Source organism: Actinokineospora xionganensis, assembly GCF_014323725.1.
Taxonomy (GTDB): Bacteria; Actinomycetota; Actinomycetes; order Mycobacteriales; family Pseudonocardiaceae; genus Actinokineospora; species Actinokineospora xionganensis.
Genome location: NZ_JABVED010000010.1, coordinates 1 through 229,890, shown reverse-complemented (window position 1 = coordinate 229,890; position 229,890 = coordinate 1). Strand labels below are relative to the sequence as shown.

Genomic DNA, 229,890 nt, shown 5'->3' with positions numbered 1-229,890 from the left:
CCGGGCGAGACGGTGTAGACGCTGTGGCTCCAGCCGTTGCCCTCGGTGCCCAGGCTCTTGCCCTGCTTCGGGCTGAGCTGGGTGATACCGCCACGCAGCGACGAGTTTCCGTAGGACAGGACGGTCTCGAACGAGGTGGTGCCGTTGGTGTCCAGCGCGGTGGGCCCGCCCCAGAACGGCACGCTCGGGTTGGTCTTGGAGACGGCGCCGGCCGGGATCTTGACCAGCGCGAGGTCGTTGTAGGCGCAGGCGTCCTCGTTGGTCTCTCCGCGGCCCTGCATCGTGTTCCACGAGCTGTAGGCGATCTCGCCGGTGACACCCGAGCCGACCAGGGTCACCTTGGTGCCCAGCGGGAGCGTGCCCGCGTCGCAGCCGTTGGTGTCGGTGGCGGCGCCGGTTCCGGAGCAGTGGGCCGCCTGTCCGATGTAGACGTTTCCGGCGCTGTCGCTGAAGACGAAGTTCGCCGTGCACTGGCCGGAACCGTCGGTCTCGGTCTGGATGCCCGGGTGGATGGTCGCCGTGGCGGCGGGCGCCCAGACCGGCGCGGCCGCGGCCGTTCCGGGTGCCGCCAGCATCAGCCCGCCGAGCAGTGCGGTGCCCGCGGCCAAGGCGGCACTGCGGCGCAGGGTGGTTCGGATCGCCATCTTTAGCTCCAATGAGTGAACGAAAGAGCTCTTTCTTGTCCCAACAAACGAAACATCTTCAGATCGGTGACGGGTAAATGTTCTATCCGTCACACCCATACTCCGTTTGGACTAACCCATTCGAGTGGCGCCAGCGGCGGCCGGGCGACAAATCGGGGTGTGCGGCAAGCTGTGGGGCATGACGCGCAAGAAGGACGGGTTCACGCCCGCCCGGGCGAAGAACGCGATCGCCGTGGCGAAGGTGCTTGGTCCGGTCGTGCTGCCCGTGGTCACGCCCTACGTGGTCCAGGGAGCAGCCGCGGTCCGGGACCGCTGGGACCGCAGGCGCGCGCGCAAGCTCGGGGTCTCCGTCGACGACCTCGGCCAGTACTCGGGCCGCGGCGGCACGCTGCACGCCCGCATCGCGGGCGCGGCCACCGGGCTCAACGAGCTGCGGGTGAAGGACAGCGCGACGGCCGACGAACTCGCCTTCGCCGACTCCGCCGAGAGCACCCTGCACCAGCTGGCCGCGGCGGTTCGCGCCGCCGAGCGGATGCCGACCCCGCGCCGCAAGGCCGCCCACCGCGCTGTCGCGGCGGAACTCGACCGCATCGAAGACCGCCTACTCGCCGCCCTGGGGATCTAAACACGCCACCGGTGACCGGGCTGAATCCGGGAGGCGCCCAGTGGCGTCCGTCCCACCTGATCGGCGTGGCCGAACCCTCTGGACAGCACCCAATACCCTTGTCCTTGTGGCCCCCCGTCGAGTGACTCGTCCGCGGGCGTTCCGCGCGGCGCGGGGCGCTCTGCTGGCGACCACTTCGACCGCGCTGACGATCGCCGCGCACGGCATGGCAGGCGGCGGCGTCCCGGAGACAGCGGTCACCGTCGTCATCGCCGCGCTCATCGCCTGGGCGGGGACAGCCGTCGCGAGCCGCGCCCGGTCCCTGTCGGCGATGGTCGCGCTGCTCGGAACCAGTCAGCTCACGCTGCACGTGCTGTTCGCCTACGTCTCCCACGGCCACGACGCGGTCGCGCTGACGCCGACCATGCTGGCCACGCACGTGGTCGCCATCGGGGCCACGGCCGTCCTGCTCACCCAGGCCGACGCCGCGCTCGACCTGGTCGCCGCGGCGATCACCGGACTGGTGCGAGCGCTGGTCTGGACCCCGAGCCCACCTGCCCTGGTTGTCCACAAATTCCAGGTCAGCACGGTCGGCCATCTGCTCGAAGTCGTGTTCCGCCAGGTCTGCGCCCGGCGCGGACCACCCCGGTTCTCCTGAATCCGACCCCACACGGGCCCCATGGGCCCGCCCTTTGTCATCTCAGGAGAACTCAATGTCGACCCATCGCTTCTTCGCGCGCGCGGGCGTCCTGCTCGCCGTCGCGGGCTCCGCCGCACTATTCGGCACCGGGGTGGCGTCCGCGCACGTCACCGCCAAGGTCATCGGTGAGACCGCCACCCAGGGCGGTTATACCAAGATCACCTTCCGAGTCCCGAACGAGGACAACACCGCGGGCACGACCAAGCTCGAGATCAAGCTCCCAGCCGAGTACCCGCTGACCTCCGTGCGCACCAAGCCCATCGCGGGCTGGACCGCCGTGATCACCAAGGCCAAGCTCGACAAGCCGGTCGACTCACACGGCACCCAGATCACGGAGGCGGTCAGCTCGGTGACCTGGACCGCGGCGCCGGGCACCCGGATCGGCCCGGGCGAGTTCGGCGAGTTCGAGGTGTCGGCGGGCAAGCTCCCGGAGAACACCGACACCCTGGTCATCCCCGCGATCCAGACCTACGACAGCGGGAAGGTCGTGGCCTGGGACCAGCAGCCCGCCGACGGGACCGAGCCGGAGAAGCCCGCGCCGGTCGTGAAGCTGGCCAAGAAGGGCGCGGGCGACGACCACCACGCGGAGCCCGCTGCGAACGAGACCAAGGGTGACGCCCACGCGGGCGAAACCAAGGTGGCGGGCACCGACGACACCGCCCGCTGGCTCGGCGGCGCCGGTCTCGCTGTCGGCGCCCTTGGCCTCGGGCTCGGCGCGGGTGCGACCATCCGGGCTCGTCGCACCATCGCCAAGGCGGGAGAGTAAGCACCATGCGGACCATCAGCAGGCTGTTCACGGCGTTCGCCGTCGCGTTATTCGCCATCATCGGGCTCGCCCCAGCCGCCTTCGCCCACAACCAGCTGGTGAGCAGCACCCCCGCCGACAAGGCGTCGCTGGAAAGCGGTCCGTCGACCATCGAGCTGACCTTCGACCAGCCCGTCCAGAGCGGCAAGGGGCTCAACTCGGTCGTCGTCGTCGGTCCCAACGGCACCGACCAGTGGCAGTCGGGCGAGGCGTCGGTCCGCGGCAACGTGGTCACCGCGCAGGTTCGGGCACTCGGGCCCGCGGGCGACTACCGGATCGGCTACCGGATCCTGTCCGCCGACGGCCACCCGGTCGCCGGCGAGCTCAAGTTCAGCCTGACCAGGGCGGGCAACGGCACGCCCGCGCCGGTCGAGGCCACACAGAACACGGGCTCGGCCAAGGCGGGCGAGGCGCAGGAGAGCGGCGGCGTGCCGGTGTGGGTGTGGATCGCGGGCGCGGTCGTGCTTCTCGGCGCGGGTGTGTTCTTCGCGATGCGCGTCGGCGGAGGTGCACAGCAGTGACCGAGACCCGGACCACCGCACGGCACCGGTATCACCTCGCGACTGTTCTCGTCGCGTCATCGCTGGTCGGAGTGCTCATCGGCCTGGCGATCATCGCGACCGAACCGATCCCGGGGCTGCCCACGCCGGACGCGGTGGTCCGGGTCGGTTTGCCGATCGTGCGCGTGCTGCTCGACATGGCCGCCGTGGTGACGGTCGGCCTGTGTCTGCTGCCGCTGCTCATCGGCTTCGAGCGACCGGTGTTGTCCGAGCCGGTGCTGGCCGTCGCCCGGCGGGTGGCGATGGCCAGTTCGCTGGTCTGGGTGGCGACGGCGCTGGTGGCCATCGTCCTGCAGACCGCCGAGTTGCGGCCCGAGCAGGACGTGTCGCTCGGCGCGGTCGGCGAGTACATCGGGACCGTCGGCGCGGGCCGGGCGCTGATGTTCGTCGCGGCCTTCGCGTTCCTGACCTTCGTGTTGTCGCTGGTCGCGGTCCGGGTGGGCGAGAACATGCCCGCCGAGTTGCGAGCCGCGGTGGCGCTGTTCGCCCTGCTCCCGCTGCCGGTCACCGGCCACGCGACGAACTGGCGCTGGCACGACTTCACGATGATCTCCATGGAGTTGCACGTGATGAGCGCGGCGGCGTGGACCGGCGGGCTGGGTGCGGTGGTCGCCCTGCTCGCGGCCAACCGCACGCTACTGGGCTACGCGCTTCCCCGGTTCTCGAAGCTCGCGACGATCTGTCTCGTGGTGGTCACCGCGACCGGGCTGTTCAACGGTCTGATCGAGCTGGCGGTGAACCCCACCCGCACGCTGTGGGCGGGACTGTTCGAGACCAGCTACGGCATCCTGGTGATCCTCAAGATCGTCTGCCTGGTGGCCCTCGCCGCGCTCGGCGCCCATGTCCGGTGGCGGCTGATGCCCGCCGTAATCGCACACAAGCGCACGGCCATGCTGAGTTGGGTGGCGGTGGAGCTCGCCGTCATGGGACTCGCGTTCGGCTTCGCGGTGATTTTGACCAGGGCCCCGGTCAGCTGAGTTGTCCACACCTGTGGATCGTTGTCCACAAGTGCCTGTGGATAACCCGCGCTCACCGACGTGGACGCCCGTTCGGCGGACAGCCGCTCTACTCTGACAACCTCTTCGGCGAGGACCGCCACCCGAACAGGGCAACGGCGAGCGGTCAGTCCTGTTCGGTGAGATGCGCCGTCGCGGGCCGCGTCAGTCGCATTCCGGCCAGGCGATCCGTTGTCGCCCGGCCCCGCAGCGCCAACTCGTTCCGGCTGATCCAGCCCTGGGCATAGTGGCGGTATGCCTGCGCCAGCATCACCAGCTCGGCGAGGTAGTCGGCGGCCCGGGCCCGAAGGTCCTCCGGCAGCGCCGCCACCACGGGGAGCTGGTCGGACACGACGTCATCGAGCGCCCGCGCGGCGGCGAGTGCGCGCTGGGCGCCCCTGCCCAGCCGCACCGCCCCGCGCAGCGATCTGATCACCCGTACCGCCCTGCCCCACCGAACACCGAGAGTTGACCGACGACCCGGACGAGAGCATCCGATCCGCCGTTGACCGTGCATTCGTTTACCGAGCGCCAACCGTTACCGGACTTGAGCGGCCATCCGGGGGTAATTCGCGGGTCAGGTGTAGCGCGACCACGGCGTCGCAGTTTCGCCCGAGCGAAAATCTCGGAGACGTCTGAGCAGCTCAGGGCGCACTTCCGGACTGCTTTTCATGATCGGCAAAACGCTCGTGATCAGCTTCAGTTCACGCACTTCGCAGAGAACCGGATATCCCACCCATCGGGTGACATCGAAGCCATATGCCTCGGCGAGTTCGGCGTAGGTCGCGGCGTCTTCACCGAACCGGCGGACACCGACGGCGAGCGGCGTCAGATCCCACTCGGGCGGGCCCACACAGCTGGAATCGAAATCGCACAAGACCGGCCCGAGCGGGCTCGGGATGAGGTTGCCCAGGTGCGCGTCACCGTGGACGAACCCGGCGGGCAGGGCGAAATCGAGTTCGGCCAGCCGGGATTCGACCAGGTCACAGCGCTCCCGCAGGAACACCAACTCGTCGACGTCGAGCCCGTCGGCTTCACCGAGTCGGCGCCGCACGTCGTCGAGCGGGTCCCAGGCAGGCAGGGCCATGGGCGGAGCCAGGCCGTGCACCCGGCGCAGCAGGCGCGCCAAGTCGGCGGGCCGGGGCGTGTAGGTGTGGGGCGGAACCGAATGCCAGACCGTTGCCGTGTATTCGCCGACCATGACGGGTTGGCACAACCCCGGCAGCAGTCGCACCGCGGGCACGTCGTGCTCGGCGAACCACTTCGCGACCCGCACGACTTTCTCGACCCGGTGCCGCAACGCCACGGAACCGACGATCCGGACCACCACTGGCGCGGTGGACAGTTCAAAAACGGCGTTGTTGGTGAACCGCAGCAGCCGTGCGCCGCGGTCGTCGAACCCGATCTCGGCGCAGACAGCGGCGAGGGCGACCCTCAGGTTCTCCCTGGTGAACAGCCCGCCGGTGACCATCAGCTGATGTCCGCGACCACCGGGTCGCGTCAGGCCACGCTGAGATTGGTGATTTGGTCGGCGAGGTCCCGGGCGTCGGGGTTGTTCCGACGCTTGGTCGCCTCCTGGAGCAACGGCTTCAGGCGGTCCTTCACCCGGCTGGACTTCAGGCTCTCCGCCAGGTCCACCGCGGTCCGGCCGATCCTCGCGCCGTGGTCGATGTCGCCTTCCAGCAAGTGGTTCGTCGCCAGGGCGCCCAGGTTGAACGCCTTGGACCTGGTCATCTCATCGCCGTAGGAATCGATCGCCCTGGACAGGGCCGGGATCGCGAACTTCGTGTGCATGGGATCGACGGTCTGCGCCAGCACCGTGTGCACGGTGCCGATCATCGCGTAGACATCGGTCTCGTTGAAGAACTTGACCCAGTCCTCGGCGTCATCCAGGTTGGCCCGCGCGAACTCGTCGCGGGTCCGGCCGATGAGCTGCATCGTCTGTTCCTTCTTGCCCATCAACGCGTAGGCCCACGCCTGGTTGGCGCAGATCACCGCGACGGCGAGCTCGGAACCCGACTCCTGGGCCGCGATCTGGCCGAGCTGGAACATCTTCAGCGCGTCGTTGGGGGACTCCTTGTGCAGGTAGACCCGGCCCATCCGATAGAGGATGTTTGCGACGAGTGGCTCGCTGCCGCCCGCCTTGGCCAGTTCCAACGCCTTGCCGAAGTGGGTTCGGGCGGAATCTGTCAGTCCGATGTCGAAGGACGTCCAGCCCGCAAGGTTGTACAAGTCGGCCAGTGCGACCTGAAGTCGCGTTTTCACGTGTTCCGGACCGGAAGCGCCAAGCATCTGCTGTCCCCAGGACAGCTGCGCCACGACTGCGTCGCGGCAGAAGCCCCCGCCATATTGGTAGTCAAGTGACCGAAGCGCCCTGGTGGCGGCTTCCACCTGACGCACATCGGTCATCCCGATCCGGCCGGGTGCTGGGGTCTGGACGGGGTTGGCGACCCACGACCCGGAGTTGGTGCCCAGCACATTCGCGCCCACCGTGACGGCGGCCGCGTGTGCCAGGAACTCCCGACGCTTCACCTCTTCGCTCTCCTCAGGCTGTGAGGGCTCGCGGGTCACGGCGACACGTATCGCTGTGACCTCGTCATAAGCGAGCCCCATGTATCCCCTTGGGACACCCAACCCGTCGGCGATCCGTGCGAGCACGTCGTAGGCCATGACCTGACGGCCTTTGAGGATCTCCGACACTTCGGACTGCGATTGACCGGTCATCGCGGCGATCTGGCGCTGTGAGACACCAGTGCGACGAAGCAACCGATACACGGAACTGACCTCCCGCGCGGCAAGCGCGGTTCGCATCTCGGGCTCCTCCCAACTGTCCGGAGTTATGGGAGATCCCGAAGATCCGATCGAGTTCATTCCGCCCCCTCACAGTTCGCTGGGCGTCCAACGCAGAGTAAGCGCACTTCACGAGCCGCGAGAAGTGCTGATCGGCGAACCTGATCGGTCCGACCGAACTCCGGTGACCGCTTAACGTGGGACGGCCGCCGATCGGCGCTATGACGCTCCGTTTTCGATTGAGACGCCTCAATGTTGTTCGTTGTAAGCGTACGACCACGGAGGGACACGGCAGCGTGGACTTGCTCAGGACGGCACCGCACCCGGGACAGAGTCTGCCCGGCGGACGGCCGGCGGGGCACCCCCGAGCCGATGTTCTTCACGGATCTGTCGCAGGCCGGCGAGTTTGGCGGATCAGCTGCGGTGATGTGATCAACCGAGATCGGTCCATCACCGTTCTCGTCGAGAAGAACAAGGTGGTCCTCGTCGGACCGCCCGGAGAGACCGCGGTGTTGACATCGGGCCAGCTCGGCCAGTTGCGCACCGCACTCAAAGAAGCCGCCGAGCAGGCGGAAAGGTCACGGTGACGTTGAGGTGGACGAGATACTCGGCCAGGTCCTGCGCAGTGCCGTCTGGGAGCGACTGGACATGCTCTCCGAACTGGCCACGCGGGCCGATGCTCCGTCTCTGCTGTCCGTCGCGCGGTCTGAGCTGCCGCGCCTGACGGAGGGCTGGCGTTCGATGCTCAGCGCCCACGAGCCCGACGACCGGGGCAACTGCCCGGTCTGCTCGACTCGCTGGCGCCAGCAGAAGGCCCCGTGCTCGGTGTGGCGCGCGGCGTACGAGCACTTGGTCGCGGGCGGCCTCGCCCCGCAGCCCGCCGCTCGCCACGCGCTCGACCCGGCCTCGCTGCGCCCGCCGCGGAAACTTCCCGCGGGCGTTCGCTAGTAGGCCACGGCCCAGCGCGTCTCCAGGCGCGCTGGGCCCACAGACCCGCGGACCGGTGCTGCTGTACTCCCTCCCCCGACCAGCACCGGTCCGCGGTTCCACTTGTCACTGTCCACAAGCTACCCAGGGGTAGATTTGTGAAATTTGTTCCCGATAGTGGGAGGCCGGCGCTCCGAGCCGCTTTATCGGTCGTTGAACGGGCAAGATGTACCCCAGCGACCAGGAGGAGATTCAGTGGCAAGCCCTACCCCACTCCGCCGGCAGCCGGTTCAGCAGCGCAGCGCCAAGCGTGTGGAGAAAATGCTTGAGTCGTGCGCCCAGCTGATCGACGAGCTCGGCTACGACGGGGTCACCACGACCCTGATCGCCGAGCGGGCGGGCGTCGCGGTCGGCTCGCTCTACCAGTTCTTCCCGGACAAGCGGGCGGTGGTGCAGGCGCTGACCCAGCGCAACCTCGACCACTTCATGGCCGAGATCGGCCGCAGGCTCGACGAGTCCCCGCTGGAACGCTGGGGCCAGGCCGCGGACCTCATCTTCGACATCTACGTGCAGATGTACCGCGAGGTGCCCGGGTTCAGCCGCATCCGCTTCGGCGACGTGGTCGACCTGCGGCTCATCGATGACCAGCGCGACAACAACACGGTGATCGCGGACAGCATCGCCACGTTCCTCGCCGAGCGGTTCGACGTCTCGTTCGACGAGTTGCGGTTGCCGGTGGCGGTCGCCAACGAGATCGCCGACTCGATCCTCAACCTGGCGTTCCGGCGCAAGCTGTTCCCCGAGGACGTCGTCATCGCCGAGGCCAAGCAGGTCGTGCGCGACTACGTCTCCAGCAAGAACTTCGGGGCTTGACCGCCTCCCCGCAATTTTGAGTTTTGGTTCCGACTGCGACGCGCGCCGGTTCGGCGGTCACCGTGGCCAACTGCCGTCACGGTCCCCTAAGGCTGCGGTCGGCGGCGGCGCCAGGTTTGCTCTTAGCCGAAAGACTGGCTCTCGCCGCGGTAGGTCGGGACGGTTGTCGTCAGCTTGTCGCCGTCGAGCACGTGGTACTCGCTGAACCGTTCGGCCAGCTCACCGGCCTTGGCGTGGCGCATCCACACCCGGTCGCCGACCTGCAGCGAGTCCGCCGCCGGTCCGGTGACCGGGGTCTGCACCTCGCCCGCGCCTTCCATCGACAGCAGCTTGAGGCCCTCGGGCAGGTATGGGCTCGGCAGCCGGGCGCTGTTGGCAGGCCCCGACGCGAGGTAGCCGCCACCCAGGAGGGTGGCGAACCCCGGGCCGGGCCTGCGGACGACCGGGACGGCGAACACGACCGCGGGCTGCGGGGAGAAGCGGCTGTAGTGGTCGAACAGCGTGGGGCCGATGAGACCCGACCCGGCGGCGATCTCGGTGACCGACGAGTCGCCCCTGGTCACCTCGATGCTGCCGGTGCCGCCGCCGTTGACGAATTCCAGCTCCTGCACGGCGGTGACGGCGCGGACCGCCTTGCCGCGACGGCGAACGAGTTCTTGCGCCGAACGGCCCTGCATCCAGCGCCGAATGACACCGAGGAGCGGGTTTCCGGCGGGGGTATCGCCCAATCCGGCGATCTGCCCCTCGTAACCCATCACGCCGACGAGCCGGAAACCCGGCCGTTTGCTCACGTCGGCGGCGAGGTCCGCGGCCTGTTTCGGGGTGAAAACCGGGGACCGGTAGGGCCCGACGTGGACGACTCGGCTGCCCAGCGGGCGCCAGGAGACGTCGAGTTCGAGGCAGACACGGATCTCCGGGTGGTCCTCGCCGAGGGTGGCGTCGAGGAAATCCAGGTGGCTGACCGAGTCGACCATGACCGAGATCCGGCGGCGGGCGTTGTCGTCGGCGGCGAGTTCGCGCAGCGCGGCGCGGTCCGCGGTCGGGTACGCGACCAGGATGTCCGTGTCGGCCAGGTCGGTGCCCACCCATTCGTGGTTCAGCCAGAGCGCTTCGCGCAGCGCGTAGCTCATGACGCCCTCGAAGCCGGGCGTCCGCAGCGCGCGTTCCAGCAGGAACCGGCAGCGCACCGACTTGCTGGCGACCCGGACCGGCCTGCCGTCGGCTCGGCGCGCGAGGTCCGCGGCGTTGCGGTCGAACGCGTCGAGGTCGACCACCGCGACCGGTGGGTCGAGGTGTTCGGTGGCAGCATCAAGCCGCGTTCGTTGACTCTTCAAGGGCACAGGACAACCGTACGGCCAAAGTCTTGAAAGGTGAAGCCGATTCACTTAACGTTTTCCTCGCTGACTCGACGGCCTGGAGGTCACGTATGACCGGTTCGACCGCTTCGCAGGCCGCTTGGCGCAACTGGGCGGGCACCGCGTCCGCCGTGGCGAGCGAGGTGCGCAGCCCGCGCGACGTCGCCGAGGTCACCGCCGCTGTCAAGTCGGCAGGTGAGTCCGGCATGAGCGTGCGCGCCCGTGGGAGCGGCCACTCGTTCACCGCGGTCGGCGCTGCCCACGGCATGGCCATCGACCTGTCGCGGTGGACCGGCGTCGAATCGGCGGACCTGGACACCGGTGAAGTGGTCGTGCGCTCGGGCACGACGCTGAAGACCCTCAACGCCGAACTCGACCGTCTCGGTCTGGCGATGGCCAATCTCGGTGACATCGACGCGCAGACGGTTTCGGGCGCGATCTCCACCGGCACGCACGGCACCGGCGCCCGGCTCGGCGGCCTGGCCACCCAGGTGGCGGCGCTCGAACTCGTCCTGGCCGACGGTTCGGTCGTGTCGTGTTCGGAGTCGGAGCGGCCGGAGCTCTTCGCCGCGGCCAGGATCGGTCTCGGCGCGCTCGGGGTGATCACCACGGTGACGCTGCGGACCGAGCCCGCGTTCGTGTTGGCCGCGCAGGAGCGCCCGGAGCCGTTGGACGCGGTGTTGGCGACGCTCGATGAGCGGTGCGCGGCCAACGATCACTTCGAGTTCTATTGGTTTCCCTACGGCAGGCAGGCTTTGACCAAGCGGAACAACCGGCTGCCCGCGGGGTCCGTGCCGGAGCCGATGGGCAGGGTACGGCAGTTCATCGAGTACGAGGTGATGGAGAACGCGCTGTTCGGCGCGTTGTGCCGGTTGGGCAGGCGGGTGCCGGGTTTGGTGCGTCCCCTCAACAAGCTGTCGGCATCGGCGGTGTCCGCTCGCGAGTACAGCGACCGCTCGCATCGGGTTTTCGTGACCAGCCGCAGGGTCCGGTTCGTCGAGTCGGAGTACGCCGTCCCGCGCGAAGCCCTGGCCGGGGTCCTCGCGGAGTTGCGTAAGCGGGTGCCGCTGTTGAAGGACCCCGTCATGTTTCCGGTCGAGGTGCGGGTGGCGGCGGCGGATGACATCTGGTTGTCGACCGCGTATGGCCGGGATTCGGCGTACTTGGCGATCCATCAGTACCTCGGGATGCCGTATCGCGAGTACTTCGACTTGTTCGAGTCGATCGTCGGCGAGGTCGGCGGGCGCCCGCATTGGGGGAAGATGCATTCGCTCGACGCCGACTCGCTGCGTGCCCGGTATCCGCGCTTCGACGACTTCCTGGGTGTGCGGGCCGCAGTGGATCCCGAGCGTCGTTTCCAGAACCCTTATACCGAAAGGGTTCTGGGCGGCTGACGGGCTAGACGGTGACGCTTTCGAGGATGGAGTCGTAGGCCAGTTCGCTGATCCACCGGTAGAGGCCGTCGGTCTCTGGGTAGGCGCGGTCGCAGCGGCCGGGCAGGTCGAGGTCGACTTCACCGTTGGGTTCGGCGCTGACGATGCCGACGCCGTACGCGCGGGCGCGGGGCAGGCACTTGGCCAGGTAGTCGTGGGTGAGCACGGCTGAGGTGGGCAGGACGACCGCCGCGTCGCCGTAGCGCAGGAACGGCACGGCGTTGGCCAGGCCGGTGCGCCAGTGCCGGGCGACGGCGATCACGCCGACGATCCGGGCGGCGGGTTCGGGGACCCGGCCCGCCAGTTCGGGGAACGCCCAGGTGGCCACGCTCGCGCGGTCGGTGACCGGCTCCTGGCCGAGGCAGATCCGTTCGGCGTGCACGTCGGGCCGCAGTTCGGCCACGAGGCACACGCGGCGCCCGAGGAGGGTCATCTCGGGGAGCACGGTGCCCGCCCAGCCGAGCGCCGGTAGTGCCGCCGCGGCGAGGTCGTCGACGGGAGCGGGCAGCTCGACCGGCGGGGCCAGCTGTGCGGGCATCGCCTTGAGGTTCTCGGTAACGGCGATGCGCCCTGGTATGCCGGTCACGAAACTTCCGCCCTTCTCCTCCACCGTCGCCGCTCGCCGCACAGTGGTCAGCGAATCAACGCGATGTCGATTGGTACATGTCTGGAGTACCAGGCCGGGACAGGCGATTAAGAGAGTGTGAATGCCCTTGTGCGACCGACGGCGCTAGGCGGGCGTTAACCGGTCGACCAACGGTAATCGGACTTCGCCCCGACTGTGCCGCCGACCGGGTGACGCCCAAGGTAGACGGCTCAACGGTGCCACAACCCGTGCTCAACCAAACGCCCACAGTGAACAAACCCGCAGCTAGAGGCCCCACATTCGGTTTTAGGCACCAACCCACCAAACGGCCGCTCCCCCATCCCCCAAACGCCCCGTTTTTGTTTTGCCCACCCACCGCCGCCGGGAGACGAATGGAGAGTGAGTGTCGGCGAAGCCGGACCGGTCGGGGCAAGACTGATTCGCACCCCGGACGCCCCCCCATCGGTTACGAATCGGCGATGAGCCGCGCAAGCCGTATCAACTTCGATGCGCGCAGCGCGAGCCCCGCTGGGTCAGGCCTGCCGATCGCACCGCGGGCGACATGCCTACCGATTACACACCCGATACGCGCAGCGCGAGCCCCGCTGATCCGACAGGGCTGGAATGGCCACCGATCGCACCGTGGGCGACCCAGCGATTGGTTACATACTCCGAAGCGCGCAGCGCGAGCCCACGCTGGTGGTCCGGCAGGGCTGGAATGGCCACCGATCGCACCGTGGGCGACCCAGCGATTGGTTACATACTCCGAAGCGCGCAGCGCGAGCCCACGCTGGTGGTCCGGCAGGGCTGGAATGGCCACCGATCGCACCGTGGGCGACCACGCAATTGGTTACACACCTCGAAGGCGCGTAGCGCCGAGCCACGCCGGGTCAGGCGTGCTGATCGCACCGTGGGCGACATGCCTATTGGTTACACACCCGATGCGCGCAGCGCGAGCCACACTGATCCGGCAGAGCTGGAATGGTCACCGATCGCACCGTGGGGGTCCGGGGGGTCGCCCCCCGGAATGGCACTGACACGCAAAAACGGCGAGCGCTCTCCGCGAGCACTCGCCGTCCATTTGCGTGGGCGAGGGGGGAGTTGAACCCCCACGTCCTTTCGGACACACGGACCTGAACCGTGCGCGTCTGCCATTCCGCCACTCGCCCGAGTGGATCCCCAGGGACTTCGTCTCTGGGAACGTGCGGAAGCCTAGCACGCACTCAGAACCGGGTTGGCACATACCCGTGTCCTGGCGGGCGCACCCGGATACGATCGCAGCAGGAGCACGCACGGGAAGGAGGGTCATGGGCATCGGACAGCGTCTTAACCGCAAGCTCGAGGATGTCGTTGGCAACACCTTCGCGCGTGTCTTCGGTGGCAACGTGGTGCCCCAGGAAGTGGCACAGGCGCTGCAGCGTGAAGGCGAGGACAACGTCCGCGAGTTGGCGGGTGGCAGGCTTCTGGCGCCGAACCACTATGTGGTGCAGCTGGGGCCGGCCGACCACCAGAATTTCGCGGGCGATGAAGACCGCATGAAGTCGCTGTTGGCGGACTGTGTGGCGGAACATCTCGCCGAGCACGGTTGGGACACCTATGGTGACGTCGTAGTCTCCCTGGAGCGCTCCGAAGCACTGCACACCGGACAGTTCCGAACCCGCTCAGCCGTCGACCCTGATGTGAAGCCTCATGTCAGTGGTGCAGGCCATCAGGCAGGCAGACAGCAGGCACAACCCCGCAACGCAGGAGACCCATCCATGAGCCAGCCTCCCGGCTACGGCCAGCCGCCCGAGGGCGACCCGTACGGACAGCAGCAGTACGGGTACGGCCAGGGCCAATACGGCAATGATCCCAACTACGCCCAGGGTTATGGCCAGCAGCCGCAAGGCNAGGGCCAATACGGCAATGATCCCAACTACGCCCAGGGTTATGGCCAGCAGCCGCAAGGCGGCGCGGGCTACGACCAGGGCTATGGCCAGCAGCAGGGCGCGGGCTACGACCAGGGCTATGGCCAGCAGCAAGGTGCGGGCTACGACCAGGGTTACGGGCAGCAGGCCGGCTATGGCCAGCAGGCAGGTTACGACCAGGGCTATGGCCAGCAGCAGGGCGCGGGCTACGACCAGGGTTACGGGCAGCAGGCGGGCTACGGCCAGCAGGCGGGCTACGACCAGGGTTACGGCCAGGCGCAGCCCCAGGGCTATGGGCAGGACCCGTACGCGCAGCAGGGGTACGCCCCGCCCGCGGTGCAGACCGGCCCGCGCACGCTGTCCGCGAGCCTTCAGCTCGATGACGGCTCCAACCGCAATTACGCCCTCAAGCAGGGCGGCAATGTGGTGGGTCGCGGTCAGGACGCGGATTTCCGGCTGCCGGACACGGGCGTGTCCCGCCGTCATCTGGAGATCACCTGGGATGGTCAGAGCGCCACGCTCGCCGACCTCGGTTCCACGAATGGCACCACGGTCAACGGCACGCCCGTGCAGACCTGGCAGTTGGCGGATGGCGACGTGGTCCGAATCGGCCATTCGTCGCTGGTGTTCCGCACGCAGGGCTGAGCGGTCGACTCGCCGGTCGGATAAGAGTCGGGTCGGGGCAAGCAACGTTCGAGGTCGACCGGACGTCCTGAGGGCTGTCCAGGGTTTAATCCCCCGGGCAGTCCTCATTGCGATCCACAGCGGTCCCATCCGGGGGCTGTGAGGTTTGCGGGATTCGCGGACGAGGTCGGACGCGGCAGAAGCGGGAGCGGTCACAACAAGTGCCAGAGTTGGTTATGCAGCTGACCAGGGCAGGGTTCCTCGCCCTGCTCTGGCTGTTCGTGCTGGCCGCGCTTCGGGTGGTCCGCTCCGATCTTTACGCGGCCTCCGGGCTGCGGGTCGCGGTCCCCGGTTTCCGCCGGTCCGCGGCGGGCAAGGTGCGCGGTAAGGCGCCTCGGCAGCTCGTGGTGACCCACGGCGCGCTGTCCGGCACCCGGATCTCGCTGGACGGCAGGCCGATCATGATCGGCCGGGCCGATGATTCGACGTTGGTTCTTGACGATGACTACGCCTCGACCCGGCATGCCAGGCTGTCGATGCGCGGAACGGACTGGTACGTGGAAGACCTGGGCTCGACGAATGGGACGTACCTCGACCGGGCTAAGGTCACCGCACCCCTCCGGGTGCCACTTGGTGTCCCGATCCGTATCGGCAAAACGGTGATCGAGCTGCGCTCATGACCCTTGTTCTTCGTTACGCGGCCCGAAGCGACCGAGGCCTGGTTCGTTCCAACAACCAGGACTCCGTGTACGCGGGTCCCCGCTTGCTTTCCCTGGCCGATGGAATGGGTGGCCATGTGGCGGGCGAGGTGGCCAGCAAGGTCGTCATCGCCGCGCTCGCGCCCCTCGACGACGACGAGCCGGGGGACGACCTTCTCGGCCAGCTGCGTGAGGCGACGCTGGCGGGCAATGGCGCCATCGCCGAGTTGGTCGCGGGCGACCCGGATCTCGACGGCATGGGCACCACCCTGTCGGCGATCCTCTTCGCGGGTAACCGCATCGGCTTGGTCCATGTCGGCGATTCGCGGGTCTACCTGCGGCGCAACGGCCAGTTCACGCAGATCACGCATGACGACACGTTCGTCCAGTCGCTGATCGATGAGGGCCGGATCACCGAGGACGAGGCCGCCACCCACCCCCAGCGTTCGCTGCTGCTCAAGGCGCTGACCGGCCATGAGGTCGAGCCGAGCCTGACGGTGCGCGAGGCGCGGGCGGGCGACCGCTACCTGCTGTGTTCCGACGGTCTGTCGGGCCCGGTGAGCCACGAGACCATGAGCGAGGCCATCGAGATCCCGGATCCGCAGATGTGCGCGGACCGGATGATCGAGCTCGCGCTCAAGGGCGGTGGCCCGGACAACGTGACAGTGATCATCGCCGACGTCATCGACGTCGACTACGGCGACAACAACCCGATCGTGGGTGGCGCAGCGGGCAACGGCATGGACGAGATGCCGCCTGGCGACTCCCCCGCGTCGCGCGCGGCCACGATCACCGCGCCGAGGCTGCCCCGGGTGGAGGCTCCGCCGGAGCCCCCGGACCCGAGGATCAAGCGCCGCAAGCGCGTGCGGCTGATCCTGGCCAGCCTGCTGGTGCTGCTGCTGCTCGCCGCGGGCGCCATCGCGGCCCGGCTGTGGGTCAACAACCAGTACTTCGTCGGTGAGGGCGAGAACGGCGAGATCGCGATCTTCCAGGGTGTGCGCGGCAGCGTCCTGGGGTTGTCGCTCAACAGCCAGCGCGAGGGCTCGTGCGACCCGGCCACGGCGGCGACGTGCGACAAGTTCTACGTCGACGACCTGGAGCAGTTCGGCAAGGACGAGGTCCGCTCGGGCAGCATCACGTTCGACAACATCGTCGGGGCGCGCGAGTTCGTCCGCGAGCTGCGCAGCAAGTTCGGCCTGCCCGACTGCGCCGACCTGGCGAAGACCACGACCACCCCGGCTCCGCCGACGGCCACGCAGCCCGGCCAGCCGACGGACGCGACGTCCGTGCCGAATGTGGCCACCTCGAACATCGCTCCGCCCACCACGACGACCGCTGGTCCCAGCGCTGGTCAAGTCACCCCGGAACCGGGTGTGAACTGCCGCAAGCCGCGCGACGAGGACAAGGGCGGCGGCTGATGGGATCACCGGTCCAGGGCGCGGTTGGTCCGGCGGCCGGGCTGAGCACCGTCGGGCCCGACGGTGCGGCGCCGACGCGCCGGGGAACCGAGCTGCTGTTGCTCGGGTTCGCCGCGTTCGTCGTCTCCGCGGCGCTCATGCTCGTCGAGGCCAACCAGGAGGAGCAGCTCACGCTGCGCATCGTCTGGTACGGGCTGGCGTTCCTGGCCCTGTTCGGTGCCGCGCACTGGGCGGTGCGCAAGTACGCCCCCTATGCCGACCCCTTGATCCTGCCGTGTGTGGCGCTGCTCAACGGCCTGGGTCTGGTCATGATCTACCGGATCGACCTCGCGCTGGCCGAGAGGGCGCTGCGGACGGGCGGGGAGATCAACAACGACGTCCCGAAGCAGATCCTGTGGACCGCGCTCGCGCTGGTGCTCTTCCTCGCGGTGCTTATCGTGATCAAGGACCACCGGACGCTGACGAAGTACAACTACACGTTCGGCCTCGCAGGCCTGTTCCTGCTGGCGCTGCCCGCGTTCCTGCCGAACGTGATCGCGCCGACGATCAACGGCGCGAAGATCTGGCTGCGGTTCGGTCCGTTCTCCATCCAACCGGGTGAGTTCGCCAAGATCCTCTTATTGATCTTCTTCGCCGCGTTCCTGGTGTCCAAACGCGACCTGTTCATGGTCGCCGGACGCCGGTTTCTCGGTGTCGACCTGCCGCGGGCGCGCGACCTCGGGCCGATCCTGTTCGCCTGGGGCGTCTCGCTCGCGGTCTTGGTGTTCCAGAAGGACCTCGGCACGTCCCTGCTGTTCTTCGGCACGATCCTGGTGATGCTCTACGTCGCCACCGAGCGCGGCATCTGGGTCGTGGTCGGGCTGACGCTGTTCGTCGGCGGCTGCTTCGTCGCCTACCAGCTCTTCACCCACGTCCAGCAGCGAGTCGCCAACTGGTTCGACCCGCTGAGCACCTACGCCGACGCGGGCGGCGGCTACCAGATCGCGCAGGCGCTGTTCGGTCTCGGCACCGGCGGCGTCGGCGGCACGGGGCTCGGCGCGGGCCGCCCGGAGCTGGTGCCGCTGGCGAACACCGACTTCATCGCCGCCGCGATCGGCGAGGAGCTGGGCTTCATCGGCCTGGCCGCGCTGCTGATGGTCTACACGCTGCTCGCGATGCGCGGCATGCGCAGCGCGCTGGCCGTGCGCGACACCTTCGGCAAGCTGCTCGGCGGCGGACTGTCGTTCCTGCTCGTCATGCAGGTTTTCGTGGTCGTCGGCGGAGTCACCAAGCTGATCCCGATGACCGGCATCACCGCGCCCTTCCTCTCCTACGGCGGGTCGTCGCTGCTGGCCAACTACGTTCTGGTCGCGCTGCTGCTGCGGATCTCCGACGCCGCGCGCCGCCCGCAGACCGGTGTGCGGCCCCGTCCGGTGGCGCAGGTGCCGATCGCCGAGGACCGCACCGTGATGGTGCAACGACCCCCGACGGAGCAGGCGACATGAACACACCGCTGCGCCGAGTCGGCCTGGCAATGCTCTGCATGATCGTGCTGCTGCTGGCCAACGCCACCTACATCCAGATCATCAAGGCCGACGACTACCGCAAGGACTCGCGCAACCAGCGGGTCCTGCTGGAGGAGTACTCGCGCGAGCGCGGCAAGATCCTCGCCCGCTCGTCCAACAACCAGATCCAGGTGATCGCCAAGGTCCAGCCGACGAACAACCGGCTGCGGTACCTGCGGGTGTACGAGAACGGCCCGCTGTACGCGCCGGTCACCGGGTTCTACTCGACGCGCTACGGCGCGGGCGGGCTGGAGCGGGCCGAGGACGAGATCCTCAACGGCTCCGACGACCGGCTGTTCGTGCGCAGGCTCTCGGACCTGATCACCGGCCGCGACCCGCGCGGCGGCAACATCGAGCTGACGATCAACCCGGCCACCCAGCTCGCCGCGTACCAGGCGATGGAGAAGCAGGGCTTCGCGGGCTCCGTGGTCGCGCTGAACCCGAAGACCGGCGAGATCCTCGCGATGGTCAGCACCCCGTCCTATGACCCGAACCCGCTCTCGGCGCACAACGGCGCCGCGCAGGAGAAGGCGTGGCGGGAGTACAACGCGGACAAGCGCAAGCCCATGCTCAACCGGGCGATCGCCGAGACCTACGCGCCCGGCTCGACGTTCAAGCTGGTTGTCGCCGCAGCCGCGCTCGAGGACGGCAAGACCAAGGACGACCAGGTCACCGCGACCGACCGGATCGGCGTGGGCGGCTCCGAGCTGCGCAACTACAACCGCGGCTTCTGCAACGGCAGCCAGACGACGGTCACCATGGAGACCGCCCTGTCGCTGTCGTGCAACACCGCGTTCGCCCAACTCGCCCACGACCTGGACGACAAGCTGTCCGAGCAGGCCGCGAAGTTCGGCATCGGCGAGAACGACCTGCGCGTCCCGATGAAGGTGACGCAGTCGTGCATCGGTCCCGGCACCGAGCAGTGCATGACGATCAGCGACTCCAACGCGCTCTACCAGAGCGGCATCGGCCAGCGCGACGTCCGGCTCACCCCGCTGCAGAACGCGCAGATCGTGGCCGCCATCGCCAACGGCGGCGAGCGGATGAAGCCGCAGCTGGTGAAGTCGGTGCTGGCCCCGGACCTCTCGGAGATCGCCAAGCTCGACGAGGACAGCCTCGGCCGCGCGATGTCGCGCTCCAGCGCCGACCAGTTGCGCGACATGATGGTCGCCTCCGAGGCGAAGACCGGCGGCGACGGCAAGACCAACGGGCTGACCATCGCGTCGAAGACCGGCACCGCCGAGACCGGCAACGACCCGAAGAACACCCCGCCGTTCGCCTGGTACGTGGCGTTCGCCCCGGCCGACGACCCGAAGATCGCCGTGGCGGTGCTCGTCGAGAGCCGCGACGTCGCGGCGACCGGCGGCAAGCTCTCGGCGGCCGTGGGCCGCGCGACGATCAACGCGTTCCTCGCCGGGGGGAGCTGACGTGCTGACCTCCGGCCTACTCCTCGCCGACCGCTATCGGCTCAGCAGCCGCATCGCGGTCGGCGGCATGGGCGAGGTCTGGGAGGCCGCCGACACCCGGCTCGACCGCAAGGTCGCGGTCAAGGTGCTCAAGCCGGAGCTCTCCGGCGACGCCGAGTTCCTGCACCGCTTCCGCACCGAGGCCCGGACCACCGCGTCGATCAACCACCCGGGTATCGCCGCGGTGCACGACTACGGCGAGACGGCGGCGATAGTCGACGGCCCGCAGGACACCGCGTACCTGGTGATGGAACTCGTCGAGGGCGACCCGCTGGCCGCGATCCTCGCCAAGGAGGGCCGGATCGGCGCCGAGCGGACGCTCGACATCCTCGAACAGGCTGGTCAGGCGCTGCAGGCGGCCCACGAGCGCGGGTACGTCCACCGCGATGTGAAGCCGGGCAACATCCTGATCACGCCGACCGGCACCGTGAAGCTGACCGACTTCGGCATCGCCAAGGCCGCCGACGCGGCTCCGGTCACCCGGTCGGGGATGGTCATGGGCACCGCCCACTACATCGCCCCCGAGCAGGCTTTAGGACACGAGGCCGAGCCCGCCAGCGACGTGTACTCGCTGGCCGTGGTCGGCTACGAGTGCCTCACCGGGCGCAGGCCGTTCCTGTCGGAGAACGCGGTGACGGTCGCGATGATGCACATCCGCGACATGCCGCCGCCGCTGCCGCCGGACGTCCCCCCGGGCACCCGCGCCGTCATCGAGGCGACGCTGGTGAAAGACCCGAGGCAGCGCTACAGCAACGGCGGCGAGTTCGCCAACGCCGTCGCCGCCGTGCGCGCTGGTCACCCACTGCCCGCGCCGTCCGGTCTGGCGATGGCCGCGCACCGGATGGGTCCGCCGAGCGGTCCCGGAACGCATCCCGGCATGGCGCCCGTCCGACCGCCGGGGCCTCCGTCGGGGGCGTTTCCGATGCGCATCCCGCCGCGCCAGCCGATGCGGGAGAGCCGGACCGGCCTGTGGATCACCATCGTGGTCCTCGCCGTCGCGCTCATCGCCGCCCTCGCGTTCCTGCTGCCCGCGCTCTTCGCATCGGACGGTTCGAACGAACGCCGGAACGAGACCGGCGGCGGCAAAACCAAGACCGCCGAGACCACCGGCGAGCAATCCGGTGGCCGGCCAGGTAGCAGTCCTACGTCGATCTCACCGAAACCGTCCGAGGCGGGTACCGAAAGTGAGATCGTGACGGTCATTCCGACTCGGTACCTCCGCAGGCCTGCCTCGGACGTCGCCGCTGAACTGGAGCGCGACGGCCTTCGGTCGACCGTGGTCACCGAGTCGGATGTCCCGCCGGAAGACCCAGCGGCCTGCGCGGTGACGGAGATCACGCCGATCGGAAAACTTCAACGCGGCGACCACATCACAATCGTGTGCCGGCCGCAGGAGACTCCACCGGGGTGAGCAGGATGAACGAGCCAGACCGCGAACAGCCGGCTCGGAGGCAGACAGCAGGCATGATGGGACAGGAATTGACTAGGAGCGGGACGACGCACCGATGACCACACCGCGACTGCTCTCCAACCGCTACGAGATCGGCGAGACTCTCGGGTACGGCGGCATGTCCGAGGTCCACCGCGGCCGGGACGTCCGACTGGGACGCGAGGTCGCCGTGAAGGTGCTGCGCGCGGACCTGGCCAGGGACCCGCAGTTCCAGGAGCGGTTCCGCCGCGAGGCGCAGAACGCCGCCGCGCTGAACCACCCCGCGATCGTCGCCGTGTATGACACCGGCGAGACCAGGATCGAAACCGGTCCTCTCCCCTACATCGTCATGGAGTACGTCGACGGACGCACCCTGCGCGACATCGTCAAGACCGAGGGCCCGCTGTCGGGCCAGCGGGCGATGGAGATCATGGCCGACGTCTGCGCGGCGCTCGACTTCAGCCACCGCCACGGCATCGTGCACCGCGACGTCAAGCCGGCCAACGCGATGATCACCAAGTCGGGCGCGGTCAAGGTGATGGACTTCGGCATCGCCCGCGCGGTCGCCGACGGCCAGGTCGCGGTCACCCAGACCGCCGCGGTGATCGGCACCGCCCAGTACCTGTCCCCGGAACAGGCGCGCGGTGAGTCGGTCGACGCCCGCAGCGATGTCTACGCCGCGGGCTGTGTGCTGTTCGAGCTGCTCACCGGTGAGCCGCCCTTCACCGGCGACTCACCGGTCGCGGTGGCCTACCAGCACGTGCGCGAAGACCCGCGGTCGCCGTCGCAGGTCAACCCGAGGGTCAGCCCGCAGCTCGACGCGATCGTCCTCAAGGCGATGTCCAAGGGCCCGGCCAACCGCTACCAGTCGGCTGCCGAGATGCGCACGGACATCGTCCGGGTGCTGTCCGGCCAGCGGCCGTCGGCGCCGATGGTGATGACCGAAGAGGACCGCACCGCCGTCCTCGGCGCGACCCGCCAGTCCGACACCCGCGGCCGCCACCGCCCGGAGGCCCTCTCCGACGACTACGACGACTACGACCGGTTCGCCGACGACGAGGAAGACCGCAGACGCAAGCAGCGCAAGACCTGGATGATCATCCTGGTCGGCCTGCTCGTCGCCGGACTCGCCGGGCTGATCTTCTGGCTGATGTCGGAGAAGAACGGACCACCCGCCGGGGCGGAGACGTTCACCATGCCCGACGTCACCAACCAGATCGAGTCACAGGCGGTCCAGACCCTCACCGAGAAGGGTCTGAAGACCAACCGCACGGTCGTGCCCTGCCAGCCCGCGCCGGACGGCACGCCCGCCTGCGGCCCGGACAGCATCGGCAAGGTGATCGGGACCGATCCCACCGCCGGTGCCACGGTCCGCAAGGGCGACATGGTGATGCTCCGGGTGGGCGGCAGCCCCGGCAAGGTCACGGTGCCCGACCTGAGCGGCAAGACCAAGGACGAGGCCACAGCCGAACTGCAGAAGCTCCAACTGCAGGTCTCCGGCGTCGAAGAGGCTTCGACGGACGACCCGGCCCTGGTCGGCAAGGTCACCGACCAGACCCCGAGCGGTGGCCAGAGCGTCAACGTCGGCACCCAGGTCAAGCTGACGATCGGCAAGGCGCCGGAGGCCGTCGAGGTGCCGAACCTGATCGGCCAGGACTACGACAACGCGGCGGCGAACCTGACGAAGCTGGGCTTCAAGCCGCAGCGCAAGGACGTCTCGTCCGACAAGCCCGCGGGCACGGTCGTCGACCAGTCGCCGAAGACCGGCAAGTTGAAGCCCGGGTCGACCGTCACCCTTGAGGTGTCCAACGGCGACCAGGTCTCGATCGAGATGCCGGACCTGGAGGGCAAGACGCCGACCGAGGCCGACCAGATCCTCAAGGCCTTGGGCTGGACCGGCACGCTCAACGTCAACGAGACGCTGACCAACGACGAGGACAAGGTCGGCAAGATCATCGACCAGCGCCCGAACGTCGGTCAGAAGCTCGACAAGGACGCGACCGTGAACCTGCTGGTCGGGCGCAAGCCCGGGGTGGGCATCCCGACGTCGCGGTAGGTCAAGAGAAACGGCCCTCCCGATTCGGCCAGTTCTAGCGGTCCCCGCAACACCCTGGATTTCAGGGTGTTGCGGGGATCGTGGTTTCTGAGGAGTTGTGGGCGAGGTTTTTCGAGGCCCTGGGCCGGGGGAATGGCAGCCTCTCGGGCGCTGCCCGGGTGGTCGGGGTGAACTGTGCAACCGCGTTCGGGGGGCGCGGAAGGCCGGTGTCCGTGGCCGTGGGAAGACGGGCACGAGCGGGCATCCGGGTCGTGCGGAGTACGACAGGCTTCGCGCGGCCGGGGTGCGGCGGCGGGATGCCGCGGCGCAGGTCGAGGTCCACGAACGCACGGCCAAGGACTGGGACCGCGGCATCCGCCATCAGGTGTGCGAGGGCCCCGAGAATCCGCCATTCGCGGAGGGGCCGTTTCCTATGCCAGGGCTTGGGTGAGCGCGCGCATGTCGCGCTCCAACTCGGCGACCCGGGCTTGCGGCACCTCGAACCCGGCGGTCGCCAGCCAGTTGGCGAGCATCCGGTGCCCGCCGTCGGTCAGCACCGACTCCGGATGGAACTGCACACCCTCGATCGGCAACTCCCGGTGCCGCATCGCCATGACGATGCCGGTCTCGGTGCGCCCGGTGACCTCGAACTCGTCGGAGATCGTCTCGGGGACCACCGTCAGCGAGTGGTAGCGGGTCGCGGTGAACGGATGGGGCAGCCCGGCCAGGACACCGCCGCCGTTGTGGACGACCTGGCTGGTCTTCCCATGCAGCAGTTCGGGCGCCCGGTCGACGGTCGAGCCGTAGGCGATGGCGATGGCCTGATGACCGAGGCAGACCCCAAGCAACGGCTTGCGCGCCTCGACGCACCGCTTGACCACGTCGACACTGAGCCCCGCCCGCTCCGGCGTGCTCGGCCCGGGACTGATCAGGACCGCGTCGAACCCAGTGAGCGCATCCGGATCGGCCAGCTCGACGGCGTCGTTGCGCCACACCTCGCACTCCGCGCCCAACTGGGCGAGGTACTGCACGAGGTTGTAGACAAAGCTGTCGTAGTTGTCGACGACCAGTACACGCATGCCCACAACCTACCGTCCGCCACGACCGGATTTTGGTCTGAGCCCGCAGCGCCAGTGGCCTCAGGCTTCAACGTTCCGTCCGCGCGCATCCGGCGATACGCCCACTTCGGCCTGTTGAGCCGTGTCCGCAGGCTATGGGTGACATTTTCAGTCAATGTCGATCTTGGTTGGGGATAACTCGACCATGACAGCATGGCCTTCGTGACTCAGTTGACGCGCAGGCTCGGGACTGTCGACGCGACCGCCATCGGGCTTGGGTCGATGTTGGGGGCGGGCGTCTTCGCGGTGTTCGCGCCCGCGGCGGCCAGTGCGGGTGGGGCGGTCCTGTTCGCCCTGGTCATCGCCGGGTTCGTCGCCTACTGCAACGCCACCGCCTCCGCGCAGCTCGCCGCGGCCTACCCGGCTTCCGGGGGCACCTACCTGTTCGGCCGTGAGGTCCTCGGGCCGTGGTGGGGGTTCCTCGCCGGGTGGGGGTTCGTCATCGGCAAGACCGCCAGTTGCGCGGCGATGGCGCTCACCTTCGCCGCCTACGCGGCGCCGGGATGGGAGCGGCCGATCGCCGCCGCGGCGGTCGTGGTGCTGACGGTGGTCAACTGCTTCGGCATCACCCGGACCGCGCTGCTCACCAAGCTGCTGCTGAGCGTCGTCTTCGTCGTGCTGATCGGCGCCGTCGCCCTCTCGCTCCCCGCGGCCGAACCCGCGGGCGACTGGTTCACCCACGGACCCCTCGGCGTGCTCCAAGCCGCTGGCCTGCTGTTCTTCGCCTTCGCCGGATACGCGCGGATCGCGACGTTGAGCGAAGAGGTGCGGGAACCTGCCCGGACCATTCCCCGGGCCATACTGGGTGCCCTCGGCGGCGCGATGGTGGTCTACCTCGCGGTCGGCGTCACGTTGCTGCTCGTCCTCGGCCCCGACCGGCTCGCGGGGTCCCGTGCGCCGCTGGCCGACATGCTGACCGTGGCCGGGCACCCCGGGCTGGCCATCGCCGTCCGGATCGGCGCCGCCGCCGCCAGCCTCGGCGCGCTGCTGGCGTTGATCACCGGGATCGGCCGGACCGCCATGGCGATGGCGCGCAACCGGGACCTGCCGCCGTTCCTGGCCGCCGTGGACTCCCGCTTCGGAGTGCCCCGCCGCGCCGAGGTGGCTGTCGGCGCCACCGTGTGCGTGCTGGTGCTGCTCGCGGACCTGCGGGGAGTCGTCGGGTTCTCGTCGTTCGGCGTGCTCGTCTACTACGCGGTCGCCAACACGAGCGCCTACCGCCAGCCCGCGGCCGAACGACGGTGGCCGCGGTGGCTCAACGTCGCCGGATTCGTCGGCTGTGTCGTGCTCGCCCTGACCCTGCCGTTCGGCTCGGTCCTCCTCGGCGCGGGCGTGCTCGCCGCCGGGCTGCTGGCCAGGCTCGCTATTCGGTCGTGACCTGGTTGAACGGCAGCTTCGGCTCGATCCACGGGAACACCACGAACATCAGCAGCGCCACCACTGCGGCGATGAGCAGGCACGCGGTGATCGCGCGGACCGCCATCGGGCCCGGCAGGTGCCGCCAAATCCACCCGTACATCAGGAGGTCTCCTTCAACTCTGGCGGCCTGAACTCAGGATGCGCCGGGTCCTTCGCCCAGTGCTGGACGAACACAGCATGGACGATGAGGCGCTCGCGGTCGGAGAACCGCGGATGACAAGTCGTCAGCGTCATCAGCGTGACCTGCTCGCCGACGCTGCCCTCGGCGCCCGGGCGGTGCGGGACCGGCGCGATGACCGAGCTGTCCCTCGGGCTGACGATCTCCTGCCCGACCACCTCGTCATACGGCGCGCCGAGCGGGGCCACGCCCTTGCACCGCGGGTCGGCCGCCTTCTCCGCCCACCGGCCCACCTCGTCCTTTTTCGGCATCACCCGGTAGACGAACCAGCTGAACCGGGTCTCGACCACGATCGCGTCGCACGAGTTGAGCAGGTCGATGTCGTTGAACGGGGCGCCCTTGCCGACTCGATGGCCCGCCACGGCGAAGTTGCCGGGCTGCCCCGGGTACGCCGTGCCCGGGTAGTGGCCGGGGCCGACCTCCAGGGTCTTCTCGGTGGTGCCCTCGAGGATGGTGAACGCGTAGTCGCTGCCCAGGGCGGGGACGAACATCTTCGCGAAGCCCGCGCCCTCGCCCAGGCCCTCGAAGTGGTCGACCCGCTCTTCCTCGGGCGGCCCCGCCTTCCAGGTGTCCTCGAGCGCCGAGGTGGCCTCCCGCTGCTTGCCCGCGGAGACCAGGTCGGTGACGTAAACCTCGTATACGACGAAAAGAAGCACCACGAGACCCGCCGTGATGAGTAATTCGCCGAGCCCGCGAACAACTGAGCGAACCCGCTCGGAATCTCCCGAATCTGGGCCCTGACCAGGGCCGACCGGGGATTCTGCCGGGCTGTCGCCGCTGTCGAGCGTGCTCACGCGGGCTCCTCTCGCGGGTGTTGCCCGACCACCCTCGCGCTAACGAAGTCAGAACGTTGGCGACTGGTGATTCGGCTACGTCCTCAGCTACGTTAACGTGTTGCATCGGCGGGAGTTGCGCCCATGCCTTAGAACAACCGCACCCAACGCTCCACGTCAGGCGAGGACAGCATGCCTAAGTCCAAGGTCCGCAAGAAGGACGTCTACACCGCGCCGAGCGATCGCCGCACGCCGGTGAAGGTCAAGTCAGCGGGACCGTCCCACCCGATTTACGTCGCGGTGATGCTCGGAGTGATGCTGATCGGCCTCTCGTGGCTGGTCGTGAACTACATCGCGGGTCAGAAGATCGGGTTCATGGCGGACCTGGGCAACTGGAACTTCGCCATCGGATTCGCGCTGATGATCGCCGGCCTGCTGATGACGATGCGCTGGCGCTGACCCGCGCCCACGGAGAGTCCTGCCGTTTCACTCCATCGTGTCGGCGGGATACATCCATTCAGCCCACACGACTGAACCACATGGATGTAAGTCATCCCCAGTGTGGATAACTACTGTGGATAACCGTGCGAAACCTTGAACCCGTGAGTTGGGCGCCCCAGCCCGCCGTCGTCGGCGTGGGTTGGGTCATGACCGTGCTCGCGCTGCTGGGCTTTCACCACGGGCTTGCTGTCGTTGTTCGGCACCGTCGCGCGCCCTCGCCTGGCCGCGGACCAGTCGGGCGTGACCGTTCGCGGGTTGTTCGGCGCACGGCACTGGTCGTGGGGCGAAGTCAACATCCGGGTCACCCGAACGCGCAGGCTGGGCCGCGAGAGCGAAGTCGTCGAGATCGACGCCGACAACGCCGAGGAGCCCGCCCTGGTGATCCTGGGCAGGCTGGACCTCGGCGCGGAGCCCTACGACGTCACCGACGCCCTGCTGCGCCTACGGACCTAGAGCCGCGTCGCGTAGTAGCACTCGAGAGTGGTCGGGTTCGTGCAGAACACCTGGTCATTCACCTGCGGTGTGCGGACCACGAACAGCGCCGCAACCACCACGATCACAGCCGCAACCGTCCCGATCTGCACCGGCTTCCGCTTCGCGGGTGGCGCATAGACCATGCCCGCGGTGACGACCGCGCCGACGAACAGACCGCCGAGGTGCCCGAGCAGCGAGATGCCGGGCACGGTGATGCTGAAGGCGATGTTCAGCGCGATGATCCCCAGCACGGACATCAGAACGTGCTTGTCCCGCTTTAGCCGGATCACGGCGACCAACAAACCACCGAGCATTCCGTACACCGCGCCGGACGCGCCGGCAGTTCTTGTCCCCAGGGCGGCGAACAGGTAGACCGCGAGGCTGCCGCCCAGCATCGACAGGAAGTAGACCAGCGCGAACCTGAGCCGGCCCAAGAGCAACTCCAGGTCACGCAGAAACCACAACGCGACGCAGTTGACCAGCACATGGACAGGACCGAAGTGCAGGAATCCGCTGGTGACGATGCGCCACCATTCGCCTTCGGCGATCGATGGGGCGTAGTGCAGCAGCGCCGCGAACAGCTCTGACTGTTGGTTGTTGAAGAGGTCGCGCGCCAACGCCACCGTGATGACGAACATCGCCACGTTGACGCCGATGAACACGGGCACGAGAACCGGCTTGTCCGCCAACTCGGCGCCCGCGACCGTGGTGGCCCGCCGGACCTCGCTGCGCGCCTGCCGGACGCAGTCGACGCACTGGAAGCCGACCGATGCCTCCACGAGGCACTCCGGGCACGCCGGCCGGTCGCAGCGCGTGCAGCGCAACCCGGTCTGTCTGCCGGGGTGACGAACGCAGGCGGGCAGGCCCGCCTGCGTCCCTGTCGGTTCGGGCGGAGTGGTCACTCAGCCCTCGGAGCGCTCGATGGTGACCTTGGTGATCACCACGTCCTCGAGAGGCTTGTCGTTCGGGCCCGTCGCCATCCGGCCGATCGCGTCGACCACGGTGCGGGACTCCTGATCGGCGACCTCACCGAAAATGGTGTGCTTGAAGTTCAACCAAGTGGTCGGGCCCACCGTGACGAAGAACTGCGAGCCGTTCGTGTTCGCCCCGGAGTTGGCCATGGCCAGCAGGTAGGGCTTGTTGAACTGCAGTTCCGGGTGGAACTCGTCGGCGAACTGGTAGCCGGGACCACCGCGGCCGGTACCGGTCGGGTCACCGCCCTGGAGCATGAAGCCGTCGATCACCCGATGGAAAATCGAGCCGTCGTAGAACGGTCCGGACTTGGTGCCCGACGCGTTCTTCTGCGAGTAGTCCTTGGTGCCCTCCGCCAATCCGACGAAGTTTGCCACGGTCTTGGGTGCGTGGTCGGGGAAAAGGTTGATCCGGATGTCACCCTGCGAGGTGTGCAGGGTGGCCTTCACCTTCGTCCCAACGAGGGATGCGTTGCTGTCTGCCACCGCCCCATCGTGCCATCTTCGGCAGGATCTGTCGGGAAGGGGCAGGATTGATGGTCTGAATCAGTCCCACAATGAACGAGGTGAAGCCATGACCCGGGCCGGAGAGACGGTGGGCAAGGCCGTCGGTACCGGCTGGCGCGCGGCGCGCCAAGGTGCCGCTCGCGCCGGTGAGGCGGCTCAAACCGCCGAGCAGAAGCTGGCCGCGAAAGGTGTCGCGCCGAAGCAGATGGCCGAAGTGATCGCCGAGACCGCACACGTCGCTCGGGACGAGATGGCCGCACAGACCCGGCGTGCCCGCAAGCAGTTGGCGAAGGCCGCCAAGCGGGCGAGCCAGTCGCTCGAGATTCCCGAGCAGGTGTCCGTGCCGGTCAAGCAGTTGAAGAAGGACCTGAAGCCGCAGGTCAAGGCCTACAAGAGCGAGCTTCGCGACCAGATCAAGGCAGCCAAGTCGGCGGCCAAACAAGCCGCGAAGGACCCAAGCAACAAGCGCCGCAAGTGGCCGCTGTTCCTGCTGCTCGCCGCGGCGGGCGGTGCGGCCGCGGTCGTCATGCGGGGTCGCTCGGAGCAGGCCCCGGCGGCGCACACGCCCAAGCCGGAGCCCGTACCCGCGCCGAAGGCGAAGCCTGTCCCCAGGCCGGAATCAGCCGAGCGCAACGGCCAGGCCAACCCGGCCGAGCCGATGACGTCCGACAAGAACTAGGCGCGCACATGGAAGGTGGCCCCACGCGGGGCCACCTTCCTTCGCGTCAGAGCCCGAGCTCGGCGACGACGGCCTCGACGATCCGTCGGGCCTTGATGGTCTGTGCCTGGTTGGAAGTCACCACGACGGCGGCCTTGTCCTTGGCCACGGCGTACACGGCACCCTTCTCACCCGAAAGGGAGCCACCTTCCCATCCTTGGGGTGAACGGGCCGGATCCGAGGTCGCTCGCGGTGCGGCTTCGTCGACGATCGCCGTGGCGATCGCGGGCTCGCCGAGGTAGATCCGCACGGTGAGCTGGACGGTCCCGTCGGGCCGGTAGAAGAAGCACGCCGGGTGCGGCTTGTCGGCGGAGATCCGCACCTTGGTCACCCGCTGCCCGTTGGCATCGGCCACCGCGGTGGATTCAAGGTACGGGCACGGCCCATCGGCCACCGGCTCCGGCGCGGGCGGGGCCTGCGCGGACGGGGGCTCGGTGACGGTGCTCGCGGGCGCGCCGACCGACGAAACCGGCGCAGGCACCGGTTCCGCGGTACACGCGCTGAGAGCGAACAGGGACGCGGCGAAGATCACGACTCGTCTCATGGCCCCGCAAGTCAACCAGACGGCCGGATGGCGCAGTGATCCGCCATGTTCCACGTGGAACATGGCAATGGCGCGAGCCTTGGTGGTTCGCGCGATGTTGCCGTGCCGACATGCAGTCCAGTAAGAGGTTCGGGGCCAGCGTGCCCCCAACTCGAGAGACCGAGGGCACGCGCGGTGATCTTGAGAGCTGACGCCGCGACCCTTCGGCCGCTCCGGTGCTTCCTTCTGATGGTGCCCCGGCCGCCACCTTCACTGGCGGCGCGTCGGCACCCCCGCCGGCCAGCACGAGCGGCGCGCTGATGGCGATGGCCGGTGGAATCCACGCACCCCAAGCACCGCGATCGCCCGGCCGTTCACCGGCCGCCGGGGAACCTTTCGGCGGTGGGTAGCGTCACACCGGCTCCACTGTCACCCGAAGGTGGGACTCGAGGGAGTGCAGGTATGTCAGGACTCGGTTACATCCAGGGCACCGGTCACGCCGCCAATCTGTCCACGGCGATGAACGACTTCCACGAGGCTCTGACGTACCGGTGGCGCGAAGAAATCACCCAGAAGATCATGGCCGCCGAGCACGACTATCCGACCCGTGTCGCGCGGTCCGGCTCTCCCATGGCGGCGCCGCTGTGGAACTACTCGTCGGCCAGTGCCGCCTGCCACCTGCGTGGCGTCAACGCCGGTTGCTCCTACGTCGACTGGGTGGAGGGCGGCCAGGAGGGCGACCTCAGGTCGGTGACCTGCGAGGGAAAGACCGGCGCCGACGAGGGTGGCGTCGACCTCGTCGGGCCGGACGGGCAGCCGGAAACCGTGCCGCCGAACATCCAGTGCGGCATGGGCAGCATTCTGGAGGCTGTCGAGAACTGGGCCTGGGGGGAGCGCGAGCACACCTACTACGAGCTGCCGCTGTTCGACATGCACGACGTGGGTGCTCTCGAGATCGCGCACGACCACTTCCTGACCATCGGCGCCCAGCTCGGGCTGGAGGCCGGAGCAGGCTCATCGGCGGATACCGGCTCGTTCAGGTCCATGAGCGAGCGGGAACTGGTCGGCAAGGTGCAGGACGTGTCCGGCGAGCGGGGGCAGGGCCAGGACTGGTGGACCGGCTGGACCGGGCTTGCCGCGTCCCGCGCGAAGGCAGGGTTCTTCGACTCGTGCGCCCCGACCATCAACAACCAGTCGGGGATCGCCGGCTCGCTGGCGAACCTGTACGCCGCCCGCGGGGCGATCATCGAGAAGGGCCGCAACGACGCGCTCTACTGGATCCAGTGGGCGACCAAGTCGCTCAAGGAGAAGCAGACGATCTCCACCAACCTCGTGTACGGCTGGAAGACCGTGCAGGGCATCGGCACCGCCATCACGATCTCCGGCGGCTGGTCGGGGGTGGGTGCCGCGGTCGGCGCGGCCGTGATCCTCACCGGCTTCATCGGAGAGAACCTCATCCCCAACGTCACGTCCGAGGGGCACAAGCACGGTCTGGTCGAGGTGGTGGAGACACTCAACACCAAGATCAACGAGCTGAACTCGGCGGTGAACGGCCTGGAGTTGGAGTACTCGAACGAGGTGGCCGAACTGCAGGACACGATCTTCGGCATCCACAGCTTCAACCTGGAGCTGTACGACCTCACGCAGAACAGCGCGGACGGCGACCACGAGGGCTCGGGCGACGGCTACACGGCCAACGTCGAGGACATCCTGAAGATCGGCCAGGCCTGCTACGAGGCGGGCGACCTGTACGCGGGCCTGCTGTCGACCATCGCGGCGACGTCCTCGGCGGACAACCACCTGGCGGACAAGGACGGCGCGGCCACCAGTGGTGACACGGCGCTGCTCGCCGTGCGGACGATGTTCGAGGGCTTCCTGCGGACTGCGGCCGCCCGATACGAGGTGGCCGGCGACCAGACGAAGGCGGCCGCCGAGGCCTACGCGAAGGTAGAGACCGACCAGCAGGCGGCCTACGACCGGATCACGGATGACTGGACGGCAGCGGGTGTCGGCGTCGACGACCCGGACTTCGACGAGAACGCCGAGGCGGGGGCGACCGACCGCGGGCCGGACAAGCCGTTCGGCGGCCACCCGTCACAGGGCGGCGGCAACGCCCCGGGCACGGGCGACGGCGAGGACTACGAGACCAACTGAGCCCGCTGCCGGTCAGGGCAGCTTCCTCCACAGAGTTGGGATCTCGGCGGCCCAGAGCCCATCTTCGCCCGGACGGGGCGTACAAGTCGCACCCACTGTGGTGCCCGATGAACATCGGACGGTGTGGTCCTGACCGCATAACTGCTGGTCAGATAGGTGGAGACGAGGGGAATCGAACCCCTAACCCCTGCCTTGCAAAGGCAGTGCTCTGCCAATTGAGCTACGTCCCCGTTCAGCGCGGCCGGTGGGCCGCGCCGTGCTGGGTCAGGCCTTCTTGACGCCGTTGTTGGCCGCGGGCGTGGTCGCCTCGCGCCACAGGTCGGCTTCTGCCTTCGCCGAGCTCTTGCGGCGCACCACCAGGAGGACGCCACCAGCAATTGCGGCGAGCGCGAGAAGCTTCTTCACTTCGAATGCCTCCTTTGGCACTTCAAGTCCGTCCACGTCACACCCGACGTGACCCGCCCAGTCTGCCACAACCCCATCCCCCACCGCCGTGGCACCCAACGACGTGTGGATCACCACAACGGACACCATCGCGCAGGGACCTGCCCTGCCCTGGCGCCGTGAATATTGGCGTGGTTGGACGGTAGAGGTCTGACAGGCTTGCGGCATGCGGTCGGTATCCGTGTTTCCGCGCCTGGACCAGGCTGACATCGTCGCCATGCTCGATGCGCTCTCGCCACACCAGAACGACCCGTGGCTCGTCGATGATGTCCTGTATGTCGACCTGGACTTCGAGTACGACGGCTTCCTCTACCGGGATTGGGAGCCTGAGGCAATCGAGCACCTGGCTGCGGCGATCGGTCACCGACCGGCCTGGGCTGTGGACATCCAGGTGTCCGGCCGTGTCGACGGCACCGAGCAGCTAGGCCGTCTGGTCCTGACCTTGCTCGACGCAGGCGGTGCCGCAATGGATGACTACAGCGACCATGCGTGGAGGGCGAGCGACATCCGGTCCGACGCGCGATTCGAAGGCTTGTCCTTCTTCGACTTCCGTGGTTTCCACCGTGCATCAGGTCAGCACACCCGACTGCTGCAGCCGGAGAGGTCCGGACACTCAGTTAGACACTCAGGCCCGGCACGCGATGCGTACCGGGCCTGAGTCTGTCTGGTGGGCCTAGGAGGACTTGAACCTCCGACCCCTTCGTTATCAGCGAAGTGCTCTAACCGCCTGAGCTATAGGCCCCTGGGAACGCGAGAAGGTTACCGCAGAGGGGTTCGCGGTCCCAAATCGGTATCCCCTTTGGCTCACTCCCGTTCGGCGAGGGTCACTTCGAGGCCGCCTGCCAGGTCGGCGGACACGTTGTAGATGAAGGCTCCGACGGTGGCCAGGGCGCTGAACAACACGATGTTGATCGCGCCGATGATCGCCGCGACGCCGAACACACGGCCCGCGCTGATGAGGTCTCCGGTGCTGCCGCTTTCGGCTCCCGCGTTGAGGAGTTCGCTGGAGATGCCGTTGAGCTTGTCCCAGACGCCCATGCCGTCGAGGACGGCGTAGAGAGCGCCCACCGCGACCAGCCAGACAAAGAACAGCGCCACACCAAGGACCAGCGACAGCTTCAGCACCGACCACGGGTCGAAGCGCTTGATCTGCAGGTTGGCCCGCCGCGGGCCCCGCCCCGGCCTGCGCAGGGCGCTGGGGGGCGGGGTGGTGCGGACACCGGGGTCCAAGTGGACCGCCGTGCGGTGCGGGGCTTCCTGCTCCGGGTTGCCGAACAGCCGTGACGCGGCCGAGCCGGTCACGACCGGGCGTTCGGTCGCGGGGGCGGCGATGTGCGGCTGGTAGGCGGCCTCGGCGATCCCGTTGACCGGCAGCGCCTGAGTCGTCTCGCCGTCGGTCGACAGGGTCTCCGTGGTGCCACCGGTGTCGCCGTACGCCTCGTCGGCGGTGACGCGCTGCCACGGCGGCGGGTTGACCGAGGTGGTCTCCGCCGCCGGGGCTTCGGGTTCCGCCGTGGCGGGCTCGGCCACCGGCTCAACCTTGCTGGTCGCCACGGAGGCCCGCTCCTCGGCGGACTGCTCCGGTGCGTTGGTGTCCGGCTTGTCGGGTGGTGTCACGAGCGGAATCCCCTAGGTCTGCGCGTTCGCATTACTCGGTCGGCGCCTCGGGCGCTTCTTCGTCGCCGTCGATCTCGGCGACGCTTTCGGCGCTGCGTGCGATGGCTACCAGGGTGGTCCCTTCACCCAGGTTCATCAAACGGACGCCCTTTGTCTGCCTGCCTGCCTTGCGGACCTCGGCGGCCGTGGTCCGGATGACCCCGCCCGACGAGGTGATCGCGAACAGCTCGTCGTCGATGTCGACGATCACCGCTCCGACCAGCCTGCCACGCCGCGAGTCGTACTGGACGGTGAGCACGCCCTTGCCGCCGCGGCCCTGAACCGAGTAGTCCTCGATGGGTGTGCGCTTGGCATACCCACCATCGGTGGCGACCAAAACAAAGGTGCCCTCCTTCACCACACCGAGGGTCAACAGCTCGTCCCCGGCGTTGAACCGCATCCCGAGCACGCCCGAGGTGGCGCGGCCCATCGGGCGCAGGGCGTCGTCGCTGGCGTGGAAGCGGATGGACTGGCCACCCGCGGACACCAGGAGCAGGTCGTCCTCGGCGGAGCACAGCACCGCGCCGACCAGTTCGTCGTCGTCACGGAGGTTGATACCGATCAGACCCCCCGCTCGGTTGCTGTCGAAGTCGGAAAGCTTCGACTTCTTGACCAAACCGTCACGGGTGGCGAGCACCAGATACGGCGAGACCTCGTAATCCTTGATCTCGATGACCTGGGCGATCTTCTCGTCGGGCTGGAACGCGAGCAGGTTCGCGACGTGCTGGCCGCGGGCGGCGCGGTTGGCCTCCGGCAGCTCGTATGCCTTCGTGCGGTACACCCGGCCCTTGTTCGTGAAGAACAAGATCCAGTCGTGCGTGGAGCACACGAAGAAGTGCTCGACGATGTCGTCCTGTTTGAGCGCCGCGCCCTGCACGCCCTTGCCGCCGCGTTTCTGCGCGCGGTAGAGGTCGGTCTTGGTGCGCTTCGCGTAACCGGTGCGGGTGATCGTGACGACGACGTCCTCGACGGCGATCAGGTCTTCGATCGACACGTCGCCGTCGAACGGCAGGATCCGGGTGCGCCGCTCGTCGCCGTGCTTGTCGACGATCTCCTTGAGCTCGTCGCGGATGATCTCGCGCTGCTTGACCGGGCTCGCCAGGATGGCCTGCAGTTCGGCGATGTAGCGCTCGATCTCGCCGAGCTCGTCGATGATCCGCTGCCGCTCCAGGGCGGCGAGGCGGCGCAGCTGCAGTTCGAGGATCGCGCTCGCCTGGATCTCGTCGACGTCGAGCAGCGACATCAGGCCGGTCTTCGCCTCGTCGGCCGACGGGGACCGCCGGATGAGGGCGATGACCTCGTCGAGCATGTCGAGCGCCTTGCCGTACCCGCGCAGGATGTGGGCGCGCTCCTCGGCCTTGCGCAGCCGGTACCGCGTGCGCCGGACGATGACCTCGACCTGGTGCTTCACGTAGTGCCGGATGATCTGGTCGAGGCGCAGCGTGCGGGGCACGCCGTCGACCAGGGCCAGCATGTTGACACCGAAGTTGTGCTGCAGCTGGGTGTGCTTGTAGAGGTTGTTCAGCACGACCTTCGCCACGGCGTCGCGCTTGAGGCCGATGACGATGCGCATGCCGCCGCGGTTGTTCGACTCGTCGGCGATCTCGGAGATGCCGGTGAGCTTCCCGTCGCGCACGAGCTGCGCCATGTTCTCGATCAGGTTGTCCGGGTTGACCTGGTAGGGCAGCTCGGTGACGACCAGGATCGTGCGGCCCTTGGCGTCTTCCTCGACCTCGACGACCGAGCGCATCCGCACCGAGCCGCGGCCGGTCCGGTAGGCATCCTGGATCCCTTGTGTGCCAAGGATAAGTGCCTTGGTCGGGAAGTCCGGGCCCTTGATTCGGGTGAGCAGCGCGGCGAGCAGTTCGTCGTCGTCGGCGTCGGGGTTCTCCAGTGCCCAGAACACACCGTCGGCCACTTCGCGCAGGTTGTGCGGCGGGATGTTCGTGGCCATGCCGACGGCGATTCCGCTGCCGCCGTTGACAAGCAGGTTCGGGATGCGCGACGGGACGACGACCGGTTCCTCGGTCTTGCCGTCGTAGTTCGGCACGAAGTCGACGGTGTCCTCGCCGATGTCGCGCAGCATCTCCATGGCCAGCGGCATGAGCCGGGCCTCGGTGTTGTGGCTGACGAACCCGTCGCTGACGAACGCGTGGTCGTCGGTGTCGACGCGGAGGCTGTACACCGGACGCGCGCCCGCATCAACGACGGACTTCACCTCGGCGTAGTAGAAACGCCCGTCCACCAACGGTTCGACAACATCGAGAACCTCGGTGTTGGTGATCCGCTCCGCGATCTCTTCGCGCCTGGTCTCCCATCGCGCGACGCGGTCGACGTTGTTCCGGCGCAGCCAGTCGCGCTCGGTCCAGCGCGTCGCCCCGTTCGCGCGGATGTAGTCGCCGACGAACGGGACGTGGTCGCTCGACATGGCCCGGCTGTCGGTCGGGATGGCGTCGAGGATGGCAACGAGCTTGTCCTGCTTCGCCTGCAGGAAGCCGATATTCGTCGCGAACAGTCGAGCGTCGCGGCGATTGGTGATGACAAGCTTGATCTCGCCGTCGTCGTAGGGCACCTGCTTACTCACGACACCGAACTCCAGCAGCAGCTGCTGGACCTCCCCGGCCAGATGGACGCTGCGGGTCGAATACGAGATCTGCACAGTGTTCCGCGGAAGCACCGAACACGAGCCGTCACCGGTGAACAGCGAGCTGAGGAACGCCCGCTTCATGGTCGTACCGCTCTGCCAAATGAAGTCCGGCACACGCTTCTCAGCACTACGGACGCCAACCATGTCTCCGAGAACGGATTCACGGAGATGAGCAAGGTTGTGCACATCGAGCTCGTGCAGCAAAGATCCCGAGGCGATCACTCTCGACGACAGATAGCGCGCACCGCCGACGACGGTGTCGTATGCGTCCACGACATAGCGGAAGTAGCACTCGTCGAGGTTGTTGAATCCGGCCCGGCGCTCCGAGACAAATCCCTCGCTGACGAAAGCGCCTGCCAGGATCGCGGCGGCGTAATCCTTCACCGGCGGCAGGTCGATCTCGTCGTGCGGCGTGCGCTGCATGACCACACGGTCACCCGGCGCGATCTCCTCCAGGAGCTTCCACAGCAGGGTCGGCACGCCCAGCACGTTCACCAGGCAGAGCACCGGGTGGTTGTGCGTGCCGGTGAGCTCATAGCCCTCGCGGGTCGTGAGCTTGAGAGTGTCGTGATCGCCCGAGTGGAACAGCATCGAGGCGTGGACCGGATTGCCATGCTGGTCCAGCACCTTGAGGTCGATCGGGTTGTCACTGTTCGGCACGGCATCCGGCACGATGTCGCCGATCCGGCGGGTCGACCCATCCGCCAGCCGAATATTGCTTTCAGCAACCAAGCAATATCGCATGGCGGCGGCCGGATCGTTGCCCGGGGAACCGAAGTTGCCCTGGCCGTCGACCAGCGGGTACCGCATCGACCACGGCTGCGCGAGCCGCACGAGAGTGTCGTAGATCGACGAGTCGCCGTGCGGGTGGTAGTTACCCATCACGTCACCGACGACGCGGGAACACTTGACGTAGCTGCGTTCCGGGCGCAGGCCGGTGTCGAACATCGAGTACAGCACCCGGCGGTGGACGGGCTTGAGACCGTCGCGCACATCGGGCAGCGCGCGGCTCACGATCACGCTCATCGCGTAGTCGATGTAGGAGCTCTGCATCTCCTGCTGGATGTCGACCGGCTCGATCCGGTCCCCCGGCGGCGGCAGGGTTTCAGTCACGACGCAAAGTTCCTTTCATGGCTTGCTTCCGAGTGATCATGTGGGGACCGATCACACGTCGAGGAATCGAACGTCCTTGGCGTTGCGGGTGATGAAGGACCTGCGTGCCTCGACGTCCTCGCCCATCAGCACGCTGAACAACTCGTCCGCGGTGGCGGCGTCGTCCAGGGTCACCTGGAGCAGCAGCCGGTGCGCCGGGTCCATCGTGGTTTCCCACAGTTCGTTGGCGTTCATCTCGCCAAGACCCTTGTAGCGCTGGATGCCGTCTTCTTTGTTGATCTTCTTGCCTGCCGCGAGACCGGCTTCGAGAACGCCGTCGCGCTCGCGGTCGGAGTAGGCGTACTCCGGGTCGGCGCGCTGCCACTTGATCTTGTACAGCGGCGGCTGCGACAGATAGACGTGCCCGTGCTCGATCAGCCCGCGCATGAAGCGGAACAGCAGGGTGAGCAGCAGAGTGGTGATGTGTTTGCCGTCGACGTCGGCGTCGGCCATCAGCACGACCTTGTGATAGCGCAGCTTGGTGACGTCGAAGTCTTCCTGGATGCCGGTGCCCAGGGCGGTGATCAGGCTCTGGACCTCGGTGTTCTTGAGGACCCGGTCGATCCGGGCCTTCTCCACGTTGATGATCTTTCCGCGGATCGGCAGGATCGCCTGGAAGCGCGACTCGCGGCCTTCCTTGGCCGAGCCGCCCGCCGAGTCACCCTCGACGATGTAGAGCTCGCACTCCTCCGGGTTGGTGGAGCGGCAGTCCTTGAGCTTGCCGGGCAGTCCGCCGATGTCGAGGGCGCCCTTGCGGCGGACCAGCTCGCGCGCCTTACGGGCCGCCATCCGGGCCTGCGCGGAGCCGACCGACTTGGTGACGATCGTCTTCGCCTCGACCGGGTTGCGCTCGAACCAGTCGGCCAGCCACTCGTTGCAGGTCTGCTGGACGAACGTCTTGGCCTCGGTGTTGCCGAGCTTCTGCTTGGTCTGGCCCTCGAACTGCGGCTCGGCCAGCTTGATCGACACGATCGCGGCGAGGCCCTCGCGGACGTCCTCACCGCTGAGGTTGGCGTCCTTCTCCTTGAGCAGCTTCTTCTCGCGCGCGTAGACGTTGACCACTCGGGTCAGCGCGGCGCGGAAGCCCTCCTCGTGCGTGCCGCCCTCGGGCGTGTTGATCGTGTTGGCGAAGGTGTAGACCGACTCGCTGTAGCCGGTGTTCCACTGCATCGCGACCTCGACCTCGATGCCCTTGCCCTTGGCCTCGAACGCGACGACCTTCTTGTGCAGGGCTTCGCGCGCGTGGTTGATGTGCTTGACGAAGTCCTCAAGGCCACCCGGGTAGCAGTAGGTGCGCTCCTTGACGCGGGCCGCGAGGCCGCTCGCATCGGCCTCGGACTCCTCGTCGGACACGCGCTCGTCGCGCAGGACGATGGTGAGGCCCTTGTTGAGGAACGCCATCTCCTGCAGCCTGCGGGCGACCGTCTCGGCGTTGTACTCGGTGGTCTCGAAGATCGTCGGGTCGGCCCAGAAGGTGATCGTCGTCCCGGTCTCGCGGGTCGGCTCGCCCTGCTGCACCGGCGTGACCGGCTTGGTGTCCTCGTAGCGCTGGCGCCAGACGTGGCCGTCGGTCTTGATCTCGGCCTCGAGCACCCGGGACAGGGCGTTGACCACGGAGATGCCGACGCCGTGCAGGCCGCCGGAGACCGCGTAGCTCTCGCTGTCGAACTTGCCGCCCGCGTGCAGCATGGTCATCACGACCTCGAGCGTGGAGCGCTTCTCCTCCGGGTGCTCGCCGACCGGGATGCCACGGCCGTCGTCGACGACACGGACGCCGCCATCAGCCAGCAGGGTGACCTCGACCTTGGTCGCGTGGCCCGCCATCGCCTCGTCGACCGAGTTGTCGACGACCTCCCAGATCAGGTGGTGCAGGCCGCGCTCGCCCGTGGAACCGATGTACATACCTGGGCGAAGCCGAACCGCCTCCAACCCCTTGAGGACGGAGATCGAGCCAGCGCCGTACGAGTTTTCCTGCTTGTTGGCTGCCACGTGCTCGGTGTCTCCTCGTGCGTCGGATCGACTGCGACGGCGGTGCGCGGACCTCGCCCTGCACACCCCTCGTCACATACTACTGGTGCGGTCGTCCAGAACCGGGTCAAGGACACCCCTGGTTGGTTCACAGGGCGGCGGATGCGATCGGGCACGAGTCCCGACGCCATCGGAGAGATCTCGACCCGCGACACTCAGCCGTAGGTGTCTCGCGGACCTCGGCCGGAAACGTGCCTCGGTCCATAGCGCCAACTCGGCGCCGTGGGCCCCTGGACTTTGAGTTTTTTGACCACTCCCTTGCCCACTCCCGCGGCGATCTGCCCGAGAAGCTGGCGTTGGAGCAGGCGGAGTTGAGTGGCCCAAGCCGTGGATTCGGCCGCCACCGTGAGTTCGCCGTCCTTGAGGGAGACCGGCTTGGCGTGTTCGGCCACTTCGGCGCCGACCAGGGCGGCCCATTTCCCGAAGACCTGGCCGCCCGCCAGGTGTTCGTTCCAGCCGCGGTCGACCGCGAGTCGGGATGCCAGCCTGCCGAGCGGCTGCGGGTCGCGGTCGTCCGCGCCCGGCCCCGACCAGCGGCGACGGCGGCGGGAGCCGGTGGATGTTCCACGTGGAACATTGCGTCCGCGCTGCCCTGCACGCCTGGTGTCGGCGGCCTTGCGGGCGGCGTCGAGAGCGGCCCGCGCAAGATCGGATCCACGCAGCGGAGAGTTCTCACTCTCCGTGGCACCTGTGGATGAATTGTTTTCGCGACCACTCTGAAGTGTGAATTCATCCCCGGATGTGGCGGGCTTTACTACGCCGGACGGACGCTTAGTCACGGTGTTATCCACACTATCCACAGGTTTATCCCCAGATGTGGTGCCACCCACCTTGCGCGGGGTAAGCGATCGTGGAGGGTCGTTAGGCCGAATGGTGCCGCCGAAGAGATCGTCAGACACGTCGTACCTCCCCGTCCGCCACGGAATACCGCGCCCCGGCCAGCTCGCTGGGCACATCTTCCTCCACCGCCGCGGTCACGAGGACCTGTTCGGCCCCCACGGCCACTTCGGCGAGTCGCTGCCTTCGCCGACGGTCCAGCTCGGCGAAGACATCGTCGAGCACCAGAACCGGCTCACTGCCTTCCGACCTGAGCAGGTCGTAGGACCCCAGCCGCAACGCCAGCGCGAACGACCACGACTCGCCGTGACTCGCGTACCCCTTCGCAGGCGCCTCGCCGAGAATGAGGTCCAGCTCATCGCGGTGCGGACCGACCAGGCTGACCCCGCGGTCCAGCTCCGCCTCACGGCGGACGACCAGCTCCGCGAGCAGTGCGTCGGCGACCACCTCGACATCCGCGCGCTCACCCTCGGCCTTGCCATACCCCTCGGGGAGGCTGTTCGCGATACCCGCGCGGTACGCGATCTGCGCGGGCCGCGACTCGGGAGCGACCCCCGCGTACGCCGCCGAGACCAGCGGCCCGATGTCGGCCACCAGGTCGAGCCGGGCGGCGAGCAGTTGGGCACCGTGCGTGGCGAGGTGACCGTCCCAGACGTCGAGCGTCGACAGCGCGTCCGGGTCGGCGCGGCGCGCGCGCCTGCTGGTCGCCGCGCTCTTGAGCAGCGCGTTCCGCTGCCGCAGCACCTTGTCGTAGTCCGCGCGGACACCGGCGTAGCGCGGCGCGCGCAGTACTAAGAGGTCGTCGAGAAACCGGCGGCGCTCACCCGGGTCTCCGCGCACGAGCGAAAGATCCTCGGGCGCGAACAACACCGTGCGCAGGATGCCCAGGACATCGCGGGTCCGCGGGACCGGCCCGCGGTTGACCCGGGCGCGGTTCGCCTTGCCGGGCGTGACCTCGAGTTCCACCGTCAGCTCACGGCCGTCGTTGACCACGGCCGTGCGGATGATGGCGCGCTGAGCACCGTGCCGGACCAGCGGCGCGTCGGACGCGACCCGGTGTGAGGACAGGGTCGCCACGTAGCCGATCGCCTCGACCAGGTTCGTCTTGCCCTGGCCGTTGGCGCCGACCAACACCGCTGGTCCCGGCTCCAGTTCCAGGTCGGCGAGCTCCCACGAGCGGAAGTCGACGACCTGTAAGTGCCGGACGTGCACTACTTCACTTCGCCTGCCCCGGACGTCGGTCCGGCCTTGTGCACCGCGTGCCCGCCAAACTGGTTCCGCAGCGCCGAGACAGCCTTCATCGCGGGCGAGTCGGCCTGCCGGGACGCGAACCGGGCGAACAGCGCGGCGGAGATCACCGGCGCGGGAACCGCGTGGTTGATCGCCTCCTCGACGGTCCACCGGCCCTCGCCGGAGTCCTCGACGTAGCCAGTCAGCTCGGACAGGCCCGGGTCTTCATCCAGGGCCTTGACCAGCAGGTCGAGCAGCCAGGACCGCACGACGGTGCCCCGGGTCCACGCCTTGAGCACCGCGGGGACGTCGGTGACGGCTTCCGCGGCGGTCAGCAGCTCGTAGCCCTCGGCATAGGCCTGCATCAGGCCGTACTCGATGCCGTTGTGGACCATCTTCGCGAAGTGGCCCGCGCCGACGGCGCCCGCGTGCGCGAAGCCTTCCTCACGCGGACCCTCCGGACGCAGCGCGTCGAAGATCGGCATCGCCCGCTCGACATCGGCTTCGGCGCCGCCGACCATCAGGCCGTAGCCGTTGTCCTTGCCCCAGACGCCACCGGACACCCCGCAGTCGAGGTAGCCGATCCCGTTCTTGGCGAGGAGATCGGCGTTGACCGTGTCGTCGGTGAAACGCGAGTTGCCGCCGTCGATCACCAGGTCGCCGTCGCTGAGCAGTTCACCCAGTTCGGCGACCGTCTGCCGGGTCGGCTCGCCCGCCGGGACCATGACCCACACGACTCGCGGCGCGTCGAGCTTCGCCGCGAGGTCGGCGAGCGACTCGGTGTCGCTGATCTCGGGGTTGCGGTCGTACCCGATGACATCGTGGCCCGCTGCGCGAAGACGCTCGCGCATGTTGAAGCCCATCTTGCCCAGGCCGACCAGTCCGAGCTGCATGTGTGGAATCTCCTCCGGTCGCGGGTCAGCCCGGGAGGCGGACCGGCATGAGCAGGTAGAGGTAGCCGGGGGTGACCTCGCCGTCCTCGCCGACCGGCTTGATCAGCGCGGGGCGGTTGGGCGTGGTGAACGACAGCTCGGCGCGGTCGCAGTGCAGCGCGGCCAGGCCGTCCTGCAGGTAGCCCGGGTTGAACGCGATGGTGACCGGGTCGCCGGTGAAGTCCACGGGCAGCTCTTCCTCGGCGCTGCCCTCGTCGTCGCCACCGGCTGACAGGCGCAGGCCGCCGTCGGAGAACTCGAGCCGCACCTGCGTCCCGCGCTCGGCGACGAGCGACACGCGCTTGATCGCCTCGACGAGCGGAGCGACCGAGATGATCGCCGCGGACGTCTGCTCGGACGGAAGGAGCTGGCGGTACCGCGGGAACTCGGCGTCGAGCAGCCGGGTCGTCGCGCGGCGGCCGGAACCGGACAGGCCGAGCAGGCCGTCACCGGGCGAGAGCGCGAGCTCGACCGTGCGTCCTGAACTGCCGAGCGCCTTTGCCGCCTCGGCCAGGGTGCGCGCGGGCACGAGCACCGCGGCGTCCTCGACGTCGCCGGACGGCTTCCACTCGAACTCACGCATCGCGAGCCGGAAGCGGTCGGTCGCCACGAGGGTTAGCTTGTCGCCGGCGATCTCCACCCGGACGCCGGTCAGCATCGGGAGGGTGTCGTCCTTGCCCGCCGCGACCGCGACCTGGCTGACCGCCTGGCCGAAGACCTCACCCGCGAGTTCACCCGCGTGCTGTGGCATCGCGGGCAACTGCGGGTAGTCCTCCACCGGCATGGTCGGCAGGCTGAACTTCGCGTTGCCGCACGCGATGGCGACCCGCGAGCCGTCGACCGAGATCTCGACGGGCTGGGCGGGGAGGGATTTGGTGATGTCGGCGAGCAGCCTGCCGGACACGAGAGTCCGTCCACCGTCGGCGACCGTCGCGGGGATGCCGACCGTGGCCGACACCTCGTAGTCGAAACCGGAGACGGTGAGTCCTTCGGAGCCGTCGGCTGAACCGGCATCGAGAAGAACCCCGCCAAGGACGGGAACGGGAGGCCGGGACGGGAGGCTGCGCGCGACCCAGGCGACGGCGTCGGCCAGGCCGTCGCGCTCGACGCGGATCTTCATGGGAGTCCTTTCCAGGCCCGACCGGTCCCCCTCACCGATCCTGCGAGGCGGGTCCGTCGAGCTGTCCACGCTGTAGGGCCCAACCGTAGAGCGTGATCCGCGTCCGCGTCATCCGGGGCGGTGTGGCGGCGGGAGGCCGTGGAGCGAGCTGTCCCCAGATTTCGCCGCCCCCTGTTTCTAGCTTTTTCTTTTCCTCTAGGGAGAACAAAGACAGCAGTAGTAATAGGTGCTGTGGATTGTGTGGACAACCCCCGTTGACGCAGGTCCGGGGCCGTGCCGGCCTGTGGGCAAGCCTGGGGTTGGACCGGTGGACAGATCGGGCCATCGGTGGATGGTTTCGGCGACCCCCAGTTTCGTCCACAGGGGGCCCAAGTTGTCCACAGATCCGTCCCCAGATGTTGGTCGAGTTGTGCCCAGGCAGGCGTTCCGCCACCCACAGGGTTGTACACAGGCAAATCCCCCGTTTCGGTGACGCAGACCACGTCATTTTCGACCCGCGCGGGGTTTCTGGGGGTGGGGATGGACGCTCCACCGCCCCAGAAAAGATGCGAACGGGCGGATTCGGAGGTCTGAACGGGTGGCGACGCCTGCGCCGAGCGACTCGGCCGGTGCGGGTGATGGGGTCGCGGGCGAGCGGATCGGGCGAAGTTTTCTGGGGATGTGGGCGGGCGTCCACGGCGGCAATAAAGTTGTGAATGGGTGCGCGCGGGGAGGGTGGAAGTACCGGCGCCGCCGCGGCTCGCTCGGCGGGGTCGAGGGATGCCGACCTCTCGGCGCATGTCCACCTCCCTCCTCACTGGAGTGCCATCTCGTTTGCCGACGATCCGGCTGCCACCGCGGGCGCCCCCGTTCGGCCTCGCCCACTGCTGCTTCGACCCGTACCTCCGCCGGCGGGCGCGGCGTGACACCGCGGCCGCCGACCGAACCACGCACGACGCGGACACGTTGCCGACGGCCGCGGACAGCAGTGGCACGCGAGTCGCCGCCCGCTGCGGGCATCGGCTCGACAGCACGTGTCGCGAACCCACGAACGTGCGCCGAACCAACTCGCTGCACGGCGGCCGCGGTCCGACTCGGTTCAAGCCCGCCGACTACCGGTTGTCGTAGGCCGCCGATCGGAACAGGCCGTCTCGATCAGGCAGCTGCGGCCAACCCATCTCCGCGCTCGACTGTCGAATCTCGACGACCGCGCTCGTTCGCGATGCCGAACTGCCGACCCGACTGCCGAACTTGGTCGCCGAACCCGAGCCGGCCAGCGAACCTTGTCGCCGAACCTGATCGCCGAACCTGATCGCCGCCGATTCGCTCGCTGGTCCCGATCCGGATTGCCCGTGGTGACCCGTGCGCGCTGCGCGTGCCGAACTGCTCGTGTTCGCCGGGGTCCGTTGCCGGACTTCGGCATGCCGAACGTGTCGACGTGAACTCGGGCAGCACGAATCGGGTCTCCGAAGCCGGGCGTGCCGAGAACGGGCGTGCTCAAACCCCGTGTCCCGATCGCTCGGGCATGCGGAACTCAGGCTTGCTGGTTGCTCGCTTGTGCCGGCTGGTCGCGCGGTCTTGCCGGGTGTGCGCCGTCGGTTGTGGTCTGGGCAAAGCACTTAAGCCCTTCGCGATCAGTGATCGTCGAAGGGCCGGGTGTTGCCAGCCTTGTGTTTAGGTGCGTTCTATCGCCTCGACCGCCCATCTCCGGTGAACAGGGACAGGTATCGGTGCCCGCAGGGGCGGGCGCGGCCGTCAGCCACGCCGCGGGTTTGCAGGCGGGCGTTCAGCGGCTTCAGGCGCGAGCGCGCTGTTTGATGCGGGAGGTCAGTTCCTGGACCTGGTCGTAGATGCGCCGTCGCTCGGCCATCTCCTTGCGGATCTTCTTGTCCGCGTGCATGACCGTGGTGTGGTCGCGGCCGCCGAAAGTCTGTCCGATCTTCGGCAGCGACAGGTCCGTGAGCTCCCGGCACAGGTACATGGAGATCTGGCGGGCTTGCGCAAGCGCTTTCGTCTTGCCTGGGCCGCAGAGGTCGTCGATGGAGACACCGAAGTACTCCGCGGTCACGGCCATGATCGTGGGCGCGGTGATCTCCGGGGCCTGCGAGTCCGGGATGAGGTCGCGTAGGACGATTTCGGCCAGGGTGACGTCGACCGGCTGGCGGTTGAGCGAGGCGAACGCCGTCACCCGGATGAGTGCGCCTTCTAGTTCGCGGATGTTCGCCTCGACGCGCGCGGCGATGAATTCCAGGACCTCGGCGGGTGCGGCTAAGCGGTCCTGCGCGGCTTTCTTCCTCAGGATGGCGATGCGGGTCTCGAGCTCGGGGGGCTGGATGTCGGTGATCAGGCCCCACTCGAACCTCGTCCGAAGCCGGTCCTCCAGCGTCTCGAGGCGCTTGGGGGGACGGTCGGAGGAGACGACGATCTGCTTGTTCGCGTTATGCAGGGTGTTGAAGGTGTGGAAGAACTCTTCCTGAGTACCTTCCTTGCCCTCGAGGAACTGGATGTCGTCGACCAGCAGCACGTCGATGTCGCGGTAGCGGCGCTGAAAAGCCACCTTGCGGTCGTCGCGCAGCGAGTTGATGAAGTCGTTGGTGAATTCCTCGGTCGACACGTAGCGCACGCGCATCCCGGGGAACAGGCGTTGCGCGTAGTGGCCGACCGCGTGGAGCAGGTGGGTCTTGCCAAGACCGGACTCGCCCCAGATGAACAGCGGGTTGTACGCGCGGGCGGGCGCCTCGGCGACGGCGACCGAGGCCGCGTGCGCGAAGCGGTTGGACGCGCCGATGACGAAGGTGTCGAACGTGTACTTCTCGTTCAGTCTGGTCTTCGAAGTCTGTGGTTGCGCGGGGGCGGTGAAGGGCTGGCCGCTGGTCGTGGGCTGGCCGGTGAAGGTGGGCCAGATCTCGTGGACCGTGGCGAGCGCGTCGCCTTCCTCGTCGACCTCCTCACCGTCGTCCTCGGCCTCGCCCGCGTACTGCGAGGCGGGCGGCGCTTCGACGGCCACGGCCATCGGGGCGTCCTGGCCGTCGACGGTCTGGTCGAGAGCGGGGTTGTGCGGCACCGGCGGGGCGGGCTTCGGCGGCGCCAGCGCGACGTCGACCTTGACGGCCAGCGACACGGCACGGCCAAGTCGGCGGGACAGGGCCTCGGTGATCGGCTCGCGCAGGGCGCGCTCGATGGCTTCCTTGGCGAAGTCGCTGGGCGCCGACAGCAGAGCGGTCCCGTCGAGAAGTCCGATCGGCCGGGTCATGCGCATCCAGGCGCGCTGCGACGGGGACAGTGTGCCCGCGGACAGCTCTCGAACTACTTGTTCCCAGACCACAGCCAGATTCAGCTGATTGTCGGACATCGGTGCCGCTCCCCTCCCCTCGTCGGCTTGTGGTCCAAGGCTGGTCCCGTCCGCGGGTGCCGTCAAACGTGCATCCACAGGGTTGTCCACAACTGTGCACGAAGGTACGGCGAACCGCAGAGGAAACCCCGGTGGGGGGTTCACGGTACTCAGTGGCTCGGCGACGACGGCTCAGCAGGGCTCCCATTCCCCGTCCGTCCAGCCAAGGGAACGCACGCTAACAAGGCGGGCCCGATGCCACAAGACGAGGTCGCAGGCAACAATGTGGACGACATCGGCGTGTCGCCGAGCGGTCGCCCCGCGTCGACGACAGGCCCCGGGTTTGGCCCGGCGGGAACCAATGCGTACCCTCATAAGGTCTCCCGCTTGCGGCGGGCGAGTTCTGCGTGCCCGTCACTGGTTGTCGCGCGAGTTCGTCCAGCCGTGCCCGGCAGGGGGCGCGAGACAAGAACTCAGCCGGAACCACCTGGCCAGCAAGTATCGGGAGAACGAGCCGTGAGCAAGCGCACCTTCCAGCCGAACAACCGTCGTCGGGCCAAGACCCACGGCTTCCGTCTGCGTATGCGGACCCGCGCGGGCCGCGCGATCATCGCGTCCCGTCGTCGGCAGGGCCGCAAAGAGCTGTCGGCCTGATTCCAGGCCGCCGTGCTCCCTGCGGCCGCTCGGCTGACCAGCAGCGCGGACTTCCAACGGGTGACCCGGAAAGGTCGCCGTGCTGGACGTCCCCGCCTCGTGGTGCATGCCATGACGGAGCGGATGCAAGCGACTACCGAAGCCGACCCTTGTGCGGAGCGGAACACCGTGCCGCCGAGGGTCGGTTTTGTCGTGAGCAAGGCGGTCGGAAACGCGGTGGTCCGCCACCGCGTCGCACGCAGGCTTCGGCACCTCGTGGGCGCCCGGCTCGGAACTCTCCCGCTCGGTACCGCGTTGGTTGTTAGAGCTCTTCCTCCGGCAGCAGGCGCGACGAGCGCCGAACTCGGCCAGGACTTCGACGCCGCGATCCGCAAGCTGCGACTGGTCGCGGATGACAGTGGTGGTGACCGGTGAAACAGGCAACGGCGGTACGCGGCGACGTCGCGACCGATCGTCCGGGCCCGGTCGCGCGCGTGCTGCTGGTTCCCGTGCACGTCTACCGGCGGTGGATCTCGCCGGTGCTCCCGCCCGCATGCCGCTTCTATCCGAGCTGCAGCGCGTACGCCGTCGAGGCGCTGACCGTCCATGGTGCTGTGCGCGGCTTGTGGCTCGCGTTACGCAGACTGTTGCGGTGTGGTCCGTGGCACCCAGGTGGCCTCGACCCCGTGCCGCCCCGAAAGCCGAAGAACGAGTCCGGGTCCACCAACCCGGCCGAACCGAATGTTGCCGAGGAGTAGTCCGTGCTCGATTTCATCTACTACCCGGTGTCCTTCATCCTCTGGTGTTGGCACTGGGTCTTCGGCCACGTGTTCGGCGAGGCGAGCGCCGTCTCCTGGGCGCTGGGCATCGTGTTCCTGGTCTTCACGCTGCGGGCGATCATGTACAAGCCCACGGTCAAGCAAGTGCGCTCCATGCGGAAGATGCAGGAGTTCGCGCCGGAGATCAAGAAGCTCCAGACGAAGTACAAGAACGACAAGCCGAAGATGCAGCAGGAGATGCAGAAGCTGCAGCAGCAGCACGGCGTCAACCCGCTGGGCGGCTGTCTGCCGATGCTGCTGCAGATCCCCGTCTTCCTCGGCCTGTTCCACGTGCTCCGCTCGTTCGGCAACAGCCCGACGGAGAACTACTTCTTCGACGAGCGCGGCGTCAGCTCCTACCTTGCCGCCGACCTCTTCGGCGCGCGGCTGGGCAACTGGATCACTGAGCCCGCCGCGGAGCTCGCGAGGTTCGAGGTCTCCCGGGGTTCGGTCATCCTCGTCGCTGTCCCGCTGATGATCGCGGCGAGCATCCTTACCCACCTCACCGCGCGGCACTCGGTGGCCCGGCAGAACCCGGAGTCGGCCACCCCGCAAACCGCGATGATGAACAAGCTGACGCTGTACATGTTCCCGCTGGGCGTGCTCGTCGGTGGCTTCTTCTTCCCGATCGGTCTGCTCATGTACTGGCTGAGCAACAACGGTTGGACGCTGGCGCAGCAGCACTTCGTGTACCGCAAGATCGACGCGGAGGAAGAGGAGAAGAAGGCCGCGGTCATCGAGAAGCGCAACGCTCTCGCGCCGAAGCCCGGCCAGAAGCCCGCGGCCAAGAAGCGTCCGGCCGCGTCGTCCCCGACCGCTTCGAGCGCTTCGACTGCTTCGAGCGCGTCGACCGCGAAGCCTGCCGCCGACAAGCCGGCCGCCACGCCGGAACCGCCCGCCGACAACGGCACCGAGATTCCCGGTCTGATCTCAGACCGATCCCGTAGCAAGAAGTCAGGTCGCAAGAACCGCTGAGGCGTTGCTGGACCTGGAGAGGAGAAACCGTGCCGGAGACGGTGCAGGAGTCCGAGAAGACCGTTGTCGAGGTTGAGGGCGGGGAGGCCCCGGCCGAGGGTACGACCGAGAACAGCGGGCGTGGGTCGACAGAGGAGCTGTTGGTCCAGGAAGGCGACATCGCCGGGGACTACCTGGAGCGGCTGCTCGACATCCTCGACTACGACGGCGACATCGATCTCGACGTTGAGGCCAGTCGTGCGGTCGTGAGCATCGACGGCGGTGAGGACCTGGAGAAGCTGGTGGGTCCCCGCGGCACTGTGCTCGAGTCACTGCAGGAACTGACGCGGCTGGCGGTGCAGCAGGAGACCGGCACCCGCAGCAGGCTGATGCTCGACGTCGCCGGCTGGCGCTCCGACCGCCGCGAGGAACTCCGCGACCTCGGCCGGGCGACCGCTCAGAAGGTGCTGGAGAGCGGCGAGCGGGTCCGGCTGCAGCCGATGACCCCGTTCGAACGCAAGGTCGTCCACGACGCGGTGGCGTCGGTGAAGGGCGTCCACAGCGAAAGCGAGGGCGAAGATCCCCGTCGGCGTGTGGTGGTCTTCCCGCAGTAGTTCGTTTGGCTTGAAAGGCGCGGCCCGTCGATGACGGGCCGCGCCTTTGTGTTTCACGTGAAACATTGCCGGTGGTGGGCCGGGCGGGGGCTTTCTGGGGTTGTGCGCTTGGGCGCGTGCGGGCGTTGTCGAGCAGCGTGGGCTGGGATGTCAGTGGGAGCGAGCCGGGGCGCGGCCAGGCGATGACATGGTCGAGCGGTTGCGCGGGATCCGGCCGGGGGCCACACGGGGTGGCGGCTTGGGTGAGGGCACCGGTGCGGGAGGTGTGTTGTCGCGACCCAAGGGAGACGGGGAGGCGACGGAGTTGGGGCGGGGGCGGAAGTCGAGAGCGGAGAGCGGGCCCCAGCAGCCAGGGGCCGAGGCTGCCTCTTAGCCCCCCGGTGCTACTCCCGGGCGGCGGCCCCAGATGCATGCTCTCGGCGTTGGGCCTCGCGTGCTAAGTGTCGCGTGCTGTGGTCGGGAGTTGTGGTCGGGACTTGGACGCAGACAGCCAGCGCGGTGATCGGTGCTAGGCCGTGGCACCCGGGGGCGCCGGATGCTGGGTGTCGGACACCGGACACCCGGACACCGAACACCCGCATGCTGGGCGCCGGATGCTGGGCGCGGGCGCGGACGCGGACGCGGGGCGCTGAGCCCTGGGCCCTGGTGTCGGGCACCGGGCACCGGGTGCCCGGTGCCCGGTGCTGGGTGCTGGGTGCGGGGCGTCGGGTACTGGGTCGTTGGGTGCCGGGTGCGGGGCGCGCATCGCAGGGCGTTCGGTGCGGGGCCGGGCGTTGGCTGCTGCGACCACTGGGTGCTGGGTGGGGTGATTGGTGCTGCGCGTTGGAAGTCAGAAGGCGGGTGCGGACAGCCGGATGCCGGCAGCCGGGTGCTGGGCGTGGAGCTGGGGCGTTGGCGGCTGAGCGCCGATAGCTGGCGGCCGGGTGCGGGCTCGGATACTAGGTGCGGGCAGGCGTCGGGCGCTGTGGCCGGGTGGCGGGCGCAGGGAGCCGGTACAGCGGGCCGGGTGCCGGTGCTGGGAGCTGCGATCGGCGGCGATCTCACGTAGCCACCATGGAGTGGGCGACTGCTGGCCGCGAGATCTCGGACAGTCCAGCGCTGGGCCGAGAGTCGCACCGGGCTGGGCACCGGGTGCCTGAACGCGGAGAGTGGGGCGCGGCGCCGAGCGCCGAGAGTCGGACGCTGGGCGCTGGGGCGGGATGAGAGCTGGGGGTTGGGGCTGAGCGTCGGGCGCGGGAGTCGGAGGGCGTGGACTGACAGTCGACCCTTGACGGCCGCACGTCGGACATGGCAGCCGGGCGCCGAGTGCTGGGATGTGGTCGCTGGGTCGCCGGCCCCGTGCCCGGCCCCGTGCCAGCCCCGTGCCGGTGCCGGCAGCGGTAGCGGGCGTGGCGGGGTGGAGCGGGCGTGCGGGGTGGGTAGTCGAGCCAAGGGAATTTCTCACCGACGACGGGCAGTCGGAGTTGCCTGCCAGCCATCCCCTTCGTGTTCGTCCCGCCGGGCCTGCCCGGCGAGTCAGTGTGCGAGTGGGGTTGTGGTCGGGCGCGACGAGCCCGCAGGTCGGGTTGGCCGTTGTTGACTGTCGGGCTGTCGAGGTATGTCTGGTGGTGGAGTTGGACCCGGGTTGTCGGCGGGCTTGGTGGCGTTGGGCCCACTCCCCTGCCGAATCTCGATGTTTCACGTGAAACGTGCGGAGCGCCTGCGGAGTCGTCCGGAGGCATCAGCGACAATCGGAGTGCACGGTTTCACGTGAAACATCGGGATGGGACTTATTCGGTATGACCAACGTTGACCGGACCGTCGCGGCCACTGCTGCCGCTGTGTTCGGAGATCGGCTGGAGCTCGCGGAGCGGTTCGTCGGGTTGCTGACCGAGCATGGGGTGGAGCGGGGACTTATCGGGCCGCGTGAGGTCGAGCGGCTCTGGGATCGGCATGTCCTCAACTCCGCCGTGGTCGCCGAGCAGATGCCTGTCGAGTCCCGGGTGGTCGACGTCGGCTCCGGGGCCGGGCTGCCGGGGATCCCGCTCGCCATCGCCCGGCCGGATCTTCAGATAGTTCTGGTGGAACCTATGGCCCGACGGGTGGCGTGGCTGGACGAGGTCGTGGAGACTCTCGGACTGACGTCGGTCATCGTTCTCCGCGGCCGAGCCGAGGAACCGAGCATCAAGGACGACGTCGCCGGTGCCGATGTGGTCACCGCCCGGGCCGTCGCCCCACTTGCCAAGTTGTGTGGGTGGTGTCTGCCGTTGCTCCGAGTCGGTGGCCGACTGGTGGCACTCAAGGGCACCAGCGCCGTCGAGGAGATCGCACGGGACCGGCAGGCCGTGGCCAGACTGGGTGGCGCCGATCCGCGGGTCGAGACCTGCGGGGCTGATGTCCTCGAGGTGCCGACGACGGTCGTGGTCGTCGACCGGGTGGCGATGACGCGCAGGCGGACAAGGAAGGATCAGGGTGCATACCGTGCCTGAGAACGGAGCGAGGATGTTCCACGTGAAACAACGGCTTTCGAGGGGGAAAAACCAGTGACTCAGCCGTCTCCCGCATCCGTCGCAGGTTGGACGCCCATAGCTGAAGAGGCCGCCAGGGCCACCCGGATGAAGCACCCGGAAGCACCGTTCCCGCGCCCCACTCACCGGCGCGTGATGACCGTGGCGAACCAGAAGGGTGGGGTCGGCAAGACGACCAGCACCGTCAACCTGGCCGCCGCGCTCGCCATGCACGGGCTACGTGTCCTGGTCATCGACCTCGACCCGCAGGGCAACGCCAGCACCGCGCTCGGGGTCGACCACCGGTCCGGCACGCCGTCGGTCTACGAGGTGCTTCTCGGCGAGGTGACCCTCGCCGACGCCGCGCAGACCAGCGACCAGTCCGATCTCCTCTTCTGCGTGCCCGCCACGATCGACCTGGCGGGAGCCGAGATCGAGTTGGTCTCGATGGCCGGCCGTGAGTCCCGGCTCAAGGAGGCGCTCTCCGACGAGGCGCTCGACCAGCTCAACCCGGACTATGTCTTCATCGACTGCCCGCCGTCACTCGGTCTGCTGACCGTCAACGCGATGGTCGCCGCCCAGGAAGTCCTGATCCCCATCCAGTGCGAGTATTACGCGCTCGAAGGACTCAGCCAGCTGCTGCGCAACATCGAGCTTGTGCAGAGTCACCTGAACCGCGCGCTGACCGTCTCGACGATCCTGCTGACGATGTACGACGGCCGCACCAAGCTCGCCGACCAGGTGACCTCGGAGGTCCGCCACCACTTCGGCGACACGGTCCTCAAGACCGTCATCCCGCGCAGCGTGAAGGTCTCCGAAGCCCCCGGCTACGGCCAGACCGTGCTCGCCTACGACCCAGGTTCCCGCGGCGCCATGTCGTACCTGGACGCCGCGCGTGAAGTCGCCTTCCGAGGAGCAGAGGTACAGCAATGACCGGACCAGCCGGACGCAAGGGCGGCCTGGGCCGTGGCCTCGCCGCACTCATCCCCCAGGGCCCGCCGCCGCCTCCCGTCGACGTGACGACGCCGCGAACGGAGGTGCGGATCGAGGGGCTGACCAATAACCACCACAACAACCACCGGGCGCCCGGCCACACCGGCAGCGTCGCGGGCGCGGTCTACCGGGAGATCGACACGGCGTCGATCATGGCGAACCCGAAGCAGCCGCGGCAGGTGTTCGACGAGGACGCGCTCGCCGAGTTGGAGCACTCGATCCGCGAGTTCGGGCTCATGCAGCCGATCGTGGTTCGTGAGCTGGGTGACGACAAGTTTGAGCTCGTCATGGGCGAGCGCAGGCTGCGCGCGTCGCAGCGAGCCGGGCTCAAGCGCATCCCCGCGATCGTCCGGCAGACGGCCGACGACGCCATGCTGCGCGACGCGCTGCTGGAGAACATCCACCGGGTCCAGCTCAACCCGCTCGAAGAGGCGGCCGCGTACCAGCAGCTGCTCGAAGAGTTCGAGGTGACGCACGAGGACCTGGCGGTCCGCATCGGGCGCAGCAGGCCGGTCATCACCAACACCATCCGACTGCTCAAACTCCCCCTCCCCGTGCAGCGCCGAGTCGCCGCGGGCGTGCTGTCCGCCGGGCACGCGCGTGCTCTGCTGGGACTTGAGGAGCCGGGCGAGCAGGAGGAGCTGGCGACCCGCATCGTCGCCGAGGGGTTGTCGGTCCGCGCGACCGAGGAAGCGGTCACGCTCGCGAAGAGCGCTCCCGCCGCCAAGCCGAAGGCCGCGCCGCGCAAGCCGATGGTCGCCCCTGGCCTCCAAGACGTCGCCGAGCGGCTGTCGGACAAGTTCGACACCCGCGTCCGAGTCGAACTCGGGAAGCGAAAAGGCCGGATTGTCGTCGAATTCGGGTCGGTTGACGACCTCGAACGCATCGTCGGCATGATGGCGGAAAATAGGACAATTCAGACATAGAAATCCCGCAAGGGATCACACCAGGTACTTACGTCACGGTGACGATGGCGCTGAGTGGGTGAATTTCACTCAGCGTGAGCGGGCGATGGCTCGGTCGATCAGCCCGGCATAGATCGCGCCGAGCGACCGACCGGCCGCCTCGACCGCCATCGGCACCAGCGAGGTCTCGGTCAGTCCCGGCGACAGGTTCACTTCGAGGAAGTGGACGGCGCCCGACGGATCGATGACGGCGTCGGTCCGCGAGATGTCGCGGAGCCCGAGGAGCTTGTGCGCTGTCACCGCGAGTTCGGCGACAGCGTCGGCGGTCTTCGGGTCGAGCCGGGCCGGGGTGTGGAAAGTCGTGAGTCCGGCGGTGTACCGGGCGGTGTAGTCGTAGACGCCGCTCTCCGGGACGATCTCGACCGCGGGAAGCGCCTCGGGGCCATCCGGCCCGTCGATCACCGTGACCGCGACCTCGACTCCGTCGACGAACTTCTCGGCGAGGACGGCGTCGCTGTAGGCGAGGCAGCCGACCATCGCGGTCGGCAGGTTCGCCGCGTCGCGCACCACCTGGGCGCCGAGCGCCGAGCCGCCCTTGTCGGGCTTGAGCATCAGCGGCAGACCCAGCCGCTGCACCATCGACTCCAGGACGGGCGCCGCGCCCAGTTCGCGGAACGTGCTGTGCGGCAGCACGACCCAGTCCGGCGTCAGCACTCCCGCGCGCGCCAGCTCCGCCTTGGCGGTCGGCTTGTCCCACGACCGCCTGCACGCGTCCGGATCGGTGCCCACGTACGGGATCGACAGGAGGTCCAAGATCGTCTGGATCGAGCCGTTCTCACCCTCGCCGCCGTGCAGCGCGACGACGACCGCGTCGGGCCGGTGTTCGCGCAGCCGGTGCAGCAGGTTCGCGTCGGCGTCCCACTCCTGCACCGTGACCCCGACCGTCCGCAGGGCGGCGGAGATCCGCCTGCCGGACCGCAACGACACATCGCGCTCGTGGGACAGGCCTCCGGCGAGTACGGCCACGAAGCGATCGGTCACTGCGAACTCCTTGACTATCCGATTGATCACGCGGTGTCGGGCGTGGGGGTCTGCGGTCCCGAGAGCGAACGACTCGTCGACGGACCGAAGGTGTTGAGCAGTTCGATCTCCTCGGTGAGCACGCTCGCGAGCCTGCGCACGCCCTCGGAGATCCGCTCGGGCGGTGGGTAGCAGAACGACAGCCGCATCTGCCTGCTGCCGAAACCGTCGGCGTAGAAGCCGGTTCCGGGAACGTAGGCGACCCGGGCGGTGACCGCGCGCGGCTGCATCGCTTTGGTGTCCACACCTTCCGGCACGGTCATCCAGACGAAGAAGCCGCCGTCGGGCCGCGTCCACGTGCAGCCGGGCGGCATGTGCTGTTCCAGGCCGGACAGCAGCGCGTCGCGCCGTTCGCGGTACATCGATTGGAAGGACTTGATCTGGCCCTTCCAGTCGTGCGTGGCGAGGTAGCGCGAGACGATCAGCTGGTTGAGCGTCGGCGGGCACAGCGACGCGGATTCGGCCGCCAGCACCAGCTTCTCGCGCACGGCGTGCGGCGCCAGCGCCCAGCCGACGCGCAGGCCGGAGGCGAAGGTCTTGGAGAACGAGCCGAGGTAGATCACGTTGTCGGCGTCCATCGAGCGCAGCGCCGGGTAGATCTGTCCGTCGAAGCCGAGCAGGCCGTACGGGTTGTCCTCGATGACGAGCACGTCGTGGCGCGCGCAGATGTCGAGCACCTCGGCCCGGCGGTTGACCGCCATCGTCACGCCTGCGGGGTTCTGAAAGTTCGGGATCGTGTAGAGGAACTTGACCCGCCGACCGGCCTGCTGGGCGGCGCCCAGGGCGGCCCGCAGCGCTTCGGGGACCAGCCCGTGCTCGTCCATGGCGACATGCCGGACGTCGGCCTGGTACGACGCGAAGGTGCCCAGGGCGCCCACGTACGACGGCCCCTCGGCCAGGACGATGTCGCCTGGATCGCAGAAGATGCGGGTCACCAGGTCCAGTGCCATCTGCGAGCCGACGGTGACGACCAAGTCGTCGGGGTGGCCGGTGACGCCCTCCAGAGCCATCACCTCGCAGATCTGCTCACGCAGCAGTGGGACACCGTGCGCCGAGCCGTACTGCAGCGCGGTCAGACCCTCGTCGGTGATGATCGAAGCGACCTGCTCGGACAGGAAGTCCAGCGGCAGCGCGGCCAGGTTCGGCATCCCGCCCGCGAGCGAGACGACCTCCGGACGGCTCGCCACCGCGAACAGCGCACGGACCTCGGATGCCGTCATCCCCGCAGCTCGCGCGGCGTAGCGCTGCAGGTGCGGGTCGAGGCTGCGCGCGCCGAGTCTCTCCGGCGGCTGTCCAGGCGTCATCGGGCGCTCCGTCGGTGCAGGTAGATCAATCGAGTGTAACCGGACAGGTGACTTAGCCCTGATTATCGCTTCAACGGTTCCCGCGCAGGGCACATGGTCCTATTCTGGGTTGGGTATCACGCCGTCCTCCTGCGGACGGTCGTTCCGCGAGGCATCGCATGTGTGCGGGAGGTTGGGTGTCGCGACGCGTTGTAGGCGTCACGTTGGACAACCTGGAGCACCTTCCGAAGCACTGTCGCGGATGCGTGTACTGGGAACTAGCGCCACACCTCAAAGAGCAGGCTGAGGAGTTCGGCACCTGCGAACTCGAGAAAGAGGCCTGGGTTTCGAGCGTCCTTTTGGAGTGGGGTTCCTGCGGGCGCGTCGTCTACAGCGACAAACTGCCCGTCGGGTTCGTCCTCTACGCGCCGCCGAACGCGGTCCCGCGGGCTTCGGCCTTCCCGACGTCGCCGGTGAGCGCCGACTCGGTCGTCCTGACCGGCTTCCACGTCGTGCCGGAGTTCCGTGGTGGCGGACTCGGCCGAATGTTGGTCCAGGCCGTCGCGAAAGACCTGACCAGGCGCGGTGTGAAGGCGATCGAGGCCTTCGGCGACGCCCAGCCCGACGAGGAGCGGTCCTGCGTCGTGCCCGCCGACTTCCTGACGAGCGTCGGCTTCAAGACCGTGCGCCCGCACCCCCGGTGGCCCCGCCTGCGCCTTGAACTGCGCTCGGCCATCACCTGGAAGGAAGACGTCGAGGCGGCGCTCGAGCGGCTGCTGGGGACGGTCTCGGTGAGCACCGCGAGCCCGGTGCTCCAGCGTTAGGTCCTGCGGACAGGACCTAACTACTCGGCTTTGGCCAGGAGTTCGTGGGCCAGCACGTCGGCGAAGGTGAAGCTGCCGGTCGGCTGGTCGTTCTCCCCGAGCAGGTAGAGCCGCTTCACCGCGACGAGGATTCCCTCGGCGACGACATCGCGGAACGCCGGGTCGGACAGCCGGGCCCGGTCGTCGACGTTGGTGAGGTAGCCGATCTCGATGCGGACCGCCGGGCAGCGGGTGAGCCGCAGGATGTCCCATGTCTTCGGGTGTGTCCCGCAGTCCCGCAGGCCCGTGCGCATGGCCAACTCGCGCTGGATCAGCCCGGCCATGGCCTCGCCGAGGGTCGACGTCGTGCCGTTGCCACTGCCGAAGTGGAAGCTCGCGACGCCCTGGGCGCGCGGCGAGGCGTTCGAGTCGGTGTGCAGCGAGAGGAACAGGTCGGCGCCCGCCTCGTTGGCGAACGCGGCGCGGGCCTCGTCCGGCGGGCACTGCTCGCGGCCGCGGGAAAGCAGGGCCTCCATGCCGGTGGCGACCATCCGGCCTTCGAGCCTGCTGGCCAGATCCCACATCAGGTCGGATTCGTTGACCCCGCCGACCGACAGCCCGGTGTCGGCGCCGCCGTGGCCCGGGTCGATGACGATCCGCTTGCCGCGCAGGCGCGGACCGGCCTTGCGGACCCGCTCCTGCTCGCGCAGCAGGACCGGGCGGCCGCCGCGGGCGCGCGGGGACAGCTGGCGCAGGGCGCGGACCGTCTCCGGGCCGCAGATGCCGTCGACGGTCAGGCCGTAGTCGCGCTGGAAGTTGCGCAGGGCCGACTCGGTCTGGGCGCCGAAGACGCCGTTGGGCCTACCCGCGTCGTAGCCGAGCTCGAGCAGGCGTTCCTGCAGGGTGAGCACGTCGTCGCCGGTGATCGGGGCGGAGACCATGAACGCGAGCGGACGGCCACCGAGCTGGTGGGTCGCGTCGCGCAGGGCGCGGTAGGTGGCCGGGCCGACGAGCCCGTCGGTGATCAGTCCACGCTGCTGCTGGAAGGCGCGAACGGCGTGTTCCATGGCCTGGTCGAACAACCCAGGTTCAGTCATGCCGGTGACCGAAGGCAGCAGGCCCAGCGCAAGAAGCGTGGACCGGACCTCGGTTACAGCAGGACCCCCATCGCCGCGGCGGAGTACCCGCATGCACCCTCGCTCTCCGGTTGGGCTCCGGCGGAGCCGGAGCGGTTCCTGACAGCTCATCATTGTGCCCTGTCAGCCTGGCCACTTCGCGGAAGGGGCGTGGGTGGGTCAGAGAAACGCCGAACCCGGGGCCCCGCGTCCTTAACGAGACGCGCGTACCCCGGGTTCGGGTTGCTTCGCCGACCGCTTTTATCAGGCGAGATAGTCCTCGAGGTCCTTGAGGATGGCCGCCTTGGGCTTGGCGCCGACGATGGTCTTCACCGGCTGGCCCTTCTCGAACAGGATCATGGTCGGCACGGACATGATCTTGTAGTCACGGGCGATGCCGGGGTTCTGGTCGATGTCGAGCTTCGCGACGGTGATCTTCTCGGGGTTGTCGCGGGCGATCTCCTCCAACACCGGGGCGACCATCTTGCACGGGCCGCACCAGGTGGCCCAGAAGTCCACGAGAACGGGCTTGTCGCTCATCAGCACCTCGTCCGCGAACGAGTTGTCGGTCACGAGGACGGTGTTGCCTGCCATCTTCTCTCCCTGTGGTGTGTGTGAATGGTCAGTTGGCGGAGGCGTAGCCGCCACCGACGAACTCGGAGGCGATCTCGGCCTTGGCCTCGCCGTGCTCGGCGAGCCAGCGCTCCGCGTCGATCGCGGCCGCGCAGCCGGAGCCCGCGGCGGTGATGGCCTGGCGGTACTCGTGGTCCACGAGGTCACCGGCGGCGAACACGCCGTCGAGGTTGGTGTAGGTGCTCTGGCCCTTGACCAGCACGTAGCCCGCGTCGTCGAGGTCGACCTGGCCCTTGACCAGCGCGCTGCGCGGGTCGTGGCCGATCGCGACGAAGAAGCCGGTGACCGGCAGTTCGGAGACCTCGCCGGTGATCGTGTCGGCGATCTTGAGGCCGGTCACGCTGGTGTCGCCGAGGACCTCGGTGACCGCGGTGTTGAGCTGCCAGCGGATCTTCTCGTTGGCCTTGGCGCGCTCCAGCATGATCTTCGACGCCCGGAACTCCTCGCGCCGGTGGATGATCGTGACCGACTTGGCGAAGCGGGTGAGGAAGGTGGCCTCCTCCATCGCCGAGTCGCCGCCGCCGAGGACGGCGATGTCCTGGTCGCGGAAGAAGAACCCGTCGCAGGTGGCGCACGCGGAGACGCCGCGGCCGAGCAGTTCCTGCTCACCGGGCACGTTGAGGTAGCGGGCGGCCGCGCCCATGGCGAGCACGACGGCCTTCGCCGCGTAGCGCGTCCCGTTGGCGGTCACGTACTTGATCTCGCCGGTGAGGTCGACTTCCTCGACGTCCTCGGGACGGAGTTCGGCGCCGAACCGCTCGGCCTGCGCGCGCATCTGCTCCATCAGGTCCGGGCCCATGATGCCGTCGCGGAAGCCGGGAAAGTTCTCGACCTCGGTGGTGGTCATCAGGGCGCCGCCGAACTGGGACCCCTCGAAGACCAGCGGTTCGAGCTGGGCGCGCGCCGCGTACACGGCCGCTGTGTACCCGGCTGGCCCGGAACCGATGATGATCAGGTTCCGGATCTGGTCCACGTCCGCAGGCATTTGCCCTCCATCGACTCCGCCGGACGTCTTGCCCGGTCGCATTGGATGTCAACGCGATCGTAGGGGCCGGTTGTTCCGCCGCCGTCGGTGACAGGGCACACGAGTGCGGGGGACCTCGGCAGAGATCCCCCGCAAACGTTTGCGATCAGGTGGTTCAGCGGCCGATCGTGCCGTTGAACAGCTCGGTGCAGTCAGCCTGGACGACGAGGATGCGGAACTTGGTGGCCTCGCCGGTGGTGAGCATCGCCATCACGCCCGGCTTTCCGTCGAGTGTGACCGGCCGGACGCCGATGGTCTGCGCCTTCGCCGGGTCGAGCCCACTGCGCTCAAGGCACTTGTCGAGACCGGCCTGGTCCTTGAGCGGGCCGTAGTCCTTCTTGCCGCCCAACTGCCCCGCGACGGTGCCGATGTCCTCGGTCTTCACCGCGAGTGGCGGCTCCACGCCCGTGCCCTCCGCCGCGGACGGCACCGGGGCGGCGACGCCATCGGTGGTCTGCTTCGCGCCGGGCAGCACCGCGACCGTCACCGCGACGGCGGCCGCGGCCGCGGTCAGAGCGCCGACACCCCACGCCATCCGGCGGGAGCGCTTGCGCCGAGCCTCAGCCAGGTCGATGACCGGGGCGCCCGCCTGCTGACCACTGAACGCACGCCGGGCCTCAGCGTCGAGTGCCGCGTCGAGCCGGGCGGCGAAGTGCGCGGGCATCGGCGGTGCCGGGGCGTCGCGCAGTTGCTCCAGGTCGTCCTTGACCGAGTCGAGCGCGTCGATGATCGCTCGGGCCTGCGGGTCGGTGTTGACCTGGGCCCACAGCTGGGCGCTCTCGCGCGGATCCAGCACGCCCGCGTGCAGGTCGGCGAGCAAGTCGACAGACCACGGCGACCTGTCGGGGATGCCAGTGCCCCGAGTCCCGTCCGTCATCGTCCCTCCAAGTGGCGCCGAGTCGGCGCGTCTCGCCGTTCGATAGCGTCACCTGGGACGTTCGCATCTGCACTCGGGTTCCGCAGATGGCCGAGAACTTTCGCCAACTTGGCACGGCCACGGGCGCAGCGGCTCTTCACCGTGCCCTCGGCGATACCCAGCATCTTCGCCGTCTCGGCTACGGAATAGCCCTCGACGTCGACGAGCACGATCGGCACCCGCTGCTCCTCGGACAGCTCGGCCAGCGCGGTACGCACGACCAGGCTGGTCTCCCGGTCGGACATGGCGTCGCGCGGGCTGACCGGCTCACCCGGCCCGGTCTCGGGCAGTGGCACCGTGGGCCGGGCCTGGCGTCTGCGGACGCGGTCCAGGCAGGCGTTGACGACGATCCGGTGCAGCCAGGTGGTGACCTGGGACTCGGCCCGGAATGAGCCGGCGGCGCGGAACGCGGAGATGAACGCCTCTTGCAGGGCGTCGGCCGCTTCCTCGGGGTCGCGCAGCGTGCGCAGGGCGACGGCCCAAAGTCTGTCGCGGTGCCGGTGGACTAGCTCGGAGAAGGCGCGCGGATCCCCGGCGGCATGGGCCGCGATGAGGTCGGCGTCCGAACTGGCGGCGGCGGTCACGCGGCTAGCGTATCGGGAGGTGACTGTGGCATGGCGCCGGCTCTGCCGAGCGTGGTGGACAGCCGTGTTCTGCGGGTCCTCGAAACGTCACCGCGACCGAGAGAGTGAACCGTTGAGCAGGGCGGGTGTCTGATCAGCCACGTCGGCGCTAATTGTCACTGGCGCGGAGGAAGCGGATTTCGGTTAGTTCCGAGACGTTGCCCTCGGCGAGGGTGGTGATCCAGATGAGCACGTGCTGGGTGGGTTCGGCGCTGTCGAGTTGCAGTTTTGTCTGCCCGGCCTGCAGCGTCGCGCGGCCGATGACCTTTGTCTCGTCGAGCTTCGGGCGCTCGGTGGGCGCGGTGCGGATCTCGATGACCGTGCCGTCGCTCGGCGAGTCGATGATGACCTCGGCGAACGGGACCGGCTCGGCGAACGACGCCATGATCCCGATTCCGGGCTTGAGCGCGGGGAACGGCTGCGCGTAGGCGTCGGTCTTCCACGCGGTCTTCAGGTCGCCGTCGACCGCGAACGTGGCTCGCCGCGGATTGTCGGCGGTGCCCTTGACGTTGTAGACCCGCACGCCCGCGGCCTGGATCGGCTCGCCCGGCTGAGGTGGTGGCGGGCCGTTCTGCGGGTTGCCGCCGGGGGCGGTCGCCACGATCGTCGGGCCCCCCGCGCCGGGCTCCGTGTCGCCGAAGAAGCTGATGAGCTGCATGCCCAGCCAGGCCAGCACGCCGACCGTCGCCACGGCCAGAGCGGTCACACCGACCGCGAGCTTGCGCCGGGTGGCGCGGTCGTTGCTGGGCCGTCGCGTCGTCCAGACCGTGCCGTCGTCCTCGTAGTCATCGTCGTCGGAGATGGCCTGGAGCTGGTGGGTCTCGTCGTCGATGTACTTCGCCCGCTCCAGAACCCGGATCAGTCCGGCGCTGGTGCGGATCCCGCCGATGGAGTCGCCGGACAGGCAGCGCAGCGCGACCTCGGACAGCTCCTGCGGGATGTACGAGTACAGCGCGCGGGGCGCGACGACGTGGCCGTCCGGGCCCAACGGCGCGGCCGGGACGCCTTCCGGCCCACCCGGCAGCGGCCACCGGCCGGTGAGCAGCAGGTAGAGGATCGCGCCGAGGCCGCTCACGTCGTCGTGCAGGCTCGCCTCGGCGGGCGCGCCGAGGAACGCGAGGAAGAGGGTGCCCTGCGGGGTGACCCGGATGCGCTGCGGGTGGTCGAGGCCGAGGACCAGGCCGGTGTGGTGGGCGGCCTCGGCCGCGGCGGCGAGCGGTTCGAGCAGGCTGGCCGCGATGGCCGACGGCACCGGGTACTCGGCGACCAGGTCGATCAGGTCGGTGCCGCGGACCCAGTCGGCCACGATGATGCCGATGAGTCCCTCACCGGCGCCGATCCCGCTGCCCTGGCTGAGCACGTCGAGCACCCGGGCCTTGCCGGGGTGGTTCAGCGTGGTGGCGTGCGCGGCCCGCTCCAGCGTTCGCCGGGCGGCGGCCACCGCGGCGGCGTCGCCCGGGTCGCCCGCTAGCAGGGTCAGCGCGACATCGCGGCGCAGGTAGCTGTCCTGGGCTCGCCAGAAGTGGGCGTTCATCCGCTGGTCGACGCCGAACTGGGCGACCAGCCGGTATCGGCCGTCGCCGATCACGCCGCCGGGGACGAGGAAGCCCGGGCCGGCACCGCGGCCTGCCGCATCCTCGCCCGTCGGGTACTCGGTTCGCCTCGTGGTCACCTATGTCTCCAGCACGCCGGTCGTGCCGAGGGTACGTGAAACCGCGCCGAGACCGGCGTTCATCTCGTTACCCACGGCGCACGAGTCGGGTGATCCTGCTCGTAGCGGGCTTGAGTTCGGGCACCTTCAACGCCATCAGAACACCCACCATGACGACACCGCCAATCAGGGATTGCACGATCAGAACGATCCAGGCACGCAGCATCGAGTCGATCTGGCCGGGCATCAGGAGCCGGGTGGCCAGCCACGCGGCACCGATACCCGCGAGACCCGCCAGCACACTCTTCGCGATCACAGTGATGATCTTCTTGCTGTGCAGGTTGCCCAAGCGCACCCAAAGCCACATCTGACCGAGCACGGCGCCCACGACGAACGTCAGCGAGTTGACCAGCAGCACGCCGATCACGACCTGGCCGGGCTCGACCACCGCGTCGCACATGTAGAGCAGCGGGATCTTGACCACCGTCATCACGAGCATGATCAGGGTTGGGGTGCGCGCGTCCTTCATGGCGTAGAACACCCGCAGCTGCAACATCACCAACGCGTACGGCAGCAGCCCGAACGCGGAGAACGCGAGCGCCGTGCCGAGCCGTGTGGCTTGGCTGAGATCAGTGGCCCCGGCTCGGAACAAGGCGATTCCGACGGCGACACCGGACACGGTGAGGATCGCGCTGATCGGGACCAGCATGACCGCGGACAGCCTGCTGCCGGTGGAGAGATCGTCGACCACCTTCTGCGTGTCGCCGTCGGCGGCGGCGCGACTCATTCTCGGCAGAATCGCGGTCAGCAGTGACACGCCGATGACGCCATAGGGCAACTGGAACAGCAGCCATGCCTGGGCGTAGATGCTGACTCCGCCCGCGTCTCCCCTGGAGAGCACCCGCTGGGTGACCACCATGCCGACCTGGCTGATCAGGACGTACCCGAGGATCCAGAGGGCGAGCCCGCCGAACTCCTTGAGCCGGGCGTCGAATCCCCATGTCCACTTGTACTTGAAGCCGATCCGCTTGAGCGCGGGCAGCAGGATGACGGCCTGCACGACAATGCCGAGCGTGACGCCGATGCCCAGGACCAGCAGCTTCGCGTCGCCCATCCGCACCGGGTTCAGCGAGAGCTCGCCGGGCACGATCGTGTATGCCAACAGAGTGGCCATCACGACCAGGTTGTTGACCACCGGCGCCCACGCGGTCGGACCGAACACATGCTTGGCCTGAAGGATGGCCGACAACAGCGCGAACAGTCCGTAGAAGAGGATTTCGGGCAGCAACAGGTAGGCGAATGCCGTGGCGAGTTCGGGGTTCGCCTTGCCGGTCGAGCCGTCCATGTAGATCCGGGTGAACACCGGGGCCAGCGCCACGGCGATCACCGTGGCGATCGCCAGACCGGTCATGCCGACGGTCAACAGGCGGTTGATGTAGGTCTGGCCACCGTCGGGGTCGTCGTGGGAACGCACCAGCAGCGGCACCACGATGCTCGCGAGCACACCGCCGAGCAGCAGCTCGAAGATGATGTTGGGGAGTGTGTTGGCGATGGTGAAGGAGTCTTGGATCACCCCGAATCCGACGATCCAGCCGAGCATCAGCTTCCAGAAGAAGCCCGTGAGTCGGCTGACCATCGTGGCGATGGCCATCGACCCGGTCGCGCGGGCCAGTGAGGGCACCGCCTTCTTCTGTGCGCCCTGCTCCACCGTCGTTTTCCTCGCTCTTTCGCGCCTATAGATCGTTCTCGGCGGCCGCGGCCATCCGCTTCGCGCGAATCCGGCGGAACAGCCGCAGGCTGACCAGCAGCACCAGCGCGCCCGCCGCCGTGCCGGTGACCGCCAGGGTGATGCTGCCGTAGGAGGTGGAGTTCAGCTTCACCTGGGAGGTGGCTCCGAGGGTGGTGCCGCTCTCCGTGGTCAGCCAGACGTCCACAGTGAAGCGGCCCGCGCGGGTCACCTCGACGGGCAGAAACTGTGTCGTCGAGTGCCCAGCGGGGATGCGGACATAGACCGCCTGGTCGGAACGCAGACCGGGGGTGTCCCCCACGTTGACCCTGGCGCGCACGGCGACCGGCAGGCCGTTGGTGATGTACGCCGGGATCGGGCTGTCCGACGACGCCAGGGACAGCGGCACACCGGAGTCGTTGAGCGTCACCCGGGACAACAACGCCTTGAGTTGTCGGCCCGCGTGTCTCGTGGCGTTCGACGCCTCGGCGGGCCGCGAGCGCCACGCCGTCGAGGACGCGCGGATCAGGTCGTCGCGGATGGGGGCGAGCAGATCGCTCGGGTCGAGCAGGACGGTGGCGTCCTTGGTGAAGACGTTCTTGATCAGCTCACGCTGGACGGTGTTGATCCGGGCGATCTCGGCCGCGACCGGCGCGGTGACCTCGGCGCCGCTGTCCTGCGCCGAGTAGTCCAGGCCTGCCGCCTTGCCCTGGTCGGGGAGGTCGATGAGCGAGGGCAGGGGCAGCGGCAGGGTGTAGCCCTGGGATTGCAGCGACTGCAGGGTCTGCAGGAACACCCGCAACTCGCCGACGGACGCCGACCACCGGCGTGGGGGCGCTACCAGCACGTTCTGTCCGGCGGTGAACGCGCCGCGGAAGACCAGCGTCGCGAGCCCGTTCTGCACCGAGGACGTCTTTACCGTCGACTCGCCGCCGCGCGGGGCCAGGGAGGAGGCCACCAGGGTGTCGTATGGGATGGCCCGCACCGAGTCGCCGTTCAGACTCAGCGGCGCCTTGCCGACGACCTGCTGCAGCTTGGCGGAGTCGGCCAGCACGGTCGTGCGCCGGGCGCTCGACAGGTCGGCGAGGGTGCGCTGGTCGAGCGTGCCGCCGTCGGGCCACACGACACCGGGCTGCGGTTTCACCTGCAGCGTCGTCTCGATGATGTCCGACGCCGAGATCGCGACGGTCTGCAGGTCGACGGTGTCGGACCGGGAGAGCGCGACCAGGTCGGCGTCGGCGAACGGAAGCGACACCACACACTGGCCCTTGGTGAGGTCGCGGAGCACCGACAGCCACAGGGCGGCCGTCTCCGTGCCCCTGCCTTCGCTGACCATGCCGTCGCGCCCGACGAGGTAGCCCTTCGACATGAGGTCGACCTGGTGGACCAGGTCGGGATCGATCGCGAAGCACAGCGAGCGCAGCAGCGTGTTGTCCGCCACGGCCGCCTGCTGCACGGCGTTGAGGAGGCTGAAGAGCCTGCCGCCGCTCAGCGAGTCGGCCAGCCCCTCGTCGGCGAAGACCGGCTTCCCGCCGCCGATCGGAATCTCCACCGGCCGCGGCTGCTCGTCGACCAGCGGCCACAACATCCCGACCCTGGATGGGTCCGCGGGCCGGGCGATCGCGTCGCCGCCGGGCACCGACAGGACCGGCAGTAGCGCGGTCATGGCGCCGATCCGCTCGGCCGTGCCGAAGTCGGGAACGCCGTTGAAGTTCAGCAGCAACTGGTAGATGCCGGGTTTGTCGATCTTGAGGGAGCCACGCTCCGGCCCGAGGCCCACGGTCAGCTCGAAGCGCGTCGACTGCCCCCGCTCCAGCTTGCGGACGACGTCTTTGAAGACGCTGGCCGTCGGCTTGGTCAGCGCGGTCGACTTCTGTGGCTCGTCGAGGGCCCGGCGCAGCGCCGACTCGTCGCCGAGCAGGTCGCCCCGCTCCAGGCGCACCTGGATGTCGTCGATTCGGCGATCACCCGTATTGGTGATCGTTCCGGTGACGGTGACCGTCTGGGTGGTCGCGTCGGCGACTCTCGGGGTGAGCTGGTCCAAGTCGACTCGGATGCGTTCGGTGGTCTGGGCGGTCGCCTCGCCGAGTGGCGCACCGAGCACGACCAGCACCGCGGCCAGCGTCGCCAGCCCGGCGCGACGCAGTCGAGTGATCACGAAGTCTCTCCAGCCATGGGGTCAGCCTCGGCCGACTTCGTCGCGTTCGACCGGACCGGGTGAGAGTGGATGCTCGGAGAGTAGTTGCCTCGCTTTGCGGACCAGACGGCGCTCGTCCGCATAGGCGAGTCTCGCCTCCAGCTCGTCGAAGTCCACCCACGCGACCTCGGTCACTTCCAGGTCTTCGTCGGAGAGCTCATAGGTGTGGGCGACCAGCAGGAAATGGTGCACCGTCTTGTGGATGCGCTTGGCTCCGTCGGCGATGAACCAGTAGTCGATGGTGCCCAGCGGCCGGACGACCTCGCCGTCGATCCCCGTCTCCTCGGCGACCTCGCGGACCGCCGTCTGCTCCGGGGTCTCCCCCGGCTCGATGTGGCCCTTGGGCAGCGACCACAGCAGCCTGCCCCGCCGGTCGAGGCGGCCGATCAGGGCCACCCGGTCGGTGGCCGCGTCGAGCACCAGCCCGCCCGCCGAGGTCTCGTCGACCGTCGCCAGCTTCGGCCCGCGCTTGCGGAAGCGACGCCCGCTCCGGGCGCCTCGGGACCTTCCGGACGACGGGGGCATATTCGCGATGGTAATGCGATCGGCGACCTCGGGGACGGGCGTCGCTCGACCCTGTGGATAACCGGTTACGCTCGTTCATTGTGTCTGCCCCAGTGTCGCGGCCTGTCTCCTCAGCGCAGGCCGCCCAGAACGCGGTTGTGGAACTCATGCGGGTTTCGCCGATCGCGGATGATCTCGCCACCCGGTTCACCCAGGCGGGCCACCGCCTCTATCTCGTCGGCGGCCCCGTCCGCGACGCGATGTTGGGCCGGATGGGCAACGACCTCGACTTCACCACCGACGCCCGGCCCGAGCAGATCATGAAGATCGTGAGCGGCTGGGCGGACGCGATCTGGGACACGGGCATCGCCTTCGGCACCGTCGGCGCGACCAGGCAGGGCACCACCTGCGAGATCACCACCTTCCGGGCCGACGCCTACGACCGGGTGAGCCGCAATCCCGAGGTCCAGTTCGGCGACTCGATCGAGGCCGACCTGGTCCGCCGCGACTTCACGGTCAACGCGATGGCCATCGACTTGTCGACAAAGCGCTTCATCGACCCGCACGACGGCATGGCCGCGCTGGCCGAGCGCAGGCTGGACACCCCCGCGACCCCGCAGGAGTCCTTCGCCGACGACCCGCTGCGGATGATGCGCGCCGCCCGGTTCGTCAGCCAGCTCGGCTTCACCCCCGCGCCGCGGGTGGTCGAGGCGCTGTCGTCGATGAGCGGCGAGATCGCACGGATCACCCCCGAGCGGATTCAGACCGAGCTGTCCAAGCTGCTCTGCGGCACGCACCCGCGCGAAGGCATCGCGCTGCTCGTGGACAGCGGCCTGGCCGACCACGTCCTGCCGGAACTGCCCGCGATGCGGCTTGAGATCGACGAGCACCATCAGCACAAGGACGTCTACGAGCACTCGCTGGTCGTGCTCGACCAGGCGATCGACCTCGAGGACAAGGACGCAGAACCGGACCTGGTGCTGCGGCTGGCCGCGCTGCTGCACGACATCGGCAAGCCCGACACCCGGCGGCTCATCCCCGGCGGCGGTGTCAGCTTCCATCACCACGAGGTCGTCGGCGCCAAGATGGTGCGCAAGCGTTTGAAGGCGCTGCGGTACTCCAAGGACATCACCGAGTCGGTCGCGAAGCTGGTGTTCCTGCACCTGCGGTTCCACGGCTACGGCAACGGTGAGTGGACCGACTCGGCCGTCCGCCGCTACGTCACCGACGCGGGCGAGATGCTCCCCCGCCTCCACAAGCTCGTGCGTGCCGACTGCACCACCCGCAACCGGCGCAAGGCGAACATGCTCCAGCGCACGTACGACGGCCTTGAGGAGCGCATCGCGCGAATCGCCGCCGAGGAGGATCTGGCCAAGGTGCGGCCGGACCTCGACGGCAACGAGATCATGCGGGTGCTCGGGCTGCCGCCGGGCCCGATGGTCGGCAAGGCGTGGACGTTCCTCAAGGAGCTGCGCCTCGACCGCGGCCCGCTGGAGTACGACGACGCCGTCGCCGCTCTGCGCGAGTGGGCGGCCGAGCAGGGCCTAGGGATGCCTTCGGGAGACGCTGACGAAGCCGGCGATGCCGATCAGGTAGCAGATGCCGGCGGCGGCGAACAGGCCCGGTGAGGTTCCGTCCGGCGCGACGACCAGGGCCGCGAGCGACACCGAGACGACCTGGGCGACGTTGAAAAGCGTGTCGTAGAGGGCGAACACCCGACCGCGGACCTCGTCGCCGATGTCGCGCTGCACGGCGGCGTCGACGCAGAGCTTCACGATCTGGCCCGCGTAGGACACGACCAGGGCGGCGGCCAGGGTCGTGATCATCAGCATCGGCAGGCCGAGCGCGACGACCGACACGCCGCCGACGACCAGCGCCGCGACCACCGTGCGGCGCCGGTAGAACTTGGCGACGATCCGGGCGGTCGTGAGCCCGGCGAGCAGGATGCCGAGCCCGACCATCCCCGCGACCTCGCCGAGTCCGGTCATGCCGGTCTCGAGCTTGAACCGGACCAGCAGCACGGTGAGCAGCAGCAGGATCCCGAACGCGGCCCGGTGCGCGAGCAGCGCCACGAACCCGGCGAGCACGGTCGGTGTGCGCACCGCGGCCCGGGCGCCGTCGAACAGCCCCCGTGCGATGGCGACGAGCGTCTGCGGCGGCTCGTCGACCTCGTCAGGCCCCAGCGCGCCCTTCGTGAACCGGGCGGCGAACAGCGCGGCGGCGACCGAGCCGAGCGTCGCGGCGGCCGTGGTGATCCCGGAGCCGAGGTCGTCGGAGCCGACCAGCGCCCGTAGTCCGACCGCGCAGCCCGCGCCGGTCACGGCGACGACCGCGCCGAGGGTCGTGGCCAGCGCGTTCGCCTCGATCAGGTTGCGCACCGGCACCACGTGCGGCAGCGACGCCGAGAGCCCCGACCCGACGAACCGGCTGATCCCGACCACGATCAGCGCCAGCGTGAAGAGCACCGGCTCGTCGGCGCCCATCGCCACCGTCGCCGCGGCCAGCAGGATCAGCAGCCCCCGAAGCGCGTTGGCCACGACCAGCACGTTGCGCCGGTCCCAGCGGTCGAGCAGGGCTCCCGCGAACGGTCCGATGAGCGAGTACGGCAGCAGCAGCGCGGTGAATCCGGCGGCGATGGCGAGGGGGTCGGCTTCGCGTTCGGGGTTGAACAGGACCGCGCCCGCGAGGCCCGCCTGGAGCATGCCGTCGCCCCACTGGGCGGCGAAGCGGCTGTAGAGCAGGCGACGGAAGCCGGAGATGGCCAGCAGCCTCCGCACGCCGATCCGGAGGTGGTGTGCCTCGTGATCGGTGGGGTGGCTGGTCTCGGCTCGCGTACTCACGACGGCTCAGCCTACGTCTCCGCGGAAGCCCCCGAACGCCGGAATGGGCGGCCCCGAAAGGGACCGCCCACCCGACACCGGCACCGGGTCGCCTCACGGCGAGTTGCACGACGTGGCTCCAGCCGAGCGGTATTCCACGAAGGCGGTTCTAGTTGAGCCCGGGGGACACACAGTGCCGACCTCATCATCAACGACGGACCCCCCGCTTTCGTTCCCGTCGACCGCGAAGGAGGGTCGGGCCGTTCACACTCGCCGCCCGGATGGGATCATGGCGTGGTGTCGTCCGACGCCTCCGTCGAGCCAGGGACGCTGCTGGTAGCCGCGCCCAGCCTGCTCGACGACAACTTCCGTCGCACGGTGGTCTACATCATCGACCACCGGAGTGAAGGCACGCTCGGAGTCGTCCTCAATCGGCCCAGCGACGTCCCGGTCGACGACGTGCTGCCCACCTGGGGCAGGCACGTGTCGGAGCCCAACTCGGTGTTCGTCGGCGGCCCGGTCGAGCAGAAGACCGCGCTGTGTCTGGCCGCGATGCACACCGGCGAACTGGTCGACGGGGTGACGGGCCTGATCGGCGTGCGCGGGCCGGTGGCGCTGGTCGACCTCGACGCCGACCCGGACATGCTTGTCCCCAAGTTCCGCGGGATGCGCGTGTTCGCGGGCTACGCGGGTTGGGACGTCGGCCAGTTGGCGGGCGAGATCGACCGCGGCGACTGGATCGTCGTCCCCGCCCTGCCCAACGACGTGTTCGCCCCGGCTGAGGAAGACCTCTGGGGTCGCGTCCTCCGCCGCCAAGGCATGCCGCTGGCGTTGCTGGCCACGCACCCGGGTGACGTCAAGGCGAACTAGTGGCTCGTCCTGGACGGGCCACTAGCGTGAACTCGGTTCGCCGCTTTCGCTGATAACGGGTGACACGTTCACCCAAGCCGAAAGGCACCTATGAGCACGGATGCCGAGATCATCCGGCGATCATGGCGCGAACCCGACGGGTTAGCCGAGATCTTCGACCGGCACGGCCCGCACATCCACCGCTATCTCGCCGATGGTGGTGTTCGACGAGAAGACCTATGCGCACCTCGGCACAGGCGATGCCTCCGTGGAGCGGACCGCGGTAGTCGACGAAGTCGGAATGTGACACGCCACCGCGACCGGGCGGATGGCTACGCCTTGCCGAGGACTCCGCAGCCACCGCACTGGCAGCCCGCGCAGCCCGCGGGGACCTCGGGAGCGGGTTCCGGCATGGCGGCGGCGGCGCGATGGCCCAGGACGCCCGCGGCGACGGTGATCGCCAGCAGGCCGACAGTGGCGATGATCGCCACGGTGAGCGCGCCCGCCGGGCTTGGCATGAGCAGGCCGACCGTGCCGCCGACCACGCCGATGAGCCCGGCGACGATGGTGGGCAGGCCCGCGACCTTGTTGGCGAGGCGGAAGGTCTCGTCGTCGCGCAGCGAGGCCGGGGTGCGGACACCGCCGAAGCGGTTGCGCGGCAGCCGCTCGGTCAGGCCGAGGAAGCCGACGGCGAGCAGCGGCAGACCGGCGATGAGCGGCACGAGCGGCACGAGGTTCACCACTCGATGGTAGGAGATTGCCCGCGGCGCCCTCGCCGGGCACCTGACCTGTGTGTTCCCGGTCATCTCCGAAAGCCGTTCGAGCCCGTGCGCTATTCTCTGGGCATGAGTACGGCCCGCCTGCTCCTTAGTTGGCCGCGCTGACCGACCGGTCACGCGCGGCGACCCCTCATGCCCAAGCGGGCTGGGGGGTTTTCGTTTTTCCTCAGGAGCACGCACCCCCGGAAGGAAACTGATGAGCCCCGATCCCCAGACACCCAGCGCCGCCGATGCCGTGCCGAGCCACCGGTACACGGCCGAGCTGGCCGGTCGGATCGAGAAGCGCTGGCAGGACCACTGGGAGGAACGCGGGACCTACCACGCGCCGAACCCGGTCGGACCGCTCAAGGGCGAGGTCCCCGCCGACAAGCTGTTCGTCCAGGACATGTTCCCGTACCCCTCGGGCGCGGGCCTGCACGTGGGCCACCCGCTGGGCTTCATCGGCACCGACGTCTTCGCCCGGTACCACCGGATGAACGGCCGAAACGTCCTGCACACCATGGGCTTCGACGCCTTCGGCCTGCCCGCCGAGCAGTACGCCGTGCAGACCGGGCAGCACCCGCGCAAGACCACCGAGGACAACATCCAGACCTACCTGCGGCAGATCCGCCGCCTGGGCCTGGGCCACGACGAGCGGCGCCGGATCTCCACGATCGACCCGAACTACTACCGCTGGACGCAGTGGATCTTCCTGCAGATCTTCAACTCCTGGTACGACGCCGACGCGGGCAGGGCGCGGCCGATCGCCGAGCTGGAAGCCGAGTTCGCCCTGGGCAAGCGGAACACCCCGGACGGGCGCGGCTGGTGCGAGCTGACCCGCGCCGAGCAGTACGCCGTGCTGAACGAGTACCGCCTGGTCTATCTGTCCGACGCCCCGGTCAACTGGGTCCCGGGCCTGGGCACGGTCGTGGCCAACGAAGAGGTCACCGCCGACGGTCGCAGTGAGCGCGGCAACTTCCCCGTGTTCCGCAAGAACCTGCGCCAGTGGATGATGCGGATCACCGCCTACGCCGACCGCCTGATCGACGACCTGGACCGGCTGGACTGGCCGGACAAGGTCAAGGCGATGCAGCGCAACTGGATCGGCCGGTCCCACGGCGCCCGGGTGAGCTTCCCGGTCGGCGAGCACGTGATCGAGGTGTTCACCACCCGCCCGGACACGCTGTTCGGCGCGACCTACATGGTCCTGGCGCCGGAGCACCCGCTGGTCGACGTGATCACCACCGCCGAGCACGTCGACGCGGTCGCCGAATACCGCCGGGTCGCGGCGAACAAGTCCGACCTGGACCGCCAGGAGAACAAGCAGAAGACCGGCGTCTTCACCGGCGCGCACGCGGTGAACCCGGTCGACGGCAAGGAAATCCCGGTTTACGTCGCCGACTACGTGCTGATGGGCTACGGCACCGGCGCGATCATGGCCGTCCCCGGCCAGGACCAGCGCGACTGGGACTTCGCCACCAAGTTCGACCTGCCGATCATCCGCACCGTCCAGCCGACCGAGGGCTTCGACGGCGAGGCGTTCACCGGTGAGGGTCCCGCGATCAACAGCGGTTTCCTGGACGGGCTGGAGATCGACGAGGCCAAGTCGACGATCATCGCCTGGCTGGAGGAGCACGGCCACGGCCGCGGCACCATCCAGTACAAGCTGCGCGACTGGCTGTTCTCGCGGCAGCGCTACTGGGGCGAGCCGTTCCCGATCGTCTACGACGAGGACAGCCAGCCGATCGCCCTGCCCGAGTCGATGCTGCCGGTCGAGCTGCCCGAGGTCGAGGACTACTCGCCGAGGACGTTCGACCCGATGGACGCCGACACCGAGCCGTCGCCGCCGCTGTCGCGGGCCGCCGAGTGGGTCGAGGTCGAGCTGGACCTGGGCGAGGGGAAGAAGAAGTACCGCCGCGACGCCAACACCATGCCCAACTGGGCGGGTTCGTGCTGGTACCAGCTGCGCTACGTCGACCCGACCGACACCGAGCGGTTCTGCGAGCCGGAGAACGAGCAGTACTGGCTGGGCCCGCGGAGCGACGGGGACCCGGGCGGTGTCGATCTGTACATCGGCGGCGTCGAGCACGCGGTGCTGCACCTGCTGTACTCGCGCTTCTGGCAGAAGGTCCTGTTCGACCTGGGCCACGTCAGCGCCGAGGAGCCGTACCGGCGCCTGTTCAACCAGGGCATGATCCAGGCCTACGCCTATGTCGACGAGCGCGGTGTGTACGTCGACGCTTCCAAGGTCGTCGAGCGCGACGGCAAGTACTTCTTCGGTGACCAGGAGGTCAAGCAGGAGTACGGGAAGATGGGCAAGAGCCTGCGCAACGTGGTCACGCCGGACGAGATGTGCGAGACCTACGGCGCGGACACCTTCCGCATGTACGAGATGTCGATGGGCCCGATGGACGTCTCCCGCCCGTGGGCGACCAAGGACGTCGTCGGCGCGCAGCGGTTCCTGCAGCGGCTGTGGCGCAACATCGTCGACGAGGAGACGGGCGAGGTCCGGGTCACCGACGCCGAGCCCGACGAGGCCACCCTGCGCGCGCTGCACAAGGCGATCGCGGGTGTGCACGAGGACTACTCGAACCTGCGCTACAACACCGCGGGCGCGAAGCTGATCGAGCTGAACAACCACCTCACCAAGAACTTCACCGAAGGCTGCCCGCGTGTGGTGGCCGAGGCGATGGTCCAGATGCTGGCGCCGCTGTGCCCGCACGTGGCCGAGGAGCTGTGGTCGAAGCTGGGCGCCACCGAGTCGCTGGCGCACGGGCCGTTCCCGACCGCCGACGAGCGCTACCTGGTCGAGGACACCGTCGAATACCCGATCCAGGTCAACGGCAAGGTGCGCGGCCGGATCACGGTGGCCGCGGGCGCGAGCCAGGACGAGGTGAAGGCGGCGGCGCTGGCCGAGGAGAAGGTCGCGGCCCTGGTCGCGGGCGGAACCCCGCGCAAGGTCATCGTCGTGCCGGGGCGTCTGGTCAACATCGTTCTGTAGTGAGGATCTCGGGGCTGGCCGGCGAATCAGTCGGACAGCCCCACCTCGCGAACCAGGTCGGCGAGCATCGACTCGAAGATGGGTTCGGCGTCGGTGACCGGGAACGGGAACTGCCCGAACACTTCCAGCGCGACCTGCCCGTAGAGCCGCACCCAGAACCGCAGCATCACGTACGCCGTGGCGAGCCCGAGCCGACTGTCCGCAATGGACACGCCTGCGGCGGCCATGGTGTCCAGCAGGTCCGACCGGAACACCGTCAGGTCCTTGACCAGTGTCGCCGGGATGTCCTGTTCCGGTGGGGTGACCAGTCCCCCGGCTGCGAGGATCCGGCCCGCCACGCCGAGGAAGATCCGGCCGAACGAGTCCCGCGCCGGGTCCTTCCTGGGGTCGTGCGGCGGCGTTGCGAACACGAGGGTGAACTCCTGCGGGTGTGCCAGGGCCCACCGCCGGAAGCCGCGGCACACCGCGAGCACCTGGGCGAGGTGGTCCGACTCGGCGACGTCCGCCAGGTCTTGGTCCAAGTCGCCGCCGAGGTCCGCGCAGACGTCGGCGCGGAGGTGTTCGATCAGGTCTTCGCGGGAGGCGTAGTACCGGTAGAGGGCGGGCGCGGTGATCCCCAGCTCCCGGGCGATCGCCCGCAGAGTCACCGCCTGAGGACCGTCGCTGATCAGCAGCGCGCGGGCCTGCCTGCGGATGTCGCGGTCCGTGTCGGCGCGGGCCCGGTCCCGACGAGTCCCCTGCGTCATGTGGTCTCCGCGATGTTGTGAACAGCGTTTACGGACTGTAGCGTCCTGCTCCGTTGAGGGGACAGGATTTGCTCGCATCGTGGGGTTCGTTCACGCACCGCAGACGGTGGGCGGTCCTCGTCGTCACCCTGCTGGTGACGATCGGCGCGGGCGCGTGGGGCCTTGGTGTCTTCGACAAGCTGACCCAGGGCGGCTATGAGGACCCGGCCAGCGAGTCCATGCGGGTCAAGGAGATCGTCACCGGGACCTTCGGGCAGCGCCCGCCGGACGTCGTGGTGGTCTACACGGCACCGGACGGCAAGACCGTCGACGACCCCGCCCTCGCCGCGCAGGTCACCGCCGCTCTGCGGGGCCTGCCCGGGGACAAGGTCGTCCAGGTCGCCGACTACTGGAGCACCGGTCTGCCCGCGCTCGCGGGTGCCGACAAGACCATGGCGATGGCGACAATCACCCTCGCGGGCGCCGACAAGGAAGACCGGCGCACCGCCTACCAGTCCGTCCGCGACCTGCTCGCGGTCCCGGGGGTGCGCACCCAGGTCGGCGGCACGGTGCCGACCGAGCAGGCGATGAACGAGCGGTCCGCGGACGACCTGACCGTCGCCGAGGCGGTGTCACTGCCGGTCACGTTGATCCTGCTCGTGGTGATCTTCGGCAGCGTCCTCGCCGCGTCCATGCCGGTGCTGGTCGGCTGCCTGTCGATCTTCGGATCGCTGGGCGTGTTGCGGGCGCTGAGCTACGGGCTGGAGGTCAACTCGTTCGCGCTCAACGTGGCGATCCTGCTGGGCCTGGGCATGGCGATCGACTACGGCCTGTTCATGGTCGGCCGGTTCCGCGAAGAGCTGGGCGCGGGCGCCACAATCGCCGACGCGGTGAGCCGGACCGTGGCCACCGCGGGCCGCACTGTCGCGTTCTCGGCGACCCTGCTGGTCATCGCGCTCTCGGGGCTGGTCGTGTTCCCGATGGACTACCTGCGGTCGATGGCCTACGGCGGCATGTCGGCGGTGGCGATCGCGGCGGTCATCTCGCTGACCCTGCTGCCCGCGCTGCTCGCCGTCGCCGGGCACCGGCTGCGCACCCCGCTCGGCGGCAGGCACCGGCGGATCGAGCGTGAGTTCCTCGCCCGGGTCGCCGACGCGGTCATGCGCCGCCCGGTGCTCTTCGCCCTGCCGATCACCGCTGTCCTGGTCGCGCTCGCCCTGCCGCTGGGCGGCCTGACCTTCGGCGGCGCGGACGAGAAGCAACTCCCGCCGGACGACCCGAGCCGGATCACCGTGGAGACCATCGCGGCGAACTTCCCGGCGGCGAGCACCAACCAGGCCACCCTTGTCGTGCGCGCCGCCAATCCGGGGTCCGTCGCGCTGCTCGTGGACGACTTGAAGCGCGTGCCCGGCGTGCTCGACGCCGTGCCGACCGCGGCCAAGGACGGCATCGCCCTGCTCACCGTGCCGCTGGCGGGCGAAGCCAACTCCGGCGCGACCGCCTCGGTCATCGACGCGCTGCGCGAGGTGCCCACCGACGCCGAGGTCCTGGTCGGCGGCTATCCCGCCGAGGTCGCCGACACCATCGAGGCGATCTCCGACCGGATCCCCTGGATGATCGCCATTCTCGTCGCGGCCACCCTGGTCCTGATGTTCCTCGCGTTCGGCTCGGTGCTGCTGCCGGTCAAGGCGGTGCTGATGAGCGCGCTGAGCCTGTCGGCGACGTTCGGGATCCTGGTGTTCGTCTTCCAGGACGGCCACGGCGCCGAACTGTTCGGGGTGACCCCGCAGCCGGTGCAGGCCGGGCTGATGGTGCTGATCGTCGCGATGGTGTTCGGTTTGTCGACCGACTACGAGACGTTCTTGCTGTCGCGCATGGTGGAAGCCAGGCACACCGGGCTCTCGACCCACGCCGCCGTGCACGCGGGTCTGCTGCGCACCGGGCGCATGATCACCGCCGCCGCCCTGCTGCTCGTGGTCGTGACCGGCGCGTTCGGCCTGTCCGCGCTGGCCAGCATGCGGTTCCTCGGCGTCGGCATGATCATTGCCCTGGTGCTCGACGCGACCGTCGTGCGGATGCTCCTGGTGCCCGCGGTCATGCGGCTGCTGGGCGACGCCGCCTGGTGGGCGCCCGCGCCGCTGCGCAGGCTGCAGGAGAAGGCCGGGCTGTCCGAGGTGGAGCTGGACGCGCCGACGCTGCAGATGGATCGGGTCTGGTAGACGCGTCACCGGTGACGATCGCTCGGGGGGCCACACGACCGGCACCGGTGACGCTGAGCCGGCCTTGGCCCCCTGGCCCTGACCGGCACCCGGGGCGAGCCCCGGGATTCACCGCCACGCACCCGCCGGATCGCCCGAGGAGTACGCAAATCAGCTGACACATTGTGGCACCGGAGATCGATTCCACTACGGAATCGTTCACACATGCGCATGGTCGGTACCGACTACCCTTGATCCGGTGGACGTCGTCGTGGTGGGTTCGGCCAACGCGGACCTCGTGGTGTCGGTATCCCGCCGACCGTCGGCGGGCGAGACGGTCCTGGGGTCCGACACCCGGGTTCTGCCTGGTGGCAAGGGTGCGAACACGGCCGTCGCGGCCGCGCGCAACGGCGCGGAGGTGTCGCTGATTGGGGCTGTCGGCGACGACCCCTATGGCGAGTTCCTGCTGGAATCACTGAGTTCGGCGGGCGTGGACACCACACGGGTCGGAAAGGTGACAACACCCACTGGACTCGCGTTCATCACGGTCACTCCCGACGGTGAGAACTCGATCATCGTGTCGCCGGGCGCCAATTCCGCCGTCACCGAGGCCGAGGTCGACCTGCTCGATGCCCGGGTTCTCGTGGCTTCGCTGGAAGTGCCGATCACCGTGGTGGAGCACGCCGTCGCGCTCGCGGTCCGATCCGGGGTGCGAGCCGTGGTCAACCTGTCGCCGGTGGCGGAGCTGTCCGCGGACACCCTCGCCGTGCTCGACCCGCTGATCGTCAACGAGCACGAGGCCAGCGCACTGCCCGGCCTCGACTGCTCCCGCTCCGTCGTGGTGACCCTCGGCGCGCGGGGAGCCGACGTGATCACCCCCCGGGGCACACGTCGGATCCCCGCGCCCAAGGTCGACGCCGTGGACACGACCGGCGCGGGCGACGCCTTCACCGGCGCACTCGCCGCCCACCTCGCCCGCGGCGCCGACCTGGTCGCCGCGACCGAACACGCCATCGCCTACGCCGCGCGCTCGGTCATCCAGCCCGGTGCCCAGGGAACGACTGACTGAGCCGACCCCCCGGACGGCTCAGCCACCCGCCTGGGTCCGGACTTCATTGGCGCGGCCGACGTAGGCCATCAGCTCTGGCGACAGACCCGTGTCGAACTGCTGGTTGAGCTTGTCCCCCTGCTCCTCCCAAACCTTCCCCAGCGACTCGTGGACCCCGCTGTCGCCGCCGGTGAAGGCCTCGACCAGCTCGAACCAGCGCGCCGTCAACGCCTGCACGTCCGGGTCGTCCACGGGTGTGCCCGCGGCCTGGTGCTCCTTCATCGCCGAGATGAGCTGCGGCCAGGCCTGCTCGACCTCCTTGATGGCGTCCTCCCCCAGCTCTTCCCGGCGCTTGGCCAGGTACTCGAGCTGCTCAGGGGTGTAGTAGCTCTCGATCATCTGCATCGTCTCCAGAATCGTCAGCACCTCGCCGGGATCGGCGACGGTGTTCATCCGCTCGAGCAAGTGCTGGACCTGGGCCCGCAGGTCGTTCATCCGCCGGGCCTGGGCGTCGAGGTGCGCGAGTTGGTCGACGAGCACCGACCGCAGCGCCTCCCGGTCGCCCTCGGCCAGGGTCGCCGCGATCGTGTACAGGCTCAGCCCAATCGATCGCAGCGCCCGCACCCGGTAGAGCCTGCGGATATCCGCCTCGGTGTAGCGGCGGTGCCCGGCGTGCGTGCGCTCGCTCGGCGACACCAGTCCGATCTCGTCGTAGTGGTGCAGCGTGCGAACCGTCAGTCCGGTCGCCGCGGCCAACTCCCCGACTCCCCAGCGCTTCTCGCTCATGGGAACGACGCTAAGACCTCACGTCGCGTCAGGTGCAAGTCCCGATTGCGATAGCGTCCAGATCATCCGGCCGAGTGGCCGTCTGGGGTCTACACGAAGGTTCGTATCGTGATCGTCTTCTGGATTTTCGTCATGGTGGTCGCCCTCTTCGGCGGGCTGAACATCTTCACGCTGCTGCTGCCGCGGCAGTTTCTGGTGCAGCGGCAGAAGTTCAAGAACGGTGAGCGCGGTCAACTGGCGATGAGCCAGGGCTGGCAGTTCGCGCCGTACGCGCCGGAACTGCTCAACCAGTGGGGCAACATCTCGCCGTTCAACCAGCGCGGCGACCGCCGGGTGGCGTTCGGCGTCATCCGCGGCTCGCTCAACGGGCTGGAGTTCACCGCGTTCGACTACCAGCGCCGGACGCTGACCAGAAGCCACAACGCGATCATCTTCTCCGAGGACAACACCGTCGTGACCATCTGGGCGGTGCGGCTACCCGTTTCGCTGCCCTATGTCGAGGTGGCCAAGCGCGGGTTCTTCAACAACACCGACCAGGGGCAGATCCCCATCCCCCACCGCGACTTCAACCGGCAGTACCTCGTGCAGGGGCAGAACCCGCAGTTGGTGACCGAGCTGCTGACGCCGCAGGCGGTCGACCTGATCATCGACGCGAAGCTCGAGGGCTGGACGATCATCGGCGCCGACCTCGTCTACTACGAGGACAACAAGCTCACCCGCAACACCCCGCAGGAGATCATGCAGAAGCTGGAGGCGTTGAAGTACCTCGTCAGCGTCGTCCCGCAGCACGTGTGGGAGAAGTACGGAACGCAGGCGCCGCCGATGCCGCCGCTGCTGTCGGCGCAGCAGCAGGCGATGCCGCAATTCCCGCAGCAGCCCCAATTCCCGCAGCAGCAGTTCGCGCCGCAGCCCCAGGTCGCCCAGCAGCAGTTCGCGCCCCAGCCGCCGTATGCCGGGCAGCCCTCCGGCGGGTACGCCCAGCCCCAGCAGGGATATCCGATGGGGCAGCAGCAGTACCCGCCGCAGGCTTACCCGCAGCAGCAGCAGTTCCCGCCGCGCTACTGAGCGGCGGCGCGGGTCGCGCGGTCGAACAGGTCGGCCAGTTCCCGGCCGTACCCGTCGAGGGGAAGGCCGGACCGGGCCACCCCCTCGATCGCCGACGAGATGGTGTTCGCCATGACCGCCGGGTCGAACTCGGCGAACACGCCTTCCCGCTGTCCTTGGCGCAGCTGGCGTTCCATCCGGCCGACGCGGAAGTCGGTCAGCAGCGGGGCGAACATCGGCGAGCCGTCGGCGGCGCGGTGGTTGTCGGCGACCTCGGTGATCGCCCGCAACTGCTTCGGGTGCGTGCGCAGCAGTTCGACTCGGACCTCGATGTAGGCCCGCAGCATCTCCGCGCGGCCGGTGAGCCCCTCAAGGCGGGCATTGAGGAGCTCGTCCAGAGTGCCGACCGAGCTGATCAGGACGGCCATCATCAGGTCGTTCTTGTCGGCGAAGTGGTACGAGATCAGCCGCGTGCTGCTCAGCTCAGCCCGCTCCACGATTCGTGCGAAGGACGTTTTCGCGTAGCCGAGGTCGGCGATGACCTCGACCGCCGCGTCGATGATCTGCTTGCGACGTGCGGCTTCCGTGATCGTTACCTGCATGAGTAAATATTAACATGATTGAGTAACCGCTTTTCGCAGGGCCGACTGCACCGCCAGGATCAGCGGGTGGTCCTCCCGTCCGCGGCGCACCGCGGCGAAGACCCGCCGAGTCGGCGGGTCCACGGCGATCGGCCGGACCCGCGCGGGCTCCACCCCCGTCAACGCCGTGCGAGGGATCAGCGCGACCCCGCCGCCGGCGGCGACCAAGGCGGCTTCGGCGCGGAAGTCGTCCGAGGTGTGGGTGATCCGCGGGGTGAAGCCGACGCCCTCGCAGGCCACGACCAGCACGTCACGGCAGGGATTGCCCGGCAGCGGCGCGACCCAGTCGTCGGAGGCCAGATCGGACAGGTTGACCTCGTTCTGGTCGGTCAGCCGGTGTCCCGGCGGCAGCACCGCGTCGAACGGCTCCGCGTAGAGCGGGGTGCGGACGACCCGCTGGTCGTCGTCGCCCGCGCTGGCCCAGTACTCGACGGTGACCGCGATGTCGATCTCGCCGTCGAGCAGCATCGGCAGGCTGCGTTCGGCGTCGTGCACGACCACACTCACCCCCGGCGCCGAGGCCCGCAGCGCGACGATCGCCGGGGCGACGACCTGGGTGATCGCGGAGGCGAACGCCGCCACCCGGACCCGCCCGGTCTCCCCGGCCGCGTACGCGGCCAAGCGCGCCTCGGCCCGGTCCAACTCGGCGATCACCGCGGTGGCGTGCTCGACCAGCAGTTCCCCGGCGGCGGTCAGCCAGACCCGCCGCCCCTTGCGGTGCAGCAGGTCCTGGCCGACCTCGGACTCCAGCGCGACGAGTTGCTGCGAGACCGCCGACGGCGTCAGGTGCAGCGCCTGGCCCGCGGCGGTGACGGTGCCGTGGTCGGCCAGTGCGCGCAGCACCCGCAGCCGCCGGGGATCGATCACGCGTCCATCAGCCCGTTCTCTTGCGCCCAACTCTCGAATCCACCGAGCACAAAAGGGAGGCGGTAGTTGCTGATGATGAGGTCGTCGGCAAGAGCTGACACCAATGGCACGGTGAGCAGGCCCGAGCGGATGGCCTCGCACAGCAGCCGCAGCGTTGGCTTGTTTTCGATGCCATGCTTCTTTGCTGCCCGGCGGCCTGCGCCGTCGTCGATCACGGTGATTCCGCCAGCTGTGCTCGCGAGAGCCAGCGCGCCCGCTTCACCTCGATTTCGATTGCGATATACCAGAAGTTCTTCAAACTGCTGATATGCGGCGACTTCCTCGGCAGTGCGCAGTTCTCGATGCTCGATCCAATCGGCGTCCAAGACCGCCTGGATGCGGCTGTCTCGACGAGCGCCTTCCTTCAATTCTTCGACCACAACGTCTGGAATCAGCACAGGATGGCCCTCGACCACAGCTTTGAGTGGCCCGAGCCAATGCGCCCGTGCGAAATGGGTCAACGGTCCAGTGTCAAAGACGATCGGTTCCGATGTGGTCAAACGAAGTCCCAGATCGCGTTTTCCGGAAGCGTCGGAAGCGTTGGAAGCTCGCTTTCATCCCAACTTTCGAACAAAAGATCCACTGCTCGTGCTGGAGAAATTATCTCGCTTCGAAACAAGCGGAGTATCGCTGCTTCATAACTCTTGGCCAGACAGATCGGTCGAAGTTCGTCACGTGGGACGAGATTAAAGTCGACAATGTCCGCTCTCGTTGTCCGCACCGACCGAATAAAACGATCATCTTCACCGCTGATCGCACCCAGTTCGGTCAACCGTCGCGACAAAGTTGACATGTCCACCTGGAATTCGCTCGCGATCTTCACCGCCGCTGTGCGCACATCGTCGCGTTCGACGAGTTGCAGCCACCTCCGTGTCAGTCCATCGGATGGCAGGAGTAACGCCCGAGCGAACCGGTCGATGCGGGCCTCCCATGCTTCGTTGTCGCGATCATCGATGCGCCAGTCAATCGAGTACTCGTCTGCGAAGACGTAATGCCCCAATTCGTGGGCTAGCGCAAGTCGCCTGCGGCCAACCTGTAGATGACCGTTGATGACAGCAACCCCGCCCTGAGCCAAGAGCAGGGACGCCGCATCCGCGGCATCTGGGCCAAGGTCAAAGACAAACGCAAGCAGTCCAACCTCGCTTACCCGACGTGACATGTCAGCGAATGGCTCTGCCCGATTCAAACCCAGAAGAGCGCGGACAGCGTCGGCGTGGCTCTCCACCTCGTCGTTCGACCGGGGGCGGCTACGTGGCTCGACGCTCGACAGAGACAACCCTGAGTCTTGCCTGGCCACGAACTCGACGTTCCACGCTGCTCGTTCAAGCTTGCGGTCGATGATCGCACTTGGCGTGCCCGGGGCTTGCGTGTTCCGGTGGGAGACAACGGCCTTGGGGGGTTCGCGCACGAACCACTCGACGCGCTCGCCTAGGACGATCGCGATTGCGGAGAGTTCCAAGGCAGAGACCCGACGCGTCCCGCTCTCCATCTTCGCCAGAGCGGAACGGTCGATTTCGATCGCTGTGGCAAGCTGCTCCTGGGTCAACCCCTCACGCTTGCGGGCCTCCGCGATTCGGTTGCCAATGGCCGCACTGTCCAGTAGGCGCATGTGTGCGATTTTAGAACAACCAGGGGTCGTCCGCCATCAGGCTTCACGCGTCCATCTTCTCCCGGGCGGCTATGAAGGCGTCGACCGCGCGGTTGACGTCGTCGGTCGAGTGCGCCGCCGACATCTGGGTGCGGATGCGGGCCTTGCCGTGCGGCACGACCGGGTAGGAGAACCCGATCACGTAGACGCCCTGGTCGAGCAGCAGGTCGGCCATCCGGCTCGCCTTAGCCGCGTCGCCGATCATCACCGGGATGATCGGGTGCTCGCCGGGCAGCAGGTCGAATCCCGCCTCGGTCATGCGCGCCCGGAACAGCGTGCTGTTCTCGCGGAGCCGGACCGGCAACTCGGCGGAGGACTCGAGCAGGTCGAGCGTGGCCACCGCGGCCGCGGTGATCGACGGGGCCAGCGAGTTGGAGAACAGGTACGGGCGCGAACGCTGCCGCAGCATCTCCACGATCTCCGCGTGCCCGGAGACGTAGCCGCCGCTGGCGCCGCCGAGGGCCTTGCCGAGCGTGCCGGTGTAGATGTCGACGCGGTCGCCGACCCCGAAGTGCTCCGGGGTGCCGCGTCCGGTCTCGCCCATGAAGCCCACGGCGTGCGAGTCGTCGACCATGACCAGCGCGTCGTACTTCTCGGCGAGGGCGACGATCTCGTCGAGCGGCGCGAGGTAGCCGTCCATGGAGAACACGCCGTCGGTGGCGATCAGCCGGTAGCGCGCGCCCGCGGCTTCCTTGAGCTTCGCCTCGAGGTCGGCCATGTCGCGGTTGCGGTAGCGCGCGCGCCCGGCCTTGCACAGGCGGATGCCGTCGATGATCGACGCGTGGTTCAGCTCATCGGAGATGACCACGTCCTGGTCGGTCAGCAGGGTCTCGAACAGACCGCCGTTGGCGTCGAAACAGGAGCTGTAGAGGATCGTGTCCTCGGTGCCCAGGAACTGCGACAGCCGGGCTTCCAGGGCCTTGTGCGGGGCCTGCGTCCCGCAGATGAACCGCACCGACGCCATCCCGAAGCCCCACTCGTCCAGGGCGTCCTGGGCGGACTTGATCAGCGTCGGGTGGTCGGCCAGACCGAGGTAGTTGTTGGCGCAGAAGTTCAGCACCGGCTCGGAGGAGTCGACCCGGACCGACGCCTGCTGCGGGGTGGTGATCACCCGCTCCGCCTTGTATAGCCCGGCGGCCCGGATCTCGTCGAGTCCCGCCCGCAGGTCTTCGCGCATAGCGCCGAACATCAGCTCTCCCAATCCATGATGACCTTGCCGCACTTGCCGCCGCGGGCGGTGTCGAACGCGGCCTTGTGTTCGGTGTGGTGGAACCGGTGGGTGATCACCGGGCTCAGGTCGAGACCGGCCTGCAGCAGAACCGACATCGCGTACCAGGTCTCGAACATCTCCCGGCCGTAGATGCCCTTGATCGTCAGCATCTTGAGCACGACCGCGCTCCAGTCGATCGCGATCTCCTTCGCGGGCAGACCCAGCATCGCGATCCGACCGCCGTGGGTCATGTTCCCGATCATCTCGCGCAGCGCCGAGGGCTGGCCGGACATCTCCATGCCCACGTCGAAGCCCTCGGTCATCTTCAGCTCGCCGTAGACCGCCGACACCGGGGTCGAGCTGACGTCGAGCGCGACGTTGACGCCGAGCTTGCGGGCCAACTCCAGCCGGGCCTCGCTGATGTCGGTGATCACCACGTGCCGGGCGCCCGCGTGCTTGGCGACCGCGGCGGCCATCAGCCCGATCGGGCCCGCGCCGGTGATCAGCACGTCCTCGTTCAGGACCGGGAACGACAGCGCGGTGTGCACGGCGTTGCCGAACGGGTCGAAGATCGCGGCGACGTCGAGGTCGATCTGGTGGTTGTGCACCCAGGCGTTCGACTCGGGCAGCACCGCGTACTCGGCGAACGCGCCGTTGGTGTGCACGCCGAGGCCGATGGTGTTGGCGCACAGGTGGCGGCGGCCCGCCCGGCAGTTGCGGCAGGTGCCGCAGACCAGGTGTCCCTCGCCGCTGACCAGGTCGCCGACCTTGACCTTGGTGACCGCGGCGCCGATCTCGACGACCTCGCCGACGAACTCGTGGCCGAGCGTCAGCGGCGCCTTGATCGTCTTGGCTGCCCAGTCGTCCCAGGCGTCGATGTGCAGGTCCGTGCCGCAGATGCCGGTGCGCAGCACACGCAGCAGGATGTCGCCCGGGCCGGGTTTGGGATCCGGGACGTCGACGAGCTCCAGACCGGGGCCCGGGGCGACTTTGACCAGAGCCTTCAAGATTCCTCCGATAGTGCGGGTTGTGCTCCCCGCGCGGAGTCTGCTGCCGTGCCGCTGTGAAGTCCATCGGGACTTTCTGAACTGCTTTGTCAGCAGAGCTTCACAGCAGAGCCTACGCGTCCCAGCTGATCCTCCACGGTCGCCGGAGGGTCAGCGACCCGATCCGCACGTAGGTGGGCCGCCGGATGGTCAGCGATCCCGCGCGTACGGACCCGGTCACCACGAAGTGTGGCCCGCCCGTGCGCGAGCCACTGGCCTTGTCGGTCTTGCTGCCCAGCTCCACGGTGACCGCCGAGGCGTCGACCGACGAGCGCTCGGGCATCAGCAGCTCCACCGACCCCGCGGCCACATCGACCTCGATGCGGATCTCGGGGAAGGAGATGACCGCGTCGGAGAAGTCCAGCACGGTCGAGCCCATCTGGCTGCGGATGACGATGTCGCGCGGCACGACCCACTCGCCCTCGCGCTTGAGCGACGACATCGTCGCCCGGAACTCCACCGGCTTGACCGGCGCGACACCGGACTCCGGGTGGACCAGGCCGGGCAGGTCGACCAGGACGGTGTTGAGCTCCGCACGGGTGCGCGCGGCCAGCGCGACATCGGTTCGGGCGGTGAACTCGTCGAGGCTGAGCAGGCCGCGTCCGATGGCCTTCTGCAGCACGCCGACCACGTGGGAGCGCTCGGCGTCGGAGACTCGAAGTTCGCGGGGACTGATCGGGGTGGTCACACCACCCAAGATAGGCGCGAAACGCCCTACCGGGATGTGATTGCCAGGAACCCGGCCCAGGAGGTCGGGGGCAACGCCAGCGCCGGTCCTTCAACGTTCTTGGAGTCCCTGACTCCGATGCTGGTGTCTGTCAACCGCACCTCGACGCACGCCTCACCATTCGGGGAGCTGCGGGAGCTCTTGAACCATCCGGTGTCCCGAGTCGGGGAGGCCATGCTGACTTACTCCTTAAGGATGCTTTCCATCAACCGCCGTGACTCCTGCCTGCTCAGCGCGAGTTCCCAGATCCGGTAGAAGGTCCGACGCATCGCAGCGGTGACAGCGTCTTCATCGTAGTAGGTGGACGGGCCGGGCGGGGACTCCGTGAATCCGACCGGAGTTGCCCGGTCACCGAAGCCGAAGATCCAGAAGCCTCGCCCCCGCGAAGGATTGCCCGCGACGTCGTTGCGCAGCACCCGAATCGTGAGATCGCGATGGCTGCGGAGAAGTGCGAGCAGGTGACGAACTGGCTGGACTCCCCCGACGGCGACCACCGCTGGCCCCTGCCGCTGGTGTGATCTAGTCCGGCTCTCCGTCAAGCCCGTGCTCGATCGCGTACCGGGCCAGCTCGACCCGGTTGTGCAACTGCAGTTTCCGCAGCGTCGACTGCACGTGGTTCTCCACCGTCCGGTGCGACAGGACCAGCCGGTCGGCGATCTGCCGGGCGGTCAATCCCTTGGCGACCAGCCGCAGCACCTCGGTCTCCCGATCGGTCAGCTTCGGCGCCCCGCTCTCCTCCGGGCCCGACGCCATCCGCCGGTACTCGCCGAGCACCAGGCCCGCGAGTCCCGCGTTGAAGACCGCGTCACCGGCCCACGTCCGCCGGACCGCCGCCACCAGTTCCTCAGCCGAAGCCGATTTCACCAGGTAGCCCGACGCGCCCGCCTTGACCGCCTCCAGCACGTCGTTGTGCTCGCCGCTGGCCGACAGGACCAGCACCCGGGTGTCGGTCAGCTCCCCGGTGATCTTGCGGGTCGCCTCCACCCCGGACTCCTCGCCGAGGTTGAGGTCCATCAGCACCACGTCCGGGCGCACGGTTCGCGCGATCCGGACAGCTGAGGCGGCGTCACCCGCGGTCGCGCGGACTTCGAACCCGCGTTCGGCCAGGTCGCGCGCCACACCGTCCCGCCAGATGGGGTGGTCGTCGACCACCATGATCGAGATCGGCTGTTCCGTCACCGTGCCGCCCTTCTCGCCGGGACCCGGATCTCCCACTCCGTGCCCAGGTCGGGCGCGGTCTCCAGGGTGATGGTGCCACCGAGGTCGCTGACCCGACCGCGAATCGACCGGGCGATACCCATTCGCCCCTCGTGTTCGGCCGCCGAGATCCGCCCCGCCGGGATGCCCACCCCATCGTCGCGGATGCTCAGGACCACCTCGTCGCCGAGGTCTTCGAGCAGCACCCAGGCCCGCGCACCCAGGCCCGCGTGCCGGTCGACGTTCTCCAGCGCCTCGCGGACCAGGTAGGCGAGTTCGCCCGCGGCCGACGCGGGCATGGTCACCGCGGTCGGCGGGACCGACACCTGGAACCGGTCCGTGGCCAACACCTGCAGGCGGGGCCGCAGATCCGCGGTGCCGTCCTCGGCGGACTCCAGCGGCGCGGCCGAGACCAGGGCCCGCAGCGCCACTTCCTGCCTGCCGGCCTCCTCCGCCAACTCGGCCGCCTCGCCGCCTACCTCGCGCCCACGCTTGCGGACCCGGGCCAGCACCTGCAGCACACTGTCGTGGATCGTGCGGGCCAGCCGCTCGCGCTCGGCGGTCGCGGCTTCGACCCGCAGCGCCTTCGCCAGCCGCTCGGCCGACTGCCGCGACGTGGTCGCCGCCAGGCCGAGCACGGCGCCGATCGCCACCAGCAAGACCATGTCGCGGGTCAGATCCGTGTCGACGTAGCCGCGCACCGCGTAGTTCGCCACCGCCACGACCATCCCGAACAGCGTCCCGCCGGAGAGGCCCGCGCGGACCGCGCCGACCGCGACGACCGCCGTGACCCACACCGTCGGCACCAACGGCACGGCCAAAACGGTCAGCTGCTCGTGGGTCAGCACGAGCCGCGACATCGCCATCGCGATCACACAGACCAGGAGGTCGACAAAGATGAACCAGACGGCCTTGCCGGTGTCGCGCAGGTAATAGACCGAGGTGACGACCGTCCAGACCGCCATCCCGCCGACCGTGGCATAGGCCAGCCCGGTATGCGCGTACTCACCTTGGTGATTGACCACGACACCGATCGCGAAGATCAGCGTGATGATCCGCAGCAACACCGCGGAGAGCCACAGTGGCGCCGCGGGGTCCTTCGTGACGGGTCCGCGGTACCGGTCGCCGGGCAGCCGCACCCTGCGCGTCATGGCTGGCTGGGCTCCGGTTCGTCGTCCTTGAGGTTCGGCACCGAACCGGTGTCGTCGAACACGTCGACCGCATCCGGTTCCGGGTCCTGCTCGCTCACCAGGGACCGGATGCCCGCGTTGAGCACCGCCAGCAGCGGCACCGCCAGCAGCGCGCCCGCGATGCCCGCCGCGATCAAGCCGACGGCGATCGCCAGGACCACGGCCAGCGGGTGCAGCTTGACCGCGCGGCCCAGCAGCCACGGCTGCAAGATGTGGCTCTCGATCTGCATGACGGCCACCACCACGGCCAGCACGATCAGCGCCGCGACGAACCCGTTCGCCACCAGGGCGACCAGGACGGCCACCGTCCCCGCGATCAGGGCACCGATGATCGGGATGAACGCGGTGAGGAAGACCAGCGCGGCCAGCGGCACCGCGAGCGGCACACCGATGATCGCCAGGCCCACGCCGATGCCGACGGCGTCGAAGATCGCCACCGCGGCGGTGGCCCGCACGTAGCTGACCAGCGAGGAGAAACCGCGCCGCCCGGCGACGTCGACCCGCGCGCGCACCCGGGCGGGTGCCGCCCGGGTGACGAAGCGCCACATGCCTTCGCCGTCGTACAAGAAGAAGATGAGGATGAACAGGGTCAGCAGCAGCCCGGTGAGGACCTCGCCGATCGTGGCGGCGGTGGTGATCGCACCCGACGTGATCGCCGACTGGTTGTCCTTGATCGCGGTGATCGCGTTGTCGAGGAACGTCTGGATCTGGTCCTGACGCAGGTGCAACGGGCCGTTGGCCAGCCAGTCGCGGATCGTGTCGAGGCTGTCGGCGACCTGCGCCTGCAGCTGGGGCAGGCCGTTGCTGAACTGGATGATCACGAACGTCAGCACACCGCCGACGACCGCGATCCCGCCGACCATGGCGATGGCGGCGGCCAGCCCGCGGGGCACCCGCCACTGCACGAGCTTGCCCACGCCCGGCGCCATCAGCGCCGCGAGCAGCAGGGCGATCGCGGTCGGGATGACCACGTGGGCGAAGTAGCCCAGCAGCCAGATGATCACGTAGAGCGCACCGATGATCATGAGGAAGCGCCAAGCCAGCGCGGCGCTGACCCGGAGGCCCTTCGGTACCAGCGTGGTGACGTCCTGTGGCGCGGCGGCGCGGGTTCTGGTCATCACGATCACCGTATCCGTCGAATCGCTCCTCGGCGACCACTCTGTCTGATGTGATGACGCCGTGACGGAAGCCGGGCCCCAGTACGTGTCGCTGTCGTCGCTGACCGAAACCGAGCGCGAGGTCCGCTCGGCGTTCACCACCGGCAGCAGGCTCGACCTCGGCGGCAGGCCGGTCCGCGGCCCGGTGCTCGCGGCTCTGCTGACCGGGGCCTACCCGCTCGAAGCGGGCGCGATGCCCGCCCTGCGCCTGGACAACGCCACCGTGACCGGCTCCTTCGACATCGAGGGCCGGACCATCGACCACGTCATCGCACTGCGCCGCTGCACGTTCGAACTGCCGCCGATCCTGCGGATGGCCCGGCTGGTCGGCCTGACCATGCCCGGCTGCCGGGTCCCCGGGGTCAAGGCCCGCAACCTGCGCGTGGGCAGCGACCTGGTCCTCGAACCGGGTTTCACCTGCACCGGTGTGCTCGACCTCACCGACGCGACGATCGAAGGCACGCTGCGGCTCGCGGGCGCGGTCCTGCGCAACCCGAACGGCGCCGCCCTGCTCGGTGCCCGCCTGCGCGTGTCCGGCTCCATCCAGGGCGTGGCCGCCCGCGCGTTCGGCGAGGTCCGGCTGCGCGGCGCGAACATCGGCGGCAGCGTTCACCTGACCGGCGCCCGCATGGCCAACCCGGCGGGGCCCGTGCTCGAGGCCACCGGCATGGCGGTCGAAGGCAACCTGATGTGCGACACCGGCGGCGGCCGATTCGACGCCACCGGCACCGTCCTGCTCTCCGGCGCCCGCATCGGCGGCGACGCCGTGTTCTCCGGCGCGCACCTGCACAACGGCACCGCCACCGAGAACCATGTCCTGGTCCTGCCGCACGGCACCGCCGAGGACCACACCGTCCTCGACGCCGACCGGCTGCGGGTCGACGGCGACGTCAAGCTCGACGCCGGGTTCACCGCCGCGGGCGCGGTCGGGCTGCGCGGCGCCCGCATCGGCGGGCACCTCCTCTTATCGGGCGCGACCATCGGCCGCCGCGATGTCGTCGCCCGGCTGGCCGCCGCGTTCGCCTCGGGCACCGCCGTGGACCGGGTGCCGGTCGCCCTGGTCGGCGACGGCGTCGAGGTGTTCGGCGACGTCGAATGCCGCGGCGCGGTCAACGGCAAGATCGACTCCGACGGCGACCGGCGAACCGCCCTGCGCACCTACGGCCAGGTCCGGCTGGTCGACGCCCATGTGCACGGCAGCGCCAGCCTGTCCCGCGCGCGCCTGTGCGGGCCCGCGATCGACGTGCTGTTCGCGGACCGGCTCCGCGTCGGCGGCACCTTGTTCCTGCGCAAAGTCCGGATCAGCGGATCGGTGCGGCTGCAGAACGCGCACATCGGGTCGAGCCTCGACTGCTCCGGTGCCCGGCTCATCAAGCCGCGCTTGCGCCCCAACGGAACGGTCAAGCCCTCACTGGACGCCCGGGTCGCCACCATCGGCAAGGACCTGCTCTGCAGCTACGGCTTCCTGGCGATCGGCGGCGTCCGGGTCCGGCTGGTGGAGGTCGGCAAGATGGCGACCTTCGGCGGCGCCCGGCTCGGTGGCCGCACGCACCCGAAGCACCCGGTCACCGACAAGTCGCTGTCGGCCTACGGGCTGACCGCGCAGGAACTCGTCCTCGCCTTCTCACCGCGCCGACCCCCGCGCGGGCAAGTGGTGCTCACGCGCGCGTCCGTCGTGTCGGTCATAGACGGGCCAGGACTCTGGGCCGCCCGCGGCGGGATCGATCTCGAGGACTTCAGCTTCACCGCCATCACCTCGCATCCCGAGGTGTCGGTCCGCACCCGCCTCGCCTGGCTTCGCGCGGTCCAGCCGGACTTCGCTCCGGGGCCATATGAGCAGCTGGCCGCCGTGTACGCGGGCGGGGGCGACGAGGAGCGGGCCCAGCTGGTCCAGCTCGAACGCCAGCGCAGGCGCTACGCCGAGCTCAACGTCGCCGGGCGGATGTGGGGCAGGCTCCAGGAGTGGACGGTCGGCTACGGCTACCGGCCGTGGCTGGCGATGGTGTGGCTGCTGCTGTTCTGGCTGCTGGGCCTGCTCTGGTTCAACACCCATGTGATGGAGAAGCTCGACGCCGACGTCAACCCGGTCTGGAATCCGCCGTTGCTGGCCACCGACCTGCTGCTGCCCATCGTCGACCTCGGTCAGGACAACAAGTGGCGGATGGTCGGGGCGTCGCAGTGGATCGCGGGGGCGCTGATCGCCGTGGGCTGGATCCTGGCCACCACGGCGGCGGCTGGGGCGACCCGCGTGCTCAAACGCGGTTAACCCACAGGTGTGGACAGTTCGGCGGGCTGAGCCCCTGACCTGCGTCACTACTGATCGTGATCTGTGGAGACACTCTGTGTTCGTCACACGATCAGGTGGGCCTCCTGTGTCACACGTGCATAACGAGCCCCAAGGGTGCCAATGTCTGCGGTGCACGGTGATCGCCGTGCGGCCCAAGATCGGAAAGTGACAGGTACCCGCACGTGGACCGAGCGAAGACGGAGAAGGCGACCGCAGCACTGCGGCGTGCCCTTTCCCGTTCGCTCATGGTCCTCGGCGGCGCTGTCGCCACAACCGCGGCGGCCTGGGCCATCTCGTCGGCCTCCGCAACGGCGGACACGTCGTTCGACTTCCAGATGTTCCCGTCCGAAGGCACTCAGACCGCTCCCGCGCCCATGGATCTCCCGGTGGTCTCTGGACTCACCGGCAGCATCGGCCGGATCATCGGCGAGTCTGACCCGAACTTCGGCGAACACGCGAAGGAAGCTTTCGACGCGTTCGGCCACAAGATCACCGAGCACTTCGAGAACGCGGCAACGCTCCCGGTCGACGCGATCGACGACGTGGACGAGGTCGAGTTCCCCGGAGTGACCGATCCCGGCGTCGACGCGCCTGACGGCTCCGCCGTCACCGCGCCCGTCGCCGGTGCGTCGATCGCCAAGGCCACCACTCTTGTCGGGGTGCGGCCTGGCGCGATCGACCAGAACGCCGTCGCGAGCGCGGTTGACCGCGCTCTCAGCGACGGTATGAACCGGCGAGGTTCGCCGGAGACCTCAGACGAGGCTCCGGTCATGCCCCGCGGCACCAGTCCGCTGGCGCCGCTGAGCATCCCCGCCCCCGTTGGCACCGGACACTCCGGAGCCAACTCCGTGGACGCGCCGAGTTTCGGCTTGCTCTCCTCGGTTCCGTCGGGCACTGACCTGAACACCGCCGATGCTTCGCGCTCGGCCCAGGTTCACGTCCCCGTCACCGTCGGCCAGCAGCCCGGCGTCACTCCCGACTGAATTCCCGCGCGACCGCGAAGCCACTAGCCGCTTCGCTGGGTTCATGCGCGTAGATCGGCATGCCCAGGTCGTGCCTTCACCCCCCGCGGGTTAGTTCCCGCACCCCTTAACGCAGGTGGCCGCTGCCCCGACGCGGTTTCGCGTCCGGTCACCCGCATGTAGCCCCAGCAATGGGAAACCGAGAAGGAGAACACCAGATGCATATCTGGGCGAAGCGCGGATTCCAGACCGCGCTGGTCACAGGCGGAATGCTGATGCTCGGTACCGGCATCGCGTCCGCTGACGAGAGCTTCAACCCCGACCTCCCGCCGTCCGCCCTGGACGGTTCGGTCAGCGTGCCGATCAAGATCGACAACAACGCGCTGGGCACCCCGTTCGGTCAGCACAACCTCGGTGGTGTCAACCACGACATCACGATCACGCCCCGTGACCTGGCAGGCGCCACCGGCGGTGCCGCCCCGGCGCTGCCCGCCACGGATGGCCTGACCTCCGGGCTGCCCACCGCGGGCGGCATGCCCTCGGCGCTGACCAGCACCAACGGTGTTGCCCCGCTGTCCACCGAGGCGCTGCCCGCGACGGACAAGCTGACCGGCGCACTGCCCACCACTGGCGGACTGCCGAGCACCCAGGGCGTGACGGAGGCTCTGCCCACCACGGGCCTGCCCACCACGGGCCTGCCCACCACCGGGCTGCCCGCCGAGCTCCCCACCGGCCTGCCCGCCACGGGCGGCCTCGCGCCGGTCAACGGTGTCCTCGACCCGACCGCCGGTGTCTCGCCGAAGTCCATCGGGACCGAAGACGACCTCTTCCGCGGCAACAAGATCGTCGGCGACCTGGTCGTCCCGATCGACATCTCCGGCAACGCGATCGCCATCCTCGGCGACGCCTCGGTCGAGAACTCCTCGGACCAGACGGACCACCACGGCACCCCGGTCGTCACCGACGGGTCGGACAGCACCCTCGCGGGCAACGTCGTCGCCCTGGCGTGGGCTGCGCCCATCCAGATCACCGGCAACGCGATCGCCGCGGGCGGCACCGCCGACTCGTACAACACGTCGTCGCAGTCCGCGGCCGCCAACGGTGACATTGTCACCGACGGCGAAGGAGGCGTGCTGTCGGGCAACGTCCTCGCGGGCCACGGCGCCACCCCGGTGCAGCTCAACGGGAACGCCGTTTCCGGCGGGGGCATCGCGACCACCGACTCGGCCAGCTACTCCGAGGCCACCTCCGGCGGCACCATCGTCACCGACGGCGAAGAGAGCGTGCTCTCGGGCAACGCGGGCGCGGTTCCCGTGGCCGTCCCGGTGCAGGGCAACGGCAACGCCGTCACCGTCATCGGCATCGCCGACGCACTCACCGCCAGCGACGCCTACGCCCAGGCCGGTGACGCCCAGTCGAGCGACACCTACGACGAGCCCGCCTACATCAAGACGGACGGCGACGAGGCTGTCGGCTCCGGCAACATCCTGCAGCCCGCCCTCGCGGGCCCGGTCGCCGTGGACTGCAACGCCGCCGCGGTCGTCGGCATCGCCACCACGATGTGCGCCACCAGCGGTGACGCCGTCGCGGGCGGCTCGAACCTCACCAACGGTGAAGAGTCCGTGATCGGTGGCGCTATCGGCCACGCGCCGGTCGCCATCCCGACCCAGGCCACGGCCAACGCCGGATCGCTGGTCGGCACCGCCGTCACCGAAACCACCACCGACGTCACCTCCGAAGCGGGTGGCAGCTCCTACACCGGTGGCGACAACAGCGTCGGCGGCGGCCTCGCGGCCGTCCCGGCGGTCACCGCCCCGATCGACGCCTGCGGCAACACGGGTGCGGGCGGCGGCCAGGCCGACGCGACCTGCATCGCGACCAGCACGTCCGAGTCGGGCGGCTTCACCGGCACCACCGGCAACGACAGCGTCGTCGGCGGCGACGCCGCGACCGTTCCGGTCGCCGTTCCGGTCGAGGGCCTGGCGAACACCGCGGCTGTCATCGGTGGCACCAACTCCACCGTGACCGAGACCAAGACGGCCAGCGCGGGCGGCGACAGCAGCACCAACGACGACGCGGGCGTCCTGGCCTCGAACCTGGCGAACGTTCCCGTCGCGGGTCCGGTCCAGGTCGCGGGCAACGGCGGCGGCCTCGTCGCCGACACGTTCGCCTACAGCGACACCGACAGCACTGTCGACGCGGGCGGCTACTCGAAGGCCAAGGGCAACGGCGGCACCCTGGCGGGCAACATCGCCCAGGCTCCCGTCGCGATCCCGACGCAGGTCCTGTCCAGCGGCGCGACCGTCGTCGGCGACGGCGACCAGGCAGGCCGCAACACCGTCGACTCCGAGGCGGGCGACTACGCGCAGACCTCGGGCGAGGACGGCACGGGCACGGGCAACGTCGTCTCCGTTCCGGTCGCCTCGGCCGTCCAGGCCTTCGGCGACTCGGCCGCGGTGCTCGGCCACAACGACGCCGCTTCCCACAACGTCACCATGTCGGACGCGGGCGGCACCGTCGACACCAACGGCGACAACGGTTCGCTCGCGGGCAACGTCGTCGCCGCGCAGGCGCTGCCGATCGTGCAGGCCTTCGGCGACGCCGCTTCGGCCGCCGGTGGCATGGCCACCGGTGCCGCGACCAACGACACCAACGCGACGTCCGGTGGCGACATCACCACCAGCGGCGACAACGCCAACCTCTCGGGCAACCTGCTCGACGTTCCCGCCGCCGCCGTCGTGCAGCCGCACGGCGACGCCGTGGCCGCGCTGTTCAGCGACTCGATCGCCGCCTCGGACAGCGTCACCAACGGTTCCGTGGGTGGCGCCTCCACCACCTCCGGTGACATGGGCAGCCTGTCGGGCATCGACGGCGACCTGCCGATCGGCGTCAACGCGCCGATCTACGACGTGCCGGTCGAGGTTCTGGCCGAGGCGATGACCTTCGCCACCAACGAAAGCAACATCACCGTGGGCGAGGACACCCCGCAGCTGGACCTGCCGCAGGCCGGTGGCCTCGAGGCCACCACGCTGCCCTCGATGCCGCGTCTGGGCTCGCTGCCCATGGCCGGCAACGCCCGCACCGGTGCGGCCGACCCGCTCTCCGGCCTGCTCGGTGGCCTGCTCGGCGGAGCCGGTGGCGGATCGCTCTCGGGTCTGCCCGGTGGTTTCGGCCCCGACTCGCTTTCGGGCATGACCGGTGGACTCGGCGGCGCGCCGTCGATCCAGGAGCCGGTGACCGGCGACCCGCTGTCCGGCCTGACCGGTGTGACCGGCCAGCTGAACGGCAAGAAGGTCAACCTGCCCGCGCCGACCGCCCCCAAGCCCGCCCCGCGTTTCGCTGCTCCGGCCATGCCCGGCCTGGACAACCTGCGCGGCGTGTTCTCGGGTGACCTGTTCCAGGCTCCGAAGCTGGACAAGCTGCCGGTTCAGACCCCCGCCCTCGCGGGTCTGAAGGCTCCGGTGGCCCTGCCCGCGACCCCGGCCCCCCGCACGGGTGCGCCGGCTCTGCCCTCGCTGGACGACACCAAGGCGAAGCTCGCCGGCGTGTTCGGGCACTTCCCGATCGGCTGACCACTGATCGGTGCGATGGGCCCGGGGTTTGCTACCTCCCGCCCCGGGCCCATCCCCCGCTAGGAAAGTGAGAATGGCCCCGCCACCAGGCGGGGCCATTCTTTTGCGTGCTCAGTACTCGAGCAACCGCGTCTCGGCTTGGGACACCAGGCGCAGGACCGTTCCGTCTCCGCCGCTGGTCGACCAGCCGGTCCGAAGATCCGGGTGGAGCTCCCGGTCGCCGACCCGCGCGACACCCGAGGCGACCTCACGGATCCGCGTGGCGAGGTGTTCGCCGGTGCCCGACGAATGGTCGGTCACGACGGCGAACGTTCCGCCGGTGTACCGGGCCACTGTCTGATCGGCGCGCAAGCCCGAACGCAGCCGATCGGCGAGCAGGGCCAACAACTCGTCGCCCTGGTCGAAGCCGAGTTCGCGATTGATCTTCCCCAGGCCACACAGATCCGCGAGCACCAGCGTGGTTCGCGTGCCGTGGACCCTGGCTCGCACCAGGCTCTGCTCGATCCGGTCGAACAGCAGCGCCCGGTGGGGCAACCCGGTGGTCGGGTCGAGCAGGCATCGCGCGGGCTCGGACTCCACCGGGCGGATGACCATCAGCGTCATGCCGCGTCCCCGGTGTGTGACCGGGTGGATATCGGCCCACAGCCTGCGGTACGGCTTGTCCGCCCTGGTGACTACGAACGGCACTGTTGTCGACGAGCCCGCGCGCCCGATCTGGCGGGCCAGCTCCGGCATGCTCGGAACCGGGGAACCGGAGTCGTCGCACAGCCGCCAGTCGGGCGGGTTCGTGCCCGCGCGCAGCTGGTGCGGCGGCAGGTCGAGCAACTCCGCGGCGCTGGCGTTCGCCACGACCACGGACCCATCCTCGTCGTGCAAAACCAGCCCATACGGGAGTTCCGCGACGAGGTCGTCCCAACCGGAATCCGGCACGAGAGGTGCCGCTAGGTGAACCGCGCTCATCGGCCCGCGCCTTCCGTCGCCGAGACTTGCGCAGAACCCTTCCTTGTACCCCTATGCCAATTCAAGCACCGGATACCACCCGTACCGGTGATCTTTGGTCAATCGAATTGCCATGAGCGCTTCGCCAAACCGAACCAGAAGCCGTCGATAACCGAACGCCGAGCACGAAGAGTGTCCACAGCGGCGCCGAGCGCGACGAACAGCGGCGCGAAATGCTCGGTACGCGGATGCGCGAGCCGCGCCGCGGGCGCCTTGCGCTCGAAGTCGATCAGCGAGTCGAAGTCGCCGGACTCGATCGCCCGGTCGCCCCAGTCGTCGAACTCACTCGACCACGACGGCGGCGCGTGGTCCGGGCCGAGGTGCGGGGTCATCGCGTGCAGGTTGTGGGTGAAGAACCCGCTGCCGACGATCAGCACACCCTCGTCGCGCAGTGGGGCCAGCCTGCGACCGATGTCGACGAGCGCGGCGGGCTCGAGCGTGGGCATGGAGATCTGCAGGACCGGTACGTCGGCGCCGGGGTACATCTCGACCAGCGGCACGTACGCGCCGTGGTCGAGTCCGCGCCGCGGATCGTCCGCGATCGGCGTCTCCGGAGTACGCAGCAGACGTCGAACCTTCGCGGCCAGTTCCGCAGCGCCGGGCGCGGGGTATTTCACCTGGTAGTACCGCTCGGGAAAACCGCCGAAGTCGTAGACCAGCGGTACGGTCTCGGTCGCGCCCAAGGTCAACGGCGCCGCCTCCCAGTGCGCGGACACGATCAGGATCGCCGTCGGCTTGTCGATCGCCGAAGCCCAGTCGGCGAGCTGGCGAGTCCACAGCTGGTCATCGGCCAGCGGCGGCGCGCCATGGCTGAGGTAGAGAACCGGCTGCCTGCTCGACGTGGTCATGTCGCCATCCCCATGGAGGTTGAATGTTCAACATACCACGACGCCGACGAGGGCTGAAGTATTCCGCGCAGGTCAGGACTGGGTTCCCCAGCTCACCTGCCGCGTGATCACCGTCGTAAAGTTGCCAGAGTGCGACGCGTCCTGATCGCCGGTGTGTCCGGTTCCGGCAAGACCACCCTCGCCCGACGCGTCGCGACCGGGCTCGGGCTACCCCGTTACGAACTCGACGAACTGCACCACGGTCCGGGCTGGGTCAAGCGGCCCGAGTTCGAGACCGAGGTCGCCGCCTTCGCCACCACCGACCGCTGGGTCTGTGAAGCTCAGTACCAGCGGTTCCTCGGCAACCTGCTGTGGGAACGCGCCGACACCCTGCTCTGGCTCGACCTGCCGCGCCGGACCGTCATGCACCGGGTGATCCGCCGCAGCGTCGCCCGAGCGGTCACCGGCCGCGAACTCTTCAACGGCAACACCGAGAACTGGCGCGAATGGACCGACCCCGAGCACCCGATCCGCTGGGCCTGGTCACAGCACGCCGCGACCAGCGCCCAAACCCGAGCGCTGGCCGAAGCACACCCACACGTCGACGTCGTCCGCTTCACCAGCGCAGACGACGTCCGGCGCTGGGTCGGCGCTCAGCCCTGGGCGAGGTCGGCGAACCGGCTGTAGTGCAGCTGGTGCGCGACAACCACGGTCGCCGTCGGGCCGGCACGATGCTTGGCGATGATCAGGTCGGCCTCACCCGCACGCGGGTCGTCGCGCTCCCAGGCGTCCGGTCGGTTGATCAGCAGCACGATGTCCGCGTCCTGCTCCAGCGAGCCGGATTCACGCAGGTCGGACAGCATCGGGCGCTTGTCGGTTCGCTGCTCGGGACCACGGTTGAGCTGACTGATCGCGATCACCGGAACCTCGATCTCCTTGGCCAGCAGCTTGAGCTGCCGGGAGAACTCCGAGACCTCCTGCTGCCGCGACTCGACGCGCTTGCCGGAGGTCATCAGCTGCAGGTAGTCGACCACGACCAGCTTCAGGTCGTGCCGCTGCTTGAGCCGCCGAGCCTTCGCCCGGATCTCCATCATCGTCATGTTGGGCGAGTCGTCGACAAAGACCGGTGCCTCACTGATCTCACTCATCCGCCGCGCGAGCCGCGTCCAGTCGTCATCGCTCATCTTGCCACCGCGCATATCGCCGAGCCGGATGCGCGCCTCGGCGGAGAGCATGCGCATGACGATCTCGGTCTTGCTCATTTCCAGGGAGAAGATGACGCTGCTCATGCCGTGCTTGATCGAGCAGGACCGCACGAAGTCCAACCCCAAGGTCGAATTGTGCGTCGGAATCATCGATCGGCCCGCGAGGTACAGGTGATCCGCGTTGTCCACCTCGACGCACCGCACCGGCACGCTCGTGATCGGCCGGACGTCCACGATGTGTCGAAAGCCGGGACGGGTGAGACGGCCCATCATGCGTTCCTTGTGCAGGATGTGCTTCCGCTCGAGCTGGAACACACGGTCCTGTGAAGTGAACGTCATGATGTAGGCGGTGGAACGATCTTCGTTTCGGCCCGCGACTCGTTTGGTCCGGATCCGGCAGCGGTAGCCGAGGCCGATGATCAGCTCGTGGATGTCGTATGCCAGCCGCCGGTCAGTGACGGAGATCTGTGCGGAACCCGTGGCCGTGACGGTGCCGTCGGTGTCGAGCAGACCCGCGAGGAGCGCGCGCCGCTGTGATTCAGAAGCCCTTAGGTAGGGCATCGGGATGTGCTTGTCGCCCAGCACACCGATCGTTCGCAGGATGACCTGGAGTGAACCGTGTTCCCAGGTGCACGGCTGGCAAAGGCGAACGCCGGTCGATGGCTTGCCGCAGTCTTGGCACCGCGGAGCTGGGACGGGTGCGGACACGAAGCGCGACTTGCCACCGCAGCTTCGGCCACATGTCTTCACCTCGCTCGTTCGGGGCACGAACGACTCGCCGCAGACGACACACAGTTTCGCCGCCACCGGTTCCGCCGCCGGAAGCCGTAGGTGGTAGCGCATGTCGCCGTATTCGTGGGCCTCGATCCCCGTTGCCTCGATGTGGCAGATGATCTCGGGATCATTCGTGGTGAACCGAGCCCCGGCCGAATCGCCATCGCCCAGCCAGGCGCCGAGCACGTAGGGCGGAACCGGAAGATCGACTTCGTCGAAGGACAGCGGCGCTGTCAGCGCGACGGCGTGGTTCGCTCGCCGGTCGCTGGTCTCGCACCGGACGGATGCGGCGAGTTCGGCCGTCGTGCGGATCGCGGCGGACGGGCCTGCCGCGGCGCGGCGGGAGGCGCGGGTGCTGGTCAGCCACTGGTGTTCGGCGTCCGCGACGATCACGGTGCCGTCGCTGAACTCGACCTCGAAACACGGGCGCCCGATCATCACGTCGGTCGCGCCGATGACCCGGGTGGCCTTGCCGTCGGCGTCGATCAGCTCGTCACCGACCTTGACCTCGCCCATCGTGGTCCAGCCGGTAGGCGTGGGCAGCGGTGTGTCCAGTGCCAGAGCCTTACCGACACCAGGTCGTGCCGCGACGATGATCATCTGGCCGGGGTGCAGGCCGTTGGTGACCTCGTCCAGGTCCGCGAAGCCGGTGGGGATGCCCAGGGAGTTGCCGCCGCGGGAGGCGATGGCGTCGATCTCGTCCATGGTGGGCTGCAGCAGTTCCTCGAGCGAGACGTAGTCCTCGCTCATGCTGCGTTCGGTGACCTCGTAGATGGAGGCCTGCGCGCGGTCGACGATCTCGGTGACGTCGGCGCCCTCGGCGCCCTGGTAGCCGAGTTGGACGATGCGGGTTCCCGCTTCGACGAGCCTGCGCAGGATCGCCTTCTCCGCGACGATCTCCGCGTAGTAGCCGGCGTTGGCGGCGGTCGGGACCGTGGCGATCAAGGTGTGCAGGTACGGCGCGCCGCCGACTCGGCGGAGTTCGCCGCGGCGTTCGAGTTCGGCGGAGACCATGATCGGGTCGGCCGGTTCGCCGCGGCCGTAGAGGTCGAGGACGCAGTCGTAGATCATCTGGTGCGCGGGGCGGTAGAAGTCGCCGGGGCGCAGGGCTTCGATCACGTCGGCGATGGCGTCCTTGGACAGCATCATGCCGCCGAGCACGCTCTGTTCGGCCGCGAGGTCCTGCGGCGGCTGCCGGTCGAGACCGTGCTCGGGGCCGCTCGGCATCGGCGGCAAAGAGCGGTCATCGGTCAGCGCCACGCGGCCCTCCTTCGTACATCTGTTCGGTCCGACGGTACGTCGGCACGGCGACATTTCGGTGCCGCCGGGCCGACGCTAGAACCCCCGATCGGCCGCTTGCAAACGACCTTGGGGACACACCTGTGGATAACTTGTGGATGGTTTGGGACACCTGCGTACAGCTGCCCGCGTACCTGTGTACAACTTGGGGACAACTACCGCAGTCTTACAAGAACGCCCAGTTCAGAGGCTGTGTACAAGGTGTGGAGAAAACTCTCCCACGATCCCCCGGCGTGTCGCGATTAATCGCCGCTTCGGCGTGTCGCCGCCGGCGTCACCCCGGCGGGTGAACACGACCTGTGGACAACTTGGGGACAGTGGACACGGACACGAAACCGCCCCTCCCGCTCGCGGCGGAAGGGGCGGTTTCGGTTGGACGGGGTCAGCCCGCCGCGTTCACCTCGACGGTGAAGGCGGCGGTGACGTCCGGGTGGAGCCGCACGTTGACCGAGTGCTTGCCGACCGTCTTGATGTGGCCGGCGAGGTCGATCGCACGCTTGTCGAGCACCGGGCCACCGGCCGCCTTGACGGCGGCGACGATGTCGGCCGTGGTGATCGAGCCGAACAGCTTGCCCGAGTTCGACGCGGCCTTGGCGGCCAGCGGCACGCTGCCCAGTGCGGTCAGCGCTCCCTTGACCTCCTTGGCGTGGTCGAGGTCGCGGATCCGGCTGGCCTCCTGGGCCCGGCGGATGACCTGGACCTGCTTCTCGGCACCCTTGGTGGCGAGGATCGCGTAGCCCTTGGGCAGCAGGTAGTTGCGGCCGTAGCCGTCCTTGACCTCGACGGCGTCGCCGGGGCCACCAAGTCCACTCACGTCAGTGGTGAGGATGAGCTTCATGATGCGTCTCCTCCTGATCAGCGAGCGGTCGAGGTGTAGGGAAGCAGGGCGACCTCGCGAGCGTTCTTCACCGCGATGGCGACGTCGCGCTGGTGCTGGCTGCAGTTGCCCGTAACGCGACGCGCGCGGATCTTGCCGCGGTCGGAGATGTACTTGCGCAGCAGCGTGGTGTCCTTGTAGTCGATGTTCACCGGACGGTCCTTCTTCACGTCCTTGCAGAACACGCAGACCTTCTTCTTGGGCTTGCGAATCGGTGGCTTGGCCACGTCTTACTCCTGGGTTCTATCTAGTGAAAGAGTCTGGGGTGAGCGCGGTGCAGTGCGCTTTAGAAAGGAGGCTCGTCGTTGAAGCCGCCGCCGCCACCGCCGCCTGACGGAGGTGCGGAGCCCCACGGGTCGTCAGCGGGCGGAGCGGACTGGCCGGAGCCACCGCCGCCGTAACCGCCGCCGCCACCACCGGTGCCTCGGCTGACCTTGTTGACCTTGGCGGTCGCGTACTTGAGCGAGGGGCCGACCTCGTCGACCTCAAGCTCGATGACCGTGCGCTTCTCGCCCTCGCGGGTCTCGTAAGACCGCTGCTTGAGCCGTCCGCTCACGATCACCCGCGAACCGCGGGTCAGCGACTCGGCCACGTTCTCGGCCGCCTGTCGCCAGATGTTGCACCGCAGGAAGAGCGCTTCGCCGTCTTTCCACTCGCCGCTCGCTTTATCGAACGTGCGGGGCGTGGACGCGACCGTGAAGCTGGCCACGGCAGCACCCGACGGGGTGAAGCGCAATTCTGGATCGGCGGTCAGATTTCCGACCACCGTGATCGTCGTGTCACCAGCCATCGTTTGCCTCCTGGTCCCGTCAGGCGTTCTCGCGCCGCATGACCTTGGTCCGCAGCACGGATTCCTGCAGGGACAGCTGGCGGTCCAGCTCCTTCACAGCCGCCGGCTCCGAGATGATGTCGAGCACGGCGTAGATGCCTTCGGCGTGCTTCTTGATCTCGAAGGACAGGCGACGCTTGCCCCAGATTTCGACCTTCTCGACGTTTCCGCCCGACGTGCGGATCACGTTGAGGAACGTGTCGAGCGACGGAGCGACAGTGCGCTCGTCGAGTGTGGGGTCGAGGATGACCATAACCTCGTAATGACGCATGAAGACCACTCACCTCCTGTGGACTCGCGGCCACGGACGTTCCGTGGCAGGAGGGTCTGCGGACAGAGCGTAACAGCGGCCGGTCAGGCCCTGCGCAGCACCCACGTGCGGACCAGTGCACCAGTGACCACCGACAACGCGAGGACGGCCAGCAGGATCGGCAGGCCGACGGTGTTGCCCGTGCCCACCGGCAGCGCCTGGGCGTCACCGGCCGTGCGGAAGCCCTGGCTGTCGCTGAGCACTCCGAATTCGGGGCTGTAGCCGGGGACGCTGCCGTAGCGGGCGCCGGGCGAGGGCACGAACAGACCCGCCTTGGCGAACGGGATCGACCCGTAGTCGCGCTTGGCCGCCCCGGCGAGCGCGACGCCGTCGTAGAGCCGCAGTTGGTCCGGGACCGTGTAGCCGCCGACGGGCTGCGCGTTCGGCGTGAGTGGGTTGGATCCCGGAGCGCCGGGCTTGGTGCCGGGCGCGGTCTTGGACGGGTTGAGGGCGCGCACTGTCATGCCGCACTTCTCGGTGACCAATTGGTGGACGCGCGCGACCGCGGCGTCGGTATGCGGGACCAGCTCCCGCATAGGCCGTACGACGGTCGCCACGGCGTCCGCGATCGCGGACCCCGGGATCTCGCCGGTGCCATCCGGGACCTCGCCGACGGGGATCGATGCGCCGAGCGGGAAGGCGACGCCGACCGTGGTGCCGCGCAGCGTGCCCAGGCCCTCGGTCTCTCGGACGGCCTGGCTGACCAGCCCGGCGACCGCGAGCCGCGCGAGCGTGACCGGCTGGCCCTTGAAGGCGATGACGGACTGGGAGCAGTCCACGGCGACGAACGGTATGGGGGCCGCACTGGCCTGCGCCGGTCCGAGGGAGACCGCGGCGCCCGCGGCGAGCAATGCGAGAGCAGAGCCGATCAGTCGCCGCACCCGGTGCACCCTTCCGTGTCGTACGCCACTACCGGGTGAACGATAGACCGGCGATCAAGTCAGGCGGTCATGCGGCGAAGCACCCAGGTGCGGACCAGTGCCGCGGTCACACCGGACAGGGCCAGCACGGCGAGCAGGATCGGGAACGCGATGCGGTTGCCCCCGATCGGGGTGAGCGCGTCGGCGTGGCCCGCGGCCTGGACGCCGTCGGTGTCGTTGTTGGTGCCGAGGATGCCGAACTGCGGCGAGTAGCCCGGGACGCCACCGCCGTACCGGACGCCGGGCGACGGGGCGAACAGCCCGGCCTTGGCGAACGGCAGGTTGGAGTAGTCGGCCATCGGCGAGCGGCCGAAACTGTAGTTGGGGCTGAAGAACAGGCCGCCCGCGCTGGGGACGCCGCCCGAAACCGGCTGGTTCGAGCCAGGCAGGGCGTTGGAGTTTCCGCCGTCGGTGTTGCCCTGGCCGCCGTCGGGGGCGCCTGGGTTGGTGGTGCCGGGGGGTTGTGTCGGGTTGGTCGGGTTGCCGGGCAGCGGCAGTGCCGCCGCACCCTTCTCCACGGCGCCCGCGACGGCCTTGGAGCCCTCCTGCACGGGGGCGACGACCGTGTTGACGCCCTTGACCAGGACGGTGCAGCCCGACGCCATGGCCGAGCCGACGGCGTTGGCGATGGGCGCGAGCGCGGTTCCGGCCAGCGCGTTGGTGACCGCGCCGCCGATGCTGGAGCCGCCGATGGTGCCGCTGCCGTTGGGCAGCGCGCCGATCGGGATCGGTCCCATCGAGGCGAGCACGCCGTTGACCAGCGGTGCGAGGGTGACCTTGACCAGCGGAAGGCTGTTGAGGACGTTGGTGATCGGGCTCAGCAGCGCCGAGGGGCTCAGTGCCACGGGCTGGCCGGGCGTGCCCTGGATGCTCGCCCCGCAGCTGCCTACGACGATCGGGTCCGCCGCCGCGGCGGTGCCCGACGACATGACCAGGCTTCCCGTCGCCGCGCTGATGGCGAGAACGAGGCCGGTGGCGAACGTCTTGTAGCGGCGTCGCATGGTCACCCCTTCGGATACCGACAAGTAGCTTCTATGGAAAGAAACGACGGTAACCGCTCATCGTGACGGCGACCAGGCCTGATTGAGTGCAAATCACCCGCGAAGGGCATCGGCTTGCCACCGAGAGTCCTGTCTGTGTGTGCTGACGACTACGCTCGCGATCCATGAGCATCGGTGCCCATGTCCGCGACGACGACCCCGTCGGTGCCGCGCGCGAGCGCGAGGCCGAGGTCGTCCAGTTCTTCCTGTCCGACCCGCAGAGCTTCAAGGCACCGCAGCCCCACCCGCAGACCGCGGAGTTGCTCGCGTCCGATCTGACGGTGTTCGTCCATTCGCCCTATCGGGTGAACATCGCCTCGACGAACAATCGGATCCGCATCCCGTCGCGAAAGCTCGTCGTGCAGCACGCGGAGGGCGCCGCCCAGGTCGGAGCCAAGGGCCTGGTCGTCCACGGCGGTCATCTGGGCGCCGATGAGGACCCCGCGATCGGGATCGACAACTGGCGGAAGTTCTTCGAACGGCAGCAGGCCGACGGCGGCTTCGCGGTGCCGATCCTGATCGAGAACACCGCGGGTGGCGACAACGCGATGGCCCGCCGCTTCGACATGCTCGCCCGGCTGTGGGACGCGGTCGGCGAGTTCGGCGCGGGCTTCTGTCTCGACACCTGCCACGCGTTCGCGGCGGGCGAGGATCTAGTCGACATCACCGATCGAGTGATGCGAATCACAGGGCGGATCGACCTGGTGCACCTGAACAGCTCCCGCGACGAGTTCGGCTCGACCCGCGACCGGCACGCCAACATCAAGACTGGCACGATCGACGCCAAGCAACTCGTCGACGTGGTCGCGGCGGCAGGCGCCCCGGTGGTGGTCGAGACCCCGTCCGACGGCCAGGCGGAGGACATCGCGTTCCTGCGCGAGGCGCTCGGCCGGTGAGCGCCGTGCCCGCGGGGGTGGCGGTGTCAGGGAAGGCGGAAAGCGCAGTGCCCGAGGCACCGCAGGACCGTTCGTCGACGGTGCTCCGGCTCGGTCGCGCGTCACTCGCCCTGCTCGTGCTGCTCTGCGGGTTCACCCTGCTGCTCGGCTTCGCGAACAAAGACCGCTGCGCGGGCCCCGAGTTCGACGAGTGGGGACGCAGCGGGCCCGACTTCCACGAACGCAAGTACGCCGACGTCTGCTACTCCGACATCCAGTTCCTCTGGATCGGCCGCGACGTCGACCGCCATGTGTTCCCGTACGTGCACGGGTCGATCAACGAGAACGGCGACCTGGTCGGCGGCACGGTCGAGTACCCCGTGCTCACCGGGCTGATGATCTGGGCGGGTGCGCTGTTCGTCGACACCGACGCGGGCTTCTTGCTGGCGTCCGCGCTGCTCATGGCGCCCTTCGGCCTGGCGACGGCGTGGCTGCTCGGCAGGCTCTCGCGCTGGCGGGCGCTGATCTGGGCGCTGTCGCCGCCGCTGGTGCTCTACGCGTTCCACAACTGGGAACTGCCGGTCGTGCTGTGCGCGGTCGCGGCGGTCTACGTGGTGCACCGCGGCTGGGGCAAGCGCGGTGTCGACCGGCCGCTGATCCAGCGCGCGTCGGTCAGCGCGGTGCTGCTCGGCCTCGGGTTCGCGTTCAAGCTGTATCCGGCGATCTTCGTGCTGCCGCTGATGCTCTATGTCCTGACCGGCGGTCGCGGCGGCAAGGAACTGGCCGAGGGCAAGACCCGCGATGTGGCGGGCATGGTCCGGGTGGCGCTGATCGCCATGGGGACGGCGATCGCGGTCAACATCCCGTTCGCGGTCGCGGGCTTCGAGGGCTGGCTCGCGTCGTTCGTCTTCCAGGGCCAGCGAAAGGCCGACATCACGGCCAACTCGATCTGGTTCTGGGGCTTCCGCCCGGACTCCGACCCGGGCAACGACTCGGTGCAGGAGTTCATCAGCTTCGCCTCGCCGGTGCTGGTGATCGCCTCGTTCGTCGCGGCGTGCGTCGCGGGCTGGGTCCGCTACCAGAGGGAACGCACCTATCCGTGGGTGGCGGTGTCCGCGGCGATGCTGTGCGGCTTCCTGTTGCTGCACAAGGTCCACTCGCCGCAGTACACGCTGTGGCTGGTCCCGATGTTCGTCCTGCTGAAGATCCGCTGGGGCTGGATCGCGGCGTACTTCGTGGCCGACTTCGCCATGGGCGTCGGCATCTTCCTGTGGTTCGCGCAGATCGCCGCCCGACTGCCGTCGGGCGTCTACGACAGCTTCAGCGCGCAGCTGGTCATGATCGGTGTGTGGGGGCGCGCGGGCCTGTTGGTGGGCTTGTTCATCGCGTTCCTGACAGCGGACTCGGCGGTCGACGAGGTCGAAGTCGAGGCGCCCGCCCGGGCCTGATCGCTAGACCAGCTCCGCCTGGCGCTCGATCGGGCGCAGCGCGGTCCGGCGCCTGCTCACCAGCGATTCCACGGTGATCACGGCCAGTGCCAGCCACACCAGGCCGAAGCCGACCCAGCGCGCGGTCGTCATGGCCTCGTGGAAGACCAGCAGGCCGACGGCGAACTGGACGATCGGCGCGGTGTACTGCAGCAGGCCGAGCGTCGTCATGGACACCTTCGTCGCCGCGGTGCCGAACATCAGCAGGGGAATCGCGGTGATCACGCCCGTGCCCACGAGCAGGGCCGCCTGCAGCCAGCCCGCGTGGCCGAACGTGCCGCCGCCGCCCGCGAGCAGGAACGTCAGCGCGATGGGCGCGAGCACCATCGTCTCGATCGTGAGGCCCTCGGTCGACCCGACGTCGGCCTTCTTCTTCATCAGGCCGTAGGTGGCGAAGGAGAACGCCAGGATCACCGCGATCCAGGGCACCCGGCCGTAGTCGAAGGTCAGCTCCACCACCGCGGCGAACGCGATGGCGAGACCGACCCACTGGCCGGGCCGCAACCGCTCGCCGAGGACCATCACCCCGAGCAGGATCGTGACCAGCGGGTTGATGAAATACCCGAGGGATGTCTCCACGACCTGCCCGCTGTTGACGCCGTAGATGTAGACGCCCCAGTTGACCGCGATCACCACCGCGCCGACACCGATGAACGCCAGCCTGCGACGGTCGGCGAAAACGGCTTTGAGCCGAGTCCAGCGCCGGGCGACGATGGTCAGGCCCGCGACGGCGACCAGTGACCAGACGATGCGGTGGGCGAGGATCTCGACCGGACCGGCCGGGGCCAGCAGCGGCCAGTAGAGCGGGAAGAAACCCCAGGTCAGGTACGCGCCGAAACCGAGAAGGAAGCCGCGTCGCTGTCCGGACACCAGGTTCCTCCGATCATCCCACCATTTGCCGCGAGTCTCGCATGGGACAGCGCGAAACCACGCATCCTTATTCCACGGGGGCGGGTGTGCGGCGGTGGAGGACGAACCGGTCCGGGGCGCCGTCGAGCACGCCGCCCGCCGGGTCGTCCTCGCCGTACTGGCGGACCAGGTCGCGGGCCGGGTGGTAGATCTCGTAGATCACCAGGGCGCACAGGGCCAGGACGGCGACGTCGCGGGCGACGACAAACCCGAGGAACCAGTCCTCGGGCAGGCCCTTCTGGCCCTCGCCCAGGTAGTAGGCCATGCGCGGGGCCCAGACCAGGGCGTCGATCGTCATCCAGGCGAGCAGCGGTTTCCACCGCGGGACCGCCAGGACCGCGATGGGGACCAGCCACAGCGAGTACTGCGGACTCCAGACCTTGTTCGTCAGCAGGAACGCCGCCACCACCAGGAACGCCAACTGGGCCACGCGCGGCCGCATGGGGGCGTGCCAGGCGATGAACGCCACCCCCGCGCAGCACAGCAGGAACAGGGCGGCGGTCACCAGGTTGAGGATCATCGGCGACTCACCGAAGGCGAGCGGGCCGTCGAAGCCGGACCAGCCGGTGAAGTGCATGATCACGTTGTAGATCGAGTCGGGGTCGGCGCCCCGGTCGGAGTTGCGCCGGAAGAACTCCCCCCAGCCGCGTCTGGTCGCCTCGGGCAGGAAGATCGTCGCGTTGACCGCGGCCCACGTCGCCACCGCCGCGACCGCCGTCCGGAGCCACACCTTCGTGTGGCCGGACCGGATGCACAGCACGAGCAGCGGCCCGAGCAGGAACAGCGGGTAGAGCTTCGCCGCGCCGCCGAGCCCGAGCAGGATGCCCGCGAGGACCGGCTGCTTCCGTGCCCACGCCAGCAGGCCGACGGCGGCGAACGCGGTGGCGAGGGTGTCGAAGTTGGTGAACGCGTGCACGATGACCAGTGGCGACAAGGCGATGAACGCGGCGTCCCACGGTCTGCGGCGGGCTGTGCGCGCGACCGCCCAGATGGTCACCAGCCAGGCCAGGGCCAGCCAGAACGCGCTGATGTCGAAGTAGACGACCACCGGCAGCCCGCTCGGCAGCCACCCGGCGGCGGCCAACGACACCCAGCCCTGTGCGAGCTTCGCGTTGAACCACTGGAACATCCCGGTGATCACCGGGTACTCCATGAACCGCTCGTGCTGGGTCGGCTTGCCCTCGTCGTCGAACCAGCTGGTCGCGTACGGGAAGCCGCCTTGGTCGAGCCGCTCGGCGGAGTACAGCGGCACGATGTCGGAGTAGCACATGGCGACGAACTGCCTGCCCGAGCGCCAGTCGAGCTCAAGCTGGCCGTTGCCGGCGTCGTACTGCTGGATGCAGGGCGCCTTCGCGAACCACCCCAGGGTCAGCGCCACCACGCCGATGAGCAGCGCGGCCCGCAGCGGGGTCCAGAACCAGTGCCTTCCGACGGCCGCGTGCCTGCCCGTGATCCCGCCGAACGGCGCGCTCGCGTGCCTGGCGAGGGACTCCCCCCACGTCGGCCGCACCCGCTCCCGCGGCCCCAGCGACGCGGTGTCGTCCGTCCCCACCTGCCCTGACCCGGGCGACTCACCCTCTTCGACTGACACGCGCGCGATGCTACGGGCAAAGCCCGTCGGACGGATGTGGCAACGGCGATCTACTCATCAACAAACAACGGACGGGTGGGCGCCTGAGGCGCCCACCCGTCCGTCGCGCTGATCGGCTACCAGTTGCTCCCAGGCAGTGGCAGCCCGGGTTCCGACGTCGGCCGCGTGATCCGGGTGCGAGTCGTCGTAGTCGTCGGCTCGGTCGGCTCGGTCGGCTCCGTCGTCTTCGGCGGCTTGGTCTCGTCCGTCGGCTTGGACTCCGTCGTCGTCGGCGGGTTGCTGGTGCTCGGCGGCTCCTTGTACTCGGGCTTGCCGATCGGCACGAACTTGCCGAAGTTCTCCTTGGGCAGCTTCAACTGCTGGTGGTAGCTGTCCATGAACTTCTTCCAGATCTTGCCCGGCAGCCCGCTGCCGTAAATGATGTTGCCCTTCGCGTCCTTGAGTTTGAAGCCGTTGTCCTTGTCGCCGCTGAGCGACACCGCGGTCGAGAGCTGCGGGGTGTACCCGACCATCCAGGCCTTCGAGTTGTCCGGCGTGTCCTGGTACTGGTGGGTTCCGGTCTTGCCCGCGCACAGCCGGTCGCCCGCGCACGGGATGCCCGAGGACTTCGGGATCGGCAGCAACGCCTCAGTGACGTTGCGGGCGATCTTCTGGCTCTTCTCCGGGTCCTCGTCGAACGCGGGCTTCTCCAGGTACGGCTGCCAGTTCTTGTCCTCGAACACGAGCGTGCCGTCCGGCTTCTCGACCTTCGCGATCAGGTGCGGCGCCCGGTAGACGCCGCCCGCGGCGAACGTCGCGTAGGCCGAGGCCATATCTACCGTGGTCACCTGGGTGTCGCCACCGCCGATCGCGATGTTGATGTCGCCGAGCGCCTTGTCCAGCGGTGAGCGCACGCCTGCCTGAGCCGCCGCTTCGGCGACTCCCTTCGGCTTGACGTCGTTGTAGACCATGTCGCTGAACACGACGTTGAGTGATTCCTTCATCGCCTGCGCGACGGTGCACTCACCACAACCCGGCCTCGACGCGTTCTTGATGATCTTGCTTCCGCCGAATGCCTTGGGCGCGCTGTCGTAGGTCTCGTAGAGGCCCTTGTCCTTCTTGAGGAGCCCGACCAGGTCGAACGGCTTGAAGGCGGAGCCCGGCTCCTGGATCGCGGCCGCCCAGTCCGTGCCCGAGCCATCGGAGTTCGGGTAGTACGCCCTGATGTGCCCGGTTTTCGGGTCGACGGCGACCAAGCCGGGGTGCAGCGCGGGTGGCTGGCCCTGCATCACGTCGGCGACCGCCTGCTCGGCGAGCGACTGCGCGGTCTTGTCGAGCGTGAGCTGGATCTTGTAGCCGTGGCGGCGGACCGTGTCCTCGTCGATGCCGAGGTTCTTGAGTTCCGCGAACACCAACGCGGGCAGTCGCGCCTTGAGTGGCGCGGACAGGCCGTCGCCCTTGGTCTCCGCGAGCGGCACCGGAGGCTGGAACGGCAGCTCCTGGCGCTCCGCCTCGGTCATCCAGTTGTTGGCGATCATCCGGCCGGTCACGTATGTCCAGCGGTCGAGCTGGTACTGGGCGTCCTTGTGCCGCGACGGCGTCTGGATCATGCCCGCGAGCAAGGCGGCCTGTGACTTGTTGATCGTCATCAGGTCGTCGATGTTGTAGTACGCCTTCGCCGCCGCGGCCACGCCGTAGGCGCCACGCCCGAAGTAGATCGTGTTCAGGTACGCGGTGATGATGTCCGGCTTGGAGTACGTCTCGTTCATCTTGTAGGACTTGACGAGTTCGGTCCATTTACGGGTCAGCGTCTTGTCCTCGTCGCCGCTGGCCTTCTTGACGTACTGCTGCGAGATCGTCGAGCCACCGCCCTGGCCACCGCTGACCTGGTTCCAGACCGCGCGCAGGATGCCCGTCATGTCGAAGCCGGCGTTGGTCTCGAACGACGCGTCCTCGGCCGCATAGACGGCCTTGCGCATGATGTCCGGCATCTGGTCGTAGGTGAGCATCTGCCGGTTGGCGCCCGACTCGGCGAGCTTGGTGATCTCGGTGTTGTCGGCCCAGAGCAGCGTGACGGCCTGGTCCTGCTTGGCGGCCAGTTCCTGCGGGCTCTCCACCTCCACCATCTGGTAGGTGATGAAGAAGGCCAGGACCGGGATGATGATCCCGAGGGCCGTGCCGACGTAGGCCGTGCGCCGAACCCGTCGCCAGATCTTCTTGCGGCGCATGGCGCGAGCCTCCGCGTCGGTCAGCGGGTCCTCGTCGTCGGGACCGTAGTCGTCTACGTAGTCGTCCTCGTAGTCCGGCTCGCGGTGGGTGAGCAGTGCGGGCTCGCCGCGGGAGTGGCCGGGGTTCTGGTGCAGGTAGATGGTCGGGTCCTCGCCTGGATCATGTGGAGGAACCGGGCGGCTGCCGGGAGGCAGGCGGCGGTCGCCGGAGATGGGAACGGCCATCGTCGGCTGCTCACCTGGTGTGTTCAGGGCCCGGGTCGCGCCGGGGCCGCCGGAGAACCCGCCACCGGGACCGTCGGGACCGGGGAAGTTGCCGGGGCCGTTGGGTCCAACGGGCATGCCGGGACCATTAGGCACACCGGGCCCACCCGGGCCGCCGGGGACACGCTGACCGCCACGTCCCGCCGCGCCTGCGATACCACCGGCGCCGGGGCCTGCCGCGCCCGCCGCCAGACCACCCGCGGCGGCGGCGCCTGCCGCGCCGAACCCACCGGGCACGCCGGGGCCTTGACCGCCCGGCCACACCGGGCCTGCAGGCCTGCCCTGGCCGAATTCGTCGGGCCCGCCCGGCCCGCGGCCGCGCTCACCGGCGAACTCGTTCGGGCCGCCGGGGCCACGCCCGGGCGCGCCGAAGTCGTCGCGGGGACGTGCCGGCGCGTTGAAGTCGTCAGGTCCGCCCGGGTACGAGCCCGGACGGTCGGGAGCGCCACCCGGCGGGGCCGGTGGCCTGCCGGGGGCGTCGGGACCGCCACGGGGACGGCCCGCTTCGTCCTCTTCCTCCCACAGCGGGCTCCAGAAGCCCGTGCGCTCGACGGACTGCTCGGCGCCGGTGCCCCGGTCCGGTTCGTCCCCGGAGGGCCATTCGGGCTCGCGGCGGCGGTGGTCACTGTGGTCGTTCACTAAAAAGCCTCCCAAACCGGCGCCCCGATCTGGGGCGTCGTTCGGTGGTCATCCGCAGCGGGATTCCAGGGAAGCCTCGGTCGAGACTCACCGGTTCGCAACCCGTTCACTCCGCTGCCGTCCTCCTACGGGGTTTGGGCGCGCGCACGCCCCCCTTACCCAGGACGTATGACTGCACCAGGTGGTTCCAAGAACAGGTGCGGCAAACTTCGACCGTGTAGACGCTGAACTCCTCGAACATGGTCGACATCCTGACCAGTTCCTCCGGGGCCCGCGCCGAGCCGGACGCGTGTTTCAGTTCCTCGCCATAGACCCAGTTGACGTGGGTCAGCTGTTCTTTGCGGCAGACCGGGCAGGTCACCTCGGTCGGTACGCCGTGGAACTTGGCGGCACGCAGCAGGTACGGGTTCGCGTCGCACACCTCGAAGGTGCCGACCCGACCCGAGTGGACTCCCGCCAGCAGCGCGCGGCGCTGCAATGCGTAGTCGACTACCTGCCGTTGCGTTCGCACGGGGACAGCGTACGCGGGCCCGTTATCACGGGGATGCGCCGTTCAGCGCAGCGGACATGCGTCACGCGTCGGATTCGTGATCTCCGGGCCCGCTGACCACCTGATATCGACAGACCGCCCGCCACCTGCGGCGTTGACGTGTCGATAGACACAGGCCGCTGAGTTGTCCGGCGCCGGATGTATCGGCACGATATAGTCGTTCAGTAGGACACGCTCAGTTTCCGGAAGGGGGCTCCGCATGCTCGAGTTCGCGATTCTCGGGCTTCTCCATGAGGCCCCGATGCACGGATATGAGCTACGCAAGCGGCTGTACGACCTGCTCGGCACGTTGCGCACGTTCTCTTACGGCTCGCTCTACCCGACTCTGCGGCGGCTGCTGCGGGCCGGGCTGATCGCCGAGGAGACACCGGACGACGAAGCCGCGAGGACGTGGAACAGGCGCGCCAAGCGGGTCTACAAGCTGACCGCCGAAGGCAAGGAGCGGTTCGCCACGCTGCTCGCCGACGCGGGACCGCAGACCTGGGACGACGAGGGATTCGGCGTCCACATGGCGTTCTTCTCGCGGACTCCGGCCGAGGTCAGGATGCGAATCCTGGAGGGCAGGCGCCGCCGGGTCGAGGAGCGCAGGGAAGGTCTGCGCTCGTCGATGGCCCGCGCGGGCGAGCAGATCGACAGGTACACCAGGGAGCTGCACCGGCTCGGTCTGGAATCGAGCGAGCGCGAGGTGCGTTGGCTCAATGAGTTGATCGCGCACGAGCAGCAGGAACAGCGCGGCTCCGACTGAACTTCCAGACAGGCATCGGCCTGTCCCGAGATCCGCGCCGGACAGGGTGCGGCGTGAAACGAGAAGGAGAACCGGCATGGGCGAGAACCGCCAGAGCGTGCGGGTGGCCATCGTCGGCGTCGGCAACTGTGCGGCGTCGCTGGTCCAAGGCGTGCATTACTACCGTGACGCCGACCCTGCCGCCCGCGTACCAGGTCTTATGCACGTGCAGTTCGGGGACTACCACGTGCGCGACATCGAGTTCGTCGCCGCGTTCGACGTCGACGCCAAGAAGGTCGGACGCGACCTGTCCGAGGCCATCGTGGCCAGCGAGAACAACACGATCAAGATCTGTGATGTGCCGCCGACCGGGGTCACGGTCCAGCGCGGCCACACTCTCGACGGGCTGGGCGAGTTCTACCGCGAGATCATCACCGAGTCCGACGAGGACCCGGCCGACGTGGTCGCGACGCTGCGCGAGGCCAAGGTCGACGTGCTCGTGTCGTACCTGCCGGTGGGCTCCGAGGACGCCGACCGCTTCTACGCGCAGTGCGCGATCGACGCGGGTGTCGCGTTCGTCAACGCCCTGCCGGTGTTCATCGCGTCGGACCCGGAGTGGGCGGCGAAGTTCACCGAGGCGGGCGTCCCGATCGTCGGCGACGACATCAAGTCCCAGGTCGGCGCGACGATCACGCACCGGGTCATGGCGAAGCTGTTCGAGGACCGCGGCGTCGAGCTGCAGCGGACCTACCAGCTGAACTTCGGCGGCAACATGGACTTCATGAACATGCTGGAGCGCAAGCGCCTGCAGTCCAAGAAGATCTCCAAGACGCAGTCGGTCACCTCGCAGATCCCGCACGAGATGGCCAAGGCCGACGTGCACATCGGCCCGTCGGACCACGTGCCGTGGCTCGACGACCGCAAGTGGGCGTACGTGCGCCTCGAGGGCCGCTCCTTCGGTGACACCCCCCTGAACCTCGAGTACAAGCTCGAGGTGTGGGACTCGCCCAACTCCGCGGGCGTCATCATCGACGCGGTCCGCGCCGCGAAGATCGCGCTCGACCGCGGCATCGGCGGCCCGATCCTGTCGGCGTCCTCGTACTTCATGAAGTCGCCGCCGGAGCAGTACTCCGACGACGACGCGTTCGAGGCGGTCGAGGCCTTCATCAGGGGCGACGTCGAACGCTGAGGCAGTTATGGTGGAAGCCACCATCGGGTGAAGTGATCTCCCGGTGGTGGCTTTTCGCTCATGTGTTCGAGTTGATGGAGCGGTGGTAGCCGAGATGATCACACGCGACTTCGACCCGCTGTCCGAGCTGTATGGGCAGTGGACGACTGAGCTCGCCGAGGCATACCTGCCCATTCCTGGCATGGCCCCGGGAACGTCGTTCGAGTGCGTGGACGGTTACCTGATCATGAGTCCGTATGAGGGCGGCGCCAACGGATACGCGATGCTCGAGGTCGCGACGTTGATCAAGGAGTCAGCTCGTGCGGCCGGGCATCGTGTGTATCCCACGGTGAATGTCAGGTTTCCCTCCAGACGTGGATTCAGCCGGATCTCACCATCGTGCGCGAGCCGATCAAGGATCTTGTCTGGGTGCCGGTCGACAAGGTGCTGGTTGTCGGGGAGTTCGTGTCGCCGTCGAGCAAGCGGCGGGACCGGATCGACAAGCCGAAGATGTGCGCTGAGGCCGGAATCCCGTTCTACCTGCGGGTCGAGATCAACCAGTTCGACGCGCACGTCGAACTTCTCAAGCTCGACGGCGGCCGGTACGTGTCACACGCGAATGCACTGGGCGGAATGACTTTCGAGAGCGAGATCCCGTTCCCGATGAAGTTCGATCCCGCGACCTTGCTGGAGTCGTAGATCGCTGATCCATTCGGCGCGGCGGCCATCACCGGGCTTCCGGTGGTGGCCGTTGTCGTTGTCGGGCACGGTCCCAGCGAAACCGGCGCCAGGGTTTAGGGGTTGATCTGTTCGCTTCGCGTTCATTTGGATGACCTCTGTGGCTGGTTTCGAACTCTTACCGTCACGCCGTTCCCACCAACCGTTTTTGGCTGTCCACTTCGGGCAGACCGTAGGAGGCTCCCGTGCCTGACGGCCGGATCGATCTGCCGCTATTAACCCCGAACCACCCGCTCGGCCGACAGTCGGTGACCTGCGAGTACCGCTGCGGCAACGCCTGTTCGCACGACGCGCCCAACACCTCGGGCAACACCTACTTCGGTGACGTCGTCCGCTCGATCGTCAGCCGCCGCGGCATGCTCAAGGCGGGCGCGGTGCTCGCCGTCGCGGGCGCGGGTGCCGCGGTCGTGGGCGGCGCGGCCGCCGCGGACGACTCCAAGCATCAGTCCGAGAACAGCGACCGCCACCGCCGTCCCCGCGGCATGGACTTCAAGCCGGTCGCGCCGAACACCGCCGACCAGGTCACCGTGCCCGAGGGCTACGTGCAGTCGGTCGTCATCGGCTGGGGCGACGCGGTGCTGCCCGGTGCGCCAGCGTTCGACTTCGACAACCAGTCCGCCGCGGCGCAGGCCAAGCAGTTCGGGTTCAACAACGACTTCTGCGGGCTCGTCCCGCTGTGGCGCGACCAGTACCTGATGGTTTCGAACCACGAGTACAGCAGCGAGTCGTTCATGTTCAAGGGCTACTCGTCGGCCAACCCGACCGAGGAGCAGGTCAAGATCGGCTGGGCGGCGCACGGCATGTCCGTCGTCGTGGTCGAGCGCGACCGGCGCACCGGCAAGATCACACCGAAGGTGGACCGCCGCTACAACCGCCGGATCACCGCGACCTCCACGTTCGACGTCGACGGTCCCGCCGCGGGCAGCGCCTTCCTCAAGACCAAGGCCGACCCGACCGGCCGCAAGGTGCTCGGCACGCTGAACAACTGCGCGGGCGGCGTCACGCCGTGGGGCACGGTCCTGTCCGGCGAGGAGAACTTCAACCAGTACTTCGCCAACGGCAAGGAGATCACCGACCCGGTCACCAAGGCCCGGTTGGCTCGCTACGGCCTCGCGGGCGGCGCGAGCGGCCGCAAGTGGGAGCGCTTCGACGACCGGTTCGACATCGTCAAGGAGCCCAACGAGGTCAACCGGTTCGGCTGGGTCGTCGAGATCGACCCCCTGGAGCCCAACGAGAACCCCGTCAAGCACACCGCGCTCGGCCGGTTCAAGCACGAGGGCGCCAACGTCCACGTCGCGCGCGATGGCCGCGTGGTCGCGTACATGGGTGACGACGAGCGCTTCGACTACATCTACAAGTTCGTCTCCAAGGAGCGGATGCGCCCGGGCAACAGCCGGTACGCGCGCGCCCACAACAAGAAGCTCCTCAGCGAGGGCACGCTCTACGTCGCGCAGTTCACCGGCGACAGCCCCGACTTCACCCCGGGCGTCCTGCCCGCGGACGGCGAGTACGACGGCGTCGGCAAGTGGATCCCCTTGGCATCAGGCGATCAGTCCTTTGTGGATGGTTTCACGGCCGAGGAGGTTTACGTCTTCACCCGCCTCGCCGCCGACAAGGTGGGCCCGACGAAGATGGACCGCCCCGAGGACGTCGAGGCGAACCCGCGCACCGGCCTGGTCTACGCGGCACTGACCAACAACACCGACCGCGGCAAGCCCGGCAAGGAAGGCCCCACGGAGATCAACCCGCGCGGCCTCAACCGGCACGGCCACGTGCTGGAGTGGGAAGAGGCGGGCGGGGACAACACCGCGCTCACCTTCTCCTGGCGACTGCTGCTGGTCTGCGGCGACCCGAACTCGGCGGACACCTACTTCGGCGGGTACGACAAGACCCAGGTCAGCCCGATCTCCTGCCCGGACAACCTGGCGTTCGACCGGCACGGCAACCTGTGGGTCTCCACCGACGGCAACAACCTCGGTTCCAACGACGGCCTGTTCGCCACCGCGACCAGCGGCCCGGAGCGCGGTCACCTCAAGCAGTTCCTCACCGTCTCGACGGGCGCGGAGACCTGCGGCCCGGTGATCGAGGACAAGTTCGTCCTGGTGTCGGTGCAGCACCCGGGTGAACTCGACGACGCCAGCGCGGACAACCCGCTCGCGCACTGGCCCGACGGCGGCACCAGCCAGCCGCGGTCGGCTGTCGTGGCGGTCTGGAAGCCCGGCCACCGCATCGGTTCCTGACCCCGCACAACGCACCCGCCGCCCAGCTCGCGGCGGGTGCGTTGTCGTAGGTTTGCACCATGACCGAGCGACCTCTGGCACTGATCACCGGCGCGTCCCGCGGCATCGGCGCCACCATCGCCCTCGCCTTGGGCAACACGCATTCCCTGCTGCTGGGCGGCCGTGACACCGAGGCGCTGGACGCAGTGGCCGAGCACCTGCCCGACGCCCGCCCGTGGCCGGTCGAGCTGACCGACGACGCGGCGGTGGCGAAGGCCGCGGCGGACATCGACCGCCTCGACGTCCTGGTCCACTCCGCCGGAGTCGCCCGCGTCGCCCCGCTGACGGAATCCCCCGCGGACCTCTGGCGATCGATGTACGAGATCAACGTCGTCGCCGTCGCCGAACTCACCCGCCTCCTGCTCCCCGCCTTGCGCGCCGCCAAGGGCCACGTCGTCCTGATCAACTCCGGCGCGGGTCAGAACGCCAACCCGAACTGGGGCCCGTACGCCGCGAGCAAGTTCGCGCTGCGCGCCTACGCCGACGTGCTGCGCGCCGAGGAGGAATCGGCGGGCCTGCGGGTCACCTCGGTCTACCCGGGCCGCACCGCCACGGACATGCAACGGATAGTCCGCGCCGACGAGGGCGCCGACTTCGAACCGGAGCGCTACCTGACCCCGGAGTCGGTGGCCGAACTGGTCCGCACGGCCATCGCCGCGACCCCGGACGCCCATCCGACCGACTTGGTGATCCGCAGCCGCCCGGTTCGCTAGTGGCCCGTCCAGGAACGTTGACCGGGTCTCGACATGCCCACGACGCCGCTGCCCGCGTTGCGGGAACAGCCAAGTACAACCCGGTACGAGCGCTGTCCCCGCGCCTTGGCAGCGACGCCGTGACCACGCCGATACCCGGCCAACGTTCCTGGACGAGCCACTAGTAGCGTGTCGCTGCTTAGTTGTGGTGCATGTTGCTGGGAGGCTGTTGTCCGGCAGGTCCTTCTCCTGCCGGACGAGGATGGTTGTCGTGCGTTCGGAGATGAAGCGGCCGGTCACATTGACCGCGCGGGATCGTGAAGAGCTGCGTCGGCTGACCGTCACGGGTGTGCATCCGGCGTCGGCGATCAGGCGGGCTCGGGTGCTGCTCGCGTTGGACACCTCCGTGGGTGAGCCCGATCCGAAGGAAGTGATCGCGGCTCGGCTCGGGGTTTCCGGCGAGATGTTGCGGCTGGTCGCCAAGCGGTTCGCCGAGACCGGCGGGGACATTCACGCCACGATCTCGCGCAAGAAGCGTGACCTTCCGCCGGTGCCGTCCCCGGTGACCGGTGAGATCGAGGCCCGGCTGATCGCCCTGGCGTGTTCGCAGCCGCCGGCGGGGCACGCCCGGTGGTCGTTGCGGTTGCTGGAAAAGCACGTCGAACTCACCGAGGACATCCCGAATCTGGATCACTCGACCATCGGCCGGGTCTTAAAAAAACGGAACTGCGTCCTCATCTGAGGAAGTGCTGGAACATCCCGCCGCGGGCGAACGCGGAGTTCGCCGCCCGCATGGAAGACGTGCTGGCGGTCTACGCCCGGCCGCACGACCCCGCCCGCCCGGTCGTGTGCATGGACGAGAAACCCTTCCAACTGCTCGGCCACGTCCGCGACCCGCTGCCGGCCCGCCCGGGGCGAGACGCCTGCGAGGACAGCGAATACGTTCGGTGCGGCACCTGCTCGATCTTCGTGTGGACCGAGCCCCTACGCGGGTGGCGCCGTGTCCACGCCCTGACCCGGCGAACCAAGATCGACTGGGCCGGGCAGGTCAAACAACTGCTGACCGTGGACTATCCCGACGCCCAGACCGTGGTGCTGGTCATGGACAACCTCAACACCCACGGCATCTCCTCGCTCTACGAGGCCTTCGCACCCGACGAGGCCTTCTCCCTCGCCCAGCGCCTGGAGATCCACCACACCCCCAAACACGGATCCTGGCTCAACATCGCCGAGATCGAACTCTCCGCACTGTCACGACAATGCCTCGACCGCCGCATCAACGACCTCGACACCCTCAACACCGAACTCACCGCCTGGCAACACACCATCAACACCGAGCAACGCCAAGTCCGCTGGCAGTTCACCACCGACAACGCACGCGTCAAACTCCGCCACCTATACCCCAAGAGTTAGCCGCGACAATCTACTAGTGGCTCAGCCCAGTAGGCGTTTGGTGACCTTTCCGGCCGTCGCCTGGGCCTCGCGGCGGTCGACGCGGGTGGTTTCGCCGTCGGCGACCACCTGCTCGCCCGCCACCCACACCTCACGCACCGTCCGGGAGCCCGCGGCCCAGATGAGGTTGGCCAGCAGGTGGGTGTCCGGGACGTCCAGGCCCGCCGCGAAGGCCGGGTCGTCCAGGCCGACGTGCACCAGGTCCGCCCAGCGGCCCGGCTCCAGGGCGCCGATGTCGTCGCGGCGCAGGGCTTCCGCGCCGCAGCGGGTGGCCAGGAGCAGGGCGTCGGCGGCGCCCATGGCGGTGGAGTCCATTGTGGACACGCGGGACAGCATCGCGGCCAGGCGGACGTCTTCCCAGAGGTCCAGGTCGTCGTTGCTCGCGGGGCCGTCCGTGCCGACCCCCACCGGCACCTCGGCCGCGCGCAGGTCTCGCAGGCGGGCGATGCCCGAGGCCAGCTTCATGTTCGAGCCCGGGCAGTGGGCGACGCCCACGCGGTTCGCCGCGAACAGGGCGATGTCCTCGTCGGACAGGTGCACCGAGTGCGCCGCGAGCACCCGGCCGCCAAGGAGCCCGGACGAGGCGAGCAGCGCGGGGACCGACCCGTGGTTCGCCCGCTGGACCTCGTCCTCCTGCGTGGATTCCGCGACGTGGATCTGGATCAGGGCGTCGCGCTCGCGGGCGGCGGCGCCGACCTCGGTGAGCGCCGACGGGGGCAGCGTGTACGCCGAGTGCGGCCCATAGCCGAGTTCGACCCGCTCGCCCGGGCCGAAGCGGACACCGTCGGCGTCGATCCAGGCGGAGATGTCGGCGAGCATCTTGCGCCAGTCCATCCCCAGCCCGTCGAGGATCGCGGGCGCCAGGACGACCCGGGCGCCCGTGTCGAGCGCCGCCTGGGCGACCTCTTCGCCGTGGAAGTACATCTCGGCGCTGGTCGTCACGCCTGCGCGGAGCATCTCGACCGAGCCCAGGACCATGCCGTCGTGCACGTCCTGGCGGGTCATCTTGCCCTCGGCGGGCCAGATGGCCTCGGTGAGCCAGCGGATCAGCGGCAGGTTGTCGCCCATGCCGCGCAGGACGGTCATCGGGCTGTGCGCGTGGGTGTTGACCAACCCGGGCAGCAGGATGCCGGTCAGTTCCCGCACCAGGGCGTCGGTCGCGGGCGCGTCGGTGAAGGGTCCACAGTGGACAATCCGACCGCTGTCGTCGATGTCGACCACGGCATCGCGCAGCACCGAGCACGCGGCATCGCAGGGCAGGACGATCGGGGCGCGCAGACGCAGGCTCATAGCCGACAATCCTGCCATTAGACGCGCTCTCAGTGGCCGCGAAGGAACGCCGGGTGTCCGGGGTAGTCGGTGGCGGGCGTGTAGACGTCGGCCGAGTGCTCGATCGTCACCCCCGCCTGGTCGAACGAGTGCAGCACGGCCCGGTTGCACTCGACGGCGACCCGGTCGCGCCACAGCGTCCGCTCGCTCGACGTGTCGAGCCCGAGCCGGGCCGCGACGATCCGGGCCAGCCCGTACGCGGCCTCGTCGGCGATCACGTCCTCGCCGATGGCCCGGCAGATGTAGACGCCGTTGTAGGGCGCGGCCGGGTAGTCGATGCCGCCGATGTGCAGCCGCTGGTTGCTGATCACCGGCACCGCGTGCCAGCGCAGCCCGAGTTCGGCGAACCACGGCAGCGTCGGGTGGGTCAGCGGCACCTCGCGGATGACCTCGCGCGGGAGCATGTGCAGCCGGACGCCCTCGCCCTCGGTCTCGACCACCAGCGGCAGCCGGTCGAACGCGCCGCGCTGCAGCGGCGGGCGCCAGCCCAGCCTGCAGACGCCGGTGGTGAAGTCGACGTAGCGCCGGTCGCCCAGCACCCCGCCCGTCGGGTCGCCGCGGTATCCGGCGTAGCGGACGAGTTGGTCGTTGCGGATTCGCGGGCCGCGCCGCCACGGGGTGTCCGGGGCGAACACGCTCACCACCGGGCGGATCGCGCCGTCGCCCAGGGCCATCCGCAGGTGGTGACCGCACTCGGCGGCCACCTGGGCGGAGTCGCGGACGTCGCGCAGGTCGCGCACCAGCAGTCCCCGCCACGGCACGCCGTCGGGGCACCAGCCGCTTTCCTTGAGCGCGACCCGCGCGCCGAAGGCCAGCTCGGCGGGGGTGTGCCGGTAGGTTCCGGTGGCGGCGATCTCCGCTCGGACCTTCGCCAGCCTTGGCTCGACCGGCCCCGCCTTGGGCCGTGCGGCGTGGAACTGTCGGAGGAACGCTTCGGCGGCGTGGCGCAGTTCGGCACGGGCCGGCAGCGGGGTGATGTCGTCGCGCAGTGCGGTCACATCACTGATATCGGTACTTCAGCTCCCCGACTCGACTACTCGGACGTGTGGTTTCTGCCGCAACACTGTCACGTTCCGTCAGATGTTCACCCGTTCGAAGATCAGGTCGCGGCTGATTCGTTCCTCTTGCCGAGCCCGGGATTCGAACTTCGTCACCGGCCGCCACTCCGGTCGCGGCGCCCAGCCGCCCGGTTCATCCGGGTAGCGGTTGCGCAGGGCGGGCTCCGCGGAGAGGACCTCCATCATCTGCTCCGCGTAGTTCTCCCAGTCGGTCGCCAGGTGCACGGTGGCGCCCGGCGCGAGGCGGGAGGCGACCAGCGCGATGAAGTCCGGCTGCACCAGCCTGCGCTTGTGGTGCTTCTTCTTCGGCCACGGGTCCGGGAAGAAGATCCGCACGCCCGCCAGGGAGCCCGGCGGGACGTGGTCGGTCAGCAGCACGACGGCGTCGCCGCGCAGCAGCCGCAGGTTCGTCAGCTCCAGGGCCTCGGCGCGCAGCATGAGCTGGGCGAGCCCGGGCTGGTAGACCTCCACCGCCAGGTAGTTCAGCTCCGGGCTGGCCTTGGCCAGCTGGGAGGTGGTCTCACCCATCCCCGAGCCGATCTCCAGCAGCACGGGCGCGTGCCTGCCGAACCAGGAGTCGAGCTCGATCGGACCCGGTGGCAGCTCGGGGACCTGCTTGCCCAACTCGTCCCAGCGCCGCTCCCAGGCCTTAGCCTGACCGACCGTCATCCGGCCGCCGCGGTGCACGAAGCTGACGATGCTGCGCTTGCGCGGCTCCTGCTCTGTCGGTGTCACGCCGGACAGCCTGCCAGGTCAGGGCGTCAGCGATTCCATCCGGGCGAGGTTCGAGCGCAGGTCGGCCGGGCCCGCGACGGCGATCGGGAGCGGCGCCGGGCCCGCGTGCACGGCGACGACGTCGATCCACCCGGGATGGCGGTCGGTGTGCGCGAGGGTGGTCGGGATGCCCGGCGTGCTCAGCGCGCGCTCCGACGGCATGTACTCCCAGTATCCCGGCTCGCCTTCCTCGCCCCACGGCACGAACACCCAGCCTGGGCGGGCGTCGAGGAGCTTGGCCACGCGGTCCTCCAGGCGGAAGCCCTCGAGTCTCGTGCCCAGCAGGCCCGCGGCCATCGCCCGCAGCCACCACGGCGCGGACACTCCGGGGCCGGCCGCTCGTGCGGCGCGGTAGAGGGCGAGTACCTGCCGTTCGGGGGCGCGGTGCACCCATGACAGCCGCGCGTCGGCGGGGGCGGTCGCATGCCCGTGGTTGGGCTGCTCCAGCGCCTCGGCCCACTCCAGGCTGATCATGGGCTCGACATGGAGACCGCGGCTCACAGCGCGGTCGACGGACTGGGTGCGCTGCGGTGCGCTCGAATCAACCACCGTCAAGGTCCACCTCCAAGGGCTCGCCCGAGACGGGAAGGGACTTTGATCAGACCCCGAACAGGGGACCCCTGTCCGCCCGCTGTGCTCAAGATCACATCTACTTAACGTGGTCTTAATCCGCGTGGTTGTTGTAAGCAACCGGGCCGAATGGACGGTAGGGGGACAAAGCCCCTTGTCGTGTCGATCCAGTCACGGCAGAGGACCCGGGCCACCCCCCGAAAGGTGACCCGGGCCCGCTTTCCCCGAATGGTCGCCGCCATCCCCCGACGACGGGCGACCACGCCCTTATGCGTCCCGCTTGTTCGCCGTCACCAGCGCGGCGGCCAGCAGCACCACGCAGACGCCCGCGAAGTAGGCCAGCGACCCCCACGGGCTCAGCGGCGGGTTGCCGGTCGGCCCGGCGAGGAACTGGTCGACCGCGGTGAACGGCAGCCACTTCGCGATGTCGTCGCCGACCCGCGGGATCACCGGCACCAGCGTCTCGACCAGCAGCGGCCAGATCATCAGCACCGAGATCGCGCCCGCCGACTGCCGCAGCAGCACGCCCACGGCCACGGCGAGGACCGCCGAGAGCCCGTAGACCAGGCCGGTGCCCGCCACCAACCGCCAGTCGGCGGCCGAACTGATCGCCAGGTTCGCCTCAGGCTGGATGAGGGTGGCGATACCGAAGGATCCGAAGGCCGCCAGCTCGCCGATGACCATGGCGAGCAGGGCGACGACCAGGGTCTTCGCCAGCAGCGCGGCCGTGCGGTTCGGGATCGCCTGGAAGGTGGACCGGATGGTGGAGAAGCGGTACTCGGTGGTGATCGCCAGTGCGGCCATCACCATGACCACCATCAGCCCGAACATCCGGCCGAACTGGGTCACCTCCACCGTCAGCGGGAAGTCCGCTTCCGCGGTCGCCGTGATCAGCGCGGCCAACCCGACGGTCACCGTCAGGGCGGTCAGCAGGCACCACCACGGCGAGCGGGTGGTGAACAGCTTGATGCGTTCGACTGCGAGCAGCGTCATCAGGCGTCCCTCCGGTTCGCCACGACCAGCGAGATCAGGAGCATGAGCAGGCCGAACCCGGCGAAGATCGCCACCGCGGGCCACGGCCCGACAGTCGCGTCGGACAGGCCGGGGCCGAACTGGTCGGGCCTGCCGGTCGGGTCCGGGTTCCCGGTCAGGAAGTGGTGCGCCAGGTTGAACGGCAGCCACTGGTGGATCTTCGGGCCGACCGTCGGGATGAGCGTGACCAGGTTCTCGACCAGGTTCGTGTAGATCAGCAGCAGCGAGATCGCGCCCGCCGAGTGCCGGACGAGGATGCCGACGGCCACCGCGACGACCGCGGCGATCGCGTAGACCAGGCCGACACCCGCCACCGCGCGCCACTCGAAGGCCGTGTTGATCGCCAGGTCGACGTCCGGCGTCATCATGGTGGCGACGCCCCAGGACCCGAAGGCCGCCAGCAGGCCGATCACCCCGGCGAGTAGGGCCACCACGACGGTCTTGGCCAGCAGCGCGGCCGAGCGGTTCGGGATCGCCTGGAAGGTGGCCCGAATCGTGGAGAAGCGGTACTCGGTGGTGACCGCGAGCGCCGCCATGACCATGACGACGACCAGGCCGAAGCCGTAGCCGAACTGGGAGGCGCTGACCGTCATCGGGACGTCGGCCTCGGCGGTGCCCGCCATCAGCGCGGCGAACCCGACCGTGACGCCGAGGGCGATCAGCGTGCACCACCACGGCGAGCGGGTGGTGAACAGTTTGATGCGTTCGACAGCGAGGAGTGTCATGGAAGTCACTTCCCCGCAGCGACGAGGTCGATGGTCTCGGCCAGACCCGCGTGGTATTCGACGGAGTCGCCGGTGAGCTGCATGAACGCCTCTTCCAGCGAACCGCGCTGCGGGCTGAGCTCGTGCAGCACCGCACCGGTCGACGCGGCCAACTCGCCGATCTCGGCGCAGTCCATCCCGGTCACGACCAGGCTGTCGCCCTCGTCGCGCAGCGAGACGCCGGTGCGGCCCAGCGCGGTGCGCAGGGCGGACAGGTGCGGGCTGCGCACCCGGACGGTGTTCTCGGTGGCCTGGGCCACGAAGTCCTCGGTGGAGGTCTGCGAGATCAGCTTGCCGCGGCCGATGACGACGAGTTCCTGGGCGGTGAGCGCCATCTCGGAAAGCAGGTGGCTGGAGACGAAGACCGTGCGGCCTTCTTCGGCCAGGCGGTGCATGAACTTGCGGATCCACAGGATGCCCTCGGGGTCGAGGCCGTTGACCGGCTCGTCGAAGAGGAGCACCTGCGGGTCGCCGAGCAGCGCGGCGGCGATGCCGAGGCGCTGCGACATGCCGAGCGAGAAGCCGCCCGCGCGCTTGTTGGCCACCGAGGTCAGGCCGACGATGTCGAGCACCTCGTCGACGCGCTTCGGGTTGATCTTGTTCGACTTCGCCATCCACTGCAGGTGCGCGCGAGCCGAGCGGTTCGGGTGAACCCACTTGGCGTCGAGCAGCGCCCCGACGGTGCGCAGCGGCTGGTGCAGGTCGCGGTAGTGCTTGCCGTCGATCAGCGCCGAACCCCCGGTCGGCGCGTCGAGGCCGAGAATCATCCGCATCGTCGTCGACTTGCCCGCGCCGTTCGGCCCGAGGAAGCCGGTGACCCGGCCGGTCGGGACGGTGAACGACAGGTTGTCCACGGCGAGCGTCTTCCCGTACCGCTTGGTGAGGCCCACTGCCTCGATCATGATTTCTCCCTTTGCCTTCGGTGCCGGTGCGCTCGTCCGCGACGGCTCCCCCACGTCAACCATCCTGGGCCGCGCCGCGCGATTCCGCGTCGTGCTGAGGTCTCGCGTACGGGTCACCTTGTGGGACTACGGTCCATCAGCCTCAGGTCTGATCCAATCCGTGACGACCCTGAGCCGACCCTGATTCGTTCGAGGGACCCCGTCGGGGTGACAGGGTTAATGAATAGTGGTTCAATAATCCCGTGGCGAGACCTCAGACCATCACTGACCAGCGGTTGCTCGTCGCCGCGGGCGACGTGATCGGCCGCCATGGGCCTGGGTTCACCCTGGCTCAGGTGGCCGCGGAGGCCGGGGTGTCGGTGGGCACCGTGGCGCAGCGGTTCGGGTCGAAGAGCGGGTTGCTGCGAGCGCTGACTGTCCACTTCACCGGCGAGGCGGCTGTCACCATGCGGGCGGCGGCGGAGTCCGCGGCGTCCCCAGTGGACGGTCTGCGGGCGGCGGCGATCGTGACGCACGTCGGCCTCGGCGACGCGAAGACGGCGGCGAACCACCTGGGGCAGTTGGGCATGGACCTCGTCGATCCCGTGCTGCGGCAGCTGTTGGGCGAGCACTACGCGGCGATGGAGGACGAACTCCGCCGCGCTTTTCGGGCGGCCGCGGCCGATCTGCCGCGCGCTCCGAGTGCGGCGCGGGCCGCTCAGGTGCTTCTGGCGGTGGTGAACGGAGTGTCGATGGACTGGTCGATCCGGCCGAACGGGCGGCTGGAGGACCGACTGGCGGCGGACGTGGACGCTGTTCTCGATGGATGGAGGGGATGATCATGAGTCTTGCGGGCAAGGTGGCCGTGGTGACCGGGGCGACCCGGGGATGCGGACGTGGGATCGCGGTGGAGCTTGGCGCGGCCGGGGCGACCGTCTACGTGACCGGGCGGACGACTCGTGATCACCAGTCGCCGATGGGGCGCAAGGAGACGATCGAGGAGACCGCCGAACTGGTTTGCGCGGCGGGCGGTGTCGGGATCCCGGTCCAGTGCGACTTCTACCTGCTGTCCGATGTGGACGCCCTGCGGGATCGTGTCCTCGCCGATCACGGGCGGATCGATGTGCTCGTGGACGACGTGTGGGGTGGGGACAAGTTCGTCGAGTTCGGGACGCCGTTCTGGGAGTCGGACCTGGAGAAGGCGCTCGGGGTCGTGCACAACGGGCTCGACACCCACCTGATCGCGCTGCACCGGTTGCTGCCGCTGGTGGTGGCACAGCCCGGTGGGCTGGTCATCGAGGTGACCGATGGGGATGTGGACGAATATCCAGGGCCGGTCGGGATTCCGTACCACCTGGTGAAGTCCGGGATTCGGTCGATCGGGCGGGCGCTTGGCGCTGACCTGGCTCCGCTCGGGTGCACCGGGATGGCGGTGACTCCGGGGTTCCTGCGGTCGGAGATGATGTTGGAGCACTTCGGGGTCACCGAGCAGAACTGGCGCGAGGCCAAGGAGCCCGACTACGTGCTGTCGGAGACGCCGAGGTATCTCGGGCGTGCGGTCGCCGCGCTCGCCGCGGATCCCCAGGTGTCACGGTTCGCGGGGAAGACTCTCGCGAGCTGGACTCTGATGCGGGAGTACGGGTTCACCGACGTCGACGGCAGCCAGCCGGATTGGGGACGCTGGTTCGAAGACGTCCACGGCGGCGGCCTTGATCCATCCACAGTGGACGCTTCCGCCTACCGCTAGACGTCGCCCGGCCGGACCAGGCCGGTCTCGTAGGCGAGGACCACGGCCTGGACCCGGTCGCGCAGCTCCAGTTTCGCGAGCACGCGGCCGACGTGGGTCTTCACCGTCGCCTCCGAGAGGAACAGTTTCCTCGCGATCTCGGTGTTCGACAGGCCTTGGGCGATCAGGACCAGGACCTCGCGCTCGCGTTCGGTCAGGGCGTCCAGTACCGCCGCGTCGCGGGGTTCGCCACCACCTGGGCCGAGGAAGCGGTCTAACAGCCGCCGGGTGACGCTGGGCGAGACGACGGCGTCCCCGCTGGCGACCGAGCGCAGCGCGGACACCAACTGCGCGGGCGGGGTGTCCTTCAGCAGGAACCCGCTGGCGCCGTTGCGCAGCGCCGACAAGGCGTACTCGTCGAGGTCGAAGGTGGTCATCACCAGGACCTTCGAGGTGCCCTTCTCGGTGATCACCCGGGTCGCCTCGACACCGTCGAGGATGGGCATGCGGACATCCATCAGCACCACGTCGGGACGCAGTTGTTCGGCCAGTTCGATGGCCGCCCGGCCGTCGCCCGCCTCGCCGACGATCTCCATGTCCTCCTGAGCGCCGAGGACCATGCGGAAGCCCACACGCATGAGTTCCTGGTCGTCGACGAGCACCACTCTGATCACCCGACCCAAAGTAGCCCCCTCACGCGGTCGACACCGGCAGAACCGCGTGGACCCGCCAGCCGCCGGTCGGCGCCGGGCCCGCCTGGAGGGTGCCGCCGAAGACGTTGGCGCGTTCCCGCATCCCGATGAGGCCGTTGCCGCCGACGACGTTCGCCAGCGCCTTGCCGGAGCCGCGGTCGGAGATGTCCAACTCGACCCGGTCGCCGATGCGGGCGACCCGCACCTCCGCCGAGGCGCCGGTGCCCGCGTGCTTGATCGTGTTGGTCAGCGCTTCCTGCACGATCCGGTAGATGCCGAGGCCGACGCCCGCGGGCAGGTCGTCCAGGTCGCCCGACAGGTCCAGCCGCACCGGGACGCCGATCGTGCGGACGCGCTCGGCCAGTTCGGCGAGGGACTGTGTGCTCGGCTGCGGCACGAGCTCGGACTCGTCGCCGTCGCTGCGGAGCACGCCAAGGAGCCTGCGGAGTTCGGTGAGGGCTTCGCGGCCGGTGGCGGAGATCGTGTTGATCGCCCGCTCCGCGAGCTCCGGCTGGGTGCGCACCGCGTAGGCGGCGCCGTCGGCATGTACGACGATCACGCTCACCGCGTGCGCCACCACGTCGTGCAGTTCGCGGGCGATGCGGGCGCGTTCCTCGCCGACCGCCAACCGGGCCTGCTGGTCGCGTTCGGTCTCCAGCAAGGCCAGTCTCCGCTCGACCTCCACGTGGTAGGCCTTGCGGGCCCCGGTGAACTCACCGAGCACCCAGCACAGCGCGAAGATCACCACGATGACCAGGGTCGGCAGGATCGCCTCGGGGAAGCCGATGCGCCAGACCGACCACCCCGCGGTGCCGAGCGCGAGCCACAGCGCGTAGAGCGCCGCCTGCTTGCGGCCGACGTAGGTGACGAGGGTGTAGAGCGCGATGCCGAGCGCGAAGTCGGCCAACCGCACCCGCGCGTCGGTGCCGCCCCCGCCCGGGACCCCGTGGGTCAGCAGTTGGGCGAACCCGGCGAACAAGATGAGGTACGCCGAGAGCAGCGGGTCGCGCCTGCGGATGACCAGCGGGCCCAGCATCGCGGCGCCGACCAGCCAGTACACCCACGCCTCGACGCCCCCGGGCATCTCGAACAGCGACAGCAGCTCCAACAGGACGAGGAAGGTCGCGATGACGATGTCGCCCGCCATCGGGTGCTTCTTCATCCACAAGCTCAGCCGTCGCACTGGATGAGCGTAGGCAGGTTCACGCCGCGCGCGCGTCAGCCTGGCGTCGCACGCGGTCTCGTCCTGCGGACGGATCCGACGGTCCGGGCACGCGGCTCCCGCGCACATGGCACGATTCCTCACGACCGAGGGAGGATCGGGCTTTGACAACCGCGACCGAGCAGCAGCATCTCGCCGGGCCGCTGTCGGCGGCGGTCGCCAACCTGTGCCAGCGCCTGCAGCCGCAGGTGTCCGCGCGGACGGCGGCAGGCTTCCGCGAGGTGCTGCGCAGACTCTCGGCCCCGCTGCAGGTCGCCGTCGCGGGCCGGATCAAATCCGGCAAGTCGACGCTGGTAAACGCGCTGATCGGGCGGCGGATCGCGCCCACCGACGTGGGCGAGTGCACCCGGCTGGTCACCCGGTTCCAGTACGGCACGGTCGACCGGGTCGAGCTGATCTTCTTCGACGGCACCAAGCAGGTGCTGCCCTTCGACGTCGGCGGCATGATCCCCAACGACCTCGAAGTCGACTTCGACAAGGTCTCGCACCTCGAGGCGTACCTGACCAACGCCGTCCTGCGCGACCTCACCGTCATCGACACCCCGGGTCTGGGATCGCTCGACCTCGCGTCGGTCAAGCGCACCGAGCAGCTCCTCGGCGCCGCGCAGCAGGAGGAAGACGAGGAGTCCGGCGACGGCGAACTCGACGACACCTCCCGCAACGCGGTCGCGGGCGCCGAAGCCGTCCTCTACGTGGTCACCCAGGGCGTGCGCGCCGACGACCAGCAGGCCCTCGCCGCGTTCACCGCGGCCACCGCCAGCCGCGAGGCGGGCCCGGTCAACGCCATCGCCGTCCTCAACAAGGCCGACACCATCACCCCGGAGTCGGTCACCGGCAGCGACGGCGACGTGTGGAAGGCCGCCACCCTGCTCGCCGAGAAGCAGGCCGCCACCCTCAAGCCCCGGGTCGCCGACGTCATCCCGGTCATCGGCCTGCTCGCCGAGTCCGCCGAGTCCGGCGGCTTCACCTCCGCCGACGCCGACGCGCTGCGCTCGCTGTCCAAGCTCGACGACGCCACCTGGGAAACCATGCTGATGTCGGCGGACATCTTCACCACCTGGGACTGCGACGTCGCCGCGGGCACCCGGGTCAAGCTGCTGGAGAAGCTCGACCTCTACGGCATCCGCACCGCCGTCGACGCCCTGCGCGCCGAGCCCGACCTCACGGCGGGCGCCCTGCGCCGCAAGCTCCTCGACGCCTCCGGCCTCGCCGGGCTGCGCAGCAGACTCGACGCCGTCTTCCGGGCCCGGGCCGACGGCATCAAGGCCGCCGCCGCGCTCGCCTCCGTCACCGCCCTGGCCCACGCCTCGGGCGACCCGGGCGAGCGCCAGCGCGTGCACGACGCGATCGAGGTCCTGCTCGCCAAGCCCGAGGCCCACCAGCTGCGCCTGCTCGAAGCCCTCACCCTGGTCACCTCGGGCGCGGTGTCGATGCCCGATGACCTGGCCGAAGAGGTGCTCCGGGTCGGCAGCAGCCCGGACGTCCCCGAGCAGCTCGGCATGAAGGGCAGGCCGCACAAGGAGCTCTCCGCCTACGCGCTCGAGCGCGCGGGCTGGTGGCGTTCGTTCGCGTCCTTCGGCGCCACCCCCGCGCAGAGCCGGGTCGCCCACGTCGTGCACCGCGCGTACTTCCTTATCTGGCAGCAGCTCAAAGCACAGGACACCGGCGCCGGTCCCCAGGGATAAGGCACCACCGAGAAGACTTGGATGACGATGGCTTCCTGGTTCAAGGGCAAGAGCAAAGACGGCGGCAACGAGGACTCGACCATCCAGGTCGAAGCGCAGGTGATCGAGAACGCCGACACCGCCGCACCGGTGGAGCTGGTGGACGACTTCCGGGTCGAGCCCGCGCTGGTGAGCATCGCGCCGGAGCTCTACGACCAGGCGATCGACGAACGCCGCGCGCTGGTGACGCTGTGCCTCTACGCGCACGACCGCGCCCGCAGCTCCGGTGTCGCCGAACGCATCGAGGAGGGGCTCGCCGCTGTCGGCGTCGACGCGGTCCGCCCCGACGGCGCGAAGTTCGACCCGTCGGTGCACGAGGCGGGCGGCACGATGGGCACCGAGGACGATGCCCTCGACGGCACGGTCGCCGAGACCGAGGTCGTCGGCTTCAGTGACCGCGGGCAGGTGCTGCGCCCGCCGATCGTCACCGTCTACACGAGCAAGGCGACCACCGCATGACCCAGCCCCAGCCGCTGTCGCTGCCCAAGCAGGTCGCGCTGGCCAGGGAGAAGCTGCTCGCCCTGCTCCGCGAAGCCGAGCCGGAGTCCGCGCAGTGGGTCGAGGAGATCCGGTCGCGGCGCAAGAAGAAGCCGTCGGTCGTGGTCGTCGGTGAGACCAACCGCGGCAAGAGCTCACTGGTCAACGCCCTGATCGAGACGCCCGGTCTGTCCCCGGTGGACGCCGACGTGGCCACGGCGACCTACCTGATCTTCGGTCATGCCGAGGAATGGGAGGCCCGGGCCTGCTACCCCGGCCAGCTCGCGCCGGTCCCGGTCGACCTCGGCAAGCTGATCAACTGGGTGTCCGCAGCGCACGACCTGCCCGACGGCGAACTGCCGCCGCGCTACGTCGAGGTCGACGGACCCGTGCCGCTGCTGGAGAAGCTCGTCCTCGTCGACACTCCCGGGGTCGGCGGGCTCGACTCCGTGCACGGCGAGTTGGCCATCGAGGCCGCCGCGTCGGCGACCGCGCTGCTCTTCGTCGTCGACGCCTCCGCGCCGTTCACGCTGGGCGAGCTGAACTTCCTCGCCAACATCGGCGACCGGGTGGAGACGGTCGTCTTCGCGCTGTCCAAAGTGGATCAGTACCGGGGCTGGCGGCAGGTGCTCGAGGCCAACCAGGCGCTGCTGACCGAGCACGCGCCCCGGTTCGCGGGCGCCACCTTCCACCCGGTGTCCTCGCGCATGTTCGAGATGGCCGGGAAGGCACCCAGCCCCGAGGCCGCGACCATGCTCAAGGAGAAGTCCGGTGTCGTGCAGCTGCAGCAGGCGTTGCAGAGCCTGCTGGTCGGCCGCTCCGCGATGCTGTCGGAGGCGAACACGCTGCGCGCGCTGTCGTCGGCGCTCGGCGAGCTGAAAGTGAAGCTGGACAACGAACGCCGCGCCCTCACCACCGGTGAGGCCGAGGCCGAGGCGCTGCGCGCCCGCAAGGAGGAGCTGACCTCCGAACGCCGGTCCTCGACCAAGGGCTGGCAGGTCAAGCTGCGCAGTGAGATCCAGCGCGCCCGGCTGGAGAACGCGCACGAGGTCAGTCGCCAGATGCGCGACCTGCAGTCGTGGTTCCGCCAGGCCATCGACACCGCCGACCGGGAGAAGCTCGCGGCGCTGCCCGGGCAGGTCGACGCCGCCATGCAGATGGTGTCCGGCAAGATCAGCCAGTCGGTCAGCGCCCGGCTCAACCAGGTCGCCGACACCGTGCTCAGCGAGCTGTTCAGCCCCGACGAGCTCGAGGTCATCCGATCGCAGTTCGCCCGCTCCGGTCAGTCCCAAGTGGTCCTGCGCGCCGCCGAGAAGCGGATGCCGACCGCGGAGGACAAGCTTCTGGTCTTCATGGGCATCTCCGGCGGCTTCGGCGCGGGCAAGATGGCGGTGCTGCCGATCGCGGGCGCAGTGGCCGCGCCGATCTTGTTGGTGCCCACCATCATCATCGGGCTTGGCGCGGGCTGGTGGATCGCGCGCACGCGTAAGCACTCCGCCGACAAGCAGCACATGAAGCTGTGGCTCAACGAGTCCATCGCCGATTCACGCTCCACGTTGGACCAGTTGGTTTCCGAGCAGCTGATCGACGCGGAGTCGCAGCTCTCCCTCGCACTCGACGAGGCGTTGGGCAAGCGCATCGCCGGAATCGAAGAACAACTCCGTGAGGTCGACAAGGCATTACGACTTGACGTGAGCGAGCGCCAAAAGCTGGTCACCGTGGTAAACAAGCGCCTGACCGACGTAGTCGCCGGACGCGACCGTGCGGAGAAGCTCCTCGCGAGCATCCGTTCCGTGCGCGACAAGGGTTGACCCGATCAGCGGTACCGAAGTTCTTTGGTAACGCCGGGAACCGGACCGACGGGTAGTCAGTCATACCCACAACAAAGACGGACAATCCCGAAAGGGATTCAGTAAGGGGGTTCCACGTGTACGTGGACGAGACCGGCGCCGACACTGACACCACCGCCGACGACACGTCGAGCCAGGACGAGCTGACCGTCGAGGTCGGGGGCGAAGAGTACGAGGTCGAAGAGAACTACGACTACGACAAGGACGGCTCGAACGACACCGCCGTCGTGCAGACCGAGGACGGTTACATGGCGTTCACGGACACCGACGGCGACGGCACCGCGGACACGATGGTCCAGCTCGACGAGGAAGGCAACGTCACCGGCGCCGCCGAGTACGACGAGGCCTCCGGCGAGTGGACCGAAGCCGACCCCGACTCCGTCGAAGCGCCCTCGGGGGACGGCGCCGACGAGGGTGGCGCTTCCTCGAAGGACGACAAGGACGACGACAAGGGCACCGACGCGACGTCGACCTCGTCGAAGGACGACAACGCCGAGGACGACTCCACGGACTCGAAGGGTTCCGGCGGCGAGGAGATCACCGTCGACACCAAGGACGGCGACCAGTCCGCGGGCAAGGCGGAGTACGACGCCGACGGCGACGGCACCAACGACACCGCGGTCGTCACCGACGAGGACGGCAACACCTACGCGTTCACCGACTCCGACGGCGACGGCGAAGCCGACCAGGCGATCGTGGTCGAGGCCGACGGCGACGTCACCATCGCCGAGCACACCGGCGAGGACGAATGGACCACCGTCGAGACCGGTCACATCAACTCGGACGGCACCTACGAGTCCGACAGCGGCTCGAGCAAGACCAGCGCCTCCGACTCCGCCTGGCAGGGTTAATTCGTAGCTCGGCTCCACCAGAAGAGATCCCGGCACGCGGTTGCGTGTCGGGATCTTTTCTTGATCTACCCATCTGACGTGGGAAGACTCACGTTTCGGCGCCCAGGTTCGCGGAACGGACAGGTGGATGTCCGATTTGTGACTACGCATCCGTGTACTGAATCGATTCCCTTATCGTTCCTGTGAGAGAACCGACAGGACAGGCCTCGGTTACCTGGCAGTCACTTCGCTAGCCTCAATGCATTCCTTCATGGCACGGACCCGCTCGATCCCGAGCGGGCGCGCAGCCATTCGATGAGGACGCCGTCGGTCCCTCCAGGACAGATGGCGTCCTGATCGGCATTTCGGCGTTCAGTCAGGAGACGAGGCGAGATGACGGCAGTGACAATCCCTGGCGTTGACCAGGCACCGACGACGCACCAGCGACTCCTGGCGTGGGTGCGCGAGGTGGCAGAGCTGACCGTTCCGGACCAGGTGGTCTGGGTCGATGGCTCCGAAGAGGAGTGGACCCGGCTGACGGACAAGCTGGTGGAGGCAGGCACCTTCACCCGCCTGGCGAAAAAACCGAACTCGTTCTACGCGGCCTCCGACCCCAACGACGTCGCGCGCGTCGAGGAGCGGACCTACATCTGCTCGCAGGATGAGGCCGACTGCGGTCCCACGAACAACTGGATGGACCCGGCCGAGATGAAGGCCGTGATGACCGAGCTCTACCGGGGCTCGATGCGCGGCCGCACGATGTACGTCATCCCGTTCTGCATGGGTCCGCTCGACGCGGAGAACCCGATGCTCGGCGTCGAGATCACCGACTCGGAGTACGTCGTGGTCTCGATGAAGATCATGACCCGGATGGGCGCGAAGGCGCTGGAGCGGTTCGTCGACGCCGACGGCACCGAGCGCGACTTCGTCCCCGCCCTGCACTCGATCGGCGCACCGCTCGAAGACGGCCAGGCCGACGTCGCGTGGCCGTGCAGCGACACCAAGTACATCGTGCACTTCCCCGAGGAGCGGCTGATCTGGAGCTTCGGCTCCGGCTACGGCGGCAACGCCCTGCTGGGCAAGAAGTGCTACTCGCTGCGCATCGCCTCGGTGATGGGCCGCGACGAGGGCTGGCTGGCCGAGCACATGCTCATCCTCAAGCTGACCTCGCCCGAGAACAAGGTCTACTTCATCGCCGCGGCCTTCCCCAGCGCCTGCGGCAAGACCAACCTCGCGATGCTCGACCCGACCATCCCCGGGTGGAAGGTCGAGACGATCGGCGACGACATCGCCTGGATGCGCTTCGGCAAGGACGGCCGCCTCTACGCCGTCAACCCGGAGAACGGCTTCTTCGGCGTCGCGCCGGGCACCGACTTCCACACCAACCCGAACGCCATGCGGACGATCGCCAAGGGCAACTCGCTGTTCACCAACGTCGCGCTGACCGATGACGGCGACATCTGGTGGGAGGGCATGGGCGAGGCGCCCGCGCACCTCACCTCTTGGAAGAAGAACGACTGGACGCCGGACTCGGACGAGAAGGCGGCGCACCCGAACTCGCGCTACTGCACCCCGATCGAGCAGTGCGACACCAAGGCACCCGAGTGGGACGACCCCAACGGCGTGCCGATCTCGGCGATCTTCTTCGGTGGCCGCCGCGCCACCACGATCCCGCTGGTCACCGAGTCGCGCAGCTGGCAGCACGGCACCTTCATGGGCGCCACGCTGTCCAGCGAGACCACCGCGGCCGCGGTCGGCCAGGTCGGTGTCGTGCGCCGCGACCCGATGGCGATGCTGCCGTTCATCGGCTACCACGCCGGTGACTACTTCAAGCACTGGATCGAGACCGGCAAGAGCGCCGACGCGACCAAGCTGCCGAAGATCTTCTACGTCAACTGGTTCCGCCGTGGCGACGAGGGCCAGTTCCTGTGGCCCGGATTCGGTGAGAACTCCCGTGTGCTGAAGTGGGCCATCGAGCGCATCGAGGGCAAGGCCGCGGCCGTCGAGACCCCGATCGGCTACGTGCCGACGATCGACGACCTCGACCTGGACGGTGTGACCGACCCGCGCGAGGACATCGAGGCCGCGCTGAAGGTCGACGTCGAGGAGTGGAAGGCCGAGCTGCCCCTCATCGAGGAGTGGTTCGACAAGATCGGCGACAAGCTGCCGACCCCGCTGCGCGACGAGTTCGAGGCGCTCAAGCAGCGTCTGGGCTAGCAACTGGCAAAACCGGGAAGGCCACCACGAGATTCGTGGTGGCCTTCCGGCGTTTTCAGCGTCACCATCAGCGTGTTGTCCTGTCCCATGAATAGGACGATCACGATTCGGGGAGGCTGAGGACAATGGGCGAGGCGGATAGATGGCGGTGGCGGCGATCGGGATACGACGAACGGGTGCACGCCTTCCCCAGTGACGAGCGGCCCGCGAGCTTCGTCGAGGCCGCGTGCACGCACAGCGTGCCGTTCGGCAAGATCGGTTCCTCGCACGAGGGGCCCCGCTGTCTGCCCTGCCTGTTGATCATCGGTGATCGGCTCGCCGAACAACACAGCGTTTCGGCCTTCGACCTCTGAAGTTGCTGTCCACAGCCTGTGGACAAAGTTGTGCACAGCCTGTGGACACTTGTCCGTCCGTGGGTGAATCGCGGCATGAATTCGTTACCAGTTAACTGGTGACGGGACCGTCCTCGCGCTCTACTGTTTCCCGGCAACGTCCCCGCGAACCGAGCGAGGTATGCCGATGGCCCTGCCTGGGAAAACGGGCTCCACACTGCGGTGGAGCCCATGGAATCTGCTGCTGGCGGTTCCGCTGCTGTGGTTGATCACCCCCCTTTACAACCGAATCGGCCCTGAGCTGTTCGGAATGCCCTTCTACTACTGGTTCCAGTTCGTCGGGATTCCCGTCGGCGTCCTGTGCACGACGCTCGTCTTCCTCAAGACGGCCGACGAGCCGACGACGCCCGCGCCGGGTGCCGGCCTCGACGTGGACGACCTGGATGAAGGGACCGGCCGGTGAACGACCTGCACTGGACAGAGCTGATCGTCTTCGCCCTCCTGTTCGGGGTGGTCACAGTCATGGGCTTCGTGGCGGCCAAGTGGAAGGCCGGGGAGACGCTCGAACACCTCGACGAGTGGGGACTGGGCGGCCGCAAGTTCGGCTCGTGGATCACGTGGTTCCTGATCGGCGGCGACCTCTACACCGCGTACACCTTCGTCGCGGTCCCGGCGCTGATGTTCAGCGCGGGCGCGGCGGGCTTCTTCGCCCTGCCGTACACGGTGATCGTCTACCCGATCGTCTTCATGCCGCTGCTGCGCATGTGGTCGGTCTCCAGGGTCCACGGCTACGTCACGCCCGCCGACTTCGTCCGCGGCCGCTACGGCTCGCCGCTGCTCGCGCTGCTGATCGCGATCACCGGCATCGTCGCCACCATGCCGTACATCGCGCTGCAGCTGGTCGGCCTGGAGGCGGTGCTGCGCACGCTCGGCTTCAACGGCTCCGGCGTCGTCGGGCACCTGCCGCTGCTGATCGCGTTCATCGTCCTCGCGGTCTACACCTACCAGTCAGGCCTGCGGGCGCCCGCGCTGATCGCGTTCGTCAAGGACATCCTGATCTACGTCGTGATCGTCGTCGCGGTGATCTACCTGCCGATCAAGCTCGGCGGCTGGAGCGAGATCTTCAGTTCGGCCGACGAGAAGTTCAAGGCGACGCCCGCGGCGGGCGATGGCTTGCTGCTCAACGGGAACAACCAACTGCAGTACGCGACGCTGGCCCTGGGTTCGGCGCTCGCCCTGTTCCTTTACCCGCACTCGATCACCGGCGTGCTCGCCTCCCGAGGTCGCAAGGTGATCAAGCGGAACATGTCGGCGCTGCCCGCGTACTCGCTGGTCCTAGGCCTGCTCGCGCTGCTCGGCTACATGGCGATCTCGGCGGGCACGAAGCCGATCATGAACCAGGCGACCGGCAAGGCCGACACGAACACGATCGTGCCGGTCCTGTTCCAGGACCAGTTCCCGTCGTGGTTCGCGGGAATCGCGTTCGCCGCGATCGGCATCGGCGCGCTGGTGCCCGCGGCGATCATGTCGATCGCCGCGGCGAACCTGTGGACGCGCAACGTCTACAAGGAGTTCATGCACAAGGACGCCACACCCGCCCAGGAGGCCAAGCAGGCCAAGCTGGCGTCGCTGGTGGTCAAGTTCGGCGCGGTCGCGTTCATCCTGTTCATCGACCCGCAGTTCTCGATCGACCTGCAGCTCATCGGCGGTGTGATGATCCTGCAGACCCTGCCCGCGGTGGCCATCGCGCTCTACACGCGCTGGTTCCACATGCGAGGCCTGATCGCGGGCTGGACGGTCGGCATGGCCTGGGGAATGTGGCTGCTCTACAACATCCCCAGCGCGGACGGGAAGCGACAGCACTTCGGGTCGTCGGCGCTCAAGCTCAACGACCTGGGCTTCTTCGGCTGGCACCCGTTCGCGGGCAACAGCCTGCTGATCTATGCGGGCATCCTGGCGCTCGCGGCGAACCTGATCGTCGCGGTCGTGGTCACGGTGATCGCCCGGCGGTTGCGCGCGTTCAACGGCACGGACGAAACCAACCCCGGCGACTACCACGTCGACGAGGGTGACAAGAAACTGAAGAAGATCGGCGCGCACTAGGGGCGAGGTGCGCGCGGGCGGTCGGCCCGCGCGCACCTACCTCTGCGAGTGCGCCACACCGGCCAATACGACGGCGACCACCCCAGCGATCGCGATGCCCGCGGTGAGCGCGACAACGACGAGCCCGCAAATGGCGATGCCCAACATCATCAGCGCTCGACGCAGCGTCGGTGCCCACCCGCCCAGCACGCGCTCGGCGGCGAGCATGAACTTCTCCCCCGCGGAAAGACGCGCGGGCGCGGGTTCCGACCTCGGCGACGGGATCATGGGGTCAGCCGGGGGCGGCACGTAAGTCAGGTGCACGGCGCGGCGGTGTTCCGCGCTGGTGGACTCTGGTCCTTTAACGGCCAAAGCTGTCGAACTCCTTAGGTCTGCCCGAGTCGCCGTTAAGTCTGCCGCCATTCGGCCGAAGAACCCGCGTCTACTTCGAAGTAGACGGTGAGCGGAGCGTGTCCAGCGACGAACGGAAGGCGAGCGACAAGGCACGCCGATCGAGTGATTCGCTGACCGGAAGCGATCACCGGAGCCGACTGTTGGCCTATTCGGGTGGACTCGGCATCGTCGCAGGTCGCGCGACAAGCGACGCGGCGCCGACGATGCCCGCGTCTTTGCCCAGTTCGGCGGAAACGACCCGCAAATCGCTCACATACGTCAACTTGGCGTGCCGGGCGACCGCCGAACGAATGGGCGCGAACAGCAACTCACCCGCCTGGGCGACACCGCCGCCGACCACCGCCAGCTCCAGATCGAACATCACGGCGGTCGCGGCGATCGCCATGCCGACCGCCTGCCCGCTGCGCTCGAACGCGGCCATCGCGATCTTGTCGCCCGCCGTCGCCGCGTCCGCCAGCGCCTTGGCGTCGGCACCGTCCGGGGCGTTCCAGCCCTGGGAACGAGCCCAGGTCACCAGGTTCGGTCCGCTGGCGCGCACCTCGACACAGCCGACGCCGCCGCAGGGGCAGTCCGGCTCCTCGTCGACGGCGGTGTGCCCGATGTGCCCGGCGTTGCCAGTGCGGCCCGGGTACGCCCGGCCGCCGAGAACGAGCCCGCCACCGACGCCGGTGGAGACGACCAGGCCGATCAGGTCGTCGGTCCCACGGCCCGCGCCGACCCAGTGCTCACCCAGCGCCATGCACAGGCCGTCGTTGGCGAGCACGACGTCGGTGTCGGGAAAGAGCTGCCGCACCCGGTCGCGCAGTGGAAAGCCGCGCCACTCGGGGATGTTGACCGGCGAGGCGGTCCCGGCCCGCAGGTCCAATGGTCCCGCGCTGGCGACACCGACGGCGTCGACGTCGGTGTCGAGCTGACGAACGCACTCCTCGATGGCCGCGAAGACGAGGTCCGCGTCGCCATCCGGCGTCGGGACCTGCACGCGGTCCAGCACTTCGCCCTCGCCGCTGACGATCCCGGCCGCGATCTTCGTCCCGCCGACGTCAATACCCAGGTAAGCCACCCGAGAAGTATGCCGCCGTCTCGTTTCTGCGCTCATCTAAGCCGATCTAGAGATTCTTCTAGATGACTTCATACTCAGGTATCCGCGCATCGCGGGACCCCCATCCGGCGTTAGCCGGGTGTCCGCCGGGTCACACTCCTGACAGGACAGCCGCCGGAAGTCATCAGGAGTTGACCGGCGATTCATCGGGATGTGCGCCAGTTCACCGGACAAACGGGTGCATTTGGCTGGCGGAAGGTGCATACTTGACTCATAGCCGGTCAGCCAGAACGGCAAACAGCTTCCGAAGGGGATGCGACCAGAATGAACATCGCTGCGAAGATCCGAGCCCGCCGCGTCGAGGCCCGTACTCGCAAGGCGGTGACTCGCGCCATCGAGCAGGCGGCCACGCCGTCGATGCGCCACGAGCTGATCACCCTTGCGCAGACGCAGCACGTGACCTGGCGCTAAGCCCCTGCTTCAAGCCCTCAATTACACAGATCCAAAATGTGATGCAGGGCACAGTTTGGTTCTGTGTAACACCACCGGGACGTAGCACGATGTTCCGGTTGACCCCGTAGTGCTGGCGGACCCCCGACCTGGCAGCACTGCGGGGTTTCTATTTGCCTGCTCAACGCTGTCGCGTTTTCGCGGCGTGCCCCTTCGTCGTTGTCTTGGGGGTCGAGCCCCCAAACCCCCACGGTGGAGCAGCACGCCTGACCCGGCACTACCGGATCCCGTGACCTCGCTTGACCTCCGACGTCCCACGGTGAGATCTACGGTTGTGGTGTTCAAAACCGATGAAGCGAGCTGACGTCGTCTGGGCGCTCCTCGATCATGGCTGTAGGTCGATTCGCAACACTGGCGGCCATGAGGTGTTCGGGTGTCCGTGCGGGGCGCACCGCGCGCCAGTGCCCAGGCATGGCGTGGTCTCAGCTGGAGTGGTCAAGTCCATCGGTTCACAGATGGCTTGCCTTTCGAAGGGTTTGCTGCAATGACGTTCAAGGCGACCGCGTCTCGCGAAGGTAAGTACTGGGTGGTGGACGTCAAAGGTGTTGGCGTCACGCAAGGTCGCAATGCTGCGGAGGCGACGGCCATGGCGCGCGACCTGATCGCTGTCATGGAGGACATTCCGCTCGATCAAGTACGGGTGTCTGTCGAATTCAAGGTCACTGGAGTCGACCAGGCCGAGGTGTCCCATGTACGGCAAGCCGTCACCGATGCCGCTGTGGCGCAGGAGCGTGCGGCGACTGAATCGCGCAAACTTGCGGCGAAACTGATCGATGCCGGCCTGTCGGGCCGCGATGTGGCGGAGGTTATGGGGGTGTCACCACAGCGTGTGTCCCAGTTGATCAGCCGCGGCCGGTCCGAGGCGTCCTGACCGCGCTCATTCGTCCATGCCCAAGAGGTAGCGGCCGAAGTGCGGGACAGTGAAGGCGATGCGCCCACGTTCCGCGGAGTAGATCAGCCCCTTCTTGATCAGGCTGTCTCGTGCCGGTGAGAGCGAAGACGGCTTGCGGCCCAAGTACACCGCCACGTCCGAGGTGCCCGCGCCCTCGTCCTTCCCCTCGGTCAGTTCCGCCATCGCGCGCAGGTACTCGCGTTCCGCGGGCGTCGCGCGTTCATACCGCGAGCCGAAGAAGCCCACCGCCAACTCCGCCTCCGCCTCCGGTGCCGCGACGGCCACATCCTCGACGGTGATCGGATCGTCCGGCGCAGCGTCCCAAGCCGCCTTGCCGTACGCCTGGATGAAATACGGATAGCCGCCCGAACGCTCGAACAGTGCGTCCAAGGCCTCCGGTGTGATCCCGGCTTCCTCGCGGTCCACCGGTGCGAGCACGGCTTGATCAGCGTCCCGGCGATCCAAGCGATCAATGCGCACGTATCGGAAAAGTCGCTCGGAGTAGGACTTGCTGGCCGACAACACGGCGGGCAGGTGCGGCAGGCCCGCGCCGACGACCACCAGTGGCGCTCCTGACTGGGAAAGCTCGTGGCAGGCGGCGCAGAGGGCGGAGATGTCGTCGGGGTTGATGTCCTGCATCTCGTCGATCAACACCGCCACGCCCGTGCCCACGTCCTGGGCCAGCTCGGCCACCTCGGTGAACAGCTCCACCAAGTCGATCTCGATGTCGCCGGAGTCCGCGCGGCCCTGGGTGGCGGGGACGTCGATGCCGGGCTGCCAGCGTTCTCGCAGCTTCGCGTTGTCGGGGTTCGCTTTCAATGCAAAGGCCTTCAATACGCCCAGCACGGACTCGACCCGGTCCGGCGCGCGGTGGCGGACGGCGAGGTCGCGCACGGCTCGGTGCAGGGCGGCGGAGAGCGGTCTGCGCAGGTCGGCGTCCGGGCGGGCTTCGATCTTGCCCGCGCCCCAGCCGCGGCGGACCGCCATGGACCGCAACTCGCCGAGCAGGACCGTCTTCCCCACGCCGCGCAGGCCGGTGAGGACCAGGCTGCGTTCCGGGCGGCCGCGGGCGACTCGTTCGAGCACGACCTCGAACGCCTTGAGTTCCTTCTCGCGACCAGCCAGCTCCGGCGGGCGTTGGCCTGCGCCAGGAGCGAACGGGTTGCGCACCGGGTCCATCATCCGACGGTATCGACGTTTCTAGCGTGGACCCGATATTGAGCGAGAATCCCCGACGGCGTGTCGACCGTTGGGGCCTCTACGGGTCTCTAGCCAGCTCGCTAGAGACCCGTAGAGGAGCTGCTACTTCTCGATGATCGCCGTGACGCCCTGGCCACCGGCCGCGCAGATCGAGATGAGGCCCTTGCCGGACCCCTTCTCGTTCAGCAGCTTGGCCAGCGTCGCCACGATCCGGCCGCCGGTCGCGGCGAACGGGTGGCCCGCGGCGAGCGAGGAGCCGTTGACGTTGAGCTTCGCCCGGTCGATCGAGCCCAGCGGCTCGGTCAGGCCCAGCTTCTCCTTGGCGAACGCCACGTCCTCCCACGCCGCCAGCGTGGCCAGGACCTGCGACGCGAACGCCTCGTGGATCTCGTAGAAGTCGAAGTCCTGCAGCGTCATGCCCGCGCGGGCGAGCATTCGCGGCACGGCGTACGCGGGCGCCATGAGCAGTCCCTCGTCACCGTTGACGTAGTCGACCGCGGCGGTCTCGTAGAAGGTGAGGTAGGCGAGCACGGGGATCTTGTGCTCCTTGGCCCACTGCTCCGAGGCCAGCAGCACCGCGGACGCGCCGTCGGTGAGCGGGGTCGAGTTGCCCGCGGTCATGGTGCCGTCGGGGCCGCCGAACGCCGGCTTGAGCTTCGCCAGCTTCTCCGCCGACGACTCCGGCCGCAGGTTCTGGTCGCGCGAGAGGCCCTGGAACGGGGTGACCAGGTCGTCGAAGAAGCCCCGGTCGTAGGCCGCGGCGAGCTTCTGGTGGCTGGCGGCGGCCAGCTCGTCCTGCGCCTCGCGGGTGATGCCCCACACCTTGGCGGTGATCGCCGCGTGGTCGCCCATCGCCAGACCGGTGCGCGGCTCCGCGTTGCGCGGGACGTCGGGCATCAGGTGGCTGGGGCGCAGCTTCGCGGCCAGGGCGAGCTTCTGCTGAACGGTCTTGGCGTTGTTCAGCGCGATGAGGATGTGGCGCAGGTCCTCGTTGACCGCCAGCGGGGCGTCGCTGGTGGTGTCGACGCCGCCTGCGATGGCCGAGTCGATCTGGCCGAGGGCGATCTTGTTGGCGACCTGCATGATCGCCTGGAGACCGGTGCCGCACGCCTGCTGGAGGTCGTAGGCGGGGGTCTCCGGGGAGAGCTTGCTGCCGAGCACGGACTCCCGCGCGAGGTTGAAGTCCTTGCTGTGCTTGAGGACAGCACCGGCCGCGACCTCGCCGATCCGCTCACCCTGCAGGCTGAAGCGGGCCACCAGCCCGTCCAGCGCGGCGGTGAACATGTCCTGGTTGGAAGCCTTGGCGTAGGGCCCGTTTGACCGCGCGAACGGAATCCGGTTCCCGCCGAGAATCGCTACGCGGCGGACGCGAGTGGGGGCCATCTCTCCTCCTGAGCACAGGTTTACATCTGCGGGTAGCATCATAACCTACTCTAGAGTAGGTTTACTAGCGAGTAGGGAGGCGTAAAACGGATGACTGACCGCTACCAACAGTTCAGCACTTCCGGCGTCGGACGGCTTCTCGTGAAGCGTCTCGGACTGCCGAACCCCGAGCCGCTGCGTCGGTACAAGAGCGGCGAGCCCGCTCTGACCGGCCCGGCGCTGGTAGGGGGCACCGGACGACTGGTCGACGCCATCGGCGCGGTGCTCAAATCGGCGGGTATAGAGGTGCTGACGACACCGGCCGGGGGCGACACCCAAAAGTACGGCGGTCTCGTCTTCGACGCGACCGGAATCACCGACCCCACCCAGCTGCGCGCGCTCTATGACTTCTTCCACCCGGTCATGCGCTCCATCGCGCCGTCCGGTCGGGTAGTCGTCCTGGGCACGCCGCCGGAGAGCGCGACCGCCCCGGGCGAGATCATCGCCCAGCGCTCGCTCGAGGGCTTCACGCGCTCGGTCGGCAAGGAGCTCAAGCGCGGTGCCACCGCCCAGCTGGTCTATGTCCAGCCCGGTGCGGAGGACAAGGTCGAGTCGACCCTGCGCTTCCTGCTCTCGGCCAAGTCGGCCTACGTCGACGGCCAGGTCATCCGGATCGGCACGCACGGCGGCGCCGTCACCGAGCCGGAGAACTGGAACGCCCCGCTCGCGGGCAAGGTCGCGCTCGTCACCGGCGCCTCCCGCGGCATCGGCGCGGCCATCGCCGAGGTGCTCGCCCGCGACGGCGCGCACGTCATCGCCCTCGACATCCCGGCTCAGGGCGCCGACCTCGCCAAGGTCGCCAACAAGGTCGGCGGCTCGACGTTCCAGCTCGACGTCACCGCGGCCGACGCGCCCGCCAAGCTCATCGAGTACCTCAAGACCCGCCACGACGGCGTGGACATCGTGGTGCACAACGCGGGCATCACCCGGGACAAGACGCTGGCGAACATGAAGGAAGGCGCCTGGGACTCGGTCCTGGCCGTCAACCTGACCAGCCAGCTCAAGGTCAACGACGCGCTGCTCGCCGAAGGCGTCCTGCGCGAAGGCGGCCGGATCATCGGCGTCTCATCCATCGCGGGCATCGCGGGCAACCTGGGGCAGACCAACTACGGCACCAGCAAGGCCGCGGTGATCGGCATGGTCAACGCCTACGCCGACGAGTACGCCGCCAAGGGCATCACGATCAACGCCGTCGCGCCCGGCTTCATCGAGACCCAGATGACCGCCGCCGTGCCGCTGTTCATCCGTGAGGCAGGCCGCCGGATGAACTCGATGGCCCAGGGCGGTCTGCCGGTGGACGTCGCCGAGACGATCGCCTGGTACGCCAGCCCGGCGTCCGGCGCGGTCAACGGCAACGTCGTGCGCGTCTGCGGCCAGAGCCTCCTGGGGGCGTGATGGTGGAGCTGAAGGAGTCGCCGAACCTGGGTCTGCTGTTCCCCAAGGCGGTGCTCGCGGGCTTCACGAAGAAGGGTGGCGGCCCGCTGCCGGAGCGCGACTACGTGCGCACCGGTGTCTCGGTCGACCCGGCCCATCTCGCGGACTACAACCGGGTCTGCGAGTTCCGGCTGACCGACGAGTTGCCCGCGACCTACCCGCACATGCTGACCTTCCCGATGCAGGTCAAGCTGATGACGGACAGCGATTTCCCGTTCCCGCTGGTCGGATCGGTGCACATCGCCAACCGCATCACCCAGACCCGCTCGCTTCGTGTCGACGAGAAGTTCGACCTGCGGGTGCACGTGGAGAACCTCCGCGAGCACCCCAAGGGTCGGCAGTTCGACATGATCAGCGAGGCGTCGATCGGCGGCGAGGTCATCTGGCACGACGTCAGCACCTACCTCAACCGCGGTGGCGGCTCGGGCAAGTCCGAGCCGAACGGCGATCGCTCGGAGCTGCCGGAGCCGACCTCGGTCTGGAAGGTCCCGGAGGACATCGGACGCCGGTACGCGGAGGTCTCGGGTGACCGCAACCCGATCCACCTGCACCCGCTCTCGGCCAAGCTGTTCGGCTTTCCGCGCGCCATCGCCCACGGTATGTGGACGAAGGCGCGCTGCCTGGCGGCGTTCGAGGGCAGGCTGCCCGACGCGTACACGGTGGACGTCCGGTTCAAGCTGCCGGTGCTGCTGCCCGCGAAGGTGGGCTTCGCGGCCACGCCGGTTGGCGCCGGGTGGAAGTTCGACCTGGTGAACGCGCGCAAGCCGCAACCGCACCTCGAGGGCACCATTACCGCCTCCCCGAAATTTTGACGGTGGGTCACCTGCCATCTGATGGTGCGGGTTTGCGATGACCGTGGTCAGCCTTCGTCACGGTCCCCTTGGGTGACGGTTGGATAGCGCGGCCGGTTTGTCAGACACGGCTGCGTGAGGAACGGCCCACCGCTTGCGAGCGGTGGGCCGTTCCTCAGTTCTGGAGGGTGATCCCGGCCGGGTCGTGCCGCAGCCGGTGTCCCTTGCGCGGACCGCCCGCGCCCTCGAACGGGGTCAGCTCGTGGTTGCTGGTGACCCACACGTCGCCGCCGATCGCGACCTGGGTGAACCTCGGCGGACGACGCAGGACCCTGGAGATCAGGTCCGTCCTCGGGGTCGACACCCAGACCGCCGTGCCCGCGAGCTTCGGGAAGGCGGTCACGGAGTACGCGGGACCCGAGAACAACTCGACACCGTCGACCTGGACCCGCAGGTCCACCGGGTCGTCGGAGTGCGGGTAGAGGGTCAGCTGGAAGCACGACGCGGTGCCGTCGTCGCTGCGCACCGCGGGGACCGGTCGCTGCGGGCCGGGCTCGTCCCACTGGATGAAGGGGTCGGTGTCCTCCAGGTGGAAGGACGTCTCCGGGCACTCCAGCAGCGTGATCGGGGTCGACGCCATCTCGCCGTCGAGCAGGCCGACGAAGTGGTCGAAGGACTCCTCGTCCTCGACCAGCACGCCGATCGGCCGGTCCGCGGCCCGGGCGAACGCGGCTTCGAGGTCGGCGCGCTCGGGCCTGCTGCCCAGCCGGACCGTGTCGACGCCGTCGTCGAGCACCGTCTCCGGGCACTCGCACAGGATGATCGCGAGCATGTTCGTCACTCCGGGGTCGGGGTCCACACGGTGCCGGTGACCAGGTCGCCGAAGCCCATCCAGACCAGGTTCATCAGCCAGGACGCCACAGTCTTGTCCGAGACCTCCGGGTGGTCCAGCCACCAGTCGGCGAGCGACTCGCTGGCGCCGACGAGGGCGGCCGCGAGGGCTTCCGTGGACTTCGCGGGCGCCTCACCGCGGGTAGTGGCCGATCGCACAAGCAACGCGTCGACGAGGTTGATCGCCCGGCTGCGCATGGCGAGCAGCTCCTCGCTGAACGGGCCGCCCTGTGACGTCGCCTGCCGGTGCAGCACCCGCCAGCTCTGCTTCTGCTCGCCGACGAACTGGAAGAACGCCCGCAGTCCGTGCCAGAGCTGCATGTCGGGGGCCTGTTCGGTGGTCACGCCCGCGGCGATGGCCTCCATCAGCATGGTCGCCTCGCGGCGGATGCAGGCGGCGAACAGGTCTTCCTTGTGGCCGAGGTAGGCGTAGATCATCGGCTTGGAGACGCCCGCGACTTCGGAGATCTCGTCCATCGAGGCGTTGTGGTAGCCGTACTGCGAGAACACCCGGACCGCGGCGTCGAGAATCTGACGCTCGCGGACCTCGCGGGGCAGTCGCTTCACCCGCGTTGATCTGCGCTCTTCGTCGACGCTCACCCTGGTCCTCCCGATTCCTACTTGCACGTGAATCTACCCGTCCGTAGCCTACTGAAGAGTAGGTAAGGAGGGCTGATGTCTGAGTCACCCAAGGGCGCGATGAAGCCGCGGGATCTGGTCGCGTTGCTCGATCGGATGACCGTCGCCGAAGCGACCGCCATGGACATCGACGTCGATGCTATCGGGCGCGCGATCGATCCGAGGAAAGTCGGACGATCCGACCTTTCGACAATGCTCCGCGCCTTCCACCGACTCGCCTCCGAGGGCGCCGACATCCAGCTGTCCGGCATGGGTGCGGACACCTTCGCCAAGCTGATCTCGTCGGCCTCCACCGAACAGGTCCAGTCGATCATGGTCGATCCGGACCTGCGGGCCAGGATCCTCGACGAGGTGTTCAGACGGATGAGCACCCACCTGCGCCAGGACCGCGTCCGAGACCAGCACGCCGTCATCCACTGGCGCCTGACCGGCGGCGCGGGCGAAGGCGGCTACGACCGCTACGAGACTGTCATCAAGGACGGCTCCTGCACGGTCAATCGGGAGATGACCGAGCAGGCGAAGATCACCATCACCCTGTCCCCGGTCGACTTCCTCAAGCTCATCTCGAACAACGCCTCGGCTCCGGTCCTGTTCATGACCGGAAAGCTGAAAGTGCGTGGCGACCTGGCTTTCGCCGCCGGACTGGCAGGCCTGTTCGATCTGCCACGCGCTTGACCAGGCACACTGCCAGAATGGGCAGGAGACGACTGGGCCGAAGCCGCAAGCAGAAGTGGCACCGCATCGAGCCCCGCACGGTCCACGACCTCGACAGCTTCGCCGACGCGATCGACCCGGGGAAGCTGGACCCTGAGCAGTTCGTCCAGCTCATCTCCACCCTGGACATGCTCGGCACCGCGGGCACCGGCCTCGAACTCGCCGGGATGCGCACGGACACCTTCATCAGCTTCCTGTCCCGCGCCTCGCGCGACCAGCTTGACGCCCTCATGGCCCACCCCCGGCTGCGGCAGGTCGTGTTCGAGGAAGTCTTCAGCCGAATGGCGTCGCACCTGAACAGGGAGCGATCGGCAGGCCTGTACGCGGTCATCCACTGGCGCTTCACCGGAGGTTCGGGCCCCGGCGATTTCGACAGGTTCGAGACCGTCATCGAAAAGGGCCGCTGCGAATCCGGCGATGAGCCCACCGACGACGCGCGGGTCACCGTCACCATCTCCCCCACGGACTTCCTCCGCGCGGTGACCGGCGTGGTGAACCTGCCCATGCTTTTCTTGTCGGGCAAGGTGAAGGTCAAGGGCGACATCGCCTTCGCCGCAACGCTGATCTCGTACTTCGACCTCCCGAAACCCTGAACGGGGGACTCCCGCGAGTCCCCCGTTCAGAACAACGAGTTCAACACTCAGAACACTGAGATCGACATTCAGTACGTGATCGCCAGTGCCGGGTCGGCCAATAGTGCGCCGACGTCCGCCAAGAATTCCGAGCCCTGCTGGCCATCGACCAAGCGGTGGTCGAAGCTCAGCGCGAGCTGGCAGACCTTGCGGACCTTGATGTCGCCGTCGACAACCCAAGGGGTGTCCCGAATCGCGCCGAACGCGAGGATCGCGGATTCGCCTGGGTTGATGATCGGGGTACCTGTGTCGACGCCGAAGACGCCGACGTTGGTGATCGTGATGGTGCCGTTGACCATGTCCGACGGGGGCGTCTTGCCCTCGCGGGCCGTGGTGGTCAGCAGTTCCAGTGCCTCCGCCAATTCCCGCAGCGACAACGTGTCGGCGTCGCGGATCTTCGGCACGATCAGGCCGCGGGGGGTTGCCGCCGCGATGCCCAGGTGGACGTAGTCCTTGTAGACGATCTCCTGTGCGGCCTCGTCCCAGGACGAGTTGACCTCCGGGGTCCGCTTGATCGCCATGGCGATCGCCTTCGCGCAGAACGCCAGGGGCGTCAGCTTGACGTTGCGGAATTCCGGGTGGTTCTTCAGCTTCGCGCGCAGTTCCATCATCGGGGTGACGTCGACGGTCAGGAACTCCGTGACGTGCGGTGCGGTGAAGGCGCTGGCGACCATGGCCTGGGCGGTGACCTTGCGGACGCCCTTGATCGGCACCCGCCGCTCACCCCGGACCGGGGCCTTGACCTGGCCCTCCTCCGCGGGGCTGGACGCGGCCCGCTCGACGTCGGCGCGGGTGATCACGCCGCTGTCGCCGGTGCCGGTGAGCGACCGCAGGTCGACGCCGAGGTCCTTGGCGAGCTTGCGGACCGGCGGCTTGGCCAGCGGGACGTACCCGCCGGGCAGGTCGATCAGCCCGGCCGGGCTGTCCGGCACGATCGGCGTCGGGTCGATCGGGGGCGCCTCTTCGGGAACCGGCCCCTGGTGCCGCTCGAACGCCGCGCCGACGGTGCTCTGCGCCGCCGCCGCGTCGGCCGTGGCCGGGACGGCCGGGCCGTTGCGCGAGCGGCGCTTGGCGGTGACCGTCTTGGAGCCGTAGCCGACCAGCGGCTTCATCTCCTCCTCGGCCTCGGCGGGCGCGGACCCGTTGGTGTTGGCGGCGGCCGGTTTCGCGGCGCCGCCCGGGTCGACGTCGATGGTCAGGATCGGTGTGCCGACGTCCACGGTCTGACCCGGTTGGACGTGCAGTTCGGTGACCACACCCGCCCACGGGCAGGGCAGCTCGACGGCCGCCTTCGCGGTCTCGATCTCGCAGATGATCTGGTTGACGGTGACCGTGTCGCCCGGCTGGACGTGCCAGGACAGGATCTCGGCCTCGGTCAGCCCTTCCGCGGTGTCGGGCAGCGGAAAGCTCTTGTATTCAGGCATCTCTCACCACGCCAGGGAGCGGTCGACGGCGTCGAGCACTCGGTCGAGGTCGGGCAGGAAATGCTCTTCGAGCTTGGCGGGCGGGTACGGGACGTCGAACCCGTTGACCCGCAGCACCGGCGCCTCCAGCGAGTAGAAGCACTCCTGCTGGACCTTCGCCGCGATCTCCGAGTTCAGCGACGCCTCCGAGGGCGACTCCGACACGACGATGAGCCGACCGGTGCGCCGCACCGAGTCGTACACCGGCGCCAGGTCGAGCGGGGACAGTGTGCGCAGGTCGATGACCTCCAGCGACTTGCCCTCTTCCTGGGCGGCGGTCGCCGCGTCCATGGCCACCTTCACCGACGGGCCGTACGCGACGACCGTGGCCGTCGTGCCCTGCCGCAGCACCCGCGACTGGAACAGCGGGATCGGCGTCGCGTTGGTGTCGACCTCGGCCTTCATGTTGCCCGAGTGGTAGTACCGCTTGGGCTCGAAGAACAGCACCGGGTCGTCGCACTGGATGGCCTGCTGGATCATCCAGTAGGCGTCCACGGCGTTGGAGCACGAGACGACCTTGAGGCCGGCGGTGTGCGCGAAGTACGACTCCGGGGACTCCGAGTGGTGCTCGACCGCGCCGATGCCGCCGCCAAACGGAACGCGGATGACCAGCGGCATCTTGACCCGGCCCCGCGTGCGCGCGTGCAGCTTCGCGACCTGCGAGACGATCTGGTCGAAGCCCGGGAAGATGAACCCGTCGAACTGGATCTCGCACACCGGGCGGAAGCCGCGCACGGCCAGACCGACCGCGGTGCCGATGATGCCGGACTCCGAGAGCGGCGTGTCCAGCACGCGGTGCTCGCCGAAGTCCTTCTGCAGGCCGTCGGTGATGCGGAAGACGCCGCCGAGCTTGCCGACGTCCTCGCCCATCATGAGGACCTTCGGGTCGGCCTCCATCGCGGCCCGCAGGCCGAGGTTGAGCGCCTTGCCGAGGGTGAGCGACTGGACCGCGTTGTCGGCAGAGCCGGGTCCACCGGTTTGACCAGCCTTGTTGATAGCGGGTGCGGCCATCAGTGCTCACCTCCGAAGCTCGCGTGGTAGGCGAGGAAGTCGTCGCGCTGCGCGTCGAGCACCGGGTTCGGCTCGGCGTAGACGTTGTTGAACATCTGCTCGATGGGCGGTTCGCCCATGTTGAAGCAGTAGTCGCGCAGTTCGGCCGCGAGCGCGTCGGCGTCGGCCTGCACGGAGTCGAAGAAGGCCTGGTCGGCGTTCTCGTGCCGGACCAGGTTCACCCGCAGCCGCTCGATCGGGTCCTTGAGCTTCCAGGCCTCGAGTTCATCGGAGAGTCGGTAGCGCGTCGGGTCGTCGGTGGTGGTGTGGGCGTCCATCCGGTAGGTGAACGCCTCGATCAGCACCGGGCCGTTGCCGTGGCGGCACTCGTCGAGCGCCCAGCGGGTGACGGCGAGCGTCGCGAGGACGTCGTTGCCGTCGACGCGGATGCCGGGGAAGCCGTAGCCGCGGGCCCGCTGGTAGAGCGGGAGGCGGGTCTGGCGTTCGGTGGGCTCGGAGATGGCCCACTGGTTGTTCTGGCAGAAGAAGACGAGGGGCGCGTCGTAGACCGCGGCCCACACGAAGCCCTCGTGCACGTCGCCCTGCGAGGTGGCGCCGTCACCGAAGAAGACCATCGTGGCTTCGTTGGTGTCATCTGCGTCGCCGCTGTTACCGACACGGCCCTCGAACCGTTGTCCCATCGCGTAACCGGCGGCGTTGAGCACCTGGTTGCCGATGACGATGCAGTACGGGTGGAAGCGCGTGGCGTTCGAGTCCCAGCTCCCGTTGTCGGTGCCGCGGAAGATGCCCAGCAGCTCCTTGGGGTGGATGCCCCGGGTCCACGCGATGCCGTGCTCGCGGTAGCTGGGGAACGCCATATCGGTGGGCCGCATCGCGCGACCCGCGCCGATCTGCGCGGCTTCCTGGCCGAGCAGCGGCACCCAGATGCCGAGCTGCCCCTGGCGCTGCAGTGCGTTGGCCTCACGGTCGGCGCGGCGGACAAGGACCATGTCGCGGTACAGATTCCGCAGGTCTTCGGCGGTGACGTCGGCGACATAGCGGTCGAACTCGGGGTTGGGGACCCGTTCGCCTTCCGGGGTCAGGAGCTGGACCAGCTCCGGACCGCCTTCGCTTGTCGCTCGCAATCCCGCGATCACCTGCTCTGCTGTGGGTGCGGCAGCGGTGGCGGCTGGACCTTCCCGGGGCTCCGGGTGCGTCCACGTTTCTGGGGACGACATGCGCGTTCTCCTCGTGTCTGGGCCGCACAGTCGCTTGTGGCGACGGCATGCAGCCGCGCCGCCGGTACCCCGCCACCCGGTTTGGGTGGGTGGTCACCGTCGGCGCTGACGGTTCTCTCCCACATCCTGACACGAAGCTACCCGGATTGGTGAAGGGCAGGTGCCGCACCGAAGTCGATCACGGGCCGCTGAGCTGGGAAAACACTTGGATTCCCGACGTTAGGGGATCAAAGCGGAGCGCGGTCGGAGCAGTTCAGCGGGCTCGTGTGGACACTCCGCGCACGCCGGGCGCACTCATAGTGACCTGCGTCACTCGAACAGCGGGAGCCGCTCGATGTCACCCTTCGCGAAGGCCGCGATGACGGTGCCCGCGGGGGCGGTGGTGGACACGATCCGAACCGTGTCACCGACGACGTCCACACTCGGCTTCGGGACGACTCGCGACCAAGGGGTGCCGGAGGAGGTCTTCGCGCCTTTGAGCGTGGCCTCGATCTGGATCTTCATCTCGGCTGCGTCCTCGGGCGAGTGCGCCTTGAGACAGATGATGTCGGTGGTGTGGTCCTTGCCGTCGATCCGCACCCCGGCGGAGGCGATCGGCCCGATGGCCGCCGCCGCGACGTCGCCCAGGCAGCCCGCGTGCGCGGCCATGGCCTTGTCCTCGGCCAGACTGCCCGCCCCCTCGGCGAACCAGTCGAGCTGAGGCGCGGACGACGAGTAGAGCAATTCGGAACCGGCCACCCGCACAGCGGAGAAGGCCGCGGGCTTGGCGGCCTTGTTCGCGATGGCGGAGTTGACCGCGGCACTATCGAAAGCGCCCCGTAAACGCCCGGCGGCGGCCGGCGCCTTGCCCGCGGTGACGGCTTCCTCGAACGCGGCGAGGTCGAGCGACAGGACGTCCTTCAGCTTCTTGGGGGACTCGGTGATCTGCGAACTGCCGACCATGCCGAAGTTCTTGGTGTCCTTGAGGAGCTTGATCTTGGTGAGGTCGGCGTACTCGAACCGCTCACGGGTGCTGTCGTTCGCCCGGACAGCCGCGAGCGCGCCAAGCAGACCAGACGGCTTGGGCGCGTCGGCGGAACTCGGGGAAGCGTTGGGAGAAGCGGGTTTCTCACCACAGGCGGTGAGAGCGAGACAGGCGATGGCAAGGACACCCACGGAGCGCTTCATGGGCGGCAGGTTAGCGGGTGAGGCCGTGACCGTGTGCGGGAACTTTCACGGCCACGGCCTCACTGACGAGAGTGCCCGACCAGACCTGACAAAGACCTCAGCGCGCAGTGCCAGGAGGCTTCGCTGAGGGAGAGGTGCCCGCGTTCAACGCAGTCCCCTTAGGATCCACTGAAACTCGACCGCGCCCGGTCATGATCGGTGGCCATTCGAGCCAGGAAATCCACCGACTCGTCAGCACTCAACGCGATCTTCAGCATCGTGTCGGTGGAGCTCTGGTATCTACTGGTGTCATCGGGTTTGTGCAGGAACGCGCCAGCCGAGCCCTGGTCGAGAAACACGATCGGGGTCGCTTTGCTGAAGTTCAGCAGCGAGAACCCGCCGACTGGGAGGTATCCACCCCGGCGAAACGGGATTGCCCTGATCGTCACGTTGGGCAACTCGGACATCTCGATCAGCTTGCGGATCTGGTCGGCCATCACCAGGGAACCGCCGATTGGCCTACGGAGAGCGGCCTCATCGACGATCGCCAGATATGACGGCCCGCGGCCCTTGGTCAGCACGGTCTGCCGCCGCACCCTGGTCGCGATACGCGCCTCCGCGTCTGCCTCCGGAATGCGGGCATAGTCCATGACCGCGCGTATGTAGTTGTGTGCTTGCAGCAGTCCGGGGATGAGCAGCGGGCCGAAATTGACGATCCGGGTGGCTTGCGACTCGAAGGTGATCAGCGCGGGCAGCTGCAGTTGGAGTGGGCGCTTCTCCCCGGACTCCCACCAGCCCGGCGTGTTCGCCGCGCGGGTGAGTTCGAGGATCCGCGCCCGTTTCTTGCCCACCACCGAATAGACAGCGAGCAGTGCCCCCACCTCTTCGAGGCTGGGTAGCCGCTTGCCCAACTCGGATCGGTTCAGGCCGGCGCTCGAGAAGCCCACCCGGGCGGCGGCCGCCCGGGTCGTCAGTCCCGCCTGTTCACGCAGGTCCTTCAGCTCGGCGGCCAAGGCGCGCGTCCGAGCTGTCCCCTCAATCCGGCTCACCTGATCACTTCACCAGGTCTGATGTCGTGGGGAAATGACACGATGAGATGAGCCGTTTCACCTACCGGGACACGGTCGACGGCAGTACGGCCCGCTCGGGCTGAGCCGACTTGATCAGGACCAGCGCCGCCGATCCGATGATCAGCAAGCACCCGCCGACGACCGGCAGTGTCAAGGTCTCCTTGAGGAAGACCGCTCCCCACAGCACACCGAACAACGGGGTCAGCAACGCCACCATCATCGCCCGCGACGGGCCGACATCGGCGATCAGGCGGAAGTACAACAGGAAGCCGATCGTCGTGCAGAGCACGGCCAGCGCAAGGACGTTGAGCACGATCGGCACAGTGATCTCGATCGTCGGGAGGTTCGCCACCCAGAACGGGAGCAGGAACACTCCAGCCAGCAATTGGGAGCAGCCCGCCATGCCGATCGGGTCGACAGCCGGTGCGAACCGCTTCACGTAAACGCCGGACATCGCATAGCAAACCGCCGCCACCAGACACGCGGCGATTCCCGCCCAGAACTGGGTTGAGGCATGCGCGGCCGAACCCCCGCCCGCGACGAGCGCGACGCCTGCCACGCCCATGATGAGCCCGGCGAGGCCGCGCAGGGTTAGCCGGTCCCGCAAGAAGATCGCCGCCAGGATCGTGCCGAACAGCGGCGTGCTGGAATTGATGATCACCGAGTAGGACGCGGGAATGTGCACTGCCGCATAGGAAAACAGCAGCATGGGCGTCGCCACGTTGAACAGGCCGACCACCACATAGTGCGCCCAGTGGGCACGCCACTTGGGGTGGAAGCGAATCGCGGCGAAGTACGGCAGGAACGCCAGACCGCCTATCCCTACCCGAAGTCCAGCGGTCGTCGTCGCCCCCAGCACCGGCGCCAGGACACGCAGAAAGATGAACGAAGCGCCCCAGAGGGCACCCAACACGAGCAAGCGCACCCAGTCGGATCTCCGCATGGCGGCGAGTGCCTCATTTCAGGTTCGAGTTCGCGATGGCGCTACCGCGTCGGACAGGCCCGACTTGATCGAACAAGATCAACTAGACCTTAGCCCCGCACTGAGCGGACGAAGTCGTCGATCTTCGCGCGCGCGACTGCCAGGTCGGCCAAGTTCTCCTCGACCAGGAGACTGAAGTGACTGCCGACGATGACCCCGTTCGCGCCCGCGTCCCAGAAGTCGGTCACCTGATCCCTCCGGCCGATTCCGAAGCCCACCACAAGCGGCTTCTCGGACAGATCGCGGAGGCGGCCGACCCGACTTACGGCATCGTCGCCGAAGGTCGCGCTCGGCCCGGTCGTGCCGAACCGGCTGATCACGTAGGTGAAGGCGCTCGACCCGTCGATCAGCCGGGCCGCTCTCTCCATCGGGGTGTTCGGCGCGATCATCTGGATGCACCCGATCTGGTGTTCGCCGAGCAGATCGACGTGCTCGCCGGACTCCTCGATCGGCAGGTCCGAGCACACAACGGCGTCGACACCGGCGTCGGCGAGTTCGGCGTAGGCCTTGCCGCCTCGCTTGAACAGCAGGTTGTAATAAAGCAGAAGCCCGATCGGCAGCGTCGGGTAGACGTCTCGAATCTCACGGACCATCTCGACGCAGGCGTCGTACGACATCCCCGACGCGAGTGCCCGTCGCATCGATCGCTGGTTGATCGGGCCGTCGGTGACTGGATCGGAGAAGGGGAACCCGAGTTCAAGCGCGTCGGCTCCCGCGTCCACTGCCGCCCGGATCAGCCGCATGCTCTCATCGCGAGTCGGATCGCCGAGGGTGAAGAAAGGAATGAACGACTTGCGGTTCGGCTGGGCGAAGACGGCGTCGAATCGGTTCATGCGGACAGACTCCCCAGGTAGTGCCAGTACTCGTCCAGGTCCTTGTCGCCCCGGCCCGAGACGCAGACGAGCAGTGCCGCGTCCGGATCGAGATCGCCCGCGGTTCGCGTCGCGAGGGCCAGCGCGTGCGCGGATTCGAACGCCGGGATGATTCCCTCCAGTGCGGACAGTTCGGCGAACGCCCGCAGGGTCTCCTCATCCGTGACGGCGCCGAACGTGGCGCGGCCGGAATCACGCATGGCCGCGAGTTCTGGTCCGACGCCGGGATAGTCGAGCCCGGCCGCGATCGAGTGGGTGTTCGCGATCTGTCCCTCGGTGTTCTGCAGGAACAGCGAATGCATCCCGTGGAATACTCCGGGAGATCCCTTGGTGAGAGTCGCGGCATGCCTGTCGGAATCGTTCCCGACGCCCGCGGGCTCGGCCCCGAAGAGCCGAACATCTCCGTCGTCTTCGAATGCGGAGAAGATTCCCACAGCGTTGCTTCCGCCGCCGATGCAGGCGAAGACCGCTGTCGGCAGTTTCCCGGTCATCTCGATGATCTGCGCTCTGGCTTCGTGCCCGATGACCGACTGGAAGTATTTGACCATCGACGGATACGGGTATGGCCCCGCGGCGGTGCCGAAGCAGTGGTAGGTGTCGCCGACGTTCGTGATCCAGTCGCGCATCGCTTCATTGATCGCGTCCTTGAGGATTCCCCCACCGGAGGCGACTGAGTGGACTTGGGCTCCGAACAATTCCATCCGCTTGACGTTGGTTCGCTGGCGTTCGATATCCACCGCACCCATGTACACCTCGACCGGCAGACCGAGTTTGGCGCCCGTCATGGCGGTGGCCACGCCGTGCTGCCCCGCCCCGGTCTCGGCGATGACCCGCGTCTTGCCCATGTACTTGGCCAGGAGGAGCTGGCCGATCGTGCTGTTGGTCTTGTGTGCCCCTCCATGCAGCAGATCCTCGCGTTTGAGAAAGATCGTCCTGCCGTACTTGTCGGACAGCCGTTCCGCGAACATGACGGGTGTCGCTCTGCCCGCGAAGGTGCGGAGCAGTTCCTCGAACTGGTCCACGAATTTTCGGTCGGCCATGGCCTCCCGAAAGGAGGTCTCGACCTCGGCAAGCACCGCGATCAGGCTCTCCGACGAATAAATTCCGCCATACCCTTGGTCGCCGAATCGGACCTGAAGCTCCAACTCTTTCAGCATTTACCAGCCTTGCTGCATCGATGTGAGATCGGCGAACCATGATAATCGGGGTGCGCTCGTTTCGGGCATTGTGGCGGCTTGTTGGCACCAAAGAATCCAGCGCGTCTCGGCGTCTGGATCACATGGTCGAAGAACCGTTAAATAGTGGTTCGCATGCGTTACGTCACTCCCCAGTGAGTCGTCAGTCCCGTGTACCGCGACGACCTAACTACACCGTGTTTAGGCAATGCGGTCAAGCGAAGTCTCGATCACCGGGCGTGACGCACGCCATATGGGTGCAATTTGTGTTCGGATCGCATGTCGTCATGAAAGCTGCTACCGGGGTGCCGATCATATTCGGGTAATCCGGTTTTGGTGAGCAAAAGGCGACGGATTAAATTTTCTCGACCATCGTGAACTGTGCGAATATGCCTATTCCGGCCGGCTTCGCCTTGGTCGTCGCTCCGCGCTACGCGCACTGGCGTCCAGATGGCAGGATCGGCGGTGTGGACACGACAGCAGCGGCGCAGACCGTCCGGACCCTGTGGGACGCAGAGATCCTGCCCAGCCTCCAGGACTTCATCGCCATCCCCGCCCTCTCCCCTTCCTTCGACGACGCCTGGGCAGCAAACGGCAACCTCGACGCGGCCGTCGAACACCTGCGGGCCTGGATCGCGAAACGCAACATTCCCGGTGCGACCATCGAGGTCGTGCGGCTGCCGGAGCGCACGCCGCTGCTGTTCGTCGACATCCCGGCGACTGACGGCGTCGACAACGGCACCGTCCTGCTCTACGGCCACCTCGACAAGCAGCCACCCGTCGGCGGTTGGTCCGAAGGCTTGGGCCCCTGGACGCCCGTCCTGCGCGACGGCAAGCTCTACGGCCGCGGCGCCTCCGACGACGGTTACGCGGGCTATGCCGCGACCGCCGCCATCGAGGCCGTCCGCTCCTCCGGCGGTGCGCACGGTCGCTGCGTCCTGCTGCTGGAGACCTGCGAGGAGTCCGGCAGCTACGACCTGCCCGCGTACCTCGAACACCTCGACGACCGTCTCGGCGCGGTGTCGCTTGTCGTCTGCCTCGACTCGGGCGGCCTGGACTACGACCGCCTGTGGCTGACCACCTCCCTGCGCGGGCTCGCGTCGGTGACCGCGACCGCGCGGGTGCTGACCGTCGGCCAGCACTCGGGAACCGTCAGCGGGGTCGTGACCAGCTCGTTCCGCGTGCTGCGGCAACTGCTCGACCGGATCGAGGACTCGGCGACCGGCGAGATCAAGCTGTCGGAGATGAACGTCGAGATCCCCGAGGACCGGCTCGCCGAACTGCGCGCGACCGTCGAATCCGCGCCCGGCTCGGTCCTCTCCGCGATCCCGTTCGCGCCCGGTGTCCGCCCGGTCACCGACGACGAGGTCGAGCTGTTCCTCAACAGCAGCTGGCGCCCCACCCTGTCGATCATCGGCGCGTCGGGGATGCCCGAACCGGCGGACGCGGGCAACGTGCTGCGGCCGTTCACCACCCTCACCCTGAGCTTCCGCCTGCCACCGACGGCCGACGCCGACGCGGCTCTCGAAGCGGTCCGCAAGATCCTGACCACCGACGTCCCGGACGGCGCGCGGGTCGAACTCACCCGGCTGGAGGCGGCGGGCGGCTGGAACGCGCCCGCGCTGGCGCCGTGGCTGCGCTCCTCTTTGGACACCGTGAGCGACACCGTCTTCGGAAACCCGTGGCGCACCATGGGGATGGGTGGGTCCATCCCGTTCATGGGACTGCTGGCCGAGCGTTACCCCGACGCGCAGTTCGTCATCACCGGCGCGGTCGGCCCGGACAGCAACATCCATGTGCCGGACGAATCGCTGGAAGTCGCGCACGCGGTCCGCGTCACCGAGGCCATCGTCCACATCCTCGACGCCCACGCCAGAGGCTGACTTGCACGGCCACTTCGTCCCTGCTGCCGCGAGCCGGGTGGGGACAAGCCTGGCCACGCCACGCAGTCGAGCACGGCGTAGGTGCCCGACCGGAAGCCCCTCACACCCGGCGCAACCTGCCCGCCACAAGCTCGCTGTAGGCGAGCTTGCCCAAAAGCAGCTCGCACGCGGCGTCCTCACTCGGCAGCCGCACCAGGTGGTTCTTCTGGCCACGCTCGAGCCAGTACACCTCCCAGACCCCGTCCGCGTCGGGAAGGACGCACCAGCACTGTTCGTCGCGCGCGCCAAGGGCGACGACCCTGGGTTCGATTCCCAGCGCGTCCAGCGCGGTGCCGAGGGCTTGCAGGTTCACAGCGGGATCTCCCTGAGGTATCCGGCGTTGATCAAATCGACCACGGAGTGCGGCAACACATACTGGGTGCCGCCTCCCGGCTGACCCATCGCGGGGGCGATCGGACCTTCCCACACGGGCAACGGGCGCACCACTTCGTACTGGTGATAGCCGTTGTTGAGATTGTCCGGCGGCAGGCCGCGCTGCGGGTACGGCGTGTCGGCGGGCGAGACGAAGTCGCCGCGCGCGCTGCCGAACCGGTCGATCGTCTGGCCTGGCTGCAGGACACCCGGCGTGCGGGACTCCGGAGTGTTGAAGCCCTGCGGGTGCGCATCAGGGTCGGGCCACTCCAGCATCCGGTTGCCGTAGCGGCCGGTGTCGCCGCTGGGCCAGTACTGCTGATTCCAGCCCGCCTCACCGAGCCCGGCGTGCGGGTCGTAGTCCGGGGGCATGAGGTCGCGGACTGCCGGGTGGTCCGCCGGTACGCCGTTGGTGTTGATGATCGCGTCTCGATTCGGGTTCGCCCTGGCCTGGCTGATCAAGTCGTCGTCGATCAGGTTCGCGTGCGGGTGCCGCAACTGGCTGGTCGGGATCGTCTTGCCCGCCGCGTCGTAGTCGCGGGTGCTCGCGGGCCGTGTCGGATCGACGTCGGGCGGTGGAGTGTGCGGGGTGGTGGACGGGTCCGCGGATCCGCTGGGTGTGGTGGATCCCGACGGCGTGGTGGGGGTGGCGCTCGAGGTCGTCGGGGCATCCGCCGAACCGGAGGGTGTCGTCGTGGTGCTCGGTGTGCCGGGCGTCGCGCTCGACGGCATGGTCGGGGTGGCCGAGCCGGACGGCGTGGTCGTGGGTGTCGCGGAGCGGACGGTGTCGGGCGCGTTCGGGCTCTCGGCGCCGCCGACCGTGCGCAGCTTCCGCAGGCCGCGCTTGATGGCCTCCCAGATCTCGCCGAGCTTGGCCATGATCGGGCGCAGCTTCTCCACCGAGCGGGTCAGCTTGGTGATGATGTCGGTGATCCGGCCGACCCACTTCGACACCAGCGCCGCCACCGAGGCGGCCACGTGCGGGGTGGCCAGACCCAGCGTGAGGCCGAGTTCGGCGAGCCACTGCGGCAGCCGGATGAGCAGCGTCGAGATGCACTCGGCGACCAGGTCGCGGACGATGCCGCGGACCACGCCGACCAGCACGCCGACGACCTCGACGACTGTGCCGATGGTCTCCGCGCCGGTGCCCGCGGCGGTGATGTGCTCACCCTGCTGGCCCGCGTTGTTCCGGTAGGCGTCGGCCGCCGGGCCCGCCCAGCCCGCGGTGCCGTTGGTGACCTCGGTTTGGTAGTCCGCCGCGACCCCCGCGACGGCCTGCGAGACGTTCTTCCACGTCTGGGCGTACGCGGCGATCTGGTCGGCGTCCCCGGCCAGCCAGTTCAGCGCGTCGCGCAGCGGGGCGACGTGCTCGATCACCCAGGAGACCGCGTACTGCCCGAGCGTGCCGATCGGGTCGAGCACCAGCGAAAGGATCTCCAGGCCGCCGCCCAGCGCACCGATGCCACCCTCGACCCACGAGCCGCTCTGCACGCCGTTGTAGATGTCGACCGCCGACTCGGCGATGCCGATGCCGGTGACGGCGGTGGTCGAGTCCTTGCGTTCGGCGATCAGCGGATTGGTCATCGCACACCGCCCGCGAAGGGCCGCGTGTTGGCCTGCTCGACGTTGTCGTAGGACGTCGTGTTGTCGCGGATGCCCTGGGCGGTGTCGCTCATCGAGTCCGCCGCCTGCCGGATCGCCTCGACGCCCGGGCCGCTGACCGCGTGCACGATCGGCACGAAGAACTGACAGATCACGCCGTACGCCTCGGTGCCCATGTGCACCTGGCTCGCCGCCTGCAGCGCCTGGTCGAGGCGGTCCCGCAGCGCGTCGAGTCTGCCCGCGTGGCCGGATAACTCACCGGTCAGGACGTCGTATCCGTTCGGCACCGCGACTCCTTCAACTCAGGATGGGCGGTCCGCCCCAGTCGTCGTCATCGTCCTGCGGCGGGCGCGGACGTGACCGGCGGGTCGGGGGCCCGTCGTCTTCCGGGACGTCGCCGAGTTGCATCTCCTCGACCACGCTTCCGGTCGGACGTTCGGGTTCGGGCTCCGGTTCCGGGAATCTCTGCCGATACGAGTCGACCACCGTGGCCACCGTCTGCTCATCGTCGCCGACGGTGCGGGTCATGACTTCGGCGACGTGGTCGGTGATCCTCGACTGGGCCCGACGCATCGTCGTCAGCACCATGGTCGACAGCTCCGCACCCGCCAGGTCGCGGTGCTTGTCGCTGATCACCAGATCGGTCACCGCCCCGGTCGCGTCGACCGTCACCCGCACGACGTCGTCCCGCGCGGACTCGGTCACCGAGACGCGCGCGACCTCGGCCTGCATCGCCTGGTAGCGCTGGGCTTTCTCCTCGACCGCCGCCGCCCAGCGGCGCATCTCCTGCTCGGTCTGGTAGCCGTCCCCACCGAAGTTCGGCTGGTTCACCCGTTCCCCTCTCGGACTGCCGGGAACCTACCGTCACCAGGCCGGATACCGCACCTGCCACTCGGGGTCCTCGAGCGAGTTGTGCCTGCTGAACTCGATCAGCGCGTCCCTACCCAGACGCTCGATGACGTCCCGAAGTTCCAACTCCGCCAACCAGTCCGCCGCAATCGCGCCGACGCCGTGCACCGAGCCCAGCAGGTTGCCGCAGATGGACCCGGTCGAGTCGCTGTCGCCGGAGTGGTTGACCGCCAGCAGCAGCCCGTCGGCGAGATCGTCCGCGGCCAGCGCGGCGCACACGCCGATCGCCAGCGCCTCCTCGCCGACCCAGCCGCCGCCGAGGCCCGCGAGCGCCTCCGGCGAGGGCCTGCCGCGCTCGGCCAGTGCGACCGCGCCGTCGAGCGCCGCCACCGTCTCGGCGGAGTCCTCCCAGGTGACCAGCTCCGCGCGGACGTCGGCGATCGCGTCGGGCAGCTCAGCGCCGTCCAGGAGGCGGTGAACCAGGAACGCGAGCGCCCCGGCCGCCAGGTAGCCGCTGGGGTGGCCGTGGGTGAGGGCGCCCGCCTGCGCGGCGATCACGAACCCGTCGAGCGGGTCCTCCGACCACAGCGCGCAGGGCGCCGCGCGCATCACCGCGCCGCAGCCCTTGGAGTCGTTGAGCCGGTGCGACATCGTCCCGCGCTCCGCGCCCGCCGCGTACCCCTCCAGGGCGTGCAACACCGTCGAACCGGGGGCGCGGCGGTGGAAGAGGTCACGCTCGCCGATGAGCCAGCCGTCCGGCTCGGCCTGCATCGCGTAAGACCCGGCCGCCTTGTGCCACGGCACGCCTTGGGTGTGCAGCCACCGCTGGTAGGCGTGCTGCAACACCGACGACGGGTGCTGCTCGAAGTACAGCAGCCGCTTGGCGATGTGGCCGCGGATCATCGCTTCCAGGGTGAACAGGGTCAGCTGCGTGTCGTCGGTGATCTTCCCCCGCCCGCCGTACGCGTCGGCGTACCCGGTCGTCCCGTCCGGCCCGAACCGCGCCCGGATGTCGGCGATCGAGAGGAACTCGACCGGACCGCCCAGCGCGTCGCCCACCGCGCCCGCGAGCAGGCAGCCGAGCCACTGATCGACCGGTATCACCCGGTCGTAGGGGAAATCACCGTCCACGGCGTCAAAGGTTAGTTGAGCGGACCGCGGCCGCCCTGGCCGATCCGGCCTCCCGCGGCGGTCGGTTCGCTATGGTCGGCCAGGCGACAGTGGCCTGACCGCGGACGGGAGTGCCGAACTGAACTCGCTCACCATCCCGGGACCGCTCGATCCGGTCCTGCGCGACCGTGTCCGGCGCGCGCGGACGCGCCTTTTCCTCGCCTTCACCGCTCTTCCTGGAGCGGTCGTGTTGGCCTGTGCGGGCATGGTGATCGCCGCCGCGGTTGGTGCGGGCGGATTCCAGTGGTGGCTGCTCATCCCGGTGGTCGGCTCGCTGATTCCGTTCGTGGTCCTGCAGGTCGGCCGGTTCCAGCCGCCCGCCTGGCCGGTCGCCGCGTTCTTCGCCGCCGCGGGCCAGGTGGTCTTCGGTGCAATCCCCGGGTACGGATTCGCCGCCGAGACCGCCGAGCGCCTCGCACTCCCGCTGTTCGCGTTGGCGTGGGTGAACGTGTTCGTGTCCGTCCCGCTCAGCGCGAGCGCCTACAAGATCCTGTTGCTGCCGCTGATCCCCGAACTCGGCTCACTGCCGGTGGAGTTGCGCCTCGGCGCACGCGTCGCCATGGGCCACGCCGATTCCATCACCACCGGCGTCACGATCACCACCGCCGACGTGATCGCCCACGCCCGCAGGCACGTGCCCAACTCGACCGGCAGCCCCAACCAGATCACGGTGCCACTGCGCGAGATCTCCGCCGTGGAACTGGTGCTCCTCGACGATTTCCAACCGTGGCTGGCGTTGGCCGACGGCACGATGCTGGCCACCACAGCCGGGCCCGCCGTCGCGCTCCGCACGCGGTCGGGGACCTTCGTCATCCCCAGCGACGACGCCCACAAAATCGCCGAGATCGTGCACCGTCGCATCCAAGTCACCCGTATGCAGCAGTGAACTCTGGTACGAAGGCGACCACCGCACCCACAAAGCTGAGGAGAAGCGACGCATGCTCCCGAACGACCCCACCCAGGCCGCGCGCGAGTTGGAGAAGCTGGCCGGTGATCTTGAGCAGCGGGGACGCCGCTTCATTGACCTGCATCAGAAGATGAACGCGCTGAGCGTGACCGAGACCTCCGCCGACGGCTCCGTCCGGGTGACCGTGGACGGCAACGGCGTGCCCACGGAGTTGACGATCACCGAGCGGGGACGAGGAACCGATCCGGCGCGGCTTTCGTCCGAGCTGATGTCCTGCATGCAGCGGGCTCAGGTCAAGCTGCGCGCGCGGGTCGAGGAAACCACCCGCGAGACGGTGGGCGAGGACGAGGCCGCGACGCCGATCCTCAACCAGTACGCCGCACGGTTCCCCGACGAGCAGCAGGCAGGTGCGGCCCCGCTGCGGCAGCACCGACTGGGCGACATCGAAGACGACTGAGCGAGGGGAACAGCTGTGGGAAACGAGTTGACCGTCAACAGCGCCGAGGTCCGGGCGCACGCGGCGGCTACCGACGCCTTCGCCGGTCGGGCGGACACCGCCACCGCGGCGGGCGCGCACCTGACCACGCTGAACGACGCCTACGGGCTGCTGTGTCAGCCGTTCGGCGCCATGGTGGTCTCGCCCCAGGCGCGAGGCACCGAGGCGCTGGGCGGTGCGGCGAAGAGCCTGCACGAGATGTCGAGCAAGCTCACCGAGGCGGCGCAGGCCTACGAGGACACCGAGCAGCGGATCACCGACCTCATGAAGCAACTGGTCGAGCAGCTCGACGCCGCGGCCGCGTGCATCCCGACCGTGAGGGGCAACTGACATGACCATGGGAATCGACGCCAAGTCCGACAACCCGCTGGTCACCGACGGCACCGACCTGCGCAACAACTACCTGCAGGACGCGAACCCGCTGGAGAACATGGGCGCCCCCAGCCAAGAGGGCGGACCCGGGTTCATGACCGGCGTCACCGCTTTCGAAGCGGGCTGGGCCATCGCCGAGGGCATCGACAAGGGCGACTGGGCTATCGCGGTCTCCGGCATGGTGGCGCTCGGGCTCGATGTCGCGGCGGCCGTCGTCGACCCCATCGCCTACGTCGCGGGCCAGCTGGTCTCCTGGATGCTCGAGCACATCGAGCCCGCCCGGGCGATGCTGCACGCCCTGGCGGGTAACCCGGACATGGTGAAGGCCTACTCCGCGTCGTGGACGAACATCGAGAACGAGATGCTCGCCCTGAGCCAGGAGTACGGCGAGGCCGCCAAGAACGAGGCCCCCAGCTGGACCGGCGACGCCGCCACGGCGTACCGGGACAAGGCGGCTGGACTCGCCGGTGTCTGCGGCGGCGTCGCCGGTGCCGCGCACGGCATCGCCTCGCTCACGATGGGCATGGCCGAGGTCGTCAACGGCGTCCGCACCGCGGTGCGCGACATCCTCTCCGCGATCGCCGGTTCCCTGGTGAGCTGGGCGATCGAGCTCCTCGCCACGGTCGGCGTCGCGGCGCCGCTGGTGGTCGGCCAGGCCATGGTCGCCATCGCGAAGGTGCTGTCCAAGTGCGCCCTGCTCTCGGGCAAGCTCGGCGTGGCTGTCGGCGCGGCCATCACCCTGCTGGTCGCCCTGCGTGACGTGTTCGACGGCCTGATCCGCGCCCAGAACGCGCTCGAGGCGAGCTAAGACTCGGAGTCCCCTTCCGCTTGGCGCGGAAGGGGACTCACTTGATCGTGTCCTGCAGTTCGCGCATCCGGGTCGCGATGAGCTGCGGCGTTCCGGGGACCGCGGTGACCGAGCTTTCGCCGCGGCTGGTCTTGTAGACAGCCCAACGGCCTTGCTGAACGTCGATCGCGGTGATCCAGTCGGCGGCCCGCAATCGCTTTCCGCGCTGGTCACGCTTGGCTGTGTAGAGCTTCGCGCCGCCGAGCCGGGGCTGCTTCATCAGTTCCTGGAGCCTGCGCGCCTGCGGTGGACCCGCTGACCGGGCGAACCCGTCGGACTTGGGGGCGTCGAGGTCCGAGAGCCGCACCGAGATCGACTCACCCCGCGCGGCGGGCACGTTCGGCAGCCGGAACAGGAACGCGTCGAGCAGCCTGGTGGGCTCGACCCGCTCGAAGGTGACGGTGTTCTCCACCCGCTCGGCCAGCACCGCCTGCCTGCCCACCGCGGCGGTGACCACCGAGTACGGCCCTTCGGCGTCGTGGAAGTAGCCGAAGTACTCCACGGCCGCGCGCTGGATCACCGAGAGCAGATCCAGGAAGTCCGGGGCGACCCCCCGCGGCCCGTTGACCCCGGCAGCGTCAAGCTCCCGCCGCAACCGCGCGTCGGTCTCCTGCTGAAACCGGGGCGAGTAGTACCGCGCCCCACCGGCGAAGATCACGTGCGGCTCGCCGAGGTTTGCCTTGTCCAGCAACCGGAACAGGGTGGTGACGGAAAGCTCCACCTTCATCGCTAACCCCCGATGACCGGGGGTGCGGTGATCTGGTCGGTGCCGAAGATCGCCTCGGGGTCGTCTTCCTGCAGGAAGGACGCGCGGGTGTGCTCCTCGTCCTCGCCACCCTGCCCGCGGCCGCCGCCACCCATGCCGCCGCCCATGCCCGCGCCACCGCCGCGGCCACCCGCACCGGCAGCGCCACCACGCCCACCCGGCCCGTGGTCGCCACCGGCACCGAGCGCACCTGAGCGGCCACCCGGCCCGTGCTCACCGGTGCCGCTACCGAAGCCGCCGCCGCGCATGCCCGAACCACCGGCACCACCCGCGCCGCCGCCACCGCCGCGGAGACCGCCAGGTCCACCGCTGCCGCGACCACCACCGGTGCCGTCACCGCCACGGCCGGTCCCCGTGCCGCCGGGACCGTAGATGTTGTTGTTCTGGTTCGACGGCCCTGGGTGGTCGGTGGGCAGGGGGCGCACCTGAACCGGGTCGGGCTTGGTCTGGATGTGCTGGTTGGGCTTGGTCTCGTCCACCTGCTGCGGCTTGGTCGGGTCGACCGGCTCGACCGGCCGCGGGTCCACGGGGTCGATGGGCTTCACCGGCGGCGGCGTCCACTTGTCGCGACCTTCGTCGACGCGCCCCGGCGGCGTGTACGGATCCTTGTCACCGCCACCCCCCGGATCATCCGGCGGATTCTTCACCGGCGGCTCGATGCCGATGGAGCCGCCGGGATCCTGGATGTAGGAGTAGTCCATCGGCAGCGCCTCATCGTGCGCCATCGACTGGTGGTCGTACGCCTCATAGACGCGCAGGTTGTTGAGCGAGTCGGCTTCGTACTTTTCCGTCTCGGTCGGGGTGTCGGTAAACCACGGCTCGACGTCGCCCATGAACCCAGTCTCAGGCGGGTTCTCGGCGACCGGCCGCACAGCCGACGACGCGGCGTGGAATCCGTCCGACTGCGATTCGAGGATCTTGGTGGTTCGCTCGAGGTTCTCCGCGCCGATCTTGGACACGTCGATCAGCGGCTTCGCAGATCCGAGCGCGGCGTCTCCCGCAGCCCCCTCCCAGCCCGCCGCGATCTTGGCCGAAAGCTGAAGAACCCGTTCCGCCCGCACCTCTTCGAGTTTGGCCTCTTCAGCGGCGAGGCTGGAGGCGTCGTGCATACTGCCGGTCCCGCGAGCGCGGACCCTCAATGCCTGGTAGATCTCGTATGCGGACATTCCGTCAACGCCACCGCGCGGATCGGTCATGTCAGGCCCCCGCCTTCATGCTCGTGACGGCATCAGCTGCCACCCTGGCAGCCACTTCACATGGGTGCGCAGTGCCTTGCTTCGACGTCGACTGCGCGAGTGTCACCATCAACGACACTTGGTCGGAGACCCCGATGGACACCGAGCAGATACCCATCGGCCGATTATCCCTCGCGCCGTAAGAGACGGCGGGAAATCCCTCTATGTCTGGCAAGACGTCGAAAAACGCATACTTCCCGTTTTCTTGTCCCTGGTAGATTCTGCTGATCCCGCGCCCGAACAAATTATCCCATGCCAGAAGGATGGTGCCGGAGTCCTCGGTCTTCCACGTGCAGGATTTACCGAGCTTGTCGGAGTCGGCTGTTCCTGTGCCGACACCGTACTTACCCAACTGCTCGTCGGTGAACACGGCGCAAGGATCGGCCTCGAACTTGTCCGTCTTGAGCGGAGACTTGACCTTGGGTGCCCCGTGAGACGGTAGATCCGGTGCCGGATCGGTTGATTTCGTAGGTTTCGCGGTGGCCGAGGACGTCTCGGATGGCGGGTTGGACGCGATGGGCGTGCCCGGCTCAGGGCTGGCGCATCCGGAGATCCCGATGAAGATCGTCGCGATAGCCAGCAGGCAGCGGGTACGCACAGCTAGATCCCTTCGTCCGAGGCGCGCCCGGCGGGCCGATCATTGATCCGTGGCATGACGTCTTCTTTGAGTCGCAACTTAATCTTGCTTGCCTCATCGGTTCCCAGGTAGCGATCCAATGATTCTTGGAATTTCGCCGCCTGCTCCAGGCAATAGGTGTATTTCAGCTGGACAGAGTCGAAATAGGCGTTGAACGACGCGCTGGCGGTCATCGCGTGTCGCTCGCTCGCGACCTCGTCCCCAGGGCCATCGAGTTCACTGGTTCGGTCGGATCTCACAATCGACGCCTTATAGTCGTCGGCCAGTGCCAGCCAGTCCTTGACGATGGTGCGGATCTCGTTCGGCGCGAAGTTGAACTTCCCGCCGCTTCCCGGCGGTGGCGGCAACGCCCCACGCAAGCCGGTGCCCACGCTCCCACCCGCGCCGCTGCCTAGCGCCGATGCGCGGTCCAGTGATCCCGCGATGCTGTCGAACGCGTCCATGCCGTCTCAGTCCCCCGCCCACTCCGCTGCGTGACGACCATACCGGGCCTGGCGGACGCCACGGGGGCGTTTCACCGGTTTCGACGGGCTGCCGCACACTGTGGGGTGATGAGTGAGCACGAGAGGTTGGCCCAGTCCCCGACAGCCGACGCACCCTGGCGGCAGTGGGGCCCCTACCTCGCGGGCCGCCAGTGGGGCACGGTCCGTGAGGACTACTCCGCGAACGGTGACGCCTGGGGGTATTTCCCCTTCGAGCAGGCCAGGTCGCGTGCTTACCGGTGGGGTGAGGACGGGATCGCGGGGATCTGTGACCGGTTCGGGTTCCTCAATCTGGGCCTCGCCCTGTGGAACGGCCAGGACGAGATCCTCAAGGAACGCTACTTCGGCCTCACCAACGAAGAGGGCAATCATGGTGAGGACGTCAAGGAGTACTGGTGGATCACCGACGGCACCCCCACCCACTCCTGGATGAGGTCCGTCTACCGGTACCCGCAGGCCGCCTACCCGTACGAGCGCCTGCGTGAGCTGGCCCGGGCCGCGGGCCGCGACGGGCGGGAGCCGGAGCTGGCCGACACCGGTGTCCTCGACGGCAACCGGTTCTTCGACGTCGAGGTGACCTACGCGAAGGCCGCGCCCGACGACGTCTGTGTCGAGATCACCGCCACCAACCACGGGCCGGACCCGGCGCCGCTGCATCTGGTGCCGCAGGTGTGGTTCCGCAACACGTGGTCGTGGGGCCGGGACGCGCGCAGGCCCGCGTTGATCGCCTCGACCGTCGACGGCTGGTCGCGGGTGGTGGCCGAGCACTCCGGTCTCGGCCGGTACACCCTGCACTTCGACGGCGAGCCGCAGCTTCTGGTGACCGACAACGAGACCGACGAGGCCCTCCTCTTCGGCCGCCACGCCAACCCAAGCCGGTACACGAAGTCCGGCATCGGCGACCACATCGTCAACGGCGACCTTGACTCCTGCCAGGTCGTCCAGGCCGCCTCCCAGCCGGGCACGAAGGCCGCCGCCTGGTACCGGTTCGACGAGGTCGCGCCCGGCGATTCCGTGACCGTGCGACTGCGCCTGATCGCGGGCGAAGGGCACGGCCGCGCGTTCGGCCGCAACTTCCAGGCGACCATCGACGAGCGCAAGGCCGAGGCCGACGAGTTCTACGACCGCATCCCCCTCGGTGACACGCCGGAAGAGAAGAAGGTCGCCCGCCGTGCCTACGCCGGGTTGCTGTGGACCAAGCAGCACTACCGCTTCCGGGTTCGCGAATGGCTCGAAGGCGACCCCGCGCACCCGCCCGCGCCCGACGAGCGGAAGGGGCCGTGGGCGCGCAACCGGCACTGGACGCAGATGGACGTCGCCGACATCGTCTCGATGCCCGACGAGTGGGAGTACCCGTGGTTCGCCGCGTGGGACCTGGCCTTTCACATGGTGGCGTTCGCCCAGGTCGACCCCGCCTTCGCCAAGGACCAGTTGATCCTGCTGTGCCGCGAGTGGCTCATGCATCCCGACGGCAGGCTGCCCGCCTACGAGTGGGAGTTCGGCGACGTCAACCCGCCCGTGCACGCCTGGGCGACGCTGCAGGTCTACCGGGCCGAGCAGCGCGCGACCGGGCACGGGGACCGGCTGTTCCTGGCCCGGGTGTTCCACAAGCTGCTGCTGAACTTCTCCTGGTGGGTCAACCGCAAGGACCCGGAAGGCAACAACCTGTTCGAGGGCGGCTTCCTCGGCATGGACAACATCGGCCCGGTCAACCGCTCCGAGCAGCTGCCCGATGGCTGGCGCTTCGAGCAGTCCGACGCCACCTCCTGGATGGCCACCTACGCGCTGCACCTCATGCAGATGGCGTTGGAGCTGGCCCGCCACGACGAGGCCTATGAGGACGTCGCCACGAAGTTCGTCGAGCACTTCCTGGCCATCGCCCAGGCGTCGACGCACTTCGGGTCCGCGGGCACGCCGATCTGGGACGAGGAGGACGGATTCTGCTACGACCTGCTCTCCCGCGGCGGCGGCGAGTCCCGGCCGGTGCGGGTGCGGTCGATGGTCGGCCTGATCCCACTGCTCGCCTCGGCGTCGCTGGAGCCGTGGGTGTTCACCGAGCTGCCCGCGTTCGCCGACCGGCTCAACTACGTGCTGCACCGCCAGCCCGAGTTCGGCCAGTTCCTCACCTGGCGTGAGGAGGACGGCAAGCGCAGCGCGCTGCTGTCCCTGCTCGACGAGACGAAGCTGCGCCGGGTCCTGACCAGGATGTTCGACGAGGGCGAGTTCCTTTCCCCGCACGGCATCAGGTCGCTCTCGGCCGCCCACCGCGGCGGCATCGACGTCGACATCGCCGGCTACGGCCACCGCGTCGCCTATGAGCCGGGCGAGTCGAGCAGCCCGATGTTCGGTGGCAACTCCAACTGGCGCGGCCCAGTCTGGTTCCCGACCAACGCCCTGCTGGTCGAGGCGCTCACCGTGCTCGACGAGTTCCACCGCGGCGGCATCACCGTCGAGCTGCCCACCGGCTCGGCGAACCACGTCACCGCGGGTGTGGCCGCGCGCGAGCTCTCCCACAGGCTGGCCGCCCTGTTCCTACCGGGACCGGATGGTCACCGACCAGCCGACGGCAAGCGGATCGAGGCGACGGACTCGCCGCTGTGGGCCGAACACGTCACTTTCAGTGAGTACTTCGACGGCGACACCGGCGAAGGCCTGGGCGCTTCGCACCAGACGGGATGGACCGCCCTGGTGGCGGTGCTCATCGCGGGATGGCCGCTTTCGCGCTGACTCGGACTCCGACGGCGCACGCCACGCTGGGTAAGCGATGGTGATCGAGGAAACCCATGAAAGGTGCCCGGTGAGCGAACATCTTTCGGTCTTGACCTTGATAGGGCGCAAATGATGCGTGCCGGGTCAACGTCGCGCAACAACTTGGCTGCGGTGACGTGACAAACAAACTAGTACTGCACATCACGCTGTGACGGTGGCAGTATGCGGGCACTGATCTGAACAAAGTTACGAGGAGTGACACCGTGGCGCACCGTTCCAAGCTTGCAGCGCTGGCGCTGCTGCCTGCGTTGACTCTCGTGGTCACCGTCGGCGCATGTGCCAAGTCCGACACCTCCGGTGGCGGTTCCACCAGCGCGGCGCCCGGCGCGCCCGCCGTCAAGCTGGTCAAGGCCGGTCAGCTCACGACCTGCACGAGCCTTCCCTACCCGCCGTTCCAGACCGAGGAAGGCGGCAAGATCGTCGGCTTCGACGTCGACCTGGTCGACCTCGCGGCGAAGAAGCTCAACACCAAGCAGGAGTTCTCGGACGTCAAGTTCGACGTCATCAAGAGCGGCGCGGTCCTGAACGCCAACCAGTGCGACGTCGCCGCCGCCGGTATGACGATCACCGAGGAGCGCAAGGCGAACCTCGACTTCTCCAACCCGTACTTCGACGAGGTCCTCTCGATCCTGACGAAGAAGGGCGGGGCGAAGACCCTCGACGAGGTCAAGTCGCAGAAGCTGCGCCTCGGCGTGCAGACCGGCACCACGAGCCTCGACCTGGCCAAGGACAAGGGCATCGAGGCGACCGAGTTCGACGACGCGGGCAAGCAGCTGCTCGCGCTGCAGTCGGGTCAGATCGACGTCATCCTGCAGGACCTGCCGGTCGTCAACGACTGGCTGAAGAAGCCCGAGGTCACCGAGAAGTTCGAGCTCGGCGAGACCATCGAGAGCGGCAACCAGTACGGCTTCGCGGTCAAGAAGGGCAACGCCGAGCTGCTCAAGGTCATCAACGAGTCGCTCGACGCCGCCATCAAGGACGGCACCTGGGCCAAGACCTACAAGCAGTGGATCGGCTCGGAGCCCAAGTCCACGCCCAAGACCAAGTAGTCATGGCTGATTCCTCGACCACACTTGCGGGCCCTGCCTCCGGCGGGGCCCGCAAGTTGTCCCCACGTAAACGCCGCCAGCTGAGCCTCGCAGCTCAGTCGCTCGTGCTGGTGGCGCTGCTCGCGATTCTCATCCTCACGGTCGACGGCTCGAAGATCCAGAAATCGTTCTTCGACTTCAAGGCCGCGCAGAACATGTTCCCGGCGCTGTTCACCGTGGCGCTGAAGAACACGATCATCTACGCCGTCTCGGCGTACGTGCTCGGCTTCGTGCTCGGACTGATCCTCGCGCTCATGCGGCTTTCGTCGTTCGCGCCGTACCGGTGGATCTCGCTGGCCTACATCGAGATCTTCCGCGGCCTGCCCGCCCTGCTGGTGCTGATGATCATCGGGTTCGGCCTGCCGATCGCCTTCGATGGACTGCAGTTCCCGCTCGACCCGTACGACAAGGTGGCGATCGGCCTCGGGCTGGTCGCGGCCGCGTACATGGCGGAGACCTTCCGCGCGGGTGTGCAGGCGGTGCCGCCCGGGCAGTTGGAGGCGGCCAGGTCGCTGGGCATGTCCCACAGCCGCGCCATGTTCTCCATCGTCCTGCCGCAGGCGGTTCGGCTGGTCATCCCGCCGCTGACCAACGAGCTCATCGTCCTGTTCAAGGACTCGTCGCTGGTCTCCGTCATCGGCATCACCCTGGCAGGGCGCGAACTGACCAAGCTCGGGTCGGACGAAGCCATCAAGGTGGCCAATTCCACCCCGTTCGTGGTGGCGGGCGCGACCTACCTGTTGATCACGATCCCGTTGGGGATCCTGGTCCGCCGGTTGGAAGCCAAGCAGCGGAAGAGCAGGTGACCCCGGTGAGCAACGCCGTCGAGATCGTCGACCTGCACAAGTCGTTCGGCGAACTCCAAGTCCTCAAGGGAATCAACGCGTCGGTCAAGACCGGTGAGGTCATCTGCATCATCGGCCCGTCCGGTTCCGGCAAGTCGACCCTCCTGCGCTGCGTGAACCTGCTCGAGCAGCCCAACGCGGGCCAGGTGATCGTCCACGGGGTCGACCTGACCCACCGCGACGTCGACATCGACGCGGCGCGGCGCAGGCTGGGCATGGTGTTCCAGTCGTTCAACCTGTTCCCGCACCTGTCCGTGCTCGACAACGTCACGATCTCCCAGCGCAAGGTCCTCGGCCGCGGCCGGGCCGAGGCGGAGAAGATCGCCAGGAACAACCTGGAGAAAGTCGGCGTCGGGGAGAAGGCCAGGGCGTTCCCGGCCCAGCTTTCCGGCGGCCAGCAGCAGCGCGTGGCCATCGCCCGCGCGCTGTCGATGGACCCGCAGGTGATGCTCTTCGACGAGCCGACCTCGGCGCTGGACCCGGAACTCGTGGGCGAGGTGCTCACGGTGATGCGCCAACTCGCCGACGAGGGCATGACGATGCTCGTGGTCACTCACGAGATGCAGTTCGCAAAGGAGGTCGCGGACAAGGTGCTGTTCATGGACGGCGGCTACGTCATCGAACAGGGCCCCGCCGCGCAGGTCATCGGCGCTCCGCAGCACGAGCGCACAAAGACATTCCTCAGGCGCGTGCTCGACCCGACCCACCTCGACGTGACCGAGTGATCCCGTCGCCCTGTTCGCCCCACAGACGGGGAGAACAGGGCGACCTGGGGTGGGTGTGGCCGGAAACCGCTGGTCCATCCGGATGTCTCGCACACTCAATGCAACCAATACGGAACCAAGCGTGACCGGGATGCGTTTTACTTCTTGGGGTTGATCAACCGAGGAGAAGCGCATGGCGATCGCGGACTGGGCCGGGGAACCGGCAGGCGCGGTGTTGGATCCGCACCGGCCGAACCCGCCCGAGTGGTCGCACATGCTCGCCGCGGACGTGCTCCGCGCGGTCGAGCCGGACAGCGGGGGCGTGCTGCGCAGGCGCAAGCCCGCGACCGCGCCGGTGCTGACGGTCGCCGACAAGTTCCTGATCGGCGAACTCGATCTGCGCGGGGTCGAGTTCCCCTATCTCCTGGAATTCGTCCGCTGCCGGTTCGAGTTCGCGCCCGACCTCCGGCAGGGCAAGCTCGCGGGCGTCGAGTTCCGCGACTGCGCGCTTCCCGGGCTCTTCGGGCGGAACCTGCGCACCGACAACGATGTCCTGCTGGTCGCCGGGACCGTCGTGCAGGGCACGGTCGACCTGGTCGACGCCGAGATCCACGGATCCCTTGTGCTGCGCGGCAGCAAGCTGTTCGGCGCGGGCGGCCCGGCGCTGCACGCCAACCGGCTGCAACTCGCCGGGGCGCTGCTCGCGGCCAACCTCCAGGCCGAGGGCGAGATTCGCATCCCGGGCATGCGCACCGGCGGCAACGTCAACTTCGCCGGCGCGCTTCTCAACAACCCCAAGGGTTTCGCGCTCAACGGCAACGGCATGCAAGTCGGCGGCAACCTGCACCTCACCCCCGACGGCGCGACCGGAGCGCCCTTCCGTAGCGTCGGCCAAGTGCTGCTGGCCAGCGCCCGCATCGACAGCGACTTCTCGTTGCGCGGAGCCAAACTCGCGCCTCGCACCGAGCACTCGCGGCCGGTGCCGCCGGACGATCCGTTCTACGACCCCAACGCCACCCTGGTCGCCGACCGGTCCAAAGTGGACGGAAATGTCAACCTCGACCGAGGTTTCGCCAGCAGCGGCACGGTCCGCATCGTCAACGCGCACATCGGCGGCTCGCTGCGGCTGGCGCACGCCAGGGTCGACCTGTCCGGCGGCCGCGAGACGTTCCGCGACGACGCGGACGGGCCGCGGCCCGGCCCGTACACCGACCGGTCCCTGCACTTCGACGGAACCGAGGTCCGCGGCGGCATCGACGCCCGCGACGCCCGCATCGCCGGGCAGGCGCGGTTCGTCGACGTCAAGGTCCAGGGCAGTGTCCTGCTCGATCGGGCCGTGTTCAGCAACCGCTCGGGCGACGCCCTGGAGGGCAGGCGCTTCACCGTCGGCGGCAACCTCGACGCCCGCTCCGCCACCGTTTTCGGCTCGCTGCTGCTGCCCGGCATCACGATCGGCGCCAACGTCGACCTGCGCGGCAGCAAGCTGTTGGCGCCCGGCAACTACCACCGCGACCGGTCTCCGAAGCCGTCGCTGGACCTGCGGGTGGCCCACATCGGCCGAGACCTGATCCTCGCCGACAGCCACGCCGAAGGCGAGATCCGCATCCGCCGCGCCGAAGTGGGCCGGGAAACCAACTTCCACGGCGCCCGGCTGGCCAGTGGCACCAACGGCGTCGCGCTGAACGCCTACGGCGTGCAGACCCAGGAACTCCGCATCGACGTCGGCACGCCGCCCGGCGGCCGCGTCGACCTGCGGCACCTGCACTGTGCGGCGCTCGCCGACAACGAAGCCGTGTGGCACGCCGCGGGCGGCATCGAACTGCAGGATTTTCGCTACGACGCCTTCACCATCCCGGTCGGCCTCGACGACGACGCCCGGGTCGCCGAGCGGCTCGCCTGGCTGCTGCACGGCATGCGCGACGTCTACCGACCCGGCGCCTACGACCAACTCGCCGCGATGCTGCGTGCCTCCGGCAACGAGGAACACGCCGCCATGGTGCTCGTGGAGAAGCAACGCCGCCGCTACATCGCCCTCGCCGACGGTGCGCGCGTGACCCGGCCGGGCATCCACGCGTGGAGTTGGTTCCAGCGGTCCATGGTCGGCTACGGCTATCGGCCCACCCGCGCGCTGGCCTGGCTGATCGCCTGCCTGGTGGCGGGATCGGTCTGGTTCGCCACCATCGACGCCCCGCGGGAGTCCAACGAGGACGATCACCTGGTGTGGAACCCGGTGCTGTACACCCTCGACCTCATCGTGCCCATCGTCGACTTCGGACACAAGAACAAGTGGACGGTCGGCGGTGCCTCCCAGTGGATCGCCGCCACCTTGGTCGCCGCGGGCTGGATTCTCGCCACCACGGTCGCCGCCGGTGTCACGCGAATGTTGCGGCGCAACAACTAACCCTTCCACTGCGCCCCCGCGCGGGGCAGGATGCAGGCACCGTGCACCTTTGGCCATTGGAGATCCGATGCGACGCCGCACCGTCCTTGCCCTGACATTAGGGCTCGCCGTCACCGCCGTACCCGCCGCGGAGGCAGCGCCGACCACCGGCGTGGGCCAGGTCTTCATGGTCAACCCCGTGCAGTCCAGCGGAAACCAGGCTCTCACCGACGCCAAGGACGCCGACTCCGCCGTGCCCGCCTCGGCGTACGCGACCGTCCCGCTGCGCAATCTCGACGGCTCCGGCACCCTCACCGGGCGCTGGGTCAACGTTCGCGCGGAAACGGGAAACCCGGCCAAGTCGTCCGACGGCCGATTCGTCTACACCCGCAACCAGGACGAATTCGAACAGGTCATGGCGTACTTCTGGGGCAACGAGGCCCAGGAATACCTGCAGTCCCTCGGATTCGGCTCGCAACTGCGGCCGGTCAACGCCGAATCGCAGGACATCCGCACCAACCAGTGGGGCCAGGACAACTCGTACTCCTGGGACAAGCACGACATCATCCGCATGGGCAAGGGCGGCGTGGATGACGCCGAGGACGGCGAGGTCATCGTCCACGAGTACGGCCACGCGGTGCACGACGCCCAGGTCTCGGGCTTCGGCACGTCGCACGAGGCGGGCTCCATCGGTGAGGCGTTCGGCGACTACCTCGCCGTCACCGTCGGTCTGGCCGCCGCCCAGAGCTACAACTGGCCGGTCAACGCCCCCGCCGCCTGCGTCGCCGACTGGGACGCGGTCAGCTACACCAGCACGGAGCCGCACTGCCTGCGTCGGATCGACACCGACCGCAAGTACGCGGACATGACCAACACGAGCGTCCACCGCGACGGCATGATCTGGTCGCGCGCCCTCTGGGACATCCGCAACGCCCTCGGCGCCAAGGTCGCCGACCGGATCATCATCAACGCCCAGTTCGGCTTCGCCCCGGACACCTCGTTCACCGCCGCGGCCCTGACCACCATCGACACGGCCAACTCGATGTACGGCGCGAACGCGGCCGCCACGGTTCGCGCGGCCTTCGCCGCTCGTGGCATACCGTCGGTATGACAAATCGTTTAAGGTGAGGTTATGAACTCACCGGACGCCCGCGCCCAGGTCGATGTCGAAGCCCCTGCGGACCAGGTGTTCGCCCTGGTCAGCGACCTTCCAGGCCTGGCGCGGGTGTCCGAGGAGTTCGCCCGCGGCACCTGGCTCGACGGCGCCGCGGGCCCGAAAGTCGGTGCCCGCTTCCGCGGCATCAACCGCCGCGGCCCCCGCGCCTGGTCGACGGTGTCCACCGTGACCGACGCCGACCCCACCCGCTTCGCCTTCGACGTGAAGTTCCTCGGCCTGCCGGTCTCGCGCTGGCAGTACGACATCGAGCCGACCGAGACCGGCTGCCGGGTCATCGAGAGCACCTGGGACCAGCGCCCGGGGTGGCTGCGCCCGCTCACTGTGATCGGGACCGGTGTCAGCGACCGCCGGACCCACAACCAGCGCAACATCGAGCGCACCCTGGCCCAGCTCAAGCAGGCCGCGGAGTCCTGATCAAGTCCGGCTGAGCGATCCGGCCGTCGTCATGACCAGCAGGATCAGCACGGCGGGCACCGTGAGCAGGTAGTACTGCCACGATGGCCACAACTTGCGGCTGTTCTTGGCGATCAGGCCCACGACGCCACCGGCCATCCCCACCAGGACGGACATCCGCCCGACCAAGCGGCCCACGCTCTCGCCCGCGCTCCCTCCCGAATCCGGGAAGCCGAACGCGGCCATGAGCAAGCCGAACAGCACGAGCACCGAGATTCCCGCGGCGGCGAACGCCTTGCCGAACGCGGCGGTGTTCGGCTTGGGGTCCGGTGGCAGGGCCTGCTGTGGATACGCCTGGTGCTCGGAGTACGGCGGGGCCTGCGGGTAGGGCTGCTGGGTATAGGGGTGTTGGGGATAGGGCTGCGGCGCGGGCGAGCCCTGCCATCCCTGTTGTTCGGGAGTGTCCCAGTTGTCCTGCCCATAGCCCTGACCAGGCGGGTAGCTCGGTGGTTGGCTCATTGTCGGGTCCTCCCAGGTAGTTGGACGGGAACGTAACAGCCGCAGGAACAGCCGGGCCGCCCTCGGTGTTCACTTCGCATGTGACTTCTCGAACCCGCGGCCGGGTGCGTGCCGCCGAACTCGTCGGGCGTGGCTGGCTCAACACCGGCGGCAAGTCCCTGCACCTGGGCGACTTCCGCGGCAAGGTCCTCCTGCTCGACTTCTGGACCTTCTGCTGTGTCAACTGCCTCCACGTCCTCGACGAACTGCGTCCCCTCGAAGCCGAGTTCGCCGACGTCCTGGTCACCGTGGGCGTCCACTCGCCGAAATTCGCGCACGAGGCCGACGCCGACGCCCTCGCCGCGGCCGTCGAGCGCTACGGGGTGCACCACCCGGTGCTCGACGACCCGGAACTGGCCACCTGGCAGGCCTTCGCCGTCAAGGCGTGGCCGACGCTCGTCGTCATCGACCCCGAGGGCTACGTCGTGCACGTCGCCGCGGGTGAGGGGCATGTGGAGGCGCTGCGCCGGGTCATCACCGAGGTCGTCGCCGAGCACGAGGCCAAGGGCACGCTGCACCGGGGCGACGGTCCCTACGTGCCCCCCGTGCCCGCCGACACCGACCTGCGTTTCCCGGCGAAGGCCATCGAGACCGGGACCGGGACGCTGCTCGTCGCCGACACCACCCACCACCGGGTCGTCGAGCTCGACGGTGACGACATCGTCCGGGTGTTCGGCACTGGTGAGCGTGGCCGCCAGGACGGTGTCGAAGCCACCTTCTCCGAGCCCTCCGGCCTGACGTTGCTGCCCGCGCCGGTCGCCGAGGCGGTCGGCTACCACGTCGTCGTCGCTGACACCGTCAACCACCTACTGCGCGGAATCAACCTCCACACCAACGAGGTCACCACGGTCGCGGGGACCGGCGACCAATGGCTTGCGGGCGAGACCGACGGCCCGGCGACCAAGATCGACCTCACCAGCCCGTGGGACGTGGCCTGGTGGGAGCCCGCGGGCGGCGTCGTCATCGCGATGGCCGGCAACCACACGCTCAGCCGGTTCGACCCGGTCGCGGGCGAGGTCTCCCGCTTCGCGGGCACGACCGTCGAGGGCCTGGCGGACGGCGCGCCGAGCGAGGCCTTCTTCGCCCAGACCTCCGGCTTCGCTTCCGCCGCCGACCGCCTGTGGCTCGCCGACGCCGAGACCTCGGCCCTGCGCTGGATCGACGCGGAGGACTTCGCCGTGCACACCGCGGTCGGCAAGGGCCTGTTCGCCTTCGGTCACCGCGACGGCGACGCGGGTGAAGCACTGCTGCAGCACCCCCTGGGGGTCGCGGTCCTCGATGACGGCACCGTCGCCATCGCCGACACCTACAACGGCGCGATCCGCCGTTACGACCCGGCCACCGGGCAGGTCAGCACATTGGTCACCGGCATCGCCGAGCCGTCGGGCATCGTCGTGCGGGGCAGCGAGCTGATCGTGGTCGCCTCCGCCGCGCACCGACTCGAACGGCACACGGCGGCCGCCCTGCACGTCGACGGCGAGGCGCACGAGGTGCGCAGGCAGCCGTCGGACCTCGCGCCCGGCGAGGTGGAGTTGGTCGTCGTGTTCACCCCGCAGAACGGGCAGAAGCTCGATGACCGCTACGGCCCGTCGACCCGGCTGGAAGTGACCTCCTCACCGCCGGAACTGCTGGTCGAGGGCGCGGGTGTCGGCACCGACCTGACCCGCGGGCTGGTCGTCGCCGAGGGCATCGAAGAGGGTGTGCTGCACGTCGTGGCCCAGGCGGCCAGCTGTGACGACGACGGCTCCGAGCACGCCGCGTGCCACCTGACCAGGCAGGACTGGGGCGTCCCGGTCCGGGTGACCGCCGCGGGCGCGGGCAGGCTACCCCTGATGCTTGGCGGGCTGGACGCCAGTCCATAGCACGCGTGCGGGTCGAGCGCGAGTAGACGGTTACCATTCGTCGGTGCCGGAACAGAAACTCGAGATCCAGATGCTGCACGACCGGCTGCTGGTCGAGCTCACCCCGGAGGAGGGTGAGCGGCGCAGCTCCGGAGGCATCGTCATCCCCGCGACCGCGCAGGTGGCCAAGCGGCTCGCGTGGGGAGACGTTCTCGGGATCGGCACCAACGTGCGGAACATCAAGGTCGGCGACCGGGTGCTGTTCAACCCCGACGACCAGCTGGAAGTAGAGATCCACGGTCGGGGGCGACTGGTGATGCGCGAACGGGACGTGCACGCCATCGCGAGTGAGCGCATTGAGCACGGAACCGGTTTGTATCTGTAGGGCGGGGATCGTCAAGGGGAAGGTGTAGGCGTGCCGGACGACCACAAGTGGCCGCAGGAGCACAGCTGGCCGGAATCGAAGGGGGAGCTCACCGAGTTCATCCCCAGGGTCCCGGGCGGCCAATGGGACGCGGGGACCGATCAGTTCCGGCCCGCCGACCCCGAGGAGCCTGAGGCGCCCGGGGGCCGCTCCTGGCGCAAGCCCGCGATCATCGCGGGCGCGGTCTTCGGCGCGCTCGGCCTGCTCTACGGCGTCGACCTGCTGATGAGCAGCGGCGAAGTCCCGCGCGGGGTCACGGTCGCGGGCGTCGAGGTCGGCGGGATGTCGCAGTCCGAGGCCGAGCGCACCCTGCGCGAGCAGATCGAGCCGCGCCTGTCGAAGCCGGTCCAGGTCCGCGCGGGCAGCGTCGAGGACCAGCTCGACCCGGCCAAGTCCGGGCTCACCCTGGACTGGCCGGCCACCCTCCACCAGGCGGGCGACCAGCCGCTCAACCCGATCGTCCGCCTCACCTCGCTGTTCAGCACCCGTGAGGTCGGCGTCGTCACCGGCACGAACGACACCGCCCTGGACGCGGCCGTCGAGCAGCTCAAGGCCAAGGTCACCCGCGCGCCGGTCGAGGGCGGCATCAAGTTCGACGGCGCGACCCCGGCCATGGTCGACCCGGTGCCCGGCCAGGAACTCGACGCGGACAAGGCCCGGGCGGCGCTCATCGCCGACTGGGCGGGGGGCAAGGCGGTCGCGCTCCCGGTCACGGAGACGCCGGTCAAAACCACCGCCGAGGGTGTGAAGGCCGCCTTCGAGGAGGTCGCCAAGCCCGCTGTCGCCGCGCCGGTCGTGGTGAAGGGCGACGGCAAGGACGCCAAGATAGAGCCCGCTGTCATCGCTTCCGCGCTGACCTTCGAGGTCGCCGAGGGCGGCGGTCTGACGCCCAAGCTGGACACCGCGAAGATCACCGAGGCGGTCAAGCCCCAGCTCGCGTCCACCGAGAAGGAAGGCAAGGACGCGCAGGTCGTGTTCGAAGGCGGCGCCCCGTCGGTGACGCCGTCGGTCGACGGCATGGGCATCAAGTACGACACCGCGTTCGCAAACCTGCTCGACGTGCTCAAGAAGCCGGACCCCCGCGAGATCAAGGTCGAGTACGCCAAGACCCCCGCCAAGGTGACCACCGAGCAGGCGAACGGGCTCGGCATCAAGGAGGTCATCGGCGAGTTCACCACCCAGGGCTTCGCGGCGGACTCCGGCGTCAACATCCGGGTCACCGCGCAGAAGGTCAACGGCGCGATCGTCAAGCCCGGCGAGACCTTCAGCCTCAACGGCCACACCGGCCCGCGCACCGCGGCCCAGGGCTACGTCGAGGCGGGCGTGATCAAGGACGGCGCCCCGGGGCGCGAGGTCGGCGGTGGCATCTCCCAGTTCGCCACGACCCTCTACAACGCGAGCTACTTCGCCGCGCTCAAGGACGCCGGGCACAAGGAGCACAGCTACTACATCAGCCGATACCCGGCCGCCCGTGAGGCGACGGTGTTCCAGGATCACGCGGGCAACAGCGTGATCGACCTGAAGTTCACCAACGACTCGGCCACCGGCATCGCCATCCAGACGATCTGGACGCCGTCGTCGATCACGGTGAAGATCTGGGGCACCAAGAAGTACACGGTCGAATCGGTGCCCGGCGGCCGCACGGCCGAGACCCCGCCGTTCGAGAAGCAGGGCCCGGCCACCAACTGCAAGCCCAGCAACGGCGCCCCGGGCTTCACCACCTCCGACACCCGGATCATCCGCGACGCGGCCAACGGCGCGGAGGTCCGGCGCAACACCCGGACGGTGAAGTACAACCCGCAGCCGAAGATCATCTGCCCGCCGCCGCAACCCGCGGGCTGATCAGCGCGACGAAAGGGGCCCGGTGATTGAATGAACCGCTCCCCGCAAGTCGGAACTGGATTACCAGTCCAACTTCCGGGGAGCGGTTCAATCACCGGGCCCCTTCGCTGTTCTCAGTGGGTCAATGCCGTGCGGTTGTGCCGCCGCGCATCTTCGCCCAGATGCCTGCCACCAGTGTGACCGCGATGACCGCGACGATCACCTGGAGGATGATCTCCAGGAAGTCGATCCCGTCCGTCTTGTCCCAGCCGAACGGCTTGGCCAGCAGCGTGCCGATGAACGCGGCCGCGATACCGGTCAGAATGGTCAGCCACCACGGGATCTTCTGCTCGCCGGGCGCGATCGCCCGGCCCACGACGCCGAGAATGGCCCCGACGATGATCGCGCTGATAATGCCGCCTACACCCATGTCAGCTCCTCGCTTCGAGGCGTGATCGAACGCTTCACGAAAAGCCTGGCACCGACTAGTTGACCTCGCCTGTCGTGGCACAGTGATCGCCGACGAAATATCACTCAAGTGGGTGAAGTTCTTTCGGCTGTAACCCGTTTGACGGACACCCGTGTTGTGCCGGACGAAAAACGGCGGCGGCCACCCGGAGGTGACCGCCGCCGTCCGCGCCGCGGGAAGCGCTCGAATCAGAAAGCGGACTCGTCGATGTCCATCAGGTCGTTGTCGGCCGACTCGACGATCTTGCGGCCGGCGGTGAGCTCGGGCAGGACGTTCTTCGCGAAGAAGGACGCCACGGCGACCTTGCCCTCGTAGAACGGCTTGTCCTTCTCCGAGGCGCCCGCGTCCAGCTTGGCCAGCGCGATCTCGGCCTGCCGCTGCAGCAGCCAGCCGACGACCAGGTCGCCGGTCGCCATCAGCAGTCGGACGCTGTGCTGGCCGACCTTGTAGATGTTGCGGGAGTCCTCCTGCGAGGCGGTCAGGTATTGGATGAGGGCGCCGAGCATGCCCTGCACGTCCTCCAGCGCCTGCTTGAGGAGCTCACGCTCCTGCTTCAGGCGGCCGTTCCCGCTCTCGCTCTCGATGAACTTGGTGATCTCACCGGCGACGAACGCGAGGCCCTGGCCCTTGTCGCGGACGATCTTGCGGAAGAAGAAGTCCAGCGACTGGATCGCGGTGGTGCCCTCGTACAGCGAGTCGATCTTCGAGTCGCGGATGTACTGCTCGATCGGGTAGTCCTGCAGGAAGCCCGATCCGCCCAGGGTCTGCAGCGACTGCACGAGCTGCTCGGTGGCCCGCTCGGAGCCGACGCCCTTGACGATCGGCAGCAGCAGGTCGTTGACCCGCTCGGCCAGCTTGATCGAGGCCTCGTCGCCCTCCTGGGTCCAGACCTGGTCCTGGAAGGTGGCGTTGTACAGGTACACCGCGCGCAGGCCCTCGGCGTAGGCCTTCTGCAGCATCAGGCTGCGGCGCACGTCGGGGTGGTGGGTGATGGTGACGCGCGGGGCGGTCTTGTCGACCATGTTCGGCAGGTCGGCGCCCTGCACGCGCTCCTTGGCGTACTCCAGCGCGTTCAGGTAGCCGGTGGACAGGGTGGCGATCGCCTTGGTGCCGACCATCATCCGGGCGTACTCGATGACCTGGAACATCTGCGCGATGCCGTCGTGCACCTCGCCGAGCAGCCAGCCCACGGCGGGCTTGTCGTGCTGGCCGAAGGTGACCTCACACGTGGTGGAGACCTTCAGGCCCATCTTGTGCTCGACGTTGGTGACGTAGGCGCCGTTGCGCTCACCCAGCTCGCCGGTCTTGGAGTCGAAGTGGAACTTCGGCACCAGGAACAGGCTCAGGCCCTTGGTGCCCGGGCCGTGTCCCTCGGGACGGGCCAGCACCAGGTGCATGATGTTCTCGGTGATGTCCTGGTCACCGGAGGTGATGAAGCGCTTGACGCCGTCGATGTGCCACGTGCCGTCGTCCTGCTTGATCGCCTTGGTGCGGCCCGCGCCGACGTCCGAACCGGCGTCCGGCTCGGTGAGCACCATCGTCGCACCCCAGGCACGCTCGATCATGATCTTGGCCCAGTGCTTCTGCTCTTCGGTGCCGTTGTTGTGCACGACGGCGGCGAAGCCGGGGCCCGCCATGTACATGAACAGGGCGGGGTTCGAGCCGAGGATGAGTTCGGCGGCGGCCCACGACACTGACGGGGGCAGGCCGAAGCCGCCCAGCTCGTTGGTCAGGCCCAGCCGCCACCACTCGCCGTCCCAGAGCGCCTTGTACGACTTCTTGAAGGCCTCGGGCAGCGTCGCGCTGAAAGTCTTGGGGTCGTAGACCGGCGGGTTGCGGTCGGCCTCGGCGAAGGAGTCCGCCAGCGGGCCGACGGCCAGCTTGTTCAGCTCGGCCAGCACACCGCGGGCGGTGTCCTCGTCGGATTCGGCCAGAACGCCCTTGCCCAGTCGGTCCTGGACGTTGAACACCTCGAAGAGGTTGAACTCGAGGTCTCGGACGTTGCTCTTGTAGTGACCCATCTGGATGCTCCGTGTCTTCACGCGAGAGAGTGCTACTCACCGGTAACAACAGGATATTACTTGTCAGTAACCTCGGCAAGTGAATTCGCGAACGCGGACGGGTGGTGAGCCGGTGGTTCCGGTCACGTGCCCGTTCGTGAAGGGGTGTTCGGTGCGGGCTGACGTGGTGGTTCCTGAGTGAGTAGTACACCGGACCGGAAGCCCACGGCGACCGCGTGTGTGCGGTCACGGGCGCCGAGTTTTCGAAGAATGCTCTTCACGTGGGTCCGAACGGTTTCCACGGAGACATAGAGGATCTTCGCGATCGCCTGGTTCTCCAGCCCGTCGGCGATGAGCTGCAGCACCTGGAACTCGCGCCGGGACAGCGGCAGCGTCGCGTCCGGCACCCTGGTCAGTCGCCCCCTCGGAGCCGCGACCGTCTGGGCGAGCGCGGGATCCACGTAGCGTCGGTCCGCGCGGACGGCCCGGATCGCGTCGATGATCTGTGGCGGCTCCGCGGAGCGCAAGATCACACCGTGCACCCCCGAGGCGATCGCGGTCGCCACGTACTGGGTGGTCCGGTGCGCCTCGCGGATCATGACCAGCGTGGTCAGGCTCGGGTTTGCCGCCGCGAGCATGTTGCTCAGGTGGCTGCGGGGATCGAGTCCGGAGTCGATAAGCACGACATTCGGGTGGTACCGCTCGGCGAACTGGACGGCTCCCTGCGGTGTGTCCGTGGCGCCGAGCCAGGTGAAGCCCGCTGTGCGCATGATCAGCGCGGATAGGCCCTCGCGGAACAGTGGCACGCCGTCGACAAGCGCGACCCCTAAGCCGCCCTCCGGCGGCCTGGCGACCCTGGCCATTCCCGGCTGGGTGAAACTGCGTGGCATTCGACGTCCTCCAGACTTTCCCCGTCCGGGACTGGACGCGCGGGTGCGTACGTCGTGACGTGCTGCTCGATGTTCGTTTCTATGGCCGTTGACAAAGTCACCCGTCAGGGTGATAACTCTGTGATCTAGATTACACTCCAGTACGGTACTCGCGTCGACCGCTGAGTGAGACAAACTCCCTTACCCGTCAGTAGTGCAAGGAATGTTTAGGGATCGGTCGGGGGTCCGGGATAAGGTCACCATGGGTCAGATCAGTAATCGGTCGGACGCGGTGCGTGATTCCAACCCAGGGGCTAAGGGGGCGGCGGTGGAACCAGGCGCGGTGCGCAACGCGGACGAGTGGTTCCGGCTCATGGTCGAAACCGGGCTCGCGCCTGGTCTCCGGGCGTTGGGGCTGGCGGGCAAGGGCCGCCGCTACCGGATGGTCCGCGACTCCCACGTCGGCCAGGTGTCGATCTTGCAGTCCAACCTCGGCCCACGCGCCACCCGGTTCACCCTCGCCCTGAGTGTCTCCGCCACCGACGAGTGGACCAGCCAGCTCCGCATCCGCCCATACCTGCGCGGCGCGGGCCACGCGGGCACCGGCTGGCAGGAGCGCATCGGCAACCTGATCCTCGTCGGCGCCGGTGTCCCCATCGGCGACCTGTGGTGGCAGGTGGACGTGGGCAAGCCCTTCGGTTCGCTGTCCCGCGAGGTCCTCACCACCGTCCGCGAGTTCGGCCTGCCCGCGATGTACGACGAGATCCGCAGCCGGGTGAATTAGAGGCGCAGTGGTGCCGGCGCAGTGTGGGCATGTTGCGGACCGGGGCCCGCTATACGACCGTCACCTAAGGGGACCGTGACGCTAATCGACCGCGGTTACCACCAATCCGCACCGTCACAGCGCGGGTGACCCAAACTTTGAATTCCGGGGAGGCGGACTAGTGGCCACTCACCGCAGCGGCGATCGGCCGGTGAGTCCGAGCAGCCGATCCTCCAGCGGGGCGTCGAGCTCCACCTCCACCACCGGGCCGAACACCCCGATCTCCCGCAGATCCTGCGCCCGCGGGGCGATCACCTCGTAAAGAGCCGTGACGGTCTCCTCCGGCACCTCCGGCTCGATGCCGACGAACTCGGCGATGTCGTAGAGACCCATCCCGCGGAACACCGTCACGTGCAGCAGGTACTCGCTCGCGGGGAAGTCGCCGTAGCTCAGGTGCACAGTCCGGTCGAAGTCGTGGAACCGCTCGACCGCGTCGACCGCGATCTCCACCCACCGGGCGAACCCGGCCCGCGGATCGGCGCCCAGCAGGTCGCCCTCGTACTGGTCGCCCACCTCTTCGATCGTCTGGCCCGCCAGCACGTCGGGCACCCACGCGTCGTCGCGGGCGTGGTGATTGACCAGGTCTTTGAGAGTGACCAGGTGCGACGCCCAGCGCATCGTGTCCGGCAGTTCGCGGTCCCACTGGTCGTCCTGGACCCGGGCGACGACGGCAGCGAGCGCCCGGTCGGCCTGGACGAAGACTTCGGGCTTGCGCATGTCGGTCCCCCCGGGAGAGTCCGCCACGGTCGGCTCTGGCCGCGGTCTACCCCAGCTTCTCCTGTTCGGTCCATTTCCGCAGCCGGTCCACGATGGCCCGCAGGGCGCCGTTCTCGATGGCCTGCTCGATCGCGCCGTCGCTGAACCGCTCGCCGCGCAGGTAGGCGGTGGCGAGCCGCACCGCGTCGGCGACCGGGCGCTCGTCGAGGCCCGCCCCTTCGGGGAACACCGGGTTGTCCCGCATCCACTTGGGCCAGTCGAAGACCGCGATCGGGAGCATATGCCTGATGTCCTGGATCGCGTCGCTGTAGATCGGGTACGGCAGCTGCGTGACGCCGGGGCTGACCTCCTTGCCGCCGCCCCACTTCACTTCCCGGTCGGCGTCGGTCAGCCCGTCCATCCGCGCGAACAGCCGCTGCCAGTGGGCATCCGGCAGGGCGGCCAGGTCCGCGGTGATCGCCGCGTCGGTCGGTCCCGCTTTCCGGACCGCCTCCTGGAAGGCCTGGTGGACGGTCTCGTCGAACAGCACGAACCGTGCTTCGGCGACCTTGGTGTCCGCGGCCCAGACCGTCTCGACCGCGACGCGGGCGGCCTCCCCGGCGGGCCACCCGAACGACCCGGCCGACACCGCGGGAAACGCCACGCTCGTGGCGCCCAACTCGTCGGCGACCCGCAGCGACTCCCGGTAGCACGACGCGAGCAGCTCGGCTCGGTCGTCGGCGCCGTAGCCGGGACCGACGGTGTGGATCACCCACCGCGCGGGAAGTTCGCCTGCTGTCGTGGCGACCGCCTGGCCGATGGGCAGACCGCGGCCGTACCGCGAATCCCGCAGCGCGCGACACTCGTCCAGGATCGCCTTCCCGCCTCGGCGGTGGATGGCGCCGTCCACCCCGCCCCCGCCGAGCAGCGAGGAGTTGGCCGCGTTGACCACGGCGTCGACGTGCTGCTCGGTGATGTCCCCGCGAACTGCTGTGATCTTCATGCCCGCCTCAGTTGTCAGACCTCGAAGATAAGGCAGGTGGACGTCGCGTGGGCCAGCAGCCTGCCCGCTTCGTCGGTGAGCTGCGCCTGCGCCAGGGCGGTCCGGCGGCCTCGCGAGATCACGGTGCCCTCGCAGCGCAGCAGGCCCGACGCCACGGAGGCGGGGCGCAGGAACTTCGTCGTCAGGTCCAGCGAGGTGTACCCGGTCCGCGCTGGCAGCGTCGTGTGCACAGCGCAGGCGGCGGCGGTGTCGAGCAGCGTGGCGATGACGCCGCCGTGCACGCCGCCCAGCGGGTTGTAGTGGAACTCCTGCGCGCGCATCTCGACGACCACGCGCCCTTCTTCGGCTTCCATCCGCTCCATGTCCAGCAGCCGCATGACCGGCGGCGGGGGAAACTCGCCGGAGATCATCGCCCGTATCAATTCGAGGCCGCTGAGCTGCCCGAGCGCGGCGGCGTTGATCTGCGGGTCGTCCCAGCTGAAGGTGCGGGTACGCGCCTGAGTCTGCGTCATGGACTCAGCCTCGCACCGGCTTGCTGAGTCTGTCAACGAGACTTAGACTGAGGTGATGGAGACCTCCGCGACCCGCCCGTCCGCACTGGACTGGTCCGTCGACAACTGCACCATCGCCCGCGCGATGGGCGTGCTCGGCGAACGCTGGACGTTCGTGGTCCTGCGCGAGGTCTTCAACGGCATCCGCCGCTTCGACCAGATGCGCGAACACAGCGGCATCCCGCGCCAGGTCCTGACCAACCGCCTCGCCATGCTCGTCGACGAGGGTGTCCTGCGCCGCAGCCCCTACCGCGACCCGGGCGAACGGGAACGCCACGAGTACCGGCTGACGGAGAAGGGCTTCGACCTCTACCCGGTCCTGGTCGCCATCTGGTCCTGGGGCGACAAATACTTGGCGGATCCCCAGGGCTCCCCACTCGAGCTTGCCCACCGCGACTGCGGGGCCACGGTCACCACCCACCTCCGGTGCGCCGAAGGCCACGAGATCGACTCCCCACGCGACGTCGTCGCCCGCCCCGGCCCCAGCGCCCGCCGCCGGTAGCCGAGGGTGCCACCCTGGACGGGCGGCACCCTGGTAGTCAGTGATCCGGCTGTTCCAACCGGGCATCGAGGTTTGGGTGTGGGAAAGATGGCGGATGTGCCCCCTAACGGGCCGCCTGCCAACCGCACTACATCGTGTGCGCTGAAAGCGCGCTTCGTCACGGCTGCCGAATACACAGAAGGGGTGTCACCGATGATCCGGTGACACCCCTTCTGTGGTGGAGCGGATGACGGGAATCGAACCCGCATATTCAGCTTGGGAAGCTGATGTTCTACCACTGAACTACATCCGCAGTGATCGACAGAATACACGCCAACCGGTCTGAGGCTCCATCAGGGCGCTGCGGCCTAAGGGCAAGATCAGGGCCGCTACCAGGGTTCGTGCCGGATCTCGGGTGGCCGCGTCCGGCCTAACACTGTGCGCATGCGCTTATCCCGGTTCGGCTGGGTCGATGACCGTCCTCTCCTTGCTCGCCGTCGCGGTCTCTGCTCGCTACCTCGGTTTGACCCGGACACCTACGACGAGCGGCAGCGGGACGTCTTCGTGCGGCGGGAGTCCTGGCTCGGCGTCCGAGTTGGGCCGCTACGGCGCGCTGGAGATCGACATCCCGTTCGAAGTCGCCTACGCGGCGCGCGCCTGGTTGTGCTGGGTGCCCAATCTCCTTGTGGCCTGGCTGCTCACCCGGACGGACCAACTAGGGTGGGTGCGTGCTGCTGAGCGACCGTGACCTGTGCAAAGAACTCGATTCCGGACGACTGGGGATCGAGCCATTCGAGCCGCTGATGGTTCAGCCGTCGAGCGTGGACGTGAGGTTGGACCGGTTCTTCCGGGTATTCAACAACACCAAGTACACCCACATCGACCCGCGCCAGCAGCAGGACGAGCTGACGTCGCTGGTCGAGGCCGACGGTGACGAGCCGTTCGTGCTGCACCCTGGTGAGTTCGTCCTCGGCTCCACCTATGAGCGCGTCACGCTGCCCGACGACCTGGCGGGCAGGCTCGAAGGCAAGTCGTCACTTGGGCGGCTCGGTCTGCTGACCCACTCGACCGCCGGGTTCATCGACCCGGGCTTCACCGGGCACATCACCCTCGAGCTGTCCAACGTCGCCAACCTGCCGATCACCCTGTGGCCGGGCATGAAGATCGGGCAGCTCTGCCTGTTCCGCCTGACCTCGCCGTCGGAGCACCCGTACGGCTCGGAGAAGGCAGGTTCGCGTTACCAGGGGCAACGCGGCCCGACGCCGTCGCGCGCGTACCTGAACTTCCACCGGGTGGACACCAACCGCTGATTCGCCCGGAGTTCACCGGGCCTTCGTCCACGTGGGTTACAAACCGCAAGCCCACGTCGATCCTGGAGGCCCTGTGCCCGTTCCGTCCCGAAGAGTGGTGGCGGCGATTGCCGTCTGCGGACTCGTTATCGCCCCGACCGCCTCCGCTGATCCCGTCCCCGAGCGGTTCCAGCGCGCCGACACACTGCCGGTGCACCTCAACACCTCCGCCGACGAGCGCACCGCCGCGGAGATCGCGGCGGCCACCGCGGACGGTCGGACCGTCGTCTACACCGACTCGCCGGGTGAGCGGATCGGGTTCGCGGGTGTCGGCAAGCGCGGCGAGCTTTCGGCCACCGGCGTGTTGGACATGCCGGGTGAGCCGACATCGGTGGACATCGTCGGCGGGCTGGCGCTGGTCGCGGTCAACACCAGTGCGTCCTTCGTCGATCCGTCCGGTGTGCTCGTCGTGGTGGACCTGGCGACACGCGAGATCGTTGCCGAGCATGACCTGGGTGGGCAGCCGGACTCGATCGACATCGCCCCGGACGGCCGGTTCGCCGCCATCGCGATCGAGAACGAGCGCGACGAGAACGTCGACGGCGGTGCGATGCCGCAGGCCCCCGCCGGCTACCTGTCCATTGTGGACGTCGAGGGCGCGCCCGCCGACTGGGGTGTGCGCCGGGTCGAGCTGACCGGCATCGCCGAGTTCGCCGCCGACGACCCCGAACCCGAGTTCGTGAGCGTCAACGCGCACAACCAGGTCGCGGTCACGCTGCAGGAGAACAACCACATCGCCGTCGTGGACTTGCCGACCGGTGCGCTCATCAGGCATTTCTCCGCGGGCACGGCCACCGTCACCGGCGTCGACACCAAGACCGACAAGAACATCGCCCCCACCGCAACCGTGACCGCTCCGCGCGAGCCCGACTCGGTGCGGTGGATCGGCGACGACCACCTCGGCACCGCCGATGAGGGCGACCTTCGTGGCGGCACCCGAACCTGGACGGTCTTCGACGCGATGACCGGCGAAGTCGTCCACTCCTCGGGCGCCGAGTTGGAGAACCTCGCCATCAACTCCGGGCAGTACCCGGAGAAGCGCGCGGGCAAGAAGGGGGTCGAGCCGGAGGGTCTGGCCGTCGCGACGTTCGGCAAGCACCGCTACGCCTTCGTCGGCCTGGAGCGGGCGAACATGGTCGCGGTCTACGACGTCGACGACCCGCGCGAACCGAAGCTTCTGCAAGGACTCCCGACCGGTGTCGGCCCTGAAGGACTGCTGCCGATCCCGGCCACCGGCACGCTGATCGTCGCCGCCGAGGAGGATTCCGCCGAGGACGGCATCCGCTCCTCGCTCACCTCCTACCAGCTCACCCGCTTCCCCAAGGCGTTGGCGCTGCGGAACAACCAGGCCGCACCGTCGATCGTGTCCGACGGGATCGGCTTCGGCGCACTGTCCGGCCTGTCCGCCATCCCCGGCGACCCGCGGCACGTCGTGTCCGTGACCGACTCGGCGTACGCGCCCACGCGGATCCTGACCGTGGACGCCCGCGCGCTGCCCGCGAGGGTCGAGCACGCGCTCACGATCACCAAGGCGGGCGTGCCCGCGTCCTACGACGGTGAGGGCATCGCGGTCCGCCCCGGCGGCGGCTACTGGGTCGCGAGCGAGGGCGACGCCAAGAAGACGGTCAACCTGCTCGTCGAGGTCGATCCGTCCGGCGCGGTGCTCCGCGAGGTCAACCTGCCCGCGGGCGTGGCGGCCACCGCCACGAGCAACGGCTTCGAGGGCGTGACCGTGACCGGCTCCGGCGCGGCCGAACAGGTCTGGCTCGCCGTGCAGCGCGAGTGGGCGGCCGATGTGCGCGGGCAGGCGACGCTGGCCCGCTTCACCCCGGCGACCGGTCAGTGGGCGTTCGTCGCCTACCCGCTCGACACCGTGTCCCTCGGCTGGGCGGGCTTGTCCGAGCTGACCGCGGTCGACGACAACACCCTGCTGGTACTCGAACGCGACAACCAGCGCGGTGCGGCGGCGAAGCTGAAGAAGGTCTTCGCCGTGGACGTCTCGACGGTCACCCCGGCCGCCGAGGGACAGGCCAAGCCGGTCCTCGCCAAGCGCCTGGTGCGCGATCTGCTGCCGGTTCTGGCCGCAGGCGGCGGGGTCGTGCACGACAAGCCGGAAGGTCTCGCGGTGATCGACGGCGAACTGTTCGGCGTCGTCGACAACGACGGTCTCGACGACGCCCCCGGTGAGTCGGTCTTCCTGCGGCTGGGCTATCTCAGGTGAGCGCGCGTTCCGGCAGGGCCCGCGCGGCCCTGCCGGAACGCTCACCGCGAACCGGTGTCAGGCCGACCGCTGCCAGTGGGAACACCGCCGCTGCGGTCAGCGCGAGGGGCCACCCGATCGCCGTGACGAGCGCGGCGAACGCGGGCGCGACCGCCATCGCCATCGAGTTCTGTCCGGTGTTCTGCACGCCCATCGCGCGACCCGCCCACGCGGGACCGGCGAGTTCGGCGGTCGCGGTGAACGACAGGCCGTTCGGGCACGCGGCGATGATCGTCACCGCCACCAGTCCGAACAGCGCCACCGCGGGCGCGAACACGTCGCCCAACGCCCACACGACCATCGACACCGTGCCCGCGGCGGCGATGATCCGCATCGGCCGCATCCGGCTGTCCACTCGGTCCGACCAGACCCCCGCGCCGATCCGCCCTCCGGCCCCAAGCAGTTGGACGACGGCGAGCAGCGCGCCTGCCGACACCGGGTCCCAGCCCTGCTCGGTCACCAGGTAGGTCAGCGCGAACACGGCGCCGATGAACTGCGGCCACACCAGCAGCGCGCTGGCCATGTGGACCCGCCAAAGCCGCATGTCCCGGTACGGCGACGGCGCCCGGACCTGTGACCGTTCCCCGCGCGGATGGCTGGGCACGACCACGGCGACCACCAGGCCCATCACCAGACAGATCGCCGCGGGCACGAGCAGCGCCTCGCGGTAGCCCCAGGCGAGTCCGAGCGGCGGCAGGATCACGGCGGCCAAGCTCAGCCCGAGCGGCTGGGCGCTCTGCCGGATCCCCATGGCCAACCCGCGCTGGGTGACGTCGAACGCGGCGAGAATGGCCCGACCGCTGGTCACGTTGATCGACGAGCCGAACCCACCTGCCGCGACCAGCGCCAAGCCGAGCGCGACGGGCCCGTCGATCAAGGCCGCCCCGACGCCGCAGACGCCGGTGCCGAGTGTGCCGACGGTCATGATCAGCCGTTCGCCGAACCGGTCGGCCAGGGCGCCCCAGATGATCAGCATCGCCAGCACGCCCAGCAACGGCGCGGCGGCGATCGTCCCCGCCTGGGTCAGCGTGATGCCCTCGGTCCCGCGCATGAGCGGGATCAGGAAGGGCACGCCGTAGAGGAGCGAGATGGACCCGGTCTGCGCGACGACGATCACCGCGAGGATCGACCACCGGGACCGGAACATATAGTTAACATAGCTAAACGTTCCTGGATCGCGGAACAGGGTGTTCGTATGATGGACACAACAAAGGGGCGCGACCGGTGAACTGAACCGTTCCCCGCAAGTCAGAACTGGTTTACCAGTCCGACTTCCGGGGAGCGGTTCAATCCAGTCGCGCCCCTTCGTCAGCTCGGTCAGACGGTCGAGTTGTCCTCATCCGGCAGCGGTGTGCCGGTCGGGGTCACGTCGGTCGGGATGTCCTGGACGGGCTCCGGAACACGCTTCACCGACGAGAGCAGCAGCTGTGCGACGTCGATGACCTCGACATGCTCGCCCGCCAGGCCGTCGGCCTTGCGCGCGGTCACGCCGTCGGTGAGCATCACGCGGCAGAACGGGCAGCCGGTCGCGATCTTCGACGGAGCCGTGCCGAGCGCCTCGTCCACGCGCTCGACGTTGATCCGCTTGCCGACCCGCTCCTCCATCCACATCCGCGCGCCACCCGCGCCACAGCACATCGCGCGGTCGGAGTTGCGCGGCATCTCCCGCAGGTTCGCGCCCGCGGCGCCGACCAGCTCACGCGGCGCCTCGTAGATCTTGTTGTGGCGGCCGATGTAGCAGGGGTCGTGGTAGGTGACGTCCTCGGCGACCGGGGCGATCGGCACCAGGCGACGCTCCCGCACGAGGCGGTTGAGCAGCTGCGTGTGGTGCACGACCTCGTACTGCCCGCCGAGCTCCGGGTACTCGTTCGCCAGGGTGTTGAAGCAGTGCGCGCAGGTCACGACAACCTTGCGCTTGCCCTTCTCGCGTCCCTCGAACACCGAGTTGATGACCTCGACGTTCTGCTGCGCGAGCATCTGGAAGAGGAACTCGTTGCCCGCGCGACGGGCCGGGTCGCCCGTGCAGGTCTCCTCGGAGCCGAGCACGACGTACTTGACCTCGGCCATGTGCAGCAGCTCGGCGACGGCCTGGGTGGTCTTCTTCGCGCGGTCTTCGAACGCGCCCGCGCAGCCGACCCAGAACAGGTACTCGGTCTCCGGGGCGAGTTCGCCATCAAAGACCGGCACCTCGAAGTCCAGGGCCTCGGTCCAGGCGAGCCGGTCCTTGGCGTTCTGGCCCCACGGGTTGCCCTTGTTCTCCAGGTTCTTGAACATGCCGCCCAGCTCGGACGGGAAGTTCGACTCGATGAGCACCTGGTAGCGGCGCATGTCGACGATGTGGTCGACGTGCTCGATGTCCACCGGGCACTGCTCGACGCACGCGCCGCAGGTGGTGCACGACCACAGCACCTCGGGGTCGATGACGCCGAGCTCGTCGACGCCGCCGATCAGCGGGCGTTCGGCCTCGGCCAGCGCCAGGACGTCGACGCCGGAGTGGTCGGTCAGGCCGATCTCGTCGCCCGCCATGTCCTTCTTGCCGCCCGCGAGCAGGTAGGGCGCCTTGGCGTAGGCGTGGTCGCGCAGCTGGGTGATCAGCAGCTTCGGCGAGAGCGGCTTGCCGGTGTTCCACGCGGGGCACTGCGACTGGCAGCGACCGCACTCGGTGCAGGTGGTGAAGTCGAGCCAGCCCTTCCAGGAGAAGTCCTCGACCTTGCCCGCGCCGAACGCGTCGACCTCGGGGTCGGCTTCCTCCAGGTCGAGCACCTTGCCGCCGGACATCATCGGCTTCATCGCGCCGAGTGCGACGCCGCCGTCGGCCTCACGCTTGAAGTAGATGTTGAAGAACGCGCTGAAGCGGTGCCAGGCCACACCCATGGTCATGTACTTCGCGACCACGTAGACCCAGACCATCGCGCCCATGAGCTTGACGAACGCCAGGACGGAGATCAGGTTCGGGCTGGCGGGCAGCAGGTCGCCGATCGGGTTGGTGACGAACGCGGCCCACAGCGGCACCTCGTGCGCGCCCAGTGCCGCCTTCGCCGCGCGGACCCCGAGGATGCCGATGCCCTCGAAGATCACCACGAACTCGACGAAGTACGCCTGGCGGAAGTTCGAGCCCTGGAAGCGGGACTGCCGGTCGGCCCGGCGCGGGTGGTTGAGCTGGCGGATGATCACCAGCGCGACGCCGCCGACGATGGTGCCGATGCCGAGCAGCTCCATCAGGAGGTGCCACAGGCTGATGTTGTCGAGGATCGGCCAGCCCCAGGTCGGCACGAACACCTCGCCGTAGGCCTCGAACAGGGCCGCGGAGCCGATGAGGAAGCCCCACATGACCAGCCAGTGCGCCAGCCCGACATGCCGGAACTTGTTCATCCGGGTGTGAGCGGCGAACTCGATGAACATGTTCTTCATACGCGGCACGAACGGGCCGTTGCGCGTGGCGTCCGGCTGTCCGAGTCGGACGATTTTCACCATCCGCCCGACAGTGCGAACGAACATGCTCCAGGCCACGAGGCTGACCGCGACTGCGACCAGACCCAGTGTCAACTGCACGGCACCCATGTGGCGGTGACCTTCCCTCGATTCCCGATCGAACTCGGGACCTTAGCTGTTCTTACTCGTCGGTAACCGACTTAGCGAAGCCTAAGTCGGACAAGTGTGGTGCACACCTCGGCAGTTATTGGGACGTTTGTTCAGGTACTTTGGCGGTATGCATCCGCTCATCTTGCTCGCCGTGGCGATCGTCGGCGAGGTGACGGCGACCATCTCGCTCAAGATCTCGGATGGTTTTACAAAACTGTTCCCCTCTGTTGTCGTGATCGTCGGATACGGCGTGGCGTTCACCGCGCTCGCGCGGCTGCTCAAGCAAGGGTTCCCCGTCGGCGTCGCCTACGCGATCTGGGCGGCGGTCGGCGTCGCGGCGGTCGCGGTCATCGGCGCGCTGTTCCTCCACGAGCCCTTCAACCTGACGATGGGACTCGGGTTGACGATGGTCATCGGCGGGGTACTGCTGCTCGAACTCGGGCGGACCCACTGACCCGCTCCTACCGCCGGGTCGACGGCCGCAAAGCGCGCGGGAACCGGCGGCGCACGGAGATCGTCGAGGCGACCCTGCGGGTAATCGAGGCCGAAGGCGTCGTCGGCGTGAGCCACCGCTCGGTCGCGCGCGAGGCCGGGGTGCCCCCGACGTCGATCACGTACCACTTCGCCGGTCTCGACGACCTGCTCGTCGGCACCCTGACCTGGTCTGCCGAGAGCATGGCGGTGGAGGCGCGCGACCTCATCGAGTCGAGCCGGATCAAAGGCGGCAACCCGGCCGCCGCGGTCGCCGAGATGCTGGCCTTCGCCGTCGGGCCCCGGCGCGGGCGCACGATGGCCGAGTACGAGTTGTACCTGCTCGCCGCCCGCCGCCCCGAGCTGCGCCCGGCCGCCCGGATGTGGCTCGACGTGCTCACCAGCCTGGCCCGCCACCCCGACGAGGTCGGCTTCCGCGCCTTCCTCGCAGGCGTCGACGGGATGCTCATGCAGGGCCTGATCGACGACGAGCCACCCACCGCGGCCGAACTGCTGCCGGTAGTGGAGCACCTGCTCGCCCCGCTGCGCTGAGTGGTCCTAAGACCAAAGTCCGATGTCCTCTCCATCGAAGGACTGATGTGGGCGCGACGTCCACCACCTAACGTCGATCAAGGGACTGGCTGACCCTGAGATCGGGACTCGGAGGTAGGGATATCCCCCGGGTCGATTCGGGGGCATTCCTGATACCCGCGTCCGCCGCTGATCACTAGCGTTCTGGGCAGTCGAGGCACGGGATTGAGGGGGACGGGATGGCGCGGAAAGCGTTGTTACAGGGGGTGTTCGCCGTGGGGGTGGCGGGCGCGGTGCTGCTGTCGGGGGCCTGCGGAATGGTCACCGAGCAGTTCGCGGACAACGAAGCCGTGGGGCAGACCATCCGCTCGGTCCTCGTGGCCAACGACTCGGGGGCCGTCAAGATCCGGACGGGCGGGACCACCAGGGTTCACCGCCAGGTGCACCACAACGCCGACCGGCCGGGCGCCACGCACCGGGTCGACGGCGACGTGCTGATCCTGCAGTCCTGCCCGGTCCGGAACTGCTGGGTCGACTACGACGTGGTCGTCCCGGAGGGGGTGACGGTCAGCGGCAAGATCGACTCCGGGGACGTGGAGGTCGAGGGCGCCGGTTCGGTCAACCTGTCCGCCGGGTCGGGGGACGTGACGGTGCGCAAGGTGGCCGGGAAGGTGACGGTGGCGGCCGACTCGGGTCGGGTCGACCTGGTCGACATCGGGGACAACGTGTCGGTCGAGGTCTCATCGGGCAGCGTCAAGGCGGTCGGGCTGGGGGGCTCGGCCGACATCGCGGCGTCGTCGGGGAGCGTCGAGGTGGCGCTGGTCGAGGTGGGGGACGTCCGGGCTCGGGCGAACAGCGGCAGCGTGCAGGTCGTCGTCCCGCGGGGGAGGTACCGCGTCAACGCGGTGGTGGACAGCGGCGACCTGGACAACGCCATCGGCAGCGACGTCGCGGCCGCCAACGCGGTGGACGTGGCGGCCGACAGCGGCGACGTGTCGATCCGATTCGGCTGAGCGGGACCAGGGCGAACCCGCACCACCGTCACCTGTGCGTGGCGGTGGTGCTCCTGTGTGGGCGCGGCCTGGCGCTCCGAGTCCGCAGAGGTTCGTAGCGGGCGTCACACCGGGAACAAGGTGGCCGAGTCGCTCGTTGGGCCTGCAGGAAGGTTGAGCGAGGACGGCTCAAGTCTGCAAACTGAGTCAGGTACGCTCAACTCTAGAGAACGCACCACAGCTACTGCAGGAGGAAACACCATGGCGCGAGCGGTCGGCATCGACCTGGGGACGACCAACTCCGTCGTCGCCGTCCTTGAGGGCGGTGAACCGACGGTTATCGCCAACTCGGAGGGATCCCGGACGACCCCTTCCATCGTCGCGTTCGCCAAGAACGGTGAGGTGCTGGTCGGCCAGCCCGCCAAGAACCAGGCTGTGACGAACGTCGACCGGACGGTCCGTTCGATCAAGCGGCACATGGGCGAGGACTGGAAGACCGCCGAGATCGACGGCAAGGCGTACACCGCGCAGGAGATCTCCGCGCGCGTGTTGATGAAGCTCAAGCGTGACGCCGAGGCGTACCTGGGCGAGACCATCACCGACGCCGTCATCACCGTCCCCGCGTACTTCGAGGACGCGCAGCGGCAGGCCACCAAGGAAGCCGGTCAAATCGCCGGCCTCAACGTGCTCCGCATCGTCAACGAGCCCACCGCTGCCGCCCTGGCCTACGGCCTGGACAAGGGCGCCAAGGAGCAGACCATCCTGGTCTTCGACCTCGGTGGCGGCACGTTCGACGTCTCGCTGCTCGAGATCGGCGACGGCGTCGTCGAGGTCCGCGCGACCTCCGGCGACAACCACCTCGGTGGCGACGACTGGGACCAGCGCATCGTCGACTGGCTGGTCGAGAAGTTCAAGGCGAGCAACGGCATCGACCTGACCAAGGACAAGATGGCGCTGCAGCGCATCCGCGAGGCCGCCGAGAAGGCGAAGATCGAGCTGTCCAGCTCGAACAGCGCCAACATCAACCTGCCCTACATCACGGTCGACTCCGAGAAGAACCCGATGTTCCTGGACGAGACCCTGACCAGGGCCGAGTTCCAGCGCATCACCGCCGACCTGCTCGACCGCACCCGGGCGCCGTTCAACAACGTCGTCAAGGACGCGGGCGTCTCCGTCGGCGAGATCGACCACGTGGTGCTCGTGGGTGGCTCCACCCGCATGCCCGCCGTGGCCGAGCTGGTCAAGGAGCTGACCGGCGGCCGCGAGGCCAACAAGGGCGTCAACCCGGACGAGGTCGTCGCCGTCGGCGCCGCGCTGCAGGCCGGTGTGCTCAAGGGCGAGGTCAAGGACGTCCTGCTGCTCGACGTCACGCCGCTCTCGCTCGGCATCGAGACCAAGGGCGGGGTGTTCACCAAGCTCATCGAGCGCAACACCACCATCCCGACCAAGCGTTCGGAGATCTTCTCCACCGCCGACGACAACCAGACCACCGTGGGCATCCAGGTGTTCCAGGGTGAGCGCGACTTCGCCGCGGACAACAAGAAGCTCGGCACCTTCGACCTGACCGGCCTGCCGCCCGCCCCCCGTGGCGTGCCGCAGATCGAGGTCACCTTCGACATCGACGCGAACGGCATCGTGCACGTCGGCGCGAAGGACCTCGGCACCGGCAAGGAGCAGTCGATGACCATCACCGGCGGCTCCGCGCTGCCGAAGGAAGACATCGACCGCATGGTCAAGGACGCCGAGGCGCACGCGGAGGAGGACAAGAAGCGCCGCGAGGAGGCCGAGGTCCGCAACCAGGCCGAGACGCTCGTCTACCAGACGGAGAAGTTCGTCAAGGACAACGACGAGAAGATCCCGGCCGAGGCCAAGGAGAAGGTCAACGCCGCCATCGCGGAGGCCAACACCGCGCTCGCGGGCACCGACATCCCGGCCATCAAGGCCGCGATGGAGAAGCTCGCGACCGAGTCCCAGGCCATGGGTTCGGCCCTCTACGCCAACACCGGCGCGGACGCGGCCGCGGGCGAAGGCTCCACCGAGGCGCCCAAGCCCGACGCGGCCGACGACGTCGTCGACGCCGAGATCGTGGACGAGGACAAGGAGAAGAAGTGACCGATCAGCACAGCTCTGACGGCGAGGAGCCGCAGGTCGTGGTGCGTGATCGGCGACGGATCGACCCGGAGACCGGGGAGATCCGCACAGCCTCGGACGACGCCGCGGCACCCGCCCACGCAGCGCCCGAGCCCGAAACCGTCCAGGTCGACGAGCTCGATCCGGCCGCGGAGTTCAAGGCGCAGCTCGACGAGCGCACCGCGGACCTGCAGCGCCTGCAGGCCGAGTACGCCAACTACCGCAAGCGCGTGGACCGCGACCGCGAGGTCGTCGCCACCGCGGCCAAGGCGCAGGTGGTCAACGAGATGCTGTCGGTCCTCGACGACATCGAGCGGGCAGGCGCCCACGGCGACCTGACCGGCGCCTTCAAGGCGGTGGCCGAGAAGCTGGCGGCCGCGCTGCAGAAGGCGGGCCTCGAACCGTTCGGCCACGAGGGCGAGCCGTTCGACCCGTCGGTGCACGAAGCCGTCCAGCACAACACGTCCCCGGACGTGGCGGGCCCGACGGTCACCGGCGTCCTGCGCCGCGGTTACCGCTTCGGCGACCGGACCCTGCGCGCGGCGCTGGTGGCGGTCACCGACGCCGAAGCGGGTCCGGTCATCGTCGACCAAGCGGCCGACGAACAGAACTGAGCGAAAGGAGGAGACGTCCGGTGAGCGCTAGGGACTGGATCGACAAGGACTTCTATCGCGAGCTTGGCGTCTCCTCCGACGCCGGTGAGGCGGAAATCAAGAAGGCGTACCGCAAGCTCGCCCGCGAGCTGCACCCGGACGCCAACCCGGGCAACACCGACGCCGAGGCCAAGTTCAAGTCGGTGTCGGAGGCCTACGGCGTCCTGGGCGACCCGGACAAGCGCAAGCAGTACGACGAGGCCCGGTCGATGTTCGGCTCCAGCGGCTTCCGCCCCGGCGGTTTCGGCGGCGGTGGCGGCGGGTTCGACTTCGACTTCGGCGGCCAGTCCGGCCAGCCCGGCTTCGGCGGCGGCGGTTTCAGCGACCTGCTCGGCAACCTGTTCGGCCGCACCCGCGCGGGCGCGACCACCGCGGGCAACCGACCGCGGCGCGGGGCGGACGTGGAGACCGAGGTCCGCATCGACTTCGTCGAAGCGGTCAAGGGCGCCACTGTCCCCTTGCGACTGTCCAGCCCGTCCACCTGCGACACCTGTCACGGTTCGGGCGCCCGTCCCGGCAGCTCCCCCAAGATCTGCGTCACCTGCGGTGGCGTGGGCCTGGTCAGCCGCAGCCAGGGCGCCTTCGCGTTCAGCGAGCCCTGTCGCGACTGCCGCGGCACCGGCCGCACCATCGACGACCCGTGCCCCGACTGCGGTGGCGAGGGCGTCAGCACCAAGACCCGGACGCTCACCGTCCGGATCCCCGCGGGCGTCGAGGACGACCAGCGCATCCGCCTGGCGGGCCAGGGTGAACCCGGCCGCCAGGGCGCCGCCGCGGGCGACTTGTATGTCCGCGTGCACGTCACGCCGCACGCCGTCTTCGGCCGCAACGGCAACGATCTCACCCTGAAGGTCCCGGTCACCTACCCGGAACTGGCCCTCGGCACGACTTTGACGGTCCCCACCCTCGACGCGCCGGTCTCGCTGCGAGTCACCCCGGGCACCACCCCGGGCCGAGTCCTCCGCGTGCGCGGCAAGGGTGTGGTCAAGCGGGACGGACAGGCAGGAGACCTGCTGGTCACCCTCGCCGTAACCGTCCCCCCGACGCTCGACGACGCAGCCAAGTCCGCCCTCGAGGCGTACGCGGCGGCAACCAACGCGCACGACCCGCGCCCGGAGCTGACGGCGATGGTGCAGAAGGCGAGGGAGTCATGAACCCCTTCCCGCCCGGGGCCGACGAGGACACCCCGGTCTTCGTGATCTCGGTGGCGGCACAGCTGTCCGGCCTGCACGCCCAAACCCTGCGCAGCTACGACCGCCAGGGCCTGGTCTCCCCAGGCCGAACCTCCGGCGGCGGCCGCCGCTACTCGATGCGCGACATCGCACTGCTCCGCGAGGTACAGCGACTGTCCCAAGAGGACGGCGTGAACCTGGCGGGCATCAAACGCATCATCGAACTGGAAAACGAAGTAGACGCCCTGCGCGACCGAATCTCGGAACTGACCCAGGAACTCGCCTCGGCCTACGCGGCCGCCGAACAAGCCGCCGCCGCCATCCACAAGTCCTACCGAAACGACTTGGTTCCGGTACGCCAGCAGACGGCCCTCGTAGTCTGGCGCCCCCAGCCCCGCCGCTGACTCCCGCCGCGAACAGGGACAGCCCAGGCGCGGACAGTCGACCTTCACGTTTCACCAGCGCGTGGGGCAGTGGGGATCGGGACAGTGCGGATCGTTTGTATGGCTGGTTGGCCCGCGCCGAACACGGCAAGGCGCAAGGGGTGCGACAGAACGGCCTGTTTGGCTGGTTGCCCCACCCACGCCCTGATTCGCAAGGGCCAAGACCCGGGGTCGGCTAACCCACCCGCCAAGACCCCGGCGAACCCAAACAGGCACCAGTACGGCGAACCACCCAATCAGGCGAGCCGACGGGATTCGAACCCGCGTTGCCCCGTTGGAAGAGGGACGTAACCGTTACCCGCGCACCGAGCCCACAGCTGACGTTGTCGCTCCCGAGATCCAACCGGCCCGCGGTGCTGGTCTGTGCGAAGGAAGCAACCGTGGGCCACGCACCGGGAGTGCGGTGGAACCGTAGCGATGCGGGCGTTCCGTCGGCGCCTGGTTTCGGCTCGCCTAGTCGACGGTGAACGGGTCGTACGTGATCCGGTCCAGCGGGGTGCCTGCCACGAGCATCCGGGAAACGGTCGCCCGGATCATCCCCGGGGAGCCGGACACCAGCACGTCCCGATCTCCCCAAGCCCCATACCTGGTCACGACGTCGGCCAGAGTCCCTTGCTCAGTCCCGGGAATGCCGGCTTCCTCCACCACCGGCACCACCGTCAGCCAGGGGTTCACCGCGGCGATGCTCTGCAGCGCGGGCACGTCGTAGAGGTCCTCTTCGATCCGCCCACCGATGAACAGGTGGACGTGCGGGTTCTGCCCCCACTGCGACAGGTGGTCGATGATCGCCCGCATCGGCGAGACCCCGGTTCCGCCCGCGACCATCAGCACGTCGCGTGAGGCCTCGCGGGAGACGCTGATCCGGCCCATCGGCGGGCCCATCTTCCACGTGTCGCCCACGTTCGCGTGCGCCACGATCGACCGGCTGACCCAACCGCCCTCGACGCCGCGGATGTGGAAGTCGATGGTCCCGTCGGCTCGCGGAGCGTTGGCCGGCGTCAGATACCGCCATAACCTGGGGCGTTGCGGGACTTCGACGCTCACGTACTGCCCCGGCAGGTACGGCACCGGGTAGTGCGGCCGGACCCGCACGATGGCGATCTCCCAGCCGATCCGCTCGTGCGAGATGACCTCGGCGGGCCAGTACGCAGGCCCCTCGTCGGCCGCGGCCGCGTCGAGCATGGAGCGGGCCATGATCGTGTACGCCTCGGCCCAGGCGCGTTCGACCTCGTCGGTCCACGCGGGGCCGGCGAACTTCTTGACCGACGAGATCAGCGCCATCCCGACGGCCTCATAGTGCGTGCTGACGACGCCGAACTTGCGGTGGTCACGCCCGAGTTGCTGCAGGAACGGCACCAGGTCGTCCGGCCGGTCGACCATCTGCACGACGTGCACGAGGGCACGCAGCAGGCGGGACCGCTGGACCTGCATGTTGGCGGGGAACATCTCGCGGGCCGACGGCTCGATCGTGAAAAGCATCCCGTAGAAGAACTGTGCGACCTCTTCGGCATGGGGCTCCACCACCGCGAAGCTCTCCCGGACCAGGCGCACCATCGTCGACACGGCGGTGGGCGAGTCGGTCCGAGGATGTGAGCTTGGGATGGGGCTCACCAGGGCGTTGGCTGTCATGATCGGGGGGTGACTCCACCTCTCGGCGCCGGTTAAGCCTGGCAACACGGTACTAGAGCGACATCCCCCGACGGAGTGTTCAGCGTAGTCCGATTCCATGAAAGAGCCGCGAAGATCACCCTAAGGTGTGCCGTATCCTCACGCCACGTCACCAAAGATCCGCCTAATGGCTGACTTACGCAGGGCAGATGACGCATTCGGATGATCCTTGTGAAACGGTGGAGCCGTGTTGCACGACCTCGCCTTCATGGCTGCCGACCTCTGCGCGTCGCACGGTCCGCTCGACGACCGGGCCGCTGAATTCATCGGCGGGGTCGGCATGGCCTACATCGCCACCGCCGACGCCGACGGCGGCTGTGCCGAGGTGGTGCGGCAGGGCCCGCCCGGTTTCATCCGGGTGATCGATGACCGCCGCATCGCCTACCCGGAAACCGAGCCACTGCCCGACGGCGCCCGGGTCGGGATCCTGTTGATCGACCTCGGGCCCGCCGTCCGCGGGCTGCACATCAACGGCCGCGCACACTCCGTCGCGCGAGATGATCTGCCTGCCGAGGTCACGGGCCCGGAGCGGTGGGTGCTGGTCGATGTGGACGAGACCTATTTGACATCCTCCCTCGCCTGAAGGCAGGGATTCCAACAGCGACCGCAACACGTGGTCGTCGCGTTGAGGGTTCACGGTTCGCAGGCTCACCCAACGGTGGGGCTCCCGTGCGGTCACGGCATGCCCTGCCGCGAGTCGAATATCGGGTGCCGCGTTCACGTCGGCGTTGGCGGCGAGGCCACAGGACCGCACCGGAGGACGGCTTGGCGCTCGCGCGCCTCCCGATCCAACACCTGCTCCTGAGCAGGGGTCGGCTGACGGCGGAACCGGGACTTGCCGCTCAACCTGGCGTCCACCACTGACAGAATCCTGGGACGCAGTGAGCCTGTCCGGGTCAGGGCAGGCCCGGGTCGTGGCGGCCTAATTCCTTTCCGGCGCGATGCCGGAGCATCCATGGGAGATCTCGGTGACCGAGAACATGCGCGAACAGGCGGCACAGGCGCTCGAATCCGAACTGTCGAAGCTGTTCGGCCGCGCGCGCAGCGTCTCGCTGACCCTCGCGGCCAAGGTGCATCCCGGCCTCGACGGCGCCTCCTATGCCCTTCTCCTGCATCTCAACGACATCGGCGCGGTGCGGGCGGCGGATGTGGTCGAGCGGACGGGTCTCGACAAGTCCACTGTCAGCAGGCAGATCGCCCGGCTCACCGAGTTGTCCCTGATCGAGCGGGTGCCCGACCCCTCCGACGGTCGCGCCCGGCTTGTGCAGCTCACCGAGACCGGCTCGGAGCGGCTGGCCAAGGTGCGCAACGACCGGTGGCAGAAGCTGCGCGCCATGTTCGGCAAGTGGTCCACCGACGATCTGAGCGAGTTCTCGCGCCTGCTCGGCAAGCTGAACGCCGACCTGTGATCAGATCCACTTCTCGGCGACCTCGTCGACACCCGGCGTTTCCGCTGCGTACAGCCGGTTTGATCGCCACAGTGTGATCGCTCGCCGCCGAGATACCACCCACTTGGCGGCTTCCCTTATCCGCCTGCGTCCGTTCGTGGACGAAACCCACAGCCGCCTGTGGATAGCCTCCTGGGCTTTGTGGATAACTTGGCATCGGGTGTGGACAGCGTCGTTGCGACGGGTGGGTGACCTGCTGCTCACCGTTTCGGCGCCGAAGCCGGTTGCCGTTTCGGCATGACCGGAAGTGGTCCACGTCCTAAGGTTGAGTGGAACTGACTCAAGTTTTCGCGCGTTGGACCCGGTGACTGGCGAAAGTACGACCCGAGGTGGCAGATGGACGCGTTCAACCCGACGACCAAGACCCAACAGGCGATCTCCGCCGCGGCCCAGGGCGCCTCGACAGCGGGCAACCCCGACATCCGCCCGGTGCACCTACTCAGCGCGCTGCTAGCGCAGAGCGACGGGCTCACCGCCCCGCTGCTCACCGCCGTCGGAGCTGATCCGCAGACCGTCCGCAAGGAGCTGGAGCCGCTGCACCGGGCCCTTCCTTCGGCGACGGGCGCGACCGTGTCCTCCCCGCAGCTCGCGCAGCAGGCGCTGCGGGCGATCACCCACGCGCAGAAGCTCGCCACCGAGATGGGCGACGAGTACGTCTCCACCGAGCACCTGCTGGTCGGGCTCGCGGCCCAGGGCGGCGACGTCGCCGAGGTCCTCAAGCGCCACGGTGCCACCGCCGACGCGCTGCGCGAGGCCTTCGCCAAGGTGCGCGGCTCCGCGCGAGTGTCGAGCCCCGACCCGGAGGGCACCTACCAGGCGCTGGAGAAGTACGGCCTCGACCTGACCGAGCGCGCCCGCAAGGGTGAGCTCGACCCGGTGATCGGCCGCGACGCCGAGATCCGCCGGGTCGTGCAGGTGCTTTCCCGGCGCACCAAGAACAACCCGGTGCTCATCGGCGAGCCCGGCGTCGGCAAGACCGCGATCGTCGAGGGCCTGGCCCAGCGGATCATCGCGGGCGACGTGCCGGAGTCGCTGCGCGGCAAGCGGGTGGTCGGCCTAGACCTCGGCTCGATGGTCGCGGGCGCGAAGTTCCGCGGCGAGTTCGAGGAGCGGCTCAAGGCTGTCCTCAAGGAGATCACCGACTCCGCGGGCCAGGTGATCACCTTCATCGACGAGCTGCACACCATCGTCGGTGCGGGCGCGACCGGCGAGGGCGCGATGGACGCGGGCAACATGATCAAGCCGATGCTCGCCCGCGGCGAGCTGCGCATGGTCGGCGCGACCACGCTCGACGAGTACCGCCAGCACATCGAGAAGGACCCGGCGCTGGAGCGCAGGTTCCAGCAGGTCCTCGTCGGTGAGCCGTCGGTCGAGGACACGATCGGCATCCTGCGCGGCCTCAAGGAGCGCTACGAGGTCCACCACGGTGTCCGCATCACCGACACGGCCCTGGTCGCCGCCGCCACCCTGTCCGATCGCTACATCACGGCCCGGTTCCTGCCGGACAAGGCGATCGACCTCGTCGACGAGGCCGCGTCGCGGCTGCGCATGGAGATCGACTCGCGCCCGGTGGAGATCGACGGCGTCGAGCGCGCGGTCCGCCGGTTGGAGATCGAGGAGATGGCACTGTCCAAAGAGGACGATGCTGCCTCCCGTGAGCGGCTCGCCGCGCTGCGGGCCGAGCTGGCCGAGAAGCGCGAGGACCTGGCTGGCCTGACCGCCCGCTGGCAGAACGAGAAGGGCTCGCTGGACCGTGTCCGCGAGCTGAAGGAGCAGTTGGAGTCGCTGCGCGGCGAGTCCGAGCGCGCCGAGCGCGACGGCGATCTCGGCCGGGCCGCCGAGCTGCGCTACGGCCGGATTCCCACGCTGGAGAAGGAACTCGACGCCGCCATGGAGAACTCAGCGGCCACGGGGACTCCCGGCGAGCAGGTCATGCTCAAGGAGGAGGTCGGCCCCGACGACGTCGCCGAGGTCGTCTCCGCCTGGACCGGCATCCCGGCGGGCCGGATGCTCGAAGGCGAGACGCACAAGCTGCTGCGCATGGAGGACGCGCTCGCCTCGCGGGTCGTCGGCCAGGCCGAGGCCGTGCGCGCTGTCTCCGACTCGGTCCGCCGCGCCCGCGCGGGCGTGTCCGACCCGGACCGCCCGACCGGCTCGTTCCTGTTCCTCGGGCCCACCGGCGTCGGCAAGACGGAGCTGGCGAAGGCGCTCGCGGAGTTCCTGTTCGACGACGAGCGGGCGATGATCCGCATCGACATGAGCGAGTACTCCGAGAAGCACTCGGTGGCCCGCCTGGTCGGCGCGCCCCCCGGCTACGTCGGCTACGACCAGGGCGGCCAGCTCACCGAGTCGGTCCGCCGCAGGCCGTACAGCGTCGTGCTGCTCGACGAGGTGGAGAAGGCCCACCCGGACGTCTTCGACGTGCTCCTACAGGTCCTCGACGACGGCAGGCTCACCGACGGCCAGGGCCGCACGGTCGACTTCCGCAACACGATCCTGGTGCTGACGTCGAACCTCGGCTCGCAGATCATCGCCGACGCCAACCTCGACGAGTTGCACCGCAAGGACGCGGTGATGACCGTGGTGCAGCGGCACTTCAAGCCGGAGTTCCTCAACCGGCTCGACGACGTGGTCGTGTTCCACTCGCTGGCCACCGAGGAGCTGACGTCGATCGTCGACATCCAGGTCGCGAAACTGGGCCGCCGCCTCGCGCAGCGCAGGCTGAGCCTGGACGTCACGCCCATGGCCCGGGAGTGGTTGGCCCTCAACGGTTTCGACCCCGTCTACGGCGCCCGCCCGCTGCGCAGGCTGGTGTCCTCGGCTATCGGCGACCAGTTGGCGAAGGCGCTGCTGTCCGGCGACATCCGCGACGGCGACACGGTCAAGGTCGACATCGCCGAGGACAACACCGCGCTCACGGTCGGCCGCGCCGACTGACGACACGATGAAGGGCCGCCCCTCAGGCGGCCCTTCATCGTCAGCCGATCACCTCGCGCAGCAGGTATGCCAAGCCGTTGGCGTGGCCGCTGCGGGTCGGGTGGTACATGTCGGCCACGCTCCAGCTCTTCCCGTTGAGGTACGGGTCGGCCGCGCAGACGTCGTGTCCGGTGAACCGGGCGATGGAGCTCTTGTACGTGAAGCCCGCCGCCGCGACCCGGCCCGCGATGGCCGCGTCGAGGTTGTCCGCGACTCCGTTGAGCAGCACCGCTTCGTCGGCGGTGATCCCGTTCGCCGCCGCGCACGAGAGGTTCGACCCGGCGAAGCGGCCGTAGCCGAGGACGACGACCCGGGCGTTCGGCGCGCCCACGCGGATGGTGGCGTAGGTCCGGTCGAGCTTGGCGGGCAGTTCCTCCCGGATCTTGCGGTTGGCCTCGTCGACCGTGCCCTGGCAGTTGGTGCTGTTGTTGCCCGCGCAGCCGAAGATCAGGTCGCCGAATCCGATGTCGTTTCCGCCGATCGTGATCGACACGAGGTCCGTGCTCGCTGTCAGCGCCCGGTTCTGACCGTTGATGATGTTGTCGGTCTTCGCGCCCTGGCACGCCTGGAAGTTCAGCCGCGTGTCGGGGCGCGCCTTGGACACCAGATACGGGTACGCGTAGGTGCTCTTGTAGCAGAACGGGTCGAGATTCGCGGCGTACGTGCCGTTGCCCGACGAGTACGAATCACCCAGGGCGACGTACTCGTCCACCTCGGCCGCCGACGCGTTCGGCGCCAGTGCCACCGCCGCGGTCGCCGCGACGACGATTGCCGACACTCTTCCGAACATCCGATACCTCCTACTGGATTGCAGGGTTCTTGACGGCGCTGGCGATGGCGGCGCCGAAGGCGGCCATGCCCTGGGCGTTCGGGTGCAGCGGCGCGGCGGCCGTGGTCGGGATCAGGCCTTCGAGGTAGCGCTTCGACGGCGCCGCGCAGGTGTCGTGGCCCGAGGAGACGGCCGCGAGGTCGACGAAGGTCGCGCCGCGCGAACGGGCCTGGTCGCGAAGGGCGGCGCTGAGCTTGTCGACCGACGCCTGGATGTAGTTGGCGTCGCGAGCCCAGATCGGCTGGACCGGGTAGCAGCCGTCACGCTTGATGTAGGTCCCGTAGCCGGCGACGACGATCTTCGCCTTCGGCGCCTTGGCCTTGATCGCGTCGAGCGCCTGCCCGAACCGCGGCGCCCACGCGGCGATGGCCGTGCCCAGCGAGTCCTTGCCTCCGGCGTTCAGCCGGTCGGCGCACGAGAAGCCGAACGGCTCCGGGAACAGGTTGACGCAGCCGAGCGCGGCCTGGACCAGGCCGATGTCGTTGCCGCCGATGGTGAGCGTGACCAGGTCGGTGCCCGCGTTCAGGGCGTCGTACTGCGGCGGGAGGAAGCCGAACTGGCGGCCGGTGAAGTCGGTGATCTTCGCCCCGGAGCACGACACGTCGGTCAGCCGGGCGCCCAAGGCCTTGGCGGCCACTGCCGGGTAGTTGTTGTTCGAACGCAGGCAGGCGAGGTTGAGGTCCTGGTTCGGGATGAGCGGTCCAGCGGCCGCCGAGTCGCCGAGGGCGACGTAGTCGATCGTGTCGTCAGCCATCGCGGGCATGCCCACGGTGAGGGTGGCGGCGGTGACCGCCAGCGCCAGGCTGAGCCGTCGCACCAACATTGGGTGCTCCATTCTGTGTTACTAGCGAGTAATCTGCTGGTCACATGGTGGAGGACACAATCCCTGGTGGGCGCTGGGAGATTGGCCCAAAGTTTCGGAGGAAACTTGTGACCGATCACAACCGAATCGTCTTCGGTGGCATGCCCCTGCACTTGCGGCTGAGTTCGCAGCTGCCCGAACTGACCGCCTTTGTGATCAAGCGGCTGGTCGACGGGCTCGACGTTTACAACCAACTGCCCGCGGAGGAGCTGTCCGGTGACATCGCCCGGATCATCGAGCAGGCGGTCCGCACGTTCCTTGAAGTCCTGCGCACCGGGACCCTGCCCGAGCCCGTGGACCTGGCGATCGTGCGCGAGTCGGCGGCTCGCCGCGCCGAGGAAGGCCTCCCGATCGACGCCGTGATCGGCGCGTACCACGTCGGCGCCCAGGCCTGCTTCGACTTCGTCGAGCCGGAGGTCCAGCCGGACGACCTGCGGTCGGTGTTAGAGGCGCACCGGCTGCTGTCCGACTTCCTGCGCCTGACCACCGGCGCGGTCGCCGCCGGCTACCTCAGCGAGCGCCAGTCGATGTTCGGCGACGAGCACGGCGCGCGGCAGACGCTGCTGGCGACTCTGCTCGCGGGCGGGCAGTCGGCCGACATCCCGGGCGCCCGGCTGGCCGAGAGCTACTTCGTGATCAGCCTGTCGATCGGCAAGCATCCCGACGAGACCGTCGCGGGTGTCGACCCCGGCATCGCGGGCCGCCGCAAGCTGCGCAGACTCCGCACGGAACTCGACCGGCGGTCCCGCGAGCCCGTGCTGTCGATGCTGTCGACCGACGGCGGGCTGGTCCTCATCCCGCACCACCTTCCGTCCGCCTCGGTCTCCAAGGAGGACTGGGCGTCGCTCGACGTGCTCGCCACCGCGCTGAGCAAGGTCGCGGGCGCGCCCGTCGTGGCGGGAGCGGTCGCCGCGGAGCCCGCCGGCGTGCCCGCCGCGGCCCGGCTCGCGGGTGAGCTCCGCGACGTCGCCCTCATCTACGCGAAGCCCGTGGGGGTCTACCGACTCGCCGATCTGCTCCTCGAATACCAGCTCACCCGGCCCAGCCCGGCTCGCGACCACCTCGCGTCGCTGCTCGCGCCCGTCGCGGACAGGCCGGACCTCCTGCCGACCCTGCGGGTCTTCCTCGACTCCGGCCTCAACCGCCGCCAGACCGCCACCACGCTGCGGGTTCACCCCAACACCGTCGACTACCGGCTGCGCAAGATCGCCACCCTGACCGGTCTGCAGGTCGCCCGGCACGAGGACCTGCTGTCCATCCGCGCGGCCCTCTCGGCCCTCGACGCCACCACTGTTCGCGGATAATCGGAAGCCACGCCACCCGTGATCTTGAACCGCGGCGCATGACGACTACGCTGCGAGTCGTGGGCATACCCGCGTGGGTCTGGTTCGTCATCGCCGCGGTCGCGTTCGTCGCGGGCGGCCTTTTCTTGCTGCGCGATCGCGCTCGTCTCACATCGAGAAACCGTGAGCGACGCCGTTGGGCGGCCTTGCGCGGCTGGCAGTTCGCCGAGACCGACCACGTCCTGCCGAGCAAGTGGAGTGGCGGCGCCATCGCCTACTACGGCGACGGCGTGGCCCGCGACGTCGTCACCGGCTCGACGTTCACCGCCGACGGCAGGCGCCGGGTCTACGTCTTCGACCTGGAGATGGGCGGCCGGGTCAACACGGTCATCGCCGCCGTCCAGTGCCGTCGGGTGCACCCGGTCGTGGTCGAGCTGTGGATCCCGAGCACCCCGTTCCAGCGTGAGCACATGCCGGAACTGCTCGGCCCGGTCGGCCAGCGCTACGCCTTCGTCTCCGACATCGCGGGCGCCCGCGCGCTGATCACCCCGGACCTGGTCGACGCCACCGAGGAGATCGGGCCGGACATCGCCGTCGCCTGGATCGAGAACGGCTGGGTCCTGGCCGCCGCCGCGCCCAACTCCAGTCCGTCGCGGCTGGAGCGGCTGCTGCGCGGCATCGGCGAGATCGCCGACGTCGTCGACCCGTTCGACGCCGAGGCCGAGTCGGCGCCCGGACTGCACAGCGTCCGCCAGATCGACGACAACAGCTGAAAACGGACCTCCCACATCACCATTACCACCCAGTAGGTTGATCGCATGCCTACCGCGCTCATCACCGGTGCCACCGCGGGCATCGGCGCCGCATTCGCCCGAAACCTCGCCAAGGCCGGCTACGACCTGGTGCTCGTGGCCCGCAACACCGAGCGCCTCAAGGCGACGGCGGCCGAGCTGACCGCCGCGCACGGCATCCAAGCCCAGGTCATGACCGCGGACCTGGCCACCACACGCGCGCGCAAGCGGGTCGAAGAGCGGCTCGCCGACGAGTCCCGGCCGATCGACCTGCTGGTCAACAACGCAGGCTTCGGTACCGCCACCCCGTTCGCCGAGGCCGAGACCGACGCCCTGCAGTCGCAACTCGACGTCAACGTCACCACGGTCATGCGGCTCACCCACGCGGCGGTGCCCGGCATGATCACGCGCGGGCGCGGCGGCGTGATCAACGTGTCCAGCGTCGCCGGGTTCTTCCCGTTCACCGGCCCGGCCTACGCGGCGACGAAGGCATACGTGACCGCGCTGTCCGAGGGGCTGTCCTCGTCGCTGGCGGGCACCGGCGTCCGGGTCGTCGCGCTGTGCCCTGGCTTCACCCACACCGAGTTCCACCAGCGGGTCGGCGAGGACGTCTCGGCCATCCCGGAGTTCCTCTGGCTCGACGCCGACCGGGTCGCCGCCGAATGCCTCGACGACTTGGCGTCCGGACGGTCGAGGTCCATCCCCGGACTGCAGTACAAGGCGCTGATCGGCGTCGCCAAGATCATGCCACGTGGCTTGCTGCGCGTCCTGCAGAAGCGCGCCGCCAAGGGACGCCGCCGCGGCTAGTTCCTGTCCGGCCAGTCCGGCACGCGCTATCCGCGCCCGGGCGGCCCCTGGCCGCACCGGCGCGAAGCCCAAGTACAACCCGGCACGAGCGGCTGCACGCCGGCGCGCCCAGGAACCACCCGGATCACGAATCCCGCGCACCGGACTCGCCGGACAGGACCTAGGCTCAGGCCATGACGAACCCGCAGCCCGGTTGGTACCCGGACAACCCTGGGTCGAACGTCCTGCGCTGGTGGGACGGCACCCAGTGGACCGCCCAGACCCAGCCCGCCCAGCAGCAGGCGCGCAGCGACGCTAGCGCGTGGGAGCTGTCGCTCGAAGGCGCCCACGACCCGAACCGGATCAAGGAGCAGCAGCGCAAGGCCGGGGTCGGCCAGACCGGGCAGGGCGGCGGGACGCTGTTCACCGAGCCGGTGCTGGTGGTGAACCAGAAGGTCAAGCTGATCGAGATGGCGTCCGAGTACTCGGTCTTCGACCAGCACGGGCGCCCGGTCGGGTTCGTCGCGCAGGTCGGGCAGAGCGCGCTGAAGAAGGTCGTCCGGTTCCTCGGCGAGTACGACCAGTTCTTCACCCACCGCTTCGAGGTCCGCGACGCCAACCACCAGCCGGTGCTGGCGCTGACCCGGCCGCGCAAGGTGTTCAAGTCGCGGATGATCGTCGAACGGCCCAACGGGCAGCCGGTCGGCGAGATCGTCCAGGACAACGTCTTCGGCAAGATCCGGTTCTCGTTCATGGTCAACGGCCAGTCGATCGGCGGCATCCAGGCCGAGAACTGGCGGGCGTGGAACTTCGCCGTGCTCGACCACTCCGGCGCCGAGGTCGCGCGAATCACCAAGACGTTCGAAGGTTTCGCCAAGACCCTGTTCACCAACGCCGACAACTACGTCCTGCAGATCCACCGCCCGCTCCAAGACCCCCTGATCAGCATGGTCGTGGCGTCCGCGCTCACCGTCGACACGGCGTTGAAGCAGGACAGCCGGGGCCTGGGCTGAGCCACGTGAGAGACTGACGACCTGTGCGAACCGCTCCGAGTGTCGACCTGACCGCCAAGCGCGAATTGGCCCGTCTCGTCACCGAACTGGCTGTTGTCCATGGGCGCGTGACCCTGGCGTCCGGCAAGGAAGCCGACTACTACGTCGACCTGCGCCGGGCCACCCTCCACCACGCCGCCGCCCCCCTGATCGGCCGACTGCTCCGGCAGGCCACCGCCGACTGGGACTACGTCGCCGCGGGCGGCCTCACCCTGGGCGCCGACCCGGTGGCCATCGCGATGATGCACGCCGCCGCCAACGCCGGTGAGGTCCTCGACGCCTTCGTCGTGCGCAAGGCGCTGAAGGAACACGGCATGCAGCGCCGCATCGAGGGCATCGAGGTCGCGGGCCAGCGGGTCCTGGCGGTCGAGGACACCTCCACCACCGGGGGCAGCGTGCTGACCGCCGTCGACGCCCTGGAGGAGGCGGGCGCGATCGTCATCGGCGTCGCCACCGTCGTCGATCGGGGCACCGAGGCCCGCGAAGCGATCGAGGCCAGGGGTCTCCCGTACCGGTCGCTGCTCGATCTTGCCGATCTAGGCCTCTGACCAGGCGCGTCCTCCTGATCCGCAGGTACCGTGGGGGTACTGGGGTCGGGAGGATGCGCATGGCCGGTGTTCTCGCCGCGGCGACGATGGTTGTGCATTTCCTCGCGCTTCTCTACATCGGCCTCGGCGGCTTCCTGGCTTGGCACTGGCCCAACTCCATCCGCGTCCACGTCTTCTTCGCCGCCTGGGGCGTGATCGTCAACATCCTGCCGGTCACCTGCCCGCTGACGGCGGTCGAGAACTACTTCCGAAGACAGCAGGGCCTCGGTGATCTGCCGGGGGGATTCAACGAGCACTACATCATCGGGGTCCTTTTCCCGGAGGACTATGTTCAGGCCGTGGCAATCGGAGCGTTGATCGTGTTGGTGGTGTCCTACGTCGGTGCGTACGCCCGCAGGCCCCGGCCCCTGGTCGAGACGCGGTGAGCGGTCCGCCCGAAGACCCGGAAAGCGGCCCCACGGAGTGGGTGTTCGGCGAACCCGTAGGCGTCGGCCCCTGGGAGGGCCCCAGGCCAACAGACTTCCGCTACGACCCGGAACTCCTCACCGAAGGCGACCGCCGCAACGTCGTGGACGCCTACCGGTACTGGCGTCGGGACGCGATCATCGCCGACCTCGACACCCGACGGCACGACTTCCACGTCGCCATCGAGAACTTCCAACACGACCACAACATCGGCACCGTCGTCCGCACCGCGAACGCGTTCGCCGCCAAGGCCGTCCACATCATCGGCAGGCGTCGCTGGAACCGCCGAGGTGCGATGGTGACCGACCGATACCAGCACGTAGACCACCACGCGACGGTGGATTCCCTGCTGGCATATTCGAAAGAAGCGGGCCTGACCGTCGTGGGCGTCGACAACACCACCGGCTCCGTCCCCATCGAAACGACTGAGCTGCCACGCAAATGCGTGCTCATCTTCGGCCAGGAAGGCCCCGGCCTCACCCCCGAAGCCCGAGCGGGCGCGGACTTGCTGGTGTCGATCGCCCAGTTCGGCTCCACCCGCTCAATCAACGCGGGAGTGGCGGCCGGGGTGGTCATGCATTCATGGATTCGAACGCATGCGGACCTGTCAAAGGCCTGGTAACCCCGGACTACCGCCATTGCCGCACTGCGATCCCCGCCGGCCGAATGGCACAGCCGAACTCCACCACCCGAAGTTCGCTCCGGAGGGGCAGACCCTCAGGAATGGTCCTGTGCACCGGAACGGGCGGACCATGAGCATGCTTTGACCCCGCTCGTCCATGAAGGCTCGCTCGTCCCGAGCTGCAAGGACAAAGGTCGTCCCTGAAAGGCGGTCGCTCTTAGCCGGGGCTTACCTCTACCGGGATTCCATTCAGGACCGCGTTCCCGGACAAAGCGTCAACGAGCAGTTCGTCTGCCAGCAGGTTTGAGTTGACGCCCGCATGGGCTGTTGCCACATTCATCCGAATGCCGTTCTGGTCGTGGCCCCAGCCGTGGGGGATGCTGATCACGCCGGGGCGGATGGTGTCGGTGACTTCCACCGGGACCTCGATCTTCCCCGTCCGCGACCGGACCGTCGCGAGGCTGCCGTCGGTCAGGCCGAGTCGTTCGGCGTCCAGGGGGTTCACTTGGGCTGTGCAGCGGTTCTTTCCGCGCACCAACGGTTCCAGGTTGTGCATCCACGAGTTGTTCGAGCCAAGTTGCCGTCTGCCGATCAGCACCATCTGTCCATTGGGGACGTTCGTCAGCTCGGCGACCAGCCTGGGGATGTCCTCGGTCAGGGGTGGCGGTGCTAGCTCGATCCGGCCGCTTGGGGTCGCCAGTACGTCAGGGATCCTCGGCTTCAGCGGGCCCAGGTCGATGCCGTGTGGGGCGTCGAGGAGGTCCGCCAGAGTCAGGTCATACGGGCCGCCGCGCAGGAGGATGTCGATCAGGCGTTCCGGACCGGTCAGGTCCGCTGCCGGTTCCACGCCTGTCCTGGCCGCGAACTGGGTCGCCACGAAGTCGTCCATGGCGGCGATGTCGCTGCCCGCGCCGGTGATGATTCCGGTGAGCCGCAACAGGGTCTGCCACTCCTGGGGCTGGTCCGTCGGCAGTGCGGCCTTGGTCCAGTTGGCGACGTTCCGCACGGCGAACTGGTACAGGGCGATGTCGTAGTGGGGGCGTTCCAACGCGGTCGGGCCGGGCAGGATGACGTCCGCGTGTCGGGTGGTCTCGTTCAGGTAGACGTCCAGCGAGACCATGAAGTCCAGCTGTCCCAACGCATCCGCGAGTCTGCCGGAGTTCGGGGTGCTCAGGCACGGGTTGCCGCAGACGGTGACCAGCGCCCGCACCTGGCCTTCGCCCGGTGTCAGGATCTCGTCGGCGAGGGTGGCCACGGGGAGTTCGCCCATGACCTCCGCCAAGTCGCGGACGCGGCTGCGCCAGCGGCCGTGGGCGAAGCCGCGGCGGCGCCCAGGCTCGACGTTCGCCTGCCCCGCCGCCGCCAGGGGGAACATGGCGCCGCCCGGGCGGTCGAGGTTGCCGGTCAGCACATTGAGCACGTCGACCAACCAGCTCGCGAGGGTGCCGAACGACTGGACACAGGTGCCGATCCGGCCGTACGCAGCCGCGCTGGGTGCGGCGGCGAGGTCGTGGGCCAACCGACGGATGGTGGCCGCAGCGATGCCGGTGATCGGCTCGACCGCCTCCGGTGTGAACGGCTGGGCCAGCGCCCGCACTTCCTCGACGCCGGTCACGTGGTCGGCCAGGTGCTCAAAGCTGACCAACTCGTCCGCGAACAGGGTGTTGACCAGCGCGAACAAGAACAGTGCGTCGGTTCCCGGCCTGATGGCGTGGTGTTCGTCGGCCAGCTCCGCCGTCCGCGACCGGCGCGGGTCGAGCACGATGATCTTGCCGCCGCGGGCCTGGATCGCCTTGAGCCTGCCGCGCATGTCCGGTGCGGTCATCAGGCTGCCGTTGGACACCAACGGGTTCGCGCCGAGGAGCAGCAGGTAGTCGGTCCGGTCGACGTCGGGCACCGGGATGCTCATCGGGTCGCCGAACAGGTAGCCGGAGCTCAGGTGCTTGGGGATCTGGTCGACCGTGCTCGCCGAGTAGAAGTTCCGCGTCCCGAGCGCCTTGAAGAACACGCGCCCGTACAACGCCGTCGACGTGTTGTGGACAGACGGGTTCCCCGCGTACACGGCGACGGCGTCCTTGCCGTGTTCGGCGATGATCGGGAGCAGCCGCGCCGAGATCTCGGCGAAGGCCTCATCCCACGTCGCCGACTCCCACACGCCGTCGCGTTTGATCATCGGGGTGCGCAGGCGGTCGGGATCATGGTGCAGCGCCCCAAGGGAGGCGCCCTTGGGGCAGATGAACCCCGCGGAGAAGACATCGGCCGCGTCGCCACGGACGGAGGTCACCCGATCACCTTCGATGGTGACGTCCAAGCCGCAGGTGGCCTCACATAACGGGCACGTGACCTGCTCGGTTCGCATCACCCCACCTTTCCACGACTCGGTGACATCTCCCCTCTCGCGGGACTTCGGAAACGATTCAGCCGTCACGATTGGTGTGTGACCCGGGGTACGGAGTACGCGGAGGGGGCTGCAGAGCAGTCACCTCAACTGTGGGCGGCTCGCGCCGCCTTCGCCGAGCAGGGTGTTCTGGCCCGTCACCTGCGGAGACTCTGGGCAATCCCCGGGACCCGGCTGGGCGTGGCCACGTGGCCCGCGTCCGTCCGGCACCGCCTCCTGGTGAACTGGAACTACTGGTGGCAGGCCAATGTGCTCGACTGCCTCATCGACGCCCAGGTCCGCGCGCCGTCGGCCAACCGGCTCAGCACCATCCACAAACACGTCCGCGGCATCCGCCTGCGCAACTTCCGCCAGTGGACCAACGAGTACTACGACGACATCGCCTGGCTCGGACTCGCCCTGCTGCGCGCGTCCGACGAGGTCGGCCTCGACGCCGAGGACGCCCTCGACGCGATCACCGTCCGCCTCCGCGAAGGCTGGACCGACCACGGCGGCGGCGGCATCTGGTGGCGGCGCGGCGACAACCTCAAGAACGTCCCGGCCAATGGCCCCGCCGCGATCCTGCTCGCCCGCTTCGCCCAGGACCGCGCCGACCGCCAGCGCGCCCGGTCGATGACCGACTGGATGGACGGCTACCTGCGCGACCGCGAGACCGGCCTGCTCTTCGACGGCCTGCGGACCTCCCCGGACGGAGGCGTCGCCGGGCTCGTCGACATCGTCTACACCTACAACCAGGGCACCTTCCTCGGTGCCTGCGTCGAACTCGCCGCCGACGACCGTTCCGGCGTCTGGGCCGAACGCGCCGAGCGCACCATCCACGCCGTTGCCCATCACCTCGCCGTGGACGGCGTCCTGCCCGGCAGACGCGGCGGCGACGGCGGCCTGTTCGCGGGCATCCTCGCCCGCTACCTCGCGCTGTCGGCCATCCGCCTGCCGGAGGCATCCGGCGACCTCGCGTCCTGGCTGGTGTTCACCACCGCCGACGAGGCGTGGCGCAACCGCGCGGTCGCCCCCAGCGGCCCGCTGTTCGGCGACGAGGCGGGCATCCCGGCCATCACCCCGCGTGGTCCTCGCGACGGCCGGGCCGAGCGCGACCTGTCCGTGCAGGTGTCCGGCTGGATGATCATGGAGGCCGCCGCCGCGCTGGAAGGTCATGCCAGCATGAGGGCATGAGCGTTCTTTTGGTCACCGGAGCAAGCAGGGGAATCGGCGCGGCGGTGTGCCGACGCGCCGCCCGCGACGGCTTCGACATCGTGGTCAACTACTCCGGTGACGCCTCCTCGGCCGAAGAGGTCGCGGACGAGGTTCGGGCGCTGGGGCGCAAAGCACTCGCCGTCCAGGCAGACGTCTCCGACGAAGCCCAAGTCCGCGCCCTGTTCGAGCAGGCCGACACCTTGGGCCCGTTGTCCGCCCTCGTGGCCAACGCCGGGATCACCGGCAACACGCCGGGCAGGCTCGATGAGCAGAGCGCCGACACCTTCCGCCGCGTGTTCGACGTCAACGTCACCGGAGTCTTCCTGTGCGCCCGGGAAGCCGTCCGCCGACTGTCCACACGCGACGCCGGCCCCGGCGGCTCGATCGTGACGATCTCCAGCACCGCCGCCCGCCGCGGTTCGCCCGGCGAGTGGGTGCACTATGCGGCAAGCAAAGCGGCGGTCGAAACCTTGTCCTACGGCCTGGCCCAGGAAGTCGCGGCGGAGGGCATCAGGGTCAACGTCGTCGCCCCCGGCCTGGTCAACTCCGACCTGCACGCCGCCGCCGGCATGCCCGACCGCCCACAGCGGCTCGCGTCGAAGATCCCCCTCGGCCGCGCGGGCGAACCGGAGGAGGTCGCCGAGGGTGTGGTGTGGCTGCTCAGCCCCGCGGCGTCCTTCGTGACCGGCGCGGTGCTGCCGGTCTCAGGCGGATTCTGAGCGGGGTAAGGGAAAACTCGCGATCACGGTCGTCCGGTCGCCCTCGCGGAGCAACTCGAACCGGTCGACCGAGGCGCGCAGCATCGGCAGCGCGCCCGGCGCGATCGGGCCGTGCCCGACGATCCGCAGCACCACATCGGTGTCCGACGCCTGGGCGACGATCGAGACCGGACCGGCCAACCCGAGCGCCTCCTCGGCCGCCATCACCACGTCGCACGTGAGCAACTCGGGCACGTCGCGGCGCAAAAGCCACTTGCTCAACGACCGGCGAGCCACCGGCCACTCGTCCGCGGAACTGATCGTCAGTTCGGCCAACACCCGTCTCCTTCGGACCGGAGTCGACGTGGTTGCCGGACCCTTCCGAGACGTCGCGCCGTCCACTGTGGCCGTTACGCCGTTTACGACGCGCAGCCGCACGACCCCCGGTGCATCAGCTCGGGCGGCAGGAGCACGGTCTGCGGCGGCCGGTCGCGGTCGTCGAGCCGGGCGAGCAGCAGCCGGACCGCGGTGCGACCGATCTCGTCGACCGGGTGCGCCATCGTGGTGATCGGCGGGTGCACCAACTCGGCCCACTCGACCTCGTCGTGGCCAACGATCGCCAGGTCGCGGCCGACCTCCAGGCCATGCGCCCGCGCCTCCCGGAACGCGCCCGCGGTCATCGCGCCATTGCCGGTGATCACCGCCGTCGGCCGTTCCGGCACGGTCAGCAGCCTGCGCAACGCGAGCACGCCGTCCTCCGGGGTGGCACCACCGCCCGCGACCAGGTTCGAATCCCAGCGCAACCCCGCCCGGCCCAGGCCGAGCCGATAGCCGAGCGTGCGTTCCTCGCTCGCCGTCATCCACTCGACCCCGCTGATGAACCCGATCCGGCGGTGCCCGGCGGCGGCCAGGTGGGAGACCAGGGTGGATGTGGACTGGATGTTCTCCGGCCCCACCTGGTCGAGCTTGATCTTGTGCGACACCCGGTCGACCAGCACGGCGGGCACGTCCGTGCGGGCCAGCTGTTCGAGCGTCGCGGTGTCGCCGGGCGCCGGGGTCAGCAGCATGCCGTCGACCCGCCGGGCCTGCAGCCTGCGCACCGCCGAGCGCTCGCCGTCAGGTGAGTCGAGGGTGTCGCCGAGCAGGACGGTGTAGCCGGCGGCGCTGGCCTCGGCCTCGATGGCGTGGATGAGCTTGGCGAGGTGGGGGTTGGCCAGCAGCGACATGGCGACGCCGATGGACTTCGTCCCACCCGTGACCAGCGAGCGAGCGATGGCGTTGCCGGTGTACCCGGTCGACTCGATCGCTTCTAAGACCCGCGAGCGCGTCGTGACGGCGACCGCGCGGGTCTCGTTCACGACATGTGAGACGGTGCTGATCGAGACACCCGCCAACTTGGCGACGTCCTCCATTGTGGCCACAGCGTTGTCCTGTCCGACTCCATCTGCAAACGCTTGCGCGCGGACCCTATCGGCAGTTAAGGAGTCATTATGCGGGGAGAGCCGATCTTTGCCGACCTGGTCAGGCGGGCGCAAGCGCTGGCGCTGCCAGGGCACCGGCGTGTCCTTGGCATCTGCGGACCACCGGGCTCCGGCAAGTCGACTCTGGCAGCCCGGATCGTCGCCGCGCTGGATGGGCAGGCGGCCCTCGTCGGTATGGATGGATTCCACCTCGCCCAGTCCGAACTCGACCGGCTCGGGCGAGCCGACCGCAAGGGTGCCCCGGACACCTTCGACGCCGACGGGTACGTCGACCTGCTGCGAAGACTAAGGACGAACACCGACAAGATCGTTTACGCGCCCGAGTTCCGCCGCGAGATCGAGGACTCGATCGCCTGCGCGGTCCCGATCACCTGTGACGTTCCCCTCGTCGTCACCGAGGGCAACTACCTGCTGCTCTGGTCGCGGGTGCGGCCGCTGCTCGACGAGGTCTGGTACCTCGATCCCGATCCCGAACTGCGTCGGAAACGCCTGTTCGAACGCCATATGGCCCATGGCCGCTCGGCCGAACAGGCGGCGGCGAGAACGGACGGATCGGACGAGCGCAACGCCCGTCTGGTCGCGACCACCGCGCGAACAGCCGATCTCGTCCTGCGAAAGATCGAATAACGACGGCACGGACCGTGACCTGACTGGGGCAGTATGGCGGAAGGCAGCCGCCCGAACGGCGCCGAAAGGAAGGTCGTCCGATGCCCGGCGTTCGCCAGGTCGCTCTCACGGTGACCGACGTGGACCGCAGCGTCCCCTGGTACGAACGCGTGCTCGGGTTCGCCACCGCGGTGCACGAAGACCAACCCGGCCTGCGCAAGGCGTTCCTCGACGGCTTCGGCATCACCCTGACCCTGGTCCAGCACATCGGCGCCGAACGCGCGTCGTTCGACGAGAGCCGACCAGGTCTCGACCACCTGACGTTCCACGTCGACGAACTGCCCTCGTGGGAGTCCCGGCTGGCCGAGTACGGCGTCCCGTTCACCGTGGAGACCGACGAGATCGCCGTCCGCGACCCGGACGGCATCCTGCTGGCGCTGCGCTCTACTCCGTGATCAGCACGGTGTCGACCGGCTTGTGCATCTCCTGCCGGTATCGCCAGACGCCCCACGCGGTGCCGACCACCATGAACGCGATGCTGCCCCACAGGGCCGCGGTCTGCAGCCACGGCAACTCGTCGAGCAGGCCCGCGGCGTAGTACCCGGCCAGGACCAGCGTCGGCACCCAGGCCAGCCCGCCGATGGTCGTGGCCAGCGCGAACCGTCGGGGGTCCATCTTGGCCGCGCCCGCGATGAGCGGCGCCAGGGTGCGGATCCACGGGATCCACCGGGCGAACACGATCGCCCAGAACCCGCGCCGGTCCAGGAAGTCCCTGGCCCGGGACAGGTTGTGCTCGTTCATGACCTTGCCGCCGCGCCGGGTGATGATCGCGTGGCCGGTCTTGTGACCGATGTAGTAGCCGAGTTGGTTGCCCGCGACCGCGGTGATGGTCGCGGCCAGCGACAGCCACCACGCCTGGTGCTCATGGGCCCCCTGTGCCAGCACGACGCCCGCGGCGAACAGCAGGGAGTCGCCGGGCAGGAACAAGCCCACGATGAAGGCGCACTCGGCGAAGACGAAGCCGAGCACGATCGCCCAGACCAGCAGCGGGCCGGCGGAATCAAGCAGACCTGTAGCCAGGGTCACGCCGTCACCCTACGTGTGACGGCGGGGGTGTCGCAGGGGAATGAGGACCTATTCACGTGGCCTTGTCGCATCCGCAATCGCCGGGTCAGACGCCCCACCCACCCCGTTCGAGAACGTTGCGCGCCTCCCTGACCTCGGCATCCGCGTCGGCGGCCAGCGTGGAGTCGAAGGTGGACGTGTCGACGTCGGCGACCCAGCCCTCAGGCGGGACCCGGTCGGGCAGCTTCTCCCACTTGCTCATCCTTCGATGATGCCTGAGCGAGCGGGCTGGTGTGGCCGGCGTTGGCGGTGCCTTGGTCAGAACGGTACGGGCTCCTCGTGTGCACCGGCCGCAAGCGGGCTCGGCTCTGGTGCCCTGGGTGCGGGCACGTCGTACTCGATGAGTGGTCTTGGTCGACGGCATGGTGTTCTCCGGTGGGTGT

General features: G+C 68.6%; 219 protein-coding genes and 4 tRNA genes (1 of these 223 only partly in view). 109 read left to right on the top strand and 114 right to left on the bottom strand.

What is annotated here, in order from left to right:
- Positions 1-644, bottom strand: the 5' portion of a protein-coding gene (locus GPZ80_RS19010; RefSeq protein WP_246477236.1) for a serine protease. The gene continues 211 nt to the left of window position 1, outside the view; 644 of the gene's 855 nt are visible here — the first part of the coding sequence; its start codon is at positions 642-644; its stop codon lies off the left edge, out of view.
- A gap of 178 nt (positions 645-822) precedes the next feature.
- Here GPZ80_RS19010 and GPZ80_RS19005 point away from each other — a divergent pair, with 178 nt between their 5' ends.
- From GPZ80_RS19005 to GPZ80_RS18985, 5 genes are all read left to right on the top strand, one after another.
- Complete coding sequence (locus GPZ80_RS19005) at positions 823-1,269, top strand: DUF6474 family protein (protein WP_187221846.1); 447 nt, start codon at positions 823-825, stop codon at positions 1,267-1,269.
- A gap of 106 nt (positions 1,270-1,375) precedes the next feature.
- Positions 1,376-1,906 carry a hypothetical protein gene (locus GPZ80_RS19000; RefSeq protein WP_187221844.1) on the top strand — a complete coding sequence of 177 codons (531 nt, stop codon included), beginning with the start codon at positions 1,376-1,378 and terminating at the stop codon, positions 1,904-1,906.
- Between the two features lie 55 nt (positions 1,907-1,961).
- Complete coding sequence (locus tag GPZ80_RS18995) at positions 1,962-2,714, top strand: YcnI family copper-binding membrane protein (RefSeq protein ID WP_187221842.1); 753 nt, start codon at positions 1,962-1,964, stop codon at positions 2,712-2,714.
- A 5-nt stretch (positions 2,715-2,719) separates the two neighbouring features.
- A complete protein-coding gene (locus tag GPZ80_RS18990) occupies positions 2,720-3,274 on the top strand; it encodes a copper resistance CopC family protein (RefSeq protein ID WP_187221840.1) in 555 nt (184 codons plus the stop codon).
- Complete coding sequence (locus GPZ80_RS18985) at positions 3,271-4,290, top strand: CopD family protein (protein ID WP_187221838.1); 1,020 nt, start codon at positions 3,271-3,273, stop codon at positions 4,288-4,290. The genes GPZ80_RS18990 and GPZ80_RS18985 overlap by 4 nt, the downstream gene beginning before the upstream one ends.
- A gap of 145 nt (positions 4,291-4,435) precedes the next feature.
- On the opposite strand, the gene GPZ80_RS18980 is transcribed toward GPZ80_RS18985, so the two are convergent.
- The 3 genes from GPZ80_RS18980 to GPZ80_RS18970 form a co-directional block, all read right to left on the bottom strand.
- Positions 4,436-4,744, bottom strand: coding sequence for a hypothetical protein (locus GPZ80_RS18980; protein ID WP_312880433.1), 309 nt, complete (start codon positions 4,742-4,744; stop codon positions 4,436-4,438).
- 141 nt (positions 4,745-4,885) lie between these two features.
- Positions 4,886-5,779, bottom strand: a complete 894-nt coding sequence (locus GPZ80_RS18975; RefSeq protein ID WP_187221836.1) for an aminoglycoside phosphotransferase family protein — start codon at positions 5,777-5,779, stop codon at positions 4,886-4,888.
- 29 nt (positions 5,780-5,808) lie between these two features.
- The gene (locus GPZ80_RS18970) at positions 5,809-7,179 is read right to left on the bottom strand and encodes a helix-turn-helix transcriptional regulator (RefSeq protein ID WP_187221834.1); all 1,371 of its coding nucleotides are present in this window, start codon (positions 7,177-7,179) and stop codon (positions 5,809-5,811) included.
- Positions 7,180-7,433: 254 nt separating this feature from the next.
- Between GPZ80_RS18970 and GPZ80_RS18965 the strand changes: the two genes are divergently transcribed.
- The 3 genes from GPZ80_RS18965 to GPZ80_RS18955 all read left to right on the top strand — a co-directional run bounded on the left by GPZ80_RS18965 (position 7,434) and on the right by GPZ80_RS18955 (position 8,898).
- Positions 7,434-7,685, top strand: coding sequence for a hypothetical protein (locus GPZ80_RS18965; RefSeq protein WP_187221966.1), 252 nt, complete (start codon positions 7,434-7,436; stop codon positions 7,683-7,685).
- Between the two features lie 7 nt (positions 7,686-7,692).
- The gene (locus tag GPZ80_RS18960) at positions 7,693-8,046 is read left to right on the top strand and encodes a hypothetical protein (RefSeq protein WP_091383683.1); all 354 of its coding nucleotides are present in this window, start codon (positions 7,693-7,695) and stop codon (positions 8,044-8,046) included.
- A gap of 300 nt (positions 8,047-8,346) precedes the next feature.
- Entirely contained in the window at positions 8,347-8,898 is a 552-nt protein-coding gene (locus GPZ80_RS18955; RefSeq protein ID WP_187221832.1) for a TetR/AcrR family transcriptional regulator, read from the top strand.
- Positions 8,899-9,020: 122 nt separating this feature from the next.
- Here the strand turns inward: GPZ80_RS18955 and GPZ80_RS18950 are convergent, their stop codons facing one another.
- Positions 9,021-10,232: an amino acid deaminase/aldolase gene (locus tag GPZ80_RS18950; RefSeq protein WP_187221830.1), complete on the bottom strand. Its 1,212-nt coding sequence runs from the start codon at positions 10,230-10,232 to the stop codon at positions 9,021-9,023.
- A gap of 92 nt (positions 10,233-10,324) precedes the next feature.
- On the opposite strand from GPZ80_RS18950, the gene GPZ80_RS18945 reads away from it, so the two are divergent.
- Positions 10,325-11,647: a D-arabinono-1,4-lactone oxidase gene (locus GPZ80_RS18945; RefSeq protein WP_187221828.1), complete on the top strand. Its 1,323-nt coding sequence runs from the start codon at positions 10,325-10,327 to the stop codon at positions 11,645-11,647.
- Positions 11,648-11,651: 4 nt separating this feature from the next.
- Here GPZ80_RS18945 and GPZ80_RS18940 read toward each other — a convergent pair whose 3' ends face one another.
- On the bottom strand, positions 11,652-12,224 hold the full coding sequence (locus GPZ80_RS18940) for a hypothetical protein (protein WP_222719540.1): 573 nt from the start codon (positions 12,222-12,224) through the stop codon (positions 11,652-11,654).
- A 1,134-nt stretch (positions 12,225-13,358) separates the two neighbouring features.
- Positions 13,359-13,441: transfer RNA gene (locus GPZ80_RS18935), tRNA-Leu, on the bottom strand.
- 138 nt (positions 13,442-13,579) lie between these two features.
- Between GPZ80_RS18935 and GPZ80_RS18930 the strand changes: the two genes are divergently transcribed.
- The 7 genes from GPZ80_RS18930 (at position 13,580) to pknB (ending at position 23,414) form a co-directional block, all read left to right on the top strand.
- Complete coding sequence (locus GPZ80_RS18930; RefSeq protein WP_187221824.1) at positions 13,580-14,824, top strand: FHA domain-containing protein; 1,245 nt, start codon at positions 13,580-13,582, stop codon at positions 14,822-14,824.
- A 200-nt stretch (positions 14,825-15,024) separates the two neighbouring features.
- Entirely contained in the window at positions 15,025-15,483 is a 459-nt protein-coding gene (locus GPZ80_RS18925; RefSeq protein ID WP_091383688.1) for an FHA domain-containing protein FhaB/FipA, read from the top strand.
- Positions 15,480-16,919: a PP2C family protein-serine/threonine phosphatase gene (locus GPZ80_RS18920; RefSeq protein ID WP_187221822.1), complete on the top strand. Its 1,440-nt coding sequence runs from the start codon at positions 15,480-15,482 to the stop codon at positions 16,917-16,919. Before GPZ80_RS18925 ends, GPZ80_RS18920 begins: the two co-directional genes overlap by 4 nt.
- A complete protein-coding gene (locus GPZ80_RS18915; RefSeq protein WP_187221820.1) occupies positions 16,919-18,403 on the top strand; it encodes an FtsW/RodA/SpoVE family cell cycle protein in 1,485 nt (494 codons plus the stop codon). Before GPZ80_RS18920 ends, GPZ80_RS18915 begins: the two co-directional genes overlap by 1 nt.
- Positions 18,400-19,890, top strand: a complete 1,491-nt coding sequence (locus GPZ80_RS18910) for a peptidoglycan D,D-transpeptidase FtsI family protein (RefSeq protein ID WP_187221818.1) — start codon at positions 18,400-18,402, stop codon at positions 19,888-19,890. The genes GPZ80_RS18915 and GPZ80_RS18910 overlap by 4 nt, the downstream gene beginning before the upstream one ends.
- A gap of 1 nt (position 19,891) precedes the next feature.
- Complete coding sequence (locus GPZ80_RS18905; protein WP_187221816.1) at positions 19,892-21,340, top strand: serine/threonine-protein kinase; 1,449 nt, start codon at positions 19,892-19,894, stop codon at positions 21,338-21,340.
- A gap of 94 nt (positions 21,341-21,434) precedes the next feature.
- A complete protein-coding gene (pknB, locus tag GPZ80_RS18900) occupies positions 21,435-23,414 on the top strand; it encodes a Stk1 family PASTA domain-containing Ser/Thr kinase (RefSeq protein ID WP_187221814.1) in 1,980 nt (659 codons plus the stop codon).
- A gap of 410 nt (positions 23,415-23,824) precedes the next feature.
- Here the strand turns inward: pknB and GPZ80_RS18895 are convergent, their stop codons facing one another.
- Entirely contained in the window at positions 23,825-24,472 is a 648-nt protein-coding gene (locus GPZ80_RS18895; RefSeq protein ID WP_187221812.1) for an aminodeoxychorismate/anthranilate synthase component II, read from the bottom strand.
- A gap of 192 nt (positions 24,473-24,664) precedes the next feature.
- On the opposite strand from GPZ80_RS18895, the gene GPZ80_RS18890 reads away from it, so the two are divergent.
- Positions 24,665-25,888: an APC family permease gene (locus tag GPZ80_RS18890; protein ID WP_187221810.1), complete on the top strand. Its 1,224-nt coding sequence runs from the start codon at positions 24,665-24,667 to the stop codon at positions 25,886-25,888.
- On the opposite strand, the gene GPZ80_RS18885 is transcribed toward GPZ80_RS18890, so the two are convergent.
- Both GPZ80_RS18885 and GPZ80_RS18880 read right to left on the bottom strand, forming a co-directional pair.
- On the bottom strand, positions 25,875-26,030 hold the full coding sequence (locus GPZ80_RS18885) for a hypothetical protein (protein ID WP_187221808.1): 156 nt from the start codon (positions 26,028-26,030) through the stop codon (positions 25,875-25,877). The two genes, GPZ80_RS18890 and GPZ80_RS18885, sit on opposite strands and share 14 nt — an antisense overlap.
- A complete protein-coding gene (locus GPZ80_RS18880) occupies positions 26,030-26,902 on the bottom strand; it encodes a class E sortase (RefSeq protein ID WP_187221806.1) in 873 nt (290 codons plus the stop codon). Before GPZ80_RS18880 ends, GPZ80_RS18885 begins: the two co-directional genes overlap by 1 nt.
- 171 nt (positions 26,903-27,073) lie before the next feature.
- Between GPZ80_RS18880 and crgA the strand changes: the two genes are divergently transcribed.
- Together crgA and GPZ80_RS32830 are read left to right on the top strand one after the other, a co-directional pair.
- Positions 27,074-27,340, top strand: a complete 267-nt coding sequence (crgA, locus tag GPZ80_RS18875) for a cell division protein CrgA (protein ID WP_187221804.1) — start codon at positions 27,074-27,076, stop codon at positions 27,338-27,340.
- A gap of 225 nt (positions 27,341-27,565) precedes the next feature.
- Positions 27,566-27,835, top strand: coding sequence for a PH domain-containing protein (locus tag GPZ80_RS32830; protein WP_376771695.1), 270 nt, complete (start codon positions 27,566-27,568; stop codon positions 27,833-27,835).
- Here the strand turns inward: GPZ80_RS32830 and GPZ80_RS18865 are convergent.
- Positions 27,832-28,518, bottom strand: a complete 687-nt coding sequence (locus tag GPZ80_RS18865) for a rhomboid family intramembrane serine protease (RefSeq protein ID WP_312880431.1) — start codon at positions 28,516-28,518, stop codon at positions 27,832-27,834. The genes GPZ80_RS32830 and GPZ80_RS18865 overlap by 4 nt on opposite strands.
- Here GPZ80_RS18865 and GPZ80_RS32825 point away from each other — a divergent pair.
- On the top strand, positions 28,511-28,702 hold the full coding sequence (locus tag GPZ80_RS32825) for a hypothetical protein (protein ID WP_246477234.1): 192 nt from the start codon (positions 28,511-28,513) through the stop codon (positions 28,700-28,702). The two genes, GPZ80_RS18865 and GPZ80_RS32825, sit on opposite strands and share 8 nt — an antisense overlap.
- Before the next feature lie 56 nt (positions 28,703-28,758).
- On the opposite strand, the gene GPZ80_RS18860 is transcribed toward GPZ80_RS32825, so the two are convergent.
- The gene (locus GPZ80_RS18860; RefSeq protein ID WP_187221800.1) at positions 28,759-29,313 is read right to left on the bottom strand and encodes a peptidylprolyl isomerase; all 555 of its coding nucleotides are present in this window, start codon (positions 29,311-29,313) and stop codon (positions 28,759-28,761) included.
- 88 nt (positions 29,314-29,401) lie between these two features.
- Here GPZ80_RS18860 and GPZ80_RS18855 point away from each other — a divergent pair, with 88 nt between their 5' ends.
- Positions 29,402-30,013, top strand: a complete 612-nt coding sequence (locus GPZ80_RS18855; RefSeq protein ID WP_187221798.1) for a hypothetical protein — start codon at positions 29,402-29,404, stop codon at positions 30,011-30,013.
- 46 nt (positions 30,014-30,059) lie between these two features.
- Here the strand turns inward: GPZ80_RS18855 and GPZ80_RS18850 are convergent, their stop codons facing one another.
- Entirely contained in the window at positions 30,060-30,596 is a 537-nt protein-coding gene (locus GPZ80_RS18850; protein ID WP_187221795.1) for a DUF2020 domain-containing protein, read from the bottom strand.
- 441 nt (positions 30,597-31,037) lie between these two features.
- Between GPZ80_RS18850 and GPZ80_RS18845 the strand changes: the two genes are divergently transcribed.
- Positions 31,038-32,729: a hypothetical protein gene (locus GPZ80_RS18845; protein WP_187221793.1), complete on the top strand. Its 1,692-nt coding sequence runs from the start codon at positions 31,038-31,040 to the stop codon at positions 32,727-32,729.
- Positions 32,730-32,886: 157 nt separating this feature from the next.
- Here GPZ80_RS18845 and GPZ80_RS18840 read toward each other — a convergent pair.
- Positions 32,887-32,959 (bottom strand) — tRNA-Ala (locus tag GPZ80_RS18840).
- Positions 32,960-32,993: 34 nt separating this feature from the next.
- Positions 32,994-33,134 carry a DLW-39 family protein gene (locus GPZ80_RS32820; protein WP_157368238.1) on the bottom strand — a complete coding sequence of 47 codons (141 nt, stop codon included), beginning with the start codon at positions 33,132-33,134 and terminating at the stop codon, positions 32,994-32,996.
- Between the two features lie 205 nt (positions 33,135-33,339).
- Here GPZ80_RS32820 and GPZ80_RS18830 point away from each other — a divergent pair, with 205 nt between their 5' ends.
- Complete coding sequence (locus tag GPZ80_RS18830; RefSeq protein WP_187221791.1) at positions 33,340-33,831, top strand: hypothetical protein; 492 nt, start codon at positions 33,340-33,342, stop codon at positions 33,829-33,831.
- A 7-nt stretch (positions 33,832-33,838) separates the two neighbouring features.
- On the opposite strand, the gene GPZ80_RS18825 is transcribed toward GPZ80_RS18830, so the two are convergent.
- The 8 genes from GPZ80_RS18825 to dnaN all read right to left on the bottom strand — a co-directional run bounded on the left by GPZ80_RS18825 (position 33,839) and on the right by dnaN (position 44,775).
- A tRNA-Ile gene (locus GPZ80_RS18825) sits at positions 33,839-33,915 on the bottom strand.
- Positions 33,916-33,977: 62 nt separating this feature from the next.
- A complete protein-coding gene (locus tag GPZ80_RS18820; RefSeq protein ID WP_187221789.1) occupies positions 33,978-34,790 on the bottom strand; it encodes a DUF3566 domain-containing protein in 813 nt (270 codons plus the stop codon).
- A gap of 31 nt (positions 34,791-34,821) precedes the next feature.
- A complete protein-coding gene (gyrA, locus tag GPZ80_RS18815; protein WP_187221787.1) occupies positions 34,822-38,589 on the bottom strand; it encodes an intein-containing DNA gyrase subunit A in 3,768 nt (1,255 codons plus the stop codon).
- A 51-nt stretch (positions 38,590-38,640) separates the two neighbouring features.
- Positions 38,641-40,617, bottom strand: a complete 1,977-nt coding sequence (gyrB, locus tag GPZ80_RS18810; RefSeq protein ID WP_187221784.1) for a DNA topoisomerase (ATP-hydrolyzing) subunit B — start codon at positions 40,615-40,617, stop codon at positions 38,641-38,643.
- Between the two features lie 194 nt (positions 40,618-40,811).
- The gene (locus GPZ80_RS18805; protein ID WP_187221964.1) at positions 40,812-41,318 is read right to left on the bottom strand and encodes a DciA family protein; all 507 of its coding nucleotides are present in this window, start codon (positions 41,316-41,318) and stop codon (positions 40,812-40,814) included.
- A 229-nt stretch (positions 41,319-41,547) separates the two neighbouring features.
- Positions 41,548-42,705: a DNA replication/repair protein RecF gene (gene recF / locus GPZ80_RS18800; protein ID WP_187221782.1), complete on the bottom strand. Its 1,158-nt coding sequence runs from the start codon at positions 42,703-42,705 to the stop codon at positions 41,548-41,550.
- Entirely contained in the window at positions 42,705-43,616 is a 912-nt protein-coding gene (gene gnd / locus GPZ80_RS18795; protein WP_187221780.1) for a phosphogluconate dehydrogenase (NAD(+)-dependent, decarboxylating), read from the bottom strand. Before gnd ends, recF begins: the two co-directional genes overlap by 1 nt.
- Before the next feature lie 25 nt (positions 43,617-43,641).
- Entirely contained in the window at positions 43,642-44,775 is a 1,134-nt protein-coding gene (dnaN, locus tag GPZ80_RS18790; RefSeq protein WP_187221779.1) for a DNA polymerase III subunit beta, read from the bottom strand.
- A gap of 801 nt (positions 44,776-45,576) precedes the next feature.
- Between dnaN and GPZ80_RS18785 the strand changes: the two genes are divergently transcribed.
- On the top strand, positions 45,577-45,882 hold the full coding sequence (locus GPZ80_RS18785) for a hypothetical protein (RefSeq protein WP_187221777.1): 306 nt from the start codon (positions 45,577-45,579) through the stop codon (positions 45,880-45,882).
- Between the two features lie 667 nt (positions 45,883-46,549).
- Here GPZ80_RS18785 and dnaA read toward each other — a convergent pair.
- Positions 46,550-48,106, bottom strand: coding sequence for a chromosomal replication initiator protein DnaA (gene dnaA / locus GPZ80_RS18780; protein WP_187221774.1), 1,557 nt, complete (start codon positions 48,104-48,106; stop codon positions 46,550-46,552).
- A gap of 495 nt (positions 48,107-48,601) precedes the next feature.
- Here dnaA and rpmH point away from each other — a divergent pair, with 495 nt between their 5' ends.
- The 8 genes from rpmH (at position 48,602) to GPZ80_RS18740 (ending at position 55,509) form a co-directional block, all read left to right on the top strand.
- The gene (rpmH, locus tag GPZ80_RS18775) at positions 48,602-48,739 is read left to right on the top strand and encodes a 50S ribosomal protein L34 (RefSeq protein ID WP_091383715.1); all 138 of its coding nucleotides are present in this window, start codon (positions 48,602-48,604) and stop codon (positions 48,737-48,739) included.
- A gap of 12 nt (positions 48,740-48,751) precedes the next feature.
- Positions 48,752-49,153 (top strand): ribonuclease P protein component, encoded by a 402-nt coding sequence (gene rnpA / locus GPZ80_RS18770; RefSeq protein WP_187221773.1) that lies wholly within the window; start codon positions 48,752-48,754, stop codon positions 49,151-49,153.
- Complete coding sequence (gene yidD / locus GPZ80_RS18765) at positions 49,150-49,476, top strand: membrane protein insertion efficiency factor YidD (RefSeq protein WP_187221771.1); 327 nt, start codon at positions 49,150-49,152, stop codon at positions 49,474-49,476. Before rnpA ends, yidD begins: the two co-directional genes overlap by 4 nt.
- 3 nt (positions 49,477-49,479) lie before the next feature.
- Complete coding sequence (yidC, locus tag GPZ80_RS18760) at positions 49,480-50,511, top strand: membrane protein insertase YidC (protein ID WP_187221769.1); 1,032 nt, start codon at positions 49,480-49,482, stop codon at positions 50,509-50,511.
- 29 nt (positions 50,512-50,540) lie between these two features.
- Positions 50,541-51,104, top strand: coding sequence for a Jag family protein (locus GPZ80_RS18755; RefSeq protein WP_187221767.1), 564 nt, complete (start codon positions 50,541-50,543; stop codon positions 51,102-51,104).
- A gap of 1,778 nt (positions 51,105-52,882) precedes the next feature.
- Positions 52,883-53,572 carry a 16S rRNA (guanine(527)-N(7))-methyltransferase RsmG gene (gene rsmG / locus GPZ80_RS18750; protein ID WP_187221765.1) on the top strand — a complete coding sequence of 230 codons (690 nt, stop codon included), beginning with the start codon at positions 52,883-52,885 and terminating at the stop codon, positions 53,570-53,572.
- A gap of 126 nt (positions 53,573-53,698) precedes the next feature.
- Positions 53,699-54,523 carry a ParA family protein gene (locus tag GPZ80_RS18745; protein ID WP_187221763.1) on the top strand — a complete coding sequence of 275 codons (825 nt, stop codon included), beginning with the start codon at positions 53,699-53,701 and terminating at the stop codon, positions 54,521-54,523.
- Positions 54,520-55,509: a ParB/RepB/Spo0J family partition protein gene (locus GPZ80_RS18740; RefSeq protein WP_187221760.1), complete on the top strand. Its 990-nt coding sequence runs from the start codon at positions 54,520-54,522 to the stop codon at positions 55,507-55,509. Before GPZ80_RS18745 ends, GPZ80_RS18740 begins: the two co-directional genes overlap by 4 nt.
- Before the next feature lie 69 nt (positions 55,510-55,578).
- Here the strand turns inward: GPZ80_RS18740 and GPZ80_RS18735 are convergent, their stop codons facing one another.
- Together GPZ80_RS18735 and GPZ80_RS18730 are read right to left on the bottom strand one after the other, a co-directional pair.
- The gene (locus GPZ80_RS18735) at positions 55,579-56,529 is read right to left on the bottom strand and encodes a D-alanine--D-alanine ligase family protein (RefSeq protein WP_187221759.1); all 951 of its coding nucleotides are present in this window, start codon (positions 56,527-56,529) and stop codon (positions 55,579-55,581) included.
- 26 nt (positions 56,530-56,555) lie between these two features.
- On the bottom strand, positions 56,556-57,872 hold the full coding sequence (locus GPZ80_RS18730; protein ID WP_187221757.1) for an aminotransferase-like domain-containing protein: 1,317 nt from the start codon (positions 57,870-57,872) through the stop codon (positions 56,556-56,558).
- A 176-nt stretch (positions 57,873-58,048) separates the two neighbouring features.
- On the opposite strand from GPZ80_RS18730, the gene GPZ80_RS18725 reads away from it, so the two are divergent.
- Complete coding sequence (locus GPZ80_RS18725) at positions 58,049-58,675, top strand: GNAT family N-acetyltransferase (protein ID WP_091376902.1); 627 nt, start codon at positions 58,049-58,051, stop codon at positions 58,673-58,675.
- 20 nt (positions 58,676-58,695) lie between these two features.
- Here the strand turns inward: GPZ80_RS18725 and GPZ80_RS18720 are convergent, their stop codons facing one another.
- From GPZ80_RS18720 to GPZ80_RS18680, 9 genes are all read right to left on the bottom strand, one after another.
- Positions 58,696-59,844, bottom strand: coding sequence for an N-acetylmuramoyl-L-alanine amidase (locus tag GPZ80_RS18720; protein ID WP_187221755.1), 1,149 nt, complete (start codon positions 59,842-59,844; stop codon positions 58,696-58,698).
- Between the two features lie 189 nt (positions 59,845-60,033).
- Positions 60,034-60,363 (bottom strand): thioredoxin, encoded by a 330-nt coding sequence (gene trxA, locus GPZ80_RS18715; RefSeq protein ID WP_187221753.1) that lies wholly within the window; start codon positions 60,361-60,363, stop codon positions 60,034-60,036.
- A 28-nt stretch (positions 60,364-60,391) separates the two neighbouring features.
- Positions 60,392-61,387 carry a thioredoxin-disulfide reductase gene (trxB, locus tag GPZ80_RS18710; RefSeq protein WP_187221751.1) on the bottom strand — a complete coding sequence of 332 codons (996 nt, stop codon included), beginning with the start codon at positions 61,385-61,387 and terminating at the stop codon, positions 60,392-60,394.
- A gap of 154 nt (positions 61,388-61,541) precedes the next feature.
- Complete coding sequence (locus tag GPZ80_RS18705; protein ID WP_187221750.1) at positions 61,542-62,303, bottom strand: RsmA family anti-sigma factor; 762 nt, start codon at positions 62,301-62,303, stop codon at positions 61,542-61,544.
- Complete coding sequence (gene sigM / locus GPZ80_RS18700) at positions 62,300-62,926, bottom strand: RNA polymerase sigma factor SigM (protein ID WP_091376888.1); 627 nt, start codon at positions 62,924-62,926, stop codon at positions 62,300-62,302. The genes GPZ80_RS18705 and sigM overlap by 4 nt, the downstream gene beginning before the upstream one ends.
- Before the next feature lie 148 nt (positions 62,927-63,074).
- Positions 63,075-64,637 (bottom strand): protein kinase family protein, encoded by a 1,563-nt coding sequence (locus tag GPZ80_RS18695; protein ID WP_312880430.1) that lies wholly within the window; start codon positions 64,635-64,637, stop codon positions 63,075-63,077.
- 67 nt (positions 64,638-64,704) lie between these two features.
- Complete coding sequence (murJ, locus tag GPZ80_RS18690) at positions 64,705-66,324, bottom strand: murein biosynthesis integral membrane protein MurJ (protein ID WP_312880429.1); 1,620 nt, start codon at positions 66,322-66,324, stop codon at positions 64,705-64,707.
- 25 nt (positions 66,325-66,349) lie between these two features.
- Positions 66,350-68,500, bottom strand: a complete 2,151-nt coding sequence (locus tag GPZ80_RS18685) for a DUF6049 family protein (protein ID WP_187221748.1) — start codon at positions 68,498-68,500, stop codon at positions 66,350-66,352.
- Between the two features lie 21 nt (positions 68,501-68,521).
- Positions 68,522-69,064: an NUDIX hydrolase gene (locus GPZ80_RS18680; protein WP_187221746.1), complete on the bottom strand. Its 543-nt coding sequence runs from the start codon at positions 69,062-69,064 to the stop codon at positions 68,522-68,524.
- A 146-nt stretch (positions 69,065-69,210) separates the two neighbouring features.
- On the opposite strand from GPZ80_RS18680, the gene GPZ80_RS18675 reads away from it, so the two are divergent.
- Positions 69,211-70,671, top strand: coding sequence for a CCA tRNA nucleotidyltransferase (locus GPZ80_RS18675; RefSeq protein WP_222719528.1), 1,461 nt, complete (start codon positions 69,211-69,213; stop codon positions 70,669-70,671).
- Here the strand turns inward: GPZ80_RS18675 and GPZ80_RS18670 are convergent.
- Positions 70,588-71,883 (bottom strand): MFS transporter, encoded by a 1,296-nt coding sequence (locus GPZ80_RS18670; RefSeq protein WP_376771694.1) that lies wholly within the window; start codon positions 71,881-71,883, stop codon positions 70,588-70,590. The two genes, GPZ80_RS18675 and GPZ80_RS18670, sit on opposite strands and share 84 nt — an antisense overlap.
- 276 nt (positions 71,884-72,159) lie before the next feature.
- Between GPZ80_RS18670 and GPZ80_RS18665 the strand changes: the two genes are divergently transcribed.
- The gene (locus tag GPZ80_RS18665; protein ID WP_187221745.1) at positions 72,160-72,732 is read left to right on the top strand and encodes a YqgE/AlgH family protein; all 573 of its coding nucleotides are present in this window, start codon (positions 72,160-72,162) and stop codon (positions 72,730-72,732) included.
- 311 nt (positions 72,733-73,043) lie between these two features.
- Here the strand turns inward: GPZ80_RS18665 and GPZ80_RS18660 are convergent, their stop codons facing one another.
- A complete protein-coding gene (locus GPZ80_RS18660; protein WP_187221743.1) occupies positions 73,044-73,451 on the bottom strand; it encodes an SdpI family protein in 408 nt (135 codons plus the stop codon).
- Between the two features lie 235 nt (positions 73,452-73,686).
- On the opposite strand from GPZ80_RS18660, the gene leuS reads away from it, so the two are divergent.
- Entirely contained in the window at positions 73,687-76,470 is a 2,784-nt protein-coding gene (gene leuS / locus GPZ80_RS18655) for a leucine--tRNA ligase (RefSeq protein WP_187221741.1), read from the top strand.
- 26 nt (positions 76,471-76,496) lie between these two features.
- Here leuS and GPZ80_RS18650 read toward each other — a convergent pair whose 3' ends face one another.
- Positions 76,497-77,216, bottom strand: coding sequence for a TetR/AcrR family transcriptional regulator (locus tag GPZ80_RS18650; protein ID WP_187221739.1), 720 nt, complete (start codon positions 77,214-77,216; stop codon positions 76,497-76,499).
- Between the two features lie 68 nt (positions 77,217-77,284).
- Between GPZ80_RS18650 and GPZ80_RS18645 the strand changes: the two genes are divergently transcribed.
- Both GPZ80_RS18645 and GPZ80_RS18640 read left to right on the top strand, forming a co-directional pair.
- Positions 77,285-79,414: an MMPL family transporter gene (locus tag GPZ80_RS18645; RefSeq protein ID WP_187221954.1), complete on the top strand. Its 2,130-nt coding sequence runs from the start codon at positions 77,285-77,287 to the stop codon at positions 79,412-79,414.
- A gap of 238 nt (positions 79,415-79,652) precedes the next feature.
- Entirely contained in the window at positions 79,653-80,462 is an 810-nt protein-coding gene (locus GPZ80_RS18640; RefSeq protein ID WP_312880427.1) for a ribokinase, read from the top strand.
- Between the two features lie 18 nt (positions 80,463-80,480).
- On the opposite strand, the gene GPZ80_RS18635 is transcribed toward GPZ80_RS18640, so the two are convergent.
- On the bottom strand, positions 80,481-81,227 hold the full coding sequence (locus tag GPZ80_RS18635) for a MerR family transcriptional regulator (protein ID WP_187221737.1): 747 nt from the start codon (positions 81,225-81,227) through the stop codon (positions 80,481-80,483).
- A gap of 108 nt (positions 81,228-81,335) precedes the next feature.
- On the opposite strand from GPZ80_RS18635, the gene GPZ80_RS18630 reads away from it, so the two are divergent.
- Positions 81,336-82,292 (top strand): hypothetical protein, encoded by a 957-nt coding sequence (locus GPZ80_RS18630; protein ID WP_187221736.1) that lies wholly within the window; start codon positions 81,336-81,338, stop codon positions 82,290-82,292.
- Here the strand turns inward: GPZ80_RS18630 and GPZ80_RS18625 are convergent.
- From GPZ80_RS18625 to GPZ80_RS18570, 12 genes are all read right to left on the bottom strand, one after another.
- Positions 82,286-82,873: a TetR/AcrR family transcriptional regulator gene (locus tag GPZ80_RS18625; RefSeq protein WP_187221734.1), complete on the bottom strand. Its 588-nt coding sequence runs from the start codon at positions 82,871-82,873 to the stop codon at positions 82,286-82,288. The two genes, GPZ80_RS18630 and GPZ80_RS18625, sit on opposite strands and share 7 nt — an antisense overlap.
- A 9-nt stretch (positions 82,874-82,882) precedes the next feature.
- Entirely contained in the window at positions 82,883-83,779 is an 897-nt protein-coding gene (locus tag GPZ80_RS18620) for a LysR family transcriptional regulator (protein ID WP_187221732.1), read from the bottom strand.
- Positions 83,776-84,318, bottom strand: a complete 543-nt coding sequence (locus GPZ80_RS18615; protein ID WP_187221730.1) for a PIN domain-containing protein — start codon at positions 84,316-84,318, stop codon at positions 83,776-83,778. Before GPZ80_RS18615 ends, GPZ80_RS18620 begins: the two co-directional genes overlap by 4 nt.
- Positions 84,315-85,427, bottom strand: a complete 1,113-nt coding sequence (locus GPZ80_RS18610; RefSeq protein WP_187221728.1) for a helix-turn-helix domain-containing protein — start codon at positions 85,425-85,427, stop codon at positions 84,315-84,317. Before GPZ80_RS18610 ends, GPZ80_RS18615 begins: the two co-directional genes overlap by 4 nt.
- A gap of 43 nt (positions 85,428-85,470) precedes the next feature.
- Positions 85,471-86,655 (bottom strand): glycine C-acetyltransferase, encoded by a 1,185-nt coding sequence (locus GPZ80_RS18605; RefSeq protein WP_187221726.1) that lies wholly within the window; start codon positions 86,653-86,655, stop codon positions 85,471-85,473.
- Positions 86,655-87,683 carry an L-threonine 3-dehydrogenase gene (gene tdh, locus GPZ80_RS18600; protein ID WP_187221724.1) on the bottom strand — a complete coding sequence of 343 codons (1,029 nt, stop codon included), beginning with the start codon at positions 87,681-87,683 and terminating at the stop codon, positions 86,655-86,657. Before tdh ends, GPZ80_RS18605 begins: the two co-directional genes overlap by 1 nt.
- Before the next feature lie 112 nt (positions 87,684-87,795).
- Complete coding sequence (locus tag GPZ80_RS18595; RefSeq protein WP_312880426.1) at positions 87,796-88,410, bottom strand: DUF1707 SHOCT-like domain-containing protein; 615 nt, start codon at positions 88,408-88,410, stop codon at positions 87,796-87,798.
- Between the two features lie 26 nt (positions 88,411-88,436).
- The gene (locus GPZ80_RS18590) at positions 88,437-88,625 is read right to left on the bottom strand and encodes a DUF397 domain-containing protein (RefSeq protein ID WP_187221722.1); all 189 of its coding nucleotides are present in this window, start codon (positions 88,623-88,625) and stop codon (positions 88,437-88,439) included.
- Between the two features lie 6 nt (positions 88,626-88,631).
- On the bottom strand, positions 88,632-88,943 hold the full coding sequence (locus tag GPZ80_RS18585; RefSeq protein WP_187221720.1) for a Scr1 family TA system antitoxin-like transcriptional regulator: 312 nt from the start codon (positions 88,941-88,943) through the stop codon (positions 88,632-88,634).
- 25 nt (positions 88,944-88,968) lie between these two features.
- Entirely contained in the window at positions 88,969-89,604 is a 636-nt protein-coding gene (locus tag GPZ80_RS18580; RefSeq protein ID WP_222719524.1) for a response regulator, read from the bottom strand.
- 20 nt (positions 89,605-89,624) lie between these two features.
- Complete coding sequence (macS, locus tag GPZ80_RS18575) at positions 89,625-90,797, bottom strand: MacS family sensor histidine kinase (protein ID WP_187221716.1); 1,173 nt, start codon at positions 90,795-90,797, stop codon at positions 89,625-89,627.
- On the bottom strand, positions 90,794-91,954 hold the full coding sequence (locus GPZ80_RS18570; protein ID WP_187221714.1) for an AI-2E family transporter: 1,161 nt from the start codon (positions 91,952-91,954) through the stop codon (positions 90,794-90,796). Before GPZ80_RS18570 ends, macS begins: the two co-directional genes overlap by 4 nt.
- Positions 91,955-92,015: 61 nt before the next feature.
- Between GPZ80_RS18570 and GPZ80_RS18565 the strand changes: the two genes are divergently transcribed.
- The 3 genes from GPZ80_RS18565 to GPZ80_RS18555 all read left to right on the top strand — a co-directional run bounded on the left by GPZ80_RS18565 (position 92,016) and on the right by GPZ80_RS18555 (position 98,814).
- Positions 92,016-94,259 carry a translocation/assembly module TamB domain-containing protein gene (locus tag GPZ80_RS18565; RefSeq protein ID WP_312880425.1) on the top strand — a complete coding sequence of 748 codons (2,244 nt, stop codon included), beginning with the start codon at positions 92,016-92,018 and terminating at the stop codon, positions 94,257-94,259.
- A 203-nt stretch (positions 94,260-94,462) separates the two neighbouring features.
- Positions 94,463-95,263 (top strand): hypothetical protein, encoded by an 801-nt coding sequence (locus tag GPZ80_RS18560; RefSeq protein ID WP_187221712.1) that lies wholly within the window; start codon positions 94,463-94,465, stop codon positions 95,261-95,263.
- Between the two features lie 197 nt (positions 95,264-95,460).
- Positions 95,461-98,814 (top strand): beta strand repeat-containing protein, encoded by a 3,354-nt coding sequence (locus GPZ80_RS18555; RefSeq protein ID WP_187221710.1) that lies wholly within the window; start codon positions 95,461-95,463, stop codon positions 98,812-98,814.
- 111 nt (positions 98,815-98,925) lie between these two features.
- On the opposite strand, the gene GPZ80_RS18550 is transcribed toward GPZ80_RS18555, so the two are convergent.
- Complete coding sequence (locus GPZ80_RS18550; protein WP_187221708.1) at positions 98,926-99,774, bottom strand: diguanylate cyclase domain-containing protein; 849 nt, start codon at positions 99,772-99,774, stop codon at positions 98,926-98,928.
- A gap of 98 nt (positions 99,775-99,872) precedes the next feature.
- Positions 99,873-100,661: a dioxygenase family protein gene (locus GPZ80_RS18545; protein ID WP_187221706.1), complete on the bottom strand. Its 789-nt coding sequence runs from the start codon at positions 100,659-100,661 to the stop codon at positions 99,873-99,875.
- Between the two features lie 129 nt (positions 100,662-100,790).
- On the opposite strand from GPZ80_RS18545, the gene GPZ80_RS18540 reads away from it, so the two are divergent.
- Complete coding sequence (locus GPZ80_RS18540) at positions 100,791-101,327, top strand: P-loop NTPase family protein (RefSeq protein ID WP_187221704.1); 537 nt, start codon at positions 100,791-100,793, stop codon at positions 101,325-101,327.
- On the opposite strand, the gene dnaB is transcribed toward GPZ80_RS18540, so the two are convergent.
- The 7 genes from dnaB to GPZ80_RS18505 all read right to left on the bottom strand — a co-directional run bounded on the left by dnaB (position 101,294) and on the right by GPZ80_RS18505 (position 107,855).
- On the bottom strand, positions 101,294-103,879 hold the full coding sequence (gene dnaB, locus GPZ80_RS18535) for a replicative DNA helicase (protein ID WP_376771693.1): 2,586 nt from the start codon (positions 103,877-103,879) through the stop codon (positions 101,294-101,296). The genes GPZ80_RS18540 and dnaB overlap by 34 nt on opposite strands.
- 421 nt (positions 103,880-104,300) lie before the next feature.
- Positions 104,301-104,759, bottom strand: a complete 459-nt coding sequence (gene rplI, locus GPZ80_RS18530) for a 50S ribosomal protein L9 (RefSeq protein ID WP_187221945.1) — start codon at positions 104,757-104,759, stop codon at positions 104,301-104,303.
- 14 nt (positions 104,760-104,773) lie between these two features.
- Complete coding sequence (rpsR, locus tag GPZ80_RS18525; protein WP_054053205.1) at positions 104,774-105,022, bottom strand: 30S ribosomal protein S18; 249 nt, start codon at positions 105,020-105,022, stop codon at positions 104,774-104,776.
- 59 nt (positions 105,023-105,081) lie between these two features.
- Positions 105,082-105,585: a single-stranded DNA-binding protein gene (locus GPZ80_RS18520; protein ID WP_187221702.1), complete on the bottom strand. Its 504-nt coding sequence runs from the start codon at positions 105,583-105,585 to the stop codon at positions 105,082-105,084.
- Positions 105,586-105,604: 19 nt separating this feature from the next.
- The gene (rpsF, locus tag GPZ80_RS18515) at positions 105,605-105,895 is read right to left on the bottom strand and encodes a 30S ribosomal protein S6 (RefSeq protein WP_091377087.1); all 291 of its coding nucleotides are present in this window, start codon (positions 105,893-105,895) and stop codon (positions 105,605-105,607) included.
- Positions 105,896-105,978: 83 nt separating this feature from the next.
- Positions 105,979-106,815: a hypothetical protein gene (locus GPZ80_RS18510; RefSeq protein ID WP_187221701.1), complete on the bottom strand. Its 837-nt coding sequence runs from the start codon at positions 106,813-106,815 to the stop codon at positions 105,979-105,981.
- Positions 106,816-106,874: 59 nt separating this feature from the next.
- Complete coding sequence (locus GPZ80_RS18505) at positions 106,875-107,855, bottom strand: hypothetical protein (RefSeq protein ID WP_246477231.1); 981 nt, start codon at positions 107,853-107,855, stop codon at positions 106,875-106,877.
- Between the two features lie 164 nt (positions 107,856-108,019).
- On the opposite strand from GPZ80_RS18505, the gene GPZ80_RS18500 reads away from it, so the two are divergent.
- Both GPZ80_RS18500 and GPZ80_RS18495 read left to right on the top strand, forming a co-directional pair.
- Positions 108,020-108,790 carry a deoxyribonuclease IV gene (locus GPZ80_RS18500; protein ID WP_091376793.1) on the top strand — a complete coding sequence of 257 codons (771 nt, stop codon included), beginning with the start codon at positions 108,020-108,022 and terminating at the stop codon, positions 108,788-108,790.
- Between the two features lie 47 nt (positions 108,791-108,837).
- A complete protein-coding gene (locus GPZ80_RS18495) occupies positions 108,838-110,217 on the top strand; it encodes a glycosyltransferase family 87 protein (protein ID WP_312880423.1) in 1,380 nt (459 codons plus the stop codon).
- A gap of 3 nt (positions 110,218-110,220) precedes the next feature.
- Here GPZ80_RS18495 and rarD read toward each other — a convergent pair whose 3' ends face one another.
- The 4 genes from rarD to GPZ80_RS18475 all read right to left on the bottom strand — a co-directional run bounded on the left by rarD (position 110,221) and on the right by GPZ80_RS18475 (position 116,377).
- Positions 110,221-111,126, bottom strand: a complete 906-nt coding sequence (rarD, locus tag GPZ80_RS18490) for an EamA family transporter RarD (RefSeq protein ID WP_312880422.1) — start codon at positions 111,124-111,126, stop codon at positions 110,221-110,223.
- 67 nt (positions 111,127-111,193) lie between these two features.
- A complete protein-coding gene (locus GPZ80_RS18485; protein ID WP_187221696.1) occupies positions 111,194-112,756 on the bottom strand; it encodes a glycosyltransferase family 87 protein in 1,563 nt (520 codons plus the stop codon).
- A gap of 116 nt (positions 112,757-112,872) precedes the next feature.
- A complete protein-coding gene (locus GPZ80_RS32815; protein WP_187221695.1) occupies positions 112,873-115,866 on the bottom strand; it encodes a transglycosylase domain-containing protein in 2,994 nt (997 codons plus the stop codon).
- Positions 115,867-115,972: 106 nt separating this feature from the next.
- Complete coding sequence (locus GPZ80_RS18475; protein WP_187221693.1) at positions 115,973-116,377, bottom strand: DUF5318 domain-containing protein; 405 nt, start codon at positions 116,375-116,377, stop codon at positions 115,973-115,975.
- A gap of 238 nt (positions 116,378-116,615) precedes the next feature.
- On the opposite strand from GPZ80_RS18475, the gene GPZ80_RS18470 reads away from it, so the two are divergent.
- The 7 genes from GPZ80_RS18470 to GPZ80_RS18445 all read left to right on the top strand — a co-directional run bounded on the left by GPZ80_RS18470 (position 116,616) and on the right by GPZ80_RS18445 (position 123,430).
- Positions 116,616-117,161: a PadR family transcriptional regulator gene (locus GPZ80_RS18470; RefSeq protein ID WP_187221691.1), complete on the top strand. Its 546-nt coding sequence runs from the start codon at positions 116,616-116,618 to the stop codon at positions 117,159-117,161.
- 76 nt (positions 117,162-117,237) lie between these two features.
- Positions 117,238-118,329 (top strand): inositol-3-phosphate synthase, encoded by a 1,092-nt coding sequence (locus tag GPZ80_RS18465; RefSeq protein WP_187221689.1) that lies wholly within the window; start codon positions 117,238-117,240, stop codon positions 118,327-118,329.
- A 378-nt stretch (positions 118,330-118,707) separates the two neighbouring features.
- A complete protein-coding gene (locus tag GPZ80_RS32805) occupies positions 118,708-119,007 on the top strand; it encodes a Uma2 family endonuclease (RefSeq protein ID WP_312880421.1) in 300 nt (99 codons plus the stop codon).
- Positions 119,008-119,231: 224 nt separating this feature from the next.
- The gene (locus GPZ80_RS18455) at positions 119,232-121,286 is read left to right on the top strand and encodes a PhoX family protein (protein WP_187221687.1); all 2,055 of its coding nucleotides are present in this window, start codon (positions 119,232-119,234) and stop codon (positions 121,284-121,286) included.
- Positions 121,287-121,345: 59 nt separating this feature from the next.
- On the top strand, positions 121,346-122,038 hold the full coding sequence (locus tag GPZ80_RS18450; protein ID WP_187221685.1) for an SDR family oxidoreductase: 693 nt from the start codon (positions 121,346-121,348) through the stop codon (positions 122,036-122,038).
- A 250-nt stretch (positions 122,039-122,288) separates the two neighbouring features.
- The gene (locus GPZ80_RS32140; RefSeq protein ID WP_446678428.1) at positions 122,289-122,759 is read left to right on the top strand and encodes a helix-turn-helix domain-containing protein; all 471 of its coding nucleotides are present in this window, start codon (positions 122,289-122,291) and stop codon (positions 122,757-122,759) included.
- Entirely contained in the window at positions 122,648-123,430 is a 783-nt protein-coding gene (locus GPZ80_RS18445; RefSeq protein ID WP_222719497.1) for an IS630 family transposase, read from the top strand. The genes GPZ80_RS32140 and GPZ80_RS18445 overlap by 112 nt, the downstream gene beginning before the upstream one ends.
- Before the next feature lie 21 nt (positions 123,431-123,451).
- Here the strand turns inward: GPZ80_RS18445 and GPZ80_RS18440 are convergent, their stop codons facing one another.
- From GPZ80_RS18440 to GPZ80_RS18410, 7 genes are all read right to left on the bottom strand, one after another.
- Positions 123,452-124,759, bottom strand: a complete 1,308-nt coding sequence (locus GPZ80_RS18440) for an amidohydrolase family protein (RefSeq protein ID WP_187221683.1) — start codon at positions 124,757-124,759, stop codon at positions 123,452-123,454.
- Between the two features lie 29 nt (positions 124,760-124,788).
- Positions 124,789-125,796, bottom strand: coding sequence for a nitric oxide synthase oxygenase (locus GPZ80_RS18435; protein ID WP_312880419.1), 1,008 nt, complete (start codon positions 125,794-125,796; stop codon positions 124,789-124,791).
- A gap of 78 nt (positions 125,797-125,874) precedes the next feature.
- Positions 125,875-126,525: a tRNA (guanosine(46)-N7)-methyltransferase TrmB gene (trmB, locus tag GPZ80_RS18430; RefSeq protein WP_222719516.1), complete on the bottom strand. Its 651-nt coding sequence runs from the start codon at positions 126,523-126,525 to the stop codon at positions 125,875-125,877.
- An 84-nt stretch (positions 126,526-126,609) separates the two neighbouring features.
- Positions 126,610-127,179 (bottom strand): hypothetical protein, encoded by a 570-nt coding sequence (locus GPZ80_RS18425; RefSeq protein ID WP_312880436.1) that lies wholly within the window; start codon positions 127,177-127,179, stop codon positions 126,610-126,612.
- Positions 127,180-127,467: 288 nt separating this feature from the next.
- Positions 127,468-128,193, bottom strand: a complete 726-nt coding sequence (locus GPZ80_RS18420; RefSeq protein ID WP_187221679.1) for an ABC transporter permease — start codon at positions 128,191-128,193, stop codon at positions 127,468-127,470.
- Positions 128,193-128,957 (bottom strand): ABC transporter permease, encoded by a 765-nt coding sequence (locus GPZ80_RS18415; RefSeq protein ID WP_187221677.1) that lies wholly within the window; start codon positions 128,955-128,957, stop codon positions 128,193-128,195. The genes GPZ80_RS18420 and GPZ80_RS18415 overlap by 1 nt, the downstream gene beginning before the upstream one ends.
- 5 nt (positions 128,958-128,962) lie before the next feature.
- On the bottom strand, positions 128,963-129,898 hold the full coding sequence (locus GPZ80_RS18410) for an ABC transporter ATP-binding protein (RefSeq protein WP_187221675.1): 936 nt from the start codon (positions 129,896-129,898) through the stop codon (positions 128,963-128,965).
- A 242-nt stretch (positions 129,899-130,140) separates the two neighbouring features.
- Between GPZ80_RS18410 and GPZ80_RS18405 the strand changes: the two genes are divergently transcribed.
- Together GPZ80_RS18405 and GPZ80_RS18400 are read left to right on the top strand one after the other, a co-directional pair.
- The gene (locus GPZ80_RS18405; protein ID WP_187221673.1) at positions 130,141-130,716 is read left to right on the top strand and encodes a TetR/AcrR family transcriptional regulator; all 576 of its coding nucleotides are present in this window, start codon (positions 130,141-130,143) and stop codon (positions 130,714-130,716) included.
- Between the two features lie 2 nt (positions 130,717-130,718).
- Positions 130,719-131,624: an SDR family oxidoreductase gene (locus GPZ80_RS18400; protein ID WP_187221935.1), complete on the top strand. Its 906-nt coding sequence runs from the start codon at positions 130,719-130,721 to the stop codon at positions 131,622-131,624.
- Here GPZ80_RS18400 and GPZ80_RS18395 read toward each other — a convergent pair.
- Together GPZ80_RS18395 and GPZ80_RS18390 are read right to left on the bottom strand one after the other, a co-directional pair.
- Complete coding sequence (locus tag GPZ80_RS18395) at positions 131,621-132,277, bottom strand: response regulator (RefSeq protein WP_187221671.1); 657 nt, start codon at positions 132,275-132,277, stop codon at positions 131,621-131,623. The two genes, GPZ80_RS18400 and GPZ80_RS18395, sit on opposite strands and share 4 nt — an antisense overlap.
- A 19-nt stretch (positions 132,278-132,296) precedes the next feature.
- Complete coding sequence (locus GPZ80_RS18390; RefSeq protein WP_446678429.1) at positions 132,297-133,457, bottom strand: sensor histidine kinase; 1,161 nt, start codon at positions 133,455-133,457, stop codon at positions 132,297-132,299.
- A 164-nt stretch (positions 133,458-133,621) separates the two neighbouring features.
- Here GPZ80_RS18390 and GPZ80_RS18385 point away from each other — a divergent pair, with 164 nt between their 5' ends.
- From GPZ80_RS18385 to mctP, 8 genes are all read left to right on the top strand, one after another.
- Positions 133,622-135,202, top strand: a complete 1,581-nt coding sequence (locus tag GPZ80_RS18385) for a dynamin family protein (RefSeq protein ID WP_187221669.1) — start codon at positions 133,622-133,624, stop codon at positions 135,200-135,202.
- 27 nt (positions 135,203-135,229) lie between these two features.
- Positions 135,230-135,700, top strand: coding sequence for a nucleotide exchange factor GrpE (grpE, locus tag GPZ80_RS18380; RefSeq protein ID WP_187221931.1), 471 nt, complete (start codon positions 135,230-135,232; stop codon positions 135,698-135,700).
- Entirely contained in the window at positions 135,697-137,529 is a 1,833-nt protein-coding gene (locus GPZ80_RS18375; protein WP_187221667.1) for a dynamin family protein, read from the top strand. The genes grpE (GPZ80_RS18380) and GPZ80_RS18375 overlap by 4 nt, the downstream gene beginning before the upstream one ends.
- 116 nt (positions 137,530-137,645) lie before the next feature.
- Positions 137,646-138,419: a hypothetical protein gene (locus tag GPZ80_RS18370; RefSeq protein WP_187221665.1), complete on the top strand. Its 774-nt coding sequence runs from the start codon at positions 137,646-137,648 to the stop codon at positions 138,417-138,419.
- A 372-nt stretch (positions 138,420-138,791) separates the two neighbouring features.
- A complete protein-coding gene (locus GPZ80_RS18365) occupies positions 138,792-140,615 on the top strand; it encodes a phosphoenolpyruvate carboxykinase (GTP) (RefSeq protein ID WP_187221663.1) in 1,824 nt (607 codons plus the stop codon).
- Between the two features lie 125 nt (positions 140,616-140,740).
- A complete protein-coding gene (locus GPZ80_RS18360; protein ID WP_187221662.1) occupies positions 140,741-140,968 on the top strand; it encodes a hypothetical protein in 228 nt (75 codons plus the stop codon).
- 160 nt (positions 140,969-141,128) lie between these two features.
- On the top strand, positions 141,129-141,410 hold the full coding sequence (locus GPZ80_RS18355; protein ID WP_187221660.1) for a DUF3311 domain-containing protein: 282 nt from the start codon (positions 141,129-141,131) through the stop codon (positions 141,408-141,410).
- 5 nt (positions 141,411-141,415) lie between these two features.
- Complete coding sequence (mctP, locus tag GPZ80_RS18350) at positions 141,416-143,050, top strand: monocarboxylate uptake permease MctP (RefSeq protein ID WP_222719512.1); 1,635 nt, start codon at positions 141,416-141,418, stop codon at positions 143,048-143,050.
- A 36-nt stretch (positions 143,051-143,086) separates the two neighbouring features.
- On the opposite strand, the gene GPZ80_RS18345 is transcribed toward mctP, so the two are convergent.
- Complete coding sequence (locus GPZ80_RS18345; protein ID WP_187221656.1) at positions 143,087-143,401, bottom strand: hypothetical protein; 315 nt, start codon at positions 143,399-143,401, stop codon at positions 143,087-143,089.
- 187 nt (positions 143,402-143,588) lie between these two features.
- A complete protein-coding gene (locus GPZ80_RS18340) occupies positions 143,589-144,503 on the bottom strand; it encodes an ROK family protein (protein ID WP_312880417.1) in 915 nt (304 codons plus the stop codon).
- Between the two features lie 303 nt (positions 144,504-144,806).
- Here GPZ80_RS18340 and GPZ80_RS18335 point away from each other — a divergent pair, with 303 nt between their 5' ends.
- Together GPZ80_RS18335 and GPZ80_RS18330 are read left to right on the top strand one after the other, a co-directional pair.
- Positions 144,807-144,953: a hypothetical protein gene (locus GPZ80_RS18335; protein WP_166657913.1), complete on the top strand. Its 147-nt coding sequence runs from the start codon at positions 144,807-144,809 to the stop codon at positions 144,951-144,953.
- 523 nt (positions 144,954-145,476) lie between these two features.
- Entirely contained in the window at positions 145,477-145,863 is a 387-nt protein-coding gene (locus GPZ80_RS18330; RefSeq protein WP_187221651.1) for a HicB family toxin-antitoxin system, read from the top strand.
- Positions 145,864-145,869: 6 nt separating this feature from the next.
- On the opposite strand, the gene GPZ80_RS18325 is transcribed toward GPZ80_RS18330, so the two are convergent.
- The gene (locus GPZ80_RS18325) at positions 145,870-147,063 is read right to left on the bottom strand and encodes an ATP-binding protein (RefSeq protein WP_187221649.1); all 1,194 of its coding nucleotides are present in this window, start codon (positions 147,061-147,063) and stop codon (positions 145,870-145,872) included.
- Between the two features lie 123 nt (positions 147,064-147,186).
- Positions 147,187-148,467 carry an acetyl-CoA C-acetyltransferase gene (locus tag GPZ80_RS18320; RefSeq protein ID WP_187221647.1) on the bottom strand — a complete coding sequence of 427 codons (1,281 nt, stop codon included), beginning with the start codon at positions 148,465-148,467 and terminating at the stop codon, positions 147,187-147,189.
- Between the two features lie 90 nt (positions 148,468-148,557).
- On the opposite strand from GPZ80_RS18320, the gene GPZ80_RS18315 reads away from it, so the two are divergent.
- Together GPZ80_RS18315 and GPZ80_RS18310 are read left to right on the top strand one after the other, a co-directional pair.
- Entirely contained in the window at positions 148,558-149,901 is a 1,344-nt protein-coding gene (locus tag GPZ80_RS18315) for a 3-oxoacyl-ACP reductase (RefSeq protein WP_187221645.1), read from the top strand.
- Positions 149,901-150,752, top strand: a complete 852-nt coding sequence (locus GPZ80_RS18310; protein WP_187221643.1) for a MaoC family dehydratase — start codon at positions 149,901-149,903, stop codon at positions 150,750-150,752. Before GPZ80_RS18315 ends, GPZ80_RS18310 begins: the two co-directional genes overlap by 1 nt.
- Before the next feature lie 154 nt (positions 150,753-150,906).
- Here GPZ80_RS18310 and GPZ80_RS18305 read toward each other — a convergent pair whose 3' ends face one another.
- Positions 150,907-151,563 carry a hypothetical protein gene (locus GPZ80_RS18305; RefSeq protein WP_187221641.1) on the bottom strand — a complete coding sequence of 219 codons (657 nt, stop codon included), beginning with the start codon at positions 151,561-151,563 and terminating at the stop codon, positions 150,907-150,909.
- A gap of 5 nt (positions 151,564-151,568) precedes the next feature.
- Positions 151,569-152,222, bottom strand: a complete 654-nt coding sequence (locus GPZ80_RS18300; RefSeq protein WP_187221639.1) for a TetR/AcrR family transcriptional regulator — start codon at positions 152,220-152,222, stop codon at positions 151,569-151,571.
- Positions 152,223-152,297: 75 nt separating this feature from the next.
- Here GPZ80_RS18300 and GPZ80_RS18295 point away from each other — a divergent pair, with 75 nt between their 5' ends.
- Both GPZ80_RS18295 and GPZ80_RS18290 read left to right on the top strand, forming a co-directional pair.
- Complete coding sequence (locus GPZ80_RS18295) at positions 152,298-152,936, top strand: SCP2 sterol-binding domain-containing protein (RefSeq protein ID WP_187221637.1); 639 nt, start codon at positions 152,298-152,300, stop codon at positions 152,934-152,936.
- Between the two features lie 17 nt (positions 152,937-152,953).
- Positions 152,954-153,568, top strand: coding sequence for an SCP2 sterol-binding domain-containing protein (locus GPZ80_RS18290; RefSeq protein WP_187221635.1), 615 nt, complete (start codon positions 152,954-152,956; stop codon positions 153,566-153,568).
- 68 nt (positions 153,569-153,636) lie between these two features.
- Here GPZ80_RS18290 and GPZ80_RS18285 read toward each other — a convergent pair whose 3' ends face one another.
- From GPZ80_RS18285 to trpB, 8 genes are all read right to left on the bottom strand, one after another.
- On the bottom strand, positions 153,637-155,031 hold the full coding sequence (locus tag GPZ80_RS18285; RefSeq protein ID WP_187221633.1) for a dihydrolipoamide acetyltransferase family protein: 1,395 nt from the start codon (positions 155,029-155,031) through the stop codon (positions 153,637-153,639).
- Between the two features lie 3 nt (positions 155,032-155,034).
- Positions 155,035-156,081 carry an alpha-ketoacid dehydrogenase subunit beta gene (locus tag GPZ80_RS18280; RefSeq protein WP_187221631.1) on the bottom strand — a complete coding sequence of 349 codons (1,047 nt, stop codon included), beginning with the start codon at positions 156,079-156,081 and terminating at the stop codon, positions 155,035-155,037.
- Entirely contained in the window at positions 156,081-157,298 is a 1,218-nt protein-coding gene (pdhA, locus tag GPZ80_RS18275) for a pyruvate dehydrogenase (acetyl-transferring) E1 component subunit alpha (protein ID WP_187221629.1), read from the bottom strand. Before pdhA ends, GPZ80_RS18280 begins: the two co-directional genes overlap by 1 nt.
- 309 nt (positions 157,299-157,607) lie before the next feature.
- On the bottom strand, positions 157,608-158,465 hold the full coding sequence (locus GPZ80_RS18270) for a hypothetical protein (protein ID WP_187221627.1): 858 nt from the start codon (positions 158,463-158,465) through the stop codon (positions 157,608-157,610).
- Positions 158,466-158,623: 158 nt separating this feature from the next.
- Complete coding sequence (locus GPZ80_RS18265; RefSeq protein ID WP_187221625.1) at positions 158,624-159,493, bottom strand: helix-turn-helix domain-containing protein; 870 nt, start codon at positions 159,491-159,493, stop codon at positions 158,624-158,626.
- Between the two features lie 61 nt (positions 159,494-159,554).
- Positions 159,555-160,457, bottom strand: coding sequence for a DMT family transporter (locus GPZ80_RS18260; protein WP_187221623.1), 903 nt, complete (start codon positions 160,455-160,457; stop codon positions 159,555-159,557).
- Between the two features lie 89 nt (positions 160,458-160,546).
- Complete coding sequence (gene trpA / locus GPZ80_RS18255) at positions 160,547-161,329, bottom strand: tryptophan synthase subunit alpha (protein WP_187221621.1); 783 nt, start codon at positions 161,327-161,329, stop codon at positions 160,547-160,549.
- On the bottom strand, positions 161,326-162,525 hold the full coding sequence (gene trpB / locus GPZ80_RS18250; protein ID WP_187221620.1) for a tryptophan synthase subunit beta: 1,200 nt from the start codon (positions 162,523-162,525) through the stop codon (positions 161,326-161,328). Before trpB ends, trpA begins: the two co-directional genes overlap by 4 nt.
- 485 nt (positions 162,526-163,010) lie before the next feature.
- Between trpB and GPZ80_RS18245 the strand changes: the two genes are divergently transcribed.
- Positions 163,011-164,426 carry a M20/M25/M40 family metallo-hydrolase gene (locus tag GPZ80_RS18245; protein ID WP_376771696.1) on the top strand — a complete coding sequence of 472 codons (1,416 nt, stop codon included), beginning with the start codon at positions 163,011-163,013 and terminating at the stop codon, positions 164,424-164,426.
- A 100-nt stretch (positions 164,427-164,526) separates the two neighbouring features.
- Here GPZ80_RS18245 and GPZ80_RS18240 read toward each other — a convergent pair whose 3' ends face one another.
- The 5 genes from GPZ80_RS18240 to GPZ80_RS18220 are packed head-to-tail and all read right to left on the bottom strand — an operon-like array spanning position 164,527 to position 168,419.
- Positions 164,527-164,778, bottom strand: coding sequence for a hypothetical protein (locus tag GPZ80_RS18240; protein ID WP_187221616.1), 252 nt, complete (start codon positions 164,776-164,778; stop codon positions 164,527-164,529).
- On the bottom strand, positions 164,775-166,421 hold the full coding sequence (locus tag GPZ80_RS18235) for a TNT domain-containing protein (RefSeq protein WP_187221614.1): 1,647 nt from the start codon (positions 166,419-166,421) through the stop codon (positions 164,775-164,777). The genes GPZ80_RS18240 and GPZ80_RS18235 overlap by 4 nt, the downstream gene beginning before the upstream one ends.
- Positions 166,418-166,726, bottom strand: coding sequence for a type VII secretion target (locus GPZ80_RS18230; protein WP_187221612.1), 309 nt, complete (start codon positions 166,724-166,726; stop codon positions 166,418-166,420). Before GPZ80_RS18230 ends, GPZ80_RS18235 begins: the two co-directional genes overlap by 4 nt.
- A 10-nt stretch (positions 166,727-166,736) precedes the next feature.
- Positions 166,737-167,270, bottom strand: a complete 534-nt coding sequence (locus GPZ80_RS18225) for a YbaB/EbfC family nucleoid-associated protein (protein ID WP_222719496.1) — start codon at positions 167,268-167,270, stop codon at positions 166,737-166,739.
- Positions 167,271-167,303: 33 nt separating this feature from the next.
- The gene (locus GPZ80_RS18220; RefSeq protein WP_187221610.1) at positions 167,304-168,419 is read right to left on the bottom strand and encodes an ADP-ribosylglycohydrolase family protein; all 1,116 of its coding nucleotides are present in this window, start codon (positions 168,417-168,419) and stop codon (positions 167,304-167,306) included.
- A 226-nt stretch (positions 168,420-168,645) separates the two neighbouring features.
- Here GPZ80_RS18220 and GPZ80_RS18215 point away from each other — a divergent pair, with 226 nt between their 5' ends.
- From GPZ80_RS18215 to GPZ80_RS18200, 4 genes are read left to right on the top strand one after another with little or no spacing between them, the layout of a single operon-like run.
- Entirely contained in the window at positions 168,646-169,344 is a 699-nt protein-coding gene (locus GPZ80_RS18215) for a hypothetical protein (RefSeq protein ID WP_187221608.1), read from the top strand.
- Between the two features lie 52 nt (positions 169,345-169,396).
- Positions 169,397-169,822: a YbaB/EbfC family nucleoid-associated protein gene (locus GPZ80_RS18210; RefSeq protein ID WP_187221606.1), complete on the top strand. Its 426-nt coding sequence runs from the start codon at positions 169,397-169,399 to the stop codon at positions 169,820-169,822.
- A 15-nt stretch (positions 169,823-169,837) separates the two neighbouring features.
- Positions 169,838-170,191: a type VII secretion target gene (locus GPZ80_RS18205; RefSeq protein ID WP_187221604.1), complete on the top strand. Its 354-nt coding sequence runs from the start codon at positions 169,838-169,840 to the stop codon at positions 170,189-170,191.
- Position 170,192: 1 nt separating this feature from the next.
- A complete protein-coding gene (locus GPZ80_RS18200) occupies positions 170,193-171,041 on the top strand; it encodes a hypothetical protein (protein WP_246477228.1) in 849 nt (282 codons plus the stop codon).
- Positions 171,042-171,078: 37 nt separating this feature from the next.
- Here the strand turns inward: GPZ80_RS18200 and GPZ80_RS18195 are convergent, their stop codons facing one another.
- From GPZ80_RS18195 to GPZ80_RS18180, 4 genes are read right to left on the bottom strand one after another with little or no spacing between them, the layout of a single operon-like run.
- Entirely contained in the window at positions 171,079-171,807 is a 729-nt protein-coding gene (locus GPZ80_RS18195; RefSeq protein WP_187221602.1) for an ESX secretion-associated protein EspG, read from the bottom strand.
- A 2-nt stretch (positions 171,808-171,809) separates the two neighbouring features.
- Positions 171,810-173,012, bottom strand: a complete 1,203-nt coding sequence (locus GPZ80_RS18190) for a hypothetical protein (RefSeq protein WP_187221600.1) — start codon at positions 173,010-173,012, stop codon at positions 171,810-171,812.
- 31 nt (positions 173,013-173,043) lie between these two features.
- Entirely contained in the window at positions 173,044-173,679 is a 636-nt protein-coding gene (locus GPZ80_RS18185; RefSeq protein ID WP_187221598.1) for a DUF3558 domain-containing protein, read from the bottom strand.
- 2 nt (positions 173,680-173,681) lie between these two features.
- Complete coding sequence (locus GPZ80_RS18180; protein WP_187221596.1) at positions 173,682-174,161, bottom strand: hypothetical protein; 480 nt, start codon at positions 174,159-174,161, stop codon at positions 173,682-173,684.
- Between the two features lie 108 nt (positions 174,162-174,269).
- On the opposite strand from GPZ80_RS18180, the gene GPZ80_RS18175 reads away from it, so the two are divergent.
- The 7 genes from GPZ80_RS18175 to GPZ80_RS18145 all read left to right on the top strand — a co-directional run bounded on the left by GPZ80_RS18175 (position 174,270) and on the right by GPZ80_RS18145 (position 183,577).
- On the top strand, positions 174,270-176,927 hold the full coding sequence (locus tag GPZ80_RS18175; RefSeq protein ID WP_187221594.1) for an MGH1-like glycoside hydrolase domain-containing protein: 2,658 nt from the start codon (positions 174,270-174,272) through the stop codon (positions 176,925-176,927).
- A 245-nt stretch (positions 176,928-177,172) separates the two neighbouring features.
- A complete protein-coding gene (locus tag GPZ80_RS18170) occupies positions 177,173-178,018 on the top strand; it encodes an ABC transporter substrate-binding protein (protein ID WP_187221593.1) in 846 nt (281 codons plus the stop codon).
- Positions 178,019-178,020: 2 nt separating this feature from the next.
- On the top strand, positions 178,021-178,863 hold the full coding sequence (locus GPZ80_RS18165) for an amino acid ABC transporter permease (protein WP_187221591.1): 843 nt from the start codon (positions 178,021-178,023) through the stop codon (positions 178,861-178,863).
- A 5-nt stretch (positions 178,864-178,868) separates the two neighbouring features.
- Positions 178,869-179,627: an amino acid ABC transporter ATP-binding protein gene (locus tag GPZ80_RS18160; protein ID WP_187221589.1), complete on the top strand. Its 759-nt coding sequence runs from the start codon at positions 178,869-178,871 to the stop codon at positions 179,625-179,627.
- 172 nt (positions 179,628-179,799) lie between these two features.
- A complete protein-coding gene (locus GPZ80_RS18155; protein WP_187221587.1) occupies positions 179,800-182,007 on the top strand; it encodes a hypothetical protein in 2,208 nt (735 codons plus the stop codon).
- Between the two features lie 67 nt (positions 182,008-182,074).
- Positions 182,075-183,097, top strand: a complete 1,023-nt coding sequence (locus GPZ80_RS18150; RefSeq protein WP_187221585.1) for a M4 family metallopeptidase — start codon at positions 182,075-182,077, stop codon at positions 183,095-183,097.
- A 21-nt stretch (positions 183,098-183,118) separates the two neighbouring features.
- The gene (locus GPZ80_RS18145) at positions 183,119-183,577 is read left to right on the top strand and encodes an SRPBCC family protein (protein ID WP_187221584.1); all 459 of its coding nucleotides are present in this window, start codon (positions 183,119-183,121) and stop codon (positions 183,575-183,577) included.
- On the opposite strand, the gene GPZ80_RS18140 is transcribed toward GPZ80_RS18145, so the two are convergent.
- The gene (locus GPZ80_RS18140; RefSeq protein ID WP_187221582.1) at positions 183,578-184,075 is read right to left on the bottom strand and encodes a hypothetical protein; all 498 of its coding nucleotides are present in this window, start codon (positions 184,073-184,075) and stop codon (positions 183,578-183,580) included. It lies immediately after the preceding gene.
- 104 nt (positions 184,076-184,179) lie between these two features.
- Between GPZ80_RS18140 and GPZ80_RS18135 the strand changes: the two genes are divergently transcribed.
- The 3 genes from GPZ80_RS18135 (at position 184,180) to GPZ80_RS18125 (ending at position 188,221) form a co-directional block, all read left to right on the top strand.
- Complete coding sequence (locus GPZ80_RS18135; RefSeq protein ID WP_187221925.1) at positions 184,180-185,976, top strand: NHL domain-containing thioredoxin family protein; 1,797 nt, start codon at positions 184,180-184,182, stop codon at positions 185,974-185,976.
- Between the two features lie 70 nt (positions 185,977-186,046).
- Positions 186,047-186,340: a GroES family chaperonin gene (locus GPZ80_RS18130; RefSeq protein ID WP_187221923.1), complete on the top strand. Its 294-nt coding sequence runs from the start codon at positions 186,047-186,049 to the stop codon at positions 186,338-186,340.
- A gap of 30 nt (positions 186,341-186,370) precedes the next feature.
- The gene (locus tag GPZ80_RS18125) at positions 186,371-188,221 is read left to right on the top strand and encodes a VanW family protein (protein WP_187221580.1); all 1,851 of its coding nucleotides are present in this window, start codon (positions 186,371-186,373) and stop codon (positions 188,219-188,221) included.
- Positions 188,222-188,342: 121 nt separating this feature from the next.
- Here GPZ80_RS18125 and GPZ80_RS18120 read toward each other — a convergent pair whose 3' ends face one another.
- The 3 genes from GPZ80_RS18120 to GPZ80_RS18110 all read right to left on the bottom strand — a co-directional run bounded on the left by GPZ80_RS18120 (position 188,343) and on the right by GPZ80_RS18110 (position 191,559).
- A complete protein-coding gene (locus GPZ80_RS18120; protein WP_187221578.1) occupies positions 188,343-188,630 on the bottom strand; it encodes a GlsB/YeaQ/YmgE family stress response membrane protein in 288 nt (95 codons plus the stop codon).
- Between the two features lie 227 nt (positions 188,631-188,857).
- Positions 188,858-190,690, bottom strand: coding sequence for an acyl-CoA dehydrogenase (locus tag GPZ80_RS18115; RefSeq protein ID WP_187221576.1), 1,833 nt, complete (start codon positions 190,688-190,690; stop codon positions 188,858-188,860).
- Between the two features lie 122 nt (positions 190,691-190,812).
- Positions 190,813-191,559 carry a response regulator transcription factor gene (locus GPZ80_RS18110; RefSeq protein ID WP_187221573.1) on the bottom strand — a complete coding sequence of 249 codons (747 nt, stop codon included), beginning with the start codon at positions 191,557-191,559 and terminating at the stop codon, positions 190,813-190,815.
- 307 nt (positions 191,560-191,866) lie between these two features.
- Between GPZ80_RS18110 and GPZ80_RS18105 the strand changes: the two genes are divergently transcribed.
- A complete protein-coding gene (locus GPZ80_RS18105) occupies positions 191,867-192,322 on the top strand; it encodes a hypothetical protein (RefSeq protein ID WP_187221572.1) in 456 nt (151 codons plus the stop codon).
- Positions 192,323-192,490: 168 nt separating this feature from the next.
- On the opposite strand, the gene GPZ80_RS18100 is transcribed toward GPZ80_RS18105, so the two are convergent.
- From GPZ80_RS18100 to GPZ80_RS18090, 3 genes are read right to left on the bottom strand one after another with little or no spacing between them, the layout of a single operon-like run.
- The gene (locus GPZ80_RS18100) at positions 192,491-193,078 is read right to left on the bottom strand and encodes a DinB family protein (protein WP_187221570.1); all 588 of its coding nucleotides are present in this window, start codon (positions 193,076-193,078) and stop codon (positions 192,491-192,493) included.
- Between the two features lie 46 nt (positions 193,079-193,124).
- Positions 193,125-194,060, bottom strand: coding sequence for an O-acetyl-ADP-ribose deacetylase (locus tag GPZ80_RS34055; RefSeq protein ID WP_187221568.1), 936 nt, complete (start codon positions 194,058-194,060; stop codon positions 193,125-193,127).
- Between the two features lie 14 nt (positions 194,061-194,074).
- A complete protein-coding gene (locus GPZ80_RS18090) occupies positions 194,075-194,572 on the bottom strand; it encodes a PaaI family thioesterase (protein WP_187221566.1) in 498 nt (165 codons plus the stop codon).
- Positions 194,573-194,627: 55 nt separating this feature from the next.
- Between GPZ80_RS18090 and GPZ80_RS18085 the strand changes: the two genes are divergently transcribed.
- The gene (locus GPZ80_RS18085) at positions 194,628-195,113 is read left to right on the top strand and encodes a winged helix-turn-helix transcriptional regulator (RefSeq protein WP_187221565.1); all 486 of its coding nucleotides are present in this window, start codon (positions 194,628-194,630) and stop codon (positions 195,111-195,113) included.
- A gap of 218 nt (positions 195,114-195,331) precedes the next feature.
- Here GPZ80_RS18085 and GPZ80_RS18080 read toward each other — a convergent pair.
- Positions 195,332-195,405: transfer RNA gene (locus GPZ80_RS18080), tRNA-Gly, on the bottom strand.
- A 159-nt stretch (positions 195,406-195,564) separates the two neighbouring features.
- Here GPZ80_RS18080 and GPZ80_RS18075 point away from each other — a divergent pair.
- The 3 genes from GPZ80_RS18075 (at position 195,565) to GPZ80_RS33750 (ending at position 198,662) form a co-directional block, all read left to right on the top strand.
- Entirely contained in the window at positions 195,565-195,840 is a 276-nt protein-coding gene (locus GPZ80_RS18075) for a hypothetical protein (RefSeq protein WP_187221564.1), read from the top strand.
- Entirely contained in the window at positions 195,821-196,402 is a 582-nt protein-coding gene (dcd, locus tag GPZ80_RS18070; protein WP_187221563.1) for a dCTP deaminase, read from the top strand. The genes GPZ80_RS18075 and dcd overlap by 20 nt, the downstream gene beginning before the upstream one ends.
- A gap of 97 nt (positions 196,403-196,499) precedes the next feature.
- Positions 196,500-198,662 carry an esterase-like activity of phytase family protein gene (locus GPZ80_RS33750; protein WP_222719494.1) on the top strand — a complete coding sequence of 721 codons (2,163 nt, stop codon included), beginning with the start codon at positions 196,500-196,502 and terminating at the stop codon, positions 198,660-198,662.
- On the opposite strand, the gene GPZ80_RS18060 is transcribed toward GPZ80_RS33750, so the two are convergent.
- Both GPZ80_RS18060 and GPZ80_RS18055 read right to left on the bottom strand, forming a co-directional pair.
- Entirely contained in the window at positions 198,655-199,848 is a 1,194-nt protein-coding gene (locus GPZ80_RS18060) for an MFS transporter (RefSeq protein ID WP_187221561.1), read from the bottom strand. The two genes, GPZ80_RS33750 and GPZ80_RS18060, sit on opposite strands and share 8 nt — an antisense overlap.
- A gap of 170 nt (positions 199,849-200,018) precedes the next feature.
- Complete coding sequence (locus tag GPZ80_RS18055) at positions 200,019-202,262, bottom strand: (Fe-S)-binding protein (RefSeq protein ID WP_187221560.1); 2,244 nt, start codon at positions 202,260-202,262, stop codon at positions 200,019-200,021.
- 148 nt (positions 202,263-202,410) lie between these two features.
- Between GPZ80_RS18055 and GPZ80_RS18050 the strand changes: the two genes are divergently transcribed.
- The 7 genes from GPZ80_RS18050 (at position 202,411) to GPZ80_RS18020 (ending at position 208,636) form a co-directional block, all read left to right on the top strand.
- Positions 202,411-202,737, top strand: coding sequence for a DMT family transporter (locus GPZ80_RS18050; RefSeq protein ID WP_091376555.1), 327 nt, complete (start codon positions 202,411-202,413; stop codon positions 202,735-202,737).
- The gene (locus tag GPZ80_RS18045; RefSeq protein ID WP_187221921.1) at positions 202,734-203,306 is read left to right on the top strand and encodes a TetR/AcrR family transcriptional regulator; all 573 of its coding nucleotides are present in this window, start codon (positions 202,734-202,736) and stop codon (positions 203,304-203,306) included. Before GPZ80_RS18050 ends, GPZ80_RS18045 begins: the two co-directional genes overlap by 4 nt.
- A gap of 218 nt (positions 203,307-203,524) precedes the next feature.
- The gene (locus tag GPZ80_RS18040; protein ID WP_187221559.1) at positions 203,525-204,298 is read left to right on the top strand and encodes a DUF4097 family beta strand repeat-containing protein; all 774 of its coding nucleotides are present in this window, start codon (positions 203,525-203,527) and stop codon (positions 204,296-204,298) included.
- A gap of 240 nt (positions 204,299-204,538) precedes the next feature.
- Positions 204,539-206,389, top strand: a complete 1,851-nt coding sequence (gene dnaK, locus GPZ80_RS18035) for a molecular chaperone DnaK (RefSeq protein WP_187221558.1) — start codon at positions 204,539-204,541, stop codon at positions 206,387-206,389.
- Positions 206,386-207,021, top strand: a complete 636-nt coding sequence (gene grpE, locus GPZ80_RS18030) for a nucleotide exchange factor GrpE (RefSeq protein WP_187221556.1) — start codon at positions 206,386-206,388, stop codon at positions 207,019-207,021. Before dnaK ends, grpE (GPZ80_RS18030) begins: the two co-directional genes overlap by 4 nt.
- A gap of 20 nt (positions 207,022-207,041) precedes the next feature.
- Complete coding sequence (gene dnaJ / locus GPZ80_RS18025; RefSeq protein ID WP_187221555.1) at positions 207,042-208,214, top strand: molecular chaperone DnaJ; 1,173 nt, start codon at positions 207,042-207,044, stop codon at positions 208,212-208,214.
- The gene (locus GPZ80_RS18020; protein WP_091376541.1) at positions 208,211-208,636 is read left to right on the top strand and encodes a heat shock protein transcriptional repressor HspR; all 426 of its coding nucleotides are present in this window, start codon (positions 208,211-208,213) and stop codon (positions 208,634-208,636) included. Before dnaJ ends, GPZ80_RS18020 begins: the two co-directional genes overlap by 4 nt.
- Before the next feature lie 492 nt (positions 208,637-209,128).
- Here the strand turns inward: GPZ80_RS18020 and GPZ80_RS18015 are convergent, their stop codons facing one another.
- Positions 209,129-210,304, bottom strand: coding sequence for an FAD-binding oxidoreductase (locus GPZ80_RS18015; RefSeq protein ID WP_246477227.1), 1,176 nt, complete (start codon positions 210,302-210,304; stop codon positions 209,129-209,131).
- A 226-nt stretch (positions 210,305-210,530) separates the two neighbouring features.
- On the opposite strand from GPZ80_RS18015, the gene GPZ80_RS18010 reads away from it, so the two are divergent.
- The 3 genes from GPZ80_RS18010 (at position 210,531) to clpB (ending at position 214,728) form a co-directional block, all read left to right on the top strand.
- Positions 210,531-210,926, top strand: coding sequence for a pyridoxamine 5'-phosphate oxidase family protein (locus tag GPZ80_RS18010; protein ID WP_187221554.1), 396 nt, complete (start codon positions 210,531-210,533; stop codon positions 210,924-210,926).
- A 358-nt stretch (positions 210,927-211,284) separates the two neighbouring features.
- Complete coding sequence (locus GPZ80_RS18005; protein WP_187221553.1) at positions 211,285-211,752, top strand: MarR family winged helix-turn-helix transcriptional regulator; 468 nt, start codon at positions 211,285-211,287, stop codon at positions 211,750-211,752.
- A gap of 375 nt (positions 211,753-212,127) precedes the next feature.
- On the top strand, positions 212,128-214,728 hold the full coding sequence (gene clpB, locus GPZ80_RS18000; protein WP_187221552.1) for an ATP-dependent chaperone ClpB: 2,601 nt from the start codon (positions 212,128-212,130) through the stop codon (positions 214,726-214,728).
- A 40-nt stretch (positions 214,729-214,768) separates the two neighbouring features.
- Here clpB and GPZ80_RS17995 read toward each other — a convergent pair whose 3' ends face one another.
- Positions 214,769-215,557 carry an SGNH/GDSL hydrolase family protein gene (locus GPZ80_RS17995; protein ID WP_187221551.1) on the bottom strand — a complete coding sequence of 263 codons (789 nt, stop codon included), beginning with the start codon at positions 215,555-215,557 and terminating at the stop codon, positions 214,769-214,771.
- 10 nt (positions 215,558-215,567) lie between these two features.
- Positions 215,568-216,419, bottom strand: a complete 852-nt coding sequence (locus tag GPZ80_RS17990; RefSeq protein WP_246477226.1) for an SGNH/GDSL hydrolase family protein — start codon at positions 216,417-216,419, stop codon at positions 215,568-215,570.
- Between the two features lie 107 nt (positions 216,420-216,526).
- Here GPZ80_RS17990 and GPZ80_RS17985 point away from each other — a divergent pair, with 107 nt between their 5' ends.
- The 7 genes from GPZ80_RS17985 to GPZ80_RS17955 all read left to right on the top strand — a co-directional run bounded on the left by GPZ80_RS17985 (position 216,527) and on the right by GPZ80_RS17955 (position 222,005).
- Positions 216,527-217,762, top strand: a complete 1,236-nt coding sequence (locus tag GPZ80_RS17985; protein WP_312880414.1) for a PucR family transcriptional regulator — start codon at positions 216,527-216,529, stop codon at positions 217,760-217,762.
- Between the two features lie 59 nt (positions 217,763-217,821).
- A complete protein-coding gene (locus tag GPZ80_RS17980) occupies positions 217,822-218,514 on the top strand; it encodes a TtfA family protein (RefSeq protein WP_187221549.1) in 693 nt (230 codons plus the stop codon).
- 45 nt (positions 218,515-218,559) lie between these two features.
- Positions 218,560-219,339 (top strand): SDR family NAD(P)-dependent oxidoreductase, encoded by a 780-nt coding sequence (locus GPZ80_RS17975; RefSeq protein ID WP_187221548.1) that lies wholly within the window; start codon positions 218,560-218,562, stop codon positions 219,337-219,339.
- Between the two features lie 173 nt (positions 219,340-219,512).
- The gene (locus GPZ80_RS17970; protein WP_187221547.1) at positions 219,513-220,331 is read left to right on the top strand and encodes an LURP-one-related family protein; all 819 of its coding nucleotides are present in this window, start codon (positions 219,513-219,515) and stop codon (positions 220,329-220,331) included.
- Between the two features lie 23 nt (positions 220,332-220,354).
- Entirely contained in the window at positions 220,355-220,918 is a 564-nt protein-coding gene (gene pyrE / locus GPZ80_RS17965) for an orotate phosphoribosyltransferase (protein WP_187221546.1), read from the top strand.
- A gap of 59 nt (positions 220,919-220,977) precedes the next feature.
- Complete coding sequence (locus tag GPZ80_RS17960) at positions 220,978-221,343, top strand: DUF2784 domain-containing protein (protein ID WP_187221545.1); 366 nt, start codon at positions 220,978-220,980, stop codon at positions 221,341-221,343.
- Positions 221,340-222,005 (top strand): TrmH family RNA methyltransferase, encoded by a 666-nt coding sequence (locus GPZ80_RS17955; protein ID WP_187221544.1) that lies wholly within the window; start codon positions 221,340-221,342, stop codon positions 222,003-222,005. The genes GPZ80_RS17960 and GPZ80_RS17955 overlap by 4 nt, the downstream gene beginning before the upstream one ends.
- Before the next feature lie 217 nt (positions 222,006-222,222).
- On the opposite strand, the gene GPZ80_RS17950 is transcribed toward GPZ80_RS17955, so the two are convergent.
- Positions 222,223-224,364: a molybdopterin-dependent oxidoreductase gene (locus tag GPZ80_RS17950; RefSeq protein ID WP_187221543.1), complete on the bottom strand. Its 2,142-nt coding sequence runs from the start codon at positions 224,362-224,364 to the stop codon at positions 222,223-222,225.
- Positions 224,365-224,442: 78 nt separating this feature from the next.
- Between GPZ80_RS17950 and GPZ80_RS17945 the strand changes: the two genes are divergently transcribed.
- Both GPZ80_RS17945 and GPZ80_RS17940 read left to right on the top strand, forming a co-directional pair.
- Positions 224,443-225,576, top strand: a complete 1,134-nt coding sequence (locus tag GPZ80_RS17945) for a glycoside hydrolase family 76 protein (protein WP_312880413.1) — start codon at positions 224,443-224,445, stop codon at positions 225,574-225,576.
- Positions 225,573-226,316: an SDR family oxidoreductase gene (locus GPZ80_RS17940; protein ID WP_187221542.1), complete on the top strand. Its 744-nt coding sequence runs from the start codon at positions 225,573-225,575 to the stop codon at positions 226,314-226,316. The genes GPZ80_RS17945 and GPZ80_RS17940 overlap by 4 nt, the downstream gene beginning before the upstream one ends.
- On the opposite strand, the gene GPZ80_RS17935 is transcribed toward GPZ80_RS17940, so the two are convergent.
- Complete coding sequence (locus GPZ80_RS17935) at positions 226,302-226,634, bottom strand: ATP-binding protein (protein ID WP_187221541.1); 333 nt, start codon at positions 226,632-226,634, stop codon at positions 226,302-226,304. The two genes, GPZ80_RS17940 and GPZ80_RS17935, sit on opposite strands and share 15 nt — an antisense overlap.
- Positions 226,635-226,714: 80 nt before the next feature.
- Positions 226,715-227,707: a LacI family DNA-binding transcriptional regulator gene (locus tag GPZ80_RS17930; protein WP_187221913.1), complete on the bottom strand. Its 993-nt coding sequence runs from the start codon at positions 227,705-227,707 to the stop codon at positions 226,715-226,717.
- A 78-nt stretch (positions 227,708-227,785) separates the two neighbouring features.
- On the opposite strand from GPZ80_RS17930, the gene GPZ80_RS17925 reads away from it, so the two are divergent.
- A complete protein-coding gene (locus GPZ80_RS17925; protein ID WP_187221540.1) occupies positions 227,786-228,403 on the top strand; it encodes a nucleoside/nucleotide kinase family protein in 618 nt (205 codons plus the stop codon).
- Positions 228,404-228,483: 80 nt separating this feature from the next.
- On the top strand, positions 228,484-228,837 hold the full coding sequence (locus GPZ80_RS17920) for a VOC family protein (RefSeq protein ID WP_187221539.1): 354 nt from the start codon (positions 228,484-228,486) through the stop codon (positions 228,835-228,837).
- On the opposite strand, the gene GPZ80_RS17915 is transcribed toward GPZ80_RS17920, so the two are convergent.
- A complete protein-coding gene (locus GPZ80_RS17915) occupies positions 228,827-229,468 on the bottom strand; it encodes a DedA family protein (protein WP_187221538.1) in 642 nt (213 codons plus the stop codon). The two genes, GPZ80_RS17920 and GPZ80_RS17915, sit on opposite strands and share 11 nt — an antisense overlap.
- 85 nt (positions 229,469-229,553) lie before the next feature.
- Positions 229,554-229,709 (bottom strand): hypothetical protein, encoded by a 156-nt coding sequence (locus tag GPZ80_RS17910; RefSeq protein WP_187221537.1) that lies wholly within the window; start codon positions 229,707-229,709, stop codon positions 229,554-229,556.
- Positions 229,710-229,890: the final 181 nt, after the last annotated feature.

Coding starts and splice junctions, on each gene's coding strand:
- GPZ80_RS19005 (WP_187221846.1), top strand. CDS start 823: ATGACGCGCAAGAAGGACGGGTTCACGCCCGCCCGGGCGAAGAACGCG.
- GPZ80_RS18995 (WP_187221842.1), top strand. CDS start 1,962: ATGTCGACCCATCGCTTCTTCGCGCGCGCGGGCGTCCTGCTCGCCGTC.
- GPZ80_RS18990 (WP_187221840.1), top strand. CDS start 2,720: ATGCGGACCATCAGCAGGCTGTTCACGGCGTTCGCCGTCGCGTTATTC.
- GPZ80_RS18975 (WP_187221836.1), bottom strand. CDS start 5,779: ATGGTCACCGGCGGGCTGTTCACCAGGGAGAACCTGAGGGTCGCCCTC.
- GPZ80_RS18970 (WP_187221834.1), bottom strand. CDS start 7,179: ATGAACTCGATCGGATCTTCGGGATCTCCCATAACTCCGGACAGTTGG.
- GPZ80_RS18955 (WP_187221832.1), top strand. CDS start 8,347: ATGCTTGAGTCGTGCGCCCAGCTGATCGACGAGCTCGGCTACGACGGG.
- GPZ80_RS18945 (WP_187221828.1), top strand. CDS start 10,325: ATGACCGGTTCGACCGCTTCGCAGGCCGCTTGGCGCAACTGGGCGGGC.
- GPZ80_RS18940 (WP_222719540.1), bottom strand. CDS start 12,224: ATGCCCGCACAGCTGGCCCCGCCGGTCGAGCTGCCCGCTCCCGTCGAC.
- GPZ80_RS18920 (WP_187221822.1), top strand. CDS start 15,480: ATGACCCTTGTTCTTCGTTACGCGGCCCGAAGCGACCGAGGCCTGGTT.
- GPZ80_RS18915 (WP_187221820.1), top strand. CDS start 16,919: ATGGGATCACCGGTCCAGGGCGCGGTTGGTCCGGCGGCCGGGCTGAGC.
- GPZ80_RS18910 (WP_187221818.1), top strand. CDS start 18,400: ATGAACACACCGCTGCGCCGAGTCGGCCTGGCAATGCTCTGCATGATC.
- pknB (WP_187221814.1), top strand. CDS start 21,435: ATGACCACACCGCGACTGCTCTCCAACCGCTACGAGATCGGCGAGACT.
- GPZ80_RS18895 (WP_187221812.1), bottom strand. CDS start 24,472: ATGCGTGTACTGGTCGTCGACAACTACGACAGCTTTGTCTACAACCTC.
- GPZ80_RS18890 (WP_187221810.1), top strand. CDS start 24,665: ATGGCCTTCGTGACTCAGTTGACGCGCAGGCTCGGGACTGTCGACGCG.
- GPZ80_RS18885 (WP_187221808.1), bottom strand. CDS start 26,030: ATGTACGGGTGGATTTGGCGGCACCTGCCGGGCCCGATGGCGGTCCGC.
- crgA (WP_187221804.1), top strand. CDS start 27,074: ATGCCTAAGTCCAAGGTCCGCAAGAAGGACGTCTACACCGCGCCGAGC.
- GPZ80_RS32825 (WP_246477234.1), top strand. CDS start 28,511: ATGAACACGGGCACGAGAACCGGCTTGTCCGCCAACTCGGCGCCCGCG.
- GPZ80_RS18855 (WP_187221798.1), top strand. CDS start 29,402: ATGACCCGGGCCGGAGAGACGGTGGGCAAGGCCGTCGGTACCGGCTGG.
- GPZ80_RS18850 (WP_187221795.1), bottom strand. CDS start 30,596: ATGAGACGAGTCGTGATCTTCGCCGCGTCCCTGTTCGCTCTCAGCGCG.
- GPZ80_RS18845 (WP_187221793.1), top strand. CDS start 31,038: ATGTCAGGACTCGGTTACATCCAGGGCACCGGTCACGCCGCCAATCTG.
- GPZ80_RS18830 (WP_187221791.1), top strand. CDS start 33,340: ATGCGGTCGGTATCCGTGTTTCCGCGCCTGGACCAGGCTGACATCGTC.
- gnd (WP_187221780.1), bottom strand. CDS start 43,616: ATGCAGCTCGGACTGGTCGGCCTGGGCAAGATGGGCTTCAACATGCGC.
- dnaN (WP_187221779.1), bottom strand. CDS start 44,775: ATGAAGATCCGCGTCGAGCGCGACGGCCTGGCCGACGCCGTCGCCTGG.
- dnaA (WP_187221774.1), bottom strand. CDS start 48,106: ATGTCCGACAATCAGCTGAATCTGGCTGTGGTCTGGGAACAAGTAGTT.
- rsmG (WP_187221765.1), top strand. CDS start 52,883: ATGACCAACGTTGACCGGACCGTCGCGGCCACTGCTGCCGCTGTGTTC.
- GPZ80_RS18745 (WP_187221763.1), top strand. CDS start 53,699: ATGAAGCACCCGGAAGCACCGTTCCCGCGCCCCACTCACCGGCGCGTG.
- GPZ80_RS18740 (WP_187221760.1), top strand. CDS start 54,520: ATGACCGGACCAGCCGGACGCAAGGGCGGCCTGGGCCGTGGCCTCGCC.
- GPZ80_RS18730 (WP_187221757.1), bottom strand. CDS start 57,872: ATGACGCCTGGACAGCCGCCGGAGAGACTCGGCGCGCGCAGCCTCGAC.
- GPZ80_RS18720 (WP_187221755.1), bottom strand. CDS start 59,844: ATGCGGGTACTCCGCCGCGGCGATGGGGGTCCTGCTGTAACCGAGGTC.
- trxA (WP_187221753.1), bottom strand. CDS start 60,363: ATGGCAGGCAACACCGTCCTCGTGACCGACAACTCGTTCGCGGACGAG.
- trxB (WP_187221751.1), bottom strand. CDS start 61,387: ATGCCTGCGGACGTGGACCAGATCCGGAACCTGATCATCATCGGTTCC.
- GPZ80_RS18705 (WP_187221750.1), bottom strand. CDS start 62,303: ATGACGGACGGGACTCGGGGCACTGGCATCCCCGACAGGTCGCCGTGG.
- GPZ80_RS18680 (WP_187221746.1), bottom strand. CDS start 69,064: ATGCCCCCGTCGTCCGGAAGGTCCCGAGGCGCCCGGAGCGGGCGTCGC.
- GPZ80_RS18675 (WP_222719528.1), top strand. CDS start 69,211: ATGCGGGTTTCGCCGATCGCGGATGATCTCGCCACCCGGTTCACCCAG.
- leuS (WP_187221741.1), top strand. CDS start 73,687: ATGAGCCCCGATCCCCAGACACCCAGCGCCGCCGATGCCGTGCCGAGC.
- GPZ80_RS18650 (WP_187221739.1), bottom strand. CDS start 77,216: ATGACGCAGGGGACTCGTCGGGACCGGGCCCGCGCCGACACGGACCGC.
- GPZ80_RS18635 (WP_187221737.1), bottom strand. CDS start 81,227: ATGAGCGAGAAGCGCTGGGGAGTCGGGGAGTTGGCCGCGGCGACCGGA.
- GPZ80_RS18625 (WP_187221734.1), bottom strand. CDS start 82,873: ATGCAGGTAACGATCACGGAAGCCGCACGTCGCAAGCAGATCATCGAC.
- GPZ80_RS18610 (WP_187221728.1), bottom strand. CDS start 85,427: ATGCGCCTACTGGACAGTGCGGCCATTGGCAACCGAATCGCGGAGGCC.
- GPZ80_RS18605 (WP_187221726.1), bottom strand. CDS start 86,655: ATGTTCGGCGCTATGCGCGAAGACCTGCGGGCGGGACTCGACGAGATC.
- GPZ80_RS18590 (WP_187221722.1), bottom strand. CDS start 88,625: ATGGCCTCCCCGACTCGGGACACCGGATGGTTCAAGAGCTCCCGCAGC.
- GPZ80_RS18580 (WP_222719524.1), bottom strand. CDS start 89,604: ATGGTGGTCGACGACCACCCCATCTGGCGGGACGGTGTGGCGCGCGAC.
- macS (WP_187221716.1), bottom strand. CDS start 90,797: ATGACGCGCAGGGTGCGGCTGCCCGGCGACCGGTACCGCGGACCCGTC.
- GPZ80_RS18570 (WP_187221714.1), bottom strand. CDS start 91,954: ATGACCAGAACCCGCGCCGCCGCGCCACAGGACGTCACCACGCTGGTA.
- GPZ80_RS18555 (WP_187221710.1), top strand. CDS start 95,461: ATGCATATCTGGGCGAAGCGCGGATTCCAGACCGCGCTGGTCACAGGC.
- GPZ80_RS18550 (WP_187221708.1), bottom strand. CDS start 99,774: ATGAGCGCGGTTCACCTAGCGGCACCTCTCGTGCCGGATTCCGGTTGG.
- GPZ80_RS18545 (WP_187221706.1), bottom strand. CDS start 100,661: ATGACCACGTCGAGCAGGCAGCCGGTTCTCTACCTCAGCCATGGCGCG.
- GPZ80_RS18520 (WP_187221702.1), bottom strand. CDS start 105,585: ATGGCTGGTGACACGACGATCACGGTGGTCGGAAATCTGACCGCCGAT.
- rpsF (WP_091377087.1), bottom strand. CDS start 105,895: ATGCGTCATTACGAGGTTATGGTCATCCTCGACCCCACACTCGACGAG.
- GPZ80_RS18505 (WP_246477231.1), bottom strand. CDS start 107,855: ATGCGACGCCGCTACAAGACGTTCGCCACCGGCCTCGTTCTCGCCATC.
- GPZ80_RS18500 (WP_091376793.1), top strand. CDS start 108,020: ATGAGCATCGGTGCCCATGTCCGCGACGACGACCCCGTCGGTGCCGCG.
- GPZ80_RS18470 (WP_187221691.1), top strand. CDS start 116,616: ATGCTCGAGTTCGCGATTCTCGGGCTTCTCCATGAGGCCCCGATGCAC.
- GPZ80_RS18465 (WP_187221689.1), top strand. CDS start 117,238: ATGGGCGAGAACCGCCAGAGCGTGCGGGTGGCCATCGTCGGCGTCGGC.
- GPZ80_RS18450 (WP_187221685.1), top strand. CDS start 121,346: ATGACCGAGCGACCTCTGGCACTGATCACCGGCGCGTCCCGCGGCATC.
- GPZ80_RS18440 (WP_187221683.1), bottom strand. CDS start 124,759: ATGAGCCTGCGTCTGCGCGCCCCGATCGTCCTGCCCTGCGATGCCGCG.
- trmB (WP_222719516.1), bottom strand. CDS start 126,525: ATGACGGTCGGTCAGGCTAAGGCCTGGGAGCGGCGCTGGGACGAGTTG.
- GPZ80_RS18420 (WP_187221679.1), bottom strand. CDS start 128,193: ATGACGCTGCTCGCAGTCGAACGCATCAAGCTGTTCACCACCCGCTCG.
- GPZ80_RS18415 (WP_187221677.1), bottom strand. CDS start 128,957: ATGACACTCCTCGCTGTCGAACGCATCAAACTGTTCACCACCCGCTCG.
- GPZ80_RS18410 (WP_187221675.1), bottom strand. CDS start 129,898: ATGATCGAGGCAGTGGGCCTCACCAAGCGGTACGGGAAGACGCTCGCC.
- GPZ80_RS18400 (WP_187221935.1), top strand. CDS start 130,719: ATGAGTCTTGCGGGCAAGGTGGCCGTGGTGACCGGGGCGACCCGGGGA.
- GPZ80_RS18390 (WP_446678429.1), bottom strand. CDS start 133,457: ATGAAGAAGCACCCGATGGCGGGCGACATCGTCATCGCGACCTTCCTC.
- grpE (WP_187221931.1), top strand. CDS start 135,230: ATGGCTTCCTGGTTCAAGGGCAAGAGCAAAGACGGCGGCAACGAGGAC.
- GPZ80_RS18375 (WP_187221667.1), top strand. CDS start 135,697: ATGACCCAGCCCCAGCCGCTGTCGCTGCCCAAGCAGGTCGCGCTGGCC.
- GPZ80_RS18365 (WP_187221663.1), top strand. CDS start 138,792: ATGACGGCAGTGACAATCCCTGGCGTTGACCAGGCACCGACGACGCAC.
- GPZ80_RS18360 (WP_187221662.1), top strand. CDS start 140,741: ATGGGCGAGGCGGATAGATGGCGGTGGCGGCGATCGGGATACGACGAA.
- GPZ80_RS18355 (WP_187221660.1), top strand. CDS start 141,129: ATGCCGATGGCCCTGCCTGGGAAAACGGGCTCCACACTGCGGTGGAGC.
- GPZ80_RS18335 (WP_166657913.1), top strand. CDS start 144,807: ATGAACATCGCTGCGAAGATCCGAGCCCGCCGCGTCGAGGCCCGTACT.
- GPZ80_RS18330 (WP_187221651.1), top strand. CDS start 145,477: ATGACGTTCAAGGCGACCGCGTCTCGCGAAGGTAAGTACTGGGTGGTG.
- GPZ80_RS18325 (WP_187221649.1), bottom strand. CDS start 147,063: ATGGACCCGGTGCGCAACCCGTTCGCTCCTGGCGCAGGCCAACGCCCG.
- GPZ80_RS18320 (WP_187221647.1), bottom strand. CDS start 148,467: ATGGCCCCCACTCGCGTCCGCCGCGTAGCGATTCTCGGCGGGAACCGG.
- GPZ80_RS18315 (WP_187221645.1), top strand. CDS start 148,558: ATGACTGACCGCTACCAACAGTTCAGCACTTCCGGCGTCGGACGGCTT.
- GPZ80_RS18310 (WP_187221643.1), top strand. CDS start 149,901: ATGGTGGAGCTGAAGGAGTCGCCGAACCTGGGTCTGCTGTTCCCCAAG.
- GPZ80_RS18305 (WP_187221641.1), bottom strand. CDS start 151,563: ATGCTCGCGATCATCCTGTGCGAGTGCCCGGAGACGGTGCTCGACGAC.
- GPZ80_RS18295 (WP_187221637.1), top strand. CDS start 152,298: ATGTCTGAGTCACCCAAGGGCGCGATGAAGCCGCGGGATCTGGTCGCG.
- GPZ80_RS18290 (WP_187221635.1), top strand. CDS start 152,954: ATGGGCAGGAGACGACTGGGCCGAAGCCGCAAGCAGAAGTGGCACCGC.
- GPZ80_RS18285 (WP_187221633.1), bottom strand. CDS start 155,031: ATGCCTGAATACAAGAGCTTTCCGCTGCCCGACACCGCGGAAGGGCTG.
- GPZ80_RS18280 (WP_187221631.1), bottom strand. CDS start 156,081: ATGGCCGCACCCGCTATCAACAAGGCTGGTCAAACCGGTGGACCCGGC.
- pdhA (WP_187221629.1), bottom strand. CDS start 157,298: ATGTCGTCCCCAGAAACGTGGACGCACCCGGAGCCCCGGGAAGGTCCA.
- GPZ80_RS18270 (WP_187221627.1), bottom strand. CDS start 158,465: ATGAAGCGCTCCGTGGGTGTCCTTGCCATCGCCTGTCTCGCTCTCACC.
- GPZ80_RS18260 (WP_187221623.1), bottom strand. CDS start 160,457: ATGCGGAGATCCGACTGGGTGCGCTTGCTCGTGTTGGGTGCCCTCTGG.
- trpA (WP_187221621.1), bottom strand. CDS start 161,329: ATGAACCGATTCGACGCCGTCTTCGCCCAGCCGAACCGCAAGTCGTTC.
- trpB (WP_187221620.1), bottom strand. CDS start 162,525: ATGCTGAAAGAGTTGGAGCTTCAGGTCCGATTCGGCGACCAAGGGTAT.
- GPZ80_RS18235 (WP_187221614.1), bottom strand. CDS start 166,421: ATGACCAATCCGCTGATCGCCGAACGCAAGGACTCGACCACCGCCGTC.
- GPZ80_RS18210 (WP_187221606.1), top strand. CDS start 169,397: ATGCTCCCGAACGACCCCACCCAGGCCGCGCGCGAGTTGGAGAAGCTG.
- GPZ80_RS18200 (WP_246477228.1), top strand. CDS start 170,193: ATGACCATGGGAATCGACGCCAAGTCCGACAACCCGCTGGTCACCGAC.
- GPZ80_RS18195 (WP_187221602.1), bottom strand. CDS start 171,807: ATGAAGGTGGAGCTTTCCGTCACCACCCTGTTCCGGTTGCTGGACAAG.
- GPZ80_RS18190 (WP_187221600.1), bottom strand. CDS start 173,012: ATGTCCGCATACGAGATCTACCAGGCATTGAGGGTCCGCGCTCGCGGG.
- GPZ80_RS18180 (WP_187221596.1), bottom strand. CDS start 174,161: ATGGACGCGTTCGACAGCATCGCGGGATCACTGGACCGCGCATCGGCG.
- GPZ80_RS18175 (WP_187221594.1), top strand. CDS start 174,270: ATGAGTGAGCACGAGAGGTTGGCCCAGTCCCCGACAGCCGACGCACCC.
- GPZ80_RS18165 (WP_187221591.1), top strand. CDS start 178,021: ATGGCTGATTCCTCGACCACACTTGCGGGCCCTGCCTCCGGCGGGGCC.
- GPZ80_RS18155 (WP_187221587.1), top strand. CDS start 179,800: ATGGCGATCGCGGACTGGGCCGGGGAACCGGCAGGCGCGGTGTTGGAT.
- GPZ80_RS18150 (WP_187221585.1), top strand. CDS start 182,075: ATGCGACGCCGCACCGTCCTTGCCCTGACATTAGGGCTCGCCGTCACC.
- GPZ80_RS18145 (WP_187221584.1), top strand. CDS start 183,119: ATGAACTCACCGGACGCCCGCGCCCAGGTCGATGTCGAAGCCCCTGCG.
- GPZ80_RS18140 (WP_187221582.1), bottom strand. CDS start 184,075: ATGAGCCAACCACCGAGCTACCCGCCTGGTCAGGGCTATGGGCAGGAC.
- GPZ80_RS18130 (WP_187221923.1), top strand. CDS start 186,047: ATGCTGCACGACCGGCTGCTGGTCGAGCTCACCCCGGAGGAGGGTGAG.
- GPZ80_RS18120 (WP_187221578.1), bottom strand. CDS start 188,630: ATGGGTGTAGGCGGCATTATCAGCGCGATCATCGTCGGGGCCATTCTC.
- GPZ80_RS18115 (WP_187221576.1), bottom strand. CDS start 190,690: ATGGGTCACTACAAGAGCAACGTCCGAGACCTCGAGTTCAACCTCTTC.
- GPZ80_RS18110 (WP_187221573.1), bottom strand. CDS start 191,559: ATGCCACGCAGTTTCACCCAGCCGGGAATGGCCAGGGTCGCCAGGCCG.
- GPZ80_RS18100 (WP_187221570.1), bottom strand. CDS start 193,078: ATGCGCAAGCCCGAAGTCTTCGTCCAGGCCGACCGGGCGCTCGCTGCC.
- GPZ80_RS34055 (WP_187221568.1), bottom strand. CDS start 194,060: ATGAAGATCACAGCAGTTCGCGGGGACATCACCGAGCAGCACGTCGAC.
- GPZ80_RS18090 (WP_187221566.1), bottom strand. CDS start 194,572: ATGACGCAGACTCAGGCGCGTACCCGCACCTTCAGCTGGGACGACCCG.
- GPZ80_RS18085 (WP_187221565.1), top strand. CDS start 194,628: ATGGAGACCTCCGCGACCCGCCCGTCCGCACTGGACTGGTCCGTCGAC.
- GPZ80_RS18075 (WP_187221564.1), top strand. CDS start 195,565: ATGACCGTCCTCTCCTTGCTCGCCGTCGCGGTCTCTGCTCGCTACCTC.
- GPZ80_RS18060 (WP_187221561.1), bottom strand. CDS start 199,848: ATGTTCCGGTCCCGGTGGTCGATCCTCGCGGTGATCGTCGTCGCGCAG.
- GPZ80_RS18055 (WP_187221560.1), bottom strand. CDS start 202,262: ATGGGTGCCGTGCAGTTGACACTGGGTCTGGTCGCAGTCGCGGTCAGC.
- GPZ80_RS18050 (WP_091376555.1), top strand. CDS start 202,411: ATGCATCCGCTCATCTTGCTCGCCGTGGCGATCGTCGGCGAGGTGACG.
- GPZ80_RS18040 (WP_187221559.1), top strand. CDS start 203,525: ATGGCGCGGAAAGCGTTGTTACAGGGGGTGTTCGCCGTGGGGGTGGCG.
- dnaK (WP_187221558.1), top strand. CDS start 204,539: ATGGCGCGAGCGGTCGGCATCGACCTGGGGACGACCAACTCCGTCGTC.
- GPZ80_RS18020 (WP_091376541.1), top strand. CDS start 208,211: ATGAACCCCTTCCCGCCCGGGGCCGACGAGGACACCCCGGTCTTCGTG.
- GPZ80_RS18015 (WP_246477227.1), bottom strand. CDS start 210,304: ATGACAGCCAACGCCCTGGTGAGCCCCATCCCAAGCTCACATCCTCGG.
- GPZ80_RS18005 (WP_187221553.1), top strand. CDS start 211,285: ATGCCGGAGCATCCATGGGAGATCTCGGTGACCGAGAACATGCGCGAA.
- clpB (WP_187221552.1), top strand. CDS start 212,128: ATGGACGCGTTCAACCCGACGACCAAGACCCAACAGGCGATCTCCGCC.
- GPZ80_RS17995 (WP_187221551.1), bottom strand. CDS start 215,557: ATGTTCGGAAGAGTGTCGGCAATCGTCGTCGCGGCGACCGCGGCGGTG.
- GPZ80_RS17990 (WP_246477226.1), bottom strand. CDS start 216,419: ATGTTGGTGCGACGGCTCAGCCTGGCGCTGGCGGTCACCGCCGCCACC.
- GPZ80_RS17975 (WP_187221548.1), top strand. CDS start 218,560: ATGCCTACCGCGCTCATCACCGGTGCCACCGCGGGCATCGGCGCCGCA.
- GPZ80_RS17970 (WP_187221547.1), top strand. CDS start 219,513: ATGACGAACCCGCAGCCCGGTTGGTACCCGGACAACCCTGGGTCGAAC.
- GPZ80_RS17960 (WP_187221545.1), top strand. CDS start 220,978: ATGGCCGGTGTTCTCGCCGCGGCGACGATGGTTGTGCATTTCCTCGCG.
- GPZ80_RS17950 (WP_187221543.1), bottom strand. CDS start 224,364: ATGCGAACCGAGCAGGTCACGTGCCCGTTATGTGAGGCCACCTGCGGC.
- GPZ80_RS17940 (WP_187221542.1), top strand. CDS start 225,573: ATGAGCGTTCTTTTGGTCACCGGAGCAAGCAGGGGAATCGGCGCGGCG.
- GPZ80_RS17930 (WP_187221913.1), bottom strand. CDS start 227,707: ATGGAGGACGTCGCCAAGTTGGCGGGTGTCTCGATCAGCACCGTCTCA.
- GPZ80_RS17925 (WP_187221540.1), top strand. CDS start 227,786: ATGCGGGGAGAGCCGATCTTTGCCGACCTGGTCAGGCGGGCGCAAGCG.
- GPZ80_RS17920 (WP_187221539.1), top strand. CDS start 228,484: ATGCCCGGCGTTCGCCAGGTCGCTCTCACGGTGACCGACGTGGACCGC.
- GPZ80_RS17910 (WP_187221537.1), bottom strand. CDS start 229,709: ATGAGCAAGTGGGAGAAGCTGCCCGACCGGGTCCCGCCTGAGGGCTGG.